This is a genomic window from Pseudomonas sp. WS 5503 (genome assembly GCF_012985385.1).
Classification (GTDB): domain Bacteria; phylum Pseudomonadota; class Gammaproteobacteria; order Pseudomonadales; family Pseudomonadaceae; genus Aquipseudomonas; species Aquipseudomonas paracarnis.
Genome location: NZ_JAAQWI010000007.1, coordinates 55,489 through 286,174, shown reverse-complemented (window position 1 = coordinate 286,174; position 230,686 = coordinate 55,489). Strand labels below are relative to the sequence as shown.

The 230,686-nt window shown below is 61.7% G+C and carries 195 protein-coding genes, 4 tRNA genes and 3 pseudogenes (2 of these 202 running past the window's edge); 111 read left to right on the top strand and 91 right to left on the bottom strand.

The genetic code is table 11. The features are described 5' to 3' along the window. A protein-coding gene (locus tag HBO10_RS19265; RefSeq protein ID WP_034127891.1) for a DUF3087 family protein crosses the window boundary here: on the top strand, nt 1–332 show its 3' portion. The gene continues 190 nt to the left of window position 1, outside the view; the window shows 332 of its 522 coding nt (coding positions 191–522); the start codon falls outside the window, past its left edge; its stop codon occupies nt 330–332. A 31-nt stretch (nt 333–363) separates the two neighbouring features. On the opposite strand, the gene HBO10_RS19260 is transcribed toward HBO10_RS19265, so the two are convergent. Next, nucleotides 364–1,224, bottom strand: coding sequence for a Dyp-type peroxidase (locus tag HBO10_RS19260; RefSeq protein WP_034127892.1), 861 nt, complete (start codon nt 1,222–1,224; stop codon nt 364–366). A 138-nt stretch (nt 1,225–1,362) separates the two neighbouring features. On the opposite strand from HBO10_RS19260, the gene HBO10_RS19255 reads away from it, so the two are divergent. Further along, nucleotides 1,363–2,979 (top strand): NADP-dependent glyceraldehyde-3-phosphate dehydrogenase, encoded by a 1,617-nt coding sequence (locus HBO10_RS19255; protein ID WP_034127893.1) that lies wholly within the window; start codon nt 1,363–1,365, stop codon nt 2,977–2,979. 163 nt (nt 2,980–3,142) lie between these two features. Beyond that, on the top strand, nt 3,143–4,204 hold the full coding sequence (locus HBO10_RS19250; protein ID WP_034127894.1) for an FUSC family protein: 1,062 nt from the start codon (nt 3,143–3,145) through the stop codon (nt 4,202–4,204). Nucleotides 4,205–4,309: 105 nt separating this feature from the next. Here the strand turns inward: HBO10_RS19250 and HBO10_RS19245 are convergent, their stop codons facing one another. Both HBO10_RS19245 and HBO10_RS19240 read right to left on the bottom strand, forming a co-directional pair. Further along, nucleotides 4,310–4,477, bottom strand: coding sequence for a hypothetical protein (locus tag HBO10_RS19245; protein WP_155290854.1), 168 nt, complete (start codon nt 4,475–4,477; stop codon nt 4,310–4,312). An 8-nt stretch (nt 4,478–4,485) separates the two neighbouring features. Continuing rightward, nucleotides 4,486–5,217 carry a TetR/AcrR family transcriptional regulator gene (locus HBO10_RS19240; RefSeq protein WP_034127895.1) on the bottom strand — a complete coding sequence of 244 codons (732 nt, stop codon included), beginning with the start codon at nt 5,215–5,217 and terminating at the stop codon, nt 4,486–4,488. 355 nt (nt 5,218–5,572) lie between these two features. Here HBO10_RS19240 and HBO10_RS19235 point away from each other — a divergent pair, with 355 nt between their 5' ends. From HBO10_RS19235 to HBO10_RS19220, 4 genes are read left to right on the top strand one after another with little or no spacing between them, the layout of a single operon-like run. Further along, nucleotides 5,573–6,280 (top strand): ABC transporter ATP-binding protein, encoded by a 708-nt coding sequence (locus HBO10_RS19235; RefSeq protein WP_034127896.1) that lies wholly within the window; start codon nt 5,573–5,575, stop codon nt 6,278–6,280. Then, the gene (locus HBO10_RS19230) at nt 6,277–7,476 is read left to right on the top strand and encodes an ABC transporter permease (protein ID WP_034127897.1); all 1,200 of its coding nucleotides are present in this window, start codon (nt 6,277–6,279) and stop codon (nt 7,474–7,476) included. The genes HBO10_RS19235 and HBO10_RS19230 overlap by 4 nt, the downstream gene beginning before the upstream one ends. Continuing rightward, a complete protein-coding gene (locus HBO10_RS19225; protein ID WP_034127898.1) occupies nt 7,469–8,947 on the top strand; it encodes a TolC family protein in 1,479 nt (492 codons plus the stop codon). The genes HBO10_RS19230 and HBO10_RS19225 overlap by 8 nt, the downstream gene beginning before the upstream one ends. Further along, nucleotides 8,937–10,199, top strand: coding sequence for an HlyD family efflux transporter periplasmic adaptor subunit (locus HBO10_RS19220; protein WP_034127899.1), 1,263 nt, complete (start codon nt 8,937–8,939; stop codon nt 10,197–10,199). Before HBO10_RS19225 ends, HBO10_RS19220 begins: the two co-directional genes overlap by 11 nt. A gap of 170 nt (nt 10,200–10,369) precedes the next feature. Here HBO10_RS19220 and HBO10_RS19215 read toward each other — a convergent pair whose 3' ends face one another. Further along, on the bottom strand, nt 10,370–11,764 hold the full coding sequence (locus HBO10_RS19215) for an FAD/NAD(P)-binding protein (protein ID WP_034127900.1): 1,395 nt from the start codon (nt 11,762–11,764) through the stop codon (nt 10,370–10,372). A gap of 22 nt (nt 11,765–11,786) precedes the next feature. Continuing rightward, nucleotides 11,787–12,350 (bottom strand): XRE family transcriptional regulator, encoded by a 564-nt coding sequence (locus tag HBO10_RS19210; RefSeq protein ID WP_034127901.1) that lies wholly within the window; start codon nt 12,348–12,350, stop codon nt 11,787–11,789. Between the two features lie 92 nt (nt 12,351–12,442). On the opposite strand from HBO10_RS19210, the gene HBO10_RS19205 reads away from it, so the two are divergent. The 7 genes from HBO10_RS19205 (at nt 12,443) to HBO10_RS19175 (ending at nt 19,584) form a co-directional block, all read left to right on the top strand. Further along, nucleotides 12,443–13,372, top strand: a complete 930-nt coding sequence (locus tag HBO10_RS19205; protein ID WP_034127902.1) for a DMT family transporter — start codon at nt 12,443–12,445, stop codon at nt 13,370–13,372. 172 nt (nt 13,373–13,544) lie between these two features. After that, entirely contained in the window at nt 13,545–16,466 is a 2,922-nt protein-coding gene (locus HBO10_RS19200) for a monovalent cation/H+ antiporter subunit A (RefSeq protein WP_034127903.1), read from the top strand. Continuing rightward, complete coding sequence (locus HBO10_RS19195; RefSeq protein WP_003192163.1) at nt 16,466–16,810, top strand: Na+/H+ antiporter subunit C; 345 nt, start codon at nt 16,466–16,468, stop codon at nt 16,808–16,810. The genes HBO10_RS19200 and HBO10_RS19195 overlap by 1 nt, the downstream gene beginning before the upstream one ends. After that, nucleotides 16,807–18,489, top strand: a complete 1,683-nt coding sequence (locus HBO10_RS19190; protein ID WP_034127904.1) for a monovalent cation/H+ antiporter subunit D — start codon at nt 16,807–16,809, stop codon at nt 18,487–18,489. The genes HBO10_RS19195 and HBO10_RS19190 overlap by 4 nt, the downstream gene beginning before the upstream one ends. Continuing rightward, nucleotides 18,486–18,974, top strand: a complete 489-nt coding sequence (locus HBO10_RS19185; protein ID WP_014718934.1) for a Na+/H+ antiporter subunit E — start codon at nt 18,486–18,488, stop codon at nt 18,972–18,974. The genes HBO10_RS19190 and HBO10_RS19185 overlap by 4 nt, the downstream gene beginning before the upstream one ends. Beyond that, entirely contained in the window at nt 18,971–19,249 is a 279-nt protein-coding gene (locus tag HBO10_RS19180) for a K+/H+ antiporter subunit F (protein WP_003192168.1), read from the top strand. The genes HBO10_RS19185 and HBO10_RS19180 overlap by 4 nt, the downstream gene beginning before the upstream one ends. Then, nucleotides 19,246–19,584 (top strand): Na+/H+ antiporter subunit G, encoded by a 339-nt coding sequence (locus HBO10_RS19175; RefSeq protein WP_034127905.1) that lies wholly within the window; start codon nt 19,246–19,248, stop codon nt 19,582–19,584. Before HBO10_RS19180 ends, HBO10_RS19175 begins: the two co-directional genes overlap by 4 nt. A 200-nt stretch (nt 19,585–19,784) precedes the next feature. Here HBO10_RS19175 and cysS read toward each other — a convergent pair whose 3' ends face one another. Then, the gene (gene cysS, locus HBO10_RS19170; protein ID WP_034127906.1) at nt 19,785–21,167 is read right to left on the bottom strand and encodes a cysteine--tRNA ligase; all 1,383 of its coding nucleotides are present in this window, start codon (nt 21,165–21,167) and stop codon (nt 19,785–19,787) included. A gap of 15 nt (nt 21,168–21,182) precedes the next feature. Further along, nucleotides 21,183–22,883, bottom strand: coding sequence for a glutamine--tRNA ligase/YqeY domain fusion protein (locus HBO10_RS19165; RefSeq protein ID WP_003192174.1), 1,701 nt, complete (start codon nt 22,881–22,883; stop codon nt 21,183–21,185). 237 nt (nt 22,884–23,120) lie between these two features. Here HBO10_RS19165 and HBO10_RS19160 point away from each other — a divergent pair, with 237 nt between their 5' ends. Both HBO10_RS19160 and lpxH read left to right on the top strand, forming a co-directional pair. Continuing rightward, nucleotides 23,121–23,624 (top strand): peptidylprolyl isomerase, encoded by a 504-nt coding sequence (locus tag HBO10_RS19160; protein WP_003174772.1) that lies wholly within the window; start codon nt 23,121–23,123, stop codon nt 23,622–23,624. Next, entirely contained in the window at nt 23,621–24,370 is a 750-nt protein-coding gene (gene lpxH, locus HBO10_RS19155; RefSeq protein ID WP_014718941.1) for a UDP-2,3-diacylglucosamine diphosphatase, read from the top strand. Before HBO10_RS19160 ends, lpxH begins: the two co-directional genes overlap by 4 nt. A gap of 562 nt (nt 24,371–24,932) precedes the next feature. Here the strand turns inward: lpxH and HBO10_RS19150 are convergent. The 7 genes from HBO10_RS19150 to HBO10_RS19120 form a co-directional block, all read right to left on the bottom strand. Continuing rightward, nucleotides 24,933–26,462, bottom strand: coding sequence for a DHA2 family efflux MFS transporter permease subunit (locus tag HBO10_RS19150; RefSeq protein ID WP_020302329.1), 1,530 nt, complete (start codon nt 26,460–26,462; stop codon nt 24,933–24,935). Beyond that, complete coding sequence (locus tag HBO10_RS19145) at nt 26,462–27,661, bottom strand: HlyD family efflux transporter periplasmic adaptor subunit (protein ID WP_034127907.1); 1,200 nt, start codon at nt 27,659–27,661, stop codon at nt 26,462–26,464. Before HBO10_RS19145 ends, HBO10_RS19150 begins: the two co-directional genes overlap by 1 nt. A gap of 15 nt (nt 27,662–27,676) precedes the next feature. After that, nucleotides 27,677–29,128 carry an efflux transporter outer membrane subunit gene (locus HBO10_RS19140; protein ID WP_034127908.1) on the bottom strand — a complete coding sequence of 484 codons (1,452 nt, stop codon included), beginning with the start codon at nt 29,126–29,128 and terminating at the stop codon, nt 27,677–27,679. Next, nucleotides 29,125–29,598: a MarR family transcriptional regulator gene (locus HBO10_RS19135; RefSeq protein ID WP_014718945.1), complete on the bottom strand. Its 474-nt coding sequence runs from the start codon at nt 29,596–29,598 to the stop codon at nt 29,125–29,127. The genes HBO10_RS19140 and HBO10_RS19135 overlap by 4 nt, the downstream gene beginning before the upstream one ends. 276 nt (nt 29,599–29,874) lie before the next feature. Next, entirely contained in the window at nt 29,875–33,561 is a 3,687-nt protein-coding gene (locus HBO10_RS19130; RefSeq protein ID WP_169922054.1) for a translocation/assembly module TamB domain-containing protein, read from the bottom strand. Then, complete coding sequence (locus tag HBO10_RS19125; RefSeq protein WP_034127910.1) at nt 33,561–35,288, bottom strand: autotransporter assembly complex family protein; 1,728 nt, start codon at nt 35,286–35,288, stop codon at nt 33,561–33,563. Before HBO10_RS19125 ends, HBO10_RS19130 begins: the two co-directional genes overlap by 1 nt. A gap of 64 nt (nt 35,289–35,352) precedes the next feature. Continuing rightward, a complete protein-coding gene (locus tag HBO10_RS19120) occupies nt 35,353–36,003 on the bottom strand; it encodes a GNAT family N-acetyltransferase (RefSeq protein ID WP_034127911.1) in 651 nt (216 codons plus the stop codon). 168 nt (nt 36,004–36,171) lie between these two features. Here HBO10_RS19120 and xthA point away from each other — a divergent pair, with 168 nt between their 5' ends. Continuing rightward, a complete protein-coding gene (gene xthA, locus HBO10_RS19115; RefSeq protein WP_034127912.1) occupies nt 36,172–36,984 on the top strand; it encodes an exodeoxyribonuclease III in 813 nt (270 codons plus the stop codon). Here xthA and HBO10_RS31375 read toward each other — a convergent pair. Beyond that, nucleotides 36,983–37,072, bottom strand: a pseudogene (locus tag HBO10_RS31375) (outer membrane lipoprotein carrier protein LolA); the annotation flags it as partial. The gene xthA and the pseudogene HBO10_RS31375 sit on opposite strands and share 2 nt — an antisense overlap. A 107-nt stretch (nt 37,073–37,179) precedes the next feature. Here HBO10_RS31375 and HBO10_RS19110 point away from each other — a divergent pair. Then, entirely contained in the window at nt 37,180–38,511 is a 1,332-nt protein-coding gene (locus HBO10_RS19110; RefSeq protein WP_034127913.1) for a phosphate ABC transporter substrate-binding/OmpA family protein, read from the top strand. 146 nt (nt 38,512–38,657) lie between these two features. On the opposite strand, the gene HBO10_RS19100 is transcribed toward HBO10_RS19110, so the two are convergent. Next, a complete protein-coding gene (locus tag HBO10_RS19100) occupies nt 38,658–39,887 on the bottom strand; it encodes an acyl-CoA dehydrogenase (protein ID WP_034127914.1) in 1,230 nt (409 codons plus the stop codon). A gap of 151 nt (nt 39,888–40,038) precedes the next feature. Between HBO10_RS19100 and HBO10_RS19095 the strand changes: the two genes are divergently transcribed. From HBO10_RS19095 to HBO10_RS19085, 3 genes are read left to right on the top strand one after another with little or no spacing between them, the layout of a single operon-like run. Then, nucleotides 40,039–40,968, top strand: coding sequence for a LysR family transcriptional regulator (locus tag HBO10_RS19095; protein WP_034127915.1), 930 nt, complete (start codon nt 40,039–40,041; stop codon nt 40,966–40,968). 53 nt (nt 40,969–41,021) lie between these two features. Next, nucleotides 41,022–41,414, top strand: a complete 393-nt coding sequence (locus tag HBO10_RS19090; RefSeq protein ID WP_003192195.1) for a MerR family DNA-binding transcriptional regulator — start codon at nt 41,022–41,024, stop codon at nt 41,412–41,414. 16 nt (nt 41,415–41,430) lie between these two features. Further along, nucleotides 41,431–42,333 carry a hydroxymethylglutaryl-CoA lyase gene (locus HBO10_RS19085; protein ID WP_034127916.1) on the top strand — a complete coding sequence of 301 codons (903 nt, stop codon included), beginning with the start codon at nt 41,431–41,433 and terminating at the stop codon, nt 42,331–42,333. 641 nt (nt 42,334–42,974) lie between these two features. On the opposite strand, the gene HBO10_RS19080 is transcribed toward HBO10_RS19085, so the two are convergent. Further along, nucleotides 42,975–44,606 (bottom strand): AMP-binding protein, encoded by a 1,632-nt coding sequence (locus HBO10_RS19080; RefSeq protein ID WP_034127917.1) that lies wholly within the window; start codon nt 44,604–44,606, stop codon nt 42,975–42,977. 150 nt (nt 44,607–44,756) lie between these two features. Between HBO10_RS19080 and HBO10_RS19075 the strand changes: the two genes are divergently transcribed. The 4 genes from HBO10_RS19075 to HBO10_RS19060 all read left to right on the top strand — a co-directional run bounded on the left by HBO10_RS19075 (nt 44,757) and on the right by HBO10_RS19060 (nt 50,520). Further along, the gene (locus HBO10_RS19075) at nt 44,757–45,920 is read left to right on the top strand and encodes an isovaleryl-CoA dehydrogenase (RefSeq protein WP_034127918.1); all 1,164 of its coding nucleotides are present in this window, start codon (nt 44,757–44,759) and stop codon (nt 45,918–45,920) included. A 105-nt stretch (nt 45,921–46,025) separates the two neighbouring features. Next, entirely contained in the window at nt 46,026–47,630 is a 1,605-nt protein-coding gene (locus HBO10_RS19070; RefSeq protein ID WP_034127919.1) for a carboxyl transferase domain-containing protein, read from the top strand. 161 nt (nt 47,631–47,791) lie between these two features. After that, nucleotides 47,792–48,598 (top strand): gamma-carboxygeranoyl-CoA hydratase, encoded by an 807-nt coding sequence (locus HBO10_RS19065; protein ID WP_034127920.1) that lies wholly within the window; start codon nt 47,792–47,794, stop codon nt 48,596–48,598. Then, a complete protein-coding gene (locus HBO10_RS19060; RefSeq protein WP_034127921.1) occupies nt 48,595–50,520 on the top strand; it encodes an acetyl/propionyl/methylcrotonyl-CoA carboxylase subunit alpha in 1,926 nt (641 codons plus the stop codon). The genes HBO10_RS19065 and HBO10_RS19060 overlap by 4 nt, the downstream gene beginning before the upstream one ends. Here the strand turns inward: HBO10_RS19060 and HBO10_RS19055 are convergent. After that, nucleotides 50,517–51,152: a S24 family peptidase gene (locus HBO10_RS19055; protein WP_034127922.1), complete on the bottom strand. Its 636-nt coding sequence runs from the start codon at nt 51,150–51,152 to the stop codon at nt 50,517–50,519. The two genes, HBO10_RS19060 and HBO10_RS19055, sit on opposite strands and share 4 nt — an antisense overlap. A gap of 130 nt (nt 51,153–51,282) precedes the next feature. On the opposite strand from HBO10_RS19055, the gene HBO10_RS19050 reads away from it, so the two are divergent. Together HBO10_RS19050 and HBO10_RS19045 are read left to right on the top strand one after the other, a co-directional pair. Beyond that, nucleotides 51,283–51,624, top strand: coding sequence for a DUF3077 domain-containing protein (locus HBO10_RS19050; RefSeq protein ID WP_230633860.1), 342 nt, complete (start codon nt 51,283–51,285; stop codon nt 51,622–51,624). A 464-nt stretch (nt 51,625–52,088) separates the two neighbouring features. Further along, nucleotides 52,089–53,240 carry a M14-type cytosolic carboxypeptidase gene (locus tag HBO10_RS19045; RefSeq protein WP_034127923.1) on the top strand — a complete coding sequence of 384 codons (1,152 nt, stop codon included), beginning with the start codon at nt 52,089–52,091 and terminating at the stop codon, nt 53,238–53,240. A gap of 157 nt (nt 53,241–53,397) precedes the next feature. Here the strand turns inward: HBO10_RS19045 and HBO10_RS19040 are convergent, their stop codons facing one another. After that, nucleotides 53,398–53,937 carry a cytochrome b gene (locus HBO10_RS19040; RefSeq protein WP_032896571.1) on the bottom strand — a complete coding sequence of 180 codons (540 nt, stop codon included), beginning with the start codon at nt 53,935–53,937 and terminating at the stop codon, nt 53,398–53,400. Further along, nucleotides 53,934–55,016: a catalase family peroxidase gene (locus HBO10_RS19035; RefSeq protein WP_034127924.1), complete on the bottom strand. Its 1,083-nt coding sequence runs from the start codon at nt 55,014–55,016 to the stop codon at nt 53,934–53,936. Before HBO10_RS19035 ends, HBO10_RS19040 begins: the two co-directional genes overlap by 4 nt. Before the next feature lie 167 nt (nt 55,017–55,183). Between HBO10_RS19035 and HBO10_RS19030 the strand changes: the two genes are divergently transcribed. Together HBO10_RS19030 and HBO10_RS19025 are read left to right on the top strand one after the other, a co-directional pair. Then, complete coding sequence (locus HBO10_RS19030) at nt 55,184–55,690, top strand: sigma-70 family RNA polymerase sigma factor (RefSeq protein ID WP_034127925.1); 507 nt, start codon at nt 55,184–55,186, stop codon at nt 55,688–55,690. Beyond that, entirely contained in the window at nt 55,687–56,424 is a 738-nt protein-coding gene (locus HBO10_RS19025; protein ID WP_034127926.1) for an anti-sigma factor, read from the top strand. The genes HBO10_RS19030 and HBO10_RS19025 overlap by 4 nt, the downstream gene beginning before the upstream one ends. Here HBO10_RS19025 and HBO10_RS19020 read toward each other — a convergent pair. The 7 genes from HBO10_RS19020 to HBO10_RS18990 all read right to left on the bottom strand — a co-directional run bounded on the left by HBO10_RS19020 (nt 56,421) and on the right by HBO10_RS18990 (nt 62,736). Next, nucleotides 56,421–57,422, bottom strand: coding sequence for a spore coat U domain-containing protein (locus HBO10_RS19020; protein WP_169922053.1), 1,002 nt, complete (start codon nt 57,420–57,422; stop codon nt 56,421–56,423). The genes HBO10_RS19025 and HBO10_RS19020 overlap by 4 nt on opposite strands. Next, on the bottom strand, nt 57,419–59,767 hold the full coding sequence (locus HBO10_RS19015; RefSeq protein WP_034127928.1) for a fimbria/pilus outer membrane usher protein: 2,349 nt from the start codon (nt 59,765–59,767) through the stop codon (nt 57,419–57,421). Before HBO10_RS19015 ends, HBO10_RS19020 begins: the two co-directional genes overlap by 4 nt. A 72-nt stretch (nt 59,768–59,839) precedes the next feature. Next, nucleotides 59,840–60,628, bottom strand: coding sequence for a molecular chaperone (locus HBO10_RS19010; RefSeq protein WP_014718967.1), 789 nt, complete (start codon nt 60,626–60,628; stop codon nt 59,840–59,842). Between the two features lie 25 nt (nt 60,629–60,653). Continuing rightward, nucleotides 60,654–61,142, bottom strand: a complete 489-nt coding sequence (locus HBO10_RS19005) for a spore coat U domain-containing protein (RefSeq protein ID WP_034127929.1) — start codon at nt 61,140–61,142, stop codon at nt 60,654–60,656. A gap of 2 nt (nt 61,143–61,144) precedes the next feature. Next, nucleotides 61,145–61,687, bottom strand: a complete 543-nt coding sequence (locus tag HBO10_RS19000) for a spore coat protein U domain-containing protein (protein WP_003192220.1) — start codon at nt 61,685–61,687, stop codon at nt 61,145–61,147. A gap of 18 nt (nt 61,688–61,705) precedes the next feature. Next, on the bottom strand, nt 61,706–62,251 hold the full coding sequence (locus tag HBO10_RS18995; RefSeq protein WP_034127930.1) for a spore coat protein U domain-containing protein: 546 nt from the start codon (nt 62,249–62,251) through the stop codon (nt 61,706–61,708). After that, complete coding sequence (locus HBO10_RS18990; RefSeq protein ID WP_089042333.1) at nt 62,245–62,736, bottom strand: spore coat U domain-containing protein; 492 nt, start codon at nt 62,734–62,736, stop codon at nt 62,245–62,247. Before HBO10_RS18990 ends, HBO10_RS18995 begins: the two co-directional genes overlap by 7 nt. A 190-nt stretch (nt 62,737–62,926) precedes the next feature. Here HBO10_RS18990 and zapE point away from each other — a divergent pair, with 190 nt between their 5' ends. Both zapE and HBO10_RS18980 read left to right on the top strand, forming a co-directional pair. After that, nucleotides 62,927–64,021 (top strand): cell division protein ZapE, encoded by a 1,095-nt coding sequence (gene zapE / locus HBO10_RS18985; RefSeq protein WP_034127932.1) that lies wholly within the window; start codon nt 62,927–62,929, stop codon nt 64,019–64,021. Between the two features lie 37 nt (nt 64,022–64,058). Continuing rightward, entirely contained in the window at nt 64,059–65,363 is a 1,305-nt protein-coding gene (locus HBO10_RS18980; protein WP_034127933.1) for a protein kinase, read from the top strand. A 122-nt stretch (nt 65,364–65,485) separates the two neighbouring features. Here HBO10_RS18980 and HBO10_RS18975 read toward each other — a convergent pair whose 3' ends face one another. Next, nucleotides 65,486–66,190 carry a YebC/PmpR family DNA-binding transcriptional regulator gene (locus tag HBO10_RS18975; RefSeq protein ID WP_003192227.1) on the bottom strand — a complete coding sequence of 235 codons (705 nt, stop codon included), beginning with the start codon at nt 66,188–66,190 and terminating at the stop codon, nt 65,486–65,488. Between the two features lie 109 nt (nt 66,191–66,299). Further along, entirely contained in the window at nt 66,300–67,625 is a 1,326-nt protein-coding gene (locus HBO10_RS18970) for an MFS transporter (protein WP_034127934.1), read from the bottom strand. Between the two features lie 258 nt (nt 67,626–67,883). On the opposite strand from HBO10_RS18970, the gene HBO10_RS18965 reads away from it, so the two are divergent. Beyond that, complete coding sequence (locus HBO10_RS18965) at nt 67,884–68,774, top strand: LysR substrate-binding domain-containing protein (RefSeq protein WP_034127935.1); 891 nt, start codon at nt 67,884–67,886, stop codon at nt 68,772–68,774. Here the strand turns inward: HBO10_RS18965 and HBO10_RS18960 are convergent. Beyond that, nucleotides 68,750–69,604: a LysR substrate-binding domain-containing protein gene (locus HBO10_RS18960; protein WP_034127936.1), complete on the bottom strand. Its 855-nt coding sequence runs from the start codon at nt 69,602–69,604 to the stop codon at nt 68,750–68,752. The two genes, HBO10_RS18965 and HBO10_RS18960, sit on opposite strands and share 25 nt — an antisense overlap. 112 nt (nt 69,605–69,716) lie before the next feature. Between HBO10_RS18960 and HBO10_RS18955 the strand changes: the two genes are divergently transcribed. From HBO10_RS18955 to HBO10_RS18945, 3 genes are all read left to right on the top strand, one after another. After that, nucleotides 69,717–70,841: a 2-aminoethylphosphonate--pyruvate transaminase gene (locus tag HBO10_RS18955; RefSeq protein WP_034127937.1), complete on the top strand. Its 1,125-nt coding sequence runs from the start codon at nt 69,717–69,719 to the stop codon at nt 70,839–70,841. A 97-nt stretch (nt 70,842–70,938) separates the two neighbouring features. Beyond that, on the top strand, nt 70,939–71,766 hold the full coding sequence (phnX, locus tag HBO10_RS18950; protein ID WP_034127938.1) for a phosphonoacetaldehyde hydrolase: 828 nt from the start codon (nt 70,939–70,941) through the stop codon (nt 71,764–71,766). A 114-nt stretch (nt 71,767–71,880) separates the two neighbouring features. Continuing rightward, nucleotides 71,881–72,435, top strand: a complete 555-nt coding sequence (locus HBO10_RS18945) for a cytochrome b (RefSeq protein WP_034127939.1) — start codon at nt 71,881–71,883, stop codon at nt 72,433–72,435. A gap of 68 nt (nt 72,436–72,503) precedes the next feature. Here the strand turns inward: HBO10_RS18945 and HBO10_RS18940 are convergent, their stop codons facing one another. Continuing rightward, nucleotides 72,504–73,445, bottom strand: coding sequence for a pyridoxal-phosphate dependent enzyme (locus HBO10_RS18940; RefSeq protein WP_169922052.1), 942 nt, complete (start codon nt 73,443–73,445; stop codon nt 72,504–72,506). 56 nt (nt 73,446–73,501) lie between these two features. Next, nucleotides 73,502–75,541 carry an NADPH-dependent 2,4-dienoyl-CoA reductase gene (locus HBO10_RS18935; RefSeq protein WP_034127940.1) on the bottom strand — a complete coding sequence of 680 codons (2,040 nt, stop codon included), beginning with the start codon at nt 75,539–75,541 and terminating at the stop codon, nt 73,502–73,504. Between the two features lie 211 nt (nt 75,542–75,752). On the opposite strand from HBO10_RS18935, the gene HBO10_RS18930 reads away from it, so the two are divergent. Both HBO10_RS18930 and HBO10_RS18925 read left to right on the top strand, forming a co-directional pair. Continuing rightward, on the top strand, nt 75,753–76,883 hold the full coding sequence (locus tag HBO10_RS18930) for a carbon-nitrogen hydrolase family protein (RefSeq protein WP_034127941.1): 1,131 nt from the start codon (nt 75,753–75,755) through the stop codon (nt 76,881–76,883). Between the two features lie 4 nt (nt 76,884–76,887). After that, nucleotides 76,888–77,922, top strand: coding sequence for an AraC family transcriptional regulator (locus HBO10_RS18925; RefSeq protein ID WP_034127942.1), 1,035 nt, complete (start codon nt 76,888–76,890; stop codon nt 77,920–77,922). A gap of 365 nt (nt 77,923–78,287) precedes the next feature. Here the strand turns inward: HBO10_RS18925 and HBO10_RS18920 are convergent, their stop codons facing one another. Both HBO10_RS18920 and HBO10_RS18915 read right to left on the bottom strand, forming a co-directional pair. Next, nucleotides 78,288–79,079, bottom strand: a complete 792-nt coding sequence (locus HBO10_RS18920; RefSeq protein WP_034127943.1) for a DUF2242 domain-containing protein — start codon at nt 79,077–79,079, stop codon at nt 78,288–78,290. Nucleotides 79,080–79,167: 88 nt separating this feature from the next. Next, nucleotides 79,168–80,067 carry a LysR family transcriptional regulator gene (locus tag HBO10_RS18915; RefSeq protein WP_169918742.1) on the bottom strand — a complete coding sequence of 300 codons (900 nt, stop codon included), beginning with the start codon at nt 80,065–80,067 and terminating at the stop codon, nt 79,168–79,170. 117 nt (nt 80,068–80,184) lie between these two features. Here HBO10_RS18915 and HBO10_RS18910 point away from each other — a divergent pair, with 117 nt between their 5' ends. Next, complete coding sequence (locus tag HBO10_RS18910; RefSeq protein WP_034127945.1) at nt 80,185–81,366, top strand: MFS transporter; 1,182 nt, start codon at nt 80,185–80,187, stop codon at nt 81,364–81,366. A 118-nt stretch (nt 81,367–81,484) separates the two neighbouring features. Next, entirely contained in the window at nt 81,485–82,828 is a 1,344-nt protein-coding gene (gene nhaA / locus HBO10_RS18905) for a Na+/H+ antiporter NhaA (protein ID WP_034127946.1), read from the top strand. Between the two features lie 200 nt (nt 82,829–83,028). On the opposite strand, the gene HBO10_RS18900 is transcribed toward nhaA, so the two are convergent. The 10 genes from HBO10_RS18900 to HBO10_RS18855 all read right to left on the bottom strand — a co-directional run bounded on the left by HBO10_RS18900 (nt 83,029) and on the right by HBO10_RS18855 (nt 92,453). Continuing rightward, nucleotides 83,029–84,903, bottom strand: a complete 1,875-nt coding sequence (locus HBO10_RS18900; RefSeq protein ID WP_034127947.1) for a SurA N-terminal domain-containing protein — start codon at nt 84,901–84,903, stop codon at nt 83,029–83,031. Nucleotides 84,904–85,131: 228 nt separating this feature from the next. Next, nucleotides 85,132–85,404, bottom strand: coding sequence for an HU family DNA-binding protein (locus HBO10_RS18895; protein ID WP_003174819.1), 273 nt, complete (start codon nt 85,402–85,404; stop codon nt 85,132–85,134). 149 nt (nt 85,405–85,553) lie between these two features. Then, entirely contained in the window at nt 85,554–87,950 is a 2,397-nt protein-coding gene (gene lon / locus HBO10_RS18890; protein ID WP_034127948.1) for an endopeptidase La, read from the bottom strand. A gap of 188 nt (nt 87,951–88,138) precedes the next feature. Then, nucleotides 88,139–89,422: an ATP-dependent Clp protease ATP-binding subunit ClpX gene (clpX, locus tag HBO10_RS18885; protein ID WP_003192254.1), complete on the bottom strand. Its 1,284-nt coding sequence runs from the start codon at nt 89,420–89,422 to the stop codon at nt 88,139–88,141. 112 nt (nt 89,423–89,534) lie between these two features. After that, nucleotides 89,535–90,170, bottom strand: coding sequence for an ATP-dependent Clp endopeptidase proteolytic subunit ClpP (gene clpP / locus HBO10_RS18880; protein WP_003192255.1), 636 nt, complete (start codon nt 90,168–90,170; stop codon nt 89,535–89,537). A 91-nt stretch (nt 90,171–90,261) separates the two neighbouring features. Next, a complete protein-coding gene (gene tig / locus HBO10_RS18875; protein ID WP_034127949.1) occupies nt 90,262–91,572 on the bottom strand; it encodes a trigger factor in 1,311 nt (436 codons plus the stop codon). Between the two features lie 401 nt (nt 91,573–91,973). Beyond that, nucleotides 91,974–92,049, bottom strand: a tRNA-His gene (locus tag HBO10_RS18870). 77 nt (nt 92,050–92,126) lie between these two features. Further along, nucleotides 92,127–92,211 (bottom strand) — tRNA-Leu (locus HBO10_RS18865). Nucleotides 92,212–92,268: 57 nt separating this feature from the next. Continuing rightward, nucleotides 92,269–92,344: transfer RNA gene (locus HBO10_RS18860), tRNA-His, on the bottom strand. Nucleotides 92,345–92,376: 32 nt separating this feature from the next. Then, nucleotides 92,377–92,453, bottom strand: a tRNA-Arg gene (locus tag HBO10_RS18855). Between the two features lie 275 nt (nt 92,454–92,728). Between HBO10_RS18855 and folD the strand changes: the two genes are divergently transcribed. Both folD and pbpG read left to right on the top strand, forming a co-directional pair. After that, nucleotides 92,729–93,583, top strand: a complete 855-nt coding sequence (folD, locus tag HBO10_RS18850) for a bifunctional methylenetetrahydrofolate dehydrogenase/methenyltetrahydrofolate cyclohydrolase FolD (RefSeq protein WP_003192259.1) — start codon at nt 92,729–92,731, stop codon at nt 93,581–93,583. Between the two features lie 207 nt (nt 93,584–93,790). Then, on the top strand, nt 93,791–94,714 hold the full coding sequence (pbpG, locus tag HBO10_RS18845) for a D-alanyl-D-alanine endopeptidase (protein WP_034127950.1): 924 nt from the start codon (nt 93,791–93,793) through the stop codon (nt 94,712–94,714). Between the two features lie 113 nt (nt 94,715–94,827). Here the strand turns inward: pbpG and HBO10_RS18840 are convergent, their stop codons facing one another. After that, nucleotides 94,828–95,493 carry a cysteine peptidase family C39 domain-containing protein gene (locus HBO10_RS18840; protein WP_034128151.1) on the bottom strand — a complete coding sequence of 222 codons (666 nt, stop codon included), beginning with the start codon at nt 95,491–95,493 and terminating at the stop codon, nt 94,828–94,830. 212 nt (nt 95,494–95,705) lie between these two features. Between HBO10_RS18840 and HBO10_RS18835 the strand changes: the two genes are divergently transcribed. Next, nucleotides 95,706–95,867, top strand: a complete 162-nt coding sequence (locus tag HBO10_RS18835; RefSeq protein WP_164919344.1) for a hypothetical protein — start codon at nt 95,706–95,708, stop codon at nt 95,865–95,867. On the opposite strand, the gene HBO10_RS18830 is transcribed toward HBO10_RS18835, so the two are convergent. Further along, nucleotides 95,864–96,274, bottom strand: coding sequence for a hypothetical protein (locus HBO10_RS18830; RefSeq protein ID WP_034127951.1), 411 nt, complete (start codon nt 96,272–96,274; stop codon nt 95,864–95,866). The genes HBO10_RS18835 and HBO10_RS18830 overlap by 4 nt on opposite strands. 206 nt (nt 96,275–96,480) lie before the next feature. Here HBO10_RS18830 and HBO10_RS18825 point away from each other — a divergent pair, with 206 nt between their 5' ends. From HBO10_RS18825 to HBO10_RS18815, 3 genes are read left to right on the top strand one after another with little or no spacing between them, the layout of a single operon-like run. After that, a complete protein-coding gene (locus tag HBO10_RS18825; protein WP_034127952.1) occupies nt 96,481–99,702 on the top strand; it encodes an efflux RND transporter permease subunit in 3,222 nt (1,073 codons plus the stop codon). Further along, the gene (locus tag HBO10_RS18820; protein ID WP_034127953.1) at nt 99,692–100,861 is read left to right on the top strand and encodes an efflux RND transporter periplasmic adaptor subunit; all 1,170 of its coding nucleotides are present in this window, start codon (nt 99,692–99,694) and stop codon (nt 100,859–100,861) included. Before HBO10_RS18825 ends, HBO10_RS18820 begins: the two co-directional genes overlap by 11 nt. After that, nucleotides 100,845–102,260, top strand: a complete 1,416-nt coding sequence (locus tag HBO10_RS18815; RefSeq protein ID WP_169922051.1) for an efflux transporter outer membrane subunit — start codon at nt 100,845–100,847, stop codon at nt 102,258–102,260. The genes HBO10_RS18820 and HBO10_RS18815 overlap by 17 nt, the downstream gene beginning before the upstream one ends. A 123-nt stretch (nt 102,261–102,383) precedes the next feature. On the opposite strand, the gene HBO10_RS18810 is transcribed toward HBO10_RS18815, so the two are convergent. Beyond that, a complete protein-coding gene (locus HBO10_RS18810) occupies nt 102,384–103,667 on the bottom strand; it encodes a Zn-dependent hydrolase (RefSeq protein WP_034127955.1) in 1,284 nt (427 codons plus the stop codon). 145 nt (nt 103,668–103,812) lie between these two features. Then, nucleotides 103,813–105,300 carry an NCS1 family nucleobase:cation symporter-1 gene (locus HBO10_RS18805; RefSeq protein ID WP_034127956.1) on the bottom strand — a complete coding sequence of 496 codons (1,488 nt, stop codon included), beginning with the start codon at nt 105,298–105,300 and terminating at the stop codon, nt 103,813–103,815. Between the two features lie 593 nt (nt 105,301–105,893). Here HBO10_RS18805 and hydA point away from each other — a divergent pair. The 3 genes from hydA to preA all read left to right on the top strand — a co-directional run bounded on the left by hydA (nt 105,894) and on the right by preA (nt 110,080). Beyond that, nucleotides 105,894–107,333 carry a dihydropyrimidinase gene (hydA, locus tag HBO10_RS18800; protein ID WP_034127957.1) on the top strand — a complete coding sequence of 480 codons (1,440 nt, stop codon included), beginning with the start codon at nt 105,894–105,896 and terminating at the stop codon, nt 107,331–107,333. Nucleotides 107,334–107,438: 105 nt separating this feature from the next. After that, nucleotides 107,439–108,806: an NAD(P)-dependent oxidoreductase gene (locus HBO10_RS18795; RefSeq protein ID WP_034128152.1), complete on the top strand. Its 1,368-nt coding sequence runs from the start codon at nt 107,439–107,441 to the stop codon at nt 108,804–108,806. Next, complete coding sequence (gene preA, locus HBO10_RS18790; RefSeq protein ID WP_034127958.1) at nt 108,806–110,080, top strand: NAD-dependent dihydropyrimidine dehydrogenase subunit PreA; 1,275 nt, start codon at nt 108,806–108,808, stop codon at nt 110,078–110,080. Before HBO10_RS18795 ends, preA begins: the two co-directional genes overlap by 1 nt. A 124-nt stretch (nt 110,081–110,204) precedes the next feature. On the opposite strand, the gene HBO10_RS18785 is transcribed toward preA, so the two are convergent. Continuing rightward, nucleotides 110,205–110,825 (bottom strand): TetR/AcrR family transcriptional regulator, encoded by a 621-nt coding sequence (locus tag HBO10_RS18785; protein ID WP_014719000.1) that lies wholly within the window; start codon nt 110,823–110,825, stop codon nt 110,205–110,207. A gap of 116 nt (nt 110,826–110,941) precedes the next feature. Here HBO10_RS18785 and copC point away from each other — a divergent pair, with 116 nt between their 5' ends. The 9 genes from copC to HBO10_RS18740 all read left to right on the top strand — a co-directional run bounded on the left by copC (nt 110,942) and on the right by HBO10_RS18740 (nt 119,486). Next, nucleotides 110,942–111,307, top strand: a complete 366-nt coding sequence (copC, locus tag HBO10_RS18780; RefSeq protein WP_034127959.1) for a copper homeostasis periplasmic binding protein CopC — start codon at nt 110,942–110,944, stop codon at nt 111,305–111,307. Nucleotides 111,308–111,310: 3 nt separating this feature from the next. Continuing rightward, nucleotides 111,311–112,168 (top strand): copper homeostasis membrane protein CopD, encoded by an 858-nt coding sequence (gene copD, locus HBO10_RS18775; protein ID WP_034127960.1) that lies wholly within the window; start codon nt 111,311–111,313, stop codon nt 112,166–112,168. 276 nt (nt 112,169–112,444) lie between these two features. Next, a complete protein-coding gene (locus HBO10_RS18770) occupies nt 112,445–113,707 on the top strand; it encodes an OprD family porin (protein ID WP_034127961.1) in 1,263 nt (420 codons plus the stop codon). 169 nt (nt 113,708–113,876) lie between these two features. After that, a complete protein-coding gene (locus HBO10_RS18765; RefSeq protein WP_034127962.1) occupies nt 113,877–114,695 on the top strand; it encodes an NAD(P)-dependent oxidoreductase in 819 nt (272 codons plus the stop codon). Nucleotides 114,696–114,721: 26 nt separating this feature from the next. After that, on the top strand, nt 114,722–115,597 hold the full coding sequence (locus tag HBO10_RS18760; protein WP_034127963.1) for an SMP-30/gluconolactonase/LRE family protein: 876 nt from the start codon (nt 114,722–114,724) through the stop codon (nt 115,595–115,597). Nucleotides 115,598–115,642: 45 nt separating this feature from the next. After that, complete coding sequence (locus tag HBO10_RS18755) at nt 115,643–116,605, top strand: TRAP transporter substrate-binding protein (RefSeq protein ID WP_003192291.1); 963 nt, start codon at nt 115,643–115,645, stop codon at nt 116,603–116,605. A gap of 65 nt (nt 116,606–116,670) precedes the next feature. Beyond that, on the top strand, nt 116,671–117,198 hold the full coding sequence (locus HBO10_RS18750; RefSeq protein ID WP_014719007.1) for a TRAP transporter small permease: 528 nt from the start codon (nt 116,671–116,673) through the stop codon (nt 117,196–117,198). Nucleotide 117,199: 1 nt separating this feature from the next. After that, the gene (locus HBO10_RS18745) at nt 117,200–118,480 is read left to right on the top strand and encodes a TRAP transporter large permease (RefSeq protein WP_032903436.1); all 1,281 of its coding nucleotides are present in this window, start codon (nt 117,200–117,202) and stop codon (nt 118,478–118,480) included. A 145-nt stretch (nt 118,481–118,625) separates the two neighbouring features. Then, the gene (locus HBO10_RS18740; RefSeq protein WP_034127964.1) at nt 118,626–119,486 is read left to right on the top strand and encodes an aldose 1-epimerase; all 861 of its coding nucleotides are present in this window, start codon (nt 118,626–118,628) and stop codon (nt 119,484–119,486) included. Between the two features lie 121 nt (nt 119,487–119,607). On the opposite strand, the gene HBO10_RS18735 is transcribed toward HBO10_RS18740, so the two are convergent. The 6 genes from HBO10_RS18735 to HBO10_RS18710 form a co-directional block, all read right to left on the bottom strand. Beyond that, a complete protein-coding gene (locus HBO10_RS18735) occupies nt 119,608–120,753 on the bottom strand; it encodes an HlyD family secretion protein (protein WP_034127965.1) in 1,146 nt (381 codons plus the stop codon). Next, nucleotides 120,750–122,393, bottom strand: coding sequence for an MFS transporter (locus HBO10_RS18730; protein WP_034127966.1), 1,644 nt, complete (start codon nt 122,391–122,393; stop codon nt 120,750–120,752). Before HBO10_RS18730 ends, HBO10_RS18735 begins: the two co-directional genes overlap by 4 nt. 177 nt (nt 122,394–122,570) lie before the next feature. After that, nucleotides 122,571–127,844 (bottom strand): SET domain-containing protein-lysine N-methyltransferase, encoded by a 5,274-nt coding sequence (locus HBO10_RS18725; RefSeq protein WP_034127967.1) that lies wholly within the window; start codon nt 127,842–127,844, stop codon nt 122,571–122,573. 137 nt (nt 127,845–127,981) lie between these two features. Beyond that, complete coding sequence (locus tag HBO10_RS18720; protein WP_034127968.1) at nt 127,982–128,788, bottom strand: sulfite exporter TauE/SafE family protein; 807 nt, start codon at nt 128,786–128,788, stop codon at nt 127,982–127,984. Beyond that, nucleotides 128,789–130,033: an FAD/NAD(P)-binding oxidoreductase gene (locus HBO10_RS18715; RefSeq protein WP_034127969.1), complete on the bottom strand. Its 1,245-nt coding sequence runs from the start codon at nt 130,031–130,033 to the stop codon at nt 128,789–128,791. It lies immediately after the preceding gene. Between the two features lie 51 nt (nt 130,034–130,084). Continuing rightward, entirely contained in the window at nt 130,085–130,420 is a 336-nt protein-coding gene (locus HBO10_RS18710) for a metalloregulator ArsR/SmtB family transcription factor (protein ID WP_003174875.1), read from the bottom strand. Nucleotides 130,421–130,514: 94 nt separating this feature from the next. On the opposite strand from HBO10_RS18710, the gene HBO10_RS18705 reads away from it, so the two are divergent. Next, on the top strand, nt 130,515–131,378 hold the full coding sequence (locus HBO10_RS18705) for an MBL fold metallo-hydrolase (protein WP_034127970.1): 864 nt from the start codon (nt 130,515–130,517) through the stop codon (nt 131,376–131,378). A 147-nt stretch (nt 131,379–131,525) separates the two neighbouring features. Here the strand turns inward: HBO10_RS18705 and bkdR are convergent, their stop codons facing one another. Next, on the bottom strand, nt 131,526–132,014 hold the full coding sequence (gene bkdR / locus HBO10_RS18700; protein WP_003174877.1) for a Bkd operon transcriptional regulator BkdR: 489 nt from the start codon (nt 132,012–132,014) through the stop codon (nt 131,526–131,528). A gap of 195 nt (nt 132,015–132,209) precedes the next feature. On the opposite strand from bkdR, the gene HBO10_RS18695 reads away from it, so the two are divergent. From HBO10_RS18695 to HBO10_RS18675, 6 genes and pseudogenes are all read left to right on the top strand, one after another. Next, nucleotides 132,210–133,445 carry a 3-methyl-2-oxobutanoate dehydrogenase (2-methylpropanoyl-transferring) subunit alpha gene (locus HBO10_RS18695; protein WP_034127971.1) on the top strand — a complete coding sequence of 412 codons (1,236 nt, stop codon included), beginning with the start codon at nt 132,210–132,212 and terminating at the stop codon, nt 133,443–133,445. 1 nt (nt 133,446) lies between these two features. Continuing rightward, complete coding sequence (locus HBO10_RS18690) at nt 133,447–134,505, top strand: alpha-ketoacid dehydrogenase subunit beta (protein WP_005789444.1); 1,059 nt, start codon at nt 133,447–133,449, stop codon at nt 134,503–134,505. Continuing rightward, on the top strand, nt 134,506–135,771 hold the full coding sequence (locus HBO10_RS18685; protein ID WP_034127972.1) for a dihydrolipoamide acetyltransferase family protein: 1,266 nt from the start codon (nt 134,506–134,508) through the stop codon (nt 135,769–135,771). Between the two features lie 4 nt (nt 135,772–135,775). Beyond that, nucleotides 135,776–137,155 carry a dihydrolipoyl dehydrogenase gene (lpdA, locus tag HBO10_RS18680; protein WP_034127973.1) on the top strand — a complete coding sequence of 460 codons (1,380 nt, stop codon included), beginning with the start codon at nt 135,776–135,778 and terminating at the stop codon, nt 137,153–137,155. A gap of 25 nt (nt 137,156–137,180) precedes the next feature. Further along, nucleotides 137,181–137,267: pseudogene (locus HBO10_RS31370) on the top strand (outer membrane lipoprotein carrier protein LolA); the annotation flags it as partial. Between the two features lie 81 nt (nt 137,268–137,348). Next, nucleotides 137,349–138,368, top strand: a complete 1,020-nt coding sequence (locus HBO10_RS18675; protein ID WP_003192309.1) for a branched-chain amino acid aminotransferase — start codon at nt 137,349–137,351, stop codon at nt 138,366–138,368. Between the two features lie 242 nt (nt 138,369–138,610). Here the strand turns inward: HBO10_RS18675 and HBO10_RS18670 are convergent, their stop codons facing one another. After that, nucleotides 138,611–139,504: a GNAT family acetyltransferase gene (locus tag HBO10_RS18670; protein ID WP_080757716.1), complete on the bottom strand. Its 894-nt coding sequence runs from the start codon at nt 139,502–139,504 to the stop codon at nt 138,611–138,613. A gap of 223 nt (nt 139,505–139,727) precedes the next feature. Between HBO10_RS18670 and HBO10_RS18665 the strand changes: the two genes are divergently transcribed. The 7 genes from HBO10_RS18665 to HBO10_RS18635 all read left to right on the top strand — a co-directional run bounded on the left by HBO10_RS18665 (nt 139,728) and on the right by HBO10_RS18635 (nt 145,643). Continuing rightward, nucleotides 139,728–140,654 carry an arginine deiminase-related protein gene (locus HBO10_RS18665; protein WP_034127974.1) on the top strand — a complete coding sequence of 309 codons (927 nt, stop codon included), beginning with the start codon at nt 139,728–139,730 and terminating at the stop codon, nt 140,652–140,654. An 11-nt stretch (nt 140,655–140,665) separates the two neighbouring features. Beyond that, complete coding sequence (locus tag HBO10_RS18660) at nt 140,666–141,712, top strand: ornithine cyclodeaminase (protein WP_034127975.1); 1,047 nt, start codon at nt 140,666–140,668, stop codon at nt 141,710–141,712. A 227-nt stretch (nt 141,713–141,939) separates the two neighbouring features. Continuing rightward, complete coding sequence (locus tag HBO10_RS18655; RefSeq protein ID WP_032896457.1) at nt 141,940–142,719, top strand: ABC transporter substrate-binding protein; 780 nt, start codon at nt 141,940–141,942, stop codon at nt 142,717–142,719. A 176-nt stretch (nt 142,720–142,895) separates the two neighbouring features. Next, the gene (locus HBO10_RS18650; protein WP_034127976.1) at nt 142,896–143,597 is read left to right on the top strand and encodes an ABC transporter permease; all 702 of its coding nucleotides are present in this window, start codon (nt 142,896–142,898) and stop codon (nt 143,595–143,597) included. Then, nucleotides 143,594–144,307 (top strand): ABC transporter permease, encoded by a 714-nt coding sequence (locus HBO10_RS18645; RefSeq protein WP_169922050.1) that lies wholly within the window; start codon nt 143,594–143,596, stop codon nt 144,305–144,307. Before HBO10_RS18650 ends, HBO10_RS18645 begins: the two co-directional genes overlap by 4 nt. Nucleotides 144,308–144,310: 3 nt before the next feature. After that, nucleotides 144,311–145,141, top strand: coding sequence for an ATP-binding cassette domain-containing protein (locus HBO10_RS18640; RefSeq protein WP_269836098.1), 831 nt, complete (start codon nt 144,311–144,313; stop codon nt 145,139–145,141). Nucleotides 145,142–145,145: 4 nt separating this feature from the next. After that, nucleotides 145,146–145,643, top strand: coding sequence for an Lrp/AsnC family transcriptional regulator (locus HBO10_RS18635; protein WP_003192319.1), 498 nt, complete (start codon nt 145,146–145,148; stop codon nt 145,641–145,643). Nucleotides 145,644–145,769: 126 nt separating this feature from the next. On the opposite strand, the gene HBO10_RS18630 is transcribed toward HBO10_RS18635, so the two are convergent. The 4 genes from HBO10_RS18630 to HBO10_RS18615 form a co-directional block, all read right to left on the bottom strand. Further along, nucleotides 145,770–146,651, bottom strand: a complete 882-nt coding sequence (locus HBO10_RS18630; protein ID WP_034127977.1) for a TIGR03915 family putative DNA repair protein — start codon at nt 146,649–146,651, stop codon at nt 145,770–145,772. After that, a complete protein-coding gene (locus tag HBO10_RS18625; protein ID WP_034127978.1) occupies nt 146,648–147,868 on the bottom strand; it encodes a putative DNA modification/repair radical SAM protein in 1,221 nt (406 codons plus the stop codon). Before HBO10_RS18625 ends, HBO10_RS18630 begins: the two co-directional genes overlap by 4 nt. A gap of 187 nt (nt 147,869–148,055) precedes the next feature. Beyond that, on the bottom strand, nt 148,056–149,393 hold the full coding sequence (locus HBO10_RS18620) for a SidA/IucD/PvdA family monooxygenase (RefSeq protein ID WP_034127979.1): 1,338 nt from the start codon (nt 149,391–149,393) through the stop codon (nt 148,056–148,058). Between the two features lie 119 nt (nt 149,394–149,512). Continuing rightward, entirely contained in the window at nt 149,513–149,995 is a 483-nt protein-coding gene (locus tag HBO10_RS18615; protein ID WP_034127980.1) for a sigma-70 family RNA polymerase sigma factor, read from the bottom strand. Nucleotides 149,996–150,321: 326 nt separating this feature from the next. Between HBO10_RS18615 and HBO10_RS18610 the strand changes: the two genes are divergently transcribed. The 14 genes from HBO10_RS18610 (at nt 150,322) to HBO10_RS18545 (ending at nt 166,569) form a co-directional block, all read left to right on the top strand. After that, nucleotides 150,322–151,491, top strand: a complete 1,170-nt coding sequence (locus HBO10_RS18610) for an efflux RND transporter periplasmic adaptor subunit (RefSeq protein ID WP_034127981.1) — start codon at nt 150,322–150,324, stop codon at nt 151,489–151,491. Between the two features lies 1 nt (nt 151,492). Then, nucleotides 151,493–153,463, top strand: a complete 1,971-nt coding sequence (locus HBO10_RS18605; RefSeq protein ID WP_034127982.1) for a MacB family efflux pump subunit — start codon at nt 151,493–151,495, stop codon at nt 153,461–153,463. Beyond that, complete coding sequence (locus tag HBO10_RS18600; RefSeq protein WP_034127983.1) at nt 153,456–154,868, top strand: efflux transporter outer membrane subunit; 1,413 nt, start codon at nt 153,456–153,458, stop codon at nt 154,866–154,868. The genes HBO10_RS18605 and HBO10_RS18600 overlap by 8 nt, the downstream gene beginning before the upstream one ends. 107 nt (nt 154,869–154,975) lie before the next feature. Continuing rightward, nucleotides 154,976–155,731, top strand: a complete 756-nt coding sequence (locus HBO10_RS18595; protein ID WP_034128156.1) for a hypothetical protein — start codon at nt 154,976–154,978, stop codon at nt 155,729–155,731. Nucleotides 155,732–155,843: 112 nt separating this feature from the next. Beyond that, complete coding sequence (locus HBO10_RS18590; protein WP_034127984.1) at nt 155,844–156,611, top strand: FCD domain-containing protein; 768 nt, start codon at nt 155,844–155,846, stop codon at nt 156,609–156,611. Between the two features lie 236 nt (nt 156,612–156,847). Beyond that, complete coding sequence (locus HBO10_RS18585) at nt 156,848–158,050, top strand: ABC transporter substrate-binding protein (RefSeq protein WP_034127986.1); 1,203 nt, start codon at nt 156,848–156,850, stop codon at nt 158,048–158,050. Nucleotides 158,051–158,107: 57 nt separating this feature from the next. Then, a complete protein-coding gene (locus HBO10_RS18580) occupies nt 158,108–158,968 on the top strand; it encodes a branched-chain amino acid ABC transporter permease (RefSeq protein WP_003192337.1) in 861 nt (286 codons plus the stop codon). A 1-nt stretch (nt 158,969) separates the two neighbouring features. Beyond that, nucleotides 158,970–159,980: a branched-chain amino acid ABC transporter permease gene (locus HBO10_RS18575; protein WP_034127987.1), complete on the top strand. Its 1,011-nt coding sequence runs from the start codon at nt 158,970–158,972 to the stop codon at nt 159,978–159,980. Next, on the top strand, nt 159,977–160,726 hold the full coding sequence (locus HBO10_RS18570; protein ID WP_014719039.1) for an ABC transporter ATP-binding protein: 750 nt from the start codon (nt 159,977–159,979) through the stop codon (nt 160,724–160,726). The genes HBO10_RS18575 and HBO10_RS18570 overlap by 4 nt, the downstream gene beginning before the upstream one ends. After that, a complete protein-coding gene (locus HBO10_RS18565; protein WP_003192343.1) occupies nt 160,726–161,421 on the top strand; it encodes an ABC transporter ATP-binding protein in 696 nt (231 codons plus the stop codon). Before HBO10_RS18570 ends, HBO10_RS18565 begins: the two co-directional genes overlap by 1 nt. 13 nt (nt 161,422–161,434) lie before the next feature. Further along, nucleotides 161,435–162,703 carry a Zn-dependent hydrolase gene (locus HBO10_RS18560; protein ID WP_034127988.1) on the top strand — a complete coding sequence of 423 codons (1,269 nt, stop codon included), beginning with the start codon at nt 161,435–161,437 and terminating at the stop codon, nt 162,701–162,703. Continuing rightward, nucleotides 162,700–164,103, top strand: coding sequence for an amidase (locus HBO10_RS18555; protein WP_034127989.1), 1,404 nt, complete (start codon nt 162,700–162,702; stop codon nt 164,101–164,103). The genes HBO10_RS18560 and HBO10_RS18555 overlap by 4 nt, the downstream gene beginning before the upstream one ends. Nucleotides 164,104–164,642: 539 nt before the next feature. Beyond that, the gene (locus HBO10_RS18550) at nt 164,643–165,506 is read left to right on the top strand and encodes a LysR family transcriptional regulator (protein WP_034128166.1); all 864 of its coding nucleotides are present in this window, start codon (nt 164,643–164,645) and stop codon (nt 165,504–165,506) included. Nucleotides 165,507–165,564: 58 nt separating this feature from the next. Next, complete coding sequence (locus HBO10_RS18545; RefSeq protein WP_034128167.1) at nt 165,565–166,569, top strand: LacI family DNA-binding transcriptional regulator; 1,005 nt, start codon at nt 165,565–165,567, stop codon at nt 166,567–166,569. On the opposite strand, the gene HBO10_RS18540 is transcribed toward HBO10_RS18545, so the two are convergent. The 6 genes from HBO10_RS18540 to HBO10_RS18515 all read right to left on the bottom strand — a co-directional run bounded on the left by HBO10_RS18540 (nt 166,566) and on the right by HBO10_RS18515 (nt 173,524). After that, nucleotides 166,566–167,291 carry an SDR family oxidoreductase gene (locus HBO10_RS18540; RefSeq protein WP_034128168.1) on the bottom strand — a complete coding sequence of 242 codons (726 nt, stop codon included), beginning with the start codon at nt 167,289–167,291 and terminating at the stop codon, nt 166,566–166,568. The two genes, HBO10_RS18545 and HBO10_RS18540, sit on opposite strands and share 4 nt — an antisense overlap. Before the next feature lie 139 nt (nt 167,292–167,430). Then, entirely contained in the window at nt 167,431–168,963 is a 1,533-nt protein-coding gene (locus tag HBO10_RS18535) for an FGGY-family carbohydrate kinase (protein ID WP_034128275.1), read from the bottom strand. Nucleotide 168,964: 1 nt separating this feature from the next. Then, nucleotides 168,965–170,044 carry an alcohol dehydrogenase catalytic domain-containing protein gene (locus HBO10_RS18530; RefSeq protein WP_034128169.1) on the bottom strand — a complete coding sequence of 360 codons (1,080 nt, stop codon included), beginning with the start codon at nt 170,042–170,044 and terminating at the stop codon, nt 168,965–168,967. Between the two features lie 25 nt (nt 170,045–170,069). Next, nucleotides 170,070–171,062, bottom strand: a complete 993-nt coding sequence (locus tag HBO10_RS18525) for a sugar ABC transporter permease (RefSeq protein ID WP_014719047.1) — start codon at nt 171,060–171,062, stop codon at nt 170,070–170,072. Beyond that, on the bottom strand, nt 171,028–172,536 hold the full coding sequence (locus tag HBO10_RS18520; protein WP_034128170.1) for a sugar ABC transporter ATP-binding protein: 1,509 nt from the start codon (nt 172,534–172,536) through the stop codon (nt 171,028–171,030). Before HBO10_RS18520 ends, HBO10_RS18525 begins: the two co-directional genes overlap by 35 nt. Before the next feature lie 64 nt (nt 172,537–172,600). Further along, nucleotides 172,601–173,524, bottom strand: coding sequence for a substrate-binding domain-containing protein (locus HBO10_RS18515; protein WP_014719049.1), 924 nt, complete (start codon nt 173,522–173,524; stop codon nt 172,601–172,603). Nucleotides 173,525–173,854: 330 nt separating this feature from the next. Here HBO10_RS18515 and HBO10_RS18510 point away from each other — a divergent pair, with 330 nt between their 5' ends. Next, a complete protein-coding gene (locus tag HBO10_RS18510) occupies nt 173,855–174,532 on the top strand; it encodes a sterol desaturase family protein (protein ID WP_034128171.1) in 678 nt (225 codons plus the stop codon). Between the two features lie 99 nt (nt 174,533–174,631). Here HBO10_RS18510 and HBO10_RS18505 read toward each other — a convergent pair whose 3' ends face one another. From HBO10_RS18505 to HBO10_RS18475, 7 genes are all read right to left on the bottom strand, one after another. Then, entirely contained in the window at nt 174,632–176,143 is a 1,512-nt protein-coding gene (locus HBO10_RS18505) for a hypothetical protein (RefSeq protein WP_034128172.1), read from the bottom strand. A gap of 152 nt (nt 176,144–176,295) precedes the next feature. Further along, nucleotides 176,296–176,652 (bottom strand): hypothetical protein, encoded by a 357-nt coding sequence (locus tag HBO10_RS18500; RefSeq protein ID WP_034128276.1) that lies wholly within the window; start codon nt 176,650–176,652, stop codon nt 176,296–176,298. Nucleotides 176,653–176,778: 126 nt separating this feature from the next. Further along, nucleotides 176,779–177,159 (bottom strand): hypothetical protein, encoded by a 381-nt coding sequence (locus tag HBO10_RS18495; RefSeq protein ID WP_034128173.1) that lies wholly within the window; start codon nt 177,157–177,159, stop codon nt 176,779–176,781. A gap of 2 nt (nt 177,160–177,161) precedes the next feature. Next, nucleotides 177,162–178,154 carry a hypothetical protein gene (locus HBO10_RS18490; protein WP_169922049.1) on the bottom strand — a complete coding sequence of 331 codons (993 nt, stop codon included), beginning with the start codon at nt 178,152–178,154 and terminating at the stop codon, nt 177,162–177,164. 137 nt (nt 178,155–178,291) lie between these two features. Further along, nucleotides 178,292–179,356 (bottom strand): lipocalin-like domain-containing protein, encoded by a 1,065-nt coding sequence (locus HBO10_RS18485; RefSeq protein ID WP_034128175.1) that lies wholly within the window; start codon nt 179,354–179,356, stop codon nt 178,292–178,294. After that, nucleotides 179,346–181,808, bottom strand: a complete 2,463-nt coding sequence (locus HBO10_RS18480) for an FtsX-like permease family protein (RefSeq protein ID WP_034128176.1) — start codon at nt 181,806–181,808, stop codon at nt 179,346–179,348. Before HBO10_RS18480 ends, HBO10_RS18485 begins: the two co-directional genes overlap by 11 nt. A gap of 1 nt (nt 181,809) precedes the next feature. Further along, the gene (locus HBO10_RS18475) at nt 181,810–182,478 is read right to left on the bottom strand and encodes an ABC transporter ATP-binding protein (RefSeq protein ID WP_020301318.1); all 669 of its coding nucleotides are present in this window, start codon (nt 182,476–182,478) and stop codon (nt 181,810–181,812) included. 274 nt (nt 182,479–182,752) lie between these two features. Between HBO10_RS18475 and HBO10_RS18470 the strand changes: the two genes are divergently transcribed. The 3 genes from HBO10_RS18470 (at nt 182,753) to HBO10_RS18460 (ending at nt 186,816) form a co-directional block, all read left to right on the top strand. After that, on the top strand, nt 182,753–183,433 hold the full coding sequence (locus HBO10_RS18470) for a histidine phosphatase family protein (RefSeq protein ID WP_034128177.1): 681 nt from the start codon (nt 182,753–182,755) through the stop codon (nt 183,431–183,433). A 181-nt stretch (nt 183,434–183,614) separates the two neighbouring features. Next, nucleotides 183,615–185,270 (top strand): lipid IV(A) 4-amino-4-deoxy-L-arabinosyltransferase, encoded by a 1,656-nt coding sequence (gene arnT, locus HBO10_RS18465; RefSeq protein WP_034128178.1) that lies wholly within the window; start codon nt 183,615–183,617, stop codon nt 185,268–185,270. Nucleotides 185,271–185,298: 28 nt separating this feature from the next. Beyond that, nucleotides 185,299–186,816 carry a glycosyltransferase family 39 protein gene (locus HBO10_RS18460; protein WP_034128179.1) on the top strand — a complete coding sequence of 506 codons (1,518 nt, stop codon included), beginning with the start codon at nt 185,299–185,301 and terminating at the stop codon, nt 186,814–186,816. A 359-nt stretch (nt 186,817–187,175) separates the two neighbouring features. On the opposite strand, the gene HBO10_RS18455 is transcribed toward HBO10_RS18460, so the two are convergent. After that, the gene (locus HBO10_RS18455; RefSeq protein ID WP_034128180.1) at nt 187,176–193,445 is read right to left on the bottom strand and encodes a non-ribosomal peptide synthetase; all 6,270 of its coding nucleotides are present in this window, start codon (nt 193,443–193,445) and stop codon (nt 187,176–187,178) included. A 490-nt stretch (nt 193,446–193,935) separates the two neighbouring features. Between HBO10_RS18455 and HBO10_RS18450 the strand changes: the two genes are divergently transcribed. Both HBO10_RS18450 and HBO10_RS18445 read left to right on the top strand, forming a co-directional pair. Then, a complete protein-coding gene (locus HBO10_RS18450; RefSeq protein WP_034128181.1) occupies nt 193,936–194,730 on the top strand; it encodes a helix-turn-helix transcriptional regulator in 795 nt (264 codons plus the stop codon). Beyond that, complete coding sequence (locus HBO10_RS18445; RefSeq protein WP_034128277.1) at nt 194,730–196,199, top strand: efflux transporter outer membrane subunit; 1,470 nt, start codon at nt 194,730–194,732, stop codon at nt 196,197–196,199. The genes HBO10_RS18450 and HBO10_RS18445 overlap by 1 nt, the downstream gene beginning before the upstream one ends. On the opposite strand, the gene hpaA is transcribed toward HBO10_RS18445, so the two are convergent. Beyond that, nucleotides 196,126–196,986 (bottom strand): 4-hydroxyphenylacetate catabolism regulatory protein HpaA, encoded by an 861-nt coding sequence (hpaA, locus tag HBO10_RS18440; protein WP_034128182.1) that lies wholly within the window; start codon nt 196,984–196,986, stop codon nt 196,126–196,128. The two genes, HBO10_RS18445 and hpaA, sit on opposite strands and share 74 nt — an antisense overlap. Before the next feature lie 128 nt (nt 196,987–197,114). On the opposite strand from hpaA, the gene HBO10_RS18435 reads away from it, so the two are divergent. From HBO10_RS18435 to hpaI, 8 genes are all read left to right on the top strand, one after another. Next, complete coding sequence (locus HBO10_RS18435) at nt 197,115–197,780, top strand: fumarylacetoacetate hydrolase family protein (protein WP_034128183.1); 666 nt, start codon at nt 197,115–197,117, stop codon at nt 197,778–197,780. Next, a complete protein-coding gene (locus HBO10_RS18430; RefSeq protein ID WP_034128184.1) occupies nt 197,777–198,547 on the top strand; it encodes a fumarylacetoacetate hydrolase family protein in 771 nt (256 codons plus the stop codon). Before HBO10_RS18435 ends, HBO10_RS18430 begins: the two co-directional genes overlap by 4 nt. A 5-nt stretch (nt 198,548–198,552) precedes the next feature. Then, entirely contained in the window at nt 198,553–200,013 is a 1,461-nt protein-coding gene (hpaE, locus tag HBO10_RS18425) for a 5-carboxymethyl-2-hydroxymuconate semialdehyde dehydrogenase (RefSeq protein ID WP_034128185.1), read from the top strand. 140 nt (nt 200,014–200,153) lie between these two features. Continuing rightward, nucleotides 200,154–201,011, top strand: coding sequence for a 3,4-dihydroxyphenylacetate 2,3-dioxygenase (hpaD, locus tag HBO10_RS18420; RefSeq protein WP_034128186.1), 858 nt, complete (start codon nt 200,154–200,156; stop codon nt 201,009–201,011). 15 nt (nt 201,012–201,026) lie between these two features. Then, complete coding sequence (locus HBO10_RS18415) at nt 201,027–201,419, top strand: 5-carboxymethyl-2-hydroxymuconate Delta-isomerase (protein ID WP_034128187.1); 393 nt, start codon at nt 201,027–201,029, stop codon at nt 201,417–201,419. A 134-nt stretch (nt 201,420–201,553) separates the two neighbouring features. Then, nucleotides 201,554–202,858, top strand: coding sequence for an MFS transporter (locus tag HBO10_RS18410; protein WP_034128188.1), 1,305 nt, complete (start codon nt 201,554–201,556; stop codon nt 202,856–202,858). Between the two features lie 11 nt (nt 202,859–202,869). Further along, nucleotides 202,870–203,673: a 2-oxo-hept-4-ene-1,7-dioate hydratase gene (hpaH, locus tag HBO10_RS18405; protein WP_014719076.1), complete on the top strand. Its 804-nt coding sequence runs from the start codon at nt 202,870–202,872 to the stop codon at nt 203,671–203,673. A gap of 16 nt (nt 203,674–203,689) precedes the next feature. Continuing rightward, nucleotides 203,690–204,490: a 4-hydroxy-2-oxoheptanedioate aldolase gene (hpaI, locus tag HBO10_RS18400; RefSeq protein ID WP_034128189.1), complete on the top strand. Its 801-nt coding sequence runs from the start codon at nt 203,690–203,692 to the stop codon at nt 204,488–204,490. Between the two features lie 123 nt (nt 204,491–204,613). Here hpaI and hpaR read toward each other — a convergent pair whose 3' ends face one another. Next, nucleotides 204,614–205,036, bottom strand: coding sequence for a homoprotocatechuate degradation operon regulator HpaR (hpaR, locus tag HBO10_RS18395; RefSeq protein ID WP_032896376.1), 423 nt, complete (start codon nt 205,034–205,036; stop codon nt 204,614–204,616). Between the two features lie 207 nt (nt 205,037–205,243). Here hpaR and HBO10_RS18390 point away from each other — a divergent pair, with 207 nt between their 5' ends. The 5 genes from HBO10_RS18390 (at nt 205,244) to HBO10_RS18370 (ending at nt 209,418) form a co-directional block, all read left to right on the top strand. Then, nucleotides 205,244–206,542 (top strand): FAD-binding oxidoreductase, encoded by a 1,299-nt coding sequence (locus HBO10_RS18390; protein ID WP_034128190.1) that lies wholly within the window; start codon nt 205,244–205,246, stop codon nt 206,540–206,542. A 134-nt stretch (nt 206,543–206,676) separates the two neighbouring features. Beyond that, nucleotides 206,677–207,042, top strand: coding sequence for a cupin domain-containing protein (locus HBO10_RS18385; protein WP_034128191.1), 366 nt, complete (start codon nt 206,677–206,679; stop codon nt 207,040–207,042). Nucleotides 207,043–207,055: 13 nt separating this feature from the next. Continuing rightward, a complete protein-coding gene (locus HBO10_RS18380) occupies nt 207,056–207,877 on the top strand; it encodes a molybdenum cofactor biosynthesis F family protein (protein WP_034128192.1) in 822 nt (273 codons plus the stop codon). Continuing rightward, nucleotides 207,870–208,673: an SDR family oxidoreductase gene (locus HBO10_RS18375; protein ID WP_034128193.1), complete on the top strand. Its 804-nt coding sequence runs from the start codon at nt 207,870–207,872 to the stop codon at nt 208,671–208,673. Before HBO10_RS18380 ends, HBO10_RS18375 begins: the two co-directional genes overlap by 8 nt. Then, nucleotides 208,663–209,418 carry an SDR family oxidoreductase gene (locus tag HBO10_RS18370; protein ID WP_034128194.1) on the top strand — a complete coding sequence of 252 codons (756 nt, stop codon included), beginning with the start codon at nt 208,663–208,665 and terminating at the stop codon, nt 209,416–209,418. Before HBO10_RS18375 ends, HBO10_RS18370 begins: the two co-directional genes overlap by 11 nt. Nucleotides 209,419–209,728: 310 nt before the next feature. On the opposite strand, the gene feaR is transcribed toward HBO10_RS18370, so the two are convergent. From feaR to HBO10_RS18355, 3 genes are all read right to left on the bottom strand, one after another. Next, nucleotides 209,729–210,670, bottom strand: a complete 942-nt coding sequence (gene feaR, locus HBO10_RS18365; protein WP_034128195.1) for a transcriptional regulator FeaR — start codon at nt 210,668–210,670, stop codon at nt 209,729–209,731. Between the two features lie 114 nt (nt 210,671–210,784). Continuing rightward, entirely contained in the window at nt 210,785–211,351 is a 567-nt protein-coding gene (locus HBO10_RS18360; protein ID WP_034128196.1) for a DUF3156 family protein, read from the bottom strand. Next, nucleotides 211,314–212,813 carry an APC family permease gene (locus tag HBO10_RS18355; protein WP_034128197.1) on the bottom strand — a complete coding sequence of 500 codons (1,500 nt, stop codon included), beginning with the start codon at nt 212,811–212,813 and terminating at the stop codon, nt 211,314–211,316. Before HBO10_RS18355 ends, HBO10_RS18360 begins: the two co-directional genes overlap by 38 nt. A gap of 217 nt (nt 212,814–213,030) precedes the next feature. Between HBO10_RS18355 and HBO10_RS18350 the strand changes: the two genes are divergently transcribed. Beyond that, nucleotides 213,031–214,353, top strand: coding sequence for a hypothetical protein (locus tag HBO10_RS18350; protein WP_034128198.1), 1,323 nt, complete (start codon nt 213,031–213,033; stop codon nt 214,351–214,353). Between the two features lie 38 nt (nt 214,354–214,391). Here the strand turns inward: HBO10_RS18350 and HBO10_RS18345 are convergent. Next, nucleotides 214,392–214,859, bottom strand: a pseudogene (locus HBO10_RS18345) (flavin reductase family protein); the annotation flags it as partial. 56 nt (nt 214,860–214,915) lie between these two features. Beyond that, nucleotides 214,916–216,085, bottom strand: a complete 1,170-nt coding sequence (locus tag HBO10_RS18340; RefSeq protein ID WP_034128200.1) for a p-hydroxyphenylacetate 3-hydroxylase oxygenase component — start codon at nt 216,083–216,085, stop codon at nt 214,916–214,918. A 235-nt stretch (nt 216,086–216,320) separates the two neighbouring features. On the opposite strand from HBO10_RS18340, the gene HBO10_RS18335 reads away from it, so the two are divergent. Beyond that, a complete protein-coding gene (locus tag HBO10_RS18335; protein ID WP_034128201.1) occupies nt 216,321–217,808 on the top strand; it encodes an aldehyde dehydrogenase family protein in 1,488 nt (495 codons plus the stop codon). A gap of 319 nt (nt 217,809–218,127) precedes the next feature. On the opposite strand, the gene HBO10_RS18330 is transcribed toward HBO10_RS18335, so the two are convergent. From HBO10_RS18330 to HBO10_RS18315, 4 genes are all read right to left on the bottom strand, one after another. Further along, nucleotides 218,128–219,060, bottom strand: coding sequence for a pyridoxamine 5'-phosphate oxidase family protein (locus tag HBO10_RS18330; RefSeq protein WP_034128202.1), 933 nt, complete (start codon nt 219,058–219,060; stop codon nt 218,128–218,130). Between the two features lie 79 nt (nt 219,061–219,139). Then, a complete protein-coding gene (locus HBO10_RS18325) occupies nt 219,140–220,024 on the bottom strand; it encodes a LysR family transcriptional regulator (RefSeq protein WP_169922048.1) in 885 nt (294 codons plus the stop codon). Then, nucleotides 220,024–220,944, bottom strand: a complete 921-nt coding sequence (locus HBO10_RS18320) for a LysR family transcriptional regulator (protein ID WP_034128204.1) — start codon at nt 220,942–220,944, stop codon at nt 220,024–220,026. Before HBO10_RS18320 ends, HBO10_RS18325 begins: the two co-directional genes overlap by 1 nt. 169 nt (nt 220,945–221,113) lie before the next feature. Further along, nucleotides 221,114–221,746 (bottom strand): glutathione S-transferase, encoded by a 633-nt coding sequence (locus HBO10_RS18315; protein ID WP_034128205.1) that lies wholly within the window; start codon nt 221,744–221,746, stop codon nt 221,114–221,116. Between the two features lie 216 nt (nt 221,747–221,962). On the opposite strand from HBO10_RS18315, the gene HBO10_RS18310 reads away from it, so the two are divergent. Both HBO10_RS18310 and HBO10_RS18305 read left to right on the top strand, forming a co-directional pair. Next, nucleotides 221,963–223,039 (top strand): aldo/keto reductase, encoded by a 1,077-nt coding sequence (locus HBO10_RS18310; protein ID WP_054898365.1) that lies wholly within the window; start codon nt 221,963–221,965, stop codon nt 223,037–223,039. A gap of 342 nt (nt 223,040–223,381) precedes the next feature. Next, complete coding sequence (locus HBO10_RS18305) at nt 223,382–224,587, top strand: DUF1835 domain-containing protein (RefSeq protein WP_034128207.1); 1,206 nt, start codon at nt 223,382–223,384, stop codon at nt 224,585–224,587. A gap of 3 nt (nt 224,588–224,590) precedes the next feature. Here the strand turns inward: HBO10_RS18305 and HBO10_RS18300 are convergent, their stop codons facing one another. Continuing rightward, nucleotides 224,591–225,010 (bottom strand): chemotaxis protein CheY, encoded by a 420-nt coding sequence (locus HBO10_RS18300; RefSeq protein ID WP_034128208.1) that lies wholly within the window; start codon nt 225,008–225,010, stop codon nt 224,591–224,593. A 172-nt stretch (nt 225,011–225,182) separates the two neighbouring features. Between HBO10_RS18300 and HBO10_RS18295 the strand changes: the two genes are divergently transcribed. From HBO10_RS18295 to HBO10_RS18285, 3 genes are all read left to right on the top strand, one after another. Beyond that, on the top strand, nt 225,183–226,019 hold the full coding sequence (locus HBO10_RS18295; protein ID WP_034128209.1) for an HAD family acid phosphatase: 837 nt from the start codon (nt 225,183–225,185) through the stop codon (nt 226,017–226,019). A gap of 93 nt (nt 226,020–226,112) precedes the next feature. Further along, nucleotides 226,113–226,670 (top strand): helix-turn-helix transcriptional regulator, encoded by a 558-nt coding sequence (locus HBO10_RS18290; protein WP_034128210.1) that lies wholly within the window; start codon nt 226,113–226,115, stop codon nt 226,668–226,670. 85 nt (nt 226,671–226,755) lie between these two features. Beyond that, nucleotides 226,756–227,328, top strand: coding sequence for an HD domain-containing protein (locus HBO10_RS18285; RefSeq protein ID WP_034128211.1), 573 nt, complete (start codon nt 226,756–226,758; stop codon nt 227,326–227,328). Nucleotides 227,329–227,337: 9 nt separating this feature from the next. On the opposite strand, the gene HBO10_RS18280 is transcribed toward HBO10_RS18285, so the two are convergent. The 4 genes in view from HBO10_RS18280 to HBO10_RS18265 are tightly spaced (at most 18 nt apart) and all read right to left on the bottom strand, a layout consistent with a single transcriptional unit that may run on beyond the window. After that, a complete protein-coding gene (locus HBO10_RS18280; protein WP_072446228.1) occupies nt 227,338–227,760 on the bottom strand; it encodes a RidA family protein in 423 nt (140 codons plus the stop codon). A gap of 11 nt (nt 227,761–227,771) precedes the next feature. Continuing rightward, complete coding sequence (locus HBO10_RS18275) at nt 227,772–229,355, bottom strand: FAD-dependent oxidoreductase (RefSeq protein WP_034128213.1); 1,584 nt, start codon at nt 229,353–229,355, stop codon at nt 227,772–227,774. A gap of 10 nt (nt 229,356–229,365) precedes the next feature. Further along, nucleotides 229,366–230,289 carry an ABC transporter substrate-binding protein gene (locus HBO10_RS18270; protein ID WP_034128214.1) on the bottom strand — a complete coding sequence of 308 codons (924 nt, stop codon included), beginning with the start codon at nt 230,287–230,289 and terminating at the stop codon, nt 229,366–229,368. An 18-nt stretch (nt 230,290–230,307) separates the two neighbouring features. Continuing rightward, a protein-coding gene (locus HBO10_RS18265) for an amino acid ABC transporter ATP-binding protein (RefSeq protein ID WP_034128215.1) crosses the window boundary here: on the bottom strand, nt 230,308–230,686 show its end. It continues 395 nt past the right edge of the window; only the last 379 of its 774 coding nucleotides appear in the window; its start codon lies beyond the right edge, outside the window; the stop codon is at nt 230,308–230,310.

The following is a 230,686-nucleotide window of genomic DNA, read 5'->3' as shown; positions in this document are numbered from 1 at the left end:
CGGTCGCGCTGGTGCGTGGCCCGTTCTGGAGCCAGGCCTGGTTGGCGCCAGCGGTGTATGGCTGGCAGCTCAAGCGCAGCCTGATGAGCGTGACCAACGTGATGCACAAGGTCACCGAGCGGGTGCAAGCCAACGACCCGGCAGCCATCAAACTGTTGCGCTTCTATCACTTGGGGCTGACGCAGATGCACGAGCTGGACGCCAACTCCAGCGCCCAGGCGCAACTGGTCGGCGAAATCGAAGCACACAAGGCGAGGATGCACGCAGCGGGGATCGACACCGAACAAACCCGGCTCGATCCCGCGTGGCTGGAAGCGCTCAAAAGCGCTTGAAGCGTACCTCAGGAAGCAGGCATTAAGGCGGTTAAAAAACCAGACTCAGGTCCAGGCGCCCTTCCCTCACCGGCGGGCACCAGTAATAGCCACCGGTCAACGGCTTACTGATGCGATACAGGCCATCGACGATCCCATCTTCCAACCCACTCATACGCCGAAGCTGGGCCTCAAACGCCTCGAAGGAATGCCCGAAGGCGAGAAACATCAACCCAGCCTGGCCATTCTCGGCCCAGGGCATCGAGCGGCGCACCACGAAGGCTTCCGGGGTAAAGCTTTCCTGGGCGGTGCGCTTGGTGTGAGCTGACTCGGGGGCATCGTCGAGCTCTTCATTATCGCCATGGCGGCGGCCAATGATGTGGTCACGCTCCTGGGCAGGCAATGCGGCGAAACCGTCGAGGTCGTGCTGCCATTGCTGGATCGCGGCGAAGCTGGCGCCGGTGTCGGTCAGCGCGGCTTGCACGGCGGCATCGTCGTGGGGGTTTTCGGTGCCGTCTTCGTAGTCGGTCAGGTCAAAGCCGGTCTTGTAGCGGAAACCTTCAGTCGATTGCACCAGGCGAAACGCCGGAGCCAGCGCTTTTTCCACGGCACGGCTGCGCAGCAACAACTCACCGCGATCCACCCCATGCAACCATACCCACAGCGCCTGCTGAGTCGACGGGTTGTGCGCGCCAGGGCCGCTAACGGCCGGGAATGAGCGCAGCCCTGGGATCTGGGCACCCAGCGCTTTTACCAGCGGCTCACCGAACCCCACCACGGCCGCCGCATCCGTCAACTGCACCAGCGCGTCCAGCGCAGCGGGCACGGCTTGCAACGAATCCAGGGCAAAAAACAGATGGCGGGCCTGCAAAGGCACCGGTGCGGCAAGAATGCCCGGCTGGTACTGACTCATGTGAACTCCTTCTGAAAAGCCGCGCAGTTTACCCGGCGTACACCACCCTGCGAACAAGAATGCGCGCAAGCCTTGCGTTAGAGCCGCTTGTTGGGTGACTCTCTAGTCATGTTTTGCAACTATTCCAGGGGTAGCGACATGACCACCAGCAACCTGCTCGCCCAGCTGTTTCCCACCTCCACCGCGCAGATTCCCGAGCAATTTCGCCTGGCGGCGCCCATTGAACAACGTGAATACCTGGTCGATGGCCAGTTGCAGGTGTGGAACGGCCCGCTCGCCCGCGTGCAAAGCCCCGTGCAACTGGGTGATGAGCGTGTACACATCGGCAGCACGCCGTTGCTGGATGCCGACACCGCCCTCACCGCCCTGGATGCTGCCGTGCGCGCCTACGACCGTGGCCAGGGTGCATGGCCGACGATGCGCGTGGTCGAGCGTATCCAGCACGTCGAAGCGTTTTTGCGGCGCATGCGCGAACAGCGCGATGCGGTGGTCAAGCTGCTGATGTGGGAGATCGGCAAGAATCTCAAGGACTCGCAGAAAGAATTCGACCGTACCTGCGACTACATCACCGACACCATCAATGCCCTCAAGGAACTCGACCGCCGTAGCAGTCGTTTTGAACTGGAGCAGGACACCCTCGGCCAGATCCGCCGCGTCCCCCTAGGCGTGGCGTTGTGCATGGGGCCTTACAACTACCCGTTGAACGAGACCTTCACCACGCTGATCCCGGCCTTGATCATGGGCAATACCGTGGTGTTCAAGCCGGCCAAGCTGGGTGTGCTGTTGATCCGTCCTTTGCTGGAAGCCTTCCGTGACAGCTTCCCGGCCGGGGTGATCAACGTGATCTACGGCAGCGGCCGCGAGACCGTGAGCGCGCTGATGGCCAGCGGCAAGATCGACATCTTTGCGTTTATCGGCACCAACAAGGCCGCCAGTGATCTGAAAAAGCTGCACCCCAAGCCGCACCGTTTGCGTGCTGCGCTGGGCCTGGATGCCAAAAACCCGGGGATCGTACTGCCCGAAGTGGACTTGGACAACGCGGTGAACGAAGCCGTCACCGGTTCGCTGTCGTTCAACGGCCAGCGTTGCACCGCGTTGAAGATCCTGTTCGTGCATGAAGACGTGGTCGAGCGCTTTATCGAGAAATTCAACGCCAAGCTGGCGACGCTCAAGCCCGGCATGCCGTGGGAGGATGGCGTGGCGCTGACGCCACTGCCAGAAGTGGGCAAGGTCGATTACCTCAGCGAACTGGTGGCCGATGCGGCGCGCCATGGCGCCAAGGTCATGAACCCCGAGGGCGGCAGCAGCCGTGGTTCGTTCTTCTACCCGGCAGTGCTGTACCCGGTGAACCCGCAGATGCGCGTCTACCACGAAGAGCAATTCGGCCCCGTGGTGCCGATCGTGCCCTATCGCGACCTGGAGACCGTGATCGACTACGTGCTGGACTCGGACTTCGGCCAGCAGTTGAGCCTCTTCGGCACCGACCCCGTAGCAGTGGGACGCCTGGTGGACACCTTCGCCAACCAGGTGGGCCGTATCAATATCAACGCCCAATGCCAGCGCGGGCCGGACACCTTCCCCTTCAACGGGCGCAAGAACTCGGCCGAGGGCACGTTGTCGGTGCATGACGCCTTGCGCGTGTTCTCGATCCGCACCTTGGTGGCGACCAAGTTCCAGGAGAGTAACAAGGCGTTGGTCAGCGATATTTTGCGCAACCGCGATTCGAGTTTCCTGACTACCGACTACATCTTCTGAAGCCAACCCCGTTCCAATGTGCAGACAGGTCAGTGTGGGAGCTGGCTTGCCTGCGATGCCAGCTCCTCGGTCTTTCAGTCAGGTCGCGGTGATGCTATCGCAGGCAAGCCAGCTCCCACATTTGATCAAGCACATTCATACATTTGAGGCCATTTTAAGACTGATGAACCTGCCCTTCTTTGCCCGGCGCCTGCTGCGCCCCTTGCTCGACCCCTACCGCCGCTTTCGCCATGCCAAGCTGATCCACGCCGCGCGCGTATCGGTGGGTTTGCTGGCAACCATCCTGCTGACCACCGGCCTCAACCTGCCCCACGGTGAATGGGCGTCGGTGACCATGCTGATCGTCATCGGCGGGTTGCAGCACCACGGCAATATCGGCAAGAAAGCCGTCGAACGCGCCTACGGCACCTTGATCGGCGCCAGCGTCGGCTTGCTGCTGGTGGTACAACAGGCTTACTTCGGCCTGCCGTTGCTCACCTATCTGTTGATGTCCGTGGTGTGCGGATTCTTTTCCTATCACGCCATCGGCAAGGGCGGTTATATCGCGCTGCTGTCGGCGATCACGGTGTTTATCGTCGCCGGCCATGGCGACAACCCGATCTCCGATGGCCTGTGGCGCACCGTCGATATCCTCATCGGCATTGTGCTGGCCCTGGCGTTTTCCTTTGCCTTGCCGTTGTACGCCGTGTATTCGTGGCGCTACAACCTGGCCAGCGCCCTGCGTGACTGCGCGCAGATTTATAGCCGGATCATCAATGGCCAGTCCGTGACTGACGATGAACACCTCAAGCTGCTCAACCGTTTGAACGGGGCGATGGTGCAACTGCGTTCGTTGATGCCGTCGGTGTCCAAGGAAGTGCGGATTTCCATGACTGAACTGGACGCGATCCAACGTCACCTGCGCCTGTGCATCAGCACCCTGGAGATTCTGGGCAATACCCGGCCAGACCCGCGTGATGAGCAGGCCACGGCGCGGATGCAAGTCATGTTGAAGGCCGAGCATCGGCAAATCCGGGTGCAGTTGGTGGGTATGGCGCGCGCGTTGAAATCGGGGGTGACGGAGCGGTTGGAGCGTACCGGTCACGCCCATGCCAGCGAGCCTGCGCTTGATGCACCGGTGTACAGCGCGCTGGATGGGTATCGCTTGTTGACCCTGCAACTGGCGGCGAACGTCGATCAGATGCGTCAACGGCTTGGCAAAAGTGCCGCACGCTGGAAGATTTAGCGACAGCTGGAGAGCAGCTTTACGTACATCGACACATTCACACTTTCTCTTACATATTTTTCACGTTTTATTCACAAGCCGAGACGTAGTGTGAAGCCTCATCCGTTACAAACGTTGCATATCAAGCCCGCCGCCCCAGCGGGCTTTTTTTTGCCTGTTTTTTGGCTCCGAAAAAGGGCCAACCTCTGTAGGAGCGAGCTTGCTCGCGAAGAACGCAATGACGCCGCGGTTAGCCAGAATGCTCGCGTTATCGTTGACGTTTTTCGCGAGCAAGCTCGCTCCTACAGGGCGTGGTGTTCGCGTAGGGCGCGCTGGGTTTCCAGCACCTTGGCCAGTGCCGTTTCGGCTTCCTGGCTTTGCTGCGGCACCCGAATCGCCGCCGACACCAGCGTGATCAGCTTGGCCATCACCTCGGCATCCGTGGCCGGGCGGCCCAGGCTCATGGAGTTCATCAGCAGGCGCAGTTCGGTGCCTGCCATGACGCCCGAAATGGCCTTGAGGGCAAATTGCAGGCGCACCCCCAGTTCATTACGTGGCAAATCCGGCAGGGCCAGGGCGAAGGCTTCGAAGAAGCGCTGGAACACCGGCTGGTAATGGACCTTGAGGTATTCCTGGATAAACGGCGAGGTGTCGCTGTAGACCCGGCCCAGGAAGCGAATGAACGAACGCCCTTCCCCGCTGGCCGGGTCGCTGCGCTCCAGGCCCATGGCCGGGGCAAACAGCACGCCCAGGAGTGTGTCGCAATCGAGCGGGCCATCGGATTCGGCTTCACAGCGCGCCAGCAGTTCCAGGCGTTGCTCGTTGAGGGGCTCCAGGCGCTGCATCAGCAAGGTTTTCATCAGGGAGTCCTTGTCCCCGAAGTGGTAGTTCACCGCCGCCAGGTTGACCTGGGCACGCTCGGTTATCTGCCGTAGCAACACGGCGTCATAGCCGTACTTGATGAAAAGAGCCTCTGTCGCATCCAGCAATCGAGTCTTGGTAACGTTTGGAGCGCTGAGTTTCTTCGCGACCATATGGGTTCCACGGCGGAAATATTGTTTTAAAAAATAATTTGATTTTTTATACCGGGGCGGCCCGTCGAAAGCAAGTAGTGACACTCCGCCATATCATGCAAAGCCCTTATATCCGGGCTTTTGAGGCAAATCGTAGGGTTTTTACCCACCTCTGACACCCGCTGAGAAAATCGTTTCAACCGGTAAAACCGCTCTACCTCGACGGCTGGCGAAGCGTCAGGAAGGCAGTTACTATTCAAACAATATTTTAAAAACAAGAAATAAAACCAGTCCGTGACGGCTACAGGCAGCTTCTGAACTTGTTACAAGGAGTTTCGGTGAGCAAGGCGGTACCGTCGAGACTGCAGGCGTAGTCATGATGACACAGACCCCCGCGCAACCCGGCTTGATTTCCCTGCAAGGCATCGGTAAGCGCTATCAGCTCGCCGGGCAAGAATTGAGCATTCTCAATGACGTGTGCCTGTCCATCGCCAGCGGTGACAGCTGCGGCATTCTCGGTGCCTCTGGCTCCGGCAAAAGCACCCTGCTCAATATCCTCGGCCTGCTGGACCTGCCCAACTGCGGCCAGTACCACTTTGCCGGCCACGATATTTTCAACGCCACCCCCGATGAGCTGGCGGCGATCCGCAACCAGCAGATCGGTTTCGTGTTCCAGAGCTTCAACCTGCTGCCACGCCTCAGTGCCCTGGACAACGTCGCGCTGCCCTTGAGTTATCGCGGCGTGTCGCGGCATGAATCGGTGGAACACGCCCAGCGCATGCTCGCACAAGTCGGCCTCGCCGAACGCGCCCACCATCGCCCCGCCGACCTCTCCGGTGGGCAGCGCCAACGTGTGGCCATTGCCCGCGCCTTGGTCGGCAAACCCTCGGTGATCCTCGCCGACGAACCCACCGGCAACCTCGACAGCACTACCGCCCAAGAGATCATGGACCTGCTGTTGAACCTCAACCGTGACCAACAGGTGACGCTGATCATCGTCACCCACGACCCCCACATTGCCGAGCGTCTGGAGCGCAAGATCCTGGTGTGCAACGGCGTGGTGCATGAGGCCGGGCGCCCATGAGCCTGCGGGTCGAGCAGAGCCTCAGCCAGTTGCTGCACGAAGCCTTTATCAGCCTGCGTACCCTGGGCAAGCGTTCGATCCTGGCGCTCTTGGGGATCGTCATCGGCAGTTCCTCGGTGGTGGCGCTGATCAATATCGGCCACAACGCGGCGGTGGATGCGGCGATGATTTTCAAGGACATGGGTACCGACACCCTCATCGCCCAGTTCCCGCCCAAGGGCAGCAGCAATGTGCCGATGCGCACCCAGCTCGACCTGGATGCGGTACGCAGGGCAGTGCCGGGCATTGCCCATATCGGCGCACTCAGCCTGTTCAGCGGGCCCATTGTGTTTCATGGGCGGACCGCCAATGCCAACTTTGTCGGCAGTACTGCCGGTATCCAGGACGCCATGCGCCTGGCGCTGCGTGAGGGGCGCTTCCTGTCACCCTTCGATGTCAACGAAACCTACGGGGTGATCGGCGACCAGCTCGCCCAGGCCCTCGGCGCGCCAGGTGACCCGCTGCAGCTGGGCGACCGTGTGCGTATCAACGATTACCTGTTTCTGGTGGTGGGCATCCTGCACAACCAACCCCGGGCCATGCTGATGCCGGTGCAGGCCAACGAATCGCTGTTTATTCCCGCCGAGGGCATGCGCCGCATCTATGCCAACCCGCAGATCAACAACGTGCTCATCCGCGCGGCGCCGGGGCAGGACATGGAACGCATAGCCAGGGACGCCGCCGCCGCGCTGCAACCCCAGCTCAGCGACCATAGCGTCGACATCACGGTGCCCCAGCAAATGATCGATGGCATGACCCGCCAAAGCCGCACCTTTGCCTATCTACTCCTGGCCCTCGGCGCGATCTCCCTGGTGGGCGGCGGTGTCGGGGTGATGAACGTGATGCTGATGAACGTCTCGGAACGCCGCCGTGAGATCGGCATCCGCATGGCCCTGGGCGCGCGCCAGCGGGATATCCGCAACCTGTTTTTGCTCGAAGCGGTCACCCTCACCGCCGTGGGTGCGCTGTGCGGCGCAGTCCTGGGCATGACCGCTGCCTGGCTGTATGCGTGGCTGTCGGGCTGGGCCTTTGCGTTGGCAGTGGCCGCCCTGCCCCTGGGCGTGGGCAGTACGTTGCTGGTGGGTTTGTTCTTTGGCATCTACCCGGCGGTGTCGGCCTCACGCTTGCAGCCGGTCGAGGCCCTGCGCGATGAATAAGTACCTACCGCTGCTCATGCTGATCAGCCTGCCGGGCATGGCCGCCGACGTGGTGATCAACCCTCAGGCACCCAGCACCACCCGCAGCGGCTACGAGCGTAGCGTCTCGCTGAATGCCCAGGCCACCACCATGACCCTGGGGGACGCGGTGTACCTGGGCCTGCGTAATAACCCGGCGATCCGCAGCGCCTACCTGCAACGGGTGGCGCAGAAATTCGACCTGCGCGTGGCCGAAGACGTGTTCAACCCCAAACTCACCCTCAACAGCTATTACCGCAGCACCCGTGGCTCCCAAGACAATGCGCGCAACGCCAACGTCGCGCCCACCAGCAGCCTGCTCGGCGAATACGGCACGCGCTTGAGCATGGCCTGGACCCAGCAGTTGAACAACGCCAACCGCGCCGGCCGCTACCGCAGCGACGGCCTGGACCTTGCGATCATCCAACCGCTGATGCGCGGGGCCGGCTGGGATGCCACCACCGCACCGCTGCGCCTGTCGCGCCTGGCCGAGCAGGCCAACCGCCTGAACCTCAAGGCCACCGTGGCGCAGACCATCAGCCAGATCATCGCCACCTACCGCGAATTGTTGCGCGCCCAGGAACAGTTGGTGATCGTCCAGGAAGCGCTCAAACGCTCCACTACTTTACTGGAGGTGAACAAAGCGCTGATCAGCGCCGGGCGCATGGCCGAATTCGAGATCGTGCAGACCGAAGCCGATATCGCCACCCAGCAATTAGGCGTGGAAGAAGCGCGCAACCAACTCGACACCAGCCGCCTGGCGTTGCTGCGCCTGCTGGCCCTGGACTTGTCGACACCGGTGCGCGCCACCGAGGCCCTGGAAGCCACCCCCATGGAGATCGACAAACGCCAGGCCTTCAACCTCGCGCAAAACCAGCAACCGGAATACCTCGCTGCCCTGCTCGGTAGCCAACAGGCCGACCTCGACCTGGTGATCGCCAAGGATTCCGGGCGCTGGCAGGTGGACCTGGTCGCCGGCGCCAACCAGATACGCGCCGCCACCGATAACGACAACGGCCATAACAATAACCGCACCTGGGACAGTTACGCCGGGGTGCAAGTGCAAATCCCTATTGGCGATATCAGCACGCGCCAGGCCGAAGTGCGTGCACGGGTAAATGTAGAAGACCAGGAAATCCGCATTACCGACGCCCGCCAGGAGCTGGAGCGCAACGTCAACAATGTGGTGCGTGACCTTGGCACCCGCTGGCGCCAATATGAAATATCCAAGCGCGCCGTGGAGTTGTCGCGGCGCAAGATCGAGATCGAGCGGGAAAAGCTCAGCGCCGGGCGCTCCACCAACTTTCAGGTGCTGAGCTTCGAGACCGACCTGCGCAACGCCGAAAACGCCCAGCTCAATGCGCTGATCGCTTATTTGAACGCCCAGACTCAGCTTGACCTGACCCTGGGCATGACGCTGGAAAGTTGGGAAATTGCCCTTAATGACTACTAATAAAAAATCCCTGCTGGCCGTTGCCTTGTTCCTGCTGTTGGCCGGCGCGGCCGGCGCCCTGCTCAGTCAACGCAGCGGGGCTGAGCAGGCGGGTACAGGCGAACAGTGGCTGGCCGTAAAGCCCGACCCGTTGGTGCACCAGATCGGGCTGGTGGGCAAGATCGAGCCTGACACCACCGTCGTCCTGACGGCGCCATTCGACGGCAATGTGCTGGCCAACCTGGTCGAACAAGGCCAGCGCGTTGAGGCCGGCCAAGTCCTGTTGCGCATGGACCCGGCGACGCTTGAAGTACAGCTGCGCGACGCCCTCTCCGCGCAACTCAAGGCCCGACGCACCGTGCAGGAAATGCAGGACTGGGGCAGCAGCCCCACCGTCAGCCGCGCCCGTCGCAGTTTACGCACCGCTGAAATGACCGCGGGCAACACCCAACGCAAACTTACCGAGAGCGAAAACCTGTTCAAACGCGGCATCATCCCTCGTAACGAACTTGACGACCTCAAGCAGCAAACCCAGCAACAGCAATTGGACTTGGCGGCGGCGCGCAGTGAGCTGCAACAAGCCCTGGACCAAGGCCAGGGCGAATATCGGCAGATCGCCGAAATGGAGCTGACCAATGCCACGGTGAAGTACGAAGCCTTGCAAACACTGCTCGAAGGCAAGGAGGTCAAGGCGCCCTTCTCCGGCATTGTGGTACCGGCGCCCGGTGGCACCAGTACCGCTCAAGGTGGCGGCAATAACAACGCGCCGGTGCAGGCCGGCAGCAAGGTCAGCCAGGGCCAGGTGCTGTTCGGGCTGGCCAATATCGAACGCTTGAAAATCGTGGCCAAGGTCTCAGAGCTGGATATCAACCAGTTGCGACAGGGCCAGACCGTTGAAGTCATGGGCGATGGCTTTGATGGCGAGCGGCTGACAGGTTCAGTCAGCGTGGTCAGCGGCCTGGCCATCGCCAGCGACAGCCAGGGCAGTGCGCAGTTTCCGGTGACCTTGTCGATCCCCACCCTGACGCCCAAGCAGTTACAACGGGTGCGCCTGGGCATGAGTGCGAGGTTGACGATTGTCACTTATAACAATGACCAGGCGATCGTGATTCCCAGCCAGGCGATCCAGGCGGACATGACGGTGGAGTATCGGGCGGCGATGGATAAACCGGTAGAGCGAGTGAAGGTCACCACCGGGCAATCGACGCCGCAGGGGGTTGAGGTGTTTGGGCTTGAAGCGGGGTTGGTGAGGATCGGGGGAATCAATCACTGACCCTCGATCCAGATGTGGGGACGTTGCACTGTGGCGAGGGAGCTTGCTCCCGCTGGGCTGCGCAGCGGCCCCAAGATCCTGGGAGCGCTTCGCACTCCAGCGGGAGCAAGCTCCCTCGCCACAAGATTACCGGTTACTTGCATTGGGGCAATCAATACCAGCTCCAACATTCAGCGCTGTGTCAGCCTGGCGGCCAGTGCCTTGGCCTGCAGCGCCACATCGGTCACCGCCGTACTCTCCCACCACATGCCCCGCAACGGCGGCCCCATGGCGAACAGTCGCTGGCTGACCTCGCCGCGAGCATCCAGCACCGCCCCCGTTGAATCCGCCGCAATCCCCAGCGCCAGCGGCCCAGGTTGGATCAACCCGCGCTTGAGCAGTTGCTGCGGTAAAGGACGGGCCACCCGGCGCCAGTCGTATTCGATGCCGCTGGAATTGATCAGCGCAGCGCCCAACATCTTGGTGATCACATCCTCGCCACGGTAGCGCACCGCAATGGCAACCCCATTCTGCGAAGGCACCAAGCCCTTGAACGACGCCGCCTGAATCCGCAACCGCCCTTGCCCCTGCAACCGCGCTACCAACTGCGCACTCAAGGGCGGCGAACGGTGGTGATGGCTTTCCCACCAAGGCCGTACATGCCGCACGAACTGGCGCTTCTGGGCCTCACTGGCCTGGCTCCACAGCCGCGCGATATGCACGCGCACCGTGTCCAGCGGCGCCTGCCAGTCTGTGCCTTGCGCCAGCGCGAGCTGGCATTGGCGTCGCACCTCACGCAGCAATTGTCGGGGGCTGCTCAGGCTGTGGTCAGCGGCGAGGAAGTCGTCCCAGCTCGGCGGTTGCCGGCGTACATGGGGCAACAAGCCGTGGCGCGAAAAAACCTCGATAGGTCCGCGATGCCCGGCCTGCTCCAGGGAGACCACGGCATCGACCATGGTCAGGCCCGAGCCGATGATCAGCACGGTCGATTGTGGGTCGAGACGAGCCATCGCGGGGACATCCCAAGGGTCCAACGCGGCGGCATTCAATCCTGTGGACTCGGTCTGCGGAGTGCGCGCAGCAGGGAACATGCCGGTGGCCAATACCGCACAGGCGCCGCGCAGTTGCTCGCCAGTATCGAGGGTCAACAACACCGAGGTGGCATCGACTTGCAGGTCTACCCCTTCGGCGCGGATGTGCTCGACGCTCGATGTAGAAAGCGCCTTGGCTTGTGCCAGACGCTGCTGCGCGTACAAGCCGAAAAGCCCCCGTGGCGGGAACAGCTCGCTGATAGGCACATGCTGTTGGTTCGACTCGGGCCATCCGCCGGCGCTGATGTAGTCGGTGAGCCATTGGGTCAGGTCGTCGGCATTGTCCGGGTCAACGCTCATACGCGCCGCATTGCCGTTCAGCGTATGGCCCAGTTCGACCGCGCTGTAGGCTTCGCCGCGCCCCAACTCAGCACGGGGTTCGACTATCAGGATACGCCGCGTGCCCGGCAGGCGAAGCAGTTGCACGGCCAGCATCGTGCCGCTCAGGCCACCACCGATGATCAGTACATCTGCAACGCGGGTGGATTCACTCATGCCAGTTCGCCCTTATTGTTGCTCAAATCACCACATTTCGAACAAACCGTACCGCCGCATTTCCATCATTGCGATAAGCATGGGGCTGGTGGCTGGCGAACATAAAGAACTCTCCAGCCTCGATGACAGTTTCCTGATCACCTATCACCAGCGTCAGGCTGCCCTCGAACACAAACAGTTGTTCGCTCCACCCTTCCAAGTCAGGGTCCGGGCAATAACGGTCACCGGGCTCAAGCCGCCACTCCCATAGTTCGACCTCACGCCGTGCCGTAGCCTTGGCCAGCAACACCGCCTTACTGCCGACAATCTCGCCCGCCCAGGCCAGCTCATTGATACGGCTGTGGTCGCGCACATCCGGCGCCTGAATCAGATCACTGAACGCCACGTCCAACGCTTCGGCGACACGGTCCAGGGTCGACAGGCTGACGTTCTTCTCTCCCGCTTCTATCGCCACCAGCATGCGCCGGCTGACACCGGATTTTTCCGAGAGCGCGGTCTGGCTCAAGTCGGCGGCATGGCGCAGGCGACGAACGTTCTGGCTGACGTGCTGCAGGACCGAAGCCCGTTGCGGATTTTCTTTGTGCACTATATTGCTCAATAGGTGGGTGTGCGCAGTATACTGCCCAGCGTGCGGCGCATTGTGCGGTCCGTGCTTTCCCCTTGCAAGACCGAGCCGCCATGACCGCCCCGAACTCCCCTTCGCGTTTCAACCGTTTCAGTAAAGCCGAATGCATCCTGGTGGTGATCACCATGATCTGGGGCGGCACCTTTTTGCTGGTGCAGCACGCCATGGCGGTCAGCGGGCCGATGTTTTTTGTGGGGCTGCGCTTCGCGGCAGCGACGATTGTGGTGGGGTTCTTTTCCTTGCGCACCCTGCGCGACCTGACCCTGTTCGAATTGAAGGCCGGAGTGTTTATCGGGGTGGCGATCATGTTCGGCTACGGTTTGCAGACCATTGGCCTGCAAACCATCTTGAGCAGCCAATCGGCGTTTATCACCGCCTTGTATGTGCCGTTCGTACCGCTGTTGCAGTGGCTGGTGCTTGGCCGTCGCCCCGGCTTGATGCCCAGCATCGGCATCATGTTGGCGTTTGCGGGGTTGATGCTGTTGACCGGCCCGGCGGGGGCCTCGCTGAATTTCAGCGCGGGTGAAATCGCCACCTTGATCGGTGCAGTGGCCATAGCGGCCGAGATCATCTTGATCAGCGCATTTGCCGGCCAGGTGGATATTCGTCGGGTGACCGTGGTGCAACTGGCCACCGCTTCGGTGCTGTCCTTCATGATGGTGGTGCCTATGGGCGAGGCGTTGCCGGGCTTTTCTTGGCTGTTGCTGTTCAGTGCCGTGGGCCTGGGCTTGACCAGTGCGGTGATCCAAGTGGCGATGAACTGGGCACAGCAGAGTGTGTCGCCAACCCGGGCGACCTTGATCTATGCCGGCGAGCCGGTGTGGGCAGGCGTGGTCGGGCGAATTGCCGGGGAGCGCTTCCCGCCGATTGCAATGGTCGGGGCGGTGTTGATTGTGGTGGCGGTGATTGTGAGTGAGATGAAGAGAAGCAGCTCGAAAGCTGTCGATACTCAAAGCGCTGTAGAGCCTGAAAACCAAGGTTGATACTGAGAGCGGCAAGCGAAAAGCTGCAAGAAGCAAACGCGGCTATTCTCTTGTAGCTTGCCGCTTGTAACTGCTTTCTACTGGTCCTGTAGGATCCTGTCACATCTTGCCGTTTGGTGATCGTGAAAGCGGCACGTATGATGCATCCCAAACTCCCGCAGATTAGAAGCCTATGTCCCTGATAGTTCTACTGCTTCTGCCTTTTATCGGCAGCTGTCTGGCGGCCTTGCTGCCGCATAACGCACGTAACACCGAATCGCTGTTGGCCGGCCTTGTGGCACTGGTCGGTACTATTCAAGTCGCCCTGCTCTACCCTCAGATCGCCCACGGTGGCGTGATCCGCGAAGAATTCATGTGGTTGCCCAGCCTGGGGCTCAACTTCGTGTTGCGCATGGATGGGTTTGCCTGGCTGTTCTCGATGCTGGTGCTGGGCATCGGCACGCTGGTGTCGCTGTATGCGCGCTACTACATGTCGCCGGACGACCCGGTGCCGCGTTTCTTTGCATTTTTCCTGGCGTTCATGGGCGCCATGCTGGGTTTGGTGATCTCCGGCAACCTGATCCAGATCGTATTCTTCTGGGAACTGACCAGCCTGTTCTCGTTCCTGTTGATCGGCTATTGGCACCACCGTGCAGATGCGCGACGCGGTGCGTATATGGCGCTGATGGTCACTGGCGCAGGTGGGCTGTGCCTGTTGGCGGGAGTGATGCTGCTGGGGCATATCGTCGGCAGCTATGACCTGGACCAGGTGCTGGCGGCGGGCGATCAGATTCGCGCGCATTCGCTGTACCCGGTCATGCTCGCCCTGGTGCTGATCGGCGCCTTGAGCAAAAGCGCGCAGTTCCCCTTCCATTTCTGGCTGCCCCATGCCATGGCGGCGCCCACCCCGGTTTCGGCTTACCTGCACTCGGCGACGATGGTGAAGGCCGGCGTGTTCCTGCTGGCCCGCCTGTGGCCGTCGCTGTCCGGCAGCGAAGAATGGTTCTGGATCGTCGGCGGTGCCGGCGCCCTCACTCTCCTCCTCGGCGCTTACTGCGCCATGTTTCAAAACGATCTCAAGGGCCTGCTGGCCTATTCCACCATCAGCCACCTCGGGCTGATCACCCTGCTGCTGGGCCTCAACAGCCCACTGGCCGCAGTTGCCGCGGTATTCCACATTCTCAACCACGCCACCTTCAAGGCTTCGCTGTTCATGGCGGCGGGCATCATCGACCACGAAAGCGGCACGCGGGATATCCGCAAGCTCAGTGGGCTGGTGCGCCTGATCCCGTTTACCGCGACCCTGGCGATGGTCGCCAGCGCGTCCATGGCCGGGGTGCCGTTGCTCAATGGCTTCCTTTCCAAAGAGATGTTCTTTGCCGAAACCGTGTTTATCTCGTCGACCCAATGGGTGGAAATCGCCCTGCCGGTGATCGCGACCATTGCCGGTACATTCAGCGTGGCCTATGCCCTGCGTTTTACCGTGGACGTGTTCTTCGGCCCGCCCGCCACCGACTTGCCGCACACGCCCCACGAGCCGCCGCGCTGGATGCGCGCACCCGTCGAGCTGTTGGTGTTCACCTGTCTGCTGGTGGGGATTTTCCCGGCCCAGGTGGTCGGCTCGATCCTCGCCGCTGCCGCCCTGCCAGTGGTGGGCGGTACGCTACCGGAATATAGCCTGGCGATCTGGCACGGCTGGAACGCGCCGATGATCATGAGCTTGGTGGCAATGACCGGCGGCGTGGTGCTGTACCTGATGCTGCGCAAGCAACTCAAGCGTGGCCGCTTCGAATACCCACCGCTGATCGGCTACTTCAACGGCAAGCGCGGTTTCGAGCGCTGCCTGGTGGTGATGATGCGCGGCGTGCGCCGCATCGAGAAACGCATCAGCACCAAGCGCCTGCAAACCCAGTTGTTCCTGTTGGTGCTGCTGGCAGTGATCGGCGCGATGATCCCGATGATCAACAGTGGCCTCAGCTGGGGCGACCGCCCGAAAATCCCGGGTTCCATCGTCTTCGTCACCCTGTGGTTGCTGGCGATTGCCTGCGCCCTCGGCGCCGCCTGGCAAGCCAAGTACCACCGGCTGGCGGCCCTGACCATGGTCAGCGTGTGCGGCCTGATGACCTGCGTCACCTTCGTATGGTTCTCGGCGCCGGACCTGGCCCTCACCCAATTGGTGGTGGAAGTGGTCACCACCGTGCTGATCCTGCTCGGCCTGCGCTGGCTGCCAAGGCGGATCGAAGATGTCTCACCCCTGCCCAGCTCGCTGCGCAAGGCGCGTATCCGCCGCCTGCGTGACTTGCTGCTCTCCACTGTGGTGGGCGGCGGCATGGCGCTGTTGTCCTACGCGATGCTGACCCGCCAGACGCCCAACGATATCTCCTCGTTCTACTTAAGCCGTGCCCTGCCCGAAGGCGGCGGCAGCAATGTGGTGAACGTGATGCTGGTGGACTTCCGTGGCTTCGACACCCTGGGCGAAATCACCGTACTGGGCGCTGTGGCCTTGACCGTGTACGCCTTGCTGCGCCGCTTCCGCCCGTCCAAGGAAAGCATGGAATTGCCACCCCAACAGCGCCAACTGGCGCCGGACGTGGCCACCGACCTGGTAAACCCGCGCCAGGCCAGCGACACCGCCCTGGGCTTTATGATGGTGCCGGCGGTGCTGGTGCGCCTGCTGCTGCCGATTGCGCTGGTGGTGTCGTTTTATCTGTTCATGCGTGGCCACAACCAACCTGGGGGTGGTTTCGTCGCCGGGCTGGTGATGTCGGTGGCGTTTATCCTGCAATACATGGTCGCCGGCACCCAGTGGGTCGAGGCGCAGATGAGCCTGCGGCCCATGCGCTGGATGGGCTTCGGCCTGCTGTCGGCCACCTTGACCGGGCTGGGCGCGCTGTTCGCCGGGTACCCGTTCCTCACTACGCATACCTGGCATTTCAGCCTGCCGCTACTGGGCGATATCCATATCGCCAGTGCACTGTTCTTTGACGTCGGCGTGTACGCCATGGTCGTGGGCTCGACCCTGTTGATGCTCACCGCCCTCGGCCACCAGTCGGTGCGCGCGCATAAACCGAGCAACCAGCCCAAAGTGGTTGCTGCAACCGAAGGAGCCGCCTGATGGAAGAAGTCATCGCAATAGCCATTGGGGTCCTGGCGGCCTCCGGCGTCTGGTTGATCCTGCGGCCACGGACGTTCCAGGTGGTCATGGGTTTGTGCCTGCTGTCCTACGGCGTCAACCTGTTCATCTTCAGCATGGGCAGCCTGTTTATCGGCAAGGAGCCGATCATCAAGGACGGCGTGCCCCAAGACCTGCTCAACTACACCGACCCACTGCCTCAGGCCCTGGTGCTCACGGCCATCGTGATCAGCTTCGCCATGACCGCGTTGTTCCTGGTGGTGCTGCTGGCATCCCGGGGCCTCACCGGCACTGACCATGTAGACGGCCGGGAGCCCAAGGAATGACGTGGATGAATCAACTGATCGTCGCGCCGATCCTGCTGCCGCTGCTCACCGCCGGGCTGATGCTGATGCTGGGCGAGAAACGCCGCCCACTCAAAGCCCAGATCAATCTGTGCTCCAGCATCGCCGGACTGGGCGTTGCCGTGCTGCTGTTGTACTGGACGCAACAAGGCGGCCCCGGCTCGATTGGTGTGTATCTGCCGGGCAACTGGCAGGTGCCGTTCGGCATCGTCCTGGTGGTGGACCAACTGTCGGCGATGATGCTGGTGCTGACCGGGGTTATCGGCGTCAGCGCGCTGCTGTTCGCCATGGCCCGCTGGGACCGTGCGGGCACCAGCTTCCATGCCCTGTTCCAGATCCAACTGATGGGGCTGTATGGCGCCTTCCTCACCGCCGACCTGTTCAACCTGTTCGTGTTCTTCGAAGTGCTGCTGGCCGCCTCCTACGGCCTGATGCTGCACGGTTCCGGCCGTGCGCGGGTGTCGTCGGGGCTGCATTACATTGCGATCAACCTGCTGGCGTCGTCGCTGTTCCTGATTGGCGCGGCGATGATCTACGGCGTCACCGGCACGCTGAACTTTGCCGACCTGGCGTTGAAGATCCCGCTGGTGCCGGAGGCTGATCGCGGCCTGTTGCATGCTGGTGCAGCGATCCTGGCTACGGCGTTCCTGGCCAAGGCCGGCATGTGGCCACTGAACTTCTGGCTGGCACCCGCCTATTCCTCGGCCAGCGCGCCGGTGGCGGCAATGTTCGCGATCATGACCAAGGTCGGCGTGTACACCGTGCTGCGCCTGTGGACCCTGCTGTTCTCCGGCCAGGCCGGGGCTTCGGCACTGTTTGGCGGCGATTGGCTGGTGTATGGCGGCATGGCGACCATCATTTGCGCGGCACTGGCGATGGTGGCGGCGCAGCGTCTGGAGCGCATGGCCAGCCTGAGTATCCTGGTGTCGGCCGGGATCCTGCTGTCAGCGGTAGGGTTTGCCCAGCCGAGCCTGACCGCGGGGGCGCTGTTCTATCTGGTCAGTTCTACCCTGGCACTGAGTGCGCTGTTTTTGCTGGCGGAGTTGATCGAGCGTTCGCGTTCGGCCAACGACCTGCCGCTGGATGAGGAGATTGATGCGCTGCCCAAAGCCATGGAATCGCTGCATCCGCGCCCGGGCGTGAACCTGGACGATGAGCAAAAAGCAGTGATCGGCCAGGTCATCCCTTGGACCATGGCCTTCCTGGGCCTAAGCTTTATCGCCTGCGCGCTGCTGATTATCGGCATGCCGCCGCTGTCCGGGTTTATCGGCAAGCTCAGCCTGTTGAGCGCGCTGATCAACCCACTGGGCTTGGGCAACGCCGTGGACGAGTCCATCCGCCCGGCGGCCTGGGGCCTGGTGGCGCTGCTGATTCTCTCTGGCCTGGCCTCGCTCATCGCTTTCGCCCGCCTCGGCATCCAGCGCTTCTGGACCCCGGAAGAACGCCCATCACCGCTGCTGCGCCGCTACGAGTGTGTGCCGATCTTCCTGCTGCTGGGGTTGAGCATCGCGCTGACCTTCAAGGCCGAGGCGCTGATGCGCTACACCCAGGCCACTGCCGAAAGCCTGAACAACCCGGAACACTACGTGATGGCAGTGCTCGCGACCCGGCCAGTGCCGAGCCCTGAAGCCAAGGCCGCCGCCCTGGAGGTGCAGCCATGAAGCGTCTGTTCCCGGCTCCCTGGCTGTCGTTGGCGTTGTGGGTATTGTGGCTGGTGCTGAACTTGTCGATCAGCCCCGGCAACCTGCTGCTGGGCGCACTGTTGGGCTTTCTTGCGCCGCTGATGATGGCGCCGCTGCGCCCGCTGCCGATCCGCATCCGCCGCCCTGGGGTGATCATCCGCCTGTTTTTCCGGGTCGGCCTCGATGTGATCATCTCCAACCTGCACGTGGCATGGGGCGTACTCACCTGCGGCTCCCGCCCACCGCGCTCGCGCTTTATCAAGATCCCCCTGGACCTGCGCGACGCCAACGGTCTGGCTGTGCTGGCGATGATCACCAGCGTGACCCCCGGCACCGTCTGGTCGGAACTGGCCCTGGACCGCAGCATCCTGCTGCTGCACGTTTTCGACCTGGATGACGAAGCCTCGTTTATCCAGCAATTCAAGCACGCCTACGAACGGCCCCTGATGGAGATCTTCGAATGAGCGCCCTGCTCGCCAATGCGATCCTGTTCAGCCTGTTCCTGTTCTCCCTGGCCATGGTGCTGACCCTGGTGCGGCTGTTCAAAGGCCCCTCGGCCCAGGACCGGGTACTGGCGCTGGACTACTTGTACATCCTGGCGATGCTGATGATGCTGACCCTGGGTATTCGCTATGCCAGCGACACTTACTTTGAAGCGGCGCTATTGATCGCGCTGTTCGGCTTCGTCGGCTCGTTCGCCCTGGCCAAATTCCTGCTGCGTGGCGAGGTGATTGAATGATGCCGTTATGGGTTGAAATTATCGTGGCGGCGTTGCTGTTGCTCAGCGGCCTGTTTGCCTTGATTGGCGCGATTGGCTTGCTGCGAATGAAAGAATTTTTCCAACGCATGCACCCGCCAGCACTAGCCTCGACGTTGGGGGCGTGGAGCGTGGCGTTGGCGTCGATCATCTACTTTTCGGTGCTCAAGTCCGGGCCGGTGTTGCATGGCTGGTTGATTCCGATTTTGCTCGCGATCACCGTGCCAGTCACCACACTGCTGCTGGCGCGAACCGCGCTGTTCCGCAAACGCATGGCCGGTGATGACGTCCCCGCCGAAGTCAGCAGCCGCCGCTGATGTTTTTGTAGGAGCGCAGATCGTTCCCACGCTCTGCGTGGTAACGCCGCCCAGGACGCTCCGCGTCCGCCCCACTCGGGCGAGCGGGCGACGCGGAGCGTCTCGGTATGCATTCCCACGCAGAGCGTGGGAACGAGAGTGCAAAAAAATGCCCCGAACCAGTCGGGGCGTTTTTTTATTCAGCGTGCAGCTATCAACGGTCAGTCAGCCAACCGCCACGTCGTCCCACCCTTGCCGTCTTCCAACACCACACCCATCGCGGTCAGTTGGTCGCGGATACGGTCGGATTCCGCCCAGTCTTTATTGGTGCGAGCCGCCAGACGCGCCTGGATCAGTGCATCTACCTCAGCGGCATCCACACGCCCTTCAGCGCCGGCTTGCAGGAAGTCATCGGCCTCCATCTGCAACACGCCCAGCACGCTGGCCAGTTCTTTCAGACGCGCCGCCAGGCCCGCCGCTGCGTCGATATCGGTCTCGCGCAAGCGGTTGATCTCGCGCACCATCTCGAACAGCACGGCGCAGGCTTCCGGGGTACCGAAGTCGTCGTTCATCACTTCGGTGAAGCGTGCCACGAAGGCCTCGCCGCCTGCCGGCGCCACCGCAGGCAAACCTTTCAACGCGTGGTAGAAACGCTCCAGGGCGCCCTTGGCGTCCTTGAGGTTGTCTTCCGAGTAGTTGATGGCGCTGCGGTAGTGGCTCGACACCAACAGGTAACGCACCACTTCCGGGTGGTACTTTTCCAGCACGTCGCGGATGGTGAAGAAGTTGTTCAAGGACTTGGACATCTTCTCGCCATTGATGCGGATCATGCCGCAGTGCATCCAGGCGTTGGCGTAAGTCTTGCCGGTGGCGGCTTCGCTCTGGGCGATTTCGTTTTCGTGGTGCGGGAACTCAAGGTCGCTGCCGCCGCCATGAATGTCGAAGGTCTCGCCCAGGCAGCAGGTGGACATCACCGAGCATTCGATGTGCCAGCCCGGACGCCCGGCGCCCCAGGGCGACTCCCAGCTCGGCTCGCCCGGCTTGGTGGCTTTCCACAGTACGAAGTCGAGCGGGTCTTGCTTGGCTTCGTCGACTTCGATACGCGCGCCGATGCGCAGGTCTTCGATCTTTTTACGCGACAGCTTGCCGTAGCCCATGAACTTGGCGACGCGGTAGTACACGTCGCCGTTGCCTGGGGCGTAGGCGTAGCCCTTGTCGATCAAGGTCTGGATCATCGCGTGCATGCCCGGGATGTGGTCCGTGGCACGCGGTTCCATGTCCGGCTTGAGGATGTTGAGGCGCGCCTCGTCCTCGTGCATGGCGGCGATCATGCGCTCGGTCAGCGCGTCGAACGACTCGCCGTTTTCGTTGGCACGGTTGATGATCTTGTCGTCGATGTCGGTGATGTTGCGCACGTACGTCAAGTCATAGCCGCTGAAACGCAACCAGCGGGTCACCAGGTCGAAGGCAACCATGCTGCGGCCGTGGCCGATGTGGCAGTAGTCGTACACGGTCATGCCGCACACGTACATGCGCACCTTGTTGCCGTCCAGCGGCTTGAAGACTTCTTTGGTCTTGCTGAGCGTGTTGTAGATCGTTAGCACGATGTTTCCCTTAAATCACTGGCCCCACGAATCTCGCAAGGTCACGGTACGGTTGAATACCGGAGCGCCTGGTTTCGAGTCCTTGATATCCGCGCAGAAGTAGCCTTCGCGCTCGAACTGGAAACGGTCTTCCGGCTGTGCGTCGCCAAGCGATGGCTCGGCACGACAACCAGTGAGTACTTGCAGGGAATCAGGGTTGATGTTGTCGAGGAAACTCGCGCTGTCTTCAGCCTTCTCAGGGTTTGGCGAGCGGAACAGACGATCGTACAGGCGCACTTCGCATTCGATGCTGGCAGCGGCCGGCACCCAGTGGACCACACCCTTGACCTTGCGGCCTTCAGGGTTCTTGCCCAGGGTGTCCGGATCGTACGAGCAGCGCAGCTCGACGATGTTGCCGTCGGCGTCCTTGATCGCTTCGTCCGCACGGATCACGTAACTGCCGCGCAGGCGCACTTCGCCGTTCGGCTCCAGGCGCTTGTAGCCTTTTGGCGGCTCTTCCATGAAGTCGTCACGGTCGATGTAGATCTCGCGGGCGAATGGCAACTTGCGCACGCCCAGCTCTTCTTTCTGCGGATGACGCGGCAGTTCGAGGTTCTCGACCTGGCCTTCCGGGTAGTTGGTGATCACGACTTTCAACGGGCGCAGCACGCACATGGCGCGCGGGGCGTTGGCGTCGAGGTCCTGACGGATGCTGAATTCCAGCATGCCGAAATCGACCACGCCGTCGGAGCGGTTGGTGCCGACCATATCGCAGAAGTTGCGGATCGACGCCGGGGTGTAGCCGCGACGGCGGAAGCCCGACAGAGTCGACATGCGCGGGTCATCCCAGCCATGCACGTGCTTTTCATCGACCAGTTGCTTGAGCTTGCGCTTGCTGGTGATGGTGTAGTTCAGGTTCAGGCGGCTGAACTCGTACTGACGTGGGTGCGCCGGGACCGGCAGGCTGTCCAGGAACCATTCATACAGTGGGCGATGGCTTTCGAACTCCAGGGTGCAGATGGAGTGGGTGATGCCTTCGATGGCGTCCGACTGACCGTGGGTGAAGTCGTAGTTGGGGTAGATGCACCACTTGTCACCGGTCTGGTGGTGATGGGCGTGGCGGATGCGGTACATGATCGGGTCGCGCAGGTTCATGTTCGGCGAGGCCATGTCGATCTTGGCGCGCAGCACGCGGGCGCCGTCCGGGAACTCGCCGGCGCGCATACGGTTGAACCAGTCCAGGTTCTCTTCCACCGAACGGTCGCGGAACGGGCTGTTCTTGCCCGGCTCGGTCAGCGTGCCACGGTATTCCTTGGCCTGCTCCGGGGTCAGGTCGTCCACATAAGCCTTGCCGGCCTTGATCAGCTCGACGGCCCAGTCGAACAACTGGTCGAAATACTTGGAGGCATAGCGCACTTCACCGGACCATTCGAAGCCCAGCCACTTGATGTCGCTTTCGATGGCGTCGATGTATTCCTGGTCTTCCTTGGCCGGGTTGGTGTCGTCGAAACGCAGGTGCGTGACGCCACCGAACTCCTGGGCCAGGCCGAAGTTCACACAGATCGACTTGGCGTGGCCGATGTGCAGGTAGCCGTTGGGCTCAGGTGGGAAACGGGTGACGATCTGCGTGTGCTTGCCCGAATCCAGGTCCGCCTGGATGATCGGGCGCAGGAAATTGACCGGGACGGCAGGTCCGGCCTTGGTATTCGAGGTAGGGTCGACAGTGGGCTTGCTCATAGGATCCTTGAACAGACAGGTGCGTGGCCAGGTGGGGCCAGATAAAACAAAGGGCTCATAATAGCCGAAGCAGTCAAGACACATACAGAGCGCGGCCAATTAATTGCCCGGGCGGTAAAAAACCACCTCGAATTTCCCGCAGGGCACGCTAAACTGCGCGCCTTGGCCGTCGTTTAGCCAGACAGGTAAGGTGCCCAGGCGCCCACACCCACGAATTCCCTGAAAAGAGTAGCGAACATGACTCAAGTCAAACTGACCACCAACCACGGTGACATCGTTATCGAGCTGAACGCCGAGAAAGCGCCGATCACCGTCGCCAACTTCATCGAATACGTCAAAGCCGGCCACTACGAAAACACTGTTTTCCACCGTGTCATCGGTAACTTCATGATCCAGGGCGGCGGTTTCGAGCCGGGCATGAAAGAGAAGAAAGACAAGCGTCCAAGCATCCAGAACGAAGCGGACAACGGCCTTTCCAACGACAAGTACACCGTCGCCATGGCCCGTACCATGGAGCCGCATTCGGCCTCCGCGCAGTTCTTCATCAACGTCGCCGACAACGCCTTCCTGAACCACAGCGGCAAGAACGTGCAGGGTTGGGGCTACGCGGTGTTCGGTAAAGTCACCGAAGGCACTGACGTTGTCGACAAGATCAAAGGCGTCTCGACCACCTCCAAGGCCGGTCACCAGGACGTTCCAGCCGAAGACGTGATCGTCGAGAAAGCCGAGATCGTTGGGTGATATTGCTGATTTCAGATTTGCATCTGGAAGAGGAGCGCCCGGACATCACCCGGGCGTTTCTGGATCTGCTCCACGGCCGCGCCCGTGGCGCCCAGGCGTTGTACATTCTGGGGGACTTCTTCGAAGCCTGGATTGGCGACGATGGCATGACCCCCTTCCAGCGTTCCATCTGCGCGGCTCTGCGTGAGCTGAGCGACAGCGGCACCCCGATTTTCATCATGCACGGCAACCGTGATTTCCTGATCGGCAAGGCGTTCTGCAAAGCGGCAGGCGCTACCTTGCTCAAGGACCCGACGGTCGTGCAGTTGTATGGCGAACCCGTGCTGTTGATGCACGGCGACAGCCTCTGCACCCGCGACCTCGGCTATATGAAGCTGCGGCGCATCCTGCGTAACCCGGTTGTACTGTTTATCCTGCGCCACCTGCCCTTGGGCACGCGTCACAAACTGGCGCGCAAGTTGCGCAGTGAGAGCAGCGCTCAAGTGCGCATGAAGGCCAACGACATTGTCGATGTCACCCCTGAAGAAGTGCCACGGGTGATGCAGCAGTTCGGCGTGCGCACCCTGGTCCACGGCCATACCCACCGCCCCGCCATCCATAAGTTGCAGATCGGCGACCAAGCGGCCAAGCGCATTGTGCTGGGGGACTGGGACAAGCAAGGGTGGGCGCTGCAGGTGGATGAGCAAGGGTTTCAGCTGGCGGCGTTTGACTTCGTCAACCCGCAGTTGGCGTTGCCTGGCGCCTGAACCTCTGACACAACACCGTTCAACCTGTGGGAGCTGGCTTGCCTGCGATAGCCATAGGTGTCTACACAACTTCGGTACGGCGCTGACCCTGTGGCGAGGGAGCTTGCTCCCGTGACGGACTGACAACCGACGCTGATCTAGCTGACGCACGCGATCCAAATGTGGGAGCTGGCTTGCCTGCGATAGCGGCCTGACAGCCAACACAGCTGGATTGTGTACATATCCATCCCTGCGGTAACGGCTACTTAGGGTTCCGTCCTGACGGCGGGTCGCTTTCGAAAAGCGCGAAAGTAACCAAAGCGCTCTTGCCCCACCACTCGGCACCTCGCTTAGGCTCGGTGTGCCCGAACACAGGCCAGCGTGGTTTAACGGGGCGCCTGAGATCAAGATCAAAAGCAGATCAAGATCAAGAGCGACTCGCTTCGCATCGTGGTTACCGTCCACCGTTACAGCGTTATGTAGATACCTATGCTGCGATAGCATCACCTCGGTGCATCTGATACACCGAGGTGTCTGCATCGCAGGCAAGCCAGCTCCCACAGGGACCGCGCTGACCTTACAATCAGTGCCCCGAAGCCGCAGGCCCGGCCTTCGCCGTGAACGGTGGCTTGGCCAGCCACACCAGCAACATCAAGCCCATGAACATCCACCCCAGCAACGTGAAGTAATCCACGGTGGACATCATGTACGCCTGGCTGGTGAGAATCTGGTCCAGTTGGGTATAGGCCTTCTGCCCTGCCCCGCCCAGCGCCTGCAACGCATCGCGGGTGGTCGAGTCGTAGACGGTCATGTTCTCGCTCATGTAGGCATGGTGCTGGTCGGCCCGGCGAATCCAGATCCAGGTTGTCAGCGAGGCCGCGAAGCTGCCGCCCAAGGTGCGCAGGAAGGTCGCAAGCCCCGCGCCGTCGGCAATCTGGTGCGGCGGCAGGTCGGACATCAGGATGCTCAAGGTCGGCATGAAGAACAGCGCCACGCCGATGCCCATGAACAGCTGCACCATGGCGATATGGGTGAAGTCCACTTCGTTGGTGAAACCGGCGCGCATGAAGCAGCTCAAGCCAATCGCCAGGAACGCCAGGCCCGCCAGCAGGCGCAGGTCGAACTTGTGCGCGTACTTGCCCACGAATGGCGACATCAGCACCGGCAAAATGCCGATCGGCGCCACCGCCAGCCCGGCCCAGGTGGCGGTGTAGCCCATCTGGGTTTGCAGCCACTGCGGCAGGATCAGGTTGATGCCGAAAAAGCCCGCATAACCGAGGATCAGCACAATGGTACCGATCCTGAAGTTACGGTGTGCGAACAGCCGCAGATTGACCACCGGGTGCTTGTCGGTCATCTCCCAGATCACGAACACCGCCAGGGCAATCACCGAAATGGCCGCACCGATGATGATGAAGTTGGACTCGAACCAGTCCAGGTCATTGCCCTTGTCGAGGATGATCTGCAAGGCTCCCACACCGACGATCAGGCTCAGCAGCCCAACGTAGTCCATCGGCTGGTAACTGGTGACCACCGGGCGTTTCTTCAACTGCGAGCGAACCACCATCACCGCGAAGATACCGATGGGCACGTTGATGAAAAAGATCCACGGCCAACTGTAGCTGTCGGTGATCCAGCCACCGAGGATGGGCCCGGCAATCGGCGCCACCACCGTGACCATCGCCAATAACGCCAGGGCCATGCCGCGCTTGGCCGGAGGGTAGACCGCAATCAACAAGGTCTGGGTCATCGGGTACAACGGCCCGGCGACCAAGCCTTGCAGCACCCGAAAGCCGATCAACTCAGGCATCGAGGTGGAAATACCGCACAGGAACGACGCCAGCACAAACAGCAGGGTCGCCCACAAAAACAGCTTCACCTCGCCAAAGCGCCGGCTCAACCAACCGGTGAGCGGCAAGGCGATGGCGTTGCTCACCGCAAACGAGGTGATCACCCAGGTGCCCTGCTCCGAACTCACCCCCAGGTTGCCGGAGATCGTCGGCAACGCCACGTTGGCGATGGTGGTGTCGAGCACCTGCATAAAGGTCGCCAGCGACAGGCCAATAGTGGCCATCAACAGGCTGGGTGGCGTGAACGAGGCGTTATTGCTCATCAGCGTTGCGCAGCCTTGGGAGCGGCGACGCTGTTGTCATGGATCAACTGGTTGATCATGGCATCGGCCTCGGCCAATTGGCGGTCATACACGTTGGTGGTGAACGAGGCTTTTTGCGGCGCCTGTTGCGCCAGCACCGGGCCGCTCTGGTCGTGCAGGTCTACGTTGACCACGGTGCTCAAGCCCACTCGCAGCGGGTGTTTGGCCAGCTCTTCGGCGTTGATATGGATGCGCACCGGTACCCGCTGCACGATCTTGATCCAGTTGCCGGTGGCGTTCTGCGCGGGCAGCAAGGCGAACGCGCTGCCCGTGCCGGCGCCAAGGCTGTCGACGGTGCCGCTGTACTTGACGTCGCTGCCGTAGATGTCCGACTCGATATCCACCGGCTGGCCGATGCGCATATCCCGCAGTTGGGTTTCCTTGAAGTTGGCGTCGATCCACAGCTGGTCCAGCGGGATCACCGCCATCAGCGCCGTGCCCGGCTGGACGCGCTGGCCCAGTTGCACGGTGCGCTTGGCCACATAGCCGGTGACCGGCGCGATCAAGGTGCTGCGGGCATTGGTCAGGTACGCCTGGCGCAGTTGCGCGGCGGCCGCTTGCACATCGGGGTGGGACGAAATCACCGTGTCATCCACCAGGGCATTGGTGGTTTTCAGTTGTTGCTCAAGGTTGGTCAAGGCGTTCTTGGCGGCGGTCAGGCTGTCGCGAGCGTGAGACAGTTCTTCCTGGGAAATCGCGCCGCCCTGGGCCAGGGTCTTGCGGCGGTTGTAGTTGTCCTGGGCGGTTTGCACATCGGCTTTCTGCGCATTGACCTGGGCTTTCATGCCATCGACGTTGCTGTACAGGCCGCGTACTTGGCGCACGGTGCGGGCCAGGTTGGCCTGGGCACTCTGCAGGCCGACGGCGGCGTCGTTGGGGTCGAAGTTGATCAGCACCTGGCCTTCATGGACTAGGTCGCCATCGTCGGCGCCAATGCTGACCACGGTGCCGGTGACCAGCGGGGTGATTTCCACCACGTTGCCGTTCACATAGGCGTCGTCGGTGCTTTCATTGAAGCGCCCGTAGAACTCATACCAGGCCCACACGCCCACCACACTCAGGATGACGATCAGCGCCAGGCCGATCAGCATCACTTTGCGTTTGCGGGGGTTGGTGTCTTTGGGTTGTTCGGTTGCGTTGTTGCTGTCGGCAGTGGCCATGACAAATACCTCAAATTATTCCGTGCGTGTAGCTGGGGTGGTCGCGGCCACGCTGTTGACGTGGTACCCGCCACCCAGGGCCTGCATCAATTGAATCGACAGGTCGATCTGCGCCGCATTCAGGGTGGCCAGCTGACGCTGGGCCTGCAGCAATTGCTGCTCGATGCTGAGCACATCCAGGTAGTTACCGATGCCTGAGCTGTAGCGTTGCACCCCGGTGTCGTAGGACTGCTGCGCGATGTCGGCGGCATGTTGCTGGGCCTGGATCTGCCGCCCGGTGTCGCGCAGTTGGGACAGGCTGTTGCCGATATCGCCCAAGGCTTGCACCAGGGTTTTGTTGTACTGGGCCACGGCCAGGTCGTAGTCGGCGTCGCGGGCATCGAGATCAGCACGCAGACGGCCGCCGTCAAAGATCGGCAGCGAAATCGTCGGCGCAATGTTGAAGAAGCGGCTGGCCGAACCGAACATCGCATCGCCCAGCAACGACTCGGCACCTGCGCTCGCGCTCAGGTTGAGGTTGGGGTAGAAGCGGGTCTTGCTGGCATCGATGTTCTTGCTCGCGGCCTCTACGCGCCAACGTGCGGCGACCAGGTCCGGGCGACGGCCAAGCAACTCGGCAGGCAACACCGCCGGCACGGCCACGGCGCTGGGTTTGAGCACCGCTGGGCGCGCCAACTCGTCACCGCGGTCCGGGCCTTTGCCGAGCAACACAGCCAACGCGATCTTGGCGCTTTGCAGTTGTTTTTCCGCGTCAATCAGTTGCGACTGAGAGCTGGCTTCCAGGCTCTCGGTCTGCTGGAACTGGTACTCGCTGTCGATACCGGAACTCAGGCGGCGCTTGCTCAGGTCGAGCATCTGGCGGGTACGCTTGAGGTCATCGACGGCCAGGTCACGCACGATATGGGCCTGGCCCAGGTCGCTGTAGGCCTTGGCCACGTTCGCGGCCAGTGTCAGGCGCGCGGCCTGCTGGTCGACTTCGGCAGCACGGGCCTCGCCCAACGCCGCTTCCCAGGCGGCGCGCTGGCCGCCCCACAGGTCGAAGTTGTAATTGAAGCTGGCGCCGATGTTGCGCACCGTCGAATAGGCATCGCCCTGCCCGCGTGGGTCCTGGTCCTTGGCCAGGCGCGAACGGCTCACGCCGGCGCTGGCATCCAGGGTCGGCATACGGGCGGCGTTGGCGGCATAGGCCGCCGCTTCGGCCTGGTGGGCGCGGGCGTCGGCGACTTGCATGTCGGGGCTGTTCTGCAGGGCTTCCTGGATCAGGCCGTCAAGCTGTGGGTCGCCCAAGCTTTTCCACCAGTCAGCGGCCGGCCAGGCGGCGCTCGACAGCGTCACGCCGCTCAGGGATTTGCCGGTGTGCAGGGTATTGGCGTCGAGGCGCTGGCCCTGGGTGTCGAGGCCGCTGTAGTTGGCACAACCGGCCAACGTCATCGCCGCCAGCACCAGGCTGAATGCGCGTGTGTTCATGATCTACCTACCCGCTGGATCGTGATGGGGTCACCCGCAGCGATCAGCATTTTCTTCAGGATCCGCTCCAGGGTTTCCAGCTCGCCCGGCTCAAGCACGCCGGCCAACTGGTTAAGGGCCTTGGCGCCAATGTGCGGCAGCATGTCCGCCAGGCGCTGGCCCTCGGCGGTCAGCACCAACTGCACCTGGCGGCGATCCAGCTCGGAACGCTTGCGGCTGAGCAAGTCTTTTTGCTCCAGACGGTCGAGCATGCGCGTCATCGAACCGCTATCCAGGGATAGGTTGCGGCACAGCTCCGCCGGGGTATCGACGCCGAACTGGGCCATGATGATCAACACCTTGAACTGCGCGGCGGTGATGCCGTGGGGTTCCATATGGGTGTCGATGATGCGGTCCTTGAGGATCGCGGCGCGGCCCAGCAACAGCCCGAGGTGGCAGTTGTGGAAGTTGTCAGGGGTGAAGTGAGGCATCGAAAGTCACCTTATTACTGCCTAGGCAGTGAATGTGTGACGAGATGTTACTGCTTAGGCAGCGAATGTCAAATGGAATAATTAGGTTGCTTGGTAGTTGAGTAACTTAGAGCCTTGGACAGCAATCAAATCAGCGAGAGTCCAGTTAAGGCTTTTTGTAGGAGCGAGCTTGCTCGCGAAAAAACTCACGGGCACCGCGTGCATTCAGGATGCACGCGTTATCGTTGACGTTTTTCGCGAGCAAGCTCGCTCCTACATTTTTTGATCGGGCAAGGTTTAGAAATCGCGCTTGTAGAAGATATCCAGGGAACTCGCTACGCCCGTGGCCACTTCCAAGTACACCTTCTTGCTCAGCAGGTAGCGCAAGGCAATGGTGTTAGCCGGCTCGAACACCCCTACCCCATAACGCAAGCTGAGCTTCTCGTTGATCTTGCCGCTGGCCACCACGGCGGTGCTGTTACCCGTACCCTGGGTGTCCAGATCAAAATCCTGAATCCCCAGCTTATTGGCAATATCCGAAGTCACGCCAGCGCTGCCCATCAAGCCCAGGCCCAGGGCGGCTTCGGCGAGCATGTTGTTGTCTTCGCCAGTGTTGGTGCGCGAACGGCCCAGCACCAGGTATGACAACGCATCTTCCTGGGCCATGGCCGGCTCGGAAAAGATCTGCGTGGTGGGTTGTTCGGCGCTGCCGCTCAGGCGGATACCTGCGGTGACCGTGCGGCTGGATTCGGTAACGATGCGCACCGCTTCGATATCCAGGAACGGCTGGTCCAAGGGCCCCGCGAACAACAGGCGTGCGCGGCGCACATTGAGGCGCTGGCCGTAGGCACGGTAGCGGCCGTCGTTGAGCCACAGCTCACCACGGGTGTCCATGTTGTCGCCGATATGCACATGGCCCTGAACCTTGGCGGTGAGGCCGAAGCCGGCGAAGTTGAGCTGGTCTTCGCCTACCTCCACGTCGATATCCATGGCCATGGCCATCGGCGCTTTGCCCTCTTCGGTCTGGCTGCCGATGATCACGGTGTCGTCGGACACCTTGACCGTCGAAGGCGGCAGTTCGCGCACGGTGATGTCGCCACGGGGGATGTGGACTTTACCGGTAATCGCCAGTTTGTCGTCCTTGAGGCTGATCTTCAGGTCGGGGGCCACTTCCAGCTTGGCGTAGGGCTCCACGGTGACCGGCAGTTGCGAGCCTTTGAGGCTGAGGTCGACCACCAGGGCACGGCCCCAGTCGATCTGCCCCGTGAGGCTGCCCTGCCCGGCCTTGCCGCTGCGCCAGCCACCGTTGAGCTGCACGCTTTCACCGGCGATCTGCGCCTGCAGGTTCAGGCCCTCGAGGCTGATGGGCAACTCCGGCCCGGAGACTTCACCGTCCACCAGGTTCAAGTTGCCGTTGACCTGCGGCGTGAGCAACCCGCCGGAGATGCGGCCGCTGCCGTTGAGCTTGCCGGTGAGTTTTTCAACCATTGGCACAAAGGGCCGCGCCACGGCGAGGTCCAGGCCAGTAAGGCTGAAGTTGCCGGTGATTGGCTTGTTGTTTGGCAGCGGGTTGATCTGCGCCTGCAACAACAACTCGCCGAGCTTGCCGCCACGGAAATTGAGCTGGGTGTCGATGCGCTTGGGGTTGAGGGTGGTTTCCAGTTTCAGGGTGTCGTAGGGGAAATCCAGCCACTGGCCTTTGTCGCGCACGCGCAGGGTGCCGCCACTGGCGTCCACCGCGACCACACCTTTTGGGCCGCTCTGGGGCAGGTCCAGTTGCACATCGGCGTTGAGCCTGCCCTGCCAGGCGAAGTCTTTGGGCAAGAACCCCGCGAGGCTGTCGAGAGGGAATTGCTTGAGGTGGTAACGCAACTTCGGCTCGGGCATCAGGCGCTGGTCTTCACCACACAGGCTGGCGCCGCCGGAGACCCAGCAGTGCGCGCCAAAGGTCAGCTTGCCATCGGCCAGGCGTTCGATCTTCGCCGGGGCTTGCAGCCGCCAGTCTTGGCCACCGGCTTGCACGTCGCCACTGGCCAGGCGCCCGCGCCAGTTGTCTTTGTCAAGGTTGCCGTCCAAGGCCAGGGCCAGTTTGACCAGCGGGCCAGTCAGCGCCAGCTGGACTTTCTGGTTCTTGATATCGCCCTGGGCGCTGGCGGTGAGGTTGCCGACTTGCGTCTCGCCGCTTTGAATGCCGTTGGCCTTGAGGTCGAGCTTGGCGCGCTGGGCGCTATCGAGGTTGGCGTCCAGGTTGAGGCTTTGCAGACGGTTGTCGGCAAAGGCCAGTTGCTGACCCTTGAGGTCGAGCTTGCCTTGAGGGGCTTTCAAGGTGCCGGCCACCTCGACACGCCCGTTGACTTGCCCACGCAGTTGCGGCCAGAGCTGGGCCAGGCGCGCCAGCTTGATGTCGATCTGCCCGGCCAGACGCTGTTGCAGGCTGCCGCTGCCGTTGATGCGGTTGTCGCCCAGGCGGATGTCCAGGTTGGCGAGGGTCCATTGTTCGCCGGCGCCTTCGGCCTTGGCGGCGAGCACGGCGGTTTGGCCGCGCAGGCGACCCTTGAGGTCCAGGTCGGCGTTGAGCTTGAGCTGTTCGTTCTTGAACTCGCCTTTGCTGCGCAGCGGCCCGGCCAGGGTGCCGGGCAACTCTGCGACCCAGTAGGCGGGGTTCAGCGCCGACAGATCCAGGGCGGTGTCCCAGGCAATGCCGTCGGCAAATTGCAGGTTCAGGTGGCCTTCGGCCTTGCCTTGGCCGGCACTCAGTTTCAGCTCAGGCAGGAAGACCTGCTTGAGGTCGCCACTGAAGGGGGTGACCACATTGAACTTGCCCGCCGGGCCGTCGAGGTCAGCCTTGAGATTGCCCAGGTAGTTGCCGTCTTTATAGGAGATTTCACCGTTGAAGGTGCGCAAGGCCACTTGCGGTTCGTCGATGACCGGATAGAGGCGATGCCAGGGGAAGTCCAGCCAGTCGATCTTGGCGTCCGCGCTGAAGCCTTGTTGCCAGTCCAGGTTGGCACTGAGTTTGAGGCTTTGCTTGTCACCCGCCGTCAGGTCCAGGCCGGCAATCTGTGCGCCCTTGGCGTCAACCTTGCCCTTGAGCAGTAAATCCACCGGGCCGTTTTCGGCCGGTAGCACGGCCTTGCCCAGCAACTGGTAGCCATTGCTCAGGTCGCCTTTAGCGTTCAAGTCCAGTTGGTTGAGTTGCAGGGTATCGGGCAGGTCTGCGCTGGGTTTGAACGACTCGGAGGTGATGTGCGCCTGCGCCGGCAGGTTTTCCACCAGGGGTTGCAGCTCGCCAGTGAGCTTGGCCGGCAGATAGCCGCTGCTGTCGGCGTCGAGCTTGAGGGTCTTGAGCAAGTCGCCGTCGAGCTTGAGAGCAACGCTCCAGGGCGCGCCGCCCGGCGCATAGGGCAAGCTCAGGTTACCGGTGGCATTCAACGGCCAATCGCCGCTGGGTTGCAGCAGACCGGCGAGGTCCAGTACCAGATCGTCGCGCTGCAGATGCACCGAGTCGATCTGCAGGCCGGCGGTAGTCCAGTGCGCCACCAGTTGCAGGCCCTTGAGTTCTTCATTGCCGTTGAACAGCAGGCTGCCAATGCGAACATCGCCCAACTGGAGCGAAACCGGCAGCTTCAGGTCGGGCAGTTGAATCGGCCCGCTGTCGCTCTCTTCGGCACTGGGGGCGAATTCCAGGCTGACCTGTTCCACATCCAGTCGGTTGATGCACAGGGTCATGCGCAGCAGGCATCCGGGGGACCAGTCAAACGTCGGTGCATTCAGCTCGACGCGGCTGCCATCCTGCTGCCACAGCAAATGATCGGCACTCCACTGCCCGCCCAGGCGCCCCTGGAAATTTTCCACGCTCAAACCTGGCACCTGGCCCAAGGCCCAGCGACTGCCCGCCTGGGTGCCAAGCACTGACCACAGCGCCAACAACAGCAAGGCGAGGATGGCAACCAACGCCAGCCCCGCTATTTTCAAACCACGCATCACAGCTCAGGCCCCATGGAAAAGTGCAAGCGAATGCCGCCCGGATCTTCGAGGGCATGGGCCAGGTCGAGGCGAATCGGCCCCACCGGCGACACCCAGCGCACGCCGACGCCCACGCCGGTTTTCAGGCTGGGCAAGTCCAGGTTGTTGAACGAGTTGCCCTGGTCGACAAAGGTCGCGATACGCCATTTATCGGTGATGGAATATTGATACTCAGCGCTCAAGGCCACCATGTAGCGGCCACCGATGCGGTCGCCCCTATCGTTCTCGGGCGATAGCGTCTGGTACTCGTAGCCGCGCACGCTCTGGTCACCACCGGCAAAGAAGCGCAACGACGGCGGCACGGATTTGTAGCCGTTGGTGGCACTACCGCCAAATTGTGCACGCCCCAGAAAGCGGTGGTTGTCCCACAAGGTGGTCAGGCCTTTGACGGTGGCCGTGCCGTAAAGCAGGTTGGTGTCAGACCCCAGCCCCTCTTTGGCGACCTTGGTGTCGAACATCAGGCGGTAGCCATGATGCGGGTCGATGCGGTTGTCACTGCGCAGGTAGGAATAGCTCACGCCAGGCATCAGCAGGTTACTCAGGCCCGAGTCATTGCCCAGGCGGTATTCCTCGCGTTGGTACTTGAGTGAGATCACCCGCGTCCAGCCACTGGGCAACTTGCTGTGCCATTCGGGGCCGATGGTGAGCAGCTTGCTCAGGGTATCAGTGTTGGCGATCTCTTCATTCTGGTAGCCGCCGGCAAAGCGCAACTTGTCGGTAAGCGGCGGGTCAAGCGGGATGTCGTACCACAAGCCGACGTTCTGCCGCGGTGCCGACAACTCGGCTTCCCAGCCATAACTGTGGCCCTGGGGGTTGACCCAATGGCGCGTCCAGTTGGCTTTGCCCCGTGGGCCGACGTCGGTGGAGTAACCCAGGCCCAGGCCCATGGTGCGCGGCTTGCGGGTGTCCAGTTGCACCGCCACCGGGATCACGTCATCGGTGGCGGCGGTGGGGCTGGCGTCGACGCGCACGCCTTCGAAGAAGCCACTGGCTTGCAGGTTCTGGTTGAGTTCGGCGACCAGTTCGGAGTCATAGGGTGTGCCGGGCTTGAACGGCACCATGCGCTGCAACAGCTCTTCATCAAAGGGCGTGTCGCCGGTGAAGCTGACCTTGCCCATGCTGTAGCGTGGGCCGCTGTCGTAAATGAGTTCGATGTCGGCCACGCCCGCTTGAGGGTCTACGGCAAGTTTCTGGCTGGTGAAACGCCCGCTGAAAAACCCGTAGCGCGAGGCCTGGTTCTGGATCAGGCGCTTGGCGTCTTCGTAATGGCCGTGATTGAGCACGGCGCCGGGCTTGAGGTCGTCGCTGGCGGGCACGCGAAAGGTCTTGAGACTCGCGGCCTGGCCGTCGACCCTTATGGTGACGTCGCGCAAGTGCACCGGTTCGCCGGGGTCGATGGTGAGCGTCAGGCGCGGGTTCTTGCCGCCCTTCACATCGCTGTTGATCTGTGGCTGATAGTAGCCCAGGGCCTGCGCGGCTTTGCGCGCCTGCTCCTCGGCGCCACGGCTGAACCGCAGCAAGGCTTCTTCATCACGATCGCCCACACCGCCGATATAGCCTTCGATGTTGGCTTTCAGCGCGTCGTTCGAGGGTTTGATCCGCACGTCCAGCTCGCTTTGCGCAAATGCGCCGCAGCTCGTGAACAGCAGAATCAAGCCGCTGGTAAATCTTCCTGGAAACTTCATAGGCGCGGATGCTACACGAGCGAGAGAGGAACTATGAACCCGGATTCTTCTGAATAATTCTGTCTCAAGCCGTTGCAGGATGTAACGCCTGGGGATTGGGATGGAAAAACACATGCTCGCGCACCGGCCCTACGGCGACTTCGCCGATTTCCTCATAGCCCTGTCGCTTGTAGAAATCCAAATAACGGGAGTTACCGGTGTCGAGCACCACGCCGGATGAATGCGGGTCGTCGGCACACCAATTGTGTACCGCTTCCAGCAACTGCTCACCATGGTGCTTGCCCTGGAACTGCGGGTGAATGCCCAGCAGCGGCAGCACATGCACAGACGTGTTGGGCAGGCACGCCATGACGGCATGATGGTATTCCAGATAACGCCGCGTACCGCGCACGCCGGTGCTCAGCCACATGCGGATTTGCCAGGCCCAGCTTTCGGTGATGCCCAGGCGCCGCTGGGGCGGTGCAATCAGGGCAATGCCGATCAGCCGGTCGTTGACGAACAGGCCGATGGCCGGGAGTTTCTGGAAAAAATGCTGCTTGACCAGTTCGCGCACAGTGGCACGTACTCGCTGTTCATAGCCCGCCCGCTCGGCTTCGAAGATGTAGGCAAAGGTCGGCTCATGGCGATACGCCTGGTACAGCAGGGATCGCGCTTCACGGGAGTAGCCGCTATTGAGCAGGCGGATTTCGGCAGTGGCCGTCGAAGTGTCTGGCATAACAGTCAATCTCCCTGGGCGCCACTCAAACATGGCGTTCTTATGGGTACGAACCTGCACAGCTCCAGTCGTTCCCAGACATTAGCAGCGCATTCATCCTGCCGCCACGCTGGCCCCCATCCGACTTGTCGGCTAGCATCGCCCTTTTGCCAGACTGGACTGCCGACCATGAAAATCGTCTCCTTCAATATCAACGGGCTGCGTGCTCGCCCTCATCAGTTGGCGGCGCTGATTGAAAAGCATCAACCGGACGTGATCGGTTTGCAGGAAACCAAGGTCCACGATGATCAGTTCCCGTTGGCCGAAGTGCAGGCCCTGGGTTATCACGTGTACTACCACGGGCAGAAAGGCCACTACGGGGTGGCCCTACTCTCGCGCAAAGAAGCGTTGAGCGTGCACAAAGGCTTTGCCAGCGATGAAGAAGACGCCCAGCGCCGGTTTATCTGGGGCACCTTCGCCGACGAAAACGGCCACCCAGTGACCATCATGAACGGCTACTTCCCCCAAGGCGAAAGCCGCGACCACCCAACCAAGTTCCCGGCCAAGCAGCGCTTCTATGAAGACCTGCAGCAATTGCTGGAAAGCCAGTTCAGCAATGACCAGGCGCTGGTGGTGATGGGCGACGTGAACATTTCCCCAGAGGACTGCGACATCGGCATCGGCGCCGACAACGCCAAGCGCTGGCTGAAAACCGGCAAGTGCAGCTTCCTGCCGGAAGAACGCGAGTGGATGGCACGCTTGAAGAACTGGGGCCTGGTGGACAGCTTCCGCCACCTCAACCCGGACGTGACCGACCGCTTCAGCTGGTTCGATTACCGCAGCCGTGGCTTTGAGGACGAGCCCAAGCGCGGGCTGCGCATCGACGTGATTTTGGCATCCACCGGGTTGGTGCCACGGGTCAAGGATGCGGGGGTGGATTACGACTTGCGCGGGTTGGAGAAACCGTCGGACCATGCGCCGATCTGGTTGGAACTGAGCTGATTGTAGGAGCGAGCTTGCTCGCGAAGAACTTGAGGGCGCCGCGTTTATTCAGGAAGCCCGCGTTATCGTTGACGTTTTTCGCGAGCAAGCTCGCTCCTACAGGAGATCAGGGGTGCCAGCCCCGTGTCGGTCATATGGCTGCAATCCAACTGACTTAATCTTGTGGCACTCCCTTTGGCCTAAGAAGGTGCCGGCATGATGCTGCGCGTTCTGTTCCTGTGTTTTGCAATCGCACTCCCCGCCGTGGCGGCCCCTCTGTCCATTCCCGACCAAGGCCCGGCCCTGCGCATCCAGGGCTCCAACACCATCGGCGCGGCACTCGGCCCGGCGCTGGTCAAAGGCTTGATGGAGTATCAGGGCTTGCAGGATGTGCGTGCTGAACCGGGTGCCGGGGTGAATGAGCAGCGCGTGGTTGGCAAGACACGCCAAGGCCAGACGGTCACCATCGAGGTGGCGGCCCACGGTTCCAGCACCGGCTTTGCGGCGCTGAAAAACAACCGCGCCGACCTCGCCGCAGCGTCCCGCCCGATCAAAGACAGCGAGTTGGTGGACCTCGACCCCCTGGGGGACTTGAAAACCCCAGGCGCCGAGCATGTGATCGCCATTGATGGCCTGGCAATCATCGTCAACCCGCGCAACCCGCTCAATAGCCTCAACACCGAGCAATTGGCGCAAATCTTCAACGGCGAGGTCAGCACCTGGGAGGCACTGGGAGGTACAGGCGGGACCATTCATTTATATGCCCGGGATGATCAATCCGGCACCTTCGACACCTTCCGGGAACTGGTGCTGAGCCGCCGCGGCCAACCGCTCGCGCCGTTGGCCAAGCGCTTTGAATCCAGCGAACAGCTTTCCGATGCGGTGAGCCAGGACCCCCAGGGCATCGGTTTTATCGGCCTGCCCTCTGTGCGCCAGGCCAAGGCGGTGGCGATTGTCGACGGCGACTCGCAACCGATGTTGCCGCTGACCAGCCTGATCGCCACCGAGGATTACCCGCTGTCACGTCGGCTGTTCTTCTACTTGCCGCCCTCTTCCCGCAACCCATGGGCCAAGGCGTTGGTGGAGTTTTCCCAAGGCAGCAAGGGCCAGGCGATTGTGGCTGCCAATGGCTTCATCGCCCAGCAGGTGCAAGCGATCGGTGTGGCGCCGCGCCCGTCGATGCCCGACGATTACCAGGCCATCGCCCGAGACGCTCAGCGCCTGACGGTGAATTTTCGCTTCGACGAGGGCAGCGCCAGCCTCGATAATAAGGCGCGCCAGGATGTGCAGCGGGTGGTCGCCTATATCAGAAGCCACGGCAAGCTGAATAAACAGGTGACGCTGGTGGGGTTTGGCGACACCAAGAATGATCCGCAACGTGCGGCGCTGCTATCGAAGTTGCGGGCGATGGCAGTGCGCCGAGAGCTGGTCAAGAGCGGCGTGGTGCTCAAGGATATTCGCGGGTTTGGCGCGCAGATGCCGGTGGCGGCCAATACTGCGGATGAAGGCCGGATCAAGAATCGGCGAGTGGAGGTTTGGGTGTACTGAAGATCGTTGAAGATCGTTCCCACGCTCCGCGTGGGAATGCCGCTCTGGACGCTCCGCGTCCGCTCTTGAGAGGATGACGCAGAGCGTCACGGGAGGCGTTCCCACGCAGTGGGAACGATCGTAGAGCGTGGGAACGATCATCAGTGTTACTGCCCGCCGCGCATCAATTCCCGAGGCACATATTTGCCAATCTCGAACTTGCCAATCGCCGCACGGTGCACTTCGTCCGGGCCGTCGGCCAGGCGCAGGGTGCGTTGCATGGCGTACATATAGGCCAGCGGGAAGTCGTTGGACACCCCGGCACCGCCGTGCATCTGGATCGCGCGGTCGATGACCTTCAAGGCCACATTCGGTGCCACCACCTTGATCTGGGCGATTTCGCTTTTCGCCACTTTGTTACCCACGGTGTCCATCATGTACGCCGCTTTCAAGGTCAGCAGGCGGGCCATGTCAATTTCCATGCGTGAGTCGGCGATCTTGTCGATATTGCCGCCCAACCGCGCCAAAGGCTTGCCAAAGGCAGTGCGGCTGACCGAGCGTTTGCACATCAACTCCAATGCGCGTTCGGCCATGCCGACCGAACGCATGCAGTGGTGAATGCGGCCAGGGCCAAGGCGGCCCTGGGCGATCTCGAAGCCACGGCCTTCGCCCAGCAACACGTTTTCATAAGGCACACGCACATTGTCGAACAGCACTTCGGCATGGCCGTGGGGCGCATCGTCGTAACCGAATACCGGCAGCGGCCGCAGGATTTTCACGCCTGGGGTATCGACCGGCACCAGGATCATCGAGTGCTGCTGGTGACGCGGCGCATCGGGGTTGCTCAGGCCCATGAAGATCAGGATCTTGCAGCGCGGGTCGCAGGCGCCGGAGGTCCACCACTTCTTGCCGTTGATCACCCACTCGTCGCCCTGGCGTTCGGCGCGGGCGGCCATGTTGGTGGCGTCCGAGGACGCCACATCCGGTTCGGTCATGGCAAAAGCCGAGCGAATCTCGCCGCGCAGCAAGGGTTCGAGCCAGCGCTGTTTCTGTTCTTCGTTGGCGTAGCGCACCAGCACTTCCATATTGCCGGTGTCGGGAGCGGAGCAGTTGAATGGCTCCGGGCCGAGCAACGAGCGGCCCATGATTTCCGCCAAGGGTGCGTATTCAAGGTTGGTCAGGCCAGCGCCCAGTTCGGATTCCGGCAGAAACAGGTTCCACAAGCCCTCGGCCTTCGCCTTGGCCTTGAGTTCTTCCATGATCGCCGTGGGCTGCCAGCGATCACCTTCGCTGACTTGGCGTTCGAACACCGGTTCGGCCGGGTAGACATAAGCGTCCATGAACGCAGTGACGCGTTCACGCAGTTCCTGAACCTTGGGCGAATAGGCGAAATCCATGAGCAGCTCCCTTCTTTGAGAGGTTGTTTAGGTCATGCATTCGATGCTAGAACAGCGCTGATAATTTACCTAGCCTATTCTCGCCGTGTATTAACATTCATCACCGATATATGATCGGCGTATGAGCACCTCACAATAAGAGCGCAACGAAATGAATCTGAGCAAGGTCGATCTCAACCTCTTCATCGTCTTTGATGCGATCTACACCGAAGCCAACCTGACCCGCGCCGGCCAGATCGTCGGTATCACCCAGCCGGCGGTGTCCAACGCCCTGGCGCGGTTGCGCGAGACCTTCAACGACCCGCTGTTCGTGCGTACCGCCCAAGGCATGGTGCCCACGCCCATGGCGCAAAACATCATCGGCCCGGTGCGCAATGCGTTGTCGTTGCTGCGCGTGTCCGTGCAGGAAAGCCGCATCTTCAACCCGCAGCAGGCGGCCAAGACCTACCGTATCAGCATGACCGACCTGACCGAGGCCGTGATCCTGCCGCTGCTGTTCCAGCGCCTGCGTCGCCTGGCGCCTACCGTGATGATCGAGAGTTTCCTGTCCAAACGTCGCGAAACCACCAAGGAACTGGCCGCCGGGCGCCTGGATTTTGCCGTGGATGCGCCGCTCAATACCGACCCGCAGGTGCGTCACGTCAAGCTGATGGAAGACCGCTACGTGTGCGCCATGCGCAAGGGCCACCCGATGGCGGGCAAGGATAAATTCACCCTGGATGATTACCTGTCGCTGACCCATATCCATATCTCCAGCCGCCGCAACGGTTTGGGCTATGTGGACCTGGCCTTGGGCAAGATGGGCATTCAACGCAAGATCGCCCTGCGTTCCCAGCACTACCTGATGGCCTATCAGGTGTTGCAACAGACCGACATGGTGATGACCGTGCCCGAGCGTTTCGCCCGTCGTCATGAACTGCACTGGTTCCAACTGCCAGTCAACAGCGTGCCGCCGCTGGAAACCCATTTGTACTGGCACGAAAGCACCGACCAGGACCCGGCGAACCGCTGGATGCGTGAACAGATGATCGAGTTGTGCCAGCAGGTGACGGCCCAGGAAAAGAAAGCCCAGCAGCCTTGACGTTTACGTCAACCTGCAATTAGCTTAGCGCCAAGACTTCCTTGAGCACCGCCATGAGCACCACCTACAGCATCTCCGACCTCGCCCGCGAGCTCGACATCACCACCCGCGCCATTCGTTTCTATGAAGAACAAGGCCTGCTGGCCCCGGAACGTCGGGGCCAGGAGCGCATTTACTCGGCGCGGGACAAGGTCAGCCTCAAGCTGATCCTGCGTGGCAAGCGCATCGGCTTCTCCCTGGCCGAATGCCGCGAACTGATCGAACTCTACGACCCCACCGGCGGCAACCAGATCCAACTCAACAGCATGCTGGCCAAGATCGCCGAGCGCCGTGAACAGTTGGAACAGCAACTGCTGGATATCGAACAGATGAAGCTGGAACTGGACACCGCTGAAGAGCGTTGCACCCAGGCCCTGGCGCAGACCATCAGCCAAGCCGGCCATTGACCAGAAGGTAACTGCCATGTCCCTCCCCTCCCACGTACGCCTGGTTGAAGTCGGCCCGCGCGACGGTTTGCAGAACGAAGCCCAGCCCATCAGCGTGGCGGATAAAGTCCGATTGGTAGACGCCTTGAGCGCCGCTGGCTTGAGCTATATCGAAGTCGGTAGTTTTGTCTCGCCCAAATGGGTGCCGCAAATGGCAGGTTCAGCCGAAGTGTTTGCGCAGATCCAGCGCAAGCCCGGCGTGACCTATGGCGCACTGGCACCGAACCTGCGCGGGTTCGAGGATGCGCTGGCGGCCGGGGTCAAGGAAGTCGCGGTGTTCGCGGCGGCGTCCGAGGCGTTCTCCCAGCGCAATATCAATTGTTCCATCAGCGAGAGCCTGGAGCGCTTTGCACCGATCATGGCCGCCGCCAAGCAGCACGGCGTCAGCGTGCGCGGCTATGTGTCCTGTGTACTGGGTTGCCCCTATGAAGGCGATATCGCCCCGGAGCAAGTGGCGGCGGTCGCCCGCGAGCTGTATGCCATGGGCTGCTATGAAGTGTCCCTGGGCGACACCATCGGTACCGGCACGGCGGGCGCTACCCGGCGCCTGTTCGAAGTGGTCGGCGCACAAGTGCCACGGGACAAGCTGGCCGGGCACTTCCACGACACCTACGGGCAGGCCATCGCCAACATCTATGCCAGCCTGCTGGAGGGCATCACGGTGTTCGACAGCTCTATCGCAGGCCTGGGCGGCTGCCCCTACGCCAAGGGCGCCAGCGGTAACGTCGCCACCGAGGACGTGCTGTACCTGCTCAACGGCCTGGGTATCGACACGGGTATCGACCTGGAACGCTTGATTGGCGCCGGCCAGCAGATCAGCCAGGTGCTGGGACGGCCTACGGGTTCCCGCGTGGCGAAGGTGCGTAACGCAGGTGAGTAGCACAGCTGTGACAATGTGTTACCGCACACCGGCATAACGGGTAACGCGGGAACAAAATCCGCCGTGCGAACTGAAAGAAAATACTGACAAAAAAACCAACTCGTTGATTTTAAAGGCTTTTAAAAAGTTGGCACGCCTTCTGCTATCTCTATGGCATAACAAGAATAAAAAGCGCCAAACCTAATAAAAATAAGACGAAACGACTCTGACATAACAAAAACAACACGGCAGAGACGCAGCTAACAGATTTTTTTGGAGAAGATGTGCTTCCCAGGGTACGGCATGCCGCAACCCGCAACCGGATAGAGAAAAATAAAACTACCTCAGGTAGCTACCCACTGGTTGGATCGTTTACGAAGAAGCAGGTCAGCGTTCAAAAAAATACGTTTGCTCTTGACCCCGGATGGGGGTCGCCAAAAAAGCGGTACGGGCCACGGCTACCAAAAACAACAACAGGCCGCCCCTCAATAATAAGAAAAGAGCACGCAACGACAAATTAAAGGGGACCTTCGGGTCCCCTTTGTGCTTTCTGGGTTTAACTATTTTGGTGGCGCAGCAGGTTCGCGGGGTATCAGGTAGATGTGGGCCGGCAGTCAGGCCGCCATCGCAGGCAAGCCAGCTCCCACAGGGGTTTGACGTTGTCAGCGCGCTTGCAGCTCCTGGATGGAAATCTCGCGCATGCGAAACTTCTGGATCTTGCCCGTGACTGTCATCGGAAACTCATCCACGAATTTGAAATGCCTGGGCGTCTTGAAATGGGCGATGCGGTCCTTGCACCAGCTCAACAACTCCAGCTCGTTGGCCACTTGACCGGGATGGAACTTGATCCAGGCAACAATCTCTTCGCCATAACGCTCATCCGGGATGCCAACGATCTGCACGTCCGCCACGGCCGGATGAGTAAAGAAAAACTCTTCCAGCTCCCGCGGGTAAACGTTCTCGCCACCGCGAATGATCATGTCCTTGTTACGCCCGGCGATGCACACGTAACCCTGCTCATCCATGGTCGCCAGGTCGCCGGTGTGCATCCAGCCGGCCTCATCGATGGACTCGCGAGTGCCGTCGGGGTTGTTCCAGTAACCGAGCATCACGCTGTAGCCGCGTGTACACAGTTCACCGATCACGCCCCGGGCCACGGTGTTACCGACCTCGTCGACAATCTTGGTTTCCAGTTGCGGTTGGGTGCGGCCCACCGTGGTAACACGCCGCTCGATATCGTCATCCGCGCCGGTCTGCAGCGACACCGGGCTGGTTTCAGTCATGCCATAGGCAATCTGCACCTCTCCCATGTGCAGCTCATGGATGACCCGACGCATCACCTCGATGGGGCATGTCGCCCCGGCCATGATCCCGGTGCGCAGGCTGGACAAGTCGAACTCGGCTCGGCGTGGGTGATCGAGCAGCGCGATAAACATGGTCGGCACGCCATATAAGCCGGTGGCTTGTTCTTCGGCGACGGCGTTCAGCGTCAGCAACGGGTCGAAGCCGTCATTGGGGTAGATCATGGTGGTGCCGTGGGTGATACAACCGAGGTTCCCCATGACCATGCCGAAGCAGTGATACAGCGGCACCGGGATCACCAGGCGGTCCCCTGCCGTCAGGCCCAGGCTTTCACCGACCATGTAACCGTTATTGAGGATGTTGTGGTGACTGAGGGTGGCGCCCTTGGGGAAGCCGGTGGTGCCGGAGGTGTACTGGATATTCACGGGTTGATCGAAATGCAGGCTGGCCTGGCGGCTGTGCAGGTGCTCGGGCGGCACGCCTGCGCCAAGCGCCGCCAACTGCGACCAGGGCATGAATGCCGGCGGCGGGCTGGGGTCGAGGCTGATAAGGCCGCGCAAGTCGGGCTTCAACGCCTGGAGCATGGCGTGGTAATCGGAGCTTTTGAACGAGCCGGCGCATACCAGCCATTGGCAGCCGGATTGTTTGAGCACGTAGTCCAACTCGCTGCTGCGATAGGCCGGGTTGATATTGACCAGGATCACCCCGAGCTTGGCGCTCGCCACCTGGCAGATCAGCCACTCGGCACAGTTAGGCGCCCAGATACCCAGGCGGTCGCCGGTTTGCATGCCCAAGGCGAGGAACGCGCGGGCGTGCAGCTCAACCGTCTCGGCCAGCTGCCGCCAGGTGTAGCGCTGCTGCTGGTGGCGCACCACCAAGGCTTCGCCATCTGGATGCTGAGCGACGGTGCGATCGAATGCCTGGCCAATGGTCATGGCCAGCAAGGCCTTGTCCTGGGAGCCACGGCTGTAACTCTGGTTCGGTTGATCCATAACGACCCCTGTTATCTTTTTTGTAGGTTGACGTATACGTAAACTACGATTGACAGCGCCGCAACGCAAGCTTACGTTAACGTAAAGGTGAGCGCCCTCCTCCCGCGCCCTGCCCACACAACAACAAAGCTCACATTAAGGTGCCTGTCCATGAGTTACCCGTCCCTGAACTTCGCCCTCGGCGAGACCATCGACATGCTGCGCGACCAGGTGCAGTCCTTCGTGGCCAAGGAGATCGCACCGCGCGCGGCCCAGATCGACATCGACAACCTGTTCCCCGCCGACCTGTGGCGCAAGTTCGGCGACATGGGCCTGCTGGGCATCACCGTGCCCGAGGAATACGGCGGTGCCGGCCTCGGTTACCTGGCCCATGTGGTGAGCATGGAAGAAATCAGCCGTGGCTCGGCCTCGGTGGCGTTGTCCTACGGGGCGCACTCCAACCTGTGCGTCAACCAGATCAACCGCAACGGCAACCACGCACAAAAACTCAAGTACCTGCCCAAGCTGATCAGCGGCGAGCACATCGGCGCCCTGGCCATGAGCGAGCCGAATGCCGGCTCCGACGTAGTGTCGATGAAACTGCGCGCCGACAAGCGCGACGACCATTACGTACTCAATGGCAGCAAGACCTGGATCACCAACGGCCCGGACGCCAACACCTATGTGATCTACGCCAAGACCGACCTGGAAAAAGGCCCTCACGGCATCACCGCCTTCATCGTCGAGCGCGACTGGAAAGGCTTCAGCCGCAGCAATAAATTCGACAAGCTGGGCATGCGCGGCTCCAACACCTGCGAGCTGTTTTTCGACGACGTCGAGGTGCCCGAAGAAAACATCCTCGGCGTACTCAATGGCGGCGTGAAAGTGTTGATGAGCGGCCTGGACTACGAGCGCGTGGTGCTTTCCGGTGGCCCTACCGGGATCATGCAGGCATGCATGGACTTGATCGTGCCCTACATCCACGACCGCAAGCAGTTCGGCCAGAGCATCGGCGAATTCCAGTTGATCCAGGGCAAGGTCGCCGATATGTACACCCAGCTCAACGCCAGCCGCGCTTACCTCTACGCGGTGGCCCAGGCGTGTGAACGCGGCGAGACCACGCGCAAGGACGCTGCGGGCGTGATCCTCTACAGCGCCGAGCGCGCCACGCAAATGGCCCTGGATGCAATCCAGATTCTGGGCGGCAATGGCTATATCAATGAATTCCCCGCCGGGCGCCTGCTGCGTGACGCCAAGCTCTACGAAATTGGTGCGGGCACCAGTGAGATTCGGCGGATGTTGATCGGTCGCGAACTGTTCAACGAAACGAAATAAATTTCGCAGCTGCAAGGGGCAAGCTACAAGCCGCAAGTAAAGAGCGTCGTTCTCTTACAGCTTGAAACTTGTAGCTTGTAGCTTGCCGCGCTTACGGAGTAAGCCATGCTCTTACACACCCAGCTCAACCCGCGCTCGGCGGAATTCGCCGCCAACCACGCGGCGATGCTTGAACAGGTCGACGCCCTGCACAGCCTGCTAGCCCACGTCCATCAAGGTGGCGGCGCCAAGGCCCAGGAACGCCACACGTCACGCGGCAAGCTGTTGCCCCGCGAGCGTATCAACCGTCTGCTCGATCCGGGTTCGCCGTTTCTCGAGCTGAGCCAACTGGCCGCCCACCAGGTGTATGGCGAAGACGTCCCGGCTGCCGGGGTGATTGCCGGCATCGGCCGGGTGGAAGGCGTCGAATGCATGATTGTGGCCAACGATGCCACGGTCAAAGGCGGCTCCTATTACCCGCTGACCGTTAAAAAACACCTGCGCGCCCAGACCATCGCCGAGCAGAACCGCCTGCCGTGTATCTACCTGGTGGACTCCGGTGGCGCCAACCTGCCGCGCCAGGACGAGGTGTTCCCCGACCGTGAGCACTTCGGGCGGATCTTCTTCAACCAGGCCAATATGAGCGCCCAGGGCATTCCCCAGATTGCCGTGGTGATGGGCTCATGCACCGCCGGCGGCGCCTACGTGCCGGCCATGGCCGACGAAGCGATCATGGTGCGCCAGCAAGCCACCATTTTCCTTGCCGGCCCGCCGCTGGTGAAGGCCGCCACCGGTGAAGTGGTGAGCGCCGAAGACCTGGGCGGTGCCGATGTGCACTGCAAGGTCTCGGGCGTGGCCGACCACTATGCCGACAGCGATGAGCACGCCCTGGCGCTGGCACGGCGCAGCGTGGCCAACCTCAATTGGCGCAAGCAGGGTGAGCTGCTGCAACGCTCGCCGGTGGCGCCGCTGTACAGCAGCGAAGAGTTGTACGGCGTGATCCCGGCGGATGCCAAGCAACCCTTTGATGTGCGCGAAGTCATCGCACGGCTGGTGGACGGCTCGGTGTTCGATGAGTTCAAGGCCCTGTTCGGCACGACCCTGGTGTGCGGCTTTGCGCACTTGCATGGCTACCCGATAGCGATCCTGGCCAACAACGGCATCCTCTTCGCCGAAGCCGCGCAAAAAGGCGCGCACTTTATCGAACTGGCCTGCCAGCGCGGGATTCCGCTGCTGTTCCTGCAAAACATCACCGGCTTCATGGTCGGCCAGAAGTACGAAGCCGGCGGCATTGCCAAGCACGGCGCCAAGCTGGTCACCGCCGTGGCGTGCGCCAAGGTGCCGAAATTCACCGTGATCATCGGTGGCAGCTTTGGTGCGGGTAACTATGGGATGTGTGGCCGCGCCTACGACCCGCGCTTTTTGTGGATGTGGCCCAACGCACGCATCGGCGTGATGGGGGCCGAACAGGCCGCCGGGGTGTTGGCGCAGGTCAAGCGCGAACAGGCTGAGCGCGCCGGCAACGGTTTCAGTGCCGAGGAGGAAGCCGCGATCAAGCAGCCGATCCTCGACCAGTATGAAACCCAGGGCCATCCCTACTACTCCAGCGCGCGCTTGTGGGATGACGGCGTGATCGACCCGCTGCAGACCCGTGACGTGCTGGCCCTGGCCTTGTCCGCCGCCCTGAACGCCCCCATCGAGCCGAGCCGCTTCGGCGTGTTCCGCATGTAACCTGTAGGAGCGCGCCTGTTGTGGCGAGGGAGCTTGCTCCCGCTGACTGCGCAGCAGTCCCGGCTTTTTTGGGGGCGCTGCGCACCCCAGCGCAAGCAAACTTGCTCGCCACAACAAGCTCGCTCCTACAGGAGGCCTCTCATTATTATGGAGCTCCTTGCATGAGCGACTTCAACACCCTCGAACTGATCACTGACCGCCGTGGCTTTGCCACGCTGTGGCTCAGCCGCGAAGCCAAGAACAACGCGTTCAACGCCGAGATGATCCGCGAATTGATCCTGGCTCTTGACCGCGTACAAGGCGACCCGTCCCTGCGCTTCCTGGTACTGCGCGGGCGTGGCAAGCACTTCAGCGCGGGTGCCGACCTGGCCTGGATGCAGCAATCGGCCGAGCTGGACTACCACACCAACCTGGACGACGCCCGGGAACTGGCAGAGCTGATGTACAACCTGTCCAAACTGAAAATCCCCACGCTGGCGGTGGTGCAAGGTGCGGCCTACGGGGGCGCGCTGGGCCTGATCAGCTGCTGTGACATGGCCATCGGTGCCGACGACGCGCAGTTCTGCCTGTCGGAAGTGCGTATCGGCCTGGCGCCGGCGGTGATCAGCCCGTTCGTGGTGCAGGCCATCGGCGAACGCGCTGCCCGTCGTTATGCACTCACAGCCGAGCGGTTCGGCGGCCAACGCGCACGGGAGATCGGCTTGCTGGCGGAAAGTTATCCTGCCGAGAGCCTGGATCAACAGGTGGACCAGTGGGTCACCAACCTGCTGCAAAACAGCCCGGCGGCCATGCGTGCCAGTAAGGATTTGCTGCGCGAAGTGGGCAACGGTGCCCTCACCCCCGCGCTGCGCCGCTATTGCGAAAACGCCATTGCGCGCATCCGGGTGAGCGCCGAGGGCCAGGAAGGTTTGCGTGCATTTCTGCAAAAACGTGCGCCAAGTTGGCAAACCCAGGAGCCGCGTTCATGAGCACACTTACCACCGTTCTGGTGGCCAACCGTGGCGAGATCGCCTGCCGGGTCATGCGTACCGCCAAGGCCATGGGGTTGACCACTGTGGCTGTGCACAGCGCCATCGACCGCGATGCCCGCCATAGCCGTGAAGCCGATATCCGCGTCGACCTGGGCGGCAGCAAAGCCACCGACAGTTACCTGCAAATCGACAAGCTGATTGCCGCCGCCCACGCCAGCGGCGCCCAGGCGATTCACCCCGGCTACGGCTTCCTCTCGGAAAACGCCAGCTTCGCCCGGGCCATCGAGGCGGCAGGCTTGATCTTCCTCGGCCCGCCCGCCTCGGCAATCGACGCCATGGGCAGCAAATCCGCGGCCAAGGCCTTGATGGAAACGGCTGGCGTACCCCTTGTGCCGGGTTATCACGGCGAGGCCCAGGACCTGGAGACCTTCCGCGCCGCCTGTGAGCGTATCGGCTACCCGGTGCTGCTCAAGGCAACGGCGGGTGGCGGTGGCAAGGGTATGAAGGTGGTCGAGGACGTCAGCCAACTGGCCGAAGCCCTGGCCTCCGCCCAGCGTGAGGCGCTGTCGTCGTTCGGCAACGGGCAGATGCTGGTGGAGAAATACCTGCTCAAGCCGCGGCATGTCGAGATCCAAGTGTTTGCCGACCAGCAAGGTCATTGCCTGTACCTCAATGAGCGCGACTGCTCGATCCAGCGGCGCCATCAGAAAGTCGTGGAAGAAGCCCCGGCACCCGGCTTGAGTGGCGAGCAGCGCCGGGCCATGGGCGAAGCGGCCGTGCGCGCTGCCCAGGCCATCGGGTATGTCGGCGCAGGTACGGTGGAGTTTTTGCTGGATGCCCGTGGCGAGTTTTTCTTCATGGAGATGAACACGCGGCTGCAAGTCGAGCATCCGGTGACCGAAGCGATTACCGGCCTCGACCTGGTGGCCTGGCAGATCCGGGTTGCCCAGGGCGAGGCGCTGCCGATCACGCAAGAGCAGGTCGCGTTGAACGGTCATGCAATTGAAGTGCGGCTATATGCCGAAGACCCGGCCAATGACTTTCTGCCGGCCACCGGGCACCTGGCGCTGTACCGCGAGTCCAGCCCAGGCCCTGGACGCCGGGTGGATAGCGGCGTCGAGCAAGGCGACAGCGTGTCGCCCTTCTACGACCCGATGCTCGGCAAGTTGATTGCCTGGGGTGAAGACCGCGAACAGGCGCGCCTGCGCTTATTAAGCATGCTGGATGAGTTTGCGGTCGGCGGGCTCAAGACCAACCTGGGCTTTTTGCGGCGCATCATCGGACACCCTGCGTTTGCCGCGGCCGAGTTGGATACCGGGTTTATCCCGCGCTATCAGGGTGAGCTGTTGCCGACGCCAGGAGCCTTGAGCGATGAGTTCTGGCAAGCGGCGGGCTCGGCGTTTATGCAGAGCTTGCCGGTGGGTGACGGGCCTTGGGCAAGTCACCAGGGCTTTCGCGCGGGCCTGCCTGCCGAGGTGTCGCTGCACCTGAGCTGCAATGGGCAGGATCGGTTGGTGACACTGACCGGGCAACCGTCTCAGTTATGCGGCGAACAGTTGCTGACTGAACATCTGGGCGTGCGCCGTGCTCACCTGGCGGTTCGCAGTGAAGGCAGCCTGTACCTGCGTTGGGAAGGCGAGATGCATGCCGTCAGCCTGTTCGACCCGATTGCGGCGGTCGAGGCCAATCAATCCCATCAGGGCGGCCTCACCGCCCCCATGAACGGCAGCATCGTGCGGGTGCTCGTGGAGGTGGGCCAAACCGTTGAGGCTGGTACTCAACTGGTGGTGCTCGAAGCCATGAAGATGGAACACAGCATCCGTGCGCCCCACGCCGGGGTGGTCAAGGCGCTGTTCTGCCAGGAAGGTGAAATGGTAGCCGAAGGCAGCGCGCTGGTGGAGCTGGAAACGGCCGACTAGAACTTCGCCGTGGCTTGCACCACCACACCCAGGAGGCGGCAGCCGTCGGTGAGCAGCACCTTGGGGTAAGTGGGGTTGAGCGGCACCAGGTAGTGCTGGCCGCTTTCTTCCCGCAATTGGCGAAAGGTGGCCTGGGCGTTACCGACCCATTGGGCCACCACCAGCCTGCCGGGCTCGGGTGCGATGGCCGGGTCAACCAGGATCATCATGCCAGCCGCAATGCTCATGCCCGTGGGGGCGGTCATGGCGTCTCCCGTCACCGGCAACCAGAATGCCTCGCCTCGGGCGTGGTAATCGGTCAATTCGTAGCGCTCGGCTCTATAAGGCGCACGCTCCTCACGCAGCTCGCAGGCCTGCTTCCAGTCGCTGACCGGGTAGCGGAAATACGGATTGTAGTGGGGGTCCAGTTCCGGCACTTGCGCGGCCCGTTCACGAATCTCCAGCGCCACCTCCAAATACCCCAACCCCAATTCGGCGAGCACACGGTTCATGTCTGCCAGGCTCGGCACACGGCGTTTATTGAGCCAATGGCCGACGCCGCCCTGGGACATGCCCAGGCGCCGCGCCAGTTCATCCTGCGTGACCTTGCGGTCTTTCATGTTGGCCTTGACCAACGCTATCCAGTTATCCATGGCGCATCACAATACGGCGCCCATTTTTGCGGGCAATAAACAGTTTGTAGTAATCCATAAAACGACATGAATACGATACGTACTATCATCAAGCCCAAGGATTTCGACACCCACCGGAGTATTGCCGCTTATGACGACCCGCACGCACCCAACGCCCGAACTGACTGAAGTAAACGACATGTGCAACAGTGGCGCGGCCCAGCGCGCACTGGACTACTACTTGAAAGAAAATCGGTCGACGCCGGATTCGGACGGGGCCATGTTCGCGATCAAACCCGAAGTCAGCCAGGAGGAGGCCCTGATACACGCCTCGGACCTGTTGCGCAGTGCAGCGGCAACCGCCTACGAGTCGGCGTGCAGCCATCAGGGCAACCAGCGCGACCTGGCGTTTTCGGTGGTGTATTTGATCGATATGGCGAAGGCGATGGTGGAGCGGTCGTTGCAAGCGCCAAAAGCGGCGGCAAACGCTTAGCAGGTATGAAAGAAAAATATTTCTATCCCACGGATAAAAACATTTGACTTGCAAATGATAATGATTATTATTGGGCTCAGCTGATCGCGAGATCAGTCGATAGACCAAGAGACCTTAGGTCGGACTCTTGGAATATCTCCTCATCAGGCTAATCACGGTTTTTGACCCGGCTCTTTGGCCGGGTCTTTTTTTTGCCAGTTTTCCTGGCATGGCTTCAGGCTAATGAAGACTGTGTGTTGCTTGATGGCGCGCATGGTAGCAAAAGACTATCGCCCAAAGAAAGTCGTCCGAGTGCTCTAGCGCGTATCTCTGCGAATTAGCGCTTGAGAATCAATCTCATAGACTCTAAGCTGCGGCGGCGTCACGGATGACGCCCCCTCCCCTGCAACAATTTTTGCATCCAGGTTTTACCGAACGCCTGTGTAAGATAGCCGCCACATCACTCATATTCAGGCAACCAGACTATGACCGTGGCCTTGACCTCCATCAAGATCAGCACCGACTTCGACAGCGGCAACATCCAGGTCCTGGATGCCAGCGACGCTTATCAGTTGTTGCTGGCAATCAAACCCGACACCCGCAGCGATCACTACCAATGGTTCCACTTCAAGGCCGAAGGCATGCACGTGGGGCACACCCATACCTTTCGCTTGAGCAACGCAGGGCGCTCGTCCTACAAGCATGCCTGGAGCGGCTACAACGCCGTGGCGTCCTACGACCATATCAACTGGTTCCGGGTACCGACGCGCTTTGATGGCGAGATCCTGCACATCAACCTCCAGACCCGGGAAAAGCACGCCTGGTTTGCCTACTTCGAGCCCTATAGCCGTGAACGCCACGACTGGCTGATCGAGCAAGCCCTGAAGTACGCCGGGGTCACCCTGCTGGCCACCGGCAAGAGCGCTGAAGGCCGCGATATTCAACTGCTGCGCCGAGGCAAAGGAATCGAGGGCCGGCGTAAGGTGTGGATCATCGCCCAGCAGCACCCCGGTGAGCACATGGCAGAATGGTTTATGGAGGGCGTGATTGAGCGCCTGCAAAAGGACGGCGACGACGAACTGAAAAAACTACTGGCCGTCGCCGATCTGTACCTGGTACCAAACATGAACCCGGATGGCGCCTTCCACGGCCACCTGCGCACCAACGCCATGGGCCAGGACCTGAACCGCGCTTGGCAGAGCGCCAGCCACGAACTCAGCCCCGAAGTCCTGTTCGTCCAGCAACAGATGGAAAAGTACGGCGTGGATATGTTCCTCGACATCCACGGCGATGAAGAAATCCCCTACGTGTTCACCGCCGGTTGCGAAGGCAACCCTGGCTACACCCCGCGTATCGAAGCCCTGGAAAAACACTTCCGCAGCCATTTGAGCCACCTGACACGAGACTTCCAGACCACCCACGGCTACACCCGCGACCTGCCCGGCCAAGCCAACATGACCCTGGCCTGCAACGCGGTAGGAGAAAAATACGACTGCCTGTCCCTGACCCTGGAAATGCCCTTCAAGGACAACGACGACGCGCCCAACCTGCGAACTGGCTGGTCAGGCGATCGTTCAAAACAGTTGGGCAAGGACGTGTTGAGCAGCGTCGCTGATATCGTCGGGCGTTTGCGCTAACCCCCGAGGCGAGCTCTTTGTGGCGAGCGAGCTTGCTCGCGCTGGGCCGCATAGCGGCCCCATGAAAATCACTGCCGGATCACCTGACACACCGAGCAGGCTGTTTTGGGGCTGCTTCGCCGCCCAGCGCGAGCAAGCTCGCTCGCCACAAGAGCGGTCAATCCTTGCTGCCGGTCATGCTTTGCAAGACACCATCGCGGCGGATCAAACCGTGGAACAACGCGGCCGCCAGATGCACCAGCACGGTGAGAAACAGCAGATAGGCCAGGTAGCCGTGGGCCTTGCGCAACAGCGCGAACAACGGCGCATTCGCCCCCACCAGTGCGGGCAGTTGCAGGTTACTGCTGAGCATCACCGGGTCGCCAGCCGCTGAAATCATCGCCCAACCCAGCAGCGGCAACACCAGCATCAACGCGTACAACAGCACATGGGAAGCCTTGGCTGCGAGCCTTTGCCACACCGGTAAATCCGCTGGCAACGGCGGTTGGCGCGTCGAGAAACGCACCGCCAGGCGCACGATCACCAGCGCCAGAATCGCAATGCCCAGCGGCTTGTGCAGGTGGATCAGCCACTCATGGCGCTCCGACACCGACGCCGCCAGACCCGCGCCGATAAACAGCATGGCGATGATCATCAACGCCATCAGCCAGTGCAGCACGCGCGCCAGGGGCGCAAAGAACCGTGGTTGAGCATTCATGGCTTCGACTCCTGAGGGGCGCTGTGCAACGGGCTGACTTCCCCGGCGCGGCGCAGGTACGAACTGGCATACGCGGCCGAACGGGCGGCCAGCAAGGGGTCGTTGGAGGCTTGGATACCACTGGGCAGAATCAGCGGGTCAAAGTTGATATCGCGGCAATCACCGTCTGCCTGGGGCTGGCTGCTTTGCAGCACCAACGTGCCGGCGTTGAGGACCTTGTGCGCGCCGGTCCAGGTCTTGCTTGCGTCGTCCAGCGGGTCGCCGGGGTTGGCCAGGGTCATGTTCAACTGCCAACGCAACGGCCCGGCGGCCAGGCGTCGCACCAAGTCCTGCTCGAGGAAGTCACTGCCAGCAGGTGCGGTATCACCCGCCGCGTCCTGGCTCTGGGGCACCACCTCCCAACGCACGGCCTGGCGCGTACCATCGGCAGCCACCAGGTAAAACGCGTTGATGCCGTTATAGGTTTCAGTCGCATAACTGGCCGATGGCTTGGCGGTCTTGACCCAGGCCAGGAATGGCGCGGTCTCCGGGTGTGCGGCAAAAAAAGCCGGCATGCTCGACGGGTTCGGCTTGCCAGTGGCCGGGTCTGGCGCGCCGGCCTTGAGCAACTGGTAGAACGCCTCGGGCGTGCCCACCGGGAACACCGGCATGCTGTTCATCCCCGTACGCCATTGCTGGCCGTTGGCTTGGCTGAACTGCACGGCGAAACTGCGAATCGGCACACTGCTGTCCGGCGCGTAGGGGTTGCCGCTGGGCAAGGCAAAGCGGCCGATGATCGGAGTCTTGGCCTCGCTGAACACCTGGGCGTTGGAATAGGCACGGGCCTCGGTACTACTCTGGAAATAACCCGCCACGCATACGCCCTTGGCATGGTTACGGCGAAAGCCCGGATGCACGCCGTTATTGGTTTCCAGAGCATTGACCAAGGTTTTTGGCCGCAGGCGTTGTGGGTCGAGCGTGCCATTGACGTAGGCAAATGCCCCGGCAACAACCGCAACCACGGCACCGATGCCGGCAAGTCGTGCGATCAGGCTCGCAGTGCTCAAGGGAGGACGGGGGGGTGATGAGTGATCTACCATGCAGGAACTCCAGGGCCAGAGGCCTCAGGCTGAAACATAAGGTCGGAGCATTAAGACGAACGCCGATTGGCTCTATTCCAAGGCCCTGGATTTATTTTGCGGGACGGGGAATAACCTTCAACGCCGGACGTCTCTCTAGTCCCAGCGTAGTGATCAGCCAGACACCCATGCATGAACTCGACGAACAGTTACGCGAACTCATCCCCAGGTTGCGGCGTTTTGCCGTGTCCCTGACGCGCAACAGCAGCAGCGCCGATGACCTGGTGCAATCGACCCTGGAACGCGCGATCGTCGCCTGGGCCGATAAACGTATCGAGGGCGATCTGCGCGCCTGGCTGTTTTCGATCCTCTACCGGCAGTTCCTCGACGCCCACCGCCGCAACCGCCGCTATGCGCGCATGCTCGAATTCTTCACCGGCCGCGATGACGTGCAACCTTCGGTGGAACGCACGGTGCTGGCCCAATCCACCCTGCAAGCCTTCGACCAGCTAAACACCGAACAGCGCGCCCTGTTGCTGTGGGTGTCCGTCGAGGGCTTGAGCTACAAGGAAGTGGCCGAGATCCTCAAGGTGCCCATCGGCACCGTGATGTCACGCCTGTCCCGCGCACGCCAAGCGCTGCGTCAACTCAGCGATGGCGAAATGACCGGCCCTGCCCTGCGGAGACTCAAATGATCAGCCTGCCCCCCAGCGAACGCGATTTACATGCCTACGTCGATCACCAATTGCTCGACACTGATCGCCGTGTGCTTGAAACCTGGCTGGCCAGCCACCCCGAAGTGGCGGCCCAGGTACAGGCCTGGCAACAGGATGCGCAGTTGCTGCGTGCGTCGTTGAGCGGCGCCCTGCAACAGCCGCACAACCCGGCATTGGACCCGGCGCTGATTCGCCAGCGCATCAAGAAACAGTCCCGTCGGCACCTGGCCACGGCGGCGTTGTTGCTGATCGCCGTGAGCCTCGGCGGGGTTGGCGGTTGGCACGCCCGTGAAGCCACCCAGCCGCCGCTGTTGCCGATGACCGACGCCATGCAGGCCTATCGCCTGTTTGCCCAGGACGGCATCATGCCCGCCGACTACAACGCCCAGGACCGCGGCACCATGCAGGCCTGGCTCGACCGTTATTTCAACCAGGCCCATCGCCTGCCCGACCTGAGCCAAGCCGGTTTCAAGCCGGTCAGCGGGCGCCTGCTCACCACCGACCAAGGCGCGGCAGCCATGGTGCTGTACCAGGACGCCCAAGGCCGGCGCATCAGCTTCTACATCCGCCCGCCGGGCCCGAACAACGGTTTCCTGCCTCGCGGCAGCCGCAGTGCCGATGGCTTGCAGGCCGACTACTGGTCGGGCGGCGGCTACAACTATGCGATGGTCAGCCCGGTGGATCAGGCCGCCGCGTTGCAGACGCCATTCTAGAAACCGACGTCCAGCACCACATTATCCAGATAGGTGCCAGCCGGTGGTGTGGGCTGGTCGGTGTAGACCTTGGCGTTGTAGTTGTACACCTGGCTGCCATTGCCCAAGCCGTTTCCGGGGTTGACCTCGGCCGTGGAGCTGGCCCGCCGCGCCGCGCCGACACTGCCCCAGCGCGTGGTGCCGGCACTTTTGAAAATGTCATAGGCCAGGTAATTGCCGCCGGAAACCATACGTCGCCGGCCGCCGACACTCACCGGGTTCTGGCCATCGCTCAAGCCCACGGTATAGGCGCTGCCCTTGGTGCAGGCGATGTTGATGGTCTGCCCGCTCACCGCGGTAAACCCACTGACCACCGGCGCGCTGCCGAAGCTGATATTCGGGGCGGTGATCTGGCAGTCGTTGGTCACGGTCATGCTGACGGTCAGGGACGCCGTGCCACTGCCAGTGTCACGTCCCAGGCAAATGCCGCCAAGGCCGATCCCCGAGCAATAGTTCCACACCCAGGCGATGCTCAATGTCTCGGTGTACACCCCGGCGGCGACGTTGCTGCCGGTGATGCTGCTCAGGTACAGCGGTACGGTTTTCGCGCCGGGCCCTGCGATCAGGCCAATGCTCTGGGCGATGCCGCCAGCGCCGCCGAAATCGAATTGGCTGCCACGGGTGATGGGATAGCTGGTGCTGTTGTTGCCATAAATCGTGTAGCTGATCACATCACCGGTCGGCCCGACCATGCCGCTCTGGGGCGAGGTGATCGTGGCGTAAAAGTGGTCGGTGGGCACCAGCAGCGATATCAGCGCCGAGGTGCAACTCAACCCTGAATTAGTCGTAGAGCTGGTTTGCGCGGCGGTGCGCACCGTCATCGAGCTGATTGAGCCGAAACTGGCCGGCACGGTGGACACCACCGAACACGCCGCCATCGCCTGCCCGCAAAACAACAAACCTACGCCATATAACCCCACGCTGCCCCTCACCTGAACACTCCCTGTTCGATGCCTCATTGGCACACTAATGGCCCGATCAAGGGCACATCCTGTTGCTGCTCATCAATATCAAATGTCGCCTGGCAGGTGCGGCCCTCACCGAGGGTGACCTGCAAGGTGTTGTGCGCGCTGAGGTTTTCCAGATACACCAGGCCATCCCAGCCGACCACCGCCTGGGTGTTGCTTTGCTCGTGCACTACCAGGCTGCCCAGCGGCAACTCCTGATGCTGGCGGTCCACCAGAGTGATGCTTGCAGCGAGCACCCGGCGCAGGGGGAATTCCAGCAAGTAACCGCTGCCACGGCGTACCGATACGCGCTGCTCAACATTGGGGCTTTGCACATTCGCCGGCAGGTTCAAGGGGTCGATCTCGTATTTGCCGCGGTAATAGGCACTGCTCCACGGCACCAGCAAATGGCCGTTGCGGTCGGTCTGGCCCACCAGCTGGTTTTCGTAGCGCACCGGAATCCCGGCAAAGCCTTGGGTGCTCACTACCACAAAGGCGTCATTGATGCGGTTGGCGGCAAAGGTTTCGCCGCCCATCCACACCAGCGAGCCGCTGGCATCGGCCCAGCGCGTCATGGCCTCACTGCTGCCGTACACGCCGGCCTGCAACTGCACCGACTGCAAGCGCCAGGTCAGGTCGGCCTGTCGATAGCTGGGGGCATCGCCCTGGGCATAGCCGAGGTTGTAGCCCACCCCGCCTTCGCTGGGCACCGCGCGGCTGTAGTTGATGCGCTGGCGACTGGCGCCATCCTTGCTGCGCTCGGTGCTCAAGGCCAGGCTGCCGTTGAGGTCGAACGGGATGACCAGTTGCGCCTGCATGGCCCAGTTACTGTCACCGATTTCGCGGTTGGCTGACAGATAAAAGCTGGTGTTGCGCCACAACGGTTTGCTCCAGCTCAGGTTGAGCAGGCGCGTGCGCGAGTCGTCCGCCGCCTGCACGTCGAAATAGCCCAGGCCCAGGCTACCGAAACGTTGGAGGTTGAGGCTCAGGGTCACCTGCTCGCTGCGCTTGCTGAGGCTGGCGTATGGGGTATCGACCAGGGTCAGGTCGGCGTAGTCGTCGCGACGTTCCACCCGTTGGTACATAAAGCTGTAGCGCGTGCTGTTGTACTGGTAACCAAGGCTCAGTTGCTGGCCCGTGCGGCTGTCGAACTGGCTCTGGCTGAGGGCGGTATTGAGCACGCCGAAGTTGCCCAGGCGCAGGTTGCCGCCGAGCCCGCCGAGGCTCAGGTCGCTGGAGGCTTCGGCATGGCTTTCCAGGGTCAGGTTATCGGAATAGCCATAGCGGAACGTGCCACTGGCCACGCCCGGTCCGTAGCCGAAGTCCCGTAGGGTGTAGTCACGGCGCAAGGTACCGGCGGCCAGCGAAAAGTCCGTCAAGCCTTGTTGCAGCAAAGTGCTGGTGACGTAGAACGGTACCGTGGTCGACACTTGGCGGCCCAAGGCATCGGTGGTGACCACCACGGCCTCGCCGGCACCGTTGATGAATGGGATGTTGGTCAGGGTGTAGGGGCCGGGTTGCAGTCGCGCGCTGTCGGATTTGTAGCCATTGATAAACAGGTCCACCGACGAGGGCACCGCCGCCTCACCGGCAAACTGCGGCAAGGGGTACGTGACCAGGTCGGGGCGCACGGCAAAATCCCGGGACAGTTGCACCCCGCCCAGGCGCACCGAGCTACTCCAGGGCAGCGCGCCACTGATCACGTCGCCGGCCTCGTAGGTCAGCAGGCGCTCATCGTCGGAAAAACGCCAGGTGGTGTCGTAACGTCGGTAATCATTGTCGAGGGTGCCGCCGCTGGTTCCATCGGACAGGGTCTGGCGCAGTTGCCCGGTGTTGGACAGAGTGCCCCAGGTATCGAACAGCCGTACTTCGTTCCAGGCCGCGAGGTAACTGCCGCCATCGTCGGTGTCATTGAAATACACGTCATAGTTGAGCAAGGCGCCGAAGCTGCTCATGGCCTGGGTACGCGGATAGGTATTGCGGTTGCCGATGAACTGTTCCTGCAGCCAGGAGGGCGGCACCTCCAGCAGAAGGCGCTGGCCGTTGCTGTCGTAGTCGCTGTGCAGGCCCGGCACTTGTTCCAGGGCCACACTGCCGACGGGCTCACCGGGCAGTTTCATGCCCACTTCCTGCAACGCGCTGGCCGGCACAAACAGCTGGCCGGCGCGCTGCTCGACCGCGATGACGCGGCCGGTGTCCATCTGGTTGACCACCAGTTCCAGAAACAGCTGTGCATCGGCAACTGCCTCCATGCTGCCGGGCGGCGGCGGCAGGTCGCCCGCCATCGCTGCGCCCCACAGCCCGCTTGCCACTGCCACCGACGGCCATAAAACCCGAGCCCAACCACGACTCACCATGGCGTTGTGTCCCTCAATGGACATCTCCATCCTGTTAAAACCCGGGCGTGTGCCCGTTGCGCTACATCACGGCTATCGCTTGGGCGCCAGGCTCTCCAGTTGCGGCGCGCCGTTGACCCGGACCTGCAACGGCTGGTCGGCCGATACGGCATCCGGCACCGGCCAGCGCATGCTCGCGCCCGGCAGCACATAGCCGAGCAAGCCGTCCACCAACGGCCGGGTCTGCCCGCCCTGTTTGAATGACGCATCGGTAAGCCGCGCATGCACAGCGCCCTGGTTGCGCACCTCGATGTAGTTGCGCCCTGCCACGTTGACCTTTTGCCAGCTCAACTGCGGCTTGCCCGCGCCCTTGGGGTCACGTTGGCGGGTGGCGTCGTCCTTGCTCCACAGGCCAGCGCCGTAGGCAAACAATGGCACCGAATAGCGCATCTGAAAGCGAATCGCCGCTGCCGTGTTCTTGCCCTCCGGCGGTGCTGGCACCTGCAGCGCCGAGGGGATTTCGTCAATGATGATGCGATAGGCCAACTCCTGCCCCGGCGGTACCTCCCGGGTGCGGGTCAGGCGCACCAGTTGCTTCTGGCCCGGCTCAATCTTGGCCACCGGCGGGCTGCCGATCACATCGCGCTGGTTCTGGTACTGCTCGTCGAAACCGTTCTGGCTCCAGGCAAACACGCGGATCTGCAGGTTGGCGGTCTCGGTGCCACGGTTCTCCAGCCACAGCGCGCTGGCCTGTTGGTCAGCCTCCAGCACCGGGTCGATGGGCCAGATCAGCACCGAACTGGCCGCCTGTACAAACCCCGCCGAGCACAACGCCCCCAAGGCGAAACCCGCGGTCCATAACCGTCGCAAAGCACAACCCATGACACCCCTCCTTAAACCGTTAGCCCTACCACGTCAGCTGCACCTGCAGCGTGTCGCTGTACGTCCCCCCAGGCTGATTGCCCGGTAAAACCACCCGCCCGTAAATCGGCAGGCTGATGTTGCTCGCATCGCTGTAGGTCACGCTGACGCTCTGGTTGATGCCCAGGTTCTGGCTGAACGCCGCATCGCGAAACAATTGGTAAGCCACCCGCGCGCTGCCACTGTTGAGCTGCAAATTGCGTCCGGTGCTGCTGTACAGGCCGCCATCCACGCTCATGCTCAGGGCCACGCCCGGCGTGCATTGCAGGGTTACGCCGCCAGTGAGAGCCGCTGTGACCGTACTGGTGGCAAGGGCCGAATAGCTGCCGTAGGCCAAGGTGCCGTAGTTGGCGCCGCCGCCCACGATCAGACAGCCCGGCGTGATGGTCGCACTCACCTGGAAGCTCTGGTTGACCACCGCCGACAGCGGCAACGGTATCGCCAGGCCGATGGCGAGCAACACCCTGGGCCACATCGTTAGAACGTCAGTTCCACGGCCACGGTGTCGGTGTAGGTGCCCGCCGGCAGGCCCGCTTTGCCCACCGCCCGGCCGTAAAGGTTGACGGTCTGCGCCACGCCGGTACTGGTGGCGAGTGTCACCACGCCGTCAATCGCCAATAGCGCTGAACGCCCGCTGTCAGTGTAGAAATCGTAAGGCACGAAGTTACCCACGCCATCGGCCAGCGCACGAGTACCACCGGGGGAAGCACCATCGTGGGCGCCGGCACGCACCTTGATCGTTGGCGCGGTGCCAGCCGAACACAGGATCGACAACGCGCCGCCGGTACCGGTGCCGCCGAGCAACTGGGCGTCGGCATTGGTAAACAGGCTGTTGGTGGTACCGAAGTTCAAGCTACCGAAATTCAGCCCGGTGGCCGCCCCGGAGCCGTTGACCTGGCAACTGGCGATCAAGGTCAGGCTGGAACTGATCTGCCCGGTCACCGTGGTCGCCGCGTTCAGGCTGGACGCCAGCCCCAGGCCCAGGGCGCAGAGGCCGATTCGCGATACAAGTACATGCATGATATCCATCCTCATGGTTTACCAATCCAGAGTCACCGTCAGGGTGTCTGTGTAGATGCCGGCCGGTAGGGCCCTGGTATTCGCCACCACGGAACCGAATACCGGGATCGGTACCTGGGTGCCCTGGGTCACGACGAAATTGCGTTGCTGGCCGATCCTGTAGGCACTGCGCCCCTGGGGATCCGCCGACAGTCGATAAGGAATGGTCTGGCGGCCATTGCTCAGGCGCCGCGTGGTGCCGTCGCCATTAGCGCCGCCGTCGATGGTCACCGTGAAACTACTGACCACCGAGGGGTTGCAGGACACCGACAGCGGCGCCTTGTCGGCATCGGAAATCGACGCGCCCAGCGTGTTGCTCCAGGTCGGCCCCTGGCTGCCGAAATCCATTAGCGCCGTGCCGCCCTCAGGCGTGACCGGCGCGGTTTCCACGTCTTTGCTCACTTCGCAACTGGCGGTGATCACCAAACGCGCGTGGACCTGGCCGTTGACCACCGCCGCCTGCGCGTCATCCGCCAGCAACAGCAGGCCGCCCAGGGCCGTCACGGCCAGGTAGCGGCTTACCATGTAACCGTGACCTTGAGCAGGTCGGAATAACGGCCGACAGCAGGAATGCCTTTGAGCGGTTCGATGCGGCCATACAGTGGCAGGTCGACAGAGCCGGTGTCCGGCACGCGGCCACTGATGGGCACGTCCACTGGCAAGGGGATCAGCCGCGCGGCGTCGGCATAGATTCGATAGGGGATGGGCCGACTGGAGGGCGCCGGATTGGCGAGATAACGTACTTCGCCGACGCCGCCATGCAGGCCGCCATCAACGCGCACTTGGTAAGGCGTGTCGGGGTTACATTCCAGGCGCGGCTGGCGTTGGCTGATCAGGGCCGCACTCAGGGGGCCGGCCGGGTCATCCAGACGCGGGCCGCTGCCGAAATCCAATACGCCAAGTTGCTCGATGCCTGCACTACGGGTGGTACCCACCAACTGGCAACCCCGCTGCACGTCGATGCGCACCTCCACCTGGAGTTGCGCAGCAAACACCGTGTTGCAGAGCATCGTGCCCATGACAGCCAATACCGCCGGTCCCTTCACAGCCCCAATTCCTTATACAGGGGTGACAACTGTGTATGAGGTTAGCCAGTTAACGCGAAAGTGCCAGTTTGCATGGCTTGGGGCCCTTTCCTATTGGTCAAATGGCATCGAGCGTCCTACAGTGAACGACCACCGCAATACAGAGTGATTATTCTTGGCCGTGCTTGCCCTGCTCCAGCGCCTGCTGGGTAAAAAAACCGACGCCTCGGACGCCTCGCCTATCCCGGCGTATTTTCAAAAAAAAGCCGTACAACAGGGCTATACCCTCAGTGATGGGCAAATCCGGGCGATTACCGCCCTGAATCGCGAGGCCCAGCACCTGCTCAACGGCCAGGCCACGCGCAGCCTGTACCTGCACGGCCCGGTGGGGCGTGGCAAAAGCTGGCTGCTGGACGGATTTTTCCAGGCGTTGCCCATCGCCGAGAAGCAGCGCGTGCATTTCCACACCTTCTTCGCCCGGCTGCACCAGGGCATGTTCCTGCACCGCGAGCATGACGATGCCTTGGGCGCCACTCTGGACGAGCTGCTGACCGGCTGCCGAGTGCTGTGTTTCGACGAATTCCATGTGCACGATATCGGCGATGCGATGCTCATCAGCCGCCTGTTCAAGGCCCTGTTCCAGCGCGGCGTGCTGGTGCTGGTGACCTCCAACTACCCACCCGAAGGATTGCTGCCCAACCCGCTGTACCACGAGCGTTTCAAGCCGGTGATCGAGCTGATCGCCGCGCGCATGGAGGTGCTGGAAGTCAGTGCGCCTCAGGACTTTCGCAGCCTGGCTCAGGCCCACGCCCAACAACGCTTCACGGGCGGCCAGTATGTATGGCCAGGTACAACAGGCCAGCGTGAAAGCCTGGGCCTGCCTGCCACAGATTGCCCGGTGCAAACCCTGAAGGTCGGCACTCGGCAGTTACAGTGCCGAGGCCATCAGGCACGAACCATCGCATTTACCTTCAACGACCTGTGCGAACAGCTCACGGCGGTCATGGATTACCTGTTGTTGTGCCAGGACTTCGACCACTGGATCATCGACGGCCTGCCGCATCTGGCCGAATGCCCCATCGCCGTGCAACAGCGCTTTATCAACCTGGTAGACGTGCTCTACGACCAGGACAAGCAACTGACACTTATCGGTCACCAGCCCCTGGATAAATGCCTGGAAGGCCAGGCCATCGACCTCGCCCGCACCGCCAGCCGCCTGCGCCAATTGCACACGCGCTGCCCGCAACCCGCGCCCGAGCCGCTATCATGAGCGCCTTTTACGCCTCCTTCCGAGCACTGCGCCCTGCATGAATACCCTCGCCCAACTCAAGGCTGGCCAATTGGCTGGCGTTACGCGCCTGGACCTGGCCTGCGGGCTGACCGAGTTCCCCCGGGAAATCTTCGAACTGGCCGACTCGCTGGAAATCCTCAACCTCACCGGCAACGCCCTGAGCAGCCTGCCCGACGACCTGCACCGCCTGACGAACCTGCGTGTGCTGTTCTGTTCGGACAACGCCTTTACCGAACTGCCGCAATGCCTGGGCCAGTGCGCCAAGCTGAGCATGATCGGCTTCAAGGCCAACCAGATCAGCCAGGTAGCCGCTGCCGCCCTGCCGCCACAGTTGCGCTGGCTAATCCTCACCGACAACTGCATCAGCCAATTGCCCGATGAACTGGGCGAACGCCCCTTGCTGCAAAAGCTGATGCTGGCCGGTAACCAGTTGACCGACCTGCCGCCAAGCCTGGCCCAGTGCCAAAACCTGGAGTTGATCCGCATCGCCTCCAACCGCCTCACCCAACTGCCGCAGTGGCTGCTGACCCTGCCGAGCCTGACCTGGCTGGCCTATGCCGGCAATCCGGTGGAAATGGCCGTGCAGGTAAGCGCTGACGAGGCGACGCCGAACATCGCCTGGCAGGAACTGGAAATGGGCGACGTCCTGGGCGAAGGCGCTTCGGGGATTATTCGCAAGGCGCTGTGGAAACCCCATGCGTTGCCAGTCGCGGTCAAGCTGTACAAGGGCACCATCACCAGCGACGGTTCACCGCTGCATGAAATGCAAGCCTGCATCGCTGCCGGGCTACATCCCAACCTGATCAAGGTTGAAGGACGCGTCATCGGCCACCCCGACAACCAGGCCGCGCTGATGATGGAGCTGATCGACCCGAGTTACCGCAACCTCGCAGCCCTGCCGAGCCTGGCGTCGTGCACGCGGGATGTCTACGAACCCACCATCCGTTTCAGCCTGGACGTGGCACTGCGCATGGCGCGGGGCGTTGCTTCGGTGGCGGCGCACCTGCATCGGCACGGCATTACCCATGGTGACCTGTATGGTCACAATATTTTGTGGAACGCAGCGGGTGATTGCTTGCTCGGAGACTTTGGCGCGGCGTCATTCCATGCCACGGCGGACACACTGGAAACACGTGCGTTGCAGCGTATTGAAGTGCGGGCGTTCGGGGTACTGCTGGGGGAGTTGTTGGAGCGGGTTGAGGCACAAGCCATTGACAAGATGCTGTGCGAACTGTGCGAGCGTTGCTGTCAGCCGGATGTACTGGCCCGACCAGGCTTTGAGGAAATCGAGGCCCTGCTGGAATCTCTGCAGCACCCCTGAACTAATGTGGGAGCGGGCTTGCTCGCGAATGCGGTGGAACAGCCAATACATCTGTTGACTGTCACACCGCATTCGCGAGCAAGCCCGCTCCCACAGGTTGACCGCGTGTACTCAGATAAACATCAGCCCGCCAGGCCGACAAACATATCCTGCACATCATCATGGTTGTCCAGGCCTTCCAGGAACGCCTCGACTTCAGCCATCTGCTCATCGGTCAAACCGCTGACCGGGTTCTTGGAGATATAGCCCAGCTTGGCCGACAGCACGGTAAAGCCCTGCTCCGGCAAGGCTTTCTGCACGGCATCCAGGTCGGTGGTTTCGGTAATGAACAAGGTGGCGCCTTCTTCACCCTCTTCAAAGTCCTGGGCGCCGGCTTCGATGGCGGCCATTTCTGGATCGGCGTCTGGCGTGTCCGGCGATGCTTCGATCAGGCCCACATGGTTGAAATCCCAGGCCACCGAACCGGAAGCGCCCAGTTGGCCCTTGCGGAAGGCCACGCGGATTTCCGCCACGGTGCGGTTGATGTTGTCGGTCACGCACTCGACGATCAAAGGCACCTGGTGCGGCGCGAAACCTTCGTAGGTCACGCGGTGGTATTGCACGGTCTCACCGAGCAGACCGGCGCCCTTTTTGATTGCGCGGTCCAGGGTTTCCTTGGGCATCGAGGCTTTTTTGGCCTGTTCCACCACCAGGCGCAGGTGCGCGTTGGTCGCGGTATCGGCGCCGTTGCGGGCGGCGATGGTGATTTCTTTCACCAGCTTGCCGAAAATCTTGCCCTTGGCATTGGCTGCCGCTTCTTTATGTTTGACTTTCCACTGTGCGCCCATGACTCACTCTCTTATTTCCATCGCGCCGAAACGTCTACTGGCCGGCGCTTTGGGGGCAGAGTTTATAGCGCGAGAACGCTTCGTTCCACCAAAAAACCGGCCAGGGTACTCAGGTGCGCAAGGGTTTGATCACCGCATTGCGGTCCGGCACAAAATCCCCGGCCTGGGCCAGTACGGCGGGCCTGGCATTCCAGTAGGGCATCAGCACCAGCGACGAAAACAGTGCCGCACCGGCAAACACAATAAATACCGTAACGGTATCGAAATAGCCTGGCAGCAAACCACCCAGGATCGCTCCCACCGAACCGCAGCCGTTGACAAAGCCCGCAGCGGTAGCGCCGGCCTTAGCGGTGCCGAAGTCGATGGCCGCCGTGCTGCTGATCATCGAGTCCGGCCCATACAGCGTCAGCCCCATGACAAACAGCAACGTCATCACCAGCACCACACTGCCGGTGTGCAGCGCGCCCATAAACAACGCCAGGGCAACCGTCAGCGCCAACAGGCTGAGCACGCAGGCGGGCATGCGCCGAGCACCGAACAGTTTGTCGGAGGCCAGGCCGATCAACACCGGCCCCAATAAACCGGCCAGCTCAAACGCGGTGGGCACGATGGCGGCACCGACCTTGCCCACCGACGGCATCTGCTCGTAGACGATCACCGGCCCCCACAACAGAATCGCGTAGCGCGCCGGCTTGAGCAGGAAGTAAGCCAGCCCAAGGGTCAACACCGTACGGTTGCGCAGGATCGCGCGCAGGGGTTCGAGTACGCTCACGCGCTGTTCGGCGGCCAACTGCTCGGCGCTCAGCACCGGCTCGGGCTCGACTGCCGGCAAGCCCACATCCTGCGGGGTATTGCGCTGGAACATAAAGAAGAGCAAGGCCACCACCGCGACCACTGCGGCGCTGGAAATAAACGCCGCATGCCAGCTGCCGATCAGCGTATAAGCCCACCAACCGGCAAACGGTGACGCGACCAACCCGCCAAATGCATAACACGAACTCCACAGCCCCAGCACCCGCCCCCGCTGCTGGGCCGGGAAGAAACTACCGAGGTTCTTGCACAACCCCGACCAGCCAGTGGACTGGGCCAAGCCCTGTACCAACATGCAGGTGACAAAAATCGGCAAGGTGGCAAAGGTGCCCATCACCAGCGCCGCGCCTGCGGAAATCAACAAGCCACCGAGCACCACTACCCGTGGCCCGAAGCGGTCTGCAAGCATGCCCCAGGTGAACTGGCCCACCGCATACGCTGCGAGATAGAGGCCATCCAGGTTAGCCATCGTCATTTTGTCGAGGGGGAAACTCGGGTCGTCGCCAATCCCCAGCTTTGCCACCGAAAAGGCTTTGCGGGTGAAATAGAACGCGGCGTACGCCAGCCAGGTAATGGCGAAAATCTGCACGCGCCAACGCTTGATACTACCCATAGGGATATTCATGGTGGTTCTGACCTCAGGTGTGAGTGTGCCGGCAGAATCGAAAGAAAACGCCTGTTGTTCTTATGGTTGAGCACTGCAATGCCGGGCCTTGGATAGCGCGGTATTGGTCAGATGGGTGCGATGTGCCTGCGCCCATGGCCGCCGTGGTTGTAGGACTCAACCTACGGCGGCTGAGGTGCATCAAAACAATGGCTGACTCATAGGTAAAATCGATTTATCGTATTTCAAATATAAGCTCAGATTTTAAGAGGACGTACCATGTCGGTTTCCCATGCCCAGCTCAAAGCCTTCCATGCGGTGGCCATTCACGGCAGTTTTACCGGGGCTGCAGAACGGCTGTTCCTGACCCAGCCTGCGATTTCCGACCAGGTGCGCAAACTTGAAGAGCGCTTCGGCGTATTGCTGTTTCACCGCAACAAGCGTTCGGTGCGCCTGACCGATCTGGGTGAACGCCTGCTGGGTATCACCCAGCGCCTGTTTGTGATCGAGGCCGAAGCCGAAGAGTTGCTGCAGGATTCGCGCGCTCTGCTCACCGGTACTCTCACCTTGGCAGTGGATGCGCCCGTGCACGTCCTGCCGCAGATTGCGCGCTTCTGCCAACGCTACCCTGGGATCAGCGTGAAGATCGAAACGGGCAATACCGATGAGTCACTGTCGCGCCTCTACAACTACCAGGCCGACCTGGCGCTGTTGGGGCGCGATGTCGATGATGTGCGCCTGTTGTCAGTGCCGCTGCCCGACGACCAACTGCTGGCTTTTGTCGCACGGGACCATGCCTGGGCCGGGCGCGAGTCGATCTGCCTGGCCGACCTCGATGACACCCCGCTGGTACTGCGGGAAACCGGCTCGGTCACCCGTCAGACCCTGGAGCAGGAAATGCGCCAGGCCGGCCTGCGCATTCGTCCGGCGATCCAGGTGGAAGGCCGCGAGGCCGCCCGTGAAGCCGTGGTGGTAGGGATTGGCGTGGGCGTGGTGTCGGCGGCAGAGTTCGGTGCCGATGCACGGGTGTACGCCATGCCGATCCGCGATTGCACCCAACGCATGAAAGAAACCCTGGTGTGCCTGAAAGAGCAAAGTTCACGCCGTGTGGTCGCGACCTTTCTGGAGATTGTGCGTGAGAGCCTTCACGCCAACTCGAAAAACGCCTGAATCAAGCGCAGCGAGCGACGGCGCTCCATGCAGCCGAGCATATGCCGATTCAGCAGGCCATCGCCGAGGATCGGCACTGCCTGCACACGCGGGTCCGGGCTGACCTCCATCGACGACACCACGCCCACGCCCAACTCTGCCGCCACCGCCTCGGCCACAGCTTCCCGACTGTCCAGTTCCAGCAGCACTTTGGGCTGCACATTCGCCGCCAGGCAGGCGTCGTCAAAGGTGCGGCGGGTGGTGGAACTGGGCTCGCGCAGCACCATGATCACCTCATGCAACTGCGCCAGTTCAATACCGTCGGGCTGCTTGGCCCACGGGTGTGCGGCCGGCACCAAGGCGCAAATCCGTGACTGGTCCAGGGGTTGCAAGTGCAGGCCATTGCGCGGTTCCACCTCGGTGAGCACCGCCACATCCGCATGTTCGGACAGCAACGCCGCCAGGGTTTCCTGGGCATTGCCCAAACGCAGGTTCACGGTAATGCCGGGGTAGCGCGCACGCAGGCTGGCGATCATCGGCATCACCAGGTGGGGGCCATCCGCCGCCACTTCCAGGCGCCCGGTGAGCAACTGGCGGTTGGCCTCCAGCAGGGTTTGCGCCTCGTCGACCAACCCGAAGATAGCCCGCGTGATGGCCGCCAGGCGTGCGCCCTCCTCGGTCAATTCCACCCGACGTGCGGTGCGGCGCAACAGCGGGATCTGGTAGTGCTCCTCAAGCGCCTTGATATGCCCGGTCACCGCCGGCTGGCTGATAAACAGCCGAGCCGCCGCGCGGGTAAAACTGCCCTCACGGGCCACGGCATCGAATGCACGCAGTTGGAACAGATTCATAGCTATCGGCCTCACTGATAGCTCGCATAACAACAAACAATTTGATTGATGACAAGCCAAACTGCAATTTAGGCGCCGTAGCTTGAACCCCAACACCTTGCGAGGATTTGACATGCCCACTGCCGCGCCGATCCTGTTGACCCCCGGCCCCCTGACCACCTCGAACCGCACCCGCCAGGCGATGATGACGGACTGGGGCTCGTGGGACGACCGCTTCAACCAGCTCACAGCCAGTGTGTGCAGCCAGTTGCTGGCGATCCTCAACGGCGCCGACAGCCACCACTGCGTGCCGTTGCAAGGCAGCGGCACCTTCGCCGTCGAAGCTGCAATCGGCACCCTGGTCCCCCGCAAGGGCAAGGTGCTGGTGCTCATCAACGGCGCCTACGGCAAGCGCCTGGCGAAAATCTGCGAGGTGCTTGGCCGCGAATTCAGCACCTTTGAAACCGCCGAAGACGAGCCCACCACTGCCGCCGATGTGGATCGTCTGTTGCACGCCGACAGCGCCATCACCCATGTCGCACTGATCCATTGCGAAACCAGTACCGGCATTCTCAACCCGTTGCCGCAGATCGCCGAGGTGGTCAAACGCCACGGCAAGCGCCTGATCATCGACGCCATGAGTTCCTTCGGCGCGCTACCGATTGATGCCCGCGAAATCCCCTTCGACGCGCTGATCGCCGCCTCGGGCAAATGCCTGGAAGGCGTACCGGGCATGGGCTTTGTCTTTGCGGAAAAACACGCACTGGCCGCGGCACAGGGCAACTGCCATTCCCTGGCGATGGACCTGTTCGACCAGCACAGCTACATGACCAAAACCGGCCAGTGGCGCTTCACCCCGCCGACCCACGTTGTCGCCGCCCTGCATGAAGCGCTGTTGCAGTACGCCGAGGAAGGCGGCCTGCCCGCCCGTCACCAGCGCTATGCAAATAACTGCCAGGCCTTGCTGGACGGCATGGCCGAACTAGGCGTGCGCAGTTTTCTACCGGCGGCTATCCAGGCGCCGATCATTGCCACCTTCCACGCCCCCGACGATCCTCGCTATCAGTTCAAAGCGTTCTACGAACGGGTCAAGGCCAAGGGTTTCATTCTGTACCCGGGCAAATTGACCCAGGTGGAAACCTTTCGCGTGGGCTGCATCGGTCATGTCGACGCGGCCGACATGCGCGCAGCCGTCAAGGCCATCGCCGAGGTGCTGCAAGAAATGTGCAGGAGCGAGCTTGCTCGCGAAGAGTGTTAACGAAAACGCGGGCATCCTGAGTTAACGCGGCGCCTGGATGTTTTTCGCGAGCAAGCTCCTACATAGATGAATGTTATTACCCCACAGGATCTGAACCATGAACTATCAAACCCCCAACACCCTCCAGGCCGTTATCCTCGACTGGGCTGGCACCGTGGTCGATTTCGGCTCCTTCGCCCCCACGCAGATTTTTGTCGAGGCCTTCGCCGAGTTCGACGTGCAGGTGTCGATCGAGGAAGCCCGTGGCCCGATGGGCATGGGCAAGTGGGACCATATCCGTACGCTCTGCGACCAGCCGCAGGTTGCCGAACGCTACCGCAAGGCGTTCGGCCGCACGCCCACCGACGACGACGTGACCGCCATCTACCAGCGCTTCATGCCGCTGCAGATCGAGAAAATCGCCGAGCACTCGGCCCTGATCCCCGGCGCCCTCGACACCATTGCAGCGCTGCGCGGCCAAGGCATCAAGATCGGCTCCTGCTCTGGCTACCCCAAGCAGGTGATGGACAAGGTCGTGGCCCTGGCCGCCACCAACGGCTACGTCGCCGACCACGTCGTGGCCACTGACGAAGTGCCCAACGGCCGACCATGGCCGGCCCAGGCGTTGGCCAACGTGATCGCCCTGGGCATTGATGATGTGGCGGCCTGCGTGAAGGTCGACGACACCGTGCCGGGCATTCTCGAAGGTCGCCGTGCCGGCATGTGGACCGTGGCCCTGACCTGCTCGGGCAATGCGCTGGGCCTCACCTACGAGCAATTCCGCGCCCTGGACACCGACACACTGGCCAGCGAGCGCCAGCGCATCGAGGCGATGTTCGAAGCTTCACGCCCACACTACCTGATTGACACCATCACCGATCTGCCACGGGTCATCAGTGACATCAACCAGCGCCTGGCCCGCGGGGAAATGCCGCAGGCCTACTGACCGAGGTCAAGACAACGGCATTGGCAACAAGCGCAGCGCTCAAAACAGGCATAGAGTTAATGCACTCCATCGCTAAAGAATGGAGGTATGCCCTGATGAGTGAGGAACACAGCGATGCCGTGGAAAAATTCCGATACACGCTACAGCACCATGTCGATTGCGTTGCACTGGTTGATGGTGGTGCTGCTGGCGGTGGTCTACGCCTGCATTGAACTGCGCGGCCAATTCCCCAAAGGCAGCGGTGCGCGCACCTTGATTGTTGAAATGCACTTCATGCTCGGCCTTACCGTGTTTGTACTGGTATGGCTACGCCTGTTTGCACGCAGCCTGGGGGTGGCACCGAAGATCCTGCCGGCGCCGCCGCAATGGCAAAGCCTGCTGGCGACACTGATGCACGCTGCGTTGTACGCGTTGATGATCGGCATGCCGATTGCCGGCTGGTTGATCGTCAGCGCCGAAGGGCACTCGGTGATGTTCTATGGGATGGAGTTGCCGCCGTTGATTGGGGAAAACAAGGCACTGGCCAAGGAGATTGAAGGCTGGCATGTGCTGTTTGGCCAGATCGGGTACTGGCTGATCGGGCTGCACGCGTTGGCGGGGATCTTTCATCATTACGTGATGCGTGATAACACGGCGCTGCGCATGATGCCGGGTGGGAGGAGGCTTTAACCCAGCCAATTAGCTCCCCTGTGGGAGCGGGCTTGCCCGCGAAGGCGGTGTGTCAGTCACAGTGCCTCTTACTGCAAGACCGCTTTCGCAGGCAAGCCAGCTCCCACAAGAGGTTTGCGCCAGTCGCTGAAGCCTCGGCGGCCTTGCAGGCCGCCGGTATGGATGAAGATCAGGCGCATGCCGGGGGCAAAGCGTCCGGCCTCGATCTGCTGTTTCAACGCCAGCAGCGCCTTGCCGGTGTAAAGCGGTTCCAGCGGTAGACCGCACGCTAGTTCGGTGCGCTGAATGAAGTCGAGCAACAGTGGATCGGCTTTGGCAAAGCCGCCGCGACTGGCGTCCAGCAATGTATAACCGTCCTGCACGATGGCACTCACGTTCTGCGCCACACCGTGGTCATCCGGCACCGCCATGGCGCCATATACCGGATGCGCGCCCGCCTCCGCCAGTGCCAGCCCGGCCAGTGTCGTGCCGGTACCCGCCGCCAACCACCAGGCGTCGTAATCGCTCCAACCGAGGCTGTCCAGTTGCGCCCGCGCCTGCTCGACCAACACGCCACAGCCCTGCGCACCGGCCAGCCCACCGCCGCCTTCGGGTATCGGATGAAAGCCAGGATACTGCTCGCGCCAAGGCAACCAGAAACCCGCTTCATGCCGCGCCCTATAACCGCCATAACCGAGCCAATGCAGTTGCATGCCAAACGCTTTGAGGTCGAGAACCGTGGGGGTGTCTTGAGGATGGCCCCGCAGCAGGCCGACCGTGGAAAAACCAAAGCGCTTGCCCGCCGCCGCCAGCGCATGCAAATGGTTGGAGTACGCACCGCCGAGACTCATCACCCCGGTGGCCCCTGCGTGTCGGGCCTGGGCCAGGTGCTCGGTGAGCTTGAACCACTTGTTGCCACTGATCAGCGGGTCGATACAGTCCAGGCGCAGCACGGCCAACTCGACTCCGTTCAGCCAGTCCAGGTGCAAGGGTTCAAGGGGCGCGTGAGGAAGCCAGTCGAAAGGGCCCATCGGCAGGTATCTGAATGAAAAGAGGGCGGTAGTCTAACACCGCCCCTCTTGGCGCCTTACAGCTCTGCAGCCAGGCGCGAGCCCTGGTTGATGGCGCGCTTGGCGTCCAGTTCGGCCGCCACATCGGCGCCGCCGATCAGGTGCACGTTCTGGCCGGCGGCGACCAGGCCGTCGTGCAATTCGCGCAGCGGGTCCTGGCCGGCACAGATGACGATATTGTCCACCGCCAGGACTTGCGGCTCGCCCTCGGCGCCGATGCGGATATGCAAGCCTTCATCGTCGATCTTCAAGTACTCGACGCTGTTGAGCATCTGCACCTGCTTGTTCTTCAAACCGGTGCGGTGGATCCAGCCCGTGGTCTTGCCCAGGCCATCGCCCACTTTGGAAGCCTTGCGTTGCAGCAGGAACACTTCACGGGCCGGCGCGTGGCGCTCGGGTTTGATCCCGGCCACGCCTCCACGGGCTTGCAGCTGAGTGTCGATGCCCCATTCTTTCCAGAACGCCTCACGATCCAGGCTGGTGGATACGCCTTGGTGGACGAGAAATTCAGACACGTCAAAACCGATGCCGCCGGCGCCGATCACCGCCACGCGCTTGCCCACCGGCTTGCGCTCGAGGATCACGTCCAGGTAACTCAGGACCTTGGCGTTGTCGACACCGGGAATCGCCGGGGTACGCGGTGCGATGCCGGTGGCCAGGATCACTTCGTCATAACCGCCCGCTACCAGTTGCGCAACGTCGACACGGGTGTTGAGGCACAGCTCGACGTGGGTAGTCTGCAATTTGCGTTTGAAATAACGCAGGGTCTCGAAGAACTCTTCCTTGCCCGGCACGCGCTTGGCGATATTGAACTGGCCGCCGATCTCGCTGGCGGAGTCGAACAAGGTCACCTGATGCCCGCGCTCTGCGGCCACGGTAGCCGCGGCCAAACCCGCAGGGCCTGCGCCGACGACCGCGACCTTTTTGATCTGCTTGACCGGCAAGTAATTGAGCTCGGTTTCGTAGCACGCCCGCGGGTTGACCAGGCAGGTGGTGAGCTTGCCGCCAAAGGTATGGTCCAGGCATGCCTGGTTGCAGCCGATGCAGGTATTGATCTCATCGGCGCGCCCGGCGGCGGCCTTGTTGACGAACTCGGGGTCGGCGAGAAACGGCCGCGCCATCGAGACCATATCGGCGTCGCCTTCGGCCAGGATCTGCTCAGCAATTTCCGGGGTGTTGATGCGGTTGGTGGTGATCAGCGGAATCTGTACCGAACCGCGCAATTTGGCCGTGACTTTACTGAACGCACCACGGGGTACCTTGGTGGCGATGGTCGGGATACGTGCTTCGTGCCAGCCGATACCGGTGTTGATGATCGTCGCGCCGGCCTGTTCGATGGCCTTGGCCAACTGCACGATTTCTTCCCAGACACTGCCGCCTTCCACCAGGTCGAGCATCGACAGGCGGAAGATGATAATGAAGTTCGGGCCTACGGCTTCGCGTACGCGGCGCACGATTTCCACCGCCAGACGCATGCGATTTTCAAAGCTGCCGCCCCAACGGTCGGTGCGATGGTTGGTATGGGCAGCGAGGAACTGGTTAATGAAGTAGCCTTCGGAACCCATGATTTCGACGCCGTCATACTCGGCGACCTGGGCCAGCAGCGAGCAGGTGACAAAATCCTGGATCTGCTTTTCGATGCCCTCTTCATCCAGTTCCTTGGGCTTGAACGGGTTGATCGGCGCCTGGATAGCGCTCGGTGCCACCTGCTTGGGGCTGTAGGCGTAACGCCCGGCGTGGAGGATCTGCATGCAGATCTTGCCACCCGCGTCATGCACGGCTTGGGTAACGATCTTGTGCTTGCTCGCCTCTTCTTCGGTGGTCAGCTTGGCTGCACCGGCGTACACGCCGCCTTCATCATTGGGGCCAATGCCGCCAGTGACCATCAGGCCTACGCCGCCACGGGCGCGCTCGGCAAAATAGGCCGCCATACGCTCGAAACCGCCGGGCTTTTCTTCCAGGCCGGTGTGCATCGAACCCATCAGGGTTCGGTTGCGCAAGGTGGTGAAACCCAGGTCCAACGGGGCCAGCAGGTGCGGGTAGGCAGCAGCGGTCATGGTACAGCTCCACAACGGATCATCACGGGACGTGGCGCACTCGAACGGCGTGCCATCGGTTTATGTCCCACAGACTAAGAGGCGGTGGACCACGGCTCAATGACTGAAACTGACAAGTTATTGATCCAAATGCACAGCGCCCCTTGGCAAGCCACGCCATGGGCCCTACCCTAGTCGCGAACCCTGCACCTGGTCTGTTGTCTGTTGCCCCATGCGTAAACTTCTAGCGTTCACCGTCATCATGGCCCTGGTTGCCTCACTCGCCGCGTATCTGGTCTGGACCCAGGAGCGCCCCGTGGCGCATTACCTGTCCGACCTGCGCATCACCCTCGCCGTCAACGAGGGCGAACCAGCCGACCGGGGCAACCTGCTGGGTATCCAGCCGGAACTGTTCCCTGCCGATTACCAGAGCCTGGAACGCCTGCACCTGAAGCTGTCGGCCTACCTGCAAAATGCCCGGGACCTTGGGTTGATCAATGCCAAGACCGTTGTGGTGCTGCCGGAACATATCGGCACTTGGCTGATGCTCGGCGGAGAAAAGAATGAGCTGTACCAGGCCGCTCACCTCAAGGACGCCATGAACTGGCTGTCGATCAGCAACCCGCTGCAATTTGCCAAAGCCTGGATCAGCGCCACTGGCGACAACCGCATGGACGATGCGTACCTGCGCATGAAAGCCCCCGCCATGGCCCGCGACTATCAAGTGTTGTTTGGCGGCCTCGCCAAAGAATTTGGCGTGACCCTGGTGGCCGGTTCCATCGCCCTGCCCAACCCGAGCGTGATCCAGGGGCAACTGGAGATCGGCCACGGCGCGCTGTACAACGCCAGCGTGGTGTTCGCCGCCGACGGCTTGCCGCTGGGCCAGCCGCAGCGCCAGCTTTACCCGATCTACGATGAACGTGGCTTTATAGAACCTGGCGATGAGCATGTCGTCAACGTTGTCGATACCCCCGCCGGGCGCCTGGGCATTCTGGTCGGCAGCGACAGCTGGTACCCGGACAACTACCGCAAGCTCAACGAGCAAGGCGCGCAATTGATCGCGGTACCCGCTTTTGTCACCGGCCGCGATACCTGGGACCGTCCGTGGCGCGGTTTCAAGAGTGTGTCTACGCCCTCAGAAGTGAGCCTCAAGCCTGAAGAAACCAGTGAGGGCGCGGCCTGGCGTCGCCTTACCCTGATCAGCCAGCCGCCTGTCAGCGAAGCCACCGCGGGCATGAGCGTCTTTCTGCGCGGACAATTCTGGGACCTGGGCAGCGCCGGCCAAAGTTTTCTCAGTCGCAATGGGCAAGTCTTCGCCGATGGCGACGCCCATGGTGCGCGCCTGCTGAATATCTGGCTGTAGCGCCGTGAAGCCGGTGCGCCTGGGGGATCTGTCGGTGGGCTTCGTGCACACCCTGGCCGACGCCATCCACAGCCACGGCCTGGACCCACAGCCCCTGCTGCTGCAATACGGCCTCGATCCAGCTCGCCTGGCTGAGGCCGGCGCACGCTTGTCGATCCCGCGCTACATGCGCCTGGGCCACGCGGCCATCCAACTGACCGGCAACCCCGGCCTGGGTCTGCGTATGGGCCAGCTCAGCCGCTTGAGCCAGGCTGGTCTTGCCGGCGTTACTGCCGCCCAAGCGCCCACCGTGCGCGAAGCGGCACGCACGCTCACACGCTTTGAAGCACTGTACGGCTCCAACTATCGCGGGCAATCAAGCTTTCATGAAGACGCCGAAGGCGCGTGGCTGAGGTTTTATTCCATCAGCCCCTACAACACCTATAACCGCTTTGTGGTGGATTCGATCATCGCCGGCTGGCTGCAGCAATTGTCTGGCCTGGCCCAACAGCCGGTGCAGGCCCAGCGCATTGAAATCGAATTCGACGCGCCGGACTACCACGACCACTACAGGGTGCTGGGAGAGGGCGTGGTCCACTTCGGCGCCGAGGTCAATCAACTGCGCCTCAGCCAACCCACCCTGGCGCTGCGCAACCCGCAGCATTGCCCAAGCACCTGGCACCTGTTGCTACAGCTGTGTGAAAGGGAATTAGAGCAGTTGACCCGCACCCGCAGCCTGCGCGAGCGCATTACCCGGTTGCTCGGGCCGATGCTCAATGGCGGCCGGGAACCCGACCTGGAGGAAGTGGCGGCACGCTTGAAGCTGCCAACCTGGACATTGCGGCGCAAACTGGCCGAGGAAGGCACGCAGTTTCGCGCGATCCTCAATGACACCCGTCGCGACCTGGCCATGACCTACATTCGCGATACGGAACTGGCGTTCGGCGAGATCGCCTACTTGCTCGGTTTTGCTTCGGCCCAAGCCTTCCAAAGGGCCTTCAGACGCTGGAACAACCAGACCCCAGGGGAATTTCGCCGCAGTCAGCGCCACTCCGCCTGAAGTCGGTGTTAAAGCTCGGTGGCATCGTCGGCAGGATCCAGTGGGTCTAGCTCGAATGCCTGATACTCCAGCAGCTCTTCCTGGTAATCGTCCATGGTGGACTCCTTTTCGTGTTGAAAGCGGTTGCAGATTAATGACCTGCGAACCCAGCCTAAAGTGCCGTCATGACGAAAAAATGTCGACGTCGTGACATTCCTGCTCTTCAGGATTAAACGTAGCGGCGATCACTGGATTTAACTCAACCGCAACCTCGATCAAAATGTGGGAGCGGGCTTGCTCGCGAAAGCGGTGGTCATTCAACACACTTGGCGACTGTTACACCGTATTCGCGAGCAAGCCCGCTCCCACATCAGAACAGCATTGCGTTACTGCGCAGGCATCGGAAGCGGTGGAATCGCTTCCGTCGGCGCCGGCAAGGACGGATCAGTCGGCGCCGGTGCAACCGGAGCAGGCTCTGTCACCGGTGCAATCGGTGCAGCCTCAGGTGGCGGCGCAAGCGGCTCTGCAGCGGCAGGCGCTACCGGCACATCCTTCGGCGCTTCGACCTTCTCGGCTGCCGGAGCGGTCTTGGGCTCGGGCACGCCGAGGTCGGCCTTGGGCTGCTCGGGGATATGCTCGGCCTGCTTTACTTCCTGCGGCAGGAACACGTCCACCAACGCGAAGTAACGCTCGTAGAACTTCGGTGCAGAGACGGTCTCGCTCGCCACCTTCACCATCGAGTCGTCGGTGGAGCCAATCGGCATCGACACCGAGCCCAGCACGCCCACACCGAGGCTCGCGGAGTTGTTGACCTTCTTCAGCGCATAGCGGTCCTGCAAGGCGTTGGCAAACATCGTCGAGTGATTGCTGCCCTTGCCATCAGCAGCGCACACCACATTGAAACTGATCTGCAGATGGGTCTCGCCGGTCTGCTGGAAGCTCTTGTTGCCGGCCACCAACTTCGGATCGCTGCTGGTGATGATGTAGCCCTGGCTCAGCAGGGCACGGCGCGCAGCTTCACAGGCCGCCACATCGCTGACCGGGTAATCGCGGGAAAACGTACCGGAATCGTCGAAATTCTCATGTTCATAGATAGCGGTCTTGGGTGACGAGCAGCCCGCGGCGCCCGCCAGCACCAGCGCCAACCCGAGATTGCGCAAGTGAAATGATGTCGACATTGAAAATCCTGAAGAAAACGGTCCGGACGGTATTGTGCAACAGAACGCGACATTGAAGCGCGATTCCTGTCGGTAAAACATCTCAAGCTCAGACAGCGGCGTCAGTAGGAAAAAGCCCGGCGCACATATGATCGATAAAGGCCCGCAGCTTGGCCGAAGCATGGCGACTGGCCGGCCACAGCAACCAGAAACTGCCGCGATGCTCGAGGTGCTCATCCAGCACCCGTCGCAAACGCCCATGTTGTACGGCCTGGTTGACCATGTAGTCCGGCAGGCACGCAATGCCCAGTCCTTCTTGCACCACATGATTGAGGGACTCGATGGTAGTGCTGACCAGCGGTGCGCGCAGGTTCAGTTCTGCCGCCCCCGGGACATGACGCAGCGGCCAAGGCTCCAGCTTACCGGTGGCGCAGAATTTGTGCCGCAGGCAGGCGTGATGATTCAGGTCCTGGGGCCGACGGGGGGTGCCGTGCTGGTCGAAGTAGCCGGGCGTACCGACGAGGACCAACTGGTAATGCCCTAGATGGCGCACCATCAAGCGCGAATCTTCTGGCTTGCCGGTGCGAATCACCGCGTCGAAGCCCTCCTCTATCACGTCCACCATGCGATCGGAAAAATCCACATCCAACTCGATGTCCGGGTAGGCACGCATAAAATCGCTGATCACCGGCATCAACAAACCACGCACTTGGGGCACACTGATCCGCAGCTTGCCGCGAGGCTTGGCAGTGACCTCAGTCAATTCCTGTTCGGCCGCTTCCAACTCCGCCAGGATGCGCCGCGAACGTTCCAGGAAGAGCGCGCCCTCGCTGGTCAGAGTGATGCTGCGGGTGCTGCGATGAAACAACCTGACGCCCAGGCGCTCTTCCATTCGCGCAATGCTTTTACCCACCGCCGACGATGACACGCCCAGTGCACGGCCCGCAGCGGTGAAGCTAAGCGTTTGCGCGACCTGCACAAAAACCGAGAGGCTGCCCAGATTGTCCATGGTGATGCCTTTGCCGATTGCGGACATCAACGTCCGATAAGTTCGGAACCTTAGCCTGTTTTTCCGCGCCTCGCAGCCCCCTACCCTGGCGCCTTGACCCTTTCAAGGAGAGCCCCGATGAACGACAGCCCCCAATTGATCGATACAGCCCCCCACGCTGAACCCCTGCCACTGGCCGGTTTGCTGGCGTTGGCCTGCGCCGGCTTTATCACCATCCTCACCGAGGCAATGCCCGCCGGTTTGTTACCGCAAATCGGTGCTGGGCTCGGGGTCTCCCAGGCTCTGGTCGGGCAACTGGTAACGCTCTACGCGCTCGGCTCGTTGCTCGCCGCTATCCCGCTGACATTGCTGACCCGGGGTTGGCGCCGGCGGCCGTTGCTGTTGATCGCCATCGGCGGCTTTGCATTGGTTAACAGTGTCACCGCCTTTTCCAGCCATTATGGCTTGACCTTGGCTGCACGATTTTTCGCCGGTGTGTTCGCGGGCTTGCTGTGGGCCTTGCTGGCGGGTTACGCCAGTCGTATGGTCGCACCTCATCTGCAGGGCCGGGCGATTGCCGTGGCCATGCTGGGTGCGCCGCTGGCCTTGTCCCTCGGCGTGCCCGCCGGCACCCTGCTGGGTACGCTGGTCGGATGGCGCGCCAGTTTTGCCATCATGACTGGCCTGACCCTGTTACTGCTGGTATGGGCGCGTTGGCAACTGCCGGATTTTGCCGGTGAACCGCCAAGCAAACGCCTCGGCTTACGTCAGGTACTGGCGTTGCCAGGCATACGGCCGGTGCTCTGGGTGACCTTTACCTACGTGCTCGCACATAACATTCTCTATACCTACATCGCCCCTTTGCTGGTGCCCGCCGGTATCGGCCGCGAGATTGATCGCGTGCTGCTGGTGTTCGGCCTGATGGCCCTGCTGAGTATCTGGCTGGTAGGCGTCTGGATTGACCGGCACCTGAGGCTACTGACCCTCATCAGTTGCGCGATGTTCGCCGTTGCGGCCCTGCTGCTCGGACTATGGTTCAACTGCGTAGTCGCCATTTACGTCAGCGTGGCGTTGTGGGGGCTCGCCTTCGGTGGCCTCCCAGCGCTATTGCAAACCGCGCTGGCCAAGTCGGCTGGCAACTCGGCCGATGCCGCCCAATCGATGTTGGTCACGGTATGGAACCTGGGCATCGCCGGAGGTGGATTAGTGGGCGGGCTCTTGCTCGAACGTTGGGGCGTCGTGACATTTCCATGGGCAGTTCTAGGATTGATCGTGTTGGCGCTGGGCGCAATCCGGGGTAAAGCGCTGCCCGCGCGATGACAAGTTTGTTTACAACTTATTCCTCACCTTCCTATCATCGCCCCTGGGTGCGTTGTTGCATAAAGCACGGCGCAGGTTAAAAGCCAAGCATTGGTCGGGCCGCCAATGGAGATTTGTCGTGCCTGATAAACACCCCGCCATCCCCCGCCCCCAGCGTTTGACTGAGGGCGCGCTGTCCGCCCTTGAGCGCTTTTCACACATCGAAGCCGTCAGCGGTATCGTGCTGCTGCTGGCCGCCATCGTCGCGCTGGTGTGGGCCAACAGCCCCGCCGCCGCGACCTACGAGCATTTCTGGAACACGCCCATCACCCTCGGGCTGGGCGATTACAGCGTGTCGCGCTCCCTGCATTTTCTGGTGAATGACGGGCTGATGACCATTTTCTTTCTGGTGGTCGGTGCCGAGATCCGCCAGGAAATCAAAGACGGCGCCCTCGCCAACCTGAAGCTGGCCACGCTGCCCTTGGGCGCGGCGTTGGGCGGTGTGCTGATGCCCGCACTCATCTACACCCTGCTCAACCACGACACCGCCGCCGCGAGTGGCTGGGCAGTCCCCACCGCGACCGACATCGCCTTTGCCGTGGGTGTGCTTGCGCTGCTGGGCAAATCGATTCCCAGTGGCGTACGCATCCTGCTGCTGGCCTTGGCGATCATCGATGACATCGTGGCGATCCTGATCATCGCGATCTTTTTCACCGCCAGCCTCGACTACATGGGCTTGGTGATTGCTGCCGGCGGGCTGGCCCTGGTGTTGGTGTTCCAACGCATGGGCATCAGCAAGGCGGCGATCTACCTGCTGCCAGGCGCTATCGTGTGGTTTGGCCTACTCAAGACAGGCGTGCACCCAACGCTCGCCGGGGTGATCCTTGGCTTGATGACCCCCGTCAATTCCAAGCCCACGCGGGAACGCCCGCTGGAAACCATCGAACGCACCTTCAACGAGCTGATGGACCGGTTCTCGCAGCCAGCCGAAGGGACCCAGCAAGTCGCCACGCCCCTCAAGCAATTGCGCGAAGCTCAACGGGAAATACTGCCGCCGGTGCAGCGTGTTCAATCGGCGCTGCACCCCTGGGTAGCGTTCGGCGTGATGCCGCTGTTTGCATTGGCCAACGCCGGTGTGAGCCTGGACGGTTTCAATCTGGATGACCCGCTGGCCCACGGTGTGTTCATGGGCGTCATCTTCGCCCTGGTGCTCGGCAAGCCTCTGGGCGTGATGCTGGCGAGCCTGGCGCTGGTCAAGCTCAACATCTGCAAGCTGCCGGACGGTGTGACCTGGACGGGCGTTGGCCTCGTCGGCCTGCTGGCGGGGATCGGTTTCACCATGTCGATCTTTATCTCTTCCCTGGCATTTTCCGACCCGGCCCTGCTGTCGGCTGCGAAGCTGAGCGTATTGGCGGCTTCAACCCTGGCGGCGGTGATCGGGTTGACGTGGGGCAAGCTCAAGTTTGCTGCCAAGCCTATCTGAGGCAGAGCACCAACCTGTGGCGAGGGAGCTTGCTCCCGCTGGGTCGCGAAGCGGCCCTAAAAAGCCGGGACTGCTGCGCAGTCAACGGGAGCAAGCTCCCTCGCCACAGTGACAGTCCCATTTAACTGAGTAGCCGCTTTATCAAGGGCAAAAAAAGACCCCGGCCTTTTCAGGTCGGGGTCTTTTTATTCAGGCCGGCATCAATACTTCTTGATGTCTGCCTGGGTTTCCAGCTGCTTGCGGTAGGCCGCGAAGTCCTGCTGGCCAATACGGGAAGCGAGGAAGCGGCGGTATTGCGCTTTTTCTTCGTCCGTAGGGGCCGCTGCTTCGTTCACGCCGTTCAAGCGCACGATCACCAGGCTGCCATCGCGCAGGGTCACGGTGGTGAAGGTCGGCTTGTCCTTGGCCGCAGGCTTGGGCATGCGGAACAAGGCTTGCAGCACGGCCGGGTCGATGGAGTCCTGACCACGGGTAGCTGCCTCAGTCACCTTCCAGGCCTGGCCGTCAACCGGCTGGTCCAGCGCGGTCTTGCCATCACGCAGGCTGGCGATCAACTCGTCGGCATGGGCTTTGGCGGCAGCGCTCGCGCGCTCCTTGGTCATCTGGGTGCGAATGGCCGCAGCGACGTTCTCCAGCGGCAACTGGGCCGGCTTGAGATGCTCTTTGGCACGCAGCACGATGATGGTTTCCGGGTCCAGCTCGATAGCGCTACTGTTTGCACCTTCATCCAGCACTTCCGGGCTGAAGGCTGCAGTGACCACGGCACGGTTGGCCGCAACACCTTCGCCACCTTCACGGCCAAACGGCGCGGAAGTGTGGACGGTCAGCTTCAGGTCAGACGCCGGCTGGGCCAGGTCAGAGGCTTCGAATGCCGCATCTTCCAATTGCTTGGTCGCTTCGACAAAACGTTGTTCAACCTGCTGTGCCTTGAGCTCGCGGGTCAGCTTGTCTTTCAGGCTGGCGAACGATGGCACCTCAGGCGCTTCAACGCCTAGCAACTTGATCAGATGCCAACCGAAGGTAGTGCGCACTGGCGCCGACACCTGGTCTTGCTTCAAGCCATACAGCGCGGTTTCAAAGTCCGGGTCATAAACGCCAGGGCCCGCAAAGCCGAGGTCACCGCCATTGTTGGCCGAACCTGGGTCCTGGGAGAACTCCTTGGCCAGGGCTTCGAACTTCTCACCCTTGGCCAGGCGCGCCTGGATGTCTTCGATCTTGGCCTTGGCTTGCGCCTCGGTGACCTTGTCGTTGACTTCAATCAGGATATGCGCGGCACGACGCTGTTCAGCGAGGTTGGCGGTTTCCTTCTCGTAGGCAGCCTGCAGTTCATCGTCCTTGACGCTGACCTGGTCGAAGAAGGAAGACTTCTTCAACTCCAGATAGTCGATGACCACCTGGTCCGGGGTCATGAACTCTTTGGCGTGCTGGTCGTAGTAGGCCTTGACCTCGTCGTCGGTGAGTTTCACCGCCGCAGGGTCAGCCTTGATGTTGACGGTAGCGAAGTCGCGGGTCTGTTTTTCCAGACGGGCAAATGCCAGCACCTCGGCGTCGGTCACAAAACCGCTGCCGGCGATGCCTGCGCGAACCTGGCCGATCAGCATTTCCTGGGTCAGCATCTGACGGAATTGCATGCGGCTATAGCCCAGCTGACGGATCACCTGGTCAAAGCGTTCGGCGTTGAACTTGCCGTCCACCTGGAATTCCGGCGTCTGCAGGATCACCTGGTCCAGCGCCGCTTCCGAGAAGCCGAACTTGGAATCGGCAGCACCTTGCAGCAGCAGCTTGCGGTCGATCAGGCCCTTGAGGGCAGCATCGCGCAGCAGTTTTTCGTCCAGCAGGGAAGCATCGAAATCCTTGCCCAACTGTTGCATCAGCTGGCGACGTTGCATGTCGACGGCCTGGCTCAATTCGGTCTGGGTGATTTCTTCACCATTGACCTTGGCCACGTCCTGCTTGTTATTACCCGAAGCCTGGAAGATGGCTTCGATACCGGTGAACGCCATCAAAGCGACGATGATCCCGATAATGGTCTTGGCAATCCAGCCTTGTGAATTGTCCCTGATATTTTGCAGCATGCGTCCCCCAGAAACGGTTGAACTTCAAAAATTAGGCAACCGTGGAGCGTGGGTAGAGTCCGGATAGAAGAAAGGCGCATCCGAGGATGCGCCTTCTCGTAACTGGCGGAGCGGACGGGGGTTCGAATCTGCACCCCCGGCGTGGCGACCCGATACGTGGGTCAGCTACCGCTCCGCTGCCAGGCCAGACCTGCGTCCGACCCGGGTAAGCAAAGGCTTGAACGAAGCTTAGTTAACGGCTTCTTTCAGGGCTTTACCGGCTTTGAAACCTGGTTTCTTGGCAGCAGCGATTTGCAGTGCTTTGCCGGTCTGTGGGTTACGGCCAGTGCGAGCTGGGCGGTCAGTCACAGAGAAAGTACCGAAGCCTACCAGTACCACGGAGTCGCCGGCCTTCAGAGCGCCAGTGACGGATTCGATTACTGCGTCCAGCGCACGGCCAGCAGCAGCTTTCGGGATATCAGCGGATGCAGCGATAGCATCAATCAGTTCCGACTTGTTCACTCTAAGTCCCCTTATATATCTATTGAGTATGATTCTAAGTTTTTTGGTAAAAAGCAAAACCAGTGCTGAATGGCCTACAGACACTTAAGAGCCGCTTTATAACAAGGGCTCTAAAAAGCTGTCAAGGAAGCCCCCCAGGCTCCAACACATTAATGCGTGCTAATTCTTTCCTTGGAATCGGACTCGCGTTTTTCGTCCTTCGCGACTATCTCCGGGACCACATCCGGCAAGGGCTCCGGCGCGTATTGCAGCGCAATTTGCAGGACCTCGTCAATCCATTTAACCGGTTTAATCTGAAGATCCTGCTTGATATTGTCAGGAATTTCCTTCAAGTCGCGAACATTCTCTTCAGGAATGATCACGGTCTTGATTCCACCTCGGTGCGCAGCGAGTAATTTCTCTTTCAGACCACCGATCGCCAATACCTGGCCACGCAAGGTAATTTCCCCGGTCATCGCCACATCGGCGCGCACAGGAATGCCGGTCAACGCTGATACCAGCGCCGTGCACATGCCTACGCCAGCGCTAGGGCCGTCTTTGGGGGTCGCCCCTTCCGGCATGTGGATATGGGTGTCGTGCTTCTCGTGGAAGTCCAGCGGGATGCCCAGGCTGCGGGCGCGGCTGCGTACCACGGTCTGTGCGGCGGTAATGGATTCGACCATCACATCACCCAGGGAACCGGTCTTGATCAACTGGCCTTTGCCCGGAATCACCGCCGCTTCGATGGTGAGCAATTCGCCACCCACCTGGGTCCACGCCAAGCCAGTCACCTGGCCGACCTGATCCTGCTGCTCGGCCAGGCCGTAGCGGAATTTCTTCACGCCCAGGAAGTGTTCCAGGGAATCGGCGACCACCTTCACAGAGAAGCGTTTTTCCAGCGCGTGCTCCTTCACCGCCTTGCGGCAGATCTTCGCGATCTGGCGCTCAAGGCCCCGTACACCGGCCTCGCGGGTGTAGTAGCGCACGATGTCACGGATCGCCTCGACCTCGAATTCGATCTCGCCCTTCTTCAGGCCGTTGGCCGAAATCTGCTTGGGCGCCAGGTACTTGACTGCGATGTTGATCTTCTCGTCTTCGGTGTAGCCCGGCAGACGAATCACCTCCATCCGATCCAGCAAGGCTGGCGGAATGTTCATGGAGTTGGAGGTGCACAAGAACATTACGTCAGACAAGTCGTAGTCGACTTCCAGGTAATGGTCGTTGAAATTATGGTTTTGCTCGGGATCAAGCACTTCGAGCAAGGCCGACGCCGGATCGCCACGCATATCGCTGCCCATTTTGTCGATTTCATCGAGCAGGAACAGCGGGTTGCGTACACCCACCTTTGTCATCTTTTGAATCAATCTTCCTGGCATCGAACCGATGTAGGTACGGCGATGACCACGGATTTCCGCTTCGTCACGCACGCCACCCAAGGCCATGCGCACGAACTTGCGGTTAGTCGCGCTGGCAATCGATTCCGCCAGGGATGTTTTACCCACACCTGGAGGCCCGACCAGGCACAGCACCGGCCCGCGGATTTTTTTCACACGCTTTTGCACGGCGAGGTACTCAAGGATGCGCTCCTTGACCTCTTCCAGGCCGTAATGGTCAGCGTCGAGGATCTCTTCAGCACGGGCCAGGTCCAGGCGCACCTTGGTCTGGGCCTTCCACGGCACTTGCACCAACCAGTCGATATACGAGCGCACCACGGTGGCTTCGGCCGACATCGGCGACATCTGCTTGAGCTTGTTCAGCTCCGCGGTGGCCTTGGTCAGGGCGTCTTTGGGCAGGCCAGCGGCATCGATACGCTTCTTCAGCTCTTCGATTTCGTTGTGGCCCTCCTCGCCGTCACCGAGTTCTTTCTGAATGGCCTTCATCTGCTCATTCAGATAGTACTCGCGCTGGCTACGCTCCATCTGCTTCTTCACACGGCCACGGATGCGTTTCTCAACCTGCAGCAGGTCGATTTCGCCATCCAGCAACGCCAGCACGTGTTCGACACGGGCCGACAGGTCGATGATTTCGAGGATGTCTTGCTTCTGCTCGATCTTCAGCGCCATGTGGGCGGCCATGGTGTCGACCAGGCGGCTTGGCTCATCAATGCTGTTGAGGGACGACAGGACTTCAGCCGGAACTTTTTTGCCCAGTTGCACATACTGCTCGAACTGCGAGAGCAGGCTGCGCACGAACACCTCGGACTCACGCTCCGGGGCTTCGACTTCGTCGATCAGCGCCACTTCTGCACGCAGGTGGCCATCCACCTCCATGAAACGCTCTACGGCGCCGCGCTGCTCACCTTCGACTAACACCTTGACGGTGCCATCGGGCAGTTTGAGCAATTGCAGGACAGTGGCAATGGTGCCGACGCGATACAGGGCATCTTCACCTGGATCATCATCAGCAGGATTCTTCTGGGCCAACAGCAGGATTTGCTTGTCGCCCGTCATCGCGGCCTCGAGGGCTTCGATAGACTTCTCGCGCCCCACGAACAGCGGGATAACCATGTGCGGATAGACGACGACATCACGCAACGGCAGGAGAGGCAATTCGATGGTTGTCTTCATGATTTCGCCTCTATGACAGTTCAAAAATAAGCTTGAAACCAAGATGGGGGTTACATGCAAAAAAAACAAGCTCAATGCCAGTAGTTAAACGCATGAATACACGCGAATTTAACCACCGCTCCGAGAAAAGCCCCCAAAAAACAAGGGGCCCCTAGAGGCCCCTTGCTTGTACCGCAACTGCTGAACGCTTACGCGTCGGGTGCAGCCTTGGCAGCCGGCTCACTGTTTTCGTAGATATACAGTGGCTTGGATTTGCCTTCGATCACGCTTTCGTCGATCACCACTTTACTCACCTCGGACTGCGAGGGGATTTCGTACATGGTGTCGAGCAACACGCCTTCGAGAATAGAACGCAGGCCACGTGCACCGGTCTTGCGCTCCAGTGCCCGCTTGGCCACCGATTTCAGCGCATCGGTACGGAACTCGAGGTCTACACCTTCCATCTCGAACAATTTGCCGTATTGCTTGGTCAGGGCGTTTTTCGGCTCGGTGAGGATCTGGATCAAAGCCGCCTCATCCAACTCGTCCAACGTGGCCAGGACCGGCAGACGGCCAACGAATTCCGGGATCAGACCGAACTTGACCAGATCGTCAGGCTCGACTTCACGCAGGGACTCCCCAACCTTCTTGCCTTCTTCCTTGCTACGCACTTCCGCACTGAAACCAATGCCGCCACGGGTGGAACGCTGCTGAATCACCTTCTCCAGACCGGAGAATGCACCGCCACAAATGAACAGGATATTGCGTGTATCAACCTGAAGGAATTCCTGCTGCGGGTGCTTGCGGCCGCCTTGTGGCGGAACGGAAGCAACCGTGCCTTCGATCAGTTTCAACAGGGCCTGCTGCACGCCTTCACCGGAAACGTCCCGGGTGATCGACGGGTTGTCCGACTTGCGCGAGATCTTGTCGATCTCGTCGATGTAGACAATACCCATCTGGGCTTTCTCTACGTCGTAGTCGCACTTCTGCAGCAGTTTCTGAATGATGTTCTCGACATCTTCACCCACGTAGCCAGCCTCGGTGAGGGTGGTGGCGTCGGCGATGGTGAACGGAACGTTCAGCAGGCGAGCAAGGGTTTCCGCAAGCAGGGTTTTACCCGAGCCTGTAGGACCGATCAGCAAGATGTTGCTCTTGCCGAGTTCAACCTCGTCACCTTTCTTGTCACGCTGGTTCAAGCGCTTGTAGTGGTTGTACACCGCTACGGCCAGAACCTTCTTTGCACGCTCTTGACCAATGACGTACTGGTCAAGGATGCCGCTGATTTCTTTAGGCGAAGGTAATTTATGCGCACTGCTCTCGGCCTGGGCTTCCTGCACCTCCTCACGGATGATGTCATTGCACAGGTCGACGCATTCGTCGCAGATAAACACCGAGGGGCCGGCAATCAATTTGCGCACTTCATGCTGGCTTTTGCCACAGAAGGAGCAATAGAGCAGCTTGCCGTTGTCCTCGCCGTTGCGGGTGTCAGTCATTCGTTCGATCCAAATCCGATAGGCTTGCAACACAAGATGAAGGCTTATGCGGGCTTTTTCAAGCCCGCCAGTGGTCGGACATGCCGACCAGCCCTATTTTGAGCGGCTTATATTAAGCGGGGCGCTTGTCGATCACTGCGTCGATCAACCCGTATTCCTTGGCGGCTTCAGCGCTCATGAAATTGTCACGGTTGGTATCGCGCTCGATTTCTTCCAGGGTGCGCCCGCTGTGCTTGGCCATCAGCGTGTTGAGACGCTCACGAATGAAGAGGATTTCCTTGGCGTGGATTTCGATATCCGACGCCTGGCCCTGGAAACCGCCCAGCGGCTGGTGAATCATCACGCGCGAGTTCGGCAGGCAGAAACGCTTGCCTTCGGCACCCGCGGTCAGCAGGAAGGCGCCCATGCTGCACGCCTGGCCAATACAGGTGGTCGACACGTTTGGCTTGATGAACTGCATGGTGTCGTAGATCGACATGCCCGCAGTCACCGAACCGCCCGGTGAGTTGATGTAGAGATGGATGTCCTTGTCCGGGTTTTCCGCTTCAAGGAACAGCAATTGCGCACAAATCAGGTTGGCCATGTAGTCCTCTACCGGGCCAACCAGAAAGATCACTCGCTCCTTGAGCAGGCGCGAGTAGATGTCGTAGGCGCGTTCGCCACGAGCGGACTGCTCGACAACCATCGGGACCAGGCCGCCTGCGGCCTGGATATCAGAGTTCTGCTGAATATAGGAATTACGGAACATGCTCTGCAGTTACTCCCAAATAGTCATGTCTTGAAAACGCATAAGCCAGCGCGAGGCTGGCTTATGGTTGAATTTCCAACGAGTTGGACAATCAGTCGGCTTGTGCTGCTTCCGCCGGTTTGACTGCTTCTTCGTAAGAGACCGCTTTATCGGTCACCTTAGCCTTCTGCAGAACAGTATCCACAACTTGTTCTTCCAGCACAACCGAACGTACTTCGTTCATCTGCTGCTCGTTCTTGTAGTACCAAGCCACGACCTGCTCAGGCTCCTGGTAGGCCGAAGCCATTTCCTGGATCATTTCGCGAACGCGGTCTTCGTCTGGCTTGAGGTCAAACTGCTTGACCACTTCGGCCACGATCAGGCCCAGCACAACGCGGCGCTTGGCTTGCTCTTCGAACAGCTCGGCCGGCAGTTGGTCAGGCTTGATGTTGCCACCAAACTGCTGAACCGCTTGAACGCGCAGGCGATCCACTTCGTTGGACAGCAGGGCCTTAGGCACTTCGATCGGGTTGGCGGCCAGCAGACCGTCCATGACCTGGTTCTTGACCTTGGACTTGATAGCCTGGCGCAGCTCACGCTCCATGTTCTTGCGAACTTCGGTGCGGAAGCCTTCGATGCCGGTTTCCTTGATGCCGAACTGAGCGAAGAACTCTTCGTTCAGCTCTGGCAGCTTAGGCTCGGAAACGCTGTTGACGGTAACGGTGAACTCGGCGGCTTTGCCAGCCAGGTCCAGGTTCTGGTAGTCAGCAGGGAAAGTCAGGTTCAGAACGCGCTCTTCGCCGGCTTTGGCGCCAACCAGGCCGTCTTCGAAACCAGGAATCATGCGGTTGGAACCCAGCACCAGCTGAGTGCCCTTGGAAGAGCCGCCAGCGAAGACTTCGCCGTCAACCTTGCCAACGAAATCGATGTTCAGTTGGTCTTCGTTCTGGGCGGCACGGTCGGCCACTTCAAAACGAGTGTTCTGCTTGCGCAGGATTTCCAGCATGTTGTCCAGGTCCGAATCAGCCACTTCGGCGCTCAGACGCTCGATTTCGATACCTTCGAAACCGGCCACTTCAAATTCCGGGAACACTTCGAATACGGCAACGTATTCCAGGTCCTTGCCCGCTTCCAGGGACTTGGGCTCGATCGAAGGCGAGCCAGCAGGGTTCAGCTTCTGCTCGACAACGGCTTCGTAGAAGGAAGCCTGGATCACGTCACCTACAGCTTCCTGGCGCGCATCGGCACCAAAACGACGCTTGATTTCGCTCATAGGCACTTTGCCTGGACGGAAACCAGCGATCTTGGCCTTTTGGGCAGTCTGCTGCAGACGCTTGTTGACCGCAGTCTCGATACGCTCTGCCGGCACGGTGATGCTCAGGCGGCGCTCGAGAGCAGTAGTATTTTCAACAGAAACTTGCATGGATATTCCTCGTTGCACAGACATTAGCCGGCCATTTCCGACCCCAATCAAGGGCATGCATTCTAGTGGGTCAAACTCAAGAAGTCACCCTACTGAAAACACCGCGAAAAACAGCCGGCAATTTATCGGTACGAAAGCACTGAAGTACCTCGCCCCGGTGACAAATACAGCCAAATTGCGCCAGGGCTCTGCGCCGCCCCTCTCTATATATAGAAGGAACAACCATTCATCTCCCTGACGGCCCGCCCTGAGAACAAGGCGAGCAAGCAACGCGGCATCATCGAGATACATAAATACGACGACACGCCCTGCCGGGGCAGCCCAGCACCTGCAACCACCCAATCTCAAACCGCCAAAACCAAAAAAGGCGCCAGACTGTTAAATCTGGCGCCTTTCGAATATGGGGTGGACGAAGGGGATCGAACCCTCGACAACGGGAGTCACAATCCCGTGCTCTACCAACTGAGCTACGCCCACCATATTGCGTTAACAAAGAAACCAAACCACTTCTTTGTTGAGCCCTGCCCCGCCTGACGACCGGGAAAAGCTTTAATTGGTGCGGATGAAGAGACTCGAACTCTTACGCCTCGCGGCGCTGGAACCTAAATCCAGTGTGTCTACCAATTCCACCACATCCGCGCTTGAAGCTCTTAAAGCAAAGGCGCCAGACTGTTAAATCTGGCGCCTTTCAGAATATGGGGTGGACGAAGGGGATCGAACCCTCGACAACGGGAGTCACAATCCCGTGCTCTACCAACTGAGCTACGCCCACCATATAGCGCTACTTGTGCCAAAGCTGCCTAATGGCGCACCCGGCAGGACTCGAACCTGCGACCATCCGCTTAGAAGGCGGATGCTCTATCCAGCTGAGCTACGGGCGCCTTATTAATCTGTACTCTTGGAGGATTACAAACTAAGTGCTTCCAGCCTTGCAGTACAACTATTCTGCTCGACCTTCTTAACCAGTGCTAGGCTGTGCCCGACAAGTGCGACGAATAGTATAGATGCCCTGAAAACCCGTCAAATCTTTTTTGAAAAAAACTGATTTTATTTAAGGGGTTAGGGCAATTTGCAGACCAAGCGCCTTTGCCCTCGCGCCTTGGCATGCGAGAATGCGCGCACTTTTCTTCCCCCTCTCGATGGTTAATCACGCGTAATGACTGCACAACTTATCGACGGCAAATCAATCGCCGCCAGCCTGCGCCAGCAGATCGCCAAACGAGTCACCGAGCGCAGCCAGCAAGGCCTGCGCACGCCTGGCCTCGCGGTGATCCTGGTCGGCAGCGATCCTGCCTCTCAGGTTTATGTCTCGCACAAGCGTAAAGACTGTGAAGAGGTCGGCTTTATTTCCAAGGCCTACGACTTGCCTTCGGACACCACTCAACAGGCCCTGACCGACCTGATTGACAGCCTCAACGATGACCCGGGCATGGACGGCATCCTGCTGCAGCTGCCGCTGCCTGAGCACCTGGACGCCTCCAAGCTGCTGGAGCGCATCCGCCCGGACAAGGACGTCGACGGTTTCCACCCTTATAACGTCGGCCGCCTGGCCCAACGCATTCCCCTGCTGCGCCCATGCACGCCTAAAGGCATCATGACGCTGCTGGAAAGCACCGGTGTCGACCTGTACGGCCTTGACGCTGTGGTGGTGGGCGCATCGAACATCGTCGGTCGCCCGATGGCCATGGAGCTGCTGCTGGCCGGCTGCACCGTGACCGTCACCCATCGCTTCACCAAGGACCTCGCCGGCCACGTCGGCCGTGCCGACCTGGTGGTAGTCGCCGCCGGCAAGCCGGGCCTGGTCAAGGGTGAGTGGATCAAGGAAGGCGCCATCGTTATTGACGTGGGTATCAACCGCCAGGAAGACGGCAAGTTGGTGGGCGACGTGGTGTATGAAACCGCCCTGCCCCGAGCAGGCTGGATCACGCCGGTCCCCGGCGGTGTCGGGCCGATGACCCGGGCCTGCCTGCTGGAAAACACCTTATATGCAGCGGAAACCCTGCACGGTTAATAACCAGACGTAATGAAAAAGCCCTGCCTTAGCGCAGGGCTTTTTATTACGCGTAAAAAAACCGTTTTTTCTTAGTTTTTAAGCACTTTCGTCTGGTTCTAGAAGAACATTCGACAGTTCTTCATCCATACTCCTAAAATGTAACGTCATTTTTCATAAGACCCGTTCTACAACGGCATTTCCTTACTTTTTAGCGAGTTCATCCGCGTGAAAATTCGTCTTTCTATCGTTAGCCTGTTTTTTGCGTTAACAGGCACCTTCGCCCACGCCGCCGACTCCACCCTGGCCCCGCGTGACGCCTCCAAGCTGCAGATCGCCTCCGGCAGCGCCATGCTGGTCGACTTGCAGACCAATAAAGTCATTTATTCCAGCAACCCTGACGTGGTGGTACCTATCGCCTCGGTGAGCAAGCTGATGACTGGCCTGATCGTCCTCGAAGCCAAGCAGAATATGGACGAGTACATCGACATCAACATCACCGATACGCCCGAGATGAAAGGCGTGTTCTCCCGGGTGAAGATCGGTAGCCAGATGCCACGCAAGGAAATGCTGCTGATCGCGCTGATGTCTTCGGAAAACCGCGCCGCCGCCAGCCTCGCCCACCACTATCCAGGCGGTTACGCGGCCTTCATTGCCGCGATGAACGCCAAGGCCAAGTCCCTGGGCATGACCAGCACCCACTACGTAGAGCCCACCGGACTGTCGATTCATAACGTGTCGACCGCCCGCGACCTGAGCAAGCTGCTGGCCTATGCGCGCAAGTTTCCGATGCTGAGCCAGTTGAGCACCACCAAGGAAAAGACCGTGTCGTTCCGCAAGCCTAATTACACCTTGGGCTTCTCCAACACGGACCACCTGATCAACCGCGCCAATTGGGATATCAAGCTGACCAAGACCGGCTTCACCAACCAGGCCGGCCATTGCCTGGTGTTGGTGACGAGCATGGGCAATCGCCCGGTGTCGCTGGTGATCCTGGATGCCTTTGGCAAGTTCACCCATTTTGCCGATGCCAGCCGTATTCGTAGCTGGGTCGAGACTGGCAAAGGCGGCGCAGTGCCGGATGTAGCGCTGCGTTACAAGGCCGATAAAAACCTCAAGAACCGAGCGACCGCTACGGAAGTACGTCGATAAGCAACGGTTTTAGTGTGGGAGCGGGCTTGCTCGCGAATGCGGTGGGTCAGCCATGAATGTAGCGACTGACACCCCGCATTCGCTAGCAAGCCCGCTCCCACATTATTTGAGCTTCACTTCTTCTCTGCCAACACCTTGAGCGCTTGGGCCGCCGCTTGCTCCTGCCCCGCCTGCGCTGTGGCATTGGCCGCATCGCGCCAGCGCTGCGCATCCACATTGGCCGGCAACTGGCTCGGGCGCTGGGTCAGAATGGCCCAATGGCCCGCGCTCGTCCACGCCGACTCGAAGTCGCTGAAGCTCATGATCAGCCGGCGCTCGTTGCCTGAGCGCAACAGCACCGTACTCTTCTGTTGGTTGAACCCCACCACCACGACATAGCGCGACCCGGACCAATAACTGGCGTTGATCCGCGCCATCACCGGGTAACCCGCCGCCACCTGCGCCAGCACGGCGGTCAGCTTGGCCTCCAGTGGATACACCATCAGCCCGTATTCACGTGCCAGCACTTGCATGTTGCGCTCAAGGTCCGCCTCGGCGCCGGGCAGGTGCAGCGGTTTATCAAGCAAACCCGGTGTCATGACAATGCCTTGTTGCGACAGCATGCTGGCAAGTGCCGTAGGACCGCTCTGATAAGCCTCGCTGCGAAAGGTCGGCACGCCAGTGAGTTCAACGCGCTCCGGCAAGCCTGGCAGTTTCGATGGTGTGCTGCTGGCACAGGCCGCCAGCCCAAGGGCAGCGGCGAGCAGCAAGGAGGTTTTAAGGTTCGACCGTAAGCGCAATTTTTTCACTCTCTTGATCAACTGCCGGTAAAGGCCTCCGATCATAGGGCGCCCCGCCCCGCCGGTATAGCCCACTGGCTCAGTAAAGCGGCGCTGATAGAGCAAAGAAGTTGGACCGACTCGACCATTGGTCAATAGCAGGCAACCGCCAGCTGACTAGACTGTCCATTGAGAAGACTGTGTGTGCCCCAAGTGGGCGAAAGGAGGCCCGAATGAGCCTTGCGACAACGATTTTCCTGTTGATCTGTGGTTGGCTGGCCGTCGCCGCCGCCATGCTGTGGGGAGTCATGCGCGTGACGCGCCGGCATCATCACCCCCACGTCAAACCTGCTGCACCCGCAGAACCGCACAAGGCGACGGCGCATCACGCCTAGCCAGGCATGCAATTGAAGTCCTGAGTCGCGGCAATTTCCTTGCCGTGGCCGTCCTCAAGGGACGCGCGCACCGTGGTGCCCAGGCTCGACTCCACCAGGGTGTAGTGCTCACCTGCCTTGAAATGCTTGTACTCGATGCGGCCCTGGCAGTCCTGCTGGTTGTCATCACCCGGCTCGTCTTCAAATAAAGTCACGTCCAGGCGATGGTCACCCGGGGTCACCTCAAAATAGCGCCCATCGTCCACCCGCTTGCCATCGACACGCTCGGCCATCAGGTCATTCGGCGCTTCTTCCTGCAAGCCGATCCAGGCTTCGCTGGGGTCCGCCTTGGGGATCGGGCCGGCGCAGGCCGACAGTAAACAGACAAAGCCAAGGACGGGAACTAACAACAGTGGTTTGAGTGACATGACAGGGCTCCAAAGGGCATGAATGAAAAGCTCGTATCCGATGGCTGACAAGCTTGATGAGCCGCCCTTCCTGGAACAAATGAATCCCTATGAAAGTATCTTCAGCCCTTGACTAAAACTTCCTTCACCTGGCTGAAAGGTGCGTGTTAGGTGGGTCGGTCAAGACTGCCGGGGTTTGCAATCCTGCTCTTCTCGGAGACTCACGCATGCTCGGGCTGGTAAAGACCGCACTGCACAAGCCGTACACCTTCATCGTGCTGGCTATATTCATCTGCATCATCGGGCCGATGGCGGCCCTGCGTACGCCCACGGATGTTTTTCCCGATATCGGCATTCCCGTGGTCGCCGTGGTGTGGCAGTACAACGGCCTGTCTCCGGACGCCATGGCCGGCCGGGTGATCTACACCTACGAACGCTCCCTGAGCACCACCGTCAACGACATCGAACATATCGAGTCGCAATCGTTGCCCGGCATGGGCATCGTCAAGATCTTCTTCCAGCCTGGCGTCGATATCCGTACCGCCAATGCCCAGGTCACGGCGGTGTCACAAACCGTGCTCAAGCAAATGCCACCGGGCATCACCCCGCCGCTGATCCTCAACTACAGCGCCTCCACGGTGCCGATCCTGCAAATGGCGTTCTCCAGCCCCAGCCTTTCGGAAGCCAAAATTCGCGACCTGGTGCAGAACAATATCCGCCTGCCCTTGAGCGCCCTGCCCGGCCTGGCCATGCCCACCCCAATGGGTGGCAAGCAACGACAGATCACCCTCGACCTCGACCCTCAAGCCCTGGCCGCCAAAGGCTTGTCGGCCCAGGACGTGGGCACCGCCCTGGCGCTGCAGAACCAGATCATCCCGGTGGGCACCGCCAAGCTGGGCTCCTACGAATACACGATCCTGCTCAACAACAGCCCCAAGGCGATTGATGAGCTCAACGACTTGCCGATCAAGACCGTCGACGGTGCGCTGATCACCATCGGCCAAGTGGCCCATGTGCGCGACGGTTCACCACCGCAAACCAATATCGTGCGGGTCGACGGCCATCGCGCCGTGCTGATGCCGGCGCTGAAAAACGGCAGCATCTCCACGCTTTCGATCATCGACGGTATCCGCCAGATGCTGCCGCGCATCAACGAAACCTTGCCACCGTCGCTGAAAACCTCGCTGCTGGGCGATGCCTCGGTGTTCGTCAAGCAGTCGGTGGGCAGCGTGGCCCAGGAAGGCATCATTGCCGCACTGCTCACCAGTGCGATGATCCTGCTGTTTCTCGGCAGTTGGCGCTCGACCTTGATCATCGCCGCGTCGATTCCCCTGGCAGTGCTCTCGGCCATCGCGCTGTTGGCCGTCAGTGGGCAAACCCTCAACGTGATGACATTGGGCGGGCTGGCGTTGGCGGTGGGCATCCTGGTGGACGACGCCACGGTGACCATCGAAAACATCAACTGGCACCTGGAGCAAGGCAAGGCGGTGAAGGCCGCGATTCTCGACGGCGCCGCGCAAATCGTCGGCCCGGCGTTCGTCTCGCTGTTGTGCATCTGCATCGTGTTCGTGCCGATGTTTTTGCTGCAAGGCATCGCCGGTTACCTGTTCCGGCCAATGGCGCTGGCGGTGATCTTTGCCATGGCCAGTTCGTTCATTCTCTCGCGTACCCTGGTGCCGACGCTGGCGATGTATTTGCTCAAACCACATAGGCCGGAGGCAGGCGCGGGGCATCATCCGGAAGATGCATTCATCAATCACCACGAGGGTGAACAACACCCGAAACCACGCAATGCGTTGCTGCAATCGGTGCTGAATTTTCAACAGGGATTCGAGCGGCACTTTTCCAATGTCCGCGACACCTACCATGGCCTGCTGACGCTGGCACTGGGCGCACGCAAGCGCTTCATTGTCGGGTTCCTGGCCTGCGTACTCGCGTCGTTCCTGTTGTTGCCGAGCCTGGGCCAGGACTTTTTCCCGGCCACCGATGCGGGTGCCTTGGCCCTGCATGTGCGCTTGCCACTGGGCACGCGCATCGAGGAAAGCGCCGCGGCGTTCGATCGCATCGAAGCACGGATTCGCGAGGTTATCCCGGCCGAAGAACTGGACACCATCGTCGACAATATTGGCATTCCGCTCAGCGGCATCGACATGGCCTACAGCAGCAGCGGCACCATCGGCCCGCAGGACGGTGACATCCAGCTCAGCTTGAAAACGCACCACGCGCCCACCGCCGACTATGTGAAAAAACTGCGTGAAGCCCTGCCGCAAAGTTTCCCCGGCAGCCACTTTGCGTTCCTGCCCGCCGACATCAGCAGCCAGATCCTCAACTTCGGCGCTCCCGCCCCTCTGGACGTCAAAATCTCCGGGCGCAATGACGCGGAAAACCGCGCCTATGCCGTCGAGCTTGAACGGCGCTTGCAACATGTACCGGGGATTGCCGACCTGCGGATCCAGCAGTCCACCGGCTACCCCTCGCTGCAAGTAAACGTGGACCGTATGCGCGCCAATGGCCTGGGCATCACCGAGCGTGACGTCACCAACAGCATGGTCGCCTCCCTCGCCGGCAGCTCGCAAACCGCGCCGACCTTCTGGCTCAACCCGGCCAACGGCGTGTCTTACTCCATCGTCGCCGCCACCCCGCAATACCGCCTCGACAGCCTGCCGTCCCTGGAAGCGCTGCCAGTGACCGGTGCCGATGGGCAGGCGCAAATTCTCGGCGGCGTGGCAACCATCTCCCGGGTACAGAGCCCTGCCGTGGTGACCCACTACAACATCGAGCCTACCCTGGACCTGTACGCCAACGTGCAAGGCCGCGACCTCGGCGGTGTGGCCCGCGATGTGCAAAAGGTGCTGGATGACACTGCGTCCCTGCGCCCCAAAGGTGCGACCATCAGCCTGCACGGGCAGATCGATGCGCTGCATGAGGCGTTCAGTGGTTTGAGCTTCGGACTGCTCGGCGCGGTGGTGCTGATCTACTTGCTGATCGTCGTCAACTTCCAGTCGTGGGCCGACCCCTTTGTGATCATCACGGCGTTGCCGGCAGCATTGGCGGGCATCGTGTGGATGCTGTTTCTCAGTGGCACCTCGTTGTCAGTGCCAGCACTCACCGGCGCCATCTTGTGCATGGGCGTGGCCACCGCCAACTCGATCCTGGTGGTGAGCTTCTGCCGTGAGCGCCTGGCCGAACATGGCGATGCGTTGAAAGCCGCGCTAGAAGCCGGCTATACGCGCTTTCGCCCGGTGTGCATGACTGCCCTGGCAATGATCATCGGCATGTTGCCCCTGGCCATTTCCGAAGAGCAGAACGCCCCGCTCGGCCGGGCGGTCATCGGTGGCCTGGTCTTCGCCACCATCGCCACTTTGTTGTTTGTTCCCGTGGTCTTCAGCCTGGTCCACGGTCGTCATCCTACTCGCGCAACTGCTGGAGAAACGCCCCATGTCGCCTGATCAAAAACCCTCGCGCAAGCGTCTGATGCTCCTGGGTGTCGGTGGCCTGACGTTGGCTGCCCTGTTAGTCGCCAGCGGCCTGCACGCGCGTACGCTGCACGAGCAGTCGGTCACCGCCTGGACCGAAGCCGCCGCCGTCCCCCAGGTAATGGTGTTCCAACCCAAGCCAAACGCCGGCGGTGACACCCTGCGCCTGCCCGCCCACCTGGACGCATGGAGCAAAGCGGCGATCCATGCGCGTGTCAGCGGCTACTTGAAGGACTGGAAAGTCGACATCGGTGCCCAGGTCAAGGCCGGGCAAATCCTCGCCGAAATCGACAGCCCAGACCTCGACCAACAACTGGCCCAGGCCCATGCCCGCCTGATCCAGCAACAAGCCAATGCACGCCTGGCAGCCACCACGGCGACCCGCTGGCAAAACCTGCTGGCCAGCCATTCGGTATCGCGCCAGGACGCCGATGAGAAAACCTCCAACGCCGCAGCCGCCAAGGCCAACACCGAAGCCGCGGCAGCGGACTACGCACGACTGTGCGCCCTGGAAAGCTACAAGACCCTTCGAGCGCCATTCGCTGGCACCATCACTGCCCGCAACACGGACATCGGCCAGTTGATCAAGGCCGATAACGCCAGCGATCCGGAACTGTTCAACATTGCCGACACCCACCAATTGCGCTTGTACGTGCCGGTGCCGCAGAACTATGCAGCGGTCATTCATACGGGCCTTGAGGCCGAACTGACCGTCCCCGAGCACCCCGGCGAGCACTTCAAGGCACGCCTGATCGGTGACTCCACTGCCATCGACCGCCGCTCTGGCACCCTGCTCGCCCAGTTCGTTGCCGACAACCCCAACGGCGAACTGCTGCCAGGCGATTACGCCGAAGTCACCCTGCCGATTCCGGCCGATACCCATGGCGTGAGCATCCCGGCCAGCGCCTTGATCTTCCGCGCCCAGGGCACCCAGGTTGCGGTACTGGACGGTCGCAACCATGTGCACCTGCAAGACATTCATATTGGCCTGGACCTCGGCGAGCGCCTGGTGATCGACCAAGGCCTGAAGCCTGCTGACCGCATCATCGACAACCCGCCCGACGCCCTGCGCGAAGGCGACCCGGTGCAACTGGCCGACGCCTCGGGAGGTGCGCATGCGCCCAAGGCTTAAGCCGCTGGCGGCACTGATGGTACTGGCGTTGCAGGGTTGCTCAATGGCGCCCACCTATACGGTGCCGTCGATTGACCTGCCCGCCCACTACCGCGAACAAACCAGCGATGGCCCCTGGCACAGCGCGCAACCGTCGGATCAATTGGCGCCCCAGTGGTGGCAGCTTTACAACGATTCGCGCCTGAACGCGCTGCAACAGCAACTGCTCAAGGCCAACCCGGACCTGGCCGCGGCGCTGGCGCATTTCGATGCGTCCCAGGCCTACGCCAGTCAACTGCACGCGGGCCTTTTCCCGCAAATCACCGCCAGCGCGCAACCGCTGCGCCAACGTCAATCGGATTCACGACCGCTACGCGGCACTACACAGCCGTCGGTGTACAACAGCAATACCGTTGGGTTCTCCCTGGGTTACGACCTCGACTTGTGGGGCAGAATCCGCAACCAGGTCGCTGCGGGCGATGCCCAGGCGCAAGCGTCCTTTGATGATCTGGCGGTGGTGCGCCTGAGCCTGCAACAACAGTTGGCGAGCCTGTATGTGCAGCTCAATGGGCTGGATGCACAGGGCCGAATCCTCAACACGTCGTTGCAGGACTTCAGCCAAGCGTTGCAACTGACCCGCAGCCGTTATGAAGGCCAGATTGCGTCGGAACTGGACCTGACCCGCGCGCAAAACCAACTGGCCGAAGCCAAGGCGCAGCTGGACGAAGTGCGTGGCCAGCGCAACCTCGCCGAGCATGCCATCGGCGAATTGGTGGGCGTGACGGCCAGTGATTTTTCATTGCCGCCCAGCCCGCAGCTAATGGCGTTGCCAAGCATTCCGGCGCAGTTGCCCAGCCACTTGCTGCAGCGTCGTCCAGACATTGCCGCAGCTGAACGTCGTGTGTTTGCGGCCAACGCAACGATCGGCGTGGCCAAGGCGGCGTGGTTCCCGGATTTCAGTTTGACCGGTGTGCTGGGCGGACAGACCCAAGGCGTTGGCAACCTGCTGTCCGCCGGCAACCGGTATTGGGCACTGGGGCCGCTGATGAACCTGCCGATCTTCGATGGCGGACGCTTGAGCGCCAACGAGCGCCAGGCCAAGGCCGAATTCGAGGAAGCCTCGGCACAGTACCGTAGCCACGTATTGAAAGCCGTGCGTGATGTGGAAGATAACCTCGCGCAACTGCGGGATTTGCAGCAGCAAGCCGAGGACGAACAAGCGGCCGCAGAGGCGGCGCAACATACCCAGGCCTTGGCGATGAACAGCTATCAGGCCGGGGCGGTGAGTTACCTGGACGTGGTCACCGCCCAGACCGCCGCGTTGCAGGCACAGAGAACGTTGCAGGCGGTGCAGACCCGGCAGTTGCAGGCGAGCGTGGGACTTTTGACCGCACTCGGCGGCGGCTGGCAGCCGGGTTAATAGCCTGCTAATGATCGTTCCCACGCTCTGCGTGGGAATGCCGCTCAGGACGCTCTGCGTCTGCCTCTAAAATCGTGACGCGGAGCGTCACAGGGTGCATTCCCACGCGGAGCGTGGGAACGATCAGGCCGCGAGCTGGCCGCTGGCAATGGCCGCTGAAGCGGCCACCATCGCGCGCAACAACACCGCACACCCTGCCGCCAGGTCATCCGGCGCGGCATTTTCGATTTCGTTGTGGCTGATGCCGCCTTCACACGGTACAAAGATCATCCCCGCCGGGCCAAGCTCAGCCACGAAAATCGCGTCGTGCCCTGCCCCGCTGACGATGTCCATGTTCGACAAGCCCAAGCCATTGGCGGCATCGCGCACCGCCTCCACGCAGCCTTTGTCGAAGTACAGCGGCGGGAAGTCCGCCGTGGGCTGCATGTCGAAACTCAAGCCATGTTTGGCGCAGGTGTCCTCGATCACCTGACGCACCTGGGCAATCATCGAGTCCAGCCGTGCCGGTTCCAGATGACGAAAATCCAGGGTCATGCGCACCTCACCGGGAATCACGTTGCGCGATCCCGGATACGCTTGCAGGCACCCCACCGTGCCGCATGCATGGGGCTGGTGCGCCAACGCCGCCGCGTTCACCGCGGCCACCACCGCTGCCGCGCCTACCAGGGCGTCCTTGCGCAAGTGCATGGGTGTAGGGCCGGCATGGGCTTCAACACCACGCAGCTTCAGGTCGAACCACTTTTGCCCGAGGGCGCCGAGCACCACGCCGATGGTTTTGTGTTCATCCTCCAGAATCGGCCCTTGTTCGATATGGGCCTCGAAATACGCGCCGACCTTATGCCCGCTGACCGACCGTGTTCCGGCATAACCAATCGCGTTCAACGCATCCCCCACGCTGACCCCATCGGCATCCACTTTGGCCAGGGTATCGGCCAGGGTGAACTTCTCGGCAAACACCCCTGAGCCCATCATGCACGGCGGGAAACGCGAGCCTTCTTCGTTGGTCCATACCACCACTTCCAGCGGCGCCTCGGTTTCCACATTCAGGTCGTTAAGGGTGCGCAGCACTTCCACACCGGCCAGCACGCCGAAGCAACCGTCGAACTTGCCGCCGGTGGGCTGGGTGTCGATATGGCTGCCGGTCATCACCGGTGGCAGGTCGGGATTGCGGCCGGGACGGCGCGCAAAGATATTGCCGATGCCGTCGATGGTCACGGTGCAACCCGCCGCTTCACACCACTGCACGAAGAGATCGCGAGCCTTGCGGTCGAGGTCGGTAAGGGCCAGGCGACACACTCCGCCTTTGGGGGTGGCGCCGAGTTTGGCCAGGTCCATCAGCGACTGCCACAGACGGTCGCGGTTGATGTGCTGATGGGTCGATTGCAGAACGTCGAGGGCAGCGTTCATGGGGGTCTCCTCAGGCTACAGGTTCTTATGAATTAACGCGGTCAACTGTGGGAGCTGGCTTGCCTGCGATAGCGGTGTGTCAGGCGACACGGCTTTAACTGATAGTCCGCTATCGCAGGCAAGCCAGCTCCCACCTGAACCGTGTTTACAACGGGGATTTGGCGGTGAGTGGAGTGCTAGCGCGCTTGGCATTGAGCCCGTAATACAACACCCCGCCCAACGCCGAGCCGGTGAACCAGCCATAGCTGTAAAACCAGCTGAACGCGTCGCTGCCCAGCGACAGCAGCGTCAGCACCACCGGTACGCCAAAGGCGACAAAGCCGCTCCAGTTCCAGGCCGGGTACACGTCGTCGCGGTACAGGCCGGCCAGGTCCAACTGTTGTCTGCGGGTGATGAAATAGTCCACCACCATGATCCCGGCAATCGGCCCCAGCAGGCTTGAATAGCCCAGCAGCCAATTGGAATACACGGTTTCCAGGCTGACGTCCGAGACAATCAGCCCGAGTTTTTTCAGCAGTTCATGGGCCATCAACGCCAGCCCTACCAGGCCGGTGAGAATCACCGCCGTGGTGCGGTTGATCAGCTTGGGCGCGATGTTCTGGAAGTCGTTGGTGGGCGAGACGATGTTCGCCGCAGTGTTGGTGGACAAGGTGGCGACGATGATCAGCGCCATGGCGATGGCCACCCACACCGGGCTCTGGATATGACCAATCAGGCTCACCGGATCGGAGACGCTCACACCCACCAGTTTCACCGAGGCGGCGGTCATGACCACGCCGAGGGCGGCGAACAGGAACATGGTCAGCGGCAAGCCGAAGATCTGCCCCAGAATCTGGTCTTTCTGGCTGTTGGCGTAGCGGCTGAAGTCGGGAATGTTCAGTGACAAGGTGGCCCAGAAGCCCACCATCGCCGTAAGCCCCGCCATGAAGTAACCGGTGAGGCTGGCGCCTTCGGGGCGCTTGGGTGGAATAGCCATCAGCTCGCTGAGGGACACGTTGGGCATCGCCCATACCAGCAGACCAACTCCTACGGCGACCAACAGCGGCGCCGACAAGGTTTCCAGGCGCTTGATCGACTCGGCGCCACGCAGCACCACCCACAGGTTCAAGCACCAGAACAGCATGAAACCGATCACCTCACCGGTACCGCCGAGGGCTTTCCAGCCGTCGAAAATCGAGCCCAGGAACAGGTGGATCGCCAGCCCGCCGAACATCGTCTGGATACCAAACCAGCCGCAGGCCACCAGCGCGCGGATCAGGCACGGTACGTTGGAACCGAGGATGCCAAAGGACGAACGCAACAGCACCGGAAACGGAATGCCGTACTTGGTGCCGGGAAACGCGTTGAGGGTCAGCGGGATCAACACCACGATATTGGCCAGCAGGATCGCCATCAGCGCCTCCCCCACCGACAGCCCGAAATACGCCGTGAGCACCCCGCCCAGGGTGTAGGTGGGCACGCAGATCGACATGCCGACCCACAGCGCGGTGATGTGCCATTTGTTCCAGGTGCGCTCGTGCACTTTGGTAGGTGCCATGTCGTGGTTGTAGCGAGGGCTGTCGAGGACGTCGGGGCCGGCGTCGAGTTCGTACAGGCCGTTGCGCTCGATGACTTGCGATCTGTTCTGTTGCATGGCCGCTCCACGGTTTTTTTAAAATTATTGTTGCTCACCTGCACGCTAGGTTCAGGTGGCCGGAGTACCGCATCAACAACATGACATCCAGGGTTCCGGCCAACTGCCCGTGCACTCAATAACCGTGCCGACAACCGCCTCTGAACCCGCACCGCTTGTATAACTTGCTGATGTTTATCAGCTTTCCAATTGAGCCTGCGCTACTTGCCGCACGCGTCAGGCTAAACAATACGCAAGTTGCCAGAACCTGCAGGTCTCAAACTGGTGCATCACAATTATTTTTATTTCTCGACGCCGTCAAGCGGCATATCTCAAGCGCCTGATTTGCAATAAGAAATATTGAACAGATCAAGAACCTGTCAAGTGCGTCAAAACAGGGTGGGCGTGCTTCATTTTGGTGAAAATAGTATTTTTACCTTATAAATCAATTAGATAAAAACATTAAAGGCTTGATAAAAATCTTCTTGCTCATTCGAAAAACTCGGGCTAGTTTCTATTCCTGTCACCGATGACAGGAATTAACCGACCCTCGGTACGCAGTATTACAACACTTAGAACTGGCACAAGCCGGTCAAGCCTGTGAGGAACTCGACATGTCGCTGTTGATCCGTGGCGCCACCGTTATTACCCATGATGAAAGTTACCGCGCCGATGTGTTATGCGCAGAGGGTCTAATTCGCGCCATTGGCACGAATCTGGATATTCCCGCAGGCTGCGAAATACTCGATGGCAGCGGCCAATACTTGATGCCAGGCGGCATTGACCCCCATACCCATATGCAACTGCCCTTCATGGGCACCGTGGCCAGTGAAGACTTTTTCAGTGGCACGGCGGCAGGCTTGGCCGGTGGTACCACGTCGATCATCGACTTCGTGATTCCCAACCCACAGCAATCGCTGATGGAAGCTTTCCACCAGTGGCGCGGCTGGGCCGAAAAGTCTGCCGCCGACTACGGGTTTCATGTAGCGATCACTTGGTGGAGCGAGCAGGTACGCGAGGAAATGGCCGAGCTGGTCAGCCATCACGGCATCAACAGCTTCAAGCATTTCATGGCCTACAAGAACGCGATCATGGCTGCCGATGACACCTTGGTCGCCAGTTTCGAACGCTGCCTGGAACTCGGCGCGGTGCCCACGGTGCATGCCGAAAATGGCGAGCTGGTGTACCACCTGCAACGCAAGCTGATGGCCCAGGGGATCACCGGGCCGGAAGCCCATCCGCTGTCGCGCCCGTCCCAGGTGGAAGGCGAAGCGGCCAGCCGTGCCATCCGAATTGCCGAGACCATCGGCACGCCGCTGTACCTGGTGCATGTGTCGACGAAGGAAGCCCTGGATGAAATCACTTATGCCCGTGGCAAGGGCCAGGCGGTGTACGGTGAGGTGCTCGCCGGCCACCTGTTGCTCGATGACAGCGTGTACCAACACCCCGACTGGCAGACCGCCGCCGGCTATGTGATGAGCCCGCCATTCCGCCCACGCGGGCACCAAGAGGCGCTGTGGCACGGCCTGCAAGCGGGCAACCTGCACACCACCGCCACCGACCACTGCTGTTTCTGCGCCGAGCAAAAAGCCGCCGGGCGTGACGACTTCAGCAAGATCCCCAACGGTACCGCCGGCATTGAAGACCGCATGGCGCTGCTGTGGCACGAAGGCGTCAATACCGGGCGTTTGTCGATGCAGGAATTTGTCGCGCTGACCTCCACCAACACCGCGAAGATCTTCAACCTCTACCCACGCAAAGGCGCGATACGCGTAGGCGCCGATGCCGACCTGGTGCTATGGGACCCCGAGGGCACGCGGACCATTTCCGCCAAGACCCACCATCAGCAGGTGGACTTCAACATCTTCGAAGGCAAGACCGTGCGCGGCGTGCCCAGCCACACCATCAGCCAGGGCAAGCTGGTGTGGGCCGATGGTGACCTGCGCGCCGAGCGAGGGGCCGGGCGGTATGTGCAGCGGCCGGCGTATCCCTCGGTGTTCGAGCAGTTGAGCAAGCGGGCAGCGCTTTGCAAGCCAGTGGCCGTGAACCGCTGAGTCCAAAAAAAGCGGACGCGGAGCGTCCAGTGAGGCTTTCCCACGCAGAGCGTGGGAACGATCGCCCATCAGAGGCAGCACCTCAATAACCGTGAGGCCAACACCGTGATCCAGACCCTGACCCACCTCCCCCACCCCCGCGAAGACGGGGCCACCCTCGCCAGCCAGTTCACCGACCTGGCACCGCCCCTCAACGCCCGCCAGGCCCAACTGGAAGCCTCGCGCTGCCTGTACTGCTACGACGCGCCTTGTGTGAATGCGTGCCCCAGCGAGATCGACATCCCTTCGTTCATCCGCAATATCCACACCGAGAACGTGCAAGGGGCCGCGCAGAAAATCCTCTCGGCCAACATCCTCGGTGGCAGTTGCGCACGGGTGTGCCCGACGGAAATCCTTTGCCAGCAAGCGTGCGTACGCAATAACGCCGAAGAATGCGCCCCCGTGCTGATCGGCCTGTTGCAACGCTATGCCATCGACAACGCGCACTTCAGCGAACACCCGTTCCAACGCGCCGCGCCCACTGGCAAGCGCATCGCCGTGGTCGGTGCCGGGCCTGCGGGTTTGGCCTGCGCCCACCGCGCCGCCTCGCACGGTCATGACGTGGTGATTTTCGAAGCGCGGGAAAAAGCCGGCGGACTGAATGAATACGGAATCGCCAAATACAAACTGGTGGACGACTTCGCCCAGAAGGAACTGGATTTCCTCCTGCAGATTGGCGGCATCGAGGTTCGCCACGGCCAACGCCTGGGCGACAACCTGACCTTGAGCGAACTGCACCAGCAATTCGATTCGGTGTTCCTCGGCCTGGGTCTCGCTGCCAGCAAACAACTGGGCCTGCCCTTTGAGGACGCCCCCGGCCTGCTCGCCGCCACCGACTATATCCGCGAACTGCGCCAGGCCGATGACCTCAGCCAACTGCCCTTGGCTGACCGCTGCATCGTGCTCGGCGCCGGCAACACCGCCATCGACATGGCCGTGCAGATGGCCCGCCTCGGTGCCCGCGATGTCAACCTGGTATACCGCCGTGGCCTGGCCGACATGGGCGCAACCCACCACGAACAGGACATCGCCAAGGCCAATCAAGTACGGCTGTTGACCTGGGCCCAACCCGACGAGGTCCTGCTCGATGACCAAGGCCGCGTACGCGGCATGCGCTTTGCCCGCACCCGCCTGGAAAACGGTCGCCTGCTGCCTACCGGGGAAACCTTCGAGCTGGCCGCCGACGCGATCTTCAAGGCGATCGGGCAAGGCTTCGACAACGACGCCCTGCACGATCCGCTGGCCCAGCAACTGCATCGCGTCGGCGAGCGCATCTTCGTCGATGAGCAACTGCGCACCAGCATCCCAGGGGTGTATGCCGGCGGCGATTGCGTCAGCCTCGGCCAGGACCTCACCGTTCAGGCGGTACAACATGGCAAGCGGGCCGCCGAAGCCATGCATGCCCAACTCATGCTGACTGTGGAGGCTGCGTAATGGCCGATCTCTCGATTGTATTCGCCGGTATCAAAGCGCCCAATCCATTCTGGCTGGCCTCCGCGCCGCCCACCGACAAAGCCTACAACGTGGTGCGCGCCTTCGAGGCCGGCTGGGGTGGCGTCGTGTGGAAAACCCTGGGGGAAGACCCGGCGGCGGTGAACGTGTCGTCGCGTTACTCCGCGCACTATGGCGCCAACCGCGAAGTGCTGGGCATCAACAATATCGAACTGATCACCGACCGTTCCCTGGAGATCAACCTGCGGGAAATCACCCAGGTGAAAAAGGACTGGCCGGACCGCGCACTGATCGTCTCGCTCATGGTGCCTTGTGTCGAAGCGTCCTGGAAAAACATCCTGCCCTTGGTGGAGGCGACCGGCTGCGACGGCATCGAACTGAACTTCGGCTGCCCTCATGGCATGCCCGAACGGGGCATGGGCGCCGCCGTCGGCCAGGTGCCGGAGTACGTGGAGCAAGTGACGCGCTGGTGCAAGACGTATTGTTCGCTGCCGGTGATCGTCAAGCTCACGCCGAACATCACCGACATCCGCGTGGCGGCGCGAGCGGCCTATCGCGGTGGCGCCGATGCGGTATCGCTGATCAACACCATCAACTCCATCACCAGCGTGGACCTGGAACGCATGGTCGCGCTGCCGGTGGTCGGCACCCAGAGTACCCATGGCGGTTACTGCGGCTCGGCGGTCAAGCCGATTGCGTTGAACATGGTCGCCGAAATCGCCCGTGACCCACAGACCAACGGCCTGCCGATCTGCGGCATCGGCGGCATCGGTACCTGGCGCGACGCCGCGGAATTCGTCGCCCTGGGCTGCGGCGCGGTGCAGGTGTGCACGGCGGCGATGCTGCATGGGTTTCGCATCGTTGAAGAAATGAAGGATGGCTTGTCGCGCTGGATGGACAGCCAAGGCCATGCCAACCTGCAGGCGTTTTCCGGGCGGGCGGTGGGCAACACCACGGATTGGAAGTACCTGGACATCAACTATCAGGTCATCGCCAAGATAGACCAAGAGGCGTGCATTGGCTGTGGTCGTTGCCATATTGCCTGCGAGGACACCTCGCACCAGGCCATTGCCAGCTTGAAGCAGGCCGATGGCACGCATCTGTATGAGGTGATCGACGATGAGTGCGTGGGCTGCAACCTGTGCCAGATTACCTGCCCGGTGGCCGACTGCATCGAGATGGTGCCGATCGATACCGGCAAGCCGTTTTTGAACTGGACGCAGGACCCGCGCAATCCTTACCGGGAAGCGGTGTAATCCTTGCCCCTCGTTCCCACGCTCCGCGTGGGAACGCATCCTGTGACGCTCCGAGTCACCCTGGCAAGAGCGGACGCGAAGCGTCCAGGGTGGCATTCCCACGCGGAGCGTGGGAACCATCAGCTCAGGGTTCCAACCCAATCCCGCGCAAAATCACACCGGTCACGGTCTGAATGGCCTTCTCGAACTGCCTGTCCGACAACGGCTGGTGATCATTCAGAATCTTCACCTGATGGTCGAAGTCGGCATAGTGCTGGGTCGAGGCCCAGATCATGTACAGCAGGCTCGAGGGCTCCACCGGCAGGATGCGTTTGTCTTGCACCCATTGGCGAATCTTCGCTTCCTTCATCTTGGCCCAGTCGTACAGGCTTTCATCCAGGGCCTCGCCGAGTGTGGGCGCGCCGTGGATGATTTCATTGGCCCAGACCTTGGAGCCATACGGGCGCGTGCGCGAGCGCTGCATCTTGGCGCGGATGTAGCTGCTGAGCACTACCCGAGGGTCGTCGAAGGTTTCAAAGCTCAGGGCGTCCTGCTTCCACAATTCCAGCAGGTCGAACAGCACCGCGCTGTACAGCTCGCTCTTGGTGGTGAAGTAGTAATGCAGGTTGGAGCGCGGCAGTTGCGCTTCTTCGGCGATGTCGGCCATGGCGGTGCTGCCATAGCCTTTGTTGGCGAAGACCTTCTCCGCCGCCAGCAGGATTTTCTCGACGTTGACCCGACGAATTCCGATCTTGTGATTGCCCATAAGGGCTCCCTGACAACAACACGGCCTAAAGACTACCACCGGCTCTAGATCGGGGCGACAGGCCAAGCCGAAACTTCGTACACTGCCGGCTCCTATCCTCTGATCGGTATTGAACAATGTTGCTCAAGAAGTCCCTGACCGCTGCTGTCCTGTTCACTGCCCTGCTGGGCGCCTCCACGGCGTTTGCCCACGCCCACCTCAAGAGCGCGGAGCCTGCGGCTGACAGCAAAGTCGCCGCACCCAAAGACCTGCGCCTGACCTTCAGCGAAGGCGTCGAAGCCACCTTCACCAAGGTCTCCCTGAGCAAGGACGGCACCGAAATCGCCATCAAGGGCCTGGAAACTCCGGACGCCGACAAGAAGACACTGGTGGTCACGCCTGCCGCTGCGCTGGCAAACGGCACCTATAAAGTCGAATGGCATGCAGTGTCCGTCGACACTCACAAAAGCGAAGGCACTTACAGCTTCAAGGTCGGCCAATAACCCATGGCAACCCTGCTGGTGCTGTGCCGCTTCCTGCACTTTTGCGTCGTGTTGCTAATGTTCGGGGCGTGGGTATTCAGGCCCTGGCTGCTCGGCGCTCATGTGCAGCCGACACTGGACCGGCAATTGCTGCGCATCACCCGTGGCCTGGCCGGCTTGGGGCTGTTCACCGGGATTGTGTGGTTGCTGTTGATCACCGCCAGCATGGCCGGCAGTTGGGAGTCGGCGCTGCAACCGGCCACGGTGCAGTTGGTGCTGGGCAAGACCTTTTTTGGCCAGGTATGGGCCTGGCATCTGCTGCTGAACCTGCTGCTGGTGATCGTGCTGATCAAGCCCTGGCCGGCCTTGCGCTTGCCGCTGCTCGCCCTGTTGCTGGCGACCCTGGCCCCCGTAGGCCATGGCGCCATGCTCGATGGGGTGAGTGGGCGGTTGCTGATCCTTAACCAGGTAGTGCACCTGCTGTGCGTTGGGGCCTGGCTCGGTGGGTTGCTGGTGTTGGTGCTGATCCTCCGGCAGGCGCAAGACCACCACCTGGAGCCGATTCTGCGTCGCTTCAGTGGTGTGGGATATGGCTTGGTCGGCGGCCTGCTGGTAACCGGTCTGATCAACGTGCGCGTGCTCACCGGGCAACTGTGGCCCACGCCGCTGTTCGAGGGCTTCGCCTTGATCCTGCTGATCAAGGTGGGGCTGGTGCTGGGCATGCTGGGGTTGGCGCTGTTGAACCGGTTGCGTATCAAGCGCTGCGAACAACGCCTGGGCAGTTTGAGAGCCAGTGTGATGATGGAGTGGCTGTTGGGCGTTGCAGCAGTGGCTGCGGTTTCCCTGCTTGGCACCCTGCCGCCGATGGTCATGGCTGGCTGAAACCTGCGTTGCAATGCAATCCATGTAGGAGCGAGCTTGCTCGCGAAAAACTCACAGACGCCGCGTTCATTCAGGAAGCACGCGTTATCGTTGACGTTTTTCGCGAGCAAGCTCGCTCCTACAGGGGGCGACCGTGCCGCTGCGTTGAATCGTTTCACCCAAGTCATCGTATAACTTCTGCTTGACACGCCCTCAAAACCTCGCAAATATCGCGCTCAATGTTGTACGACAACGTATGACAAATAATAAAAACAACAAAACAAAGGGAGCCTCACTGTGAGTCAATCCGCCCGTCATTCCTGCACTCGCCTGGGCCTTCTCGGTCTCGGCAGCCTGGCCGTCACTCTGCCGCTGGGTGCCAACGCCGAAGGCTTTATCGACGACGCCAAGGCCACGCTCAACCTGCGTAATGCCTACTTCAATCGCAACTTCACCAACCCGACCAACCCCCAGGGCAAGGCCGAAGAGTGGACGCAAAATTTTATCCTTGATGCCAAGTCCGGCTTTACCCAGGGCACGGTCGGTTTCGGGATTGACGTGCTGGGCCTGTATTCGCAAAAGCTTGATGGCGGCAAAGGCACCGCCGGTACCCAACTGTTGCCGGTGCATGACGATGGCCGCCCCGCCGACAATTTCGGGCGTCTGGGTGTCGCGCTGAAAACCAGGCTGTCGAAGACCGAGTTGAAGGTTGGCGAATGGATGCCAGTGCTGCCGATCTTGCGTTCCGATGATGGCCGCTCCCTGCCCCAGACCTTTCGTGGCGGCCAGGTCACCTCCAATGAAATCGCCGGCCTGACGCTCTACGGTGGCCAGTTTCGCGGCAACAGCCCACGCAACGACGCGAGCATGGAAGACATGTTCATGAACGGCAAAGCCGCGTTCACTTCGGACCGTTTCAACTTCGGCGGCGGCGAATACACTTTCAACGACAAACGTACCCAGGTCGGCCTGTGGTACGCCGAACTGACTGATATCTACCAACAGCAGTACCTCAACCTCACCCACAGCCAGCCGCTGGGAGACTGGACCCTGGGCGCCAACCTCGGGTTCTTCAACGGCAAGGAAGACGGCAGCGCCCTGGCCGGCGACCTCGATAACAAGACCCTGTTCGCCCTGCTCTCGGCCAGATACAACGGCCATACCTTCTATGTTGGCCTGCAAAAACTCAGCGGCGACAGCGCCTGGATGCGCATCAACGGCACCAGCGGCGGCACTCTGGCCAACGACAGCTACAACGCCAGCTACGACAACGCCAAGGAAAAGTCCTGGCAGGTGCGCCACGACTTCAACTTTGTGGTGCTCGGCGTTCCAGGGCTGACCCTGATGAACCGCTATATCAGCGGCAGCAATGTACACACCGGGGCGATCACCGACGGCAAGGAGTGGGGGCGTGAGTCGGAGTTGGCCTACACGGTGCAGAGCGGTGCGCTGAAGAACCTCAATGTGAAGTGGCGCAACTCGACCATGCGTCGGGATTTCAGTAATAACGAGTTCGATGAGAACCGGATTTTTATCAGCTATCCGATTTCGTTGTTGTAGTTCCAAAGGCAAATCCGATCTCTAAGGTGCCACCTATCCATGTGGGAGCTGGCTTGCCTGCTCCCACCTTTGATCTCATGTGCCTGGAAGGACGTTGACAACACCAGGAATCCCTAACACTATTTCCCCATAGTCATACGACAACCTACAACAAAAATCTGGAAGGCCCATGACCACCACCACCCCCGCTCCCTTCAACCGTCTGTTGCTCACTGGTGCCGCCGGCGGCCTGGGCAAGGTCCTGCGTGAACGCATGCGTCCTTATGCCCAGGTGCTGCGCCTTTCGGATATCGCTGAAATGGCCCCCGCCACTGACGCTCGCGAAGAGGTACACATCTGCGACCTGGCCGACAAACACGCCGTGCATCAGTTGGTAGAGGGCGTCGACGCCATCCTGCACTTTGGCGGCGTTTCGGTGGAGCGCTCGTTCGAAGAGGTGCTGGGCGCGAACATCAGCGGCATTTTCCATATCTACGAAGCGGCCCGCCGCCACGGGGTCAAGCGGGTGATCTTCGCCAGCTCCAATCACGTGATCGGTTTCTACAAACAGGGCGAGCAACTCGACGCCCATTCCCCGCGCCGCCCGGACAGTTACTACGGCCTGTCCAAGTCTTACGGCGAAGACATGGCCAGTTTCTACTTCGACCGTTATGGCATCGAGACCGTGAGCATCCGTATCGGCTCCTCGTTCCCCCAACCGCAGAACCGCCGGATGATGCACACCTGGCTGAGTTTCGACGACCTGACACAACTGCTCGAACGCGCGCTGTACACGCCCAACGTCGGCCATACCGTGGTGTACGGCATGTCGGCCAACCTCGACACCTGGTGGGACAACCGCTACGCCGCGCACCTGGGCTTTGCCCCCAAAGACAGCTCCGAAGTGTTCCGCGCCCAGGTCGAAGCCCAACCGCCCGTGGCCGCCGATGACCCGGCCAAGGTCTACCAGGGCGGTGCGTTCTGCGCGGCGGGGCCGTTCGGTGACTGAGTGCCCCGCAACCCAAGGGAATGACCATGACTGCTGAACTGATTGTCGATGCCCGCAATGCGGTGGGCGAATGCCCGGTGTGGGTGCCCGAAGAAAACGCCCTGTATTGGGTAGATATCCCCAACGGCGGCCTGCAACGCTGGAACGCCGCCACCGGCCATCTGGCGGCGTGGAAAGCCCCAGAGATGCTCGCCTGTATTGCGCGCACCCAGGCAGGCAATTGGGTCGCTGGCATGCAAACCGGCTTCTTCCAACTCACGCCCCACCACGACGGCAGCCTCGACACCGTGCCGCTGGCCAGCATCGAGCATTCGCGCAAGGACATGCGTTTGAACGATGGCCGCTGCGATCGCCAGGGCCGTTTCTGGGCCGGCAGCATGGTGCTGGACATGGGCTTGAACGCCGCCGATGGTGTCCTTTATCGCTATGGGTCAGGGGCTGCGCCCCACGCGCAACTGGAGGGGTTCATCACCCTCAACGGCCTGGCCTTCAGCCCCGATGGCCGCACGATGTACGCTTCCGATTCGCACCCGAAGGTGCAAAAGGTCTGGGCGTTCGACTACGACATCGAGACCGGCACACCGTCCAATCGCCGCCTGTTCGTTGATATGAACGACTTCCCCGGGCGGCCCGACGGTGCAGCCGTGGACGCCGAGGGCGGCTACTGGATCTGCGCCAACGACGCCGGGTTGGTTCACCGTTTCAGCCCCGACGGCCGCCTGGACCGCTCCCTGAGCGTGCCCGTGAAAAAACCCACCATGTGCGCCTTCGGTGGCAGCCGCCTGGACACCTTGTACGTCACTTCCATCCGTGACGACCCGAGTGAGCAGTCGCTGTCTGGTGGCGTGTTCGCCCTCAACCCCGGCGTCCAAGGGCTGCCCGAACCCCGCTTCATCGTTTAATCGCTGTGCCTTGAATACAACAATAACAAGACAGGAGTGACTTCCATGGACTTCAAACGCACCTTGCTCGCCGCTGCAATCTTCACCCTCAGCAGCGCCGCCCACGCGCTGGAAATCAAGTTCGCCGACATTCACCCCGCTGGCTACCCCACCGTGGTCGCCGAAGAGAACATGGGCAAGGCCCTGACCAAGGCGAGCAACGGCGAGCTGACCTTCAAGTACTTCCCCGGCGGTGTGCTGGGCTCCGAGAAGGAAGTGGTCGAACAGGCCCAGGTCGGCGCCGTGCAAATGACCCGCGTCAGCCTCGGCATCGTCGGCCCGGTGGTGCCGGACGTGAACGTGTTCAACCTGCCGTTCGTATTCCGCGACCAGGCGCATATGCGCAAGGTCATCGATGGCGAGATTGGCGACGAGATCCTCGCCAAGATCACCAACTCCGAGTTCGGCCTGGTGGCCCTGGCCTGGATGGATGGCGGCACGCGCAATCTCTATACCAAGAAACCGGTGCGCAAGATCGAAGACCTCAAGGGCATGAAGATCCGCGTGCAAGGCAACCCGATTTTCATCGAAGCCTTCAACGCCATGGGTGCCAACGGCATTGCCATGGACACCGGCGAGATCTTCAGCGCCCTGCAGACCGGGGTCATCGACGGCGCGGAAAACAACCCGCCGACCTTGCTGGAACACAACCACTTCCAGAACGCCAAGTACTACACCCTCACCGAACACCTGATCCTGCCTGAACCCATCGTGATGTCGAAAATCACCTGGAACAAGCTCGACCCCGCCCAGCAGGACATGGTCAAGGCCGCCGCCAAGGCCGCCCAGGCTGATGAGCGCGTGCTCTGGGACGCCAAGTCCGCCAGCAGTGAAGAGAAACTCAAGAAGGCCGGCGTGGAGTTCATCACTGTCGACAAAAAGCCCTTCTATGAGGCCACTGCGGCGGTGCGTGCCAAATACGGTGCGCCGTATGCGGACATGATCAAGCGCATCGACGCGGTTCAATAACCTCCCCTGCCCCTGCATAAGGCCCGGCGCGGTCGGCATCGACGCGCCCGGTCACGGTGAACGCCATGAAGACTTTACTGCTGCGCTTCAATGACCGCCTTTACATGACCTGTATCTGGGTCGCCGGCCTTTCGGTCCTGGGGGTGGCCTTGATCATTCCCTGGGGTATCTTCACCCGCTACGCCCTCGGCACCGGTTCCAGCTGGCCGGAGCCCACCGCCATCCTGCTGATGCTGGTGTTCACCTTTATCGGCGCCGCTGCCAGTTACCGTGCCGGTGCGCACATGTCGGTGGCGATGATCACTGACCGCTTGCCGCCTGTCCAACGCCGCCTCGTCGGCATCCTCTCGCAACTGCTGATGGGCACCATCTGCGTGTTCATGACGATCTGGGGCACCAAGCTGTGCCTGTCCACCTGGAACCAATTCATGAGCGCCATCCCTACCCTGCGCGTGGGCATCACCTACATGCCGATCCCGATTGGCGGCGTGCTGACCCTGGTGTTCGTGGTCGAAAAGCTGCTGTTCGGTGACCAGAGCAACCGCAAGGTGGTGCGCTTCGACTTGGTTGAAGAAAACGAAGGGGCCGCCTGATATGGACGCATTGATTCTGTTGGGCAGCTTTGTTGTATTGATTCTGATCGGCATGCCGGTGGCCTACGCGTTGGGGCTGTCGGCGCTGATTGGCGCGTGGTGGATCGACATCCCGTTCCAGGCCCTGATGATTCAGATTGCCGGTGGGGTGAACAAGTTTTCGCTGATGGCGATTCCGTTCTTCGTGCTGGCCGGGGCGATCATGGCCGAGGGCGGTATGTCGCGGCGCCTGGTGGCCTTTGCCGGGGTGCTGGTGGGCTTTGTGCGTGGCGGGTTGTCCCTGGTCAACATCATGGCTTCGACGTTTTTTGGCGCGATTTCCGGCTCATCCGTGGCCGATACCGCCTCGGTCGGCTCGGTGCTGATTCCGGAAATGGAACGGCGGGGTTATCCGCGCGAATTCGCCACCGCCGTGACCGTCAGCGGTTCGGTGCAGGCGCTGCTGACGCCGCCCAGCCATAACTCGGTGCTGTACTCCCTGGCGGCAGGCGGCACCGTCTCCATCGCCTCGCTGTTCATGGCCGGTGTGGTGCCGGGCTTGTTGATGAGCGCGTGCCTGATGGTGCTCTGCCTGATCTTCGCGAAAAAGCGCGACTACCCCAAAGGCGAAGTCATCCCCTTGAAGCAGGCGCTGAAGATCGCCGCCGATGCGCTCTGGGGCCTGATGGCCATGGTGATCATCCTCGGCGGCATCCTCTCGGGCATCTTCACCGCCACCGAGTCGGCGGCGATTGCGGTGTTGTGGGCATTCTTCGTGACCATGTTCATCTACCGCGACTACAAATGGCGCGAGCTGCCCAAGCTGATGCATCGCACGGTGCGCACCATTTCCATCGTGATGATCCTGATCGCTTTCGCCGCCAGCTTCGGCTACATCATGACCCTGATGCAGATCCCGGCGAAGATCACCACGCTGTTCCTGACCCTGTCGGACAACCGCTACGTGATCCTGATGTGCATCAACGTCATGCTGTTGTTGCTCGGCACGGTGATGGACATGGCGCCGCTGATTCTGATCCTCACGCCTATCCTGATGCCGGTGATCCTGGGCATCGGCGTCGACCCGGTCCACTTCGGCATGATCATGCTGGTGAACCTGGGTATCGGCCTGATTACCCCGCCGGTGGGCGCGGTGCTGTTTGTCGGCGCGGCGGTGGGCAAGACCAGCATCGAGAAAACCGTAAAGGCCCTGCTGCCGTTTTATGCGGTGTTGTTCCTGGTGCTGATTGCGGTGACCTACGTTCCGGCGTTGTCGCTGTGGTTGCCCCACTTGGTGCTGTAAAGGCAAACCAATGTGGGAGCTGGCTTGCCTGCGATAGCGATCTGTCAGTCAACGCATTCATGACTGATACACCGCTATCGCAGGCAAGCCAGCTCCCACAGTTGAATCCTCAGTGTTTGTTTTGACTTCACTAGGCAGGTCAATCGTGATTGAGCTTACAGATCAATTCACCCATCTGGTGCTCGCCCCTGCCATCGGCGGCAGCCTCGTCAACTGGACGGTACGCGACACCGGGCAACCGCTATTGCGGCACAGCGACAAGCACGCGATCAATACCGGGCTGCCGGGCAAGCTGGGCTGCTATCCATTAGCGCCCTGGTCCAACCGCATCGCCCACGGCGGCTTCGACAACCCCGATGGCTGGCTGGCACTGGCACCCAATAGCCTCACTGACCCTTTTCCGATTCACGGTTCGGCCTGGCAGCAGGTATGGCAGGTGACAAGCCAGTCAGAACATGAAGTGGTGTTGGAGCTGCGCTGCGAAACGCCCTTCGCCTATCACGCCCGCCAACGGTTTCGCTTGAACAACGGTGAGTTGAATATCCAATTGTGTGTAACTCACTTGGCCGAGCAACCCGCGTGGCATGGGCTGGGCTTGCATCCGTACTTGCCGCGCCGGCCGGGTACGCGGCTGCAGGCCAAGGCTAGGCAAGTGTGGATGAGTGACGCGGCCAAGCTGCCCACGAGGCTGGAACCTGTTCCCGAAGCCTGGGATTTCCGGCAACTCAAAGGATTGCCAGAGGGGCTGGTGGACAACGGCTTTTGCGGCTGGGATGGGCACTGCGTGATCGAACAACCGGAGCTTGGCTACCGCCTCGAATGCCAGGCCAGCGGCGCCGATTACTTCCTGCTGTACTGCCCGCCGGGGTTGGAGTTTTTCTGCATCGAGCCGGTGAGCCATCCGGTGAATGCCCATCACCTGGCGGGCAAGCCTGGCCTTAAGCTGCTGGAGCAAGGCCAGTCAACCCACCTGGCATTCAACCTGAAATGCACTCCAAATGCCTGAACTGTAGGAGCGAGCTTGCTCGCGAAAAACTCACAGGCGCCGCGTTCATTCAGAAAACACGCGTTATCGTTGACGTTTTTCGCGAGCAAGCTCGCTCCTACAGTCAGAGGATGCGTCAACGTCAGGGTGGGCTGTTTTTCAGGCGCCCTGCCGTATCGATACTCACCACCACCGACAACCCCGGCCGCAAGCGCTCACTCTCGGCCTGGTCCGGGTCCACGATGATGCGCACCGGCACCCGCTGGGCGATCTTGACGAAGTTGCCGGTGGCGTTGTCCGCCTGCAACAGGCTGAACTCGGAACCGGTGGCCGGGGAAATATGCTGCACCGTGCCATGGAATTTGCGGTGGTTCAGCGCATCCACGGTGAACGTCACCGGCTGGCCGACCTGCACATTGTCCATCTGGGTTTCTTTCATATTGGCAATCACCCACAACTGCTTGGGCACCAGCGCCATCAGTTGCGCGCCGGAATTGACGTAGGCGCCCAGGCGCACGCCGATCTGCCCGAGCTGACCATCCCGTGGTGCCGTGATGCGTGTATTGGACAGGTCAATGCGCGCCAACTCCACCGCCGCCTCGGCACTCGCGACAGCTGCCTCCAGGGAGCCGCGGTTGACGATTACCGTCTGTAAATCCTGGCGGGCGATTTCCAGGCTGGCCTGGGCCTGGGCCACGGCAGCGATGGTCTGTGCGTTGGCCGCACGGGTCACGTCCAGTTCGCGTTTGGACACCGAGCCATCGCTGATCAGTTCTTCATTGCGGCGCAAATCCGCAGTGCTCTTGCGTGCCTGGGCCTGACTGTCGACCAGCGCGGCCTGGCGCAGCTTGATGGTCGCTTCGGCGCTGTTGCGTTGCTGCACCACGTTGGCCAACGAGGCCTTCTGCACCGCCAGTTGCGCCAGGGCCTGGTCGAGGCGTTGCTTGTAGATACGGTCATCCAGGCGCACCAGCAGGTCGCCGGTCTTGACGTACTGGAAGTCCTGCACCGGCACTTCGAACACATAGCCGCTGAGCTGCGGGCCGATAATCGTCACCTGCCCACGCACCAAAGCGTTCTCGGTGGTTTCCACCGCACTGCTGAACGGCGGCAGTTGCCAGGCGTACAGCACGATCAGCACACCGATGATGGCGATGGCGGCAAAGCCCAGGGACGAGACGATACGCACGCGCAAGGGCCGCAATTGGGTAGGCACCGCGCCCGGGGGCGTGCTGCCTTCCGGCGTGGCGGCGATGGCGGTCGTGGTGGTGGTTGAAGGTTCAGTCATGAAGTTGCGCCGCTGGGTTGAACAGGAGGAATTGCCTTGGTGGTGCTCATCAACCACAGGCTACGGGTGAAGATCCACAGCATGGTCAGGATCGCGATAATCGCGATCAGCATGAAGACATCGTTGTAAGCCATGACGTTCGCCTCGCGGGTGGCCGCCGTGGCCAGGCTGCGGATGCCCATGAGGTTGCGCAGTTCCGGGTCAGCGACGATCTTGCCATAGGCCGCCCCACCACTCTGCACCCGCGCCGCCACAAGCGGGTCGATCAGGGTCAGGTGCTCGACGATCATGCTCGAATGATACTTCTCGCGCACGATCTGGAAAGTGCCCAGCAACGCCGCGCCGATCAGGCCGCCAAGGTTCTGGCAGATTCCGAACATCACCGAGAAGCTCACCAGGTTGCGCGGGTTGGTCAGTACGTTTTTGGTGCCCAGCACCATGGTCGGCCCCAGGAAGAACGTACCGCCGAAGCCTAGCAGGAACTGGCTGATATAGAGGTTCTGCGGACGGGTCAGGTTGCTGGAAAAACTGTCCATCACCGAACCTGTCGCCATCAGCGCCAGGGAAATGATCAGCGGCATCAGCAAATGCGCCGGGTTGATCGTCAGCGCGCTGACCACCAGCCCGGCAATCGCCCCGGCCAGCATCACCACGTACAGGGTGTGCATCTGCTGGTAGCTCATGTTCAACATCTGCATGAACCCCACCGCACCGGTGGATTGCTCGGACAGCACCATGCGAATCAGCACCACCGCCAACGCCAGGCGGATCATCACGCCGCTGCCCAGCCAGCGCGTCATCAGCATCGGGTTGCTGCGGTTATGCTCGATGGCGAGCCCCGCCATGATCAGTACCAGGGAACAGGCCGAGGCCACGCCGATCCACGGCGCTTCCAGCCACCAATCGATGCGCCCAAGGGACAGCACCGCACAGAGCAACGCCACGCCGCTGGCGAGGATGGCGAAGGTGAGGAAGTCGAGTTTTTCAAAGGTCTTGAAGCGATCGCCCGGCGGCAGCTTGAGCAGGAACACGCAGCCCAGGCAGATCAGCGCCAGGCCCAGTTCGAACAAATACAACCCGCGCCATTCAGCGATTTGCAGCAAGTCTTCGGAAAACAGCCGCGCCAGCGGTAACGCCAACTGCGCGGTGCCCAGCCCCAGTACCAGCGCTTTCAGCCGCCACTTGGCCGGGAATGCCTGGATCATGTAGTACAAGCCCAACGAACTGAGCGCCGCACCCACCATGCCATGGGCGGCCCGTACCGCAATTGCCGAACTGAGGTCATTGACGAACAAATGGCCGAAGGTCACCAGCGCGTAGAGCACCAGGAACACCTCGGTAAATGCGCGCAGGCCGAACTGCTGGCGAAACTTTACCAGCAGCAGGTTCATGCACACGTTGGTCATTACATAGGCGGCGGGCAGCCAGGCCATTTCCGCGGTGGTCGCGCCCAGGGCGCCTTGCAGGTATTGCAGGTTGGCGATGACCAGGGCGTTACCCAAGCCGCCGGTGATTGCCACCAGCACGCCGACCAGCGCGAAAAGCCAGCGCTTACGCGTAGGATGCAGCGGCGTCGACGGCGAGCCAGGCAGGCTCGGCCGCTCGTGGGGTTGCCAGGTGTGGGGGGTGTATTTATCCATTCGGTGACCTTGGTAAGCCGGGGTGCAAGGCCGGTGAATCCGTTATACAGAGGAACAGTAACCTGAGAGGCGTTCATGTTGCCATCTTGAGGACGCAATTGATCGTCAATGGGGCACAGTCAAATGGCGCCCACTGCCCGGCATCATTTGTCTTGCCCCTTCGCCCAGCGCTTGAACTCAGCGATCAGGGTCCGGCTTGATCGCTATATCAGGCACCGGCTTATAGAACGGTCCATAGTCCAGCAGTAGCTCCTCGCCTCTCTTGATGTCCTTGAGCGCTACATAGAACGTCAGGTTTTTCCCGACCGCGATGGACACGACATTGTTGGACATCCACGCAGGCCCCTCGCCCAGTTGCGAGGTATTGATCAGGCTCAGGGTGTTGCCAGTGTGCAGGCCGCTCACCGTCCGGGTACCCGAGCGCGTACCGAACAGGTAAGTCATTACAGCCCGCGAACCTTGCTTGCGCTGCTCCTCGAACAGTGACGCTTCGTCTGCATGGTATTTGCCTGCATAAGGGCCAAGCACTTCAAATTGGGGGATATCGCGCCGCGCCCATACCGAAGCGCCGCGAGCCGGCCCCCCATCGTCCAACGGCGTGACCACCTCCAGGGCATCGTCAAATCGGGTCTGATGCTGGCCTTCGGTGCGCAGCCAGTCTTTGATCGACGCCTTGATCTGTGCTGAAACCCTCGCCTTAGTCGGGCTATCAAGCCCATCGAGCACGCCATTCCAGTGGGAGATGCGGATGTCATCGATCGGGCCTTCGAGTGATTGGGTCAAGCTGATTCTGGGGTTCACCGGGTCCTGCAGAATCGGCAGCGTGTTGTCGATCTGATGACGAGGCAATGTCGGGAAATCGCTGGGTTCAACCTTGATCACCACGGGCGGGACTGTCGAAGCGGGGGCTGGGGCCTCCAGGCCTTGCGCTGTGCCGGCGCCGACCTTTGATGGTGGCGGGTCCAAGGGCTCTGATGCGGGGCGTTTTCGTGGGGTATCCGTAACCGATTGCCCAGGAACGGGGCGCGGCCCAGTGCCTTGCTGTAACCGTCCCAGACGTTGCGAGGCGTTCGCTGTAAACGAGCCGTCCGCTCTCACGTACTTACTCCAGAGGTCTGGACTAAGCCTGTGCTGTTGCACAAACTGCGCCTGCGTGACGGAGTTGTCTGCGCTCTCGGCAAGCGCTTGCCACTGGCGCAAAAGGTCACTGGTAATCCTGCGATAGGCGCCATCGGTTACATTCTTCATCAGGGCTTCGCCGGCCGCCGACAGGGCACCATCAGGACGGACATACGCTCTGAACGAATGCACACTCAGGTTATGCTGAACGGCGAACCCCTCCATGGTCATGGTCTCACGCGCCTGCTGAGTCAGCTTTTGCCACCTATCGATATGCGTTTCGGTCACCCTGCCCGCCGCCATGTTGGCAGAGCGGTCGCGCACCGTCACACCGGCAGGGCTCAGTTTGCCGTCAGGCTGCACGTAATACTCAAAGGTTCTCGGGGATAGATGTTTCTGGCGAGCAAAGCCCCTGCGTGTAAGGCTTCGTTGCTGCGCGGGCGGCAACGCCTCCCACTCGCGCAAATGCCCAGCCGTGATCAACTCCATGCGCGCCCTGGGAACATGGGTGATCGGGCCCAGTGCGGCGCGCTCAAGGCGTTCGCTGGCGGTCTTTTTCAAGGAACCATCAGCGTTGACCCAGTCTCTCCAAGTGGCTGGATGGAGCCCGTTCTCGCTTGTGAACTGCGCTTGCGTGATCGCATTATTCGGGTCCTCGAAATAGGCTTTCCACTGGCGAAGGTGGTCGTCGGTAATCTTGTTAGGGGCAATACCGACCACCCTGTCCATCAGTTCTCTACCGACCGGCCCCAATGTACCGTCTCGCCGCACATGGGTTTTGAACGAGCCTGGATTAACGTGATAAAGCTCGGCAAACCCCTCGAGCGTCATTTCGTCACGCTCCGTCTGTGGCATGTCTTGCCAATCACGGATATGGGTTTCCGTCACGGTATAAAATGGCGTATTGGGTGCACGGTCGCGCACCGCCACGCCGATAGCGGTCAACTGACCATCTGGTTTTACATAGCGATTGAACACTTTCGGGTGCAGATGTTGCTGCCGGGCGAAGCCTGCGGGGGTAAGGCTTTGCTGCTGCTCCAATGATAACGCCTGCCAAGCGCGCAAATGATCGGCCATGGGGGTCTGGGCCTGAACAGCGGACGCCCGTGCGGCGCTTTGCAGTGCGCGTTCCAGACGCTGCGCGCCCGCTCCCTTCAATGAGCCATCCGCGTTGACGTACTGCGCCCAGCTACGTTGGCTGAGCCCGTGCTGGCTCACGAACTGCGCTGACGTCAATGAGTTGCCTGGTTGCCTGAAAAGCTCATCCCACTGGCGTAAATGATCATCGGTAATCTGGTTACTTTTGGTGGGACCAGAGGAGTTGATCAGCGTTTCCCCGCGGGTCATCAGGGTACCGTCCTTGCGCGCATACGTTTTGAACGTACCCGGCCGAAGGTTATGAAGAACAGCAAACCCCTCCTGGGTCATTTCGTCACGCTGCGCCTGGGTCATGTTTTTCCAATCACGCACATGCGTTTCGGTCACCTTTGCGGTGAATGCGCTGGCAGGGCGATCACGCACGAGCACGCCGCTATCGGTTAACTGACCGTCTGGCTTTACGAAAAACTCAAAGGTTTTCTGTGTGAGTTTATTCTGCTTGGCAAAGCCCTTTCGGGTCAGCCTTATCTGCTCCTGCGGCGACAAGGCCTCCCAGGCCTTCAAGTGCTCAGCAGTGATCTGCCCGCCGCCGGGTGCCCCCAGGCGTTGCCATTCGTCGCCCTGTACATGCTGGACCAACAACTCGGTTTGCCGGTTGTTGTGATAAACCCGGGCCTGCACGGTGCCGTCTTCCGTGCGCGACACCTGGCGCACCTCATACACCGCTGTGTCACCGTTGCTGTCGGTATGGCGTATGTGCGAGGAGTGCCCATCGGCTGCCACATATACGCCCTGGCTGTTGCGGGTGAGCCCTGCGATTTTGGATTCAGGCACTTTGAAGTGCCCGAACAGCTCATGGCTCAGCTCACTTGGCCCATCGAAGCTTGCAGTGTCCACCTCACCGTCGACAGCCTGGGTTGCGGCCTTGAACTCATCGAGCGGGCCGCCATAAGGCCGCATCGCGTCGGCATCGAATGCATACCACTTGCCACCCTTGAGCACCGCGGCCCCCTCCACCGTCTGGCCTGCCACCTTCACGGTGCCGGTTGCGGCGGCCTCGTACTGTTTGCTGATCGCCTTCAACACGTCATAACTGCCGGTGGCGCCCCTGAGCTTGTTGACGGCCTTGACGCCTTTGGACAATACATAGAGACCAGCGCTACCCACCAACCTGGGCAAATCGCCCACCCCGCCGACGGGGTTGAGTACGTCAATGGCCGCCACGCCGATGACCTTGACCGCCCGCAATGCCTTGGCCCCGGCAGACAACGCAGAACGGCCGACCTTGAGCAACTTTCCTGCGGTGGCGGTGCCGGCGGTAAGAAAACCGAATACATCCAGCAAGAGGTCAAAAGCACCCGCGCCATACTGCCCGTTCTGAAAATTGACAATGGCGGACCTGAACGGGATCAGGTTCAACAAAAACTCGCTCAGCTGTGCGTTCGCCTTGTCCAAGGCGGTTTGCCCACGGGCCTGCTGTTTGATAGCGGGATCGTCGAGGTCCAAGTGTTCGACAAACGCCGTGGCAATCCCATGGGATCGAGCGCTGGTAAAGCTATCCCAAGGCGCGTTATTCAGCGGTCGCTCACGTCCCAGATCATCGGCTTTATGGCTGGGCGTGAATACTTTGGTCGTCGAAACCTTGTTGCCATCCCTGTCTTCCTTAACCTTTGTACTGTAAAGGCTCGTCTTTTCAATCGTGCCTTTATTGAAGTCGATGACGTAGGCGTGCGACGTGCCTTGCAGCTCGGTTTTGACCAGCAGCCCCGGTTCATTTTGAGCATACGTATTATTGAAATGCCCATCCATGACGTATGAGCCTTCCTGGAAAAAACTGACCTTTCCAAACTCGAAATGCTTGCGATCCTGTAAGGGCAGTTGCGAGATCATGTGCCTGACCGTTGTATTGACGGCGGCCTTTTTTTCCTCCATTGCACGGCTGAACTGCCGTTCGAATTCTGCCGGCACGCCAAATTGCCGATTGGCGTTCAAACTCGTTAGTACCCTTTGCAGGTCGTTGCCCTTGAGTGAACTGCTGGGTTCGTGCGCCTTGAAAGGCCGGGACTCCAGCCAGTCGTCCATGGCGACATCCAAGAGCGAAATACCTCCCCCTTCAATCTTCACGTAGTGCTGATCGACAGCAAATACTTTCTCCTCGAAAAACGCGCCAAGGTCGCCAAATCGCTCCTTGAGCTTGGTCAGGGCGATCTCTTTTCGCGTGGGCAATGCCTTATCCAGTGCATGGGAGGCAGTGAGCCGGGTGTCCAGCTGCGCGTTGAATGCGGCCCTTGCCGATTCAAGTTGCGCGGGTGGATAGTCGCCATTCTGTCTTTTTGTGAGAACGCCACTGGCCACGGCCCAGTCCAGCAATGCCACCGTCTCTGCCGCTTGGGTAACTCCTGGGTCAACCCGCCGTGCTTCTTGCGCCTCGCTCATGACCTGGGCAAACGTCATGCCGGGGACTTTGCCCGGCGTCTGCGCCCCAATCGTCATTGCAGCAATCGCCAGGCTGGCCCATGCCTGGCTGCCGACTTTCACCGTCGCAGGAATGTCTTTGATCAGAAACTGCGGCGCCGACTTGGCCAGCAACAGGTACGCGCCGACACTTGCCAGTGCAGCGCTGGTTTTGCCAGTACGACTCAAATGTTCGGCCAAGCCAGCCACCACCGTGGCTGCGTGGTGTCCCCCATGCGTGTCACCGCCCAGATCAAACCCGGCGACGCTGTTGCAATCGGGTGCGGTGATCGACTCAGGGTCCATCTGCAGTGCGATAGCGGCCAGTAGGTAATCGCTCGCGCTGCTTTCGCTGTCAATGCCCTGCATTGTTTGCTGCAGCGCGTTGCCCATCCGTTGCCCTTGCGGGGAATTGACCAGCGCTTCGAGTATTTTGGCCGGGTCGCTCCCCACTTCTGCCGGCAGCGGCTGGCGATACCGCAGAAACTCCAGTACGCCACCCTTGGTTTGCATCACCAGCGGTTGGTCGCCCAGAGGGTGTGCGTAATTCATCGTCGCAAGGCGCAAGCGCCGCTGCTCGTCTGCACTCAAGGGATTTGGCCAGGATAATGCCCCGCCCAAATGGCCCAGTGAGAAGACAGGACTGTTGGGTAATGGCAAATTCTGGCTGGGACGCTGGGGCGTCAACGACGGTTCAAGGTCATCGGCCAAAAGCGGTGGCCGTTTTTCAGCTGCTGCCAAGGGAAGCGAAAAATGCGTATGTGCTGCGGTAATTGTCATAAAGCGCCTGTGCATAGTCGAAGAATCATCCAGGCAAAAGCGCGTTTCGGCGCTTGCGGCCGTTCACTGAGTGTCAGCGCTCAATGAGGAGGTTCCTGACCAAGTACAAGATTTCGTGACAGTGCACAGGTACAGCGTCAGAGCAACGCGCTGGCTAGCATCCCAATCGCCACCACTCCACACAGGCTGGCGAACCCCACTTGCAACACCCGCGCGGGGATCACCGAACACAACCGCCTTCCCGCCAACATGCCGACGACGCTCGCACCAATAAACACCCAGCCCACCGGCTCGATGCTCACGCCTGCATGAAACGCACCGGCCACGCCGATCAGCGACAGCAGGCTGACCACCATTAACGACGTGGCGACGATCCCGCGCATCTGCACGTCGGTCAGTTGCTTGAACGCCGGCACGATCAGGAAGCCGCCGCCCACGCCCAGCAAACCTGAAACGGCGCCGGTCACCGCTCCCAACGCCGCCAGGGTGGCGCTGCATTTGGCGGTCCAGGCCAGGCGACCGGTCTGCTGGTTGAGCATGCAGTTTTTCTGGCCCCACGACGCCGCACCATGGTCACTCGGCCCAGCCTCGCGCTTTTCCCGTTGCAGCATGCGCCAGGCCACCAGCACCATCAGCGCACTGAACAGCCCCATCAGCACCGGTTCCGACAGTTGGTGGGCGACAAACACGCCCAACGGCGAAAACAGCGCGCCGAGCAAGGCGATCAGTAACGCCGCACGGTAACGCACCAAGCCATGACGCAAGCCATCAATGGCACCAACCGCTGCCGCTGCGCCCACCGCAAGCAACGACACCGGCGCGGCCTGGGTCATGGTCAAGCCCAGCCCCAGCACCAGCGCCGGCACCCCAAGGATGCCGCCGCCCGCGCCAGTCAGGCCCATGACCAGGCCCATCAATACACCCAACACACTGGCCAGCAGCATTCAGTCCACCTTGCTCAGACGGGTCAGCCACTCGCGGCCCTTGAGCATGCCATTCCAGTAGAACCACGGCAGCAGCGTGGCCTTGAGGAACCACATCGAACGGCGTGCCTGCGTGGGATCAAGGGGAAAGGTCGGCAGCAACGTGCCGCCGTAGCCAAACTCGGCCAGCACCACCTTGCCCTTCTCCACCGTCAGTGGGCAGGAACCATAGCCGTCATATTTGAGCGGCAAAGGTGCCTGCTTGCGCAGGGCCAGCAGGTTTTCGGCCACCACCACGATTTGCTTGCGCACCGCTGCCGCCGTCTTGGCGTTGGTGGTGCCGCACACATCGCCCAGGCCGAAGATATGCGGGTAGCGCAGGTGTTGCAGGCTATGGGGGTTTACTTCGCACCAGCCGGCGGCGTCGGCCAGCGGGCTCTGGCGGATAAAGTCCGGGGACAACTGCGGCGGTACGACGTGGAGCATGTCGAAGGTTTTCTCTTCGACCGTCGCGTTGCCTTCGGCATCTTTGACTTCAAACCAGGCTTTGCGCGCCGGGCCGTCGACTTTCACCAGGTTGGAGTTGAACGCCAGGCGAGCGTTGTATTTTTCGACGTACTTCATCAGCGGCGGCACAAAGGTTGGCACACCGAACAACGCCGCACCGGCCAGGTTGAACTCGACGTCGATGTGTTTGAGGTCGCCCTGCTTGAGCCAGTGGTCGCAAGACAGGTACAGGGCTTTTTGCGGCGCGCCGGCACATTTGATCGGCATCGCCGGCTGGGTGAACAACGCCTTGCCACCCTTGAGCTGCTGCACCAACTGCCAGGTGTACGCGGCATGCTCGTAGCTGTAGTTGGACGTGACACCGTGCTGGCCGAGGGTGTCCTGCAGGCCTTCGATTTTTTCCCAGGCCAGGCGCAGGCCAGGGCAGACGATAAGGTTCTTCCAGGTGACGCGCTGGCCGCTGTCGAGCACCAGGGTGCTTTCATCGGGCAGCACTTCGCTGACGGCGGCCTGCACCCAGCTGACGCCATTGGGCAGCACGTCGGCCAGGGGCCGGCGGGTCTTGTGCAGGTCGTAAGCGCCGCCGCCGACGAGGGTCCAGGCCGGTTGGTAGCAGTGGTAGTCGTTAGGTTCGATGAGGGTGATGTTCAGCTGCGGGTCGCGCTTGAGCAGGCTGGCCAGCAGGCCGATGCCTGCCGAGCCGCCGCCGATGACTACGATATCGCCACTGATGGTGGGTCCCCAGTGTTGTTCGGTCATTGTCTACTGCCTTTTTGAGTCAATGCACACAAGGGTCGCTGCCGGATGGCGTCACGCCCAGCTTTTTATGACCGCGCCGCAATACAGCCCGGACAGGGTTTTCATCACTTGAATCACTTCGTGGCTGGCCAACCCGTAGAAAATGTATTTGCCTTCCCGACGGGTGGCGACCAGCCCTTCATCGCGCAGGATGCCCAACTGTTGTGACAGGGTGGGCTGGCGTACGCCGGTCAGGGCTTCCAGCTCGCCGACGTTGCGCTCGCCCTGGGTCAACTGGCACAGGATCAACAAGCGATCTTCGTTGGCCAGGGCCTTGAGCAAGGCACAGGCCTTGGACGCCGATGCACGCAACTGGGCGACTTCGCCCTCACTCAACGTAGATTCCATTTGCCTCGGGTCCTTTATGTCACTTAAGCTCAAAACATTATGTGTAAACGTAAACTGATTGTAACCACTTTTTTCTTCAGCAGAGACAGCCGCCATGCCAGCGTTGATTCAAGCCTTTCTGGATGACGCATCGTCGACCTACACCTATATCGTCTATGAGGCCGATGGCGGCCCCTGCGCCATCGTCGACTCGGTGCTCAATTACGACCCGGCTTCGGGGCGCACCGATACGGCACAAGCCGACAAGGTGATTGCCTTTGTGCGCGAGCATGGCCTGCACGTGCAGTGGCTGCTGGAAACCCACGCCCATGCCGACCACCTGTCCGCCGCGCCCTACCTGCGCCGCACCTTGGGCGGCAAGATCGCGATAGGCGAATCGATCAGCAAGGTGCAGGGCGTGTTCAAGAACCTGTTCAACCTGGAGCCGGAATTTCGCGTGGACGGCTCGCAGTTCGATCACCTGTTTGCGCCGGATGAAGTCTTTCATATCGGCAACTTGAAGGCCCAGGCGTTGCACGTGCCTGGACACACCCCCGCCGACATGGCCTATTTGATCGACGGCCGCTTGATCCTGGTGGGCGACACCCTGTTCATGCCCGACGTCGGCACCGCGCGCTGCGACTTCCCCGGCGGCGATGCGCGGCAGTTGTACGCATCGATGCGCAAGCTGTTGGCGTTCCCTTCGGACACCAAGTTGTACGTGTGTCATGACTACCCGCCCGAGGGTCGAGAGGCCAAGTGCCAGACCACCGTGGCGGAACAACGAGCGGGGAACATTCATGTGCATGATGGCGTGGATGAAGCGGCGTTTGTAGCGATGCGCACCACCCGTGATGCCGGATTGGGGATGCCGACGCTGTTGTTACCGGCGATTCAGGTGAATGTGCGGGCGGGCAACATGCCGCCAGCGGAAGAGAATGGCGTGACCTACCTGAAGATCCCCCTAAACCAACTTTGAAACGGAGGGGACCTGCCAGTCATTTAAACGCCCACGATCTCCTGTAGGAGCGAGCTTGCTCGCGAAGAACGTTAACGATAACGCGGGCTGCCTGAAAGCATGTGGCGACTGTGAGTTCTTCGCGAGCAAGCTCGCTCCTACAGAGAATCAGGAACCGAGGCTGATGCCGTTGGCCGGCAATGGCAGCGCGGTTTTGTAGCGCACTTGCTTCAAGGCAAAGCTGGAGCGAATGTTCGCCACCCCCGGCACCTTGGTCAGAAAGTCCATCATGAAACGCTCCAGCGACTGGATCGTCGGCACCAACACGCGGATCAGATAATCCGGGTCGCCGGCCATCAGGTAGCACTCCATCACCTCAGGCCGATCCGAGATCGCCCCTTCGAATTGCTGCAGCGCCAGCTCGTTCTGTTTTTCCAGGCTCACGTGGATGAACACATTGACGTGCAGCCCCAGCAGATCAGCATCCAGCAGCGTGACCTGCTCACGAATCAGCCCCAGTTCTTCCATCGCCTTGACCCGGTTGAAACACGGAGTGGGCGACAGGTTGACCGAGCGGGCCAGGTCGGCATTGGTGATCCGGGCATTCTCCTGCAGGGCGTTGAGAATGCCGATATCGGTACGGTCCAGTTTGCGCATGAGACAAAATCACCTGTTTATTATGTTTATGCAGTTTTTTTATCCGCAAATGGCCAGCGACGCAATGAAACAGAGATAAATATTCTTCTACGCCACGCCTATGATTGTTGTAGGACAAGATTTCTTCTATCCGAAGACTGACTGTCAGCTAGCGCGCCCACTACAAGAAATTCACAAGATAGAGCGTAGAAAGCCATGACCCAGCCGTATGCACCGCTGCGCCTGCACGTTCCCGAACCCTCGGGCCGCCCAGGCTGCAAGACCGACTTCACCTACCTGCGTTTGACCGACGCCGGCCTGGTACGCAAACCCGCCATCGACGTAGAGCCCGCCGACACCGCCGACCTGGCCAAGGGCCTGATCCGCGTGCTCGACGATCAGGGCCAGGCCCTGGGCCCGTGGGCCGAAGGTGTCTCCACCGAGATCATGCGCAAAGGCATGCGCGCCATGCTCAAGACGCGCATTTTCGACAACCGTATGGTGGTCGCCCAGCGTCAGAAAAAAATGTCGTTCTACATGCAAAGCCTTGGCGAAGAAGCCATCGGCAGCGCCCAGGCCCTGGCCTTGAATATCGACGACATGTGCTTCCCCACCTATCGCCAGCAAAGCATCCTGATGGCCCGCGAGGTGCCGCTGGTGGACCTGATCTGCCAACTGCTGTCCAACGAGCGCGACCCGCTCAAGGGCCGCCAGTTGCCGATCATGTATTCGGTCAAGGAGGCGGGCTTCTTCACTATTTCCGGCAACCTTGCCACCCAATTCGTCCAGGGCGTGGGCTGGGGCATGGCCTCGGCGATCAAGGGCGATACCAAGATCGCCTCGGCCTGGATCGGCGACGGCGCCACCGCTGAATCGGACTTCCACACCGCCCTCACCTTCGCCCACGTGTACCGCGCGCCGGTGATCCTCAACGTGGTCAACAACCAGTGGGCGATCTCCACCTTCCAGGCCATCGCTGGCGGTGAAGCCACCACCTTCGCCGGACGCGGTGTGGGTTGCGGCATCGCTTCCCTACGCGTGGACGGCAACGACTTTATCGCCGTGTGCGCCGCCTCGGCCTGGGCTGCCGAGCGTGCGCGCCGCAACCTGGGGCCCACCCTGATCGAGTGGGTCACCTACCGCGCCGGCCCGCATTCCACCTCCGATGACCCATCCAAATATCGCCCCGCCGATGACTGGAGCCACTTCCCCCTGGGCGACCCGATTGCCCGCCTCAAGCAGCACCTGATCAAGATTGGCCAATGGTCCGAAGAGGAACATGCGGCGGTCAGTGCCGAACTTGAAGCCGAAGTGGTCAAGGCGCAGAAGGAAGCCGAACAGTACGGCACCCTGGCCGGTGGCCAGATTCCAAGCGCCGCGACCATGTTCGAGGATGTCTATAAAGAGATGCCGGAGCACTTGAAGCGCCAGCGTCAAGAGCTGGGGGTGTGACATGAACGACCACAACAACAGTATCGAACTGGAAACCGCCATGACCACCACCACCATGACCATGATCCAGGCCCTGCGCTCGGCCATGGATGTGATGCTTGAGCGTGACGACAACGTGGTGGTGTTCGGCCAGGACGTCGGTTACTTCGGCGGCGTGTTCCGTTGCACCGAAGGCTTGCAGACCAAGTACGGCAGCTCGCGGGTGTTTGACGCCCCGATCTCGGAAAGCGGCATCGTCGGCGTGGCCGTGGGCATGGGCGCCTATGGCCTGCGCCCGGTGGCGGAAATCCAGTTCGCCGACTACGTCTACCCCGCCACCGACCAGATCATTTCCGAAGCGGCGCGCCTGCGTTATCGCTCGGCCGGCCAGTTCACCGCGCCCTTGACCATGCGTATGCCTTGCGGCGGCGGCATCTATGGCGGCCAGACCCACAGCCAGAGTATCGAAGCGGTGTTCACCCAGGTCTGCGGCCTGCGCACGGTGATGCCGTCCAACCCCTATGACGCCAAGGGCCTGCTGATCGCCTCCATCGAAAACGATGACCCGGTGATCTTCCTGGAGCCCAAGCGCCTGTACAACGGCCCGTTCGACGGCCACCACGACCGCCCGGTAACGCCGTGGTCCAAACACCCCCAAGCCCAGGTGCCGGACGGTTACTACACCGTGCCCCTGGACGTAGCCGCCATCGTGCGCCCAGGCTCGGCCGTGACCGTGCTGACCTATGGCACCACCGTGTATGTGTCGCAAGTCGCCGCTGAAGAAACCGGCATCGACGCCGAGGTCATTGACCTGCGCAGCCTGTGGCCGCTGGACCTGGAGACCATCGTCAAGTCGGTGAAAAAGACCGGCCGTTGCGTGGTGGTGCATGAGGCCACGCGCACCTGCGGCTTTGGTGCCGAGTTGGTCTCGCTGGTGCAAGAGCATTGCTTCCACCACCTGGAAGCGCCGATCGAACGCGTCACCGGTTGGGACACCCCCTACCCGCACGCGCAGGAGTGGGCGTATTTCCCAGGGCCGTCCCGAGTGGGCGCGGCGTTGAAACGGGTCATGGAGGTCTGAATGGGCACGCACGTTATCAAGATGCCAGACATTGGCGAAGGCATCGCGGAAGTTGAATTGTCGGTATGGCATGTAAAGGTCGGCGACCTGGTGGTTGAAGACCAGGTGCTGGCGGATGTGATGACCGACAAGGCGATGGTGGATATTCCCTCGCCGGTCCACGGCAAGGTGATTTCCCTCGGCGGCGAGCCGGGTGAGGTCATGGCAGTGGGCAGCATTTTGATCAGCATTGAAGTGGAAGGCGCAGGCAATACCAAGGATATGCCGGAGGTTGCCGAGCCGGCGAAGGCCGCGCCGCCTGTGGCCGAAGCCAAACCGGTACAGGCGCCGGTAGAAAGCAAGCCCGCTGCAGTAGTGAAAGCGCCGCAAGCGCCCGTGGCCCGTGAAGCCAGCGAACGCCCGTTGGCCTCGCCTGCCGTGCGCAAACACGCGCTGGATGCCGGGATTCAACTGCGCCTGGTCCAGGGCACAGGGCCTGCGGGCCGGATTCTGCATGAAGACCTGGAGGCCTACTTGCATCAAGGGCCGGCCACCAGCACCAGTGCCGCCAACCCTTATGCCGAGCGCAATGACGAACACCAGATCCCGGTGATCGGCATGCGCCGCAAGATCGCCCAGCGCATGCAGGACGCAACCCGCCGCGCCGCGCATTTCAGCTACGTGGAAGAGATCGACGTCACCGCCCTCGACGAGTTGCGCGTGCACCTCAACGAGAAGCACGGTGCGACACGCGGCAAGCTGACCCTGCTGCCGTTTATCGTGCGGGCCATGGTGGTAGCCTTGCGCGACTTCCCGCAGATCAATGCGCGTTACGACGACGAAGCCCAGGTCATCACTCGCCTTGGTGCCGTGCACGTGGGCGTCGCCACCCAGAGCGACGTGGGCCTGATGGTGCCGGTGGTACGCCACGCCGAAGCCCGCAGCCTATGGGGCACTGCCGAAGAAATCGCGCGTTTGGCCAACGCCGCACGTACAGGCAAGGCCAGCCGTGAAGAGCTGTCCGGTTCGACCATTACCCTGACCAGCCTTGGCGCCCTGGGCGGCATCGTCAGTACGCCAGTTCTGAACCTGCCGGAAGTGGCCATCGTCGGCGTCAACCGTATCGTTGAGCGGCCGATGGTGATCAAGGGCCAGATCGTGGTGCGCAAGATGATGAACCTCTCCAGCTCTTTCGATCACCGCGTGGTCGATGGCATGGACGCGGCGCAATTCATCCAGGCCATTCGCGGCCTGCTCGAACAACCCGCCAGCCTGTTCCTGGAGTAAGGGCATGACTCAGACATTGCACACCACGCTGCTGATTATCGGCGGCGGCCCCGGCGGTTATGTCGCGGCGATTCGCGCAGGCCAACTGGGCATCCCCACCATTCTGGTGGAAGGCCAAGCACTGGGCGGCACCTGCCTGAACATTGGCTGCATTCCCTCCAAGGCGCTGATCCATGTGGCCGAGCAGTTCCAGCAAACCGTGCACCATAGCCAGGGCTCGCAGTTGGGCATTGAGGTGGATGTACCGACTTTGGACATCCGCAAGAGCGTGGAATGGAAAGACGGCATCGTTGACCGCCTGACCACCGGCGTCGCCGCACTGCTGAAAAAACACAAGGTGCAGGTGATCCATGGCTGGGCCAAAGTCATCGACGGCAAGACCGTCGAGGTGGGCGAGCAACGCATCCAGTGCGAACACCTGCTGTTGGCCACCGGCTCGACAAGCGTCAACCTGCCGATGCTGCCGATTGGCGGGCCGATTATCTCGTCCACCGAAGCCCTGGCACCGACCCATGTACCCAAACGTTTGATCGTGGTGGGCGGTGGTTATATCGGCCTGGAACTGGGGATTGCCTACCGCAAGCTGGGTGCCGACGTCAGCGTGGTCGAGGCCCAGGCGCACATCCTGCCGGCCTACGACGCCGAGCTGACCCTGCCGGTGGCTGAATCCCTGAAGAAACTCGGCGTGAAGCTGTACCTGGAACACAGCGTCACCGGCTTTGCCGACAACAAGCTGCAAGTACGTGCACCCAATGGCGACACCCTGGCGCTGGACACCGACCAGGTGCTGGTCGCCGTGGGGCGCAAACCCAACACCCAAGGCTGGAACCTCGAAGCGCTGAACCTGGACATGAACGGCGCGGCGATCAAGATCGACAGCCGCTGCCAGACCAGCATGCGCAACGTGTACGCCATTGGCGACCTCAGTGGCGAGCCGATGCTGGCGCACCGGGCCATGGCCCAGGGCGAAATGGTTGCCGAACTGATCAGCGGCAAGGCCCGCGAATTCAACCCGGCGGCAATTCCGGCGGTGTGCTTTACCGACCCAGAACTGGTGGTGGTCGGCAAGACCCCGGACGAGGCCAAGGCGGCTGGCCTGGATTGCATTGTGTCGAGCTTCCCGTTCGCCGCCAATGGCCGGGCCATGACGCTGGAGTCCAAAGCCGGCTTCGTGCGGGTGGTGGCGCGGCGTGACAATCACTTGATTGTTGGCTGGCAAGCGGTGGGGGCTGGGGTTTCGGAACTCTCCACTGCGTTTGGCCTGAGCCTGGAAATGGGCGCGCGCCTGGAGGATGTGGCCGGCACCATTCATGCCCATCCGACCTTGGGTGAAGCGGTGCAGGAAGCGGCGTTGCGGGCATTGGGGCACGCGTTGCACCTGTAAAAACACAACCCCTGTAGGAGCGAGCTTGCTCGCGAAAATCGCCAACGATAACGCGGGCCACCCAGTTAAACGCGGCGTCCTTGCGTTCTTCGCGAGCAAGCTCGCTCCTACAGGGGATGCGAACAGCCCTGTGAATGCAGTATTGTTCGCCCATCCAGAAAAAAATCCGACTTGACCAGAGATAGAGGGTGTCATGGGTAACGAGAGCATCAATTGGGACAAGCTGGGTTTTGACTACATCAAGACCGACAAGCGGTTTCTCCAGGTCTGGAAGAACGGCGAATGGCAAGCTGGCACCCTGACCGACGACAATGTGCTGCACATCAGCGAGGGCTCCACTGCCCTGCATTATGGCCAGCAATGCTTCGAGGGCCTGAAGGCCTACCGTTGCAAGGACGGCTCGATCAACCTGTTCCGCCCGGACCAGAACGCCGCCCGCATGCAGCGCAGCTGTGGCCGCCTGCTGATGCCACAAGTGCCGACCGACGCGTTCATCGACGCCTGCAAACAAGTGGTCAAGGCCAATGAGCGCTTCATCCCGCCGTACGGCAGTGGCGGCGCGCTGTACCTGCGCCCGTTCGTGATCGGCACCGGTGACAACATCGGCGTGCGTACCGCGCCGGAATTCATCTTCTCGGTGTTCTGCATCCCGGTCGGTGCCTACTTCAAGGGCGGCCTGGTGCCGCACAACTTCCAGATCTCCGGCTACGACCGCGCCGCGCCGCAAGGCACCGGTGCCGCCAAGGTTGGTGGCAACTACGCCGCCAGCCTGATGCCGGGTTCGGAAGCGAAGAAATCCGGCTTCGCCGACGCGATCTACCTGGACCCGATGACCCACTCGAAAATCGAAGAAGTCGGCTCGGCCAACTTCTTCGGCATCACCCACGACAACCAGTTCATCACGCCGAAGTCGCCTTCGGTATTGCCGGGCATCACCCGCCTGTCGCTGATCGAACTGGCCCAGACCCGCCTGGGCCTGGAAGTGGTAGAAGGCGAAGTGTTCATCGACAAGCTGGACCAATTCAAGGAAGCCGGCGCCTGCGGTACCGCTGCCGTGATCTCGCCTATTGGCGGCATCCAGTACAACGGCAAGCTGCACGTGTTCCACAGCGAGACCGAAGTCGGCCCGATCACCCAGAAGCTCTACAAAGAGCTGACCGGTGTGCAGACCGGTGACGTGGAAGCGCCAGCGGGTTGGATCGTCAAGGTCTGACAGCCACAAAAGCCAGCGACACCACAAAACCCTGTGGGAGCTGGCTGGTTGATCGTTCCCACGCTCGCTTGATCGTTCCCACGCTCCGCGTGGGAATGCAATGCATCCCCTGACGCTCCGCGTCACCTGTTGTCCGGCGGGACGCGGAGCATCCCAGGCGGCATTCCCACGCAGAGCGTGGGAACGATCAAAGGCCTATCGCTATCGCAGGCAAGCCAGCTCCCACACTGGTTTCTGCACCTTCATGAGCGTGGCGTAATATTCTCGGCAATCTTCTTGCCCATACTGATCCTCGGCTCCACCCCATACCCCAACGCCTCATAAAACCCCACCACCACGTCATTGCCGCCGGTGATCTGCAGGTTGATTTTCATGCAACCCAGCGCTGTCAACGCCTGTTCGGCATAGCGCACCAGCGACGACCCCAGGCCATGGCGCCGATAGTCGGTATGCACCGCCACCGAATACAACCAGCCACGATGCCCGTCATAGCCGGCGAGGATGGTACCGATCACGGCTTTGTTGTCGGTGGCAACGAAGAACAACCCGTCATTGACCGCCAGTTTCTTATCAATCGCCAGGCTCGGCAGGTTATGCGCGGTGTCATAGCCAAACGCCTGCTGCCATAACTCAATCACCTGGGAACGGTGTTGACGGTCGCGATACGGCCCGATGGGGTGGCGGGACAACAGCGCCTTTTCCATCACCAACGTGCGCTCGTTGCCGTGGTACACGTCACGCACGTTGTGAAAACCCAGCTTGGCGTAGAAGGCTTGCGCCGTCAGCGAGGACGGCACGCTCAGCACCGTCACGCCGGCTTCACGGGCGCGCAGCTCGATCTCGATCATCAACAATCGGCCAATGCCCTGCCCTTGCAGCGCCGGGTTGACGAACACCGAGCGCACCACGTTGCCGTCCAGTGCGGCCGTAGCAACGATCAGTTGATCCTGAGTCGCCACCAACACCACACGCCGCTGGAGTAACGCCATTACCGCGTCGGGGGTGAAGTTGCTGGCAACCCGCGCAATCACATCTGCTGGGTAATCACGTGCGTTGCTGCTGTGCAGCGCAGCCAGGATGACCTGGCTGATGCCCTCGGCATCTGAAGGTTGGGCAAGGCGAACAGCGGTAGACATGGTTCCTCCTGGCTGACACAACGATAACAATCACCACAATACCAATGTGGGAGCTGGCTTGCCTGCTCCCACAGGTTGATCGTATTTCAATCTGGCAGCCGATTCGGCTGCGCCACCCCCGTTTTCAGCTTTCTTGGCTGAGCCACCCCGCTGTTTCAGCCGGGATCCTTTCCCCGCAACGCACACAATAGCGGCACAAGATCCCCAACGGACCCGTGCCCCCATGCAAACCACCAACACCGTCCTGATGATCCGCCCGGCGCGCTTTGCCTTCAACCCGGATACCGCGATCAACAACCGTTTCCAACGCCCGCCGCTGGACCCGCTCAGTGCACAGCACAAAGCGCTGGAGGAGTTCGACGGTTATGTCGACACCCTGCGCCAGCATGGCGTGGAGGTGCTGGTGGTGCAGGACACGCCGGCGCCTCATACGCCCGACTCGATCTTCCCCAACAACTGGTGGAGCAGCCATGCCGACGGCAGCCTGGTGCTCTACCCCATGGAAGGCCAGAACCGCCGACTGGAGCGCAACAAGGGCGTGCTGCAAGTACTGGAGCAACGCTTTGCGATCAACACCACCATCGACCTCAGCCACCTGGAACAACAGAACATCTTCCTGGAAGGCACCGGCAGCATGGTGCTCGACCGCCAGCACCGCATCAGCTACGCGTGCCATTCGGGGCGCACCCACCACGCGGCCCTGCGCCAGTTTGCCGAACGCCTCGACTACCAACTCTTTGTGTTCCACGCCCTGGACCGTCACCAGGCCCCCATCTACCACAGCAACGTGATGATGAGCGTTGGCCGCGACCTCGCGGTGGTGTGCCTGCAGGCCCTGCCCGACGACAGCGAGCGCCTGGCCCTGGAACGCTCCCTGCGTGACACCGGCAAGGACATCCTCAGCCTGGACTTCGACCAGTTGGAAGCCTTCGCCGGCAACATGCTGGAGGTCCACGACCGGGACGGCCAGCCATTGCTGGTGATGTCCGCCAGTGCCTGGGGCGCCCTGCATCCGGCGCAGCGTCAGCATGTGGAACGCCATACGCGGCCGGTGGTGGTGAATATCGACAACATCGAACGCATCGGCGGCGGCAGTGCCCGCTGCATGCTGGCCGAAGTGCATCTGCCGGCCCGTCCCTCATTTCAATAAGGAGTCCTGCCATGACCCGTTATATCGACGTCAACGACCTCAGCTACCTGGTATCGCAAAAAGGCCTGCAAACCTGTATCACCGAGATGGCCGACTACATTCGCGCCGACTACCTGCGCTGGCAGGATTTCGAAAAGTGCGCGCGCCTGGCCAACCACTCACCGGATGGCGTGATCGAGCTGATGCCGGTGTCCGACGCTTCGCTGTACGCCTTCAAGTACGTCAACGGCCACCCGAAAAACACCCTGGCCGGCATGCTCACCGTGATGGCATTCGGCGCCTTGGGCGACGTCGACACCGGCAAACCGGTGCTGCTAGCGGAGATGACCCTGACCACTGCGATCCGCACCGCTGCCACCTCGGCCCTGGTCGCCCGCTACCTGGCCCGCGCCAACAGCCGCAGCATGGCGCTGATCGGCAACGGCTGCCAAAGCGAATTCCAGGCACTGGCCTTCCACGCCATGCTGGGCATTACTGAAATCCGCTTGTTCGACATCGACCCCCAGGCCACCGCCAAGCTCGCCGCCAACCTCAAGGCGTTCCCGGCGATCAAGGTGATCCTGGCCGCCAGCGTCGCCGAGGCAGTCAAAGGCGCGGACATTGTCACCACCGTGACTGCAGACAAGGCCTACGCCACCATCCTGACTGACGAGATGATCGAGCCAGGCATGCACCTCAATGCCGTGGGCGGTGACTGCCCGGGCAAGACCGAGCTGGACCGCCGTATCGTCGAGCGCGCCAGGGTGATCGTCGAGTACGAACCGCAAAGCCGCATCGAAGGCGAAATCCAGCACATGCCGGAAGATTCGCCGGTCACCGAGCTGTGGCAAGTGATCAACGGCCAACAGCCGGGCCGCGAGAATGAGCGCCAAATCACCCTGTTCGACTCGGTGGGTTTTGCCATCGAAGACTACTCGGCCCTGCGCTATGTACTGGACGTGGCCAAGGCCCTGGATGTGGGGAGCGAGCTGGAGCTGGTGCCAGACCTGGCCGACCCGAAAGACCTGTTTGCACGCCTGGCCCAGCAACCTGTGGTACAGCATAAAAAGCGCGCCTGAAACCGCTCTGGCTTGCCGCTTTGCGCCCAGGGCAGGCCAGATTCGGGTGGGTTGAAAGCCGATTTTGCCGGTGTCACAGCCGATTCCGCTGCATTGCCTGTTTTAACAGCGCAATTTGCGCTTTGCGCAGGGGGTAAACGACACAAAAAACGCACCATCATGAAGCATTCTCTGCTCCCAGTTATTCACTGCCCCTGACATCAATTACAAAATATAGGGACCGACACATGACTCCTCTGCGATCACTCTTCGCTGCGTTGCTGTTGCCACTGTGCGCCACTGCTGCCCACGCCCAGGACTGGAAAGAAATCCGGTTTGGCGTGTTCCCCGAATACCCGCCCTTCGAATCCGTCGCCGCCGACGGCAGCCTGCAAGGTTTCGATATCGAACTGGGCAACGCCATCTGCGCCAAGCTCGAAGTGAAATGCACCTGGGTGCACAACGAATTCGACGGCATGATCCCGGCCCTGCGTGCGCGCAAGTTCGACGCGATCATGTCTTCCATGGCCGTGACCCCGGCCCGCGAGAAAGTCATCGACTTCACCGACCGCCTGTTCCTCAGCCCCACCTCGGTGATCACCCGCAAAAACGCCACCTTCGGTGACACCCCCGAGTCGCTGAACGGCAAGCAGGTTGGCGTGCTGCAAGGCTCGTTGCAGGAAGCCTATGCCCGCGCGCACCTGGCCAAGCTCGGTGCACAGATCAAGGCGTACCAGTCTCAGGAACAGAACTACGCCGACCTGCAAAACGGCCGCCTCGACGCCACCCTGACGGACAAGCTCGAAGCCCAGCTCAACTTCCTGTCCAAGCCCGAAGGCGCCGACTTCAAGACCGGCCCGGCCTTCAAGGACCCGACCCTGCCTCTGGACATCGCCATGGGCCTGCGCAAGAACGACCAGGCGTTGCGTGAGCTGATCAACAAGGGCATCGCCGCCGTCCAGGCCGATGGCACCTACGCCCAGATCCAGAAGAAATATTTTGGCGATCAGGACATCTACAACGAGTAACCGGCAACCGTGCCCCTGTGGGAGCGGGCGTGTTGTGGCGAGGGAGCTTGCTCCCGCTGGGGTGCGAAGCGCCCCCAAAAAGCCGGCTCCAACTGCGCTGTCGAACGGGAGCCAGCTCCCTCGCCACAACAAGCAGTTCCCACAGTAAATCCGTGCACTCCTTCGAGATCTTCCCCATGAACGACCTCTTCAACCTTCAAGGCTACGGCCCCATGCTGGCCCAGGGTGCCTGGATGACGCTCAAGCTGGCGTTCCTCGCCCTGGCCCTGAGCCTTACCCTGGGCCTGGTCGCCGCGGGCGCCAAACTCTCCAGCGCCAAATGGCTGCGCGTGCCGGCCACGCTCTACACCACGTTGATCCGCAGCGTGCCGGACTTGGTGCTGATCCTGTTGATCTTCTACAGCCTGCAACTGTGGCTCAACGACCTGACCGAAGCGTTCGGCTGGGACTACGTTGAAATCGACCCGTTTACCGCCGGAGTGATCACCCTGGGCTTTATTTACGGCGCGTATTTCACCGAAAACTTCCGAGGCGCGATCCTCAGTGTGCCGGCCGGCCAACTGGAAGCCGCCACCGCCTACGGCTTGAGCCGCTGGCAGCGCTTTCACCTGGTGCTGTTCCCGCAACTGATGCGCTTTGCCCTGCCGGGCCTGGGCAATAACTGGCTGGTGCTGCTCAAGTCCACGGCGCTGGTGTCAATCATCGGCCTGTCAGACCTGGTCAAGGCCGCGCAGAACGCCGGCAAGTCCACCAGCGAGCCGCTGTACTTCCTGATCCTCGCGGGCCTGGTGTACCTGGTGATTACTACCCTCTCCAACCGCATCTTCAAGCGCCTGGAACGGCGCTATAACCTGGGCATCAAGGGGATGGCGCGATGATCGAACTGTTCCAGCAATACGGCCTGGCCTACCTGTTCAGCGATGGCAGCGGCCTGTCCGGTGTCGCCATGACCTTGTGGCTGTTCATTATCTCGGTAGTGCTGGGCTTTGGCCTGTCGATCCCCCTGGCGCTGGCACGCGTGTCAGAGCATTTCTGGCTGCGCTGGCCGGTGGAGGTCTACACCTACCTGTTCCGCGGCACGCCGCTGTATATCCAACTGTTGATTTGCTACACCGGGCTGTGCAGCCTGGAAGTGGTGCAGGACAACGCCCTGCTCAACCAGTTTTTCCGCAATGCGCTGAACTGCACGCTGTTGGCGTTTGTGCTCAACACCTGCGCCTACACCGTGGAAATCTTCGCCGGGGCAATCCGCAACATTCCCCATGGCGAGATCGAAGCCGCACGCGCCTATGGCCTGCACGGCTGGCGGCTGAACCTGTTTGTGATCGTGCCCGCCGCATTGCGTCGCGCCCTGCCGGCCTACAGCAATGAAATGATCCTGATGCTGCACGCCACGTCGCTGGCGTTCACCGCCACCGTCGCCGACATCCTCAAGGTCGCCCGCGATGCGAATGCCGAGACGTTCCTGACCTTCCAGGCTTTCGGCATCGCCGCCCTGCTTTACATGCTGCTGTCCTTTGCACTGGTGGGCCTGTTCAGGCTGGCCGAACGTCGCTGGATGCGCTTTCTTGTTCCTACCCGAGGCTAACCCATGAATCAGTCCGCGCAGGCCCTGGCCGCTTATCCAATGGATGTACCCGTCGGCAACACCGCCACGGCGGCCATCAAGCTGCAAGTCGAAGGTATCCATAAACGCTACGGCGAACACGAAGTGCTCAAGGGCGTGTCCCTCAACGCACGCCAGGGCGATGTGATCAGCTTGATCGGCGCCAGCGGTTCGGGCAAAAGCACGATGCTGCGGTGCATCAATTTTCTGGAACAGCCTGACGCCGGGGTGATCACCCTGGACGGCATCAGCATCGAAATGCAACCAGGCCGCGCCGGCACCCGCGCGCCGCACCAGGCGCAACTGCAAAACCTGCGCACGCGCCTGGCCATGGTGTTCCAGCACTTCAACCTGTGGAGCCACATGACCGTGCTGGAAAACATCACCATGGCCCCGCGCCGGGTGCTGAACGTGAGCGCCGCCGAAGCCGAGAAACGTGCGCGGCTGTACCTGGACAAGGTCGGCCTGCCGAGCCGCGTGGCGGACCAATACCCGGCGTTCCTGTCCGGCGGCCAGCAGCAGCGCGTGGCGATTGCGCGGGCGCTGGCGATGGAACCGGAGATCATCCTGTTTGATGAACCTACCTCGGCCCTGGACCCGGAGCTTGTAGGAGAAGTGCTAAAAGTCATACAGACGTTGGCCGAGGAAGGTCGTACCATGCTGATGGTCACCCACGAAATGGGCTTTGCCCGCCAGGTGTCCAGCCAAGTACTGTTCCTGCACCAGGGCCGAGTCGAGGAACACGGCGGCGCCGAGATCCTCGACCGTCCCACCAGCGAACGCTTGCAGCAATTTCTTTCCAACCGTTTGAAGTGAACTCATGGATACCAAGGCCAACGGACCCCATTCTTCCCCTACGCTGGATCGCATCGACGAAGCGATCATCGACGTACTCAGGCATCAGGGGCGTATCACCTACGAAAAGCTCTCGTCATTGGTGCACCTCACCCCCAGGCCCTGCCTGGAGCGGGTGCGCAAGCTGGAGCGACGCGGGGTGATCCGTGGGTATGGGGCGATCATCGATGTGCAGATGGTCTCACCGGGGCTGTCGCTGCTGGTGCTGGTGGCCCTGTCCAACCAAAGCGGGCGCTCGGCGCAAAAGGCTTTCGAAGCCTGCGTGAAAGCCTGCCCGCAGGTATTCGAATGCCAGTTGATCAGCGGGCCGTTCGACTACAGCCTGCGCATGCGCTGCCGGGATATGGAGCATTACAGGGTGCTGACCGAGACCTGGTTGAACAATGATGAGTTGCACATTGATAAGCTGGTGGCGCATCCGGAGTTGGCGGTGGTCAAGAACACCGCGACCGAACTGGCCTGAACCAGCTAGCTCGTTCCCACGCTCTGCGTGGGAATGCATCCAATGACGCTCCGCGTCACAACTTCAAGAGCAGACGCGGAGCGTCCAGGGTGGCATTCCACGCAGAGCGTGGGAACGATCAATCAGTCACCCCACATCTGACGGGTCGACCGCTATCGCAGGCAAGCCAGCTCCCACATTGACCGGGTTTGCAATTCTTTTGCCTGGCTTGGCACCCACCAGCTTCGCCTGCCCATCCTTCTGCTTGCCCGTACGCGCCTCGCTGATCAGCCCCGGGATCAACTTGCCCTCCGGCAAATTCTTCCAGAAGCGGCTGGGTAAATGCCCTTCCATCACCTTGGGGTTCAGCCGCGCCGGGTTGAAGATGTGGCTGTAGTAGGTCAACCACATCGCACTGTGGGGATCTTCAACATTCTGTGCCAGTTGCTGCCAGGCCTCGGGGCACTGGCGCTGATGAATCAATTGCTCGCCGTCGTAATACACCCCGTCCAGGGGCGTGGCGATCATCCAGCGATGGCGGCCCATGCGCCCGATAAAATGCTCGCTGGCGCTCTTGAGAATGTCATGGGCTGGTTCATGCCAGGCCACGTACTCCGGCAGTTCCGGCCCGGCCCCGTCCGGCAGCGCGATGAAGCGCACAAACGCGTGCAAGTGGTGGGCCTCCCGGCTGACTTGCTTGATGCGCCGTTGCAACTCGCTGCCAAGCTTGTCACCCGCGAGCATGGCCGTGCGATCACCGTGGCTGACCCGCCATAGCACTTCATACAACAGGCTCCAGCGCTGATCACCTTGATAACAGGCAGCGGACTCCAACAATTGCAACAACGCCTTGGGTATGCGCGCCTGAAACGGCCCCATCCCTGGTGGGATCAGTTCATCGGTAGCGAACAGGTCCGCCGCCTGCACCTCGCCCCAACTGACCTGGCTGGGGTCGACCTGATGGCTGAGCAACCAGCGGGCCTGTTCGCGCCAGGTGCTGAACAGGTTGTCGCACTCCAGGCTGATCATCCCCACAGCCCCATCTGTTGCGGCTGCGGACGGTCACGCAATTGTTCGCGCAACAACACACTGGTGCTGTCGGCCTGCTGCGGGTGGTAGTCGCTGGTGATGAAAAACGGCTTGGCCTTGGCCAGCACGCAGCGCATGCGCGCCAGGTCTTCGAAGCGGATCTTGCGTTCACGGCGCAGGTCGACCAGGCGCTGGGTGGTGCGCAGGCCGATGCCGGGGATACGTGCGATCAGGGTCGGCTCGGCGCGGTTGAGGTCCAGGGGGAACACCTCGCGATGCTCCAGGGCCCACGCCAGCTTGGGGTCGATATCCAGTGCCAGGTCACCGGGGCCGGCGAACAGCTCATTGGCGCTGAAACCGTAGCTGCGCAGCAGGAAATCAGCCTGGTACAAGCGGTGCTCGCGCATCAAGGGCGGCGCGGCCAGGGGTACGCTTTTCGGGCTGTTGGGGATGGGGCTGAACGCCGAGTAATACACGCGGCGCAACTTGAAATTACCGTACAACGCCTCGGCACCGTGCAGGATGGTGCTGTCGTCGGTGTCGTCGGCACCGACGATCATCTGCGTGCTCTGCCCGGCCGGGGCAAAACGTGGCGCACGGGGTTCGTTGAGCACCGTCTGTTCGCCGGTGTAGATGGTCTGCATGGCCTGCTTGATCGAGCCGATCTGCTTCTCGGGCGCCAGGGTTTGCAGGCTGGCGTCGGTGGGCAGTTCGATATTCACACTGAGGCGATCGGCATAACGGCCAGCCTCGGCGATCAGGGCCGAGTCGGCATCGGGGATGGTCTTGAGGTGGATATAACCGCGAAAGTCATGCTCTTCGCGCAGCAGTTTGGCGACCCGCACCAGTTGCTCCATGGTGTAGTCCGACGAACGGATGATGCCGGAACTGAGGAACAGCCCACTGACGCAATTGCGCTTGTAGAAATCCAGGGTCAGGGTGACCACCTCCTCCGGGCTGAAGCGCGCACGGGGCACGTCGCTGGAGCGGCGGTTGACGCAGTATTGGCAGTCGTAGAGGCAGAAGTTGGTGAGCAACACCTTGAGCAACGACACGCAACGGCCATCGGGCGTGTAGCTGTGGCAGATGCCCATGCCATTGGTGGAACCCAGCCCCGCCTTGCCCTCGGAACTGCGCTTGGGCGCGCCACTGCTGGCGCAGGACGCGTCGTACTTGGCGGCGTCGGCGAGGATGCTGAGTTTTTCGATCAACTGCATGGAGGACTACCGATACTGGTTTTTTGTACAGTACCAATAGCCACACTTTGTCACAAGTGCCGTCTGTAGGAGCGAGCTCTTGTGGCGAGGGAGCTTGCTCCCGCTGGGCTGCGAAGCGGCCCCAAAAGCTTGCGGGCGCTGCGCACCCGAACGGGAGCAAGCTCCCTCGCCACAATAAGGGGATCGGTCAGCTGGCGGTTGCCAGGAGCAGGTCCTGCACCGAACGCGCCTTGCCACGGTGATGGTCCAGCGCATACAACGACGCCGCAATCTCATCCGCCCGAATCGGCAGCACCGACAGCAAGGTATCGCTCAAGCCATGGCTGGCCTGGCTGAAGCCCTGGATGTAGATGCCAGCCTTGCAGCGCTCGTCGGTGACGATGCGGTAGTCGCGGGCCACTTCGAAGTCGCCCATATAAGCGTGCAGCGGTGCCAGCAGTTCACGGTGCATCTGGCGCTCGTAGCCGGTAGCCAGGATTACCGCGTCGTAATGGTTGAGGCTGGTTTCGCCGGTGGCGCTATTGCGCAGGGCCAGTTCGATACCCAGCGGGCCTGGGGTGGCCTTCTCCACTACGGTCAGGGTGCGGAACGCCTGGCGGGCGATGCCGGAGACTTTCTGGCGGTAGAAAATCCCGTAGATTCGCTCGATCAGGTCCAGGTCCACTACCGAGTAGTTGGTGTTCTGGTATTCGGCGACCAAACGCTCACGCTCGGCACCGACTTGCTGGAACACCAGGTCAGTAAAGGCCGGCGAGAACACTTCGTTGACGAACGGGCTGTCGTCGGCCGGTTTGAGCGCCGAACCGCGCAGGATCATGTCGACCTGCACCGACGGGAAGCTGTCATTGAGGTCAATAAAAGCTTCGGCCGCGCTCTGGCCGCCGCCGATCACGGCGATGCGCATCGGCTTGCCGTCTACGCACGGCTGGCTGGCCATGCGCTCCAGGTACTGGGAATGGTGAAACACCCGGCTATCGCCCTTGAGCGCCTTGAATGCCTCGGGGATGCGCGGTGTGCCGCCGGCGCTGACCACCACCGAACGGGTGGTGCGCACATGCTGCTCGCCCTGGGCATCACGGGAGATCACGCGCAACGCCTCGACCTGTTGCTGATGCAGGATCGGCTCGATGGCCAGCACTTCCTCGCCGTAGTTGGCCTGGGCCTGGAACTGCCCCGCCACCCAGCGCAGGTAGTCGTTGTACTCCATGCGGCAAGGGTAAAAGGTGCCCAGGTTGATGAAGTCCACCAGGCGGTCGTGGGCCTTGAGGTAGTTGACGAAGGAGTACGGGCTGGTGGGGTTGCGCAGGGTCACCAGATCCTTGAGGAAGGAAATCTGCAGTTCACTCTGGGTCACCAGGGTATTGCCGTGCCAGCGGTAGTCGGCTTGTTTGTCGAGAAACAGCACGTCCAGCTTGCCCTGGGCCTTTTCACGCTCCTGCAGGGCGATGGCCAGCGCCAGGTTCGAAGGGCCGAAACCGATCCCGATCAGGTCATGAACCGCGGGCGAAGCAATTGCCTGTGTCATTCCAGTGTCCTCTGGATAAGCCCCTTGGCGGTGGGGCGGGAATACCTTCATGGCCTGAACAACAGGCCGTGTGTTGATAGGAAACGAGGACAGTGAAATAAAATTTAACTAACAGCCGATCAGTGCGCTTCCCACTCGCGCATACGCACCCGGCAGTGCTTCATCGCGTTGACGATGTGTTTTTCCACCAGGCTGCGGGAAATGTTCAGGCGTTCAGCGATTTGCAGATGGGACAGGCCTTCGAGTTTGCGCAACAGGAAACTGTCGCGACAGGCCGCCGGCAGCTCGGCCAAGGCGCGCTCGAGCATCTCCAGGCGCCGGCCCTGGTCGTGGCTGGCGTGGGGGGAACAGGCGGCGAAGCGCTCTTCGCTGTCCAGCACCTCCAGGGGCTCGGCCTGGCGCACGGCATTGCGCCGATGGCCGTCGATCACCAAGTTCAAGGCGGTGCGGTACAGGAAGGCGCGGGGCTGTTCGATCGGGGTGTCGCTTGCGCGCTCGAGCACCCGCACATAAGCGTCATGCACCACATCTTCGGCCACCTGACGGTTGCCCAGCTTGGCGTTGAGGAAACACACCAGCTCGCGATAGTAGTTTTCCAACATGACTCCTGACCCCACGGCCTTGGTACAAACGACACCCGGCCCCTGTAGGAGCGAGCTTGCTCGCGAAAAACCCAAGAGCGCATCCCCTTACCTGGATGCGCCCGCAATCATTGGCGGTTTTGCCATCACCGATGATGGCAGTTTGAGTGTGTGCAATTTATAGTAATTCTCATCTACTTTTAAAGAACTCTCTCATCAGCGGTCGGTTTTTTTCGCAATTCGCGCTGTAACTACTTATGTAACAGCCTAAATTCCGGAGCATTTTCCTCGTTTACCTGTCAGCTCTGCGCGACTGCGCCCCGAACTTTCCTGGCTGGAAGCTACCCATGAAACGCCCTCGACCTGCCCGACGCGCCCTGCTTGTGGTGGCGTGCCTGATTCCCATCGTTGCGTTTGCCACCTGGCAGAGCCTGACGCCGGGCCGCGATGCCCTGGCCACCGTCACCGTGACCCGCGCCGACATCGAAAACAGCGTCACCGCCCTGGGCACCCTGCAACCGCGACGTTACGTAGACGTCGGCGCCCAGGCCTCCGGGCAGATCCGCAAGATCCACGTCGAGGCCGGCGACCAGGTCCAAGAGGGCCAATTGCTGGTGGAGATCGACCCCGCCACGCAAAAAGCCAAGCTCGACGCCAGCCGCTATGCCATCGAAAACCTGCAGGCCCAGTTGCAGGAGCAGAAAGCCCAGCACCAACTGGCCCATCAGAAGTACCAGCGTCAGCAGCGCCTGAGTGCCGGCAACGCCACCCGCGAGGAAGACGTGCAGACCGCCAAGGCGGAACTCAGCGCGACCCAGGCGCGGGTCCAGATGTTCCAGGCACAGATCCGCCAGGCCCAGGCCAGCCTGCGCAGCGATGAAGCCGAGTTGGGCTACACGCGCATCTACGCGCCAATGACCGGTACCGTGGTGGCCGTGGATGCACGCGTCGGCCAGACCCTCAACGCGCAACAGCAAACGCCGCTGATCCTGCGCATCGCCAAGCTATCGCCCATGACGGTGTGGGCGGAAGTCTCCGAAGCCGACATCGGCCATGTCAAACCCGGCATGAGCGCGTATTTCACCACCCTGAGCGGTGGCAGCCGGCGCTGGACCAGCACCGTGCGCCAAATCCTGCCGATCCCGCCCAAGCCCTTGAACGAAACCCAGGGCAGCGGCAGCCCGAGCAGCACCAGCAAGAGCGGCACTGGCCGAGTGGTGCTGTACACGGTGCTGCTGGACGTGGACAACGCCGACAACGCGCTGATGGCCGAGATGACCACCCAGGTCTTTTTCGTCGCCAGCCAAGTCAAGAACGCCCTCTCCGTACCCGTCGCCGCCTTGCAAAGCGTGCCCGGCTCCGCAGCGCAAATCGCCCGGGTGGTCGCCAAAAACGGAGCCATCGAAGACCGTGAAGTGCGCCTGGGCATCAGCGACCGCCTGAGGGTGGAAGTGCTCGAGGGGTTGAGCGAGGGCGACCACCTGTTGATCGGCCCGGTTGATAGCCATGGGGGCTGAAATGACCACGCCCCTGATTGAACTCAAAGGCATCCGCAAATCCTACGGCGGCGGCGACAGCCCGCAGGTCGATGTGTTGCGCGGCATCGACCTGTCGATCCATGCCGGCGAGTTCGTCGCCATTGTCGGCGCGTCGGGCTCGGGTAAATCGACGCTGATGAACATCCTCGGCTGCCTCGACCGCCCCACCGAGGGCGACTACCTGTTCGCCGGGGAAAACGTCGCCCACCTGGGCAGCGACGAGCTGGCCTGGCTACGCCGCGAAGCCTTCGGTTTTGTGTTCCAGGGCTACCACTTGATTCCCTCAGGCTCCGCCCAGGAAAACGTCGAGATGCCGGCGATCTATGCCGGCATCAGCGCCGCCGAACGCCATGCCCGCGCCAGCGCCCTGCTCACCCGCCTGGGCCTGGCCGAGCGCACCGGCAATCGGCCGCACCAGCTGTCGGGTGGGCAACAGCAACGGGTGTCCATCGCCCGCGCCCTGATGAACGGCGGCCATATCATCCTCGCCGACGAACCCACCGGCGCCCTCGACAGCCATAGCGGCGCCGAGGTCATGGCCTTGCTCGACGAGCTGGCGAGCCAGGGCCATGTGGTCATTCTGATTACCCACGACCGTGAAGTGGCGGCGCGAGCCAACCGCATCATCGAGATTCGCGACGGCCAGATCATCAGCGATTCGGCTGACACCCGCGCGGCCACGCCCAGCGTGGCGGCCGGCGCCTTGCACGCCGTGGACCTGCGCCAACGCCTGGTCGACGGCGCCGAGCACAATGGTGCCTGGAAAGCCGAATTGCTGGATGCCGTGCAGGCCGCCTGGCGGGTGATGTGGATCAACCGTTTTCGCACGGCGCTGACGCTGCTGGGCATCATCATCGGCGTCGCGTCGGTGGTGGTGATGCTGGCAGTGGGCGAAGGCAGCAAGCGCCAGGTCATGGCGCAGATGGGCGCGTTCGGCTCCAATATCATCTACCTCAGCGGATCTTCGCCCAACCCGCGTACGCCGCTGGGTATCGTGTCCCTCAACGATGTCGCGGCCCTGGCGACGCTGCCTCAGGTCAAGCGCATCATGCCGGTCAACGGCACCGACGCGGGAGTGCGCTTCGGCAACGTCGACTACATGGCTTACGTGGGGGGCAACGACACCAACTTCCCGGAGATCTTCAACTGGCCGGTGGTCGAGGGCAGCTACTTCACCGAGGCCGACGAACGCGCCGCCGCCACGGTCGCCGTGATCGGCGCGCGCATCCGCCAAAAATTGTTCAAGGACGTGGCCAGCCCTATCGGCCAGTACATCCTGATCGAGAACGTCCCCTTCCAGGTGGTCGGCGTGCTCGCGGAAAAAGGCTCCAGCTCCGGCAACAAGGACAGTGACGACCGTGTCGCCATTCCCTACAGCGCCGCCAGTGTCCGCCTGTTCGGCAGCTACAACCCCGAATACGTGGCGATTGCCACCACCGATGCACGCAAGGTGCATGAAGCCGAACGCGCCATCGACCAGTTGATGCTGAAGCTGCACAACGGCAAGCGCGACTACGAGCTGACCAACAATGCCGCGATGATTCAGGCCGAAGCCCGCACCCAGAACACCCTGTCGCTGATGCTCGGCTCGATTGCGGCGATCTCGCTGCTGGTGGGCGGCATCGGCGTGATGAATATCATGTTGATGACCGTGCGCGAACGCACCCGTGAAATCGGCATCCGTATGGCCACCGGGGCGCGCCAGCGCGACATCCTGCGCCAGTTCCTCACCGAGGCGGTGATGCTCTCGGTGGTCGGCGGCCTGTTCGGTATTGCCCTGGCATTGCTGGTGGGCGGCGTGCTGGTGCTGGCTGAAGTGGCGGTGCAGTTTTCCCTGGTGGCGGTGCTCGGCGCGTTTGGCTGTGCGCTGGTCACCGGCGTCGTATTCGGCTTCATGCCGGCCCGTAAAGCTGCCCGGCTCGATCCGGTTAAGGCGTTGACCAGTGAATAAACGATCTCTCACTCCACAACTGTCAGCGTTCAGTGTGTGCCTGTTGCTCACGGCCTGTGGCGCTAACCCGCCGGCCATCGACAGCGGCCTCGCCACGCCCGCCACCTGGCACTATGCAGAACGCGAAGCGACCCAAGCCATCAACCAGCGCTGGTGGACGCAGTTTGGCAGCCCGGCGTTGAACCGCCTGATCGACCAGGCCCGTCGTGACAGTTTCGACGTAGCAGCCGCCATGGCGCGGGTCCGTCAGGCCCAGGCCACGGCGGTGATTGCCGGCGCACCGCTGCTGCCGGAACTGAAGTTCAACCTCACCGCCAGCCGGCAAAGGCTCTTGCGCGGCAGCGGCAACTCGGACCTGGACGCCACCGAAAGCAATCGGACCGTCAACAGCTATGACGCCAGCCTCACCGCCAGCTATGAAATCGACTTCTGGGGGGGCCGCGCCGCTGCGCGCGACAGCGCCGTGCAGAGCCTGCACGCCAGTGAGTTCGATCAGGCCAACGTGGAGCTGACACTGCTCAGCAATGTCGCCGACCGCTACGCGCAAACCCTGGCCGCACGCCAGCGCCTGCAGATTGCCGAGCTCAACCTGGCGAATGCACGCCATGTGCTGAACCTGGTACAGACCCGCCACGACGCCGGTTCCGCCACGGCCCTGGAACTGGCACAACAGAAGAGCCTGGTGGCCAGCCAGCAACGGCAGTTGCCGCTGATCCAGCAATCGGTCGAAGAGTCGCAAATCACTTTGGCCGCCTTGCTCGGCCAACCCGTACAGGCCCTGGACCTGGGCGCTGAACCCTTCCAGGCATTGACCTGGCCGAGTATCGGGCCCGGTGTACCGAGCCAGTTATTGAGCCGGCGCCCCGACCTCGCCCAGGCCGAAGCCCAGTTGGCAGCGGCCCGTGCCGACGTCACGGTGGCCCGTGCAGCGATGCTGCCCTCAGTGACATTGGGCGCGACCCTCGGCTCTGGCGCATACAAGGCCCAAGAGGTCTTGCGCAGCCCCTTCTACACCCTGACCTCGGGCCTGATGGCGCCAATCTTCAACAATGGCCGGCTGAGCGCCGAGCGCGACAAGGCTCGGGCACGCCAGGATGAACTGCTGCAAAGCTACCGCGGGGCGATCATCAATGGCTTTGCCGATGTGGAAAAAGCCCTCAGCAGCATCACCCGCCTTGACCAGCAACGCCAGTGGCAAAGCGAGGAGCTGCAACAGGCGCAGACCGCGTTTCAGATTGCCCAGAGCCGCTACGAAGCCGGTGCCGAAGACCTGCTCACGGTGCTGGAAACCCAGCGCACTTTGTACGGCGCCCAGGACCAGAACGTGCTACTGCGCCTGTCGCGCCTACAAGCCAGCATCGCCCTGTACAAGGCATTAGGCGGTGGCTGGAAAACCAACATCTGATAAACGAAACTCATATTTCATACACGAGTTGTTTCTTCACCCTACATTCTCCACCTCAAGGTCCTTGGTAAAAAAGCCGTTATCACACGGAAGCCCGGGACCTCATGATGAAACCCAGCGTTGTTGTAAAAGGCCTGGCCTGCATTGGCTGCTGGTTGATACCGAACCTGGCGCTGGCCACGCCCTTGATCGCCCCCACCGCAATCGACTGGCTGCTGGACTGCCCCCTCACCACGACGGCGCACTTGAACCCGCAAGTGGTTGGCCGCACCCAATGCGGCCTGGTCAACGTCCCCCGCGACCATGCCGCACCCCAGCGCGGCCGCCTAAGCTTGAGCGTGACACGGGTAGGCGCACGGCAACCGCTCAACCGTGAAGGTGTCGTGTTCATCCAGGCCGGCGACCCCCTCCAGGCCAAGGACGCGCCTTTCGTTCTTCACCTCGCCAGCCGCTGGGAGTCGCTTGCCACCCAGGCCTATCGCACCCTGGTCGACCGGTATGACGTCATCGAGCTGAGCGCCCGCGACCTGCGCGAGGGCAATGCCGTGGAACAGGCCGCGCGGGACATGGAGTTCGTGCGCGGGCAACTTGACGAGGCGCGCCTCAACTACCTGGGCAACGCCGCTGCCACCCGCCTCGGCAGCCGCTACGGCACGCTGTTTCCCGAGCGTGTCGGGCGCATGGTGCTGATCAATGCCGAGCCTGGCGAAGCATTCGCCACCGGTGTCGAGCAACTCTTGCTCAAGGAGTCGGCGCGCGCAGGCGCCGACGGCTGCGTCAACCGCTGGCTGGGGGATTTTCTCGCCTATGGTAGACAACCGCCGGCGTCCACGCGCTGTCTCGACCTCAGCGCCTGGGAGTAAGTAGCCCACGCATTTACGACCTCTTGCCACCAAAAACGACAGCCTGCGTTGACGCACTTCCCCAATCGTTATTAAGTGCTATTTATCCGCATTAATATGATAAATCACCGCCATGCTGACTCGCCCGCTACGCCGCAAACGCCAGAAGCTGTCCGATGTGATTGTCGAGTCGGTCAAGCGCTCGATCGTCACCGACGCCTTGAAGCCCGGCGACCGCCTGCCCACCGAACGCGAGCTGATGGAAAGCTTCCAGTGTTCCAAGGGTTCGGCACGCGAAGCGCTCAAGGCGTTGGAAGTGGAGGGCTTGGTGAGCACGCGCACCGGCCCCAGCGGCGGGGCTTACTTGAATCAGGCCGGCACCGAGCCGGCCAGCCGCGCCTTGCGCAATTACTTGCACTTCCAGCACCTGGACGGCGAGCAGGTCTACCAACTGCGCAAGGTCATCGAAGTGGAATTGGCGGTGTCGGTGCTCGGGCGTTTGAGCGAAAACGATTACACCGCCCTGCAAGCCAATGTGGATTTTTGCAGCGCCCCTGAAGACAGCGAAGCCGGCCAGCGCGAACAGCGCCTGGCGGAACTGGAGTTCCACAACCTGCTGGCCCGGGCCTGCCCCAACCCGCTGCTGAGTTTCATGGCGCAGTTTCTCAATGACTTGCTGCGCGACCTGGTGGTGCTGAAAAAGGCCTACAAGCCCAAACGCAAGCAGTTCGACGCGGCCAACCTCGACTATCACAAGCAACTGCTGATCGCCTTTCGCGCCGGGGACGAAAGCGCGGTGCGCAGCTTGATGCATGAACACATGTGCGATGCCGAACACCATATGACCGCGCTGGAAGGCCAAGTGAGCCCGCATTTCCTCTTGGAGTTCGACCACCCTTAAACACGCCAACAATCCAATGTGGGAACCCGATCAATGTGGGAGTTGGCTTGCCTGCGATGCGGGCGCCTCGGTGTTACAGGGGACCGAGTCGATGCTATCGCAGGCAAGCCAGCTCCCACAGTTGACCCCGTTCACCCGCGAAATCGAGTTACTCAATAACAAGCCTGCCCACAGGCCCTTGCTCCACCGTATCGCCCTTGCCGCTCCTGCCAATAACTAAACCAGGGAGTCACCCCATGCAGCGTCGTACGTTATTGAAAGCCAGCCTCACCGCGGCCGCCGCCCTCAGCCTTCCGCTGAGCGTGCGTTCGGCATTCGCCGCCGAGCCCTTTACCTTTTACGGCCTCAAGTCCATGTCTGGCGCCTTTGCCAGCTATGGCAAATTTGCCGACATGGGTTCGCGCCTGGCGGTGCAGCAACACGCCCAATTGCTCGGCCGCCCACTGAACTACAAGGTCATCGACACCGAAGGCAACGCCGGCAAGGCAGTGCGCAAGGTGCAGGAGGCCATCGCGCAGGACGGCGCACGGTTCTTCCAGGGATGCACGCTGTCATCTTCCGCGCTGGCAGTGGCCAAGGAAGTGGACAAGGTCGGCGGCGTGTTCATGACCCCGGTGGGCGCCGATGAAGTGACGGGCAAGGACTGCAACAAGGCGACCTTCCGCTGGTCGGTGCCCACCTACGGCGCGATACGCGAAACCATGGTGCCGCTGATCAAGCTGCTGCCGGACGCCAAGCGCTGGTACACCATCACCCCGCAATACGTGTTCGGCGAAGCCTTGCTCGAAGGCGCCAGAAACGTGCTCAAGGAACATGGCCTGGAACACGTGGGCAACAGCTACCACTCGCTGCAGGAACAGGAATTCTCCGGCTACCTGACCAACGCCATTTCCACCAAGCCCGATGTGCTGGTGCTGCTCAACTTTGGCAGCCAATCGTCCAACACCCTGCGCCAGGCCGTGAACTTTGGCATCAAGGAGCGCATGAAGGTGCTGCTGGTGTGGTCTGCCGGCCTGGATCAGTTCCAGGAACTGGGCAGTGATGTGCTCGAAGGCGTGTACCTCGGCGCACAGTACTGGCACCAGGTCGACACCCCGCTCAACCGTGAACTGGTCAAGCTGACCCAGGCCCAATACGGCATCAACCCCACCTACCCTCTGGCCGCCGACTACATCAGCACCAAAGTCATGCTCGACACCATCATCGCGACCGGCAGCTTCGATGGCCCGACCGTGGCCAAGGCCCTCCAAGGCTTGAGCTACGAAGGCCCGACCGGCAAGGAGTCGATCCGCGCCGGCGACCACCAGGTGATCAAGGACTACTACCTGCTGATCGGCAAGGCCAGCGGCGACATGGCTGACAAGGACGACCTGGCCAAAGTGCTCAGCGCTGGCCAATCGTTCCCCGCAGTCGAGGCGACAGGCTGCACGCTCGGCTGACCGCTTAACTTTTGTCGCGCAGGGCCGTGCAAGCGGCCGTCTGCGGAGGGTGCCTGCATGCTTAATTTGTACCTGTTCCAGATTCTCAACGGCCTTGGGCTGGGGATGATCTACTTCCTGATCGCGGTAGGGCTGACGATCATTTTCGGCCTGCTCAACTTCGTCAACTTCGCCCACGGCGCGTTTTTCCTGCTCGGTGCCTACATCTGCTACACCGCGGTGAGCCTCACCGGCAACTTCTGGCTGGCGCTGCTGATCGCGCCGCTAGTGGTGGCCGCACTGGCCTGGGTGATTGAGCGCTTGCTGATCCAGCGCATCTACCACTTGCCACACATGTTCCAGATTCTGGTGACCCTGGGGATCGCCCTGATCATCCAGGAAGCCAGTGTGATGATCTGGGGCCCGGTGGGCAAAAGCGTCGCCGTGCCGGAACTGTTGCGCGGCGTGCTGGTAGTGGGTGATTTCGTCTACCCCTACTACCGCCTGTTCCTTATCGTGTTTTCCGGGCTGGTGGGCCTGGGCCTGTGGCTGCTGCTGGAGCGCACGCGCTTCGGTGCTCTAGTGCGCGCCGGCAGTGAAAGCACCGAAACCGTGTCGCTACTGGGCACCAATATTTTCCGCCTGTTCTCCATGACCTTCGCCCTCGGCGTCGCCCTGGCCGGTGTCGCCGGGGTGTTGTTCGCGCCCTTGCGCGGCGCCCAGCCCTTCGTCGGCCCGGAGATTCTCGGCATCGCCTTCGTGGTGGTGGTGATCGGCGGCATGGGCTCGTTCAGCGGTGCGCTGGTCGGCGGTTTGCTGGTGGGCGTGGTGCAAAGCCTGATGACCACACTCTGGCCCCAGGGTGCGAGCCTGATGATCTACGGCGCCATGGCCGTGGTGATTCTGGTACGCCCTTACGGCCTGTTCGGGAGAGCCTGACATGAGCGAGAAAAACCCCCTGCCGTTTGCCAAGACCCAATCCAGAGCCATGTTGCTGTGGGTGTTGGCCGTGCTGATCGGCCTGCCGTTGGTGTTGCCCTCGGCGACCCTGGCCACCGAGATCCTGATCTTTGCCATGGCCGCCCTGGCCTGCAACCTGCTGCTGGGCTACACCGGGCTGCTGTCCTTCGGCCAAGGCATCTTCTTTGGTGCCGGTGCTTATTGTGCGGCGCTGTTGATGATCCACCTGCAACTGGGCCTGTTCACCGCGTTGCTGGGCGCGGCGATTGCCGGTGGTTTCCTGGCGCTGCTGGTGGGCGCCCTGGCGATTCGGCGCACGGGCATTTACTTCGTGATGCTCACGTTGGCGTTCAGCCAGATGGCGTACTTCGTCGCCTACACCCTGAGCGACTGGACCGGCGGCGACAACGGCCTGCTCAGCGTACCGCGCCCGGAAATTCGTGTGGGCGACACCGTGCTGCTGTCCCTGGCCGATGCCCGTGCCTTCTATGGTTTTGTCGCGGTGCTGTTCCTGCTGATCTTCATCGGCGCACGCCGGGTCATCGCTTCGCCGTTTGGCAGCACGCTGATGGCGATCCGCGAGAACGAAACCCGCGCCTCGGCCATCGGCTACGACACGCGCCACTTCAAGATCCTGGTGTTCGTGCTGTCCGGTGCGGTCACCGGGATTGCCGGGGCGTTGTACGCCATGCTGCTGCACTTTGTGCCGCTGTCGAATATCGACCTGGCAATGTCCGAGAACATCCTGATCATGACCATCGTCGGCGGCACCGGCTCGCTGTTCGGCTCGCTGCTGGGCGCCGGCTCCATCGTGCTGCTGGGCGACTTCCTTTCCGACCTGTGGCCGCGCTGGCTGATGCTGCTGGGGGTGATCCTGATCCTGGTGGTGATCTTCATGCGCGGCGGTTTGTGGGGCGGCCTCGCGTCGCTATTCGAGAAGGTGCACGGCGCGCGCAAACCCGCGGTCGTCGCCAAGGAGGACGGGCTATGAGTATCTTGCTGGAAACCCAGAACCTGGAGCTGGCCTACGGCGCGTTCCATGCGGTCAATGGCGTCAACCTCAAGGTCGAAGCCGGCACCATCCACACCATCATCGGCCCCAACGGCGCGGGCAAGACCAGCCTGTTCCACTGCCTGACGGGTGAACGCCAGGCCACCGCCGGGGCGATCCATTTCGACGGCAAGAACCTGATGCGCAAGCCCGCCCACGGCCGCGTCGGCCTGGGCATGGCGCGCTCGTTCCAACTCACCAGCCTGTTCCAGAACCTCAGCGTGCGCGAAAACCTGCGCCTGGCCGCCCAAGGCCGCGATGGCTCGCGTGCCTTGAACTTCTGGCGTCGGGTGGACAGCCAGCGCGAACACCTGGAGATGGCCGACCAGGTGCTGGAACGCCTGCAACTCACGGCACGCGCCGACACCCTGGCCGGTGAGTTGTCCCACGGCCAGCAACGGGTGCTGGAGGTGGGCATGTCGATCTGCTCCAAACCCAAACTGTTGATGCTCGACGAGCCCACCTCGGGCATGGGCATCGACGATATTCCGATCATGACCCAACTGATCAGCGACCTTGGGCGCGACCATACGGTGCTGTTGATCGAACACAACATGAGCATCGTCATGTCCATCAGCCAGCGCATCACGGTGATGAGCCATGGGCAGATCCTGGTGGAAGGCACGCCGGAGTTCGTGCGCGCCGATGAACGTGTGCGTACTGCCTATCTTGGGGAGGCTGCCTGATGCTGATCGTCGAGAATATCCATTCCTACTACGACAAAAGCCATGTGCTTGAAGGCGTGTCGCTGAGCGTCAACCCTGGCGAACTGGTGACCCTGCTCGGCCGTAACGGTGCCGGCAAGACCACCACCCTGCGCAGCATCCTCGGCATCATCTGCCCGCGCCAGGGTCAGATCCACTTCAACGGCCAGGCGTTGGTAGGGCAAAAGATCTTTGAAATTGCGCGCCAGGGCTTGGCGCTGGTGCCGGAAAACCGCGGGATTTTCCGCCTGCTGACGGTGGAGGAAAACTTGCGCATCGCTGCCCGCAAGCACAGCCGCTGGCAACTGGAAGACGTATACGCCATGTTCCCGCGCCTCAAGGAGCGGCGCAAAAACGCCGGCCATGCGTTGTCCGGCGGCGAACAGCAGATGCTGGCCATCGCCCGCGCCCTGCTTAACGACCCCAAGCTGCTGATCCTCGACGAACCCACTGAAGGCCTGGCCCCGGTGATCGTCGACGAGCTGGTGAAGATCCTGCGCAAGGTCAAGGACGAGGGTCTGCCGGTGTTGCTGGTGGAACAGAACCTGATGGTCTGCGACAAGCTCGCCGACCGTCATTACGTGCTCGAACAGGGCCGCGTGGTGTACGAGGGCAGCGCCGCTGACTTCCGCGCCGACCCGACGATCAAAAACCGTTACCTGGCCTTGAGTGCCTGAGTGGAGATTCCTGATGAACAGTCTTGCGCAACCGCTCCAGAGCAATGCCCCGCTGATCAACCGCGACCGTTTGTGGCAGTCACTGATGGACCTGGCGCAGCTCGGCGCCACGGCCAAGGGCGGCGTGTGTCGCCTGGCCCTCACCGACCTGGACCGCCAGGCCCGCGACCTGTTTGTGCAGTGGTGCGAAGCCGCCGGGTGCAGCATCAGTGTGGATGCCATCGGCAATATCTTCGCTCGCCGTCCTGGCCGCAACCCCGCCCTGCCCCCGGTCATGACCGGCAGCCATATCGACACCCAGCCCACCGGCGGCAAGTTCGACGGTTGCTACGGGGTAATGGCCGGGCTGGAAGTGATCCGCACGCTCAATGACTTGCAGATCGAAACCCAGGCACCCATCGAAGTGGTGGTGTGGACCAACGAAGAAGGCTCGCGCTTCCCGCCGTGCATGATGGGCTCCGGGGTATTTGCCGGGAAGTTCGACTTGCAGGAGACCCTCGACAAGCGCGACGACCAGGGCCTGTCGGTAGGCAGCGAATTGCAGCGCATCGGCTATGCCGGTGCGCGTGCGGTGCTGGGCCATCCGGTGGGCGCTTATTTCGAGGCGCATATCGAGCAAGGCCCGGTGTTGGAGGACCAGGCGATTACCCTGGGGGTTGTGATGGGCTGCCTGGGCCAGAAGTGGTTCGACCTGACCCTCACCGGCGTCGAGGCGCATGCGGGCCCTACGCCCATGCACCTGCGCAAGGATGCCCTGGTGGGCGCTGCCGAGGTGGTCAGCGCGGTCAACCGTATTGCCCATCAGCATCAGCCTCACGCCTGCGGCACCGTCGGCTGCCTTAACCTGCACCCTGGCTCGCGCAACGTGATCCCCGGCCAGGTGCACATGACCATCGACCTGCGTCACCTGCACGCCGACAAGCTGCAAGCCATGGTCGATGAAGTGCGCGCAGTGATCGAAGACGCGGCCGCCCGCCACGGCTTGACGTTTGAACTGACGCCCACCGCCGACTTCCCGCCGCTGGACTTTCACCCGACCTGCGTCAACGCCGTGCGCGAGGCTGCCCAGGCATTGGGCTTGAGCCATATGGACATTGTCAGCGGCGCCGGGCATGACGCGATTTTCGTCGCTGAACTGGGCCCGGCCGGGATGATCTTTGTGCCGTGCGAAGGCGGCATCAGCCATAACGAAATCGAAAACGCCGCGCCGGATGATCTGGCCGCAGGCTGCGCGGTGTTGCTGCGCGCCATGGTCAACGCGGCGCAGGGAGTTCAAGCATGAGTGAGATCGGCCAATTGACGGCGGTGCAACTGCTGCAACACTTTCGTGACAAGACCTTGTCGCCCGTGGAGGTCACCGAAGACGCGTTGCTGCGCATCGAGCGCTACAACCCGGTGGTGAATGCTTACTGCCATGTCGACCCGCAAGGCGCCCTGGACGCTGCGCGGGCGTCGGAACAACGCTGGTTCAAGGGCGAACCTTGCGGCGCCCTGGATGGCGTGCCGGCGTCGATCAAGGACCTCACGCTGACAGTCGGTATGCCCACGCGCAAAGGCTCACGCACCTCCAGTGCCGAGGGTCCGTGGGACGTGGACGCGCCCTTCTCGGCCTTCATGCGCAAGGCCGGCGCGGTGCTGCTGGGCAAGACCACCACCCCGGAATTCGGCTGGAAAGGCGTGACCGACAACCCGCTGTACGGCATCACCCGCAACCCGTGGGACACGCGCACCACCGCCGGTGGCTCGTCCGGGGGCGCCGGTGCGGCAGCGGCGTTGAACCTGGGCGTGCTGCACCAGGGCAGCGACGCCGGCGGCTCGATCCGTATTCCCTGTGCGTTTACCGGCACCTTCGGGATCAAGCCGACGTTCGGCTATGTGCCGCAATGGCCGGCCAGCTCCATGACGATCCTGTCGCACCTGGGGCCGATGACGCGCACCGTGGAAGACAGTGTGCTGATGCTGCAAGCCGTGGCGCGAACGGATGCACGGGACGGCTTGATCGGCGCGCCGCGAACCAGGCCCTGGCTCGTTCCAGGGACGGACTTGAAAGGGTTGCGTATCGCCTATAGCCCCACGTTCGGCTATGTGAAAGTCGACCCGCAAGTCGCCCAGGTGGTGGATCAGGCTGTGCAGGGCCTGGTGCAACTGGGCGCCCATGTCGAACAGATCGACCCCGGTTTCAGCGACCCGTTGGACGTCTTCAGCACCTTGTGGGCCGCCGGTGCCGCTCGCCTGACCGGCACGATGAGCGAGGCGCAAAAGCAACTGCTGGACCCTGGGCTGCTACGCATTGCGCAACGGGGCGAGCGCTTGAGCCTGGATGATTTCAACGCAGCCCTCGAAGCGCGAGCGGCGCTGGTTGCACGGATGGCAGCCTTCCATGAGCATTACGATGTGCTGGTGTCGCCGATGATGCCGATCACCGCGTTCGAAGCCGGGCACAACGTACCGCCGGATTCGGGAATGACTGAGTGGATGGAATGGACGCCGTTCACCTACCCGTTCAACCTTACCCAACAACCGGCGGCGTCAGTGCCCTGTGGGTTGGCGGCAAATGGCTTGCCGGTGGGCTTGCATGTGGTGGGTGCGCGGTTTGCCGATGAGCAGGTGTTGAGGGTGTGTCACGCGTATGCACAAGCATTCCCCACAGCGCACTTGCACACACCGAAAATCCCGACCTGAAATACCTACAACTGTGGGAGCTGGCTTGCCTGCGATGGCGCTGGTTCAGTCAGCACATTGGCCTCTGACACACCGCCGTCGCAGCTTCTACACAATTTTGTAGGTTGTAGCAGCCAACGGTAACCACGATGCGAAGCGAGCCGCTCTTGATCTGCTTTTGATCTTGATCTCAGGCGCCCCGTTAAACCACGCTGGCCGGAATTCGACAGTGATTTGGGGGGTAAACCGGCAGGGATGCCGGTTTAGCCGCCCCGCGCCATGGATGGCGCGTGGCGGCGGCCCCCCAAATCACTGGCGGATTACGGGCACACCGAGCCTAAGCGAGGTGCCGAGTGGTGGGGCAAGAGCGTTTTGCTTACTTTGCCGCTTTTGCAAAGTGAGCCGCCGTCAGGGCGGAACCCTAAGTGGCCGTTACCGCAGCAATGGATATGTACACCATCCAACTGTGTTGACTGCCAGGCCGCCTTCGCGAGCAAGCCCGCTCCCACAGGTTTGACCGCATTCCTTTACACTGTCCCCCATTCATCCCCGGGGGCTTCATGGACATCGAACTGGCACGCACCTTCCTCGAAATCACCCGCTGCGGCAGCCTGGCCGCGGCGGCCGAGAAACTGCACGTCACCCAGACCGCTATCACCGCTCGTGTCAAAAACCTCGAGAACCAGCTCGGCTGCACGCTGTTCGTGCGCAACCGTGCCGGTGCGCGGCTGACCGCCGACGGCGAGGCCTTCGTGGTGTACGCCAACCAGTTGCTGCAAACCTGGGAAGCCGCCCGCCGTGACCTGCCATTGCCAGACGGCTATCGCAATGTGCTGCATATCGGCGGGGAGGTCAGCCTGTGCAACCCGTTGATGCTCGGCTGGGCCAAGGCGCTGCGCGAGCAGATACCGGGGCACGCCTTGCGCACCGAAGTGCGTGAAGGCGAATACCTGCTGCGCCAACTGGAGCTGGGTGTGCTAGATGCCGCCTTGGTGTTCCAGCCGCAATACTGGCCGGGCTTGCAGGTGGAGCAGGTGCTGGAAGAAAAACTGATTCTGGTGCAACTGGCGAGCAAACCCTCGCCCTACGTGTATATCGACTGGGGCCAGGGTTTTCGCCAGCAACACGACGCCGCCCTGCCCGACCGTGCGCGTGCCGCGCTGAGTTTCAACCTGGGGCCGCTGGCGTTGCAGTACATCCTGGAGAATGGCGGGGCTGGTTACTTCCGCACGCGGGTGGTGCAGAGCTACCTGGACAGCGGCGTCATGCAGCGCGTGGCCAAGGCGCCGGAATTCAGCTTTCCGACCTACCTGGTGTATTCACGGGCGCGAGATTCAGCGGTGTTGCAGCAGGCCTTGGAACTGCTGCGCGAAGTGGTGAAGGCCGAAGGCGACTGGTCGCAACGCTGGGATCCGCTGATTTGAATCACTCTACGCTTGCGCACATGCTAGCCTGCTGGTGTTTACTCTCGCAGTCTTACCGATGAACAAGAAAAAGTCCGTCACCATCAGCGACATTGCCAAACGGGTCGGCATGACCACCATTACGGTGTCCCGCGCTTTGAGCAAACCCGACCTGGTCAAACCCGCCACCCTGGCGCGCATCCTGGAAGTGGCACGCGAGCTGGACTACGTGCCCAACGCCTTCGCCCGTGGGCTCAAGCGCAGTGAAAGCCTGATCATCGGGGTCATCACCGCATCGGTAGACAACCCGTTCTACAGCGAGATGATCAAGGCGATTTCCCGCGAGGCGAAAAAGCACGGCTACACCATCATGCTGGTGGATACCGATGAGCTGGAAGAACTCGAAAGCAAGGCGGTCGATACCCTGCTGGGCTATCGCGTGGCGGGGATCATCCTGTCGCCGGTCTCCGACGAGCCGAGCTACCAGCCCGACTACCTGGAGCGCCTGGGCAACGGCAAGACCCCGGTGGTGCTGCTCGATCGCACGATCCACGACAGCCCGTTCAGCCGCGTGGTGCTCGACAACTACCACAGCGGCCTGCAAGCCGCGCACTACCTGTTACGCCAAACCCCGAACCTCAAGCGCCTGCTGGTGCTGACCGGCCCCGAGCACTCGCGTATCAGCGTGGAACGCCTCAAAGGCCTGCGGGAAGTGCTGGCCGCACACCCCGACATTCAGGTCGAGGTGCAAGCGGGCGACTACACGCTGATGCCGGCTTACCTGCATACCCTCGATTACCTGGCCGCGCACTCGGCACCGGACGCGATCATGGGTTTCAACCAGTTGATCACCCTGGGCGCCCTGCGTGCGTTGCGCATGCATAACATCGCCCATGACAGCCTGACCATCTGCGGCATCGACCGCCTGCCCTTCGCCGATATCTTTGGCGTGCCGATTGCCTGCGTGGCCCACGACGCGTCCCTGGCCGGCAGCAGTGCGGTGCGCCTGCTGCTTGATCGCCTGCAAGACCCGCACAAGCCACGGGACAAAGTGGTCATCGCCGGGCAGTTGGAAAACGGCTAGCGGCTGGTGTAGCCGCCGTCCACAGGCAGGCTCACGCCACTGATCATGCTGGCCGCGTCGCTAAGCAAAAACAGCACCGGCAGCGCCACTTCCGCCGGTTGCGCAAAACGCCCCAAAGGAATCGCTGCCAGCGCCGGGTCGCGCTTGGCCGGGTCGGACCAGGCCATGGTCGCCATGGGCGTCAAGGTCACGGTGGGGTTGACGCTGTTGACGCGTATGCCAAAACGGCCCCACTCGGCGCATTGCACGCGGGTGATCGCATCCAGTGCAGCCTTGGAGGCGCAGTAGCTCAGGTGATCATCCAGCGCCACCAACGACGCCTGGCTGGAGACGTTGACGATGCTGCCGGCCATGTTCGCCTCGATCATCTTTGCCGCGACCCGGCTGGCCACTTGCGCAGCGGCGCGGGCGTTGACATGCATTACCTGGTCGAAGGCGTTGGCGCTGATGGCAGCGGCGGGCTCCAGGCGTGAGATACCGGCGCAGTTGACCAGGCCGTGCAGAGGCGGCAGGTCGTGCAGGGCGTTGTCGAGGGCGATGCTGTCAGCGATGTCCACGCACAGGGTGTGGCACCCCAATGCCGCCAACGCCTGGGCATCGCGACCGAGAGCGAAGACTTCAGCGCCGCTGGTGATCAGTTGCTGGGCAATTTCGCGACCGATGCCGCTGCTGGCACCGGTGACGAGGATGCGCTGGTACGAAAAGTCGAAGGTGGTAGACATAAATAAAGATCTCAAAACCAATGAAGACCCACTGTGGGAGCTGGCTTGCCTGCGATAGCGGAGTGTCAGTCTCCTTATCGGGTGCTGATACACCGCTATCGCAGGCAAGCCAGCTCCCACAGTTTTGGACAGTGTTGAATCAGCTGGCTTGCAGGTTGTGCATGACTGGTTTCAGGGCTGGGTACAACTTCAGGTACTCGGCAAACGCCCGGTCATAGGTCATGACATTCTCCCGCTTGGGCTGCGCCCGCAATTGCAACTGCACCCAACCCGTGTCCATCTGCCCATCACTCACCAACCCCATCGTATGCGCCGCCAACAACGCCGCGCCCAGGGCTGCTTCTACCTCCTGCACGATCGTGTACACCGGGTAGCGTGTGACGTCGGCGATGATCTGCATCCACAGGTCCGAATGGCTCGCCCCGCCCACCACAATCAAGCGCGGGTCCAGGGAATGCGCGCCCTGGCTGCCCGCTTCGATATTGTGGCGCAGGGCAAAACTCACGCCCTCCAGCACCGCGCGGTACAGGTGAAAGCGGCTGTGGTAGAGGTTGAGCCCGACAAAACTGCCGCTGGCGCGGTCATCCCACACCGGGCTGCGCTCGCCCATCAAGTAAGGCAAAAACACCACGCCTTCGCTGCCTGCCGGAATCTTCATCGCGCTCTGCTCCAGCAGCGCCAGGCTGTCTTGCCCCGTGGCCTGGGCCTGCTGTTCTTCGGCCTGGCAGAACTGCTCGCGAAACCAGCTGACCGAGGCCCCGGCGGTGATCGCACCGCCGAAGATGTACAGGTCGCGGTGGCCGTTGTAGACGTGGGGCATGCTCACCAAACCGTGACGTGCATCCACCTGCTGGTTCAGATAGCCCCAGCACATGCTGGTGCCGATCATCGCCACATGATTGCCTGGCTGAGTGACACCCGCCGCCAGGGTCGCCATGGCCGCGTCCACGCCCCCAGCGAGGATCGGCGTGCCCGCCTGCAAGCCCAGGCGTGCGGCCCAGTCTGCAAGCAAACCACCCACCACCTCGCCGGAATACAGCAACCGCTCGGGCATCATCGACTGCGCGATACCCAACGCCTCCAGCATCTCGCCTGACCAGTTGCGCGCCGCCACGTCGTAGACACCGCCGATATTCCCGGCGCTGCTGTGGTCCACCGCCAACTCGCCGGTCAGGCACCAATTGATGTAGCTGTTGGGCGGCAACAGGTAACGGGTATTCGCCCACACCTGAGGCTGGTGCTGCTTGAGCCAGAGCATCTTGGTGAAGCCGTAGTAGCTGTCCACCGAATTGCCGGTGATGGCGAACAAGCGCTCCAGGTCCACATGCTCACGCACCCAGGCCACCTGCTCGCCGGCGCGGCGGTCCATCCAGATCAGGCACGGGTGCAGCGGCGTCATCTGCGCATCCACGGCAATGCCCGAACCGCCGTACAAACTGCTGATGCACAGCGCCTTGACCTGCGGCGCCGGCACACCGGCCTTGGCCATGCACTGGGCCACGCAGGTTTGGACGGCATCCAGCCACACCTGCGGCCACTGCTCGGCCCAGCGCACTTTCGGGGTGTCCACTCGGTAGCCGTGGCTGTGCTGGGCGATGATTGTGCCCTGGGCATCCACCAGCAGCGCCTTGGTGCTCTGGGTGCCAATGTCTACACCGATGACGTAGTCCATCTCAGAGCACCGGCTTCAACAGCACCTTGATCGACTTGGTCGAATTGGCCAGTTCAAACGCCTCGGCCCAGTCGTCCAGCGGGAAATCATGGGTGACGATGCCTTGGGAGGTGACCAGGCCACGCTCGAACAGGTCGATGGCGATCGGGTAGCAATACGGGCCCAGGTGCGCGCCGCGCACGTCGAGCTCCTTGCGGTCGCCGATGATCGACCAGTCCACGCTGGTCTCGGCGCCAAACACGCTGAACTCGACAAAGCGCCCGAGCTTGCGGATCAGGTCCAGGCCCTGGGTGACGCCGGCCGGTACGCCCGTGGTTTCGATATAGACGTCGCAGCCGTAGTTGTCCGTCAGCCCGTTGATGATCTCGCGAGCGTTGTCACGGGCGGGGTTGATCACCACATCGGCGCCGAATTTTTTCGCCAGCTCCAGGCGTTCATCGACCATGTCGATCACCACCAGCTTCTTCGGGGTCTTCAGCGCGGCGACCTGGACCATGCACAGGCCCAAGGTGCCCGCGCCGGCAATCACCACCACGTCGTCGAGCTGGATATCGCCACGGTTGACGGTATGGATCGAGCAGGCCATCGGCTCCACCAGCGCCGAGTCTTCCAGGGACACCGACTCAGGGATCTTGTGCACGATGGCGGTCTTGGGAATGCGCATGTATTGGGCCATGCCGCCTTCGGCCACTTCGCGCTGGAAGCCGAAGATGTTGTGCACTTCGCACATCCAGTATTTGCCTGATTTGCAGAAGCGGCACTTGCCACACGGCACGATCTGTTCGGCGATGACCTTGTCACCGACCTTGACCTCAAAGTGCTCCTCGGCGCCCTCGCCGGCTTCGACCACGTAGCCGAAAAATTCGTGGCCCGGTACTACCGGCGCCTTGACCCAGGGGTTGTCGCCGCCCCAGAACATCGCCGCGCCCGAGTGGCACTTGCAGTCACTGGCGCAGATGCCGCAAGCGGCGATACGGATCACCAGCTCATTGGCACGCGCCTGGGGTTTGCCGATGCGCTCCAGGCGGTAGTCTTTCGGGCCGTGGCAGACGACGGCTTGCATGTGAGTGTGCTTGTCCATGTGTTCGGTCCTGTGTAGTGAGGTATTAACGATGGCGCTGACGGCTGATGAAAATCGCCAGCAAGATGATCCCGCCCTTGATCACGCTCTGGACGTAGGGCGACACGCCAAGCATGTTCAAACCGTTGTTCAACACGCCCAGCAGCATGGCGCCGAGCAAGGTGCCGATGATCACTCCGCGGCCGCCGGCAATCGACGCACCACCCAGTACCACGGCGGCAATCGCATCCAGCTCGAACGACACGCCGGCATTCGGCTGGCCGCTCATCAAGCGCGAAGTGAGCACCAGCCCGGCAATCGCGGCGGTGAAGCCGCTGATGCCATACACCAGCAGCTTGAAACGCGCCGCTCGCACCCCGGACAAGCGCACCGCTTCTTCATTGCCGCCGATGGCGTAGATGTAGCGGCCGATGCGGGTGTGTTGCAGCAGCACATAGGCCGCCAGGTAGGTGATCAGCATGATCAGGATCGGCACCTGCAGGCCAAACACACTGGCGCGACCGAAGAACGCGAACCACTCTGGCAAGCCGGAAATCGGGTAGCCGTCGGTGTACATCAGCCCGAACCCGCGGGCGATGCCCATGGTCGCCAGGGTGACGATGATCGGCGGCATATGCAGGTACGCCACGAACAGCCCGTTGCCGATGCCGAAGGCCACGCCCACCAGCAGCCCGACGCCAATCGCCAGGCCCGGCGGCAACCCGGCGACCATCAGCCCGGCGGTCAAGGTGCCGGACAACGCCATCACCGGCCCCACCGACAAGTCGATGCCACCGGTGAGAATCACGCAGGTCATGCCCACCGCTATGATCGCGTTGATCGACACCTGGCGGGCGATGTTGGAGAGATTGCTGGCAGTGAGGAAGGTGTCACTGGCGAGGATCATCACCAGGGTCACCACCACCAGCCCGACAAAGGGATAAAACGCCGGCGAACGCAGCAGCCGCGCCAGGTTCAGGCGCAAGCGGCCGGTGCCGGCGGTGTTAATGGACGTATTCACTTGAGCCCCCTGTTGCATGGCGCATGACCTCTTGAGGATTGACGGCGGACGCTTCCAGTACCTTGACGATGGCGCCCTTGTGGAACACGGCGACGCGGTCGCACATGCCGATGACTTCGGGCAGCTCGGAGGAAATCATGATGATCGCGTAGCCCTGTTCGGTGAGGCTGCGCATCAACGCGTAGATCTGCGCCTTGGCACCCACGTCGATACCGCGTGTGGGTTCGTCGAACACCAGCACGTCGCAGTGGTGGTTGATCCAGCGGGCGATCACGACTTTTTGCTGGTTGCCGCCGCTGAGGTTCACCACAAGGCTTTCGCCACTGGGTGCCTTGATTGACAGCTGGCGCATCAGCGCGTCGACGCTGGCGCATTCCTTGGCCTTGTCGATCAAGCCCGAGGCGTTCTGATACTTGGGCAAATTGTTCAGCGAGATATTTTCGCGAATGCTGAAGGCGGTGATCAGCCCTTCGCTCTTGCGGCTTTCGGGGAGCAGGCCGATGCCGCAGGCCAGGGCTTGGGCCGGGTCATCGAGGCTGACTTTTTCTCCGCGCAGCCACACGTCTTTGCTCACCGTGGGCAGCGCGCCCATCATGCCCAGGGCCAGCTCGGTGCGGCCCGAGCCCACCAGGCCGGCGAAGCCCAGGATCTCGCCTTTATGCAAATTGAAACGGTTGTGGGGACCGTTGCGCACCAGCTGGATATCCTTGACCTCCAGCAGCAACGGGCCGCGTGCGGTAGTGGGTTTAGGCGGAAAACTGCACTCCAGGCGGCGGCCGACCATCATCTCGACCAGGCGGTCGATGTCGCTGTCGGCCACCTCGGTGACGCCCGCATTGCCGCCGTCGCGAAGCACGCTGATGCGGTCGCAGACCTGGAAAATCTCTTCCAGGTGGTGCGAGATAAAAATCACCGCCACGCCCTGGCGCTTGAGTTCGCGCATGATGCCAAACAGCAACTCGGCCTCACTGGGGGTCAGCGTCGCGGTTGGCTCATCGAGCACCAGCAGGCGTGCGTCCAAAGCCAGTGCCTTGGCGATTTCGACAAACTGCTGCTCGGCCACGCTCAGGTGCTTGACCGCGCAGTGCAGATCGATGCTGACCCCGAGGCGCTCGAACAACGCATGCGCCGCCTCGGCCATTTCGCGCTTGCGCAACAGGCCGAAGCGGTTGCTCAGCTCATGGCCGAGGAAGATGTTTTCTACCGCCGTGAGGTAGGGAATCAGGCTGAATTCCTGGAACACAATGCCAATCCCGGCGGCAATCGCATCCCGATAGGTCGCAAATTTTCGGGCCTGCCCGTCGATAAGGATCTGCCCTTCGTCCTGATGCTCGACACCGCCCAGAATCTTCATCAGGGTGGATTTGCCCGCGCCATTTTCCCCGAGCAAGGCGTGGATTTCGCCGCGCTCCACTTGCAGGTTGATGGCCTTGAGGGCCTGCACCCCCGGGTAACGCTTACAGATGTTTTCCAGCTTCAGAAGACTGCTCATACCGCCGACCTCGCACTCAGAAGGAAGACCTGGGCCCCACGAACAACGCGGGGCCTGGGGGGGGTTACCAGCTGAAGTCCTTGGCCTTGGCCTGGTCGATCAAGGTGATGTCCACCGGCACGCTGGCCGGTACTTGGGCGCCCCACTTCTTGGCCAGGGCAATGCCCAGGGCCAGGCGGATCTGATCGCGGGGGTATTGGGCCGAGGTGGCGATGAAATGGCTGCCGGGTTTCTGGATCGCCTTGATCGCTTCCGGCGCACCGTCGACGCTGACAAGCTTCACGTCCATGCCGCTGGCTTCGATGGCCGACAGCGCGCCGAGGGAGCCATTGTCATTCACGCTGAAAATGCCCTTGAGGGTAGGCTGGGCCTGCAACATGTTTTCGGTGACGGTGAGGGCCTGATCGCGTTCCTGTTTGCCGTTCTGGATGCTGACGATCTTGATGTCCGGGTGCTTGGCCACCGCCTCCTTGCAGCCGCGCACACGTTCGAGGATCGGCACCACGGCGATGCCGTCAAGGATAGCGATATTGCCTTTGTCACCGATGGTTTTAGCCAGGTACTCACAGGCCTGGAAACCGGCGTCGAAGTTCTTCGACCCCACGAATGAATCCAACGGGCCATCTGCCTGGGCATCCACCGCCACCACTACGACACCGGCAGCATGGGCCGACTTGACAGCCGATTGCACACCGACGGAATCAGTGGGGTTGATCAGCAGGATGTCGATGCCCTTTTGCAGCATGTCTTCGACATCACTGACCTGCTTGGACACGTCGTGGCGGGCGTCGGTGATGATCAACTTGGCACCGATGGTCGCGCCGGCTTCTTCCAGGGCGTTTTTCATGGTGACGAAATAGGGGTTGTTGATTTCCTGGAACGAGGCGCCGATGCGGATGGGCTTGGCGGCGTCGGCAAACGCGGGGGTCGCGCTGCCCAGGGTGATGCTGGCAGCCAGTAAACACAGGGTTTTTGGGAGCATTTTCATGGCGTGGGTCTCTGTTTTGTTTTTATTTTTAGAGCAAATGTTATCGTTAACATTTTGCCAGAAACTAACAAGTAATTCAGACCTGTGCAAGCCTCCACTGGTCGGTCTCGGGCAAAAACGTGGGAGCTGGCTTGCCCTCCGGTTGTAGGAGCGAGCTTGCTCGCGAAAAACTCACAGGCGCCGCGTTTATTCAGAAGCCCGCGTTATCGTTGACATTTTTCGCGAGCAAGCTCGCTCCTACAGGGGGGATGAGGTGGTCAGTAAAAACTCGCACATCCGCTTACGCCAACTAAGCTCAGCCTCAAATAAAAACACAGCGAGCAGCCGGCCATGCCCCACCCGACCGAGACTTTCCGCGACCGTTACCGCGCAAGCGTCAACCCGCGTTACAACCCCTGGCTGCACGCCGCATTCGTGCTTGGCTACGGCATCGCCTGCATCACGCTGGCCTGGTCCTCCACCGCCGATATCACCGCCCTGCAGTGGCTGACCGTGCCCCTGACCCTGCTGTTCTTCAACCTGTGCATCTACCTCGTGCACCGCCACCTGGGCCATCACAAACATGCATTCGCCCGGCTGTTTTACGCACGCCACACCGGCGATCACCACAGCTTCTTCACCCCCGGCCACATGACCTACGACAGCCCTCGGGACTGGCGCGTCATCCTGTTTCCAGCCTGGCTGATCATGCTGCACAGCCTGGCCATCACCCTTCCCGCCTGGTGGCTGCTCAGCCAACTGAGCACCAACGTTGCCGGGTTGTTTGCAGGCTGCATGATCCTTGGCTACCTGCTCTACGAAGTGTTCCATGCCTGCGAACACCTGCCTGCCGAACACCCGGTGGCACACCTGCCATGGATTCGCCAGATGCACCGCCTGCATGCCTTGCACCACCGTCGCGAGCTGATGCAGGGGCGTAACTTCAACATCGTGCTGCCGTTGATGGACTATCTGTTTGGCACTTTGTATTGCGAGCCGGTCAGCCACGATAACCAGCGGTCGTCATAAGCATCCGGCGGAAAAATGCAGCAATGGCGTTACGCCTTGACGCAAAAAGGGCATACAGGTGCTTTGCCTGTATGCCCTTTGCGCTAAGCCGTCACTGGCTTAGCTCTTGGTACTGCTGAGCAAGGTTTGTTTGCACAAATGGCCAAAGCTCACGAACTGGGTGTTCTCACCGCCGACACCAATGCCCGGGTACTCCAGTACCTCCATGCGCCAAACCCCATAGTTGAAGTCGGTACGCCAGGTATTGTTGTAACCTTGGGAGTAATCGACAAACTCAGTCTGGAAATCACCGAAGCAGGTACCCACGTTGATCGTGCCGCCGGCTTGGCCCGAGCTGTCGGTAGCCGCCGAGTAAGCCTTGTAGACGATATTTCCGGTGTCCGGGTTGACGTGCTGGTCGAGGTAGACAATCGGGTGCAACCCCACCAGGGGCGCACCGGTGCTGTCCGACAGGCCCATGGTCCAGGTCAGATCCCGGTAGGCTTGGGTGGTCATATAGCCGTAACCCACGTTGGAAGCGGAATACGGGATACGCAACACATTCGCCTCGCCTTTCATATCCGGGTTGTTAACACGTGGGTTGGAACCAAAGGACAGCGTGTATTTACCCGTCGCACTCCAAGGCTCATTCGGGTGCTGGTTGGGCCGCACGCGCACCTTCACCACACCGCCTACGCCTGGGCTTGGGATCGACGTCGAGATCACATTGGCGCCCACGGTGACCCACTGGCTGCCATCGAAACGCTCAAGGATCCATTTGCCACGGGTACTACCGCTAGCGGCATCGGCCACCAACGCAATACCCACACTCTGGCCACGCACAGCGGTGAAATCGAAGTAATCAACATCGTCGAGGCTGTCGGCATTACCGCTGAGGTAGTTCAGCGTGTCCGGCAGCTGGAAGGCCGTGTCCGGCGTGTCGTTGGGCTCGTAGGCGTCGATATTGGTGTCGACCGCCACACCGAACTGGAAGCTCGACCCGTCGACCGCCGCATTGGCCTCCATGAACCAGTAATAATCACCGGCCGGCACCACACCGCTTAGGCTTTCGTCGCCATTGCCCGGGTTATTGGAGGTGCCCATGGGAAGCGGGTTGCCCTGACCATCGTCCTGGAACAGTGACAATGACATGTCGGTACCCACCGTCTGATTGACCAGCAAGGCGTTGATCCTGGCCTTCTGCGGCAAATTGAAGTGATAGCACAGCAAAGCGCCGGCCTGCACGCCCTCAATTGTGTAGAGCGCGTTCACGTCCAGCGTGACTTCACAACCCTGGACCAAAGCCGCTTGCGCGGCAGACGCTTGCTTGCCAGTGGCCTTTTGCACTTTGCCTACCGCAGCGGGCGCAATGATGTCTTCCACCACCGAGTCCGCCTTGGACTTGGCAGCGAACACGGGCTTCTTCAGGTGAGCGCTCGATTGCAGTCGCTGTTTGAGCGTAGCGGGTGCCTTGTTGGCTTGGATTTTCGAAGCATCTTTCAAAGCTTGCTTGACGCTGACTTGAGGCGTTTGCGCCGCCAGATGAGGGTATTGCTCGGCCAGGGCAAAGGCCGAAACGAAGCAAGAGGCCGCCATGGCCGCGCCCATAATGAAGGCTTTTTTCGATTTCATTTTTTATCCATCCATAGTTAAAAAATTGAAGCTCAGGTAACCGGCGACATCCGGTCACCTGGGATGGACTGTAGGATAAGACTGTATGCATGTACAGCACTTTTTCTAAAAAATGTGAGCCTGGAATTCAGGCTCAAGAAGCGAGAGCACCTCTAAAGCCAGGTGCACCAATAGCCCCAACTGATCGCCCACATTATCGCGAGCCGATAGGGCCATACAGCCCAACGCTTGAGCGCTGGCGGAATGACGGCTAGCTCTGCCTCGGTCATGTAACCTTCTTTCACGGAGCGTTCTGGCGCGCGGAGGATATCAATCATTAGACACATGCGATGAAACCTGACGAACCGCTGGTTTCGTCCCCAGCGTTGCTGATATTTACGCACCTGCACGTTTTCAATGAAGTAACCTTCCAACGCCTCGAGTTTTGTTCGTTCGACAAAGAGCATTAATCCCAAAATGACGAACGCTCCAACCAACATCACCAGGGTGTAAGCGAGAAAAAACGACATTGTCATGCCCCAGGTGGGAAAATCGAATCACTCTTGATCTATAGCGCCCCGTAATGACCGCCTGCTGGTTCGCACACGTCTACCAATTGCCAATTCAAGAGGTGTTTTCGCGAGTGAGGCCTAGTTCTATGGAATTGGGATATCGCACCATCTGCGCCATACCTCCCACACAATCATTTCGATGATACAAACATCCGCGAGGCGATACGGCCACAAGGCCCAGCGCTTAAGCGTCAAGGGGACAGACGCCAGCTCGGCTTCGGTCACAAGGCCTGCCTTCAGAAAAGCTTTCGGCCCTGACAGGATGTCGATCATCAGGCTCATTCGATGATATCTATCGATCGGATCATATCCTTCCCTGAAACGCTTATGTCTAAGAACCTTCTCGTTCTCACTGAAGTAACTTTCCAGTTCATCCAGCTTTGCGTATTCAGCAAACACTATCAGTACGAAGACGACAAATACCCAAGCGAACATCACAATGCTATATACAAGAAAGAGGGACATCGTTATGTGCCCTCGGGTTGGAATATCAGATCGCCGTCGACTGCCAATATTCTTCCCCCCAAAAACCCACCAAACTCACCAAAAAAAGCGCCTCCCGCCGCCCCACCCACAGCCCCTCCGATAATTCCACAAGCCAGTTCACCGTTGCCTTTCAGTGAAACACCCAATGCAATCCGGCATGCACTGCGAGAAATAGTTGCGCCACGCTTGCCCAAAACAGCAGCCCCAAATACTCCACCCAGCAACCTCCCCGTCTCCACATACTTCGCCCGCCGACACTGCGCCTCCCTTCCCACCACACACGCCTCCTTGATTTCCAAACCCGCCACGCCCACATCCAACGCCAACCCCAGATATGTTCCTTGCTTTAACCATTTCGACATCTGCGTAATCGTCTGAACCCGCTGCGCATACCCCACAATTTCGCCTTGATGCAGATAGCTTTTGGTCGAGATCCCAAGCGCCTCCTTAAGCGGTTGATTGCCACGCAATCCAGAACCAAATCGCGCAGCCCCTTGCAGTTGCATATCCAAAACGCCAAACATCCTTTGACGCTGTCGTATAAACGACTCTTTGTCCAAACCACCGTCCTTCAATTGCCGATGCAACTGCTCGATTTCCTCCAAAGTCTGTGCAACCGCCTGCAGGTGCCGGCTCCAAGCCGACGTCGCACTGCCGATGCCTATCGACCCATACCCCAGAATGCTCTGCGCCAAGTCGTAATTTGTATTTCCTGCTCTATCGAGCGGCACATTCTGGTCCAGTTGGCGACTAATCTCTTCAGCGTGGCGCATCAACCAGGCTTCTTCGATTGAGCAATGGGCACTGGACATTTCGGGAACGATCACCAACTCACCCGGCCTCACCATTCCTTGGCTCAGGTGTTTATTCAGCACATCAAAATGATCTGGGCCCTGTAACAAGCCTCCGCGCCATAGCCGTGATTTCAAAAACGGGTAAGGTGAAGCCTGTTGATTGATGTAACCGTACGCCATGTCCTGGATTCCGATACCGAGAAAGGCATCGAAATATAAGCAAGCACCTACAACCCGGACACAAGCAGGCGGGGGTCAAAAAGTACGTTTGGGAAGTTGCCTACACAGCAAAAGATGAACGCCTACAGAAAGCGCCCCTAATACCCAGTCATCTCCAAATACCCCACCCCACCCTCAAACCGCACCGGCCCTTCCCAGTACGGAATACCCAAGTCCATCCACGCCTTCGGGTTGACGGCCTCGGTGGTGATGTCCAGCTGTTTGCCGGGAATTTTCAGCGACCAGCGTGTGGGAATACTGCGCCCGTCGATGGCCGTGGTGGTCAGCGGTGTGAGTTGGATATCGCTGTTGTGCAAGGTCTCGGTGTGGCCCTGGGCGTCGATCCAGGTGCCGGTGAGGTAACCGTCGCTGTCTTTCTGCCGCACGCGAAACAGCATCAGTTGCGCGCCGCGGTCCAGATGCAGGGAGAACCAGTCCCAGCCGGTCTGGCTGGCGGCAAGGGGTTGGCTGCTCCATTCGCGGTCGAGCCAGGCTGGGCCGCTGACCTGGTAGGTGTGGCCGTCGAGGTTGACGCTGCCGCTGGCGGTGAAAAACGGCTGGCTGTAGTAGTACGACGCCTGGCCCTGGTCGGATTTGCGGCTGTAGCCATGGTCGCCTTGCAGCACCAGCGGGCGGCTGGAAGTCAGGTGCAGGTCGTAGGCAAATTGCGCGCCACTGGCCTTGAGTTGCATGTCAGCCAGGGGGCTGGCGGCGCCGGGGCGGGTGGCGAAGTTCCAGTCGTCGATCCAGGCGTTGAACGGCTCTGCCTGAGCCCCCGCCTGGCCGACGCCACCCCGGGCCAGGCGTTCGGCGGCGTAGTGGCGGGTGGCGGAGGTGACGGCGGCGTGGCCGAGCCACACGGTTGAATCGCGCCAGCCCGGTTGGACGGGGCCGGCCTTCAATGCGTTGCGAAACAGCGTCCATTGCACGCCGAAGACATTGCCCTGGGCATCCTTGAGGTTGGCCGTGACGTACCACCATTCGATACGAAAGCCGTCGTGGGGCCCGTGGTCCTCGGGAAAACTGAAGACTTTGCCGGGCACCACCTGGGCAAAGTCCGCCGCATCGCTGCCCAGCCCGGCGAAACTGTCCTCGGGTGCGGGCGCCTGGTCGCAGCCGCTCAGCAGTAACCAGGCGATGCACGCCAATGCCTTAATCTTCATGGGCGAACGTCCTCAACAAATCCGCCGGACGGCTGCGGTACAACTGCCATAAGGGCCAGGCCGACGCGAGCAAGGTGGCAAGCATCGCCAGCCCCAGCAATTGCGCAAGCTGCCCGGGGAATACCTGCAGCGGCAGGCGCCAGCCGAAGGCCTGCACGTTGATCACCGCATCCAGGCACCACGCCAGCAACAGCCCCAGCGGCAACGCCAGGATCAACGTGAGTACCGCCAGCAGCCAGGTCTGGCCGAGGTTGAGCAGCATCAATTGTCGGCGAGTCACGCCCAGCGCCCACAACGGCGCGAGTTGGCCGAGTCGGCTTTGGCTCTGGGTCAGCAGGCTGATGAACAGCGCCACGCCGGCGACGCCAAGGGTCAGGCTGTTCAACGCGGCGGTGGCAGCGAAGGTGCGTTCGAAGACCTGGCTGGACCACCCCTTGAGTTGCTGTTGGTCGACGATGCGGCTGTCTTCCAGGGCGAACTCACGCTGCACTTCACGGATCAGCGACGGCACGTCGGCAGGCGCTACCCGCAGGTTGAAGCGTGCCGGTGAGAGCGTCGGCCAATGCGCCAACAGGTGCCGGGCATTGACCAGCAGATGGCCCTTGGGGTTGCCGTAGTCGGCGTAGATGCCGACGATCTTCGGCGCCCAGGTGCCCTGCGGGGTGGGGATGGAAACCGTGTCGCCCAGTTGCACCTTCAGGCGTCGCGCCAGTTGTTCGCTGAGCATCAGGCTGTCGTCTTGCAGCAAGCGGTCCCAGGGCGCGTCCACCGCCTCCAGCAGCGGCCAGTGTTGACGATAAGTGGGGTTGTCGACCACGCCGAACACCTCCGCGGGCCAGCCTTGCAGTTGCACCGCCACCTGCCACGCGGGCAGTACGGCCTGCACCAGGGGCTGGCGGGTCAACCACGTCGTCAGTTGCTCGGCCTGCTGCGGATTTTGCGGGTTGAGGTACAGCTCGGCAGTGAGGCGTTGCTCCAGCCAATGGGTGAAGGTCTGGCGAAAGCCCGAGGTCATGGAGCCGGCGCCGATATTCGCCGCCAGGGCCAACAGCAACGCCATCAGCGCCAGGCTCAAGGCCGGCAGTTGCTGGCGGCAATCGGCCAGGAACCACTGGCCCAGTACCGAGCGACTACGCCCCAGCACGGCTTTCAATAACCCATTGAGCAGCACCGGTAGTGCCAATGCCGCGCCCAACAGCAAGGCCGCCATCAGCACAAACCCGGCGGCCAGGCTATCGCCCAGCCACAGCGCCAACAACGCGATCGCCAGGGCCGCGGACGCCACCCACCCCTGGCGCCGCAGCCAGCGCCCATGGGCTTGATGCCAGGCTTGGGCGTTGGCCAGCGCCAGTAACGGCAAACGCGCTGCGCGCCACAGGCTGCTGGCTCCGGCGAGCAACGCACCGAGCAGGCTCACGCCCAGGCCGGCCAGCCACCACCAGGGGCTCAAGTTCAATTGGCCGGCGACTTCGGCGCCGTACAGGCCGCGCAAACTGGCGGCGACATCCGGCAGCAACAGGCTGGCCAGCAGGTAGCCGCTGGCGATACCGAGCACACCGCTCAACACCGCCAAAGCGCCCAATTCGACGCCCAGGCTCAGGATCAACATGCGTGCGCTGACCCCACAGGCGCGCAAGGTTCGCAGCAGGCCGCGGCGCTGTTCCAGGGCCAGACCGATGGCCGCATGCACGATAAACAGCCCCACCACAAAGGATAAAAAACCCACCGCATCCAGGTTCAGGTGAAAGCTTTCGGTGAGGCGTGACAGGTTGCTGTCCTCGCCCTGCTTGAGTTGCAACGCGGCGGGCGGCGTGGGGTGGTGGGCGGCGAAGGTGTTGTCCAACAGTAGGCGCGACAGGCGCCCAGGCATGTTGAGCAGGGGTTGGGCAAAGCCGATATCGGTCAGCAGCAGGCCGGGCGCCATATCGGCCTGTACCTGCAACGGTGGCAGGCGTTGCCCGGTGGACGTCAGCGGCTGCTCGCCCGCCTGCAGCCCCAGCGCCTCTAACGTTTGCGCAGCGACCCAGGTACGCCCCGGCGGCTCGAAAAACGCCAGCATCTGCGCCTGGCTCAAGCGTTGCCCCGCCACGCTGCCGCTGCCGGGCAACGACACCGGGTCGATGCCCATCAGTTGCAGACGCTGTTGGTCACGCCCCTGGAGCACCACTCGCCCCTGCACCACCGGGGATACCGGCCAGCCGGCGCGGCGCAGCTCGGCAAACAGTGCCTGGGGGAAACTGGCGGCGTCCGGCGCAACCAGGCTGGCTTGGGGTTCGCCACCGATCAATTGGCTGGCACGTGCGTAGCTGTCCCGCGCCTGGCTGTTGAGGGCCTGCACGCCGGTCAGTAGCGCGGTGGCCAGCCACAGGCCGGTGAGCACGCTGAAAAATTGCACCGGATGACGCCGCCAGTGGCTCAGCAACGCGCGCAGCGTCCAGTAAAACAGCGCCATCTCAGCGAGCGTCCATCGGCACGACACGCCCACGGTGCAGCACCACTTGCCGGTCAAGCCGTGCGGCCAGGCGCGGGCTGTGGGTGACCATCAGCAGGCTGGTGGGGCTGTCCCGCAGCAGGTCCAACAGCAGTTGCAGCACTTCATCGCTGGTGGCTTCGTCGAGGTTGCCGGTGGGTTCGTCAGCCAGCAACAAACCCGGCCGCGAGGCCAGCGCCCGCCCGACGGCAACCCGTTGCTGCTGGCCACCGGAGAGTTGCTCGGGGTAACGCCGGAGCAAGTCGCCCAGCCCCAGGCGCTCCACCAATTGCGCTTGCCAGTGCGGGTCGAAACGCCCCGCCAGCCGCGCCTGGAACGCCAGGTTGTCTTCCACGCGCAAGCTGCCGATCAGGTTGAACTGCTGGAAGACCAGGCCGATTTGCGTGCGGCGCCAATGGGCCAGTTGCCCTTCGTTGAGTTGGTCAAGGCGCTGCTCGCCGATGCGGATGCTGCCAGCGTCCACTCGGTCCAACCCAGCCACCAGGTGCAGCAAGGTGCTTTTGCCACTGCCCGATTCGCCCATCAGCGCCAGGCTGCTGCGTTCACCCAGGTGCAGGTCGACGCCAGCCAGAACAGTCAGCGGGCCTTGCGGGGTCGCGTAGTTTTTAACAACACCTTGCACCTGCAACATAAGAACGCTCATCTGAAGGACCAGCAATGAGAATAACGGCTGACGCTCGTGCCTACGCAAATTTTTCACATGGATTTCACCGTCTGCCCATCCACCGAACTTTAAAGTGCCCGCCAACTCGTGGTGACTCACAACTTATTAGTTAATCCAAGTGACACTCTTAACATGCAAGTGTTCAGCAAAAAGACAGCGGTGCTGTGACAGTCTCCTGCCTCACCAAGGGCAACTGCCCAATCGTGCAGCCTTTTTATAAACACAATAAACAGTGCCGAGGATGAACCGCGTGGCAGACATGATCCTGGCCAATCCCCAACCCAAAAGGTCAAGGTTAAAACGCCTGAGAAAATACCGCCTGCACCTGCTTGGCATCAGCGTTACCGCCTTGTTGTTGACGGGATTTTTATTCTGGCCCAGCTCGCCCCTGGACCTGGGCGTGGGCAATCGCCTGGTGACCTCCGGGGTGCTCGCCAGTTGGCGTGAGGGTGAGCTGGTGGTGCTGGTGCGCCATGAGGAGCGCTGCGACCGCTCGGCCAACCCCTGCTTCGGCCCTGCCGATGGCCTGACCATCAACGGCACTGAACGCGCTGTTGAACTGGGCAAAGCCTTTGATTCATTGGGCATGGCTCTGACCGACGTGCTCAGCAGCCCCACCACGCGAACCGCCCAGACGTCACTGTTCATGTTCGGTAAGACCGAGCTGTCCCCCGGCCCGCTGGCCATCTGCGGCGACGCCATGGGCGGTGAAATCCTCGGCCACAAACAGCCGGGACGCAACCTGATGCTGATCACCCACAGCGCCTGCATGAGCGACTTCCAGACCAGCCTCGGCTTCCCTCACGCAGCCGCTGCAGAGTACGGCAGCGCACTGTTCGTCAAGGTGCTGCCCAACGGCACCTTCAAGGCCATGGGCACCATGAACAGCGAAGAGTGGACCGCCGCACTTAAACAACTTTAATTACACTTGTTTACATATTAAGCCTTGAGACGTTCAGCAAAACGACAGCCCCACTCTGGCATGTTTAGCCGCGCCTGTTAGTTATGCTCCCCAACAACAACTTAGTGACCCTTACGATGCTTCGCCCTATTAAGTTAATACCGCCATTGCCCGTACTTGAACGTTATGGAGCGATGTGCGCATGCCCCGCATAAACCCTGTGTCCTGGCTATTGCTGGGCGTTGCCGTGTTCTTCCTGTTGCCCCTGGGCTTTCACGGTTTATGGACGCCGGACGAAACCCGCTACGCCCAGGTCAGCCAGGAAATGCTGATGAGCGGTAACTGGGTGGCGCCGCACTTCATGGGCGTGCGTTATTTCGAGAAGCCCGCCGCCGGCTATTGGCTGATCGCCCTTGGCCAGGCGGTGTTCGGTGAAAACCTGTTCGGCGTGCGTATCGCCTCAGTGCTGAGCACGGGCCTGAGTGTGGTGCTGGCCTACCTGCTCGCCCGTCGCGTGTGGAACGAGCCGCGCAAGAGCTTTGCCTGCGCCCTGCTCTACCTGAGTTTTGGCCTGGTGGCCGGGCAAGCCGGGTATGCCAACCTCGACCCGCAATTCACCCTGTGGGTGAACCTGAGCCTGGTGGCGTTGTGGTTTGCCCTGGACTGCCGCACGCCATGGGAACGCCTGGGTGCCTGGGCGGTGTTGGGCGTGGCCTGCGCCATGGGGTTCATGACCAAAGGGTTCCTGGCCTGGCTGTTGCCGGTGTTGATCGCCGTGCCCTATCTGGTCTGGCAGCGGCGCGTCGGTGAGTTGATGCGCTACGGGCCGCTGGCGGTGCTGGTTGCCGTGCTGGTGTGCCTGCCATGGGCCCTGGCGATCCACCTGCGGGAACCAGATTACTGGCATTTCTTTTTCTGGCATGAGCACATCCGCCGCTTTGCCGCCGACAACGCACAGCATGCGCGGCCGCTGTGGTTCTTCCTGCCAATCATGGTGGTGGCGTGCCTGCCGTGGGCTGCCTTGCTACCCGGCACCCTGCTAAAAACCTGGCAGGAAAAGCGCCAGCCGGCGATTGCCTTTCTCGCCCTGTGGCTGCTGCTTCCCCTAGGCTTTTTCAGCCTGAGCAAAGGCAAATTGCCGACCTACATCATGCCGTGCCTGTTGCCCCTGGCCTTGTTAATGGGCCACGGTCTGATCGACCTGATCAAGCAAGGCAAGGCGCGCACGCTAGTCATCAACGGCGCGCTCAATTTCGTGATTGGCATGACGGCCATGGTGGTGCTGATCTACCTGCAAATCACCCGCCCGCTGTACAGCAATAGCCATGCGGAGATGTTCAACCTGTCCCTGACGTTTATCGTGCTGCTGGGCTGGATCCTCGCCAACCTGTTGCAAGCGGTGCGCCCGCTGACGTTGTGGGCGATGCCTGCCCTGGGCATTGGTTTGCTGGTGGCATTGCTACCGGCGGGCATGCCGGCCCTGATCGAAGATAACGAGATGCCCGACCAGTTCGTGCTGGAACATCTGGACGAACTGCAACCTACCCGTGCTTTGCTGAGCAATGACCTGGGCCTGGCATCGGCCTTGACCTGGCGCCTGCGCCGGCCCGATGTGGCGTTTTATAACACCCAGGGCGAGCTGCGCTATGGCTTGAACTACGAAGACGCGGCACAGCGCAAGGTCACGCCGGACAGTGTCCAGGCCTGGTTGGCCGAGGCCCGCCAACTCGGGTCGGTCGGCGTGCTGATGCAGGTCAAGAGCACCAGCGAACACCGTGAAGAAGGGCAGTTGCCGCCCGGCGGCAAACGCTATCGCAAGGGCAACCTGGTACTGACGATTTACTCCCAACAACCTTGAATGCAGCGCCTGCCACGGGGAACATCCCATGAGTTTCTGGAAAACCGAACGCGGCGCCCTGGTGTTACTGCTGGGCACCTCGGCCTTGCTGCTCTTGCTGGGCCTGGGCAGCCGCGACCTGTGGGGGCCGGAAACGCGCTGGGCGAATATCGCCTTGCAGATGCTGCAAAGCGGTGACTATTTCGACCCATACCTCAAAGGCACGCCGTATTACGACAAACCCCTGCCCTCCTACTGGCTGATCACCGGGTTTGCCCATCTGCTCGGCGGCCTCGGCCCGTGGTCGCTGCGCCTGTCATCGGTGATTGCCGCGTGGTTGAGCATCTGGCTGGTGTACCTGATCGGTGAACGCCTGTTTCGCAAAGGCACCGGGCTGATTGCCGGGTGGATGCTCGCCACCACCTTCTACTTCCTGTTCTGGGCCCGCGTGGCCACCGCCGATGTCCTCACCGTGTGCGGCGTGCTGGCAGCGGTGTGGTGGTATTGGCGTGGGCCGGATGACACACGGCTGGGGCGCTACACGGTGTTTTTCCTGTTGCTGGCCGCCACTTCACTGTTCAAGGGTTTGATCGGTGTGGTGCTGCCAGGCCTGGTGCTGTTGCCACACTTGCTCAGCGAACACCGCTACAAACGCCACCTCAACCTGCGCTTGGTGCTGGCCCTGCTCATCGCAGGCATCGTGTACGCGATTCCCTTTGTACTGTCCCACCGCTACGGCGCCCCCACTTACGGCGAGAGCGGCCTGGAGCTGGTGTTCCGCGAAAACGTGGTGCGCTTCTTCGACCCCTTCGACCATATGGGGCCGATCTACACCTACCTGATCTACCTGCCGGTCTACACCCTGCCCTGGGCACCTTGCTGGTTACTTGGCCTGTGGCTGGCCGTGCGCAACTGGCGCAGGGCGCCGCCCAACGTACGCTGGCTAGTGTGGGGCCTGGGCCTGTTGTTTGTATTCTTCACCGCCAGCGGCAGCCGCCGCAGCTACTACGTGTTGCCGCTGGTGCCCTTCGCCCAACTGCTCGCCGCCTGGTGGCTGAGTGAACGCCTGCACAAAAAACCTTCGAGCTGGCCGCGCTGGCAAGCAGGCTTTGGCCTCAGCGCAGGCCTGCTCTTGCTGGTGCTGGGCGTGATCTACCCCTGGACCAACGGCAACGGCGGCGTTACCCGCTTCGCCGCCGACCTGCAAACCCAGGCAGAAAAAAGCGCGCCCTGGAACCAATGGCAACTGGTGCTGGTGGAGGTCGACAACAAACTGCCCATGTACCTGCAAAACCACGGCAAACCTTTCTACTACGTCAGCGAAAGCCAGGACTTCCCGCGCCAGGGCAACAGCGCCGCGTTCATGGCCTGGCTGGAGAAAACCAGCGGCCAGGGGTTTGATCCGCAACGCACGATAATCGTCGCGCAGTATTCCAAGGACGAGCCCGCGCCGTTGGCGATCCTGGGGGTGGATCATCAAGTGGTGACGACGCAACCGGATAATGGGGAGCGGTTGTTCAAGGCGCGTGAGGGAGGGAGTGTGGCGTTTGTTCCGGGGATACGCTGAGGCACCGTACTTGCAGGCGTTTTTTCATGGCGAAGAACCTGGCCGTGTGGCACTTGTTGGAGATAGCCAAGACTACGGTAGATCGCTCTCTGTAGGAGCGGGCTTGCTCGCGAAAAACTCACAGGCGCTGCGTTTATTCAGGAGGCACGCGTTATCGTTGAGGTTTTTCGCGAGCAAGCGCGCTCCTACATTGGTATTGATGCAAATACCTTGGTAGTTCAGGCGCACCGAGTCGATGCCATCGCAGGCAAGCCAGCTCCCACATGGGTTCGCAGGGCATCAGTTGGATCAATGCCGGCTGTCAGGCCGCTTTCGCGAGCAAGCCGCTTCCACCGCAAGCTCCCCTCACCACAAGTCAGCTAAATCCGTCGACGGCGGTTGAGTTGGGGGATGGCGGCTTGGGGAGCTTCCACGCGCGGGGCCTGCGCCGCCGTTTTCGCGGCCAGTTGCGCCAGCGTGGGCTGGCTGAACAGGGTGCGTGCGTCTACGTCCAGCCCGGCCTTGCGCAGGCGGGCTACCAGGTTCACTGCCAACAGGGAGTGCCCGCCCAGTTCAAAGAAGTGGTCATGGCGCCCTACCCGTTCGAGCTTCAACACGTCAGCCCAGATCCCGGCCATCAGGGTTTCCACCTCGCCCACTGGCGCTTCGTAGGCTCGGCTAAGCACGGCCTCCAACCCTGGCGCCGGCAGGGCCTTGCGGTCGAGTTTGCCGGCGGGGTTGAGGGGCAGTGCGTCGAGTTGCACGAAGGCGGCCGGCACCATGTATTCCGGCAGGTGCTCCAGCACATGGTCACGCAAGGCTTGCAGGCTCGGCGCCTGGCCGCGCAGGGTGAAGTAGGCCACCAGGCGCTCATCGCGAATCAATACCGCCACCTCGTGGAGCGCCGGGTGGGCGGCCAGGTGTGCTTCGATCTCTCCCAGCTCCAGGCGCACACCGCGCAGCTTGACTTGGAAGTCGTTACGCCCAAGGAATTCAAGAGTGCCGTCTGGCAGGTAGCGCACCAGGTCGCCGGTGCGATACAGGCGGTCGCCGGGCACGAAGGGGCTGTCGATGAAACGTTCGGCGGTCAGCTGTTCCAAGCCCAGGTAACCACGGGCAACGCCGACGCCGCCGATGTGCAGTTGGCCGCTGATACCCATGGGCACCGGCGCATCATGAGCGTCCAGGACATACAGGCGGGTGTTGTTGATGGCGCGGCCAATCGGCAGTTGCAAGGCGGGCACCGGCGCGCCGGGTTCGAGGGTCCAGGCGCAGCTGTCCACCGTGGCTTCGGTGGGGCCGTACACGTTATGCAAGCGCACTCTGGGCAAGCGCGCCTGCACGCCACGGGCCAAGGCGGCGGTGAGTTCGCCGCCGCCGCACACTATATCGGTGAGGCTGGTGCACAGGGCCGATTCGTCCAGGTCCAGAAACTGCTGCAACATGGCGGGCACAAACTGGATCACCCTGATCTGCTGCTCACGAATCACCTGGGCCAGGTACGCCGGTTCACGGTGCCCATCGGGCCGCGCCAACACCAGGCGCATGCCGTTGCTCAACGGCCAGAACAGCTCCCACACAGAACCATCGAAGCTGAACGGCGCGCGCTGCAACAAGGCGCCGCCTTCGGCGTTCGGGCACAGTTGCGAGCCCCAATGCAACAGGTTGCCCAGGCCACGGTGCTCGATCATCACACCCTTGGGCGTGCCGGTGGAGCCCGAGGTGTACATCACGTAGGCGAGATTGGCGACGCTCAAGCCTGGCACGCTTGGATTGTCGATTGGCGCCTGATTCCAGGTGCAGTGGTCGAAGTCGATCAGCGGGATCGAGACATCGCCCACCCCTTCGCGAGTGGCAGCTTGTACCAACAGCGCCACTGGCTGGCTGTCTGTGAGCATGTAGGCCAGGCGCTCGCGTGGGTAACCTGGGTCGAGCGGCACATAGGCGCCGCCCGCCTTGAGAATTCCCAATAAGCCCACCACCAAGTCCAACCCACGCTCCACGCACAACGCCACCCGCGAGTCCGGTTGTACGCCGTGCTCACGCAAGTGAAAAGCCAGTTGGTTGGCACGTTCGTTGAGTTGGCGGTAGGTCAATGCGTGCTGACCCGCCTGCACCGCAATGGCATCGGGGGTTCGCCGCGCATGGGCTTCAAACAGCGCTTGCACGGTCAGCGTTTGTGGGTAGTAGGTGGAGGTTGCGTTGAAGTCCACAAATAGAGTTTGCAACTGGCTCGCGGGCAGCACCTGCACACCGCGCAGCGGCATATCCGGCGTGCTTTCCAATGCGTCCAGCAGGCCATTCAGCGCGGTGTCGAAGTAGCTCAAGACAGGTTCAGCGCCCACTGTGTCCGGGGCCATGACCTTGAGCCGGAAGCCGCTGGCCGTGTCGTCCACCGTGAGCATCAACGGGTAACTGAGGATGTCTTCACTGCTAAGCAAGGCAATGCCCGGCACAAGGTTCAGCCCAGGGTCCGCCGAGGTGTGACGATAGTTGAGCAAACTGTTGAACAGTTCCGGCACGCCGCTGCGACGCTGGGCCAACGCCAGGGACGCCTGTTCATGGGCGAGCAAAGCGCTCAGTTGCGCGTGAGTGTCGTGCAGCGCATCCGCCACGTTTTGCCCGGCCAGGCGCAGGCGCAGCGGCAAGGTGTTGATAAACATGCCCAAGGCCCGCTCGGCCCCCTCGCCAGCTTGCAAGCGGCCGAGCAGCACGGTACCGAACACCACATCTTCGCGGCCGGCGACACGGCTGAGCACCTGAGCCCAGGCCAGGTGGAAAAGGCTCGCGGCACTGACCCCCAGGGCTCGTGCCTGGCTGCGCAGGCGCAGATTGAGCGCGTCGCTGAGCGAGCGCTGCGCCTCTTCGGTCTCGGCACGCAGGGCCTGACGCTTCTGTAGGCCGAACGCCAAGGTCGGCTCATCGACATCCGCCAGACGCTCTCGAAAGAACGCCTCGTGCGCCGCCTGGCGAGCCGTTGAGCGGGCCTGCGCGACCATGTTGCGATAAGGCACGGGCACAGGCAGTTGCGCCTGTTGACCCAGCAGATGGGCACGAATCTCGTCCACCAGCAGCGTGGTCGACGTGGCATCGTTGACCAGATGATGAAAGCGCAGCCTGGCGACCCAGCGCTGGTGCTGGGGCTCCTCGGCGTAATCCAGGGCCATCAGCGGCGCCTGGCGCAAGTCCAGGGGTTGCGCCGGTTCGCGCAGCACTTCAACCCGCAGCTGCGCCTGGCGCCACACCACCTGCATCGGTTGTTCCAGGGCATCCCACACCAGGCTGGTGCGCAAAATATCGTGGCGATCGATCACCTGTTGCAGGGCACTGGCGAAGGCATCCAGCTGCTCGCGGCGCGCGAAGCTGAACAGCGCTTGTTGCTGGTACGGGTCGTGCGCGTCGGTGAGGTGGTGGTAGAGCAACCCTTCCTGCAACGGCGCCAGCGGATAGATATCCTGCACGTTGGCGGCGCCGCCAGGGATGCCGGCGACGATGCGGTCGAGGCTGGTTTGGTCAAGTTCGGCAAGAACGAGCAAATCCTTGGTGATATGGGTGCAACCGGCCGGGATTCGATTGGCCGGCACCGCCTGTTCGTGACCGACACACGCCGCCGCCAGCGCCGCCAGGGTGGGCTGGCCGAACAGCACTTGCACATCGGCGCGCAGGCCGGCCTCGCGCATGCGCTGCACCAGTTGCACCGCCAACAGCGAATGCCCGCCCAGCTCGAAGAAATGGTCATGGCGGCCCACTGGCTGCACATTCAGCAACTCGGCCCAGATCTGCGCCAACGTGGTTTCCACGCCCTCCTGTGGCGCTTCGAAGCGGCGGGTGATAAAGGCTTCCTGGGTCGGTGACGGCAAGGCTCGGCGGTCGAGCTTGCCGTTGGCGGTGAGGGGCAACGCATCGAGGCGCACGTAAGCAGCGGGGAGCATGTAGTCCGGCAACGAGGCTTGCAGGTGAGTACGCAGTGCTTCGATCGCCACAGGCTGACGAGGCACAAACCACGCCCATAATTGCCCGTCGCGAAACTGCACCACCGCGTCCTGAAGCGCCGGATGGCTGGCCAGGGCCGACTCGATTTCCCCCAGTTCGATGCGCACGCCACGGATTTTTACCTGGTCGTCATTGCGCCCCAGGTAGTCGAGATTGCCGTCTGGCAGCCAGCGCGCCAGGTCGCCGGTGCGGTACATGCGACCGCCGCTGAAAGGGTCGTCGATAAACCGTTCGGCACTCAACTCGGCACGGTGCAGGTACCCCCGCGCCACGCCCTTGCCGCCGACATACAACTCCCCCGCCACGCCAATCGGCACCGGGCGTTGCTGCGCGTCCAGCAGGTAGACGCGGGCATTGGCGACCGGCGCGCCGATATGCAACGGCTGGCCCACCTCAACGCGCGCCGAGGTCGCCACAACGGTGGCTTCGGTGGGGCCATAGTTGTTCACCACCGCAAACGTCTGCGCCTGGGTGAAGGTGCGCAGGCGGTCGCCGCCGATCAGCAAGGTGCGCAAGGTGGGATGCCCCAGCCCCTGGCTGAAGGCATATTCGGCCACAGGCGTGGGCAGGAAACACACATCCAATGGTTGCGAGCGCCACCAGCCGAGCAACGCGTCGATATCTTCCGCACCTTCATGGGCCGGTGGCAGGTGCAAGGTCGCACCCACGCACAATGCCGGCCAGACTTCCCAGGCCATGGCATCAAAACCGAAGCCGGCGACGCTGGCAGTGTGGCTGCCCGCATGCAGGTCGAACGCTTGGCAATGCCAGTCCACCAGGTTCGACACGCTGTGATGTTCGACCATCACACCCTTGGGCAACCCGGTGGAACCCGAGGTGTAAATCACATAAGCCAGGTTCGACGGCGTGACGGCAACCTGAGGGTTACTGTCGATGGATGCGCTGCCAGGCTCCAGCGCGATCACCGGTACCGTCGAGACGGGCAGACGCTGGCGTAAATCGCGCTGAGTCAGGATGGCCGCGGGCGCGCTGTCGTGCAGCAGGTACTCCAGGCGGTCGCCGGGATGGGCCGGGTCCAGCGGCACGTAGCAGGCGCCGGCCTTGAGGATCGCCAACAGCCCCGCCAGGGTGTCAAGGCCACGCCGGGCCAGGATCGCCACACGGTCATCGGGCTGTACGCCGAATGCCACCAATTGATGGGCCAGTGCATTAGCCTGGCGGTTGAGTTGGGTGTAGCTCAGTGAGCGGTCCTGATACACCGCCGCAATCGCGTGGGGCGTGCGTGCGGCCTGGGCCTCAATGCGCTGGTGCAGGGTTTGCGGCGTAGCGTTGGGCTGCGCGGTGGCGTTCCAGTGCAGTAGTCGGGCCTGCTCCTCGGGCAGCAGCATGCAAAACTCGCCGATGGTCAGCGCAGTGTCCTCCAGCCCCTGCTCCAGCAGCCCGATGAAACGCTGGGCCAACGCCTGCACATCGTGCGCCTGGAAATACGCCTCGTTGTAGACGCAATGCAGCCACGCATTGTCCTGGTAACGGTTGCTGCGCAAGTGAATGGCGAGCGGTAGCGCTTCATGGTGATTGGAGACTTTGATCGCGCGGGCCTGGACCTGACCGAAGCGCAGGTCGTGGTCGTCCGGCTCGAACGATACCGACACGTCGAAGAGTTGCCCGCGATCTGTTCGGCGCAAGCCCAGCTCGCGGTTCATCTCACTCAACGGGAAGCGCTGATGACGAAAATCCTGCTTGAGCTGATCACGGATGCCCCGTACCAGAGCACCGAAAGACACGCCCTCGTTGAACGCAAAACGTACCGCGCTGACCTGGGTGAAGAGGCCCACAGTGGCGCGAAAACGAGCGTTGGAGCGGTTGAGAATCGGCAGGCCCACTCCCCATTCCTGCCGTTGGCTGGTGCGGGTGAAATACACATACATCGCCGCCAGCAACACATGAAAGGCCGACGCCTGGTAGTGGTTGGCAACCTGTTCCATGCGGTTGAGCAACTGCACCGGAAAGCCTTGCACCCAGGTGTTGCTCGACGTCTTGGTGTTGTGCCTGGGGCTGAGCAGCGGCTCGGGCAACACCTGGTATTTGCCCAGCCAATAATCACGGTCGCGGGCGTAGCGGGCCGATTGCAGGTAGCGTTGGTCGGTGTCGATAAAGTCGATGTAGGAAGGCGCCAGTGGCTCGGTGGCGTGCCCCTGCTCCAGGGCGCTGTAGAGCTGCGCGAGGGATTGCAGCATCTGGCCGAAGCCCCAGCCGTCGAGGATCAGGTGATGAGCCTGGGTACCGAGGCGGTAGTGATCATCATCAAGTTTGACCAGGAAAAAACGGCACAGTGGCTCGCCGCTCAGGGCGTAGGGCCGAGCCATCTGCGCCTGCATCAAGGTTTGGCTTGCCGCGGATGGGTCGGGCAGCGCGGAGAAATCATGCAGCGCCATTTCCACCTTCAGCTGCGGGGCGAATGTTTGCCCAGGCAGGCCATTGGCGTCGGTGTGCAGTTGGGTGCGTAGTGCATCGTGACGGGCCACCAGCAGTGCGACAGCATGCTGCATGCGTTCGGGCTCGACGGTGCCGGCAAAATCCAGATAGCCGCCAATGTTGTACAGCGGCGAATCGCCCACGCGCAGTTGGTCGAGCCAAATGTCTTGTTGGGCGCCAGTGAGGGGGAAGCGGGCCGGCTGGCTGGAGGAATACTGCATAAGATCCTTCTCATGGGGGTCAGGCACTGGCCGCGCAGAGGTGGCCCATTACGCCGAAGTTGCCGGATTGGAGCATGGCCGCCGAGGGGTGTCTGACACCCGAAACCCGGACATTCAAATGGATGGATAGGCCTTGATCGAAGGTTCATGGCTGAAACGATTAAAGCGTTGTAGGAGATTGGCTACAGCTCATCCATGCCGAGCCTCTGGATAACCCCTTTATTTTAATAATTCATCATTTACATCAATAACTTAACCAAGACTAAAAATAACTTACACCTGTACGTAGCCGGCTTAATTCACGAGAAACGTCGGATTAATGGCGCAGCTTTTATGGCAGCTTGTGTCCCTCGTTTCCGCTACATACGTAGGACAAATCCCTATGGCTAAATAAAATCTCGAACGCCGAGTTACGTTCAAGCAGTACGGAGTGCCCTGCACAGGCCCTGGGCAACCGTTGACGGTTTTCGACATCAAGGATGAGATGGCTATGAGTCTGACCCCAAGTATTGGCGACACCTGCGGCCCGCATTTTTATGCCGAAATGGGCGAGTTGATTTCAAACAGCGGCGACGAACATTTCGCCGCCACGATGTTGCAACTGGTGGGCAAGTGGGTACCGATTCACCTGGTAGACCTCAGCGAATGGACCCTGGATGAACTGCGTGACCGCGTGCTGGACATCAAGTTACTGGGCAGCGCCGGGGTAAAAAAGGATTTGTCGGTGCCCCAGACCTTGCATGCGCTGAACGACCACCCGTTGCTGCAGCAGATGCTGCACATGCAAGACCCGCTGCTGATCCAGATGAACGCCAAGGCCAACAGCGCGCATCCGCGCGGTACTTCGCACCAGTGCAATCTGGTATCGCGCCAGGGCAATCGACGCTGTGTGATTTCGTTCTACCGCCCGCCGACGCAGCAGGGGTTCTCCCTGGCTGAGTTGTCGTTTCTCAAGTGCTTGTCGGACACGCTGTTGCCGTTGATGGAACGGCACGCCCAGAGCCTGCGCCAGGCGCCGCACGCCGAGACTGAGCCGGCCCATACCCTGTTGGAACAATCGCAGTTGCAGCGTGAGTTCTACAAACGCTTGTCTTTGAGCGACATCACCCTTTCGGCGCGGGAACAGGAGGTGTGCCTGGGCCTGCTGACCGGCGGTACCGTGCCGCAAATCGCGGAGAAACTCAGTGTCAAAAACAGCTCGATCGAGACCTACCTCAAGCGCGCCGCCGCCAAGCTGGGCGTGAGCGGCCGGCATGGCCTGGCCAAATGGATGGTGGGCGCCTGATGAGCACACGAGCACTGTGCACCGTCGGCATGGCCTGGATGCTCGGCGGTTGCTCGCTGATTCCCGAGTACCAGCGACCAGCCGCGCCGACGCCTGCGCAGTACCCCCAAGACGGCGTATACCGCCTGGCGCAGGCCGGCACCCAGGCGCAAAACCCGGACTGGCAGCAGCTGTTCCGCGACCCGGCGCTGCAACAGCTGATTAATGATGCGTTGATCAACAACCGCGACCTGCGAGTGGCGGCCCTGAATGTGCAAGCGTTCCAGGCCCAGTACCGAATCCAGCGCGCGGATCTGTTCCCGGCGATCTCTGCCACAGGCGCCGGCAAGCGCCAGAAGCTGCCGGGGAGCGTGACCGGCACCGGCAAGTCAGCGATAACCTCCAATTACTCCGCCACCTTGGGCCTGAGCGCTTACGAACTGGATCTGTTCGGCCGCGTGCGCAGCCTCAGCGAACAGGCGCTGCTCACTTACCTGGGCACCGAACAAGCGCGGCGCAGTACGCAATTGAGCCTGGTGGCCAACGTCGCCAATGCCTACCTGACCTGGCGCGCCGATCAGGAACTGCTGGCCCTGGCCGAGCAAACCCTGGTCGCCAACGACCACAGCTGGCAATTGACCAGCCGCAGTAAAAGCGCAGGCAAAGCCTCGGCGCTGGACGTAGTGCAAGCGCGCACAGCAGTGGAAAGTACCCGCGCCAGCGTAGCCCGCTATGAACGCCAGGTGGCCCAGGACCTCAACAACCTCACGCTGCTGGTGGGTGGCCCGGTGGATGAACACCTGCCTGCGCGCCCATTGGCCGACGATCTGGTCGCCCGCGTGCCCGCCGGCTTGCCCTCGGACCTGCTGCAACGCCGCCCGGATATCCTCCAGGCCGAATACCAACTGAAGGCGGCCAACGCCAATATCGGTGCGGCCCGTGCTGCGTTCTTTCCTTCCGTGACCCTGACGGCAAACGCCGGCAGCACCAGCAAGGAGCTGTCGGGGCTGTTCAAGGGCGGCTCGGGTAGCTGGATCTTTCAGCCGCAGATCAACCTGCCGATCTTCAACGCCGGCAGCCTGCGCGCCAGCCTCGATTACGCCAGGCTGCAGAAGGACATCACGGTGGCCCAGTACGAAAAATCCATCCAGGGCGCCTTCCAGGAAGTTGCCGACGGCCTCGCCGCACGCCAGACCTTCAACGACCAACTGGCGGCGCAACGGGATTTCGTCGCCGCCAACCAGAACTACTATGACCTGGCCGAGCACCGTTACCGCAGCGGCGTGGACAGCAACCTGACGTTCCTCGATGCGCAGCGTTCGCTGTTCAGCGCGCAACAGGCGCTGATTGTGGACCGGCTGGCGCAGTTGGTCGCCGAGGTGAATTTGTATACCGCACTGGGTGGCGCCTGGGATATCAGCGCAACCCCGACTGCCGCAGCCGGTACTCCCCCGGTGTCATCTGTGCATAGCGCAAAAAAAACCGGCTGAAATACGCAGGGTCCTTGAACCCCAGCTGGTAGCAGATTTCATTCGCGGAACTGCCGGTAAACAACAGCAGGCGCTTGGCCTCTTGCATCAACCGTTCAAGGATCAGGCGCTTGGACGGCAGGTCGGCAATGCGTCGGCACACTTCATTGAGCCGCGCCTGGGTCACGCCAATGCCCTCGGCATAACGCGCCAACGGCCAGTGTTCCAGGTAGTGGGCTTCGATCAGCTCGTTGAAACGATGGAAGATGCGAAGGTCTTCATGGGCTGTCGGGCGTGCCGGCTGGGCGTGGGCGCACAGGCGCAGCAGCCGGATCATGATCAACCGCGTCAGGCTGTCGAGGGCGGCGGCGCGCCCTGCCCGTTCGGCGTTGATCTCACTGCACAGCGCCTCGAAGAGTTGTTCCACCCCCTCAGCGTCGCCAGTCAAGGCCACACATGCGGCGCCGGAGGCGAGGCTGGGGTCGGCGTCGATCAATCCCCATACAAGCTGCTGGCGCACCGTCAATACATGCCCGTCGGCATCGGCTTCGGTGACAAAAGCATGGGCCACCGTGGGTGGCGTAAGGAAAAACATCGGTCCCGATTCAACGTACTGGCGGTCATCCAGATACACCCGCACTGCACCACTCTTGACGTAATGCACCTGGAAAAACCGGTCATGGCGATGCACCGCCATATTGCGCCCGAAAAACCCCGCCAGGTTGCCGAGCTTGTCGTAATGCACCTCGGCGTCGCTGTAGCGCTGGTCGTAGACCTGCCCGATGTTGATGTTGGGAATCGGCTTCACGGGGCTCTCTTCTTGTTGTTGTGAGGCCAGCGCAGTGTGCCACGCTTGACGGTAGTTAACATATTAATTATAACGTTAACAACTTAACGAACGGCCTGTGCAGCCGTCGTCACCGCCAGGAGAAACGCATGAGCCGAACCCTGCATGATGTTGCCAGCGGCACCCTGTTCGGCGTTGCGCTGAACTACCAGGGCCTGCTGGACCAGCATCTCGCCGCCTTCCAGCAGGCGCCCTACCAGCAGCCGCCGACCAAGCCGGTGCTGTTTATCAAAACCCCCAACACCCGCAATGCCCATGGCGGCGTAGTGCTGCAGCCTGCGGGCGAGCGCCTGCAGCCGGGCCCGGCGCTGGGTGTGGTGATCGGCCAGCGCGCCAGCCGTGTCAGCCTGGAGAACGCCATGGCGCATGTGGCCGGGTATGTGGTGGTGAATGAATTCAGCCTGCCGGAAGACAGCTACTACCGCCCCGCCGTCAAAGCCAAATGCCGCGATGGGTTTTGCGCCCTGGGCCCGCAGTTGGTGGCGCGGGATCAAGTGGCCAACCCCAATCAATTGAGCCTCAAGCTGTTCGTCAATGGCGAGCTGCGCCAGGAAAGCTCTACCGCCGATTGGGTACGCGACATCCCGCAATTGATCGCCGAGATCAGCGAGTTCATGACCCTGTACCCCGGCGATGTACTGATCACCGGCACCCCGCAAGGCCGCGTGGATGTGCAGCCAGGCGACCAGGTTGAGGTCGATATCACCGGCATTGGCCGCCTGAGCAACACCATTGCAGCGGAGGCATCGGCATGAAACGCGCACGTATCCACTTTGAAGGTGCAACCCACAACGTATTGGTGCAAGCCGACTGCAGCGTGCGCCTGAAGGATGGGCGGTTGCTGGCCGAAGACCAGGTGCAATGGCTGCCACCCGCCACCGGCAACATGTTCGCACTGGGTTTGAACTACGCCGACCACGCCGCCGAACTGGCCTTTACGCCGCCGACCGAACCGCTGGCATTCATCAAATCGGTGGGCACCTACACCGGTCACCGCCAAGTCAGTTGGCGCCCCGACAACGTCGCCTACATGCACTACGAGTGCGAGCTGGTGGCGGTGATCGGCAAGACCGCGCGCAACGTCAAGCGCGCCGACGCCCTGGACTACCTGGCCGGTTACACGGTGTGCAACGACTACGCGATCCGCGACTACCTGGAAAACTACTACCGCCCCAACCTGCGCGTGAAAAACCGCGACGCCACCACCCCGGTCGGCCCATGGATTGTCGACGTGGCCGATGTGCCCGACGCAGGCAACCTGAAATTGCGTACCTGGATCAACGGCGAACTGCGCCAGGAAGGCAGCACGAAAAACATGATTTTCGATATCCCCTACCTCATCGAATACCTGTCCAGCTTCATGACCCTGCAACCGGGCGACATGATCGCCACCGGCACGCCCGAGGGCCTGGCCGATGTGGTGCCGGGGGATGAGGTAGTGGTGGAAGTCGAAGGCGTGGGCCGCCTGGTCAACCGTATTGTCAGTGAAACGGAGTTTTTCTCCGAGCGCAAAGAGGCTTGAGCACCATGATCAAACACTGGATCAACGGCCGTGAGGTCGAAAGCAAAGACACCTTTATCAACTACAACCCGGCCACCGGCGAGGCCATCGGTGAAGTGGCCAGCGGCGGTGCCGAAGAAGTCGCGCAGGCCGTGGCGGCGGCCAAGGCCGCGTTCCCCAAGTGGGCCAATACGCCGGCCAAGGAGCGCGCGCGCTTGATGCGCAAACTGGGCGAGCTGATCGAACAGAACGTGCCACACCTGGCCGAGCTGGAAACCCTGGACACCGGCCTGCCGATCCACCAGACCAAGAACGTGTTGATCCCGCGTGCCTCGCACAACTTCGATTTCTTCGCAGAAGTCTGCACCCGCATGGACGGCCACACCTACCCGGTGGACGACCAGATGCTCAACTACACCCTGTACCAGCCGGTAGGCGTGTGCGGGCTGGTGTCGCCGTGGAACGTGCCGTTCATGACCGCCACCTGGAAGACCGCGCCGTGCCTGGCGCTGGGCAATACGGCGGTGTTGAAGATGTCGGAGCTGTCGCCGCTGACCGCCAATGAACTGGGGCGCCTGGCGGTGGAAGCCGGGATTCCCAATGGCGTACTTAATGTGATCCAGGGCTATGGCGCCACAGCCGGTGATGCACTGGTGCGCCACCCGGATGTACGGGCGATTTCCTTTACCGGCGGCACCGCCACCGGTAAGAAAATCATGCAGAGCGCCGGCCTGAAAAAGTACTCCATGGAACTGGGCGGCAAGTCGCCGGTGCTGATTTTTGAAGACGCCGATCTGGAACGCGCCCTCGACGCCGCGTTGTTCACGATCTTTTCCCTCAACGGCGAGCGCTGCACCGCTGGCAGCCGCATCTTCATCCAGGAAAGCGTCTACCCGCAATTTGTCGCCGAGTTCGCGGCGCGAGCCAAGCGCTTGATCGTCGGCGACCCCCAGGACCCGAACACCCAGGTCGGCTCGATGATCACCCAGGCCCATTACGACAAGGTCACCGGCTACATCAAGATCGGCATGGACGAAGGCGCCACACTGCTGGCTGGCGGTCTGGAACGCCCGGCCAACCTGCCGGCGCACCTCAGCCGCGGCCAGTTTATCCAGCCGACGGTGTTTGCCGACGTGAACAACCGGATGCGCATCGCCCAGGAAGAAATCTTCGGCCCGGTGGTGTGCCTGATCCCGTTCAAAGACGAAGCTGAAGCGCTGCAATTGGCCAACGACACCGAATACGGGCTGGCCTCCTACATCTGGACCCAGGACATCGGCAAGGCCCACCGCCTGGCGCGCGGTATCGAAGCGGGCATGGTATTTATCAACAGCCAGAACGTACGGGATTTGCGCCAGCCGTTTGGCGGGGTCAAAGGCTCGGGCACTGGGCGTGAAGGCGGCCAGTACAGCTTCGAAGTGTTTGCCGAGATCAAGAACGTGTGTATTTCCATGGGCAGTCATCACATTCCGCGCTGGGGCGTCTGAAGCCCGCATTGCCTGTAGGAGCGAGCTTGCTCGCGAAGCACCCACAGGCACCGCTGGCTACCTGAAGCGCTGCGTTATCGTTGACGTTTTTCGCGAGCGAGCTCGCTCCTACAAAAGAATAATTATTCAGGAGAGTCATCATGGGCGAAGTGGTTCTGGCAGCGAAGATCTGCCACGTACCGTCGATGTACCTGTCGGAACTGCCCGGCAAACATCACGGCTGTCGCGAAGCGGCGATTGCCGGGCACAAGGAGATCGGCCAGCGTGCCCGCGAACTGGGGGCCGACACTGCGGTGGTGTTCGACGTGCACTGGCTGGTCAACAGCGGCTACCACGTCAATTGCGGCGAGCAGTTCCAGGGCACCTACACCAGCAACGAACTGCCGCACTTCATCAAGAACATGGACTACGCCTACCCCGGTTGCCCAGAGCTGGGCGAGCTGATCGCCGCCGAAGCCAACCTGGCTGGCGTGCGCAGCATGGCCCACAACATCCCGAGCCTGGAGCTGGAATACGGCACCCTGGTGCCCATGCGCTACATGCATATGGGCGTGCCCGACGCAGAGAAATTCAAGGTCATTTCCATCGCTGCCTGGTGCGCCTGGCATCGCCTGGAAGACAGCTTTGCCTTCGGCGCCGCCGTGCGCCGGGCGATCGAAAAGAGCGACCGCAAGGTGCTGGTGCTGGCGTCCGGCTCGCTGTCCCATCGGTTCTCTGACGACCGCCAGGCTGAGGCGAATATCCACAACTGGACCCGCGAATTCGACAAGCAGGTGGACCTGCATGTCGTGGAAATGTGGAAGCAAGGTCGCTTCAGGGAGTTCTGCGCCATGTTGCCCGACTACGCCGATCACTGCTTTGGCGAAGGCAAGATGCACGACACCGCCATGCTCCTGGGCCTGCTGGGTGGGCCCGACTATGCCAAGCCGGCCGAGATCATCACGCCGCCGTTCGGCAGTTCGGGCACCGGCCAGATCAACGCGATTTTCCCGCTTTAACCCTGGGAGAACACCATGCCGCACTTTATCGCTGAGTACACCGACAACCTCGAACAGCAGGCCGATTTGCCCGGCCTGTTTGAAAAAGTCCACCGCGTGCTGGGCGACAGCGGTGTGTTTCCGCTGGGCGGCATTCGCAGTCGCGGCGTGCGCCTGGACACCTGGCGCATGGCCGATGGCAAGCACGACTATGCCTTTGTGCACATGACCCTCAAGGTCGGCCATGGCCGCGACCTGGCGACGCGCGAAGCAGTCGCCCAAGCGGTGTTCGCGGTGATCACCGCACACTTCGCCGAGCTGCAGGCGCAACGGTTGTTGGCGCTGTCGTTCGAGATGATCGAGCTGCACCCACAGCTCAACTTCAAGCAGAACAATGTGCATGCGTTCCTGAACAACCCGGCAAGCTGAAACGGCCCCGCCCCCCCTGTAGGAGCGAGCTCGCTCGCGAAAAACCCACAGGCCCCGCGGATCACCGACAGCGCTGCGTTTTCGTTAACGTTTTTCGCGAGCAAGCTCGCTCCTACAACAAAAAGAACAACGCCATGAGCACAGCCCATTCCACTGCAAGCCTGCGGCTTGCCGAGCACGACCGCACCCATCGTTTGGTGACCTGGCGCCTGATGCCCTTGTTGCTGGTGTGTTACCTGTTCGCCCATCTGGACCGCATCAACATCGGCTTTGCCAAGATGCAGATGAGCAGCGACCTGCACTTCAGCGACACCGTGTATGGCTTCGGCGCCGGCCTGTTCTTCATTGCCTACGCACTGTTCGGCGTGCCCAGCAACATTGCCCTGGACCGTGTCGGGCCACGGCGCTGGATCGCCTGCCTGATGGTGGTGTGGGGTCTGCTCTCCACCGGCATGTTGTGGGTGGAGAGCGCGCGCGGGTTCTACGTGCTGCGCTTTCTGCTGGGTGTGGCCGAGGCCGGGTTTTTCCCGGGGATCCTGGTATTCCTCAACCGCTGGTACCCGGCGCGTCGTCGCGCCCAGGTCACTGCCTTGTTTGCCATTGCGGTGCCCATGGCCGGAGTGCTGGGCGGGCCGATTTCCGGGGCGATCCTAGAGAACTTCCACGACGTCGGCAGCCTGCGCGGCTGGCAATGGATGTTCCTGATCGAAGGCGCGCCCGTGGTGCTGCTGGGCCTGGTGGTGCTCAAGTGGTTGCCGGACAGTTTCGAGTCGGTGCACTGGCTGACTGCCGAGCAAAAACAGCAACTGCGCACCCAACTGAGCAACGAGGAACAGCGCAAGACCATCACCTCGTTCGGCGGCATCCTGCGTGACCCGCAGGTGTGGCTGCTGGTGGCCGTGTACTTTGCGGTGATGCTGGCGGTCAACACCCTGGCGTTCTGGATGCCCACCCTGATCCACGGCGCCGGCATCGGCCGCGACAGCCAGGTCGGCTTGCTCAGCGCCGTGCCGTACCTGGCCGGTTGCTTCTTTATGCTCGGCTGTGGGCGCTCGTCCGACCGCCACCGCGAGCGCCGCTGGCACCTGTGCGTGCCATTGCTGATGGCGGCGCTCGGCATCGCCGTGGCGGGCCTGGCGCCCGCCAATGCGCTGCTGGTGATGGGCGGGCTGTTGGTCGCCGGCATGGGCGCCAGTGCCGCGCTGCCGATGTTCTGGCAACTGCCACCGGCGTTTCTCTCCCACACCACCCAGGCGGCGGGCATCGCCATGATCAGCTCGTTCGGCAGCATCGCGGCGTTCCTCGCGCCCTACCTGATCGGCTGGATGCGCGACGCCACCCAGAGCGCCAGCCTGGCCCTGTACGTACTCGCGCTGTTTATCGCCCTCGGTGGCTTGCTGGTGCTGCGCACCCAGGCCGCCATCGTCAACCCACACTAGAGACCGTTGCCATGCTCGACTCCCAGCAAATCCTTGCGGCCGCCGCCCACCTGGACCGCGCCGAACGCAGCCGCGAACAGGTGCGCCAGTTTTCCCTCGACTACCCCGATATGACGATCGACGACGCCTACGCCATCCAGCGTGAATGGGTCGCGCAGAAGATCAAGGACGGGCGCACGCTCAAGGGCCACAAGATCGGCCTCACATCACGGGCCATGCAGGTGTCGTCGAATATCACCGAACCCGATTACGGTGCCCTGCTCGACGACATGTTTTTCGACGAAGGCAGCGACATTCCCTTCGAGCGTTTCATCGTGCCGCGGGTGGAGGTGGAACTGGCTTTCATCCTCGGCAAGCCGCTCAAAGGCCCCAACTGCACGGTGTTCGATGTGCTCGACGCCACCGAGTGGGTGATCCCGGCGCTGGAAATCATCGACGCCCGCATCCAGCAGGTCGACCCGCATACCAACGCCACCCGCAAGGTGTTCGACACCATCTCCGACAACGCCGCCAACGCCGGTGTGGTCCTCGGCGGCCGCGCCGTGCGCCCCACCGAGATCGACCTGCGCAAGGTGCCGGCGGTGTTGTATCGCAATGGCGTGATCGAAGAGTCCGGGGTGTCGGCGGCGGTGCTCAACCACCCGGCCAAAGGCGTGGCGTGGCTGGCCAACAAGCTGGCGCCCTATGACGTCACCCTGCTGCCCGGCCAGGTGATTCTCGGCGGCTCGTTTACCCGCCCCGTGGCGGCCCGCCCTGGCGATACCTTCCACGTCGACTACGACCTGCTCGGCTCGATTGCCTGCCGCTTCGTCTGAACCCAGGAGTGCTTTCATGGACATGCCTGTCAACCGCTTCAAGCAACGCCTGCACAACCGCGAGGTACAGATCGGCCTGTGGCTCGGCCTTGCCAACGCCTACTGCGCGGAACTGGCCGCCAACGCCGGTTTCGACTGGCTGCTGATCGACGGCGAACATGCGCCCAACCAGCTGGGGGACATGCTCGCGCAATTACAGGCCATCGCGCCCTACCCCAGCCAGGCGTTGATTCGCCCGGTGATCGGCGACACGGCGCTGATCAAACAACTGCTGGATATCGGCGCCCAGACGCTGCTGGTGCCCATGGTCGAAAACGCCGCCCAGGCCCGGGAACTGGTGCGCGCCCTGCGCTACCCGCCCCAGGGTATTCGCGGGGTCGGCAGCGCCCTGGCCCGCGCCTCGCGCTGGAACACCATCGCCGATTACCTCGACCAGGCCGACGCGCAGATGTGCCTGCTGGTGCAGATTGAGAATGCCGAAGGCCTGGCCAATCTGGACGCCATCGCCGCCGTCGAAGGCGTGGACGGGGTGTTTATCGGCCCGGCAGATTTGAGCGCGTCCATGGGCCATCGGGGTAACCCGGGGCATCCGCAGGTACAGGCGGCGATTGAGGACGCCATCGTGCGTATCGTCAAGGCGGGTAAGGCGGCAGGGATTCTCAGTGCGGATGAAAATCTCGCACGACGCTATATCGAGTTGGGAGCGACGTTCGTGGCGGTGGGGGTGGATACCACGGTGTTGATGCGGGGGCTGCAAAGCCTGGCCGGGAAGTTCAAAGACGTACCGGTGGCTGCCAATACCGGTGGTGTCTACTGAAATCCATGTGGGAGCTGGCTTGCCTGCGATGGTGGTGCATCAGCGACAGATAAGCCAGCTGACCCGGCGCTATCGCAGGCAAGCCAGCTCCCACAGTTGACCGGTGGTGGTTCAGTCATTAGTTCAGCGCTTGATGTTCTTCAAGTCATCCAGCAACCCCAACAGCATCTGGAATTTCTCTTCGCCAAACTGATCCTGCAAACGCTGGTAGTTGGCCTCCATGCACTGGCTCATGGACTCGAAACTCGCCTTGCCCTTGTCCGCCAGGGTAATCAGCACCCGGCGCTGGTCCTGTTCGGCCTTGCGCCGGTGCACCATGCCGGCCGCTTCCATGCGCACCAGCACGCCGGTCATGCTTGGCTTGAGGATGCAGGCCAGCTCCGCCAGTTGGTAGATCTCCAACTCACCGTGCTGTTCAAGGATGCGGATGATGCGCCATTGCTGTTCGGTCAGGCCGTGTTCATTCAGGGAAGGACGGAAAAAACTCATCGCGGCCTCGCGCGCTTGCAGCAAGGCCAGGGTCAGGGATTGTCGAGGTGTGGACATAGGGCTCAGGGTCACGAAGTATTTAGTTAATAGTTTAACGAAACTCTAACATTCCCGGCCGGCGAGCGCGCTATAACTTGTAGGTGCCCTCGCCCGTGGCGCGCTGAATCAAAAACCCGGGCACGCAGGATCAAGACTTCCCGCCCGCCAGGGGCCCTAATGGAGGCATCCGCTTTAGCGCCTTCCTTCACTTTTTCAGGCTGCGCCATGATCAACATCGAAACCCCCACGTACTACACCGCCACCAAGAAATACAACCTCAGCTTCCCCACCCTGGAACAGGATATCGACGCAGACGTCGTGGTCATCGGCGGCGGCTTTTCCGGGATCAACACGGCCCTTGAGCTGGCGGAAAAAGGCATCACCAACATTGTGGTGCTTGAAGCGCGCTACCTGGGCTTTGGCGGCACGGGTCGCAACGGTGGGCAGATCATGGCAGGCATCGGCCATGACCTGGAGAAGATCAAGAAGGACGTGGGCGAAGACGGACTGCGCCAAGTGTTCGAGATCAGCGACCTGGGCGCCGACATCATCAAGAACCGCATCGCCAAGTACAACATCGACGCGGACTTTTGCCACGGCTACGGCTACATGGGCTTCAACGCCCGCCAGGAAAAAACCCTGCGCGCCTGGGAGAAGGACTTCAGGTCGATCAACAGCCAGCACGAAATCCGCTTTCTCGGCGGCTCCGACGTACAACAGATCATCGGCTCCACCGCCTACACCAGCGCCCTGTTGCACATGGGCGGCGGGCATGTGCACTCGCTGAACCTGCTGCTGGGCGAAGCCACCGCACTGGCCAGCCATGGCGTGAAGATCTTCGAGAACAGCCCGGCCCTGGACGTCAGCTACGGCGAGCGCATCACCGTGCGCACCGGTCGCGGTTCGGTACGCGCCAGCAAGTTGCTGTGGGCCTGTGACAGCTTCCTCAACAAGCTGGAGCCAGAACTGCACCGCTCGACCATCAACACCTACGCGTTCCAGATGATGACCGAGCCGTTGTCCGAGGAGTTGATCCAGCGCATCAGCCCGATCCGTGGAGCCTATAGCGACATCCGCCCAGTGATCGACTACTACCGCGTCACCAACGAGAACCGCCTGCTGTTCGGCGCCGCCACGCCTTTGGTGGAGCACATTCCCGGCGACCTCAAAGCCTGGAACCGCAACCTCATGCTGAAGATTTTCCCCTACCTCAAGGACGTGAAAATCGACTTGGCCTGGGGCGGCCCGATGGCATGCAGCCCGAACCTGTTCCCGCAGGTGGGCACCTTGCCGGGGCGCAGCAACGCGTTTTTCGTGCAGGGCTATTCCGGCTTTGGCGTCACGCCCAGCCACATCATCTGCAAGGTGCTGGCCGAAGGCATGAGCGAAGGCTCGGCGCGCTATGACCTGGTCAGCTCGATTCACCGCCCCACCATCATCGGCAAGGACGCGATTCGCCCGCTGCTGCTGACGGCGGGCAAATCCTGGCACCAACTTTCCGGCTACTGGAACGGTCGCCGCTAACCCCCTGTAGGAGCGGGCTTGCCCGCGAAAAACTTCAACGATAACGCGTGCTTGCTGAATGAACGCGGCGCCTGTGAGTTTTTCGCGAGCAAGCTCGTTCCTACAAAAATCTCGTACTTATCGGAGCATCTGCCATGACACTTACCACCCTCAAACACAACGTCCAGCTGTCGGAACTCGACGCCTGGGGCACCGTGGCCGACCTCGGCTCGCAAATCCTCGAAGGCGAAGTACGCGCCTTCGGCAAGATGACCTTTGGCGCGCCCACCGATGCGGTCAGCAGTGCGTACTTCGGCACGACCCAGGGCAAGTTCCGCATGGTCTACCCCTTCGCCGAGCAAGCCACGGTAGTGACCGGCGAAGTGGTGCTGACCGACGAGTCCACCGGCCAAACCACCCGCTACAAGGCCGGTGACAGCTGGTTCGTGACCAAGGGCACGCCGGTGCTGTGGGAAGTGGTCAGCGAGAGTTTCGTCAAACACTACTTCGCCGTCGTGTAAGGGAGGCATTGCCATGTCGAATTCATCTGACTGGATCACCGTGGGCGCCCTGGCTGAGGGGTTTGCACCCGAGGCCTTCATCCTGCCGAACCTGGCCGACCTGGCCGGCCAGACCTTCACCCTGCACTTTGCCAATGGCTGGCAGATCGAACACCGCTTCGAACAGGAGCGCCTGGCCTGGCACGCCGCCGATGGCCACTCCAGCGGCAGCGCCGCCTACCGCGCCAGCTCCATTCGCCCGGGCCTGTACCTGGTGGACTTTATCAAGCACGAGGCGGGGCAAAGCTGGTCGATCAGCCTGGTGCTGGACACGCCAACGGCCTCGTTTACCGCGGTGATTGGCCGTATGCCGGAATCAGCGGAGACCCACGAAGGCCTCTACCACCGCGCCCTGGCCGGCAAACCGCTGACCTCGGTACAGGTTGACTTCCTCCACGGCAGCCTCGACCGGCCGTGGCAGAACGGCCACTGCCTGCACGCCCCCACCAATGAGTTGGTCGGCCTGCGCAACCACTACCGCTACAGCCCCAGCGAGGTCTACGAGCACATCTACCTCAACCCGCAATTCTACGCCTGGCAATGCCTTGAGGGCGTGGAGAAAGGCCTGTGCGACACCGACCGCTGCCATTACTACAAGATCGCCGAACAGCTGTACCTGTTCGTCTGGCAGGAGAAGATCGTACCGACCCTCGGCCTGGTGCTGATCGACCTGCAACAGCATCGCAGCGACGGCAAGATCTTCGGCTATGCCGGGGCGTCCTTCGACGCGCTGTCGAACTTCCCGATCAGTTCCTATTGCCAGGTGCTCAACCGCACGGAGTACCCCCGTGACTGAGCCGCGCACGGTGGTGATCACCGGGGCCGGCACCGGCATCGGCGCTGCCTGCGCACGCTTGTACGCACAGGAAGGCGCGCATCTGGTGCTGATCGGTCGGCGTCGTGAGCCACTGGAACAGGTGGCGCTGGACACCGGCGGGCTGATCCTGGTGGGCGATGCCGCCTGCCCGGACACCTGGGACGGCTTCATCCAACAAATCCGCAGCCACTTCGGGCGCCTCGATGTGCTGCTGGCCTGTGCCGGTGGTCACGGGCTGGGCAGCGCGACCCAGACCAGCCCGGCCACCTGGGAAGGCGCGCTGCGCAGCAACCTCGACAGTGCGTTTTACAGCGCTCGCGCCTGCCTGCCGCTGTTGCAGGAAAGCGCCGGGAACATGGTGCTGATTGGCTCCATCGCCTCATTGGCGGCAGGCCCCGAGGTGTGTGGCTACACCACTGCCAAGCATGCGCTGCTCGGGCTCAACCGCTCGCTGGCCCGTGATTATGGGCCCCATGGCGTGCGGGTGAACGCGGTGTGCCCAGGCTGGGTGCACACGCCGATGGCCGACGCGGAGATGCAGCCGTTGATGGAGGCGTACGGCGAAACCTTGCAGCAGGCCTATACACGGGTGTGTGCCGATGTCCCGCTGCGGCGCGCCGCCCGTGCCGACGAGATCGCCAAGGTGTGCCGCTTCCTGGCCAGCGATGACGCCTCGATCATTACCGGCGCCACGTTGGTGGCGGACGGTGGCTCCAGCATCGTCGACGTGCCGACGCTGGCGTTTACGCACCTGGAGCCTGCCCATGACGAATGACCTGGATTTCAGCGGCCAGGTCGTGCTGGTCACCGGCGGCGCCCAGGGCATTGGCCTGGGCATCGTCCAAGCCTTTGCCCAACGCGGTGCGCGGGTGGTGATTGCCGACCGTAGGGTTGAACAGGCTGAAGCCCTGGCTGCCGGGTTATGCGCGCAGGGGTATCACGTTGACGCCGTTGGCGTTGACCTGGCGGATGCCGAAGCGGTGTTCGCCTGCGTCCAAGGCTTGGCGCAACTGGATGTGCTGGTGCACAACGCCGGGTATTTTCCGCTGACCGCCTTTGCCGACATTACCCCAACGATCCTGGAGCGCACCCTGGCGGTGAACCTGTCGGCGCTGTTCTGGCTGACCCAGGCGGCGTTGCCGATGTTTCGCGAACAAGGCCGGGGCTGCGTGCTGGTGACGTCTTCGGTCACCGGCAACCGGGTCGGTTATCCGGGGCTGAGCCACTATGCGGCGTCCAAGGCCGGGGTGAATGGGTTTATCCGCAATGCCGCGCTGGAGCTGGCGCCGTTGAATGTGCGGGTCAACGGCGTGGAGCCCGGCATGATCGCCACGCCGGCGATGGGCAACCTGGGCGATGCGGCCGTGAACGACAGCATCGCCCGCCGTGTGCCGCTGGGGCGCCTGGGCGCGGCGGCGGATATTGCCGGGGCGATGGTGTTTCTGGCCTCTGACCTGGCGGGCTATATCACCGGGCAGACGCTGGTGGTGGATGGTGGCGCGACGCTGCCCGAAATCTGAAACCCGATCGTTCCCACGCTCTGCGTGGGAATGCATCCTGTGACGCTCCGCGTCACGACTTCTGGCGCGGGACGCGGAGCGTCCGGGGCGGCGTTCCCACGCGGAGCGTGGGAACGATCACGCTTGCACCGCCTGCAACCGGCTGGAACGAAAATCCTTCGGTCTCTGGGAACGCCGCTTTGATGAGGGCGGTTTGCCGATCGTTCCCACGCTCTGCGTGGGAATGCATCCTGTGACGCTCCGCGTCACGACTTCTGGCGCGGGACGCGGAGCGGCCGGGGCGGCGTTCCCACGCGGAGCGTGGGAACGATCACGCTTGCACCGCCTGCAACCGGCTGGAACGAAAATCCTTGGGCGATACTTCGAACTGCTTCTTGAACGAGCGGCTGAAGTGCGCCGAGTCGGTAAAACCCCACTTGTAGGCAATCGAGGTGATCGACTCGCTGCGCAGGAAGGGGTTGGTCAAGTCGTCCGCACTGCGCTTGAGCCGTGCGCGCTGGATGTAGCGGCAGACGCTGTCGTCCTGTTCCTCGAACAAGCGGTACAGGTGCCGTACCGAGATATTCAGGCGGTTGGCCAGGCCGATCGGGCTCAGGCCTGGCTGGCTCAGCGACTCATCGATGACTTTTTGTACATAGCTGCGCAGGTTATTGCCGTGCAACGCAGCAACGCCCTCGCGGCACTCGTCGCCCTGCTCCAACGCCGACCCCAACAGCGAGACGAAGGCCGCTTGCAGCGCTTCCACTTGCGTGGCGTCTTCGTCGGTATCGTCCTTGCACAGTTGGTCCATCAGCACATGCAGCATGCGCCCACAGGCCTTGGTCGAGGAGATCTTGCCGAAGGCCCGTGCCTGACCGCCCAGGTGCTTGCATACCGCGTTGCGCGACAGGGACAGCGAGGCGTGTTCGATCAGGCCGAAGGGGGTGATTTCGATGGAGCCCACCGAGTCCATCAACAGCATCTCGCCAGGCGCCAGTTGCACGGTCTGCTCATTTTGGGTGATTTGCGAATAGCCGCTGCGCTGGCTGACCAGAAAACATTCCTGGTCGTTGTCATGGTCGGCGTGGTGCGTCGGGCGCTTGATCAGCCCGGCATTGGTGCGCAGGATGGCCAAGCCACGCGGCAGGTTATGGATCTCGCCGATAAACAGCGAACGGTTGAAAGCCAGCTCGGTATCGAAGTGGCCGCACGCGTCGCGCAGTTCACGGTTCCAGCTGTCGAGCCCGTCGGGTGCATGCTGTGGGATGCTCATGGGGTGTCTCCGCAGTGGCGTTATTCTTGTTGTTCTGGCGCAATAGTTAACATGTTATCTATATGCACGCAACAACAACCTGTTTGCCCTTTGCAGAAGCACTAATGGTGCCAATCAGAGGTCCGACAATACCCGCTGCAATCCGGCCAGTACGACCAAGAGATACCCGCGTTGCTCGGTGCTCAACCCAATGTAGCGCCGGAACGCCGGCATGCGGTTGACCACTTCGCTGCCGCCCATATGCTCCAGGCGCACGCACCATTGCTGGTCTTGCAGCTCGATGCGCAGGCGCTTGAAATCCAGCGGCATCAACGCGTGGAACAACACGCTGTCAGCCTGCAAACGCGCCTGCAACTCACGGCCCAGTGCCTGGTTGCCAGCGCGGCGCCGCACATGAATACCGCTACGCCGGATCGCGCCGCCATGGTGCACCTCGAAGCTGCCAGCGCCACCCGCTGCCGCAGGAACGCGCAGGACACATTCGGTCAGCACCAGGTGCATCAACACCTGCGACTCGGTGCGCTCGACAATCTCGAAGGCCACACCGCCCACTTCAAGGCTTGCCAGGCCCAGGTCACGCCGCAGGTGGGCCAGGGTCACCCCCGGCCGATACCCGCTGGGTGCGCGGTCAGCACGAAACAGCTCAAACAGTTTTTGCCGCAAGGTTGCCATAACCCTCATGGGATTGCCCCGGTTCGTGATTGAATTCCTTGGCCAACACCTCTTCCACACAGGCGGGCTTGAAGGGGTTGACCTTCTGCACCACCAGGGTCCAGAACAGCGCATAGGTGGCCGTCACGCCGAGCATCACGCCAAACGGCACGTAGATGTCAGCCGGGTTCATGCCTGGCGGAGTGATGAACCACATGCCCAGCAGGATGCCGATGCTGGAGACGATCTGCGGCAGCGGGAACCACGGCGAGCGATAGGCCCGAGGCAAGTCCGGACGCCGAATGCGCAGGATCACCACCGACAGCGTCACCAACAGGTAAGCGAAACTCCACGCGCATACCGCCGCCAGCACCAGGTGCATGATGTTGTCGGTGTTGCCGCCCAGGTACAGCGCATGCAGGCACGGAATCAACATGGCCACCAGGATGCACAACAGCGGCGTCTTGAAACGCGGGTGCAGGTAGGTGAACACCTTGGGCAAGGCGCCATCCACCGCCATGCCATAGAGGATGCGCGGCACGCCGGCCATCAGGGTATTGATGGTCGCAGCGCCAGCGAACAGAAAGCCGATACCCAGCCACAACGGGCCGATCTGCCCCATTACCTGTTCGGCAAATCGGGGGATGGCCATGGGTGTGTCCAGCAGGTGCACGCCGGACGCGGCGTCGAGCACGACGTTTTCCACCTGGCGCTTCATCGCCGCGCCATAGATGAACATGCACGTCGCCACGCCCATCAGCCCGAGCATCATCGCCCGTGGCATCACCTTGGCCGATTGGCGCAGGTCCGGCGCCAGCGGGGTGACGAACTCGCAACCCACGAACATGAACATCGCCATGCCCACCAGCGACAGCACGGTGACCAGGTCGGTGCCCACCAGCGACTCACCGAACCAGCCCTCCAATTGCACCGCCGGCGCGGCGACCAGGCCCAGTACGCCGAACACCATCAGGGTGGTCCACATGCCGAAGGTCAGGATGATCTCGGCGCGGCCAAATGCGCTGACGCCAAAGGCGTTCAGCACGCCGAACACCAGTACGAAACCGACGCCCAGCAACCACGAGCCGCCGGCCGACTCTGCCAGGGTGTTGAGGTGTTCGAAGTTCACCAGAGCCATGACGCCGGCGAGGATGGTTTCGGCGGTGCCGGCGAACACATGCACGATCAGGTAGGCCGACAAGGTCCCGGTGATCGCAAAGAACCGGCCCATGCCGCAGTTGATGTAGTCGTACACCGAGCCGGTGGTGGGCAGCATCGAGGCGGCCTCGGCGAAAGTCGTCGCCTGGGCCAGCATCATCACCACGGCGATCAGCATCGCCAGGGCAAACGCGCTGCCACCGATGCCAAAGCCCATGGTGGCGGTGAGAATCACCGGGCTGGCCATGATCAGGCCGATGGTGCTGGCCAACGCAGTGGGAAAACCTACCGTACCCCGGTTGAGGTGTGCGGTGAGTCGGTCGTTGATCGACATGGAGGGGTCCTCGAAGCGGTTTTTTTTAATGTGTCGGCACTCTGCGCCCCACTCCCGTTGATCGTCTTGCCCCTGTCTGCCGCCGGTTTTGTTGCTGCCTGCCAAGGCCTGCTGCCTGGCGGCCAGAGTCAATTGTCTGGCACGCAGGGAAAAGACTTGGCCTCACATCGCTCGCCCTAATGCGCCCTCACTCTTAACCAAGATGGGGGCAATAACAATGGAGCACACACTGAAAAACCGCTGCCTGCGCCAGACGGTCGGCCTGGGCGTGGCACTGTTGGTGGGCCAGGCGCAGGCCATCGAGTTGTATGCGGACGCCGACACCCAGGTCACCGGCAACTTCCTCGCCGTGTACGGTATGTTCAACAGCCCGAAGAACTACGATGGGCGCAGCGGCGGCTCCACTTGGCGTGAGGCGTTCATCAAGTACGGTCTGAGCGTCGAACAGCGCCTGGGCAACCTGGGCGGTGTGTATGGCACGGCCAACCTGGTGAGTTCCGGTACCTGGGGCGACGGCGATGCGGCCGGATTGACCAACGGCACCGAGCGCACCACCAAGTTTGACGAAGCCTTCGCCGGCTGGCGGTCTGGCGAGTTGTTACCGGCGCTGGGCAAGGACGGCCTGGACCTGTCGTTCGGTCGCCAGATCATCATGCTCGGCGACGGTTTTATCCTTAACGACGACGGCCCCAACCTGGGCAATGGCGTCGGCGACGGCGAGTTCAATCGCGGCGGCGCCTACTACATCGCCGCACGCCATGCCTTCGATAAGACGGCGGTGATTCGCCTGGGCGGCAAGGACGGTGTGCACGGCAGCCTGATGTGGATCAAGTCCGACAACCGCGCCCAAGCCCTCACCGAAATGGCCGCCGGCACCCTGGAATACAGTGCCGCGCCGGGCACCCTGGGGCTGACCTACATTCACGGCATCGATGTGGATGAGCGCTTCGCCACCGACCTGCAGCGCCAGCGCAAAGGCATGAACCTCTACAGCCTGCGCGGCACCGGCAATGCCGATATCGACAACGCGCACTTCGCCTTCGAACTGGCGCGCCAAAGCCGTCGCGATGGCCAGGAAAATGCCGGTTACGCCGAAGCCGGCTACACCTTCGCCAACCTGCCGTGGTCCCCGGACCTGACCTACCGCTACGCCCGTTATTCGAAGAACTGGGACAGCATGTTCTCAGGCTTCAACCGTGGCTACGGCACCTGGGTGCAGGGCGAAGTGGCGGGCAACTATTCCGGCCCCTTCAACAGTAATACCGCCGTGCAGCACGTGGCACTCAAGGTCAAACCACTGGAGAACGTCACCCTGGGGGCGTTGTTCTTCGACTACAACACCGTCAGTACGCGCGGCCAATTGAACCTGGATGGCCGCGAACTGGACCTGTATGCCGAATGGGCCGTCAACGAGCACCTGATCATCACGCCGCTGCTGGGCCTGTACAAACCCGATAAATCAGCCGATACCGGTGGCAATCAGGTCGGCGGCAACGGCACCAATGTCTACAGCCAACTGGTGGTCGCCGTGCCGTTCTAAACCGCCTCGGGCGCGCTGGGAGGCAGCGCCCGGACCTCGGCATAGGCGCCCTGATGATAGAGCAGCGGCGCACGGCCAAAATCATCGAAGGCCACCACCTTGCCGATCATGATCCAATGGTCGCCGCCGTCCACCTGCTGGTATTTCTCGCAGTGAAAACGCGCCGAGCAATCGGCGAATACCGGCGAGCCACCCTCCCCCGGCTCGTACTCGACCAGGGCGAAGCGGTCTTCACGGGGGCGGGCAAAATTGTTCGACAGGTGCACCTGGTCCGCCGCCAAGACATTCACGGCAAAGTGGCTGGCCTCCTCGAACACGGCATGGCTGTTGGAGCGCTTGTCAATGCTCCACAGCACCAGCGGCGGGTCGAGGGATACCGAGTTGAAACTGTTGGCCGTCACGCCCACCTTGCGCCCGGAGGCGGTGGCGGCGGTGACCACGGTCACGCCAGTGGCAAAATTGCCCAAGGCGCGACGAAAGGCTCGTGGGTCGAATACGTCGGACATGCAAGACTCCCGGGTGGCCTCTATGGGCCGCCCTGATTGTTGTAGGGAAAACGCAGCTACACCATGCTCGGGTCGGGTTCCAGGCCCATCAGCTCACGGCCAAGGATCTGCGCGCACACGTCATAGTCGGTGTAGGCATGCGCGCCCGTCATGTGAGCATCGCGGAACAGGCGCTGCATTTCGTTGTGTTCGAACCAGGCATTGCCACCGGCGGCGGCGAACAGCCGGTCTACCGCTTCGATGCACATCTTGGTGGCGTAAGCCTGGTTGGTGCGCCAGAACGCCAGGGTTTCTCGCGCTGGGTAGCGGTGGGCGGCGCTGTGTTCGGCGTGGTCTTGCCAGGTCTTCTCCAAAAACGCCCGAGCAGCGGCCACCTGGTGGGTGGACTCGGCCAGGCGCATCAGCGCCGGGGTCGCTGCGCCGACGGCGGCACCGGTATAGGCGCGCACACGGTTTTTGGTTTTTTCGCGGAACACCTCCAGCATGCGCTCGGCCACGCCGAGGCTGACGGTGGAAAAACCACTGGCGAAATACGGCCGGTACGGCGCGTAGAAAATCTGGCTGTCTGGGTAGAGACCAAAGCCTGCAGACTTGCCCTCCATCATGTCCTTGGCCTTCTGGATCCGGTGCTCAGGCACCCAGGCGTTGTCGATGATCAGGGTCTTGGTGCCGCTGCCTTTCATACCGGCCGCGAACCAGTCATCGCGGATCTGATAGTCACTGCGCGGCAGCACGGCAAAGCAGTAATCCTGGGTCCCTTCGGTATTCTGGCGACGGCAGCCGACAATCGCCCACTCGCCATGGTCACAGCCGCTGCTCCAGCCCATCTCGCCACTGAAGTACACGCCGCCCTCGCCCTCGGTCACCCGACCGAACGGCGCAATACTGCTGCTGGCCGTGGCATCCGGGTTGGCGCCCCAGATCTCCTCCTGCAACTGCGCCGAGAACAGCGCCAGTTGATGGCTATGGGTACACAACAAACTCATGGCCCAGGCGGTGCTGGCGCAACTGCCGGCGAGCAAGGCGATGCAGTCGGCGAATTCGGGCAGCGACAGTTCCAGGCCACCGAATGCCTTGGGCTGGAAGGCGCGGTGCAGGCCGATGCTTTTGAGCAGCGCGATATTCTCATCCGGCACTTGGCGCAGCTGTTCGGCACGGCTGGCGTTCGCGGCAATGGCAGGCAGAAGAGGCTTGAGGTCTTCGAGGAGCGGGTTTGGCTTTTTCATGGACGGCCCTGCTTATTATTGGAAGTCCGGCAGGCGCTCCGAATCGTGGAACGGCGCGGGATGCAGGGCCAGTATCAAACGGGTCGTGCAGGCGGGAAATGCACGTTCGGCAGGCAAGCTTGTACTTTTCACAAGCACGGCAGGCACAGACATAAAAGCTGGCAGGCACAGTCAAGCCGCTTATCAGTGCGTTGGTTAACCTCGGGGTTTCTTTGTGAACTGCCAGGAACCTGCCATGAGCGATATCCCGTTGCTGCCTCAAGTGGAAGCCTTTTTGCGTCGCCGCCATGGGCTGTTTATCGACGGCGCCAGTGTGCACAGCCACACCGACGCACGCCTGAGCGTGACCAACCCCGCCACCGGCCAGGTGATCGCCGACGTGGCCGATGCTGACCTGGCGGATATCGACGCTGCGGTCGCTTCTGCCAACCGTGGTTTTCAGCTGTGGTCCCAGGCTGCGCCCGCCATCCGTGGCAACGTGCTGCTGAAACTGGCCGACCTGCTGGAACAGCACCGCGAAGAACTCGCGCAGATCGAAACCTGCCAGTCAGGCAAGATCATCCAGATTTCCCGCGCCTTTGAGGTCGACCAGGCCGCGCACTTCCTGCGCTACTACGCAGGCTGGGCCACCAAGCTCAGCGGCCAGACCCTCACGCCCTCCCTGCCTTCGTTCAATGGCGAGCGTTACACCGCCTTCACCTTGCGCGAACCGGTGGGCGTGGTGGTGGGCATTGTGCCGTGGAATTTCTCGACCATGATCGCCATCTGGAAGCTGGCCTCGGCGCTGGTGACCGGCTGCAGCATCATCATCAAGCCCAGCGAATTCACGCCGCTGACCCTGTTGCGCATCGCCGAACTGGCCATCGACGCCGGCTTGCCGGCGGGGGTGCTCAACGTGCTGACCGGCGGCGGCCATGTCGGCAAGGGGCTGGTGGAACACCCCGGCACGCACAAGGTGTCCTTCACCGGTTCAGTACCCACCGGTATTGCAGTAGGCCGCAGTGCCATGGGCGCCGGGCTGACCCGCGCGACCCTGGAACTGGGTGGCAAGAACGCCGCCGGCTTCCTGCCGGATATGGATGTAGACAAGGCTGTGGGCGGCATCATCGAAGCCGGTTTCTTGCACTCCGGGCAGATCTGCGCGGCGGCCGAGCGCTTCTTCGTGCACCGCTCACAAATCGACGCCGTGCTGGAAAAACTCACCGCGCGCCTGAGCCGCCTGAACATCGGCTCGCCCCTGGACGAACGCACCGAATTCGGCCCGGTGACCCATCAGCAGCACCAGCAAAAACTGCTCGGCTACTTCAACCAGGCCCGCGCCGAAAACAACACGATCATCTACGGCGGCCACCTTATCGACCGCCCCGGCTGCTACGTCGAACCCACCGTAATCCTTGCCAACCACCTGCACGACCCCCTGCTCAACGAAGAAACCTTCGGCCCCATCGCCACCTTCCTGCCCTACGACGACGAAGACGAACTGCTGGCGCTGATGAACCACGGGCCCTACGGGTTGAGTGCCAGCCTATGGACCAACGACCTGGGCAAGGCCCTGCGCATGATCCCGGCCATCAAGGCGGGGACTCTGTGGGTGAACATGCACACCTTGCTCGACCCGGCAGTACCGTTTGGTGGTAGCCGGTCTTCGGGGTTAGGGCGGGAGTTTGGTGGTGCGTTTATTGAGGATTACACCGAGCTTAAATCGGTGATAGTTCGGTACTGAGCCTATTCACCGGCTGCGAAAAGCCTGCGCCACATTCGCTCCTACATGGGGTATTCAGCGTACCCGAACTGGCGTGGTTATCGGACCGCTCTTACACAAGGTAGATGAAGCGCTGAACCGAGAATGCCCGGTGGCCTGATGAAAACGCGCAAACCCCACAGGCAATGACAGTTCCCTGTGGGAGCCGTCGAGCTTTAGCGAGGCCGCGATAGCGGTGGGTCAGGCAACGAATAGGTTGACCGTGCCGCCGCCATCGCAGCCTCGCTGGGGCTCGACAGCTCCCACACTGGATAGGCTGCGCCTGGGAGAGTGCGCCAGGCTACCAAGTACCCATCGCCAGGCTGTGCGGCGAAAACTCCGCGAATTGCCACCGCAACGCCAATGCTGCCGGGCGGCGGACCACATGTTCCACCGTTACCGTCCACAGGCGCTGCGCGCCTTCGAACTCAGCCACTTGCGGCCCGCTCAGGATCAACGAAGTACGCCCGGCCACTTGCAGCACGTCGCCGGTCTCAAAATCAACAAACAACAACCCCGCCACCGGGTTGGCGTGCAGGTTGCCGAGGGTGTTGAAGAACAGGTTGCCGGCAAAATCCGGGATAGTCAGTACGTTGCCTTCCACGCGCACAAATCCCGTATTGCCGCCTCGGTGGGAGACGTCCACCGAGCGTTCGCCGTGCTGGTCGATGTAGCTGGCGACGAAGAAGGTGTCGGCGTGGCGGATCAGTGCTTGTGCGGCGTCGTCCAGGCGGCAGCTGCGCTCGGCCAGGTTGCCGGGTTTGCGTGCAATGCCAGCGACGGGCCGCAGTTGGATGTACTTGGGGCAATTGCCGAAGGTGTGCACTACGTCCACCGCAAAGCCCTCATCCTCAAGCGATCCGATCCGGCCATTCATGCGATTGCGGCGGCGGGTGTTGAGGTCGATGCCCAGCAGGCCGATCGCCGCGCCATCCGTTATCCCAGTCCAGGCGGGATCGCTTTTGGCGGGCAGGCTGTCGATCTGCAGCGTGTGTGGGTCCGGTGAATGCGCAAACCCTGGAGCGCCTTCCAGCATCGTTGCCCAGGGGATGCCTTGTTCGTCCACCACACCCGCGATCAAGTACGGCAGCAGCGGATAAAAATCGCGGTGCTGCTCAGGCAAATGATCACGAATGACCTTGGGCCCGATCATGGCCATGCGTTCAGAGACGCCGGCACTTTCCTGCATGTGTCGTTCGCCGACATGCCAAGGGGTTGCTTCAATCGAGTGCATGGCGCTCACCTCCGGTTAGATACGAGCATGCTGCGCCCAGGCCGTAATGGAGAGAATGCCCACCCAGGGCAATCCACTATTACGCCAACTGAAACGCCGGATGCTCGCGCAACGCGGTGACGCAGTAGTCGACAAAGCTGCGCACGCGCATCGACGCATGACGGCCTTCGCGGTAGACCACATGCACCGGCTGCGGCGGCAACTCGAAGGTAGGCAACAGGCGCTGCAACTGGCCGCTCGCCAGGTGTTCGTGCAGTGGGTAACTCAAGGCTCGAATCACGCCCGCCCCCTGCACCGCTGCATTGATCGCGCCTTGGACAGTGGCGCAACGCAGCCGGGCGCGAGCCTTGAGGGTGTAATGCGGGAAATCCCAGTGCACCGGGTCGGCGCTGGCAATCAGATGATGCTGCTTGAGTTCAGCCGGATGCCGGGGTTCGCCCCGGGTCGCCAAGTAAGCGGGGCTGGCACATACGACAGTGCGCACCTGCCCGACTTGCCGCGCAATGAGTGACGAGTTGGGCAATTCGCCGACCAGCACCGCCACGTCCAGCCCTTCTACGTGCAGGTTAGGGAAATAGTCGTGGTAATGCGCGATGACACGCACCGCTGGGTAGCGATCCGCATAACCGGCCAACAGCGGCGCCATGACATAGCGGCTGAACAGTAACGGCAGAAATATCCGCAGGTCGCCCTGGGCCTGCACATGCAAACCGTTGGCCGAGGCCTCGGCCGCGTCCACCGCTGCCAGCAGGCGCACGCAGTCGGCAAGGTAAGCCTGGCCTGCATAGGTCAGGTTGACACCGCGTGTACTACGTTGCAGCAACACCACGCGCAGGCGTGCCTCCAGGCGCGCAACTGCACGTACCAGCGTCGGCCCGGAAACCTGCGCATGACGTGCCGCCGACGCCAGGCTGGGTTGCCCGGCCAGCGCGGCAAACAGCTGCATATCGCGATAACGCTCCATCAGGCACGCTGCTTGGTCGCGGCGTTCAGGGCCGGGTCCTGCCCGAGGCGATGGCTGAGGAAATCCACAAACGTATTGACCTTGGCCGGTACTCGGCCGTTTTGCTGGAACACCACGTGGATCGGCAGCGGCGCCGGTTCGAAATCCTCCAGTACCAGTTCCAGTTCCCCCGCCGCCACCGCTGCCGCGACTTGATAAGACAGCACCCGCGTCATGCCCCACCCCAGGCGGGCCAGCTTGATCGCGGCATTGTTGGCGGTGACAACCAGGCGTGGCTCGATGGGTACCTTCAGCGGCTGGCCGGCGTCAACGAATGTCCACTCACTGACCAGTTGGCTGGACGATGAGGTGACGAGCTTGGCCTCACGCAACTGCTCGGGGCGCTGGGGGCGCCCGTGTTGGTCAAGATAAGCCGGCGATGCGCACACCACCCGGCGTACTTCGCCGACCTTGATCGCTTGCTGCCCGGATTGCTGCAGGTGGCCGATACGCACCGCCACGTCAACACCTTCGTCGGTCATATTGACCACCCTATCGACCAGCAAGGCGTTGATACTCACCAACGGAAAACGGTCCAGATAATCCCCCAGTACCGGCGCCACATACAGCTCGCCAAACAGTACCGGTGCGGTCACCGTCAACTGGCCGCCCGGGATGGAGTAGCTGCCCGCCGCCGCTTCCTCGGCTTCGTCCAGCTCGGCAAGGATGCGTCGGCAATCGTCCAGGTAACGCTGGCCGGCTTCGGTCAAGTGCAGGCTGCGGGTGGTGCGCGCCAGCAACTGCGTGCCGATGCGTTGTTCCATGGCGGCAATGGCGCGGGTCACGCTGGGCGGCGACGTGTTCAGGCGCCGGGCGGCAGCAGCGAAGCCCTCCTCCTCGGCCACGGCCAGGAACACCTGCATTTCATGAAATCGATCCATCTTTACGCCTTCTGATTATGTGTCCCTGTGGCGAGGGAGCTTGCTCCCGCTGGGGCGCGCAGCGGCCCTGAAAGCTGCCAGCGCGGTTTGGCTGAATAAATACGGCAGCCTTGTTGGGGCTGCTGCGCAGCCCAGCGGGAGCAAGCTCCCTCGCCACAGGTGTTGGGCTTCAACTCGATTGCAAACCGACAGCCGTGCGCGGCATGCCGACAAAACCCGGCAGTGCTTCGATGCTGGCGAGCCAGGCGCGTACCTCAGGGTAGTCGGCCAGGGACACATTGCCTTCCGGCGCATGGGCCACGTAGGTGTAGAAAGCGATATCGGCAATGCTGGGCTGCTCACTGGCGAGGAAACGGCTCTGGTTCAGTTGCTGTTCCATCACGCTCAGCAAGGCATGGGCACGGTTGATTGCACTGACAGTGTCCACCTCGGCGCCAAACACCGTGGCCAAGCGCGCCGTGGCAGGCCCAGCATGGAGTGGGCCGGCGGCGGCCGAGAGCCAACGCTGCACCCGGGCTTGCCCGACAGGGTCGCTCGGCAGCCATTCGCCCCGGCCATAGGTGCTTGCCAGATAAATCAGGATCGCATTGGAGTCGGCCAGTACCGTGCCGCCGTCATCAATCACCGGCACCTGGCCAAAGCTGTTCAGGGTGGTGAGGAACTCAGGCGTTTTATGCGCACCTTGCTTGAGGTCCACCAGGATAAATTCACTCGCCAGCCCCAGCAGGGACAACATCAGTTCGACCCGGTGGGAATGGCCGGACAGGGGGAAACCATAGAGTTTGATCGCAGGCTGGGTCATGACAGGCTCCAAATGAGTGGGTATCGACGCCAGGGATGTTCTACCACTGCCATGTCTGGCGGAATGACCAGGATTCACAATCCAGCATTTCATCCAGCGAAACAATCCCTCGTGCACGTCGCAGCCAAGCCTGGCGCGAGGATTTCATGAAAAAATTCAAACTATCGCCGCCCCCATCGTTCACACCTTCACGTGCAACGTTAAGTAGGAGGCAACATGCAGTACCGACAACTGGGTCATTCCGGCCTGCTGGTATCGGAAATCATCCTGGGCACCGTGCCCTTTGGCGGTCGCGCAGAGTTTGAAAAATGCGGTGCGGTGGACGTGCCCCTGGCCAAGCGCATGTTCGATATGGCGTTCGACGCCGGGGTGAACATGGTCGACACCGCCGACCTCTATTCCCACGGCCTGGCCGAAGAAGTGGTGGGCAAGGCGCTGGGCGACAAGCGCAACGACATTCTGCTGGCCACCAAGGGCCGCAGCCCGGTAGACGACAACCCCAACAACTCCGGCTCGTCGCGCTACCACTTGATCCGCGCCTGCGAAGCCAGCCTCAAGCGCTTGGGCACCGACCACATCGACTTGTACCAACTGCACAACTGGGACGGCATGACGCCAATCGAAGAGACCCTGGAAGCCCTGCGCCTGTTGGTCGGCTCGGGCAAGATCCGCTACTTCGGCACCAGCAACTTCACCGCCTGGCAGATGATGAAAACCCTGGGCAAGGCTGAACTGCACGGCATGCTCAAGCCGATTACCCAGCAGATCTACTACACCCCGGAATCCCGCGAGGCCGAGTACGAGTTGCTGCCGTTGGCCCTGGACCAGCAGGTTGGCACTTTGGTATGGGGCCCGATGGGCGAAGGCTTGCTGACCGGCACGACCCGACGCGGGCACAAGCCGCCCGCCAATACCCGCCAGGGCAGCGGTTGGCCGGAACCCTACGTCCACGACCAGGAGCGTGCGCTGGACATTATCGAGACCCTCGCCGCCGTCGGTGATGAACACGGCGTCTCGGTCGCCCGCACCTGCCTGGCCTGGCTCAAGGATCGCCCGGGGATCACCTCGCTGATTATCGGCGCCCGTACGGAAGCACACCTGCGCGATAACCTGGCGGCCACCGAGCTGAAACTCACCGAAGAGCAGTCGGCGCGCATCGAAGCCGTCACTCGCCGTCAGCCGTTGTACCCCTACTGGCACCGCTTCACTGCCGGGATTGATCGTTTTGATCCAGCGGAGCAACCCTTCCTGGCCGAGCATCAAAAAACCCTGGATGCGCGCCAGGACAAATAAAACAGCACCTGCCCCAATGTCGATGAATTAAGCGAACGCAATGCACGAAGATTCAATGTGGGAGCTGGCTTGCCTGCGAAAGCGGTGGTGCAGTAACAGATGCAGCGACTGACCTACCGCTTTCGCAAGCCCGCTCCCACACGGGAACTGCGCTTGACAGAGTGGCATTGGGGCAAGCCCACATTTTCAGGGTTGCACCGAACGGCAATGCTGCCTATATTTCCCGCCTGGCGCTCTCTACGCCACCTTCCGCGGAAAGGGCTGCGCCCAAGACATCCCAGCTCCACCACATTTCTACGACTCCCAACCTTGAAGCGGAAAAGGTTTGTGCAAGGAGCTCGTATGTCGCAACGCCCTTTGGCCTCCTCTACCAATGGCCGCCTCAACCTTGAGCAGCAGCGCAAGCGCGCCAAGGAACTGTTGTCGCACCTGAAAAAACTAGACCCCAGCGCCACCTTGGCCCAGGCCCAATGGCAGGTCGCCAGGCAATTGGGTTTTGCCAGTTGGCCCAAGCTCAAGGCGCATATCGATGCCCTGGACTTTGCTGCGCGCCACCCCGGTTTCGAGGCCAGCGACGAGGCACGCACTCACCATTGGCGCTGTGGCAATGACATTGCCCACAGCTTGCTGGTGGCTGGGTTCAAGGGCCGCTTCCAGATGCTCAGCGACCCACTGTGCATGGGCCCCGTACGCAATCTTCCCAGCGCCGAATTCCGCCGCCTGCGCAGCGCTTTTATCAGCCAGACTTTTGCCTTGACCCCTGCTGATGTAAACCTGCGCGTTGACGAGGAATACACCCAATTGGACGCACTGGCCGGCGCCGAACATAGCGTGCTGTGGTGTGAAGCGGACGCCTATGACCAACTGTTCCTGATTCGCGCACTCTCAAGCCTTGAACGCGCGCCAAAAAAGCTTGAGCTGATCGAGGTCGACCGCATACCGGGCGTCGAACGGTTTATCGGCATCGGGCAACTGGCGCCCGACGTGCTTGCCTGGCTGTGGCCTCAGCGACGCTTGATCGACGACGCGGCCGTGCACGTGGCCAAACAAGCCTGGTCGGCTTACTGCGCCCCCTCGCCGATCAAGCTGGCAGAACTGGCCCGTACCGCTCACCCGAGCCTGCCGCTGCTTGCACCGGCGCTACGCCGCCAATTGCAGGAGTTGCCAGGGATTGAGGATGGCCTCTCACTGACCGAGCGCTTGGCGCTGAGGTATATCGCCGAAAGCGGGCCAGTGGCGTTTGCCCGGGTCTTCGCAGAGTTGATGGCCAGGCGCGAACCCCTGCCGTTCCTTGGCGACCTGATGTTTCATGCGCTGATGCGGCCGTTGATCGATGGCGAGCAGCCGTTGCTGGTGGAAACAGAGAGGGATCAACCATGGCCTAAGCGCCCCTTGGCGTTGACGCCACTGGGGCAGGCTGTATTGAACGGCGACGCCAACTGGATGGACCACGTCAGCCATGAGCGTTGGGTCGGCGGTGTGTGCCTCAGGCCTCGGCAGCCCCATTGGCGAATGGGCAATCACCACCTGCCCAGCTGGGGGCGCTGACGCTCAACGCTTGGGTGACATCCCGGCGACACGCGCCATCGCCGCCGGGTCGAGCATTTCCAGGCAACGGCACAGGGAATTGAAATCCGGTGATTGCGACAAGGACAGATGCAAGGTCTGGCTGGCCGACACTGGCACCACCGACCGCTGCGCACACTGCCCGTCATAGATCAGCGCGTGCCGGATCATCGGGTTTTCACGGCAGAACTTCAGCAGGTCGACCTGGCGCGAACGCACCAGCGCGGTGTTGATGATCAACAGGTCGAACATCACGCCGTTCGAGCGCGTCAGCGCCTGCACTTCTTCGAATGAGCTCAAGGGGGCGATACGGTAATAGCCCAACTGGTTGAGCATTTTCTCGATCTTGACCCGCTGCAAATGCTCCCCGTCGGCGATCAGAAAACGTAATGTTTTATTGGACATAGGCAAACCTGGCAGATGGGCAGCGACGACGATCCTTCAACGCTCGCTACATTACCCGCCAAGGGTGAAACCTGGCTTTAAGACGATTCCGAAACGGCAACGAGCCGCGAGCCTCTCAAGTGATTAGACTGGCGTGCAGACCACGCCACCACGTTCTTCGAGACCGAGCCCAATGCGCAACCTGTTCTTCGTCAGCCTCTGCTTGCTCACCACCGCCCTCGCGGGCTGCCAGCAACACCCGCCTGCCAACGACCAACTCGACGCCGTGCTCTGGACTCAGACCTCCATCGAGCACGAGTTGATCTACCGCCAGCTCTTCGCCAATGCCACCCGCCAACTGGATGTCGCCCTGGCCGACCCGAGCTGGGACGCCCTGCCCTTTGCCCCACGCAACATGGCCGGCTTGCCCCCGGCCGTGGTGGTGGACATCGACGAAACGCTGCTGGACAACGTGCCGCTCAACGCTCGCGACATCATCAACAATCAGGTCTATTCCTACGATCGCTGGAATACCTGGGTCGAGCAGGCCAAGGCTCAGGCGCTGCCAGGTTCCGTGGCGTTCCTGCAAGCGGCCAGACAAAAAGGTGTCAAGGTGTACTACCTCACCAACCGCGAGCACAGCCAGGTCGCGGCCACCGCCAAAAACCTGCGTTTGCGCGGCTTTCCGATTGAGAGCGACGCACAGATCCTGGCGGCCAGCACCCCCACCGGCCACTGCGAAAGCGCGGGCTACGGCAAGCAGTGCCGCCGCCAGTGGGTCGCCAGCCATGCCCGCGTGCTGTTGATGGCTGGTGACTCGCTGGGAGATTTCGTGCAAGCCGAACACAACACCCTGGATGCACAACGCAAGGCCGTCGAACCCTATGTGAATTGGCTAGGCCAGCGTTGGTTCCTGCTGCCCAACCCGAGCTACGGCAACTGGTATAGCGCGCCGTATGGGGATGATGAGAGCTTGCTGTTTGCGCAAAAACGCAGGCTCAAGCAGCAGGCATTGCTGTTGCAGGAATAGAGAGTAACCATGTGGGCCGTTCATCCCACTCATTTGCACCACCGCCCTCTTGTCATCACACTCGTCATCAACCCGCCAACTCAGGAATCACAGATGCCTCACTCGTTGCTCAAGCCTGCCTTGCCCGGCATTGCGCTGCGGCGGTGGCGTTTGCTGCACCGCATCAAGCAAAGTCATGCGGCGCAGTTGTTCAACGTCACGCAATCGACTATTTCGCGCTGGGAAAGTGGCGTACAAGCGATGGATCCGGCTGCGCATCAGCAGCTAGAGCAACTGTTGGCAGCCCGGCTTGATGCAGCCGCCGATCAGGCATTGGCCCGGCTGGTCAGTGAGAGTTCACAAGCGATGCACCTGGTATGCGACCTGACTCACCGCCTGCTCGCGTGCTCGCCCTCCCGCGCACGCCAGTTCAGCAGCCCGCTCGCCGAGCTTATGGGCCAGTCGTTGTGGCGCTTCGCAACGCCGCAAATCCAACTGATCGAAGCCAGCCTGGAGCACACCGGCTGGCGCGAAACCCAGGCGCCACCGGCTCTTGAGTTCGCCACTGGAAGCAACGATTCCAACCTCGTGCCCATACGCCCCAGCATCTGTCGCTGGACACGCATGACCCTGAGCGATGGCAGCGCAGCACGCCTAGTCGAAACACTATAAAGCCCACCGCGCATACTTTATGCGTGGACGATCTGTGCTCCCGCACCTAGGCTTACCTGCACAACCGACCTTGCGGGGCAGCAGCATGGACATGGAAAAAATCAAAGGCCGTCTCGACTTTCTGCGCGAGGCGGAAAAACTCAAGGATGTGCTCAGAAGCGCCCACACGGCTTCGGGTCGCACTGAAAGCACGGCCGAACACAGTTGGCGCCTGTGTCTGATGGCGATGGTGTTCGCTGATCAATTGCCCGGCCTGGACCTGCTGAAAATCCTCAAGATGTGCGTTATCCACGATTTGGGAGAAGCCATCCACGGCGATGTCCCTGCGGTTAATCAGGTGGCCTTTCCCAACAAGGGCGAACAGGAACGGCGCGATCTGCTGCTCTTGGCGCAGTCCCTGGACAGCCCCCTGAAAGCCGAGATCCTGGCGTTATGGGATGACTACGAGAACGCGCTTTCGCCGGAAGCAAAAGCCGTCAAGGCCATGGACAAACTGGAGACCCTGCTGCAGCACACCCAGGGGCTGAACCCTCCCGATTTCGATTACGCCTTCAACCTGGCCTACGGCAAAAAACACACAGATGCCCAACCCTTGTTCGAAGCGTTGCGGGCACTGATCGATCAAGCGACAGAGCAAAGGCTCCACGCCACAGAGTGACGGGTGTGATCACACCGCCCTGGCCGCAATCGCCTCCACCTCCACCAACGCCCCCGGCAACGGCAACGCCACTACTTGCAACGCGGTGCGCGCCGGTTTGTTTGGCTGTTCGGGCGTGCCAAAGAACTGGGTATAGCCGCGCTGCAACCCGGCAAAATCCAGCTTGCCACCGGTCTCTTCGGCGCCGACCAGAAACACCCGTAACTGCACGATGTCGCCCAGGTCCAGGTCGTGTTGGCGCAAGATCTGGCGCAGTTTGTTGAACACTGAAACGCTCTGCACTTCGGTGTCGCCATACACCCCAGGCACCTTCGGGTCGGCGGGGTCCGGCAGCGTGCCGCTGACAAACACCAGGCTGGCCGAGGCCGGCACGGTGACGGTTTGCGAGATGGGAAATTCGCCGACGCTGGTGCGTTGAATGCTGTCGCTCATGGTGAGGCTCCTCAGGATGCGGCCAACGCCGCGAGTTGGTGTTGTTGGGTGATGCGCTCGGCCAGTTGCGCGACCACATGGCGCGCCGAGTTGGCTGCCGATTCCTGCCAGATACCCACGCCGCTCTGCACCAGGCCGTCGCCGGCGAAGTACACCCGGCCATGGGGCTGTTCAAGCAGGGCGTGGGCCTCGGCGGGGAAGTGTTCGCGTTGCAACCACGGGCCTTCGCTGTAGGGGATCTGCTCCCAGGACACCGCCAGAGGGCTGCGCAAGTGCCTGGAGTAACCTGGATGCAACAGCTCCACGGCTTGCCGGGAAGCGGCGTACTGCTGATTGAGGGGCTGGCCGCCAAACACGTCGGCGCCCTCGCCGGTCACGTAACCGGCCACCAGCACGCCTTCGCGGGTGTTGAGGTCGTTGCTGGGGTACCACAGCAGGCGCGCCGGGTGCTCGATCCACGACAAGCCGCCGTAGGTACGGTAGTCGGTCTCCCAAAAGCGCGGGGATTGCCAGGCCACCTTGGTCGCCTGGTCGCTGCGGGTGCTGAGCAGGGCCGCCTTGACCGGCGCGCTGAAGTTCGTATCGAGCTTGGCCAGCAGGGGCAGCGGCAAGGTGGAGACCAGAAAGTCGGCACGCACCACCTGTTCACGGCCACTGCGCTGGTCGTGGTAAGTCACCGCCACGCCGTCCTCCAGCTGGCGGATCTGCCGCACCTGGGCGCCCAGTTGCACCTGCTCCTGCACCCGTCGGTAGAAGGCCTCGGTGATGCGGTCCATGCCGCCCACTGGCTGGAACATGGTGGCCGAAAACTCCGGGAATTCGGTGTGTAACAGAGCGCCCCAGAGTTCCGGGTGCAGCAAGCGGTCCAACCCCAAGGGTTTATGGCGGGCGGGCAAGGCGCCAGGGTGGGCGGCCGATTCAAGGTGCCCGGAGCGAAGGGTGCCTTCAAAAGCCAGCTCTTGGGACAGGTCACCGTACACCTGCAAAAAACCGAGCAGGCGTGTGCGCTCTTCGCCACTTAATACATCATCGAGAGCGTCGCGTTGCACCGCCTTGGCCAGCAACCCCGACAGATGCCCGCGGGTATCGTTGAGCGCCTGGCCGACACTGAACGCCGCTTGGCTGAGGTCCGGCCGCACCTGGGCGCCATGGCTGCTGTTGACCAGCACTTCCAACGGCACGCCAAGCTCACCGCAATAATCGAGGATCGTGCGGTGCTGGCTGGGGATGCGCGCCGGCCCGGCGTTGAAATACTGGCCTGGGTCAAACCCCACCGTCTGCGAGCGACCGTCCTTATAGTCCACGCGGTCGCCGTTACGCAGGGTCCAGGTGCGGCCACCCACGCGCTCGCGGGCCTCCAGCACCTGCACACTGAAGCCGGCGCGCGTCAACTCCAGCGCAGTGACCAGCCCGGCAATTCCGGCGCCCAGCACCAGAACCCGAGTGCCCTGCCCCAGGTCGTCCTTGAGTTTCAGCGGTTGCGGTCGGCGGTGTGACGATGGGCCCAGACCCAACACCGCCAATGCGTCCTTGACCGCCTTCTCACCGCCGACTGCGGCAATACTCGATAGCGCTTCACGTCGTGTCAGTCCCATGTCGATGCTCCTAGTCCGGCAGGCCCGGTGGGTTGATCAGCGACTTGTCGACGCGCTCGACATCCAGGCCCCAACGTTGCAGCACCTGCTCGTATTGGCCGCCGGCAATCGCACCCTGCAGTGCCGTGTGGATCGGCTGCACCAGGCCGTTGTCCTTGCGCGTGGTCACCGCGATATCCGCCTGCAACGGCCAGCCACCATTGACGGTGCCGACACGCTTGATGCCGCCGGTGATCGCTGCCGAATAGGCATACACCGAGTTCGGCCCGAACAGTGCGTCGCTGCGCCCAGACTGCACCGCCAGTTGTGCGGCGGCCTGGTCGTCGAAGTACTGCAACAACGCAGGTTTGAGGCCGGCTTTCTCATTGGCCTCGTTCCACGCCAGCAGGACTTTTTCCTGGTTGGTGCCGGAGCCGACGATGATCTTCAGCCCGGCAATATCCGCCGCCTGCTTGATCTCACTGATCTTGCTGGTGCTCTTGACGTAAAACCCGAGCACATCCTGGCGGTAGGTGGCGAAGTCGAAACGCTTTTTGCGCGCCTCGGTCACGGTGACGTTGCTGATCACCGCGTCGTATTTGCCCGAGCTGACGCCCAGGGGCCAGTCTTCCCAACTGGTCTGCACGACGTTGAGTTGCAGGCCAAGGCTGTCGGCTACCAATTGGGCGGTGTCCGCCTCGCTGCCGATGGTGGTCTTGTCGTCACTGGCCAGCAGCGCCAGCGGTGGCCCGGCTACACCTGACACGGCCACGGTGAACTTGCCCGGCTGGGCGAACTTGAAGCCAGGCGGGATCTGCGCGATGGCCGCTTCATTGCGTGGCGCATGGATGCGCGGGCGATCGGGGCTGAGGTCGACCTGTTGCACGGCAAATGCGTTGTGGGCAGCGGCCCCGGCAATTGCCAGCAGGACGACACGGGCAGTGGTGATAAACATGGGCAGTCACTCCTTGAACTAAAGCACTTTGCCGAGAAAGGCCTGGGTGCGAGGATGTCGGGGTTGGCGCAGGATCTGTTCGGGCGGGCCTTCTTCGATCAGTTGGCCGTCGCAGAGGAACACCACGTGGTCGGCCACTTCGCGGGCAAAGCCGATCTCATGGGTGACGATCACCAGGGTCACGCCCAGTTGGGTCAGGCCCTTGATCACGTCCAGCACCTCGCCCACCAGTTCCGGGTCGAGGGCCGAGGTGGGCTCGTCGAACAGCAGCACTTTGGGGTCGAGCGCCAAAGCCCGGGCGATGGCGACGCGTTGCTGTTGGCCGCCGGAGAGCTGGCGCGGGTAGGCGTCGGCCTTGTCCGCCAGGCCGACCTTGGCGAGTAATTCATCGGCCTTG

What these genes read in the sequence shown, in the direction of transcription:
- lpdA (WP_034127973.1), top strand. Translation starts at nt 135,776, where the DNA reads ATGACTCAGACATTGCACACCACGCTGCTGATTATCGGCGGCGGCCCC.
- HBO10_RS18670 (WP_080757716.1), bottom strand. Translation starts at nt 139,504, where the DNA reads ATGTCTACCGCTGTTCGCCTTGCCCAACCTTCAGATGCCGAGGGCATC.
- HBO10_RS18580 (WP_003192337.1), top strand. Translation starts at nt 158,108, where the DNA reads ATGCTTAATTTGTACCTGTTCCAGATTCTCAACGGCCTTGGGCTGGGG.
- HBO10_RS18280 (WP_072446228.1), bottom strand. Translation starts at nt 227,760, where the DNA reads ATGAGCGACAGCATTCAACGCACCAGCGTCGGCGAATTTCCCATCTCG.
- HBO10_RS18820 (WP_034127953.1), top strand. Translation starts at nt 99,692, where the DNA reads ATGTCGCCTGATCAAAAACCCTCGCGCAAGCGTCTGATGCTCCTGGGT.
- feaR (WP_034128195.1), bottom strand. Translation starts at nt 210,670, where the DNA reads ATGAGCATCCCACAGCATGCACCCGACGGGCTCGACAGCTGGAACCGT.
- HBO10_RS18710 (WP_003174875.1), bottom strand. Translation starts at nt 130,420, where the DNA reads ATGGAATCTACGTTGAGTGAGGGCGAAGTCGCCCAGTTGCGTGCATCG.
- HBO10_RS19125 (WP_034127910.1), bottom strand. Translation starts at nt 35,288, where the DNA reads ATGAAGTTTCCAGGAAGATTTACCAGCGGCTTGATTCTGCTGTTCACG.
- HBO10_RS18735 (WP_034127965.1), bottom strand. Translation starts at nt 120,753, where the DNA reads ATGACTGAACCTTCAACCACCACCACGACCGCCATCGCCGCCACGCCG.
- HBO10_RS18960 (WP_034127936.1), bottom strand. Translation starts at nt 69,604, where the DNA reads ATGAATCTGTTCCAACTGCGTGCATTCGATGCCGTGGCCCGTGAGGGC.
- HBO10_RS18615 (WP_034127980.1), bottom strand. Translation starts at nt 149,995, where the DNA reads ATGTTGGAAAACTACTATCGCGAGCTGGTGTGTTTCCTCAACGCCAAG.
- HBO10_RS18975 (WP_003192227.1), bottom strand. Translation starts at nt 66,190, where the DNA reads ATGGGCGCACAGTGGAAAGTCAAACATAAAGAAGCGGCAGCCAATGCC.
- HBO10_RS18570 (WP_014719039.1), top strand. Translation starts at nt 159,977, where the DNA reads ATGAGTATCTTGCTGGAAACCCAGAACCTGGAGCTGGCCTACGGCGCG.
- hpaH (WP_014719076.1), top strand. Translation starts at nt 202,870, where the DNA reads ATGCTCGACTCCCAGCAAATCCTTGCGGCCGCCGCCCACCTGGACCGC.
- HBO10_RS19225 (WP_034127898.1), top strand. Translation starts at nt 7,469, where the DNA reads ATGAATAAGTACCTACCGCTGCTCATGCTGATCAGCCTGCCGGGCATG.
- HBO10_RS18435 (WP_034128183.1), top strand. Translation starts at nt 197,115, where the DNA reads ATGAGCCGAACCCTGCATGATGTTGCCAGCGGCACCCTGTTCGGCGTT.
- HBO10_RS19150 (WP_020302329.1), bottom strand. Translation starts at nt 26,462, where the DNA reads ATGAGCAATAACGCCTCGTTCACGCCACCCAGCCTGTTGATGGCCACT.
- HBO10_RS19015 (WP_034127928.1), bottom strand. Translation starts at nt 59,767, where the DNA reads ATGGTGAGTCGTGGTTGGGCTCGGGTTTTATGGCCGTCGGTGGCAGTG.
- HBO10_RS19235 (WP_034127896.1), top strand. Translation starts at nt 5,573, where the DNA reads ATGATGACACAGACCCCCGCGCAACCCGGCTTGATTTCCCTGCAAGGC.
- HBO10_RS18450 (WP_034128181.1), top strand. Translation starts at nt 193,936, where the DNA reads ATGAGTCTGACCCCAAGTATTGGCGACACCTGCGGCCCGCATTTTTAT.
- HBO10_RS18505 (WP_034128172.1), bottom strand. Translation starts at nt 176,143, where the DNA reads ATGAAATCGAAAAAAGCCTTCATTATGGGCGCGGCCATGGCGGCCTCT.
- HBO10_RS18390 (WP_034128190.1), top strand. Translation starts at nt 205,244, where the DNA reads ATGATCAACATCGAAACCCCCACGTACTACACCGCCACCAAGAAATAC.
- HBO10_RS18630 (WP_034127977.1), bottom strand. Translation starts at nt 146,651, where the DNA reads ATGATCAGCCTGGAGTGCGACAACCTGTTCAGCACCTGGCGCGAACAG.
- HBO10_RS18645 (WP_169922050.1), top strand. Translation starts at nt 143,594, where the DNA reads ATGATCGAACTGTTCCAGCAATACGGCCTGGCCTACCTGTTCAGCGAT.
- HBO10_RS18635 (WP_003192319.1), top strand. Translation starts at nt 145,146, where the DNA reads ATGGATACCAAGGCCAACGGACCCCATTCTTCCCCTACGCTGGATCGC.
- HBO10_RS18915 (WP_169918742.1), bottom strand. Translation starts at nt 80,067, where the DNA reads ATGGACAATCTGGGCAGCCTCTCGGTTTTTGTGCAGGTCGCGCAAACG.
- HBO10_RS18815 (WP_169922051.1), top strand. Translation starts at nt 100,845, where the DNA reads ATGCGCCCAAGGCTTAAGCCGCTGGCGGCACTGATGGTACTGGCGTTG.
- tig (WP_034127949.1), bottom strand. Translation starts at nt 91,572, where the DNA reads ATGCAAGTTTCTGTTGAAAATACTACTGCTCTCGAGCGCCGCCTGAGC.
- HBO10_RS19215 (WP_034127900.1), bottom strand. Translation starts at nt 11,764, where the DNA reads ATGAGTGAATCCACCCGCGTTGCAGATGTACTGATCATCGGTGGTGGC.
- HBO10_RS19200 (WP_034127903.1), top strand. Translation starts at nt 13,545, where the DNA reads ATGTCCCTGATAGTTCTACTGCTTCTGCCTTTTATCGGCAGCTGTCTG.
- HBO10_RS18705 (WP_034127970.1), top strand. Translation starts at nt 130,515, where the DNA reads ATGCCAGCGTTGATTCAAGCCTTTCTGGATGACGCATCGTCGACCTAC.
- HBO10_RS18350 (WP_034128198.1), top strand. Translation starts at nt 213,031, where the DNA reads ATGGAGCACACACTGAAAAACCGCTGCCTGCGCCAGACGGTCGGCCTG.
- HBO10_RS18940 (WP_169922052.1), bottom strand. Translation starts at nt 73,445, where the DNA reads ATGGGCCCTTTCGACTGGCTTCCTCACGCGCCCCTTGAACCCTTGCAC.
- HBO10_RS18690 (WP_005789444.1), top strand. Translation starts at nt 133,447, where the DNA reads ATGAACGACCACAACAACAGTATCGAACTGGAAACCGCCATGACCACC.
- HBO10_RS18535 (WP_034128275.1), bottom strand. Translation starts at nt 168,963, where the DNA reads ATGGACTACGTCATCGGTGTAGACATTGGCACCCAGAGCACCAAGGCG.
- HBO10_RS18530 (WP_034128169.1), bottom strand. Translation starts at nt 170,044, where the DNA reads ATGGACAAGCACACTCACATGCAAGCCGTCGTCTGCCACGGCCCGAAA.
- HBO10_RS18335 (WP_034128201.1), top strand. Translation starts at nt 216,321, where the DNA reads ATGAGCGATATCCCGTTGCTGCCTCAAGTGGAAGCCTTTTTGCGTCGC.
- HBO10_RS18560 (WP_034127988.1), top strand. Translation starts at nt 161,435, where the DNA reads ATGAACAGTCTTGCGCAACCGCTCCAGAGCAATGCCCCGCTGATCAAC.
- HBO10_RS19260 (WP_034127892.1), bottom strand. Translation starts at nt 1,224, where the DNA reads ATGAGTCAGTACCAGCCGGGCATTCTTGCCGCACCGGTGCCTTTGCAG.
- HBO10_RS18810 (WP_034127955.1), bottom strand. Translation starts at nt 103,667, where the DNA reads ATGAACGCTGCCCTCGACGTTCTGCAATCGACCCATCAGCACATCAAC.
- HBO10_RS18270 (WP_034128214.1), bottom strand. Translation starts at nt 230,289, where the DNA reads ATGTTTATCACCACTGCCCGTGTCGTCCTGCTGGCAATTGCCGGGGCC.
- HBO10_RS18745 (WP_032903436.1), top strand. Translation starts at nt 117,200, where the DNA reads ATGGACGCATTGATTCTGTTGGGCAGCTTTGTTGTATTGATTCTGATC.
- hpaD (WP_034128186.1), top strand. Translation starts at nt 200,154, where the DNA reads ATGGGCGAAGTGGTTCTGGCAGCGAAGATCTGCCACGTACCGTCGATG.
- HBO10_RS18490 (WP_169922049.1), bottom strand. Translation starts at nt 178,154, where the DNA reads ATGGCGTACGGTTACATCAATCAACAGGCTTCACCTTACCCGTTTTTG.
- HBO10_RS19205 (WP_034127902.1), top strand. Translation starts at nt 12,443, where the DNA reads ATGACCGCCCCGAACTCCCCTTCGCGTTTCAACCGTTTCAGTAAAGCC.
- HBO10_RS18715 (WP_034127969.1), bottom strand. Translation starts at nt 130,033, where the DNA reads ATGACCGAACAACACTGGGGACCCACCATCAGTGGCGATATCGTAGTC.
- HBO10_RS18495 (WP_034128173.1), bottom strand. Translation starts at nt 177,159, where the DNA reads ATGTCCCTCTTTCTTGTATATAGCATTGTGATGTTCGCTTGGGTATTT.
- clpP (WP_003192255.1), bottom strand. Translation starts at nt 90,170, where the DNA reads ATGTTCCGTAATTCCTATATTCAGCAGAACTCTGATATCCAGGCCGCA.
- HBO10_RS18315 (WP_034128205.1), bottom strand. Translation starts at nt 221,746, where the DNA reads ATGACCCAGCCTGCGATCAAACTCTATGGTTTCCCCCTGTCCGGCCAT.
- HBO10_RS19055 (WP_034127922.1), bottom strand. Translation starts at nt 51,152, where the DNA reads ATGGATAACTGGATAGCGTTGGTCAAGGCCAACATGAAAGACCGCAAG.
- HBO10_RS19060 (WP_034127921.1), top strand. Translation starts at nt 48,595, where the DNA reads ATGAGCACACTTACCACCGTTCTGGTGGCCAACCGTGGCGAGATCGCC.
- HBO10_RS18445 (WP_034128277.1), top strand. Translation starts at nt 194,730, where the DNA reads ATGAGCACACGAGCACTGTGCACCGTCGGCATGGCCTGGATGCTCGGC.
- HBO10_RS19010 (WP_014718967.1), bottom strand. Translation starts at nt 60,628, where the DNA reads ATGGGTTGTGCTTTGCGACGGTTATGGACCGCGGGTTTCGCCTTGGGG.
- HBO10_RS18920 (WP_034127943.1), bottom strand. Translation starts at nt 79,079, where the DNA reads ATGTCGACATCATTTCACTTGCGCAATCTCGGGTTGGCGCTGGTGCTG.
- HBO10_RS19240 (WP_034127895.1), bottom strand. Translation starts at nt 5,217, where the DNA reads ATGGTCGCGAAGAAACTCAGCGCTCCAAACGTTACCAAGACTCGATTG.
- HBO10_RS18355 (WP_034128197.1), bottom strand. Translation starts at nt 212,813, where the DNA reads ATGTCGATCAACGACCGACTCACCGCACACCTCAACCGGGGTACGGTA.
- HBO10_RS18755 (WP_003192291.1), top strand. Translation starts at nt 115,643, where the DNA reads ATGGACTTCAAACGCACCTTGCTCGCCGCTGCAATCTTCACCCTCAGC.
- HBO10_RS18835 (WP_164919344.1), top strand. Translation starts at nt 95,706, where the DNA reads ATGAGCCTTGCGACAACGATTTTCCTGTTGATCTGTGGTTGGCTGGCC.
- HBO10_RS18765 (WP_034127962.1), top strand. Translation starts at nt 113,877, where the DNA reads ATGACCACCACCACCCCCGCTCCCTTCAACCGTCTGTTGCTCACTGGT.
- HBO10_RS18325 (WP_169922048.1), bottom strand. Translation starts at nt 220,024, where the DNA reads ATGGAGCGTTATCGCGATATGCAGCTGTTTGCCGCGCTGGCCGGGCAA.
- HBO10_RS18990 (WP_089042333.1), bottom strand. Translation starts at nt 62,736, where the DNA reads ATGCTCTGCAACACGGTGTTTGCTGCGCAACTCCAGGTGGAGGTGCGC.
- HBO10_RS18825 (WP_034127952.1), top strand. Translation starts at nt 96,481, where the DNA reads ATGCTCGGGCTGGTAAAGACCGCACTGCACAAGCCGTACACCTTCATC.
- HBO10_RS19135 (WP_014718945.1), bottom strand. Translation starts at nt 29,598, where the DNA reads ATGCCTCACTTCACCCCTGACAACTTCCACAACTGCCACCTCGGGCTG.
- HBO10_RS19130 (WP_169922054.1), bottom strand. Translation starts at nt 33,561, where the DNA reads ATGCGTGGTTTGAAAATAGCGGGGCTGGCGTTGGTTGCCATCCTCGCC.
- HBO10_RS18585 (WP_034127986.1), top strand. Translation starts at nt 156,848, where the DNA reads ATGCAGCGTCGTACGTTATTGAAAGCCAGCCTCACCGCGGCCGCCGCC.
- HBO10_RS18545 (WP_034128167.1), top strand. Translation starts at nt 165,565, where the DNA reads ATGAACAAGAAAAAGTCCGTCACCATCAGCGACATTGCCAAACGGGTC.
- HBO10_RS18595 (WP_034128156.1), top strand. Translation starts at nt 154,976, where the DNA reads ATGAAACCCAGCGTTGTTGTAAAAGGCCTGGCCTGCATTGGCTGCTGG.
- HBO10_RS18550 (WP_034128166.1), top strand. Translation starts at nt 164,643, where the DNA reads ATGGACATCGAACTGGCACGCACCTTCCTCGAAATCACCCGCTGCGGC.
- HBO10_RS18955 (WP_034127937.1), top strand. Translation starts at nt 69,717, where the DNA reads ATGCCCACTGCCGCGCCGATCCTGTTGACCCCCGGCCCCCTGACCACC.
- HBO10_RS18610 (WP_034127981.1), top strand. Translation starts at nt 150,322, where the DNA reads ATGAAACGCCCTCGACCTGCCCGACGCGCCCTGCTTGTGGTGGCGTGC.
- HBO10_RS19065 (WP_034127920.1), top strand. Translation starts at nt 47,792, where the DNA reads ATGAGCGACTTCAACACCCTCGAACTGATCACTGACCGCCGTGGCTTT.
- HBO10_RS19005 (WP_034127929.1), bottom strand. Translation starts at nt 61,142, where the DNA reads ATGTGGCCCAGGGTGTTGCTCGCCATCGGCCTGGCGATACCGTTGCCG.
- HBO10_RS18805 (WP_034127956.1), bottom strand. Translation starts at nt 105,300, where the DNA reads ATGCAACAGAACAGATCGCAAGTCATCGAGCGCAACGGCCTGTACGAA.
- HBO10_RS18520 (WP_034128170.1), bottom strand. Translation starts at nt 172,536, where the DNA reads ATGAGCAGTCTTCTGAAGCTGGAAAACATCTGTAAGCGTTACCCGGGG.
- HBO10_RS18665 (WP_034127974.1), top strand. Translation starts at nt 139,728, where the DNA reads ATGCAAACCACCAACACCGTCCTGATGATCCGCCCGGCGCGCTTTGCC.
- HBO10_RS18480 (WP_034128176.1), bottom strand. Translation starts at nt 181,808, where the DNA reads ATGGCGCTGTTTTACTGGACGCTGCGCGCGTTGCTGAGCCACTGGCGG.
- phnX (WP_034127938.1), top strand. Translation starts at nt 70,939, where the DNA reads ATGAACTATCAAACCCCCAACACCCTCCAGGCCGTTATCCTCGACTGG.
- HBO10_RS18510 (WP_034128171.1), top strand. Translation starts at nt 173,855, where the DNA reads ATGCCCCACCCGACCGAGACTTTCCGCGACCGTTACCGCGCAAGCGTC.
- copD (WP_034127960.1), top strand. Translation starts at nt 111,311, where the DNA reads ATGGCAACCCTGCTGGTGCTGTGCCGCTTCCTGCACTTTTGCGTCGTG.
- HBO10_RS18295 (WP_034128209.1), top strand. Translation starts at nt 225,183, where the DNA reads ATGCGCAACCTGTTCTTCGTCAGCCTCTGCTTGCTCACCACCGCCCTC.
- HBO10_RS18555 (WP_034127989.1), top strand. Translation starts at nt 162,700, where the DNA reads ATGAGTGAGATCGGCCAATTGACGGCGGTGCAACTGCTGCAACACTTT.
- HBO10_RS19160 (WP_003174772.1), top strand. Translation starts at nt 23,121, where the DNA reads ATGACTCAAGTCAAACTGACCACCAACCACGGTGACATCGTTATCGAG.
- HBO10_RS18500 (WP_034128276.1), bottom strand. Translation starts at nt 176,652, where the DNA reads ATGTCGTTTTTTCTCGCTTACACCCTGGTGATGTTGGTTGGAGCGTTC.
- hpaR (WP_032896376.1), bottom strand. Translation starts at nt 205,036, where the DNA reads ATGTCCACACCTCGACAATCCCTGACCCTGGCCTTGCTGCAAGCGCGC.
- HBO10_RS19140 (WP_034127908.1), bottom strand. Translation starts at nt 29,128, where the DNA reads ATGAACACACGCGCATTCAGCCTGGTGCTGGCGGCGATGACGTTGGCC.
- HBO10_RS19095 (WP_034127915.1), top strand. Translation starts at nt 40,039, where the DNA reads ATGAATCTGAGCAAGGTCGATCTCAACCTCTTCATCGTCTTTGATGCG.
- HBO10_RS19120 (WP_034127911.1), bottom strand. Translation starts at nt 36,003, where the DNA reads ATGCCAGACACTTCGACGGCCACTGCCGAAATCCGCCTGCTCAATAGC.
- hydA (WP_034127957.1), top strand. Translation starts at nt 105,894, where the DNA reads ATGTCGCTGTTGATCCGTGGCGCCACCGTTATTACCCATGATGAAAGT.
- HBO10_RS19040 (WP_032896571.1), bottom strand. Translation starts at nt 53,937, where the DNA reads ATGAATGCTCAACCACGGTTCTTTGCGCCCCTGGCGCGCGTGCTGCAC.
- HBO10_RS18620 (WP_034127979.1), bottom strand. Translation starts at nt 149,393, where the DNA reads ATGACACAGGCAATTGCTTCGCCCGCGGTTCATGACCTGATCGGGATC.
- HBO10_RS19195 (WP_003192163.1), top strand. Translation starts at nt 16,466, where the DNA reads ATGGAAGAAGTCATCGCAATAGCCATTGGGGTCCTGGCGGCCTCCGGC.
- preA (WP_034127958.1), top strand. Translation starts at nt 108,806, where the DNA reads ATGGCCGATCTCTCGATTGTATTCGCCGGTATCAAAGCGCCCAATCCA.
- HBO10_RS19035 (WP_034127924.1), bottom strand. Translation starts at nt 55,016, where the DNA reads ATGGTAGATCACTCATCACCCCCCCGTCCTCCCTTGAGCACTGCGAGC.
- HBO10_RS19090 (WP_003192195.1), top strand. Translation starts at nt 41,022, where the DNA reads ATGAGCACCACCTACAGCATCTCCGACCTCGCCCGCGAGCTCGACATC.
- HBO10_RS18310 (WP_054898365.1), top strand. Translation starts at nt 221,963, where the DNA reads ATGCAGTACCGACAACTGGGTCATTCCGGCCTGCTGGTATCGGAAATC.
- HBO10_RS18285 (WP_034128211.1), top strand. Translation starts at nt 226,756, where the DNA reads ATGGACATGGAAAAAATCAAAGGCCGTCTCGACTTTCTGCGCGAGGCG.
- HBO10_RS18980 (WP_034127933.1), top strand. Translation starts at nt 64,059, where the DNA reads ATGAATACCCTCGCCCAACTCAAGGCTGGCCAATTGGCTGGCGTTACG.
- HBO10_RS18380 (WP_034128192.1), top strand. Translation starts at nt 207,056, where the DNA reads ATGTCGAATTCATCTGACTGGATCACCGTGGGCGCCCTGGCTGAGGGG.
- HBO10_RS18300 (WP_034128208.1), bottom strand. Translation starts at nt 225,010, where the DNA reads ATGTCCAATAAAACATTACGTTTTCTGATCGCCGACGGGGAGCATTTG.
- HBO10_RS18995 (WP_034127930.1), bottom strand. Translation starts at nt 62,251, where the DNA reads ATGGTAAGCCGCTACCTGGCCGTGACGGCCCTGGGCGGCCTGCTGTTG.
- HBO10_RS18930 (WP_034127941.1), top strand. Translation starts at nt 75,753, where the DNA reads ATGCGTAAACTTCTAGCGTTCACCGTCATCATGGCCCTGGTTGCCTCA.
- lon (WP_034127948.1), bottom strand. Translation starts at nt 87,950, where the DNA reads ATGAAGACAACCATCGAATTGCCTCTCCTGCCGTTGCGTGATGTCGTC.
- HBO10_RS18275 (WP_034128213.1), bottom strand. Translation starts at nt 229,355, where the DNA reads ATGGGACTGACACGACGTGAAGCGCTATCGAGTATTGCCGCAGTCGGC.
- HBO10_RS18575 (WP_034127987.1), top strand. Translation starts at nt 158,970, where the DNA reads ATGAGCGAGAAAAACCCCCTGCCGTTTGCCAAGACCCAATCCAGAGCC.
- HBO10_RS18590 (WP_034127984.1), top strand. Translation starts at nt 155,844, where the DNA reads ATGCTGACTCGCCCGCTACGCCGCAAACGCCAGAAGCTGTCCGATGTG.
- HBO10_RS19175 (WP_034127905.1), top strand. Translation starts at nt 19,246, where the DNA reads ATGATGCCGTTATGGGTTGAAATTATCGTGGCGGCGTTGCTGTTGCTC.
- HBO10_RS18760 (WP_034127963.1), top strand. Translation starts at nt 114,722, where the DNA reads ATGACTGCTGAACTGATTGTCGATGCCCGCAATGCGGTGGGCGAATGC.
- HBO10_RS18695 (WP_034127971.1), top strand. Translation starts at nt 132,210, where the DNA reads ATGACCCAGCCGTATGCACCGCTGCGCCTGCACGTTCCCGAACCCTCG.
- HBO10_RS18330 (WP_034128202.1), bottom strand. Translation starts at nt 219,060, where the DNA reads ATGCACTCGATTGAAGCAACCCCTTGGCATGTCGGCGAACGACACATG.
- HBO10_RS18900 (WP_034127947.1), bottom strand. Translation starts at nt 84,903, where the DNA reads ATGCTGCAAAATATCAGGGACAATTCACAAGGCTGGATTGCCAAGACC.
- HBO10_RS18305 (WP_034128207.1), top strand. Translation starts at nt 223,382, where the DNA reads ATGTCGCAACGCCCTTTGGCCTCCTCTACCAATGGCCGCCTCAACCTT.
- HBO10_RS19080 (WP_034127917.1), bottom strand. Translation starts at nt 44,606, where the DNA reads ATGGATCAACCGAACCAGAGTTACAGCCGTGGCTCCCAGGACAAGGCC.
- HBO10_RS18565 (WP_003192343.1), top strand. Translation starts at nt 160,726, where the DNA reads ATGCTGATCGTCGAGAATATCCATTCCTACTACGACAAAAGCCATGTG.
- HBO10_RS18935 (WP_034127940.1), bottom strand. Translation starts at nt 75,541, where the DNA reads ATGACCGCTGCTGCCTACCCGCACCTGCTGGCCCCGTTGGACCTGGGT.
- HBO10_RS18540 (WP_034128168.1), bottom strand. Translation starts at nt 167,291, where the DNA reads ATGTCTACCACCTTCGACTTTTCGTACCAGCGCATCCTCGTCACCGGT.
- HBO10_RS18470 (WP_034128177.1), top strand. Translation starts at nt 182,753, where the DNA reads ATGAACCGCGTGGCAGACATGATCCTGGCCAATCCCCAACCCAAAAGG.
- HBO10_RS18320 (WP_034128204.1), bottom strand. Translation starts at nt 220,944, where the DNA reads ATGGATCGATTTCATGAAATGCAGGTGTTCCTGGCCGTGGCCGAGGAG.
- HBO10_RS18650 (WP_034127976.1), top strand. Translation starts at nt 142,896, where the DNA reads ATGAACGACCTCTTCAACCTTCAAGGCTACGGCCCCATGCTGGCCCAG.
- HBO10_RS18685 (WP_034127972.1), top strand. Translation starts at nt 134,506, where the DNA reads ATGGGCACGCACGTTATCAAGATGCCAGACATTGGCGAAGGCATCGCG.
- HBO10_RS18360 (WP_034128196.1), bottom strand. Translation starts at nt 211,351, where the DNA reads ATGAGGGTTATGGCAACCTTGCGGCAAAAACTGTTTGAGCTGTTTCGT.
- HBO10_RS18415 (WP_034128187.1), top strand. Translation starts at nt 201,027, where the DNA reads ATGCCGCACTTTATCGCTGAGTACACCGACAACCTCGAACAGCAGGCC.
- HBO10_RS19030 (WP_034127925.1), top strand. Translation starts at nt 55,184, where the DNA reads ATGCATGAACTCGACGAACAGTTACGCGAACTCATCCCCAGGTTGCGG.
- HBO10_RS18945 (WP_034127939.1), top strand. Translation starts at nt 71,881, where the DNA reads ATGCCGTGGAAAAATTCCGATACACGCTACAGCACCATGTCGATTGCG.
- HBO10_RS18750 (WP_014719007.1), top strand. Translation starts at nt 116,671, where the DNA reads ATGAAGACTTTACTGCTGCGCTTCAATGACCGCCTTTACATGACCTGT.
- HBO10_RS19085 (WP_034127916.1), top strand. Translation starts at nt 41,431, where the DNA reads ATGTCCCTCCCCTCCCACGTACGCCTGGTTGAAGTCGGCCCGCGCGAC.
- HBO10_RS18660 (WP_034127975.1), top strand. Translation starts at nt 140,666, where the DNA reads ATGACCCGTTATATCGACGTCAACGACCTCAGCTACCTGGTATCGCAA.
- HBO10_RS18730 (WP_034127966.1), bottom strand. Translation starts at nt 122,393, where the DNA reads ATGGATAAATACACCCCCCACACCTGGCAACCCCACGAGCGGCCGAGC.
- HBO10_RS19220 (WP_034127899.1), top strand. Translation starts at nt 8,937, where the DNA reads ATGACTACTAATAAAAAATCCCTGCTGGCCGTTGCCTTGTTCCTGCTG.
- HBO10_RS18460 (WP_034128179.1), top strand. Translation starts at nt 185,299, where the DNA reads ATGAGTTTCTGGAAAACCGAACGCGGCGCCCTGGTGTTACTGCTGGGC.
- HBO10_RS19180 (WP_003192168.1), top strand. Translation starts at nt 18,971, where the DNA reads ATGAGCGCCCTGCTCGCCAATGCGATCCTGTTCAGCCTGTTCCTGTTC.
- HBO10_RS18455 (WP_034128180.1), bottom strand. Translation starts at nt 193,445, where the DNA reads ATGCAGTATTCCTCCAGCCAGCCGGCCCGCTTCCCCCTCACTGGCGCC.
- HBO10_RS19025 (WP_034127926.1), top strand. Translation starts at nt 55,687, where the DNA reads ATGATCAGCCTGCCCCCCAGCGAACGCGATTTACATGCCTACGTCGAT.
- xthA (WP_034127912.1), top strand. Translation starts at nt 36,172, where the DNA reads ATGAAAATCGTCTCCTTCAATATCAACGGGCTGCGTGCTCGCCCTCAT.
- HBO10_RS18785 (WP_014719000.1), bottom strand. Translation starts at nt 110,825, where the DNA reads ATGGGCAATCACAAGATCGGAATTCGTCGGGTCAACGTCGAGAAAATC.
- HBO10_RS18605 (WP_034127982.1), top strand. Translation starts at nt 151,493, where the DNA reads ATGACCACGCCCCTGATTGAACTCAAAGGCATCCGCAAATCCTACGGC.
- HBO10_RS18515 (WP_014719049.1), bottom strand. Translation starts at nt 173,524, where the DNA reads ATGAAAATGCTCCCAAAAACCCTGTGTTTACTGGCTGCCAGCATCACC.
- HBO10_RS19190 (WP_034127904.1), top strand. Translation starts at nt 16,807, where the DNA reads ATGACGTGGATGAATCAACTGATCGTCGCGCCGATCCTGCTGCCGCTG.
- HBO10_RS18475 (WP_020301318.1), bottom strand. Translation starts at nt 182,478, where the DNA reads ATGTTGCAGGTGCAAGGTGTTGTTAAAAACTACGCGACCCCGCAAGGC.
- HBO10_RS18725 (WP_034127967.1), bottom strand. Translation starts at nt 127,844, where the DNA reads ATGACAATTACCGCAGCACATACGCATTTTTCGCTTCCCTTGGCAGCA.
- HBO10_RS18340 (WP_034128200.1), bottom strand. Translation starts at nt 216,085, where the DNA reads ATGAAAAAGCCAAACCCGCTCCTCGAAGACCTCAAGCCTCTTCTGCCT.
- folD (WP_003192259.1), top strand. Translation starts at nt 92,729, where the DNA reads ATGACTGCACAACTTATCGACGGCAAATCAATCGCCGCCAGCCTGCGC.
- clpX (WP_003192254.1), bottom strand. Translation starts at nt 89,422, where the DNA reads ATGACTGACACCCGCAACGGCGAGGACAACGGCAAGCTGCTCTATTGC.
- HBO10_RS19045 (WP_034127923.1), top strand. Translation starts at nt 52,089, where the DNA reads ATGACCGTGGCCTTGACCTCCATCAAGATCAGCACCGACTTCGACAGC.
- HBO10_RS19075 (WP_034127918.1), top strand. Translation starts at nt 44,757, where the DNA reads ATGAGTTACCCGTCCCTGAACTTCGCCCTCGGCGAGACCATCGACATG.
- HBO10_RS18290 (WP_034128210.1), top strand. Translation starts at nt 226,113, where the DNA reads ATGCCTCACTCGTTGCTCAAGCCTGCCTTGCCCGGCATTGCGCTGCGG.
- HBO10_RS18675 (WP_003192309.1), top strand. Translation starts at nt 137,349, where the DNA reads ATGGGTAACGAGAGCATCAATTGGGACAAGCTGGGTTTTGACTACATC.
- HBO10_RS18525 (WP_014719047.1), bottom strand. Translation starts at nt 171,062, where the DNA reads ATGCAACAGGGGGCTCAAGTGAATACGTCCATTAACACCGCCGGCACC.
- HBO10_RS18625 (WP_034127978.1), bottom strand. Translation starts at nt 147,868, where the DNA reads ATGCAGTTGATCGAAAAACTCAGCATCCTCGCCGACGCCGCCAAGTAC.
- copC (WP_034127959.1), top strand. Translation starts at nt 110,942, where the DNA reads ATGTTGCTCAAGAAGTCCCTGACCGCTGCTGTCCTGTTCACTGCCCTG.
- HBO10_RS19145 (WP_034127907.1), bottom strand. Translation starts at nt 27,661, where the DNA reads ATGGCCACTGCCGACAGCAACAACGCAACCGAACAACCCAAAGACACC.
- HBO10_RS19100 (WP_034127914.1), bottom strand. Translation starts at nt 39,887, where the DNA reads ATGGATTTCGCCTATTCGCCCAAGGTTCAGGAACTGCGTGAACGCGTC.
- HBO10_RS18485 (WP_034128175.1), bottom strand. Translation starts at nt 179,356, where the DNA reads ATGAAGATTAAGGCATTGGCGTGCATCGCCTGGTTACTGCTGAGCGGC.
- HBO10_RS19165 (WP_003192174.1), bottom strand. Translation starts at nt 22,883, where the DNA reads ATGAGCAAGCCCACTGTCGACCCTACCTCGAATACCAAGGCCGGACCT.
- HBO10_RS18370 (WP_034128194.1), top strand. Translation starts at nt 208,663, where the DNA reads ATGACGAATGACCTGGATTTCAGCGGCCAGGTCGTGCTGGTCACCGGC.
- hpaI (WP_034128189.1), top strand. Translation starts at nt 203,690, where the DNA reads ATGGACATGCCTGTCAACCGCTTCAAGCAACGCCTGCACAACCGCGAG.
- HBO10_RS19250 (WP_034127894.1), top strand. Translation starts at nt 3,143, where the DNA reads ATGAACCTGCCCTTCTTTGCCCGGCGCCTGCTGCGCCCCTTGCTCGAC.
- HBO10_RS18655 (WP_032896457.1), top strand. Translation starts at nt 141,940, where the DNA reads ATGACTCCTCTGCGATCACTCTTCGCTGCGTTGCTGTTGCCACTGTGC.
- HBO10_RS18410 (WP_034128188.1), top strand. Translation starts at nt 201,554, where the DNA reads ATGAGCACAGCCCATTCCACTGCAAGCCTGCGGCTTGCCGAGCACGAC.
- HBO10_RS18640 (WP_269836098.1), top strand. Translation starts at nt 144,311, where the DNA reads ATGAATCAGTCCGCGCAGGCCCTGGCCGCTTATCCAATGGATGTACCC.
- HBO10_RS18910 (WP_034127945.1), top strand. Translation starts at nt 80,185, where the DNA reads ATGAACGACAGCCCCCAATTGATCGATACAGCCCCCCACGCTGAACCC.
- HBO10_RS19255 (WP_034127893.1), top strand. Translation starts at nt 1,363, where the DNA reads ATGACCACCAGCAACCTGCTCGCCCAGCTGTTTCCCACCTCCACCGCG.
- HBO10_RS18970 (WP_034127934.1), bottom strand. Translation starts at nt 67,625, where the DNA reads ATGAATATCCCTATGGGTAGTATCAAGCGTTGGCGCGTGCAGATTTTC.
- HBO10_RS19185 (WP_014718934.1), top strand. Translation starts at nt 18,486, where the DNA reads ATGAAGCGTCTGTTCCCGGCTCCCTGGCTGTCGTTGGCGTTGTGGGTA.
- hpaE (WP_034128185.1), top strand. Translation starts at nt 198,553, where the DNA reads ATGATCAAACACTGGATCAACGGCCGTGAGGTCGAAAGCAAAGACACC.
- HBO10_RS19050 (WP_230633860.1), top strand. Translation starts at nt 51,283, where the DNA reads ATGACGACCCGCACGCACCCAACGCCCGAACTGACTGAAGTAAACGAC.
- HBO10_RS18965 (WP_034127935.1), top strand. Translation starts at nt 67,884, where the DNA reads ATGTCGGTTTCCCATGCCCAGCTCAAAGCCTTCCATGCGGTGGCCATT.
- HBO10_RS19230 (WP_034127897.1), top strand. Translation starts at nt 6,277, where the DNA reads ATGAGCCTGCGGGTCGAGCAGAGCCTCAGCCAGTTGCTGCACGAAGCC.
- bkdR (WP_003174877.1), bottom strand. Translation starts at nt 132,014, where the DNA reads ATGCGCAAACTGGACCGTACCGATATCGGCATTCTCAACGCCCTGCAG.
- HBO10_RS19070 (WP_034127919.1), top strand. Translation starts at nt 46,026, where the DNA reads ATGCTCTTACACACCCAGCTCAACCCGCGCTCGGCGGAATTCGCCGCC.
- HBO10_RS19110 (WP_034127913.1), top strand. Translation starts at nt 37,180, where the DNA reads ATGATGCTGCGCGTTCTGTTCCTGTGTTTTGCAATCGCACTCCCCGCC.
- HBO10_RS18430 (WP_034128184.1), top strand. Translation starts at nt 197,777, where the DNA reads ATGAAACGCGCACGTATCCACTTTGAAGGTGCAACCCACAACGTATTG.
- HBO10_RS18720 (WP_034127968.1), bottom strand. Translation starts at nt 128,788, where the DNA reads ATGCTGCTGGCCAGTGTGTTGGGTGTATTGATGGGCCTGGTCATGGGC.
- HBO10_RS18830 (WP_034127951.1), bottom strand. Translation starts at nt 96,274, where the DNA reads ATGTCACTCAAACCACTGTTGTTAGTTCCCGTCCTTGGCTTTGTCTGT.
- HBO10_RS19000 (WP_003192220.1), bottom strand. Translation starts at nt 61,687, where the DNA reads ATGCATGTACTTGTATCGCGAATCGGCCTCTGCGCCCTGGGCCTGGGG.
- HBO10_RS19020 (WP_169922053.1), bottom strand. Translation starts at nt 57,422, where the DNA reads ATGAGGCATCGAACAGGGAGTGTTCAGGTGAGGGGCAGCGTGGGGTTA.
- arnT (WP_034128178.1), top strand. Translation starts at nt 183,615, where the DNA reads ATGCCCCGCATAAACCCTGTGTCCTGGCTATTGCTGGGCGTTGCCGTG.
- HBO10_RS18385 (WP_034128191.1), top strand. Translation starts at nt 206,677, where the DNA reads ATGACACTTACCACCCTCAAACACAACGTCCAGCTGTCGGAACTCGAC.